The sequence below is a fragment of the Achromobacter sp. MUI-25009338 genome, from assembly GCF_057359325.1.
Genome location: NZ_CM170627.1, coordinates 2,651,970 through 2,876,092, shown reverse-complemented (window position 1 = coordinate 2,876,092; position 224,123 = coordinate 2,651,970). Strand labels below are relative to the sequence as shown.

Sequence of the window (224,123 nt, the reverse complement as noted above, 5' to 3'; positions counted from 1 at the left end):
GCCCACCAGGAAAATGGCCGCGGCCAGCAGTCCCGTGCACAGCGACAGCACCAGGCTGCTTTGCGCCGGCGACACGCCGAATTCGCGGGTGAACAGCGGCATCAGCGGCTGCACGCAATACAAGAGCGAAAACGTGGAGAACCCGGCGGCGAACAAGGCCCACTGGGCGCGGTGCAGGCTGGGCGTTCCGCGGACGAGGTAATCGGAAGGTGCGGCGGGAGAAGGTATGGCGGCGGACATCTGGGTTCTCGAAAAACATCGGGCCGGAAGGACCGGCGCGCCCATTCAAGATAGACTTTTGTCTTGCATACGTCCAATATATGAAACTGCTACCCACCATATTTAATAACGATAGGACCGCGCCATCATGGAGTTGCGCCACCTGCGTTACTTCACCGCCGTCGCCGAAGAGCTGCATTTCACCCGCGCGGCCGCCAGGCTGGGCATCGGCCAGCCGCCGCTGAGCCAGCAGATCCAGCAGCTGGAACGCGAGATCGGCACGCCGCTGTTCCTGCGCCTGCCGCGCGGGATCGCGCTGACCGAGGCCGGCGCCCAGTTCCTGGAAGACGCGCGCGCCCTCCTGGCCGGCGCCGACCGCGCCGTGGACACGGCGCGCCGCCTGGGCCGCGGCGAGCGCGGCGCGATCACCGTGGGCTTCACCGCCTCGGCCGTGTTCCATCCCTACCTGCCGCGCGCCATCCGCGCCTACCGCGACCGCTATCCGGGCGTGCGCATCACGCTGACCGAAAGCACCAGCGTGTCGCTGCTGCGCAGCCTGCGCGCCGGCGAGGTCGACGTGGCCTTCGTGCGCCCTCCCTATGTCGCCGACCCGGAGTTCAAGTCCGAGCGCGTGCTCAACGAGCCCATGCTGGTCGCGCTCCCGCCGGACCACAGGCTGGTGCGCAAGCGCGCCATCCCCATGGCCGCGCTGGCCGACGAGGACTTCGTGCTGTATCCGCGGCCCATCGGCGCAAGCCTGTACGACGCCATCCAGTCGGCCTGCCAGCGCGCCGGCTTCACGCCGCGCGTGATCCAGGAAGCCCCGCAGATGGCCTCCATCGTCAGCCTGGTCGCGGCCGGGGTCGGCATCTCGGTGGTGCCGGCGGCCATGCGCCACATGGGCGCGCAAGGCATCGAGTACCGTCCGATCAAGGGCGACGCGCCGCACGCGCTGCTGGACATGGCCTACCGCCGCCACGACCGCTCCGCCGCGGCGTCCAACGCGGTCGAACTGCTGCGCGAGCTGGCGCACCCCGATTCCTGAAGTGCTTTGACACCTTCTGTAAAACCGGCGCCAGAGGGGCAATGTAAATTGTCGCGCTCGCCGGGTCCGCGGCCCGGCGCCGCTTCGAACTTCCATATAAAGGTGATCCCGTGCGACGTACTCTTCTGGCCCTGGCCATTGCGACGATTCCCGGCCTGGGCGCGGCCGCCGGGCTGCCCTCTTCCATCGGCGCCGTGACGGTCTACCAGGACCGCGCGGTCGTGACACGCAGCGCCAGCAGCGCCGAGCTGCCCGCCGGCGAGCACGAACTGGTGCTGGAAAAGCTGCCCGCATCCCTGCAGGAAAACTCGGTCCAGGTCTCCGCCAACAGCACTGGCCAGGCCACGTTGCTGGACGTGAAGGTCAGCGACGCCTTCCAGGCCGACGCCGCCAACACCCGCGTCAGGCAGCTGGAAGACCAGTTGCGCGAACTGGAAGGCCGGCATGGCGCGCTCGAGGACGAGGCCGCGGTGCTGGACAACCAGCGCGAGCTGGTGCTGATGATGCAGCGCGGCGCCACCGAGCCGGGCAAGGACGGCGCGCGTCCGACGCTGGAAGAATTGAAGGCCATCCAGTCGCTCAGCGCGGACTCGCTTGCCCGTACGCTGGCCGCGCTGCGCCAGGTGGGCGAGCGCAAGGCGACGCTGGAGCGCGACATCGAAGCCTTGCGCAACCAGCTGGCCCGGCTGCAGGACACGCAGGCCCGGCGCAGCAAGACCGTCACGCTGCGCGTGAACCTGGCGCGCGCCGGCAAGGTCGACCTGAACCTGACCTACGCCGTGGGCGGCGCCCACTGGACGCCGGCGTACGACGCGCGCCTGCGCCTGGCCGAGCGCAGCGTGGACCTGGGATATTTCGGCGTGATCCGCCAGAACACCGGCGAGGACTGGAACAACGTCAAGCTCACCCTGTCCACCGCGCGCCCCTCGCTGGGCGGCGGCGCGCCGGCGCTGCAGCCCTGGATCGTCGACGTGGCCGCCCCGCCGCCTCCGCCCGCGCCCACGGCCCGCAAGCAGGCCGAGATCGCGGCCGAGAGCCGCGCGCGCAGCGGCGCGCCGATGGAGGACGCCGCCTACACCCTGGCCAGGCCCGCGCCCCGGCCCGTGGAGGTCGTCACCGCGCAGGTGCAGAACGAAGCCACCAGCGCCTCGTTCCAGATCAAGAACCCCGCCACGCTGCCTTCGGACAACACCACCCAGCGCGTGGCCATCGCCGCCGCCAAGCTGCCGGCCACGCTGCAATACCAGTCCACCCCCGCGCTGCGCGAAACCGCCTACCTGACCGCGCAGGCCAGCAACGACACCGCCTTCCCATTCCTGGCCGGGCCGCTCAATACCTACCTGGACGACGCTTTCGTGGCCGCCGGCCGGCTCAAGGCGGTGATGCCGGGCGAGAAGATGGACCTGGCGCTGGGCGCCGACGACGGCATCTCGATCAAGCGCGAACTGGTCAACCGCTATACCGAGAGCACCGGCTTTTCGGGTAGCGGCCAGCGCGTGACCTACGAATACAAGTTCACGGTCAAGAACAACAAGGCCACCAAGGAGCGCATCAGCTTCAAGGACCGCCTGCCGGTCTCGCGCAACGAGAAGATCACGGTCAAGCTGCTGTCGCCGGCCGAGCGCGACATCAAGCGCGAAGCCGACGACCGGATCGCCTGGGACTGGGAACTGGAACCGGGCAAGACGCGCGAAACCGTGTTCAAGTTCTCGGTCGACTACCCGGCCGACGTCGAGGTGTCCGGCCTGTGATCAGCGCATCTGGAAGGCTTCCTGGTGGAACAGCTCGCCTACCGGCATGCCGCGGCGATGCAGCCCGTCCTTGAGCGCGTCGGCGAACCCGATCGGACCGCAGAACCACACGCTGGGCCAGGGCATGCCCGGCTTGTGGTCCGCCGCCAGCTCGGCCGCGCTGAGCGGCCGTTCGGTATCGCTGTAGCGGATCTTCAGCGTCACGTTGGGAACGTGCGCGCACAGCGTCTTCAGCCGTTCGGCGAACGGCGCCTCGTCGGCGTTGCGCACGCAGTAATACAGCGTGGCGTTCGGCGCGCGGGCCGGCTCGGCCTGCAGCGACTCCAGCCATGAGATGAACGGCGTGACGCCGATGCCGGCGGCCACCCAGATCTGCGGGCGGCCATCGTCGCGCTCGAAATCGAAGCAGCCGTAAGGCCCCTCTATGGTCACGGCCTGGCCCACCTTCAGGCTTTTCTGCAACCGCCGCGTGTAGTCGCCCAGCGCCTTGATCGAGAACTCCACGCGGCCCGTGCCGTCGTCGGCGCCCGACACCGTGAACGGATGCGCGCCTTCGCGCCGGTCCGCCGTCAGGAAGGCGAACTGCCCGGCGCGGTGATGCCAGTCGCCCTCCACCCTGCAGGTCAGCGACAGGATGTCGTCGGACAGCGCGTCGATGGCCAGCACCTGGCCCTTGTAGCGCCGCGAACGGCCGATCAGCCCGGCCAGCGCCATCAGCGCGCACACGCCGCCCACCGCCGTACAGGCGGCCAGCACCCAGCCGACCGGTTGGCTCCACCATGCCGCCGGCGCCAGCACCACGCCATGGAACGCCACCACCAGGAAAATCACGGCCGAGATCCGGTGCACCTGCCGCCAGATGTGATACGGAAAGCGGCGCCACAGCGTCAGCAGCACCAGCGCCACCAGTATCCACACCGCCCATTCGCCGATGTCCTTGGCCGAGCCGCGGAACATGTCCAGCAAGGCGGCCGTGCGCGGCGTCTTGGGCACGGGATCGAACATGGCCAGCAGCACCGGCTTGCCCACCTTGATGAGGTAGTGGGCCGCGGCCAGCGCCGTGGCCAGGATGCCGCTCCATTTGTGCAGCCGGTACATCTTGTCCAGCCCGCCCAGCCGCGTCTCCAGCCACATCGGCCGCACCGCCAGCAGCATGATCAGCGTCATCACCGCGTAAGCGGAAAGCCCGGTCAGCAGGATCAGCTGATCGCGCACGATCCAGACATTGAGTTCGGCGGGGGGCAGCGCGCTATAGGCGCCGGCCCACGCCAGCAAACAGACCAGCAGCACCGCAGCAAGGATGCGTCGCATAGTTCCATCGCTCCATTTGAAGGTCCGGGCGCCCGCCGACCGGCAAGGCGTCCCTATATCAATGGTAGCGCGGCGCGGCCGCCTGCCCGCCGGCCCGCGGGCAAGCGCTTGATTGCGGTCAAGCCGTTCAGTGCTGGCGACAGAATTCGATGAAGGCGTCCGGCTCCAGCGGCATGGAGATGCCGTAGCCCTGCGCCACGTCGCAGCCGAGTTCGCGCAGCAGCTGCAGGTCGCGCTCGTGCTCCACGCCTTCGGCCACCACGCGGCGGCCCAGCACGCGGCCCATTTCGATCGCGGCGGCCACCACCGCGCGCGAGGCCGGCTCGCGATGCATGTGCACGATGAAGTCGCGGTCTATCTTGAGCTCGGTGAACGGCATGGCCGAGAACAGCCGCATCGAGGCGATGCCGGCGCCGAAATCGTCCATCGCCAGCTCGAAGCCGCGCACCCGCAGCAGGTTCAGCACCGAGGACAGCGCCAGCCAGTCGGTGACCGGCTCGTCCTCGGTCAGCTCGACCTTGACCAGCCGCGCCGGCAGGCCGGCCTGCCCGACGCGCTGCTCCAGCAGCGCGGGCAGGTCGCGGGTGCACAGCGTGGACGCCGAGGCGTTGATCGCGATGGGCACCGCGATGTCCTGGGCATGCATGCGGCCGAGCACCTCGATGACGCGGTCGGTGACCCGGCTGAACAGCATGCGGTCCAGGCCCAGCCGGTGCGCGGCCGGCACGAAATCCACCGCCGGTATGGCGCCCAGTTCGGGATGCTCCCAGCGCGACAGCGCCTCGGCCGCCAGCACGCGGCCGGTGGACAGGCTCATCTGCGGCTGCAGCACCACGCTCATGCCCTGGCCGGTGATCAGCGCGTGCCCCAGCGCCACTTCCATCACGTCGCGGCGCACGGCATTCGGCTGCGGCGAGGCCGCGTCGTGTTCGTCGATGCTGCGCAGCGCGGTCTTCATGGCCTGTTGCAGGGCGCTGCGCGAAACCGGCTTGGACAGCGCCTGGGCCGACGGGCAGCCGGCCTGCAGCGCCAGACGCACGTGCGATTGCAGCAGCTCGTCGCTGAGGCTGCTGATCCAGATGATGGGAGGCATGCGCTTGAGGCGGCCGGCGTCGACCAGGCGGCGCAGCTCGTTGGGCAGGCGCGTGCCGTCGCCCTCGCCCACCACGATGTCGCTGATGACCACGTCGTAGAACTGGCGCGTCAGCGCGCCGACGGCCTCGGCGCTGCTGCCCAGCCCCGCCACCCGCCGAAAACCGAACGCCAGAAGCACGTTCTGCAGATAGGCGCGTTCGACGGGATGGTCTTCCACGAGAAGAATCCGTCGGGTCGCGCCGGCGTCGGTCTTAGGCATTGTCTACCGTCCTAGTCGAATAGGGCGGGCCCTTGCAGGCGGCCGCAGGAACACTGTAGCCGCAATGCTACGTTATCGGTGCAGGACCTGTCCTTATCGCTAACGGGTTAATGCCATAGCGTCGCCGATAGACGTAGAAATCGGCCCATCAGCCGGACGTAGGCAACCGGACGGCTGCGCGGTGCGATAATGGCGGTCTTTCCCGCATCTACGGCACGGAGCTTCCCTTGACCCGCATTGACGATCCCCTGCACGACCGCGAGGTCGGTACGGCCGACTCCACCCAGGACAATACGCGCACGGACGACACCCGCATCGGCGCCGTGCGGCCGCTGATCTCACCCGCCCTGCTGCAGGACGAACTGCCGGTATCGAGCGAAATCCAGATGCTGGTCGAACGCAGCCGCGCCGAAATCGCCGACGTGCTGCACGGCCGCGACGACCGCCTGGTGCTGGTGGTCGGCCCCTGCTCCATCCACGACCGCGACCAGGCCATGGAATACGCCGGCCGCCTGCGCGCCGCCGCCGAGCACTACCGCAAGGATCTGCTCATCGTCATGCGCGTCTACTTCGAGAAGCCGCGCACCACGGTGGGCTGGAAAGGCTACATCAACGACCCGCGCCTGGACGGCAGCTTCCGCATCAACGAAGGCCTGCGCCGCGCGCGCGAACTGCTGCTGGACATCAGCGGCCTGGGCCTGCCGATCGCCACCGAATTCCTGGACCTGCTCAGCCCGCAGTACATCGCCGACCTGATCTCCTGGGGCGCCATCGGCGCGCGCACCACCGAAAGCCCCAGCCACCGCCAGCTCGCCTCCGGCCTGAGCTGTCCGCTGGGCTTCAAGAACGGCACCGACGGCGGCGTGCAGATCGCCGCCGACGCCATGGTGGCCGCCAGCGCCAAGCACGCCTTCATGGGCATGACCAAAATGGGCATGGCCGCCATTTTCGAGACCCGCGGCAACCAGGACACCCACGTCATCCTGCGCGGCGGCAAACAGGGCCCGAACTACGACGCCGCCAGCGTCGACGCCAGCTGCGCCGCGCTGCGCGCCGCCGGCCAGCGCGAACAGGTCATGATCGACTGCTCGCACGCCAACTCCAACAAGTCGCACCTGCGCCAGGTCGACGTGGCGCGCGACATCGCGGCCCAGCTGGCCGCGGGCGACGCGCGCATCACCGGCGTCATGATCGAAAGCCACCTCGAAGAAGGCCGCCAGGACCTCAAGGCCGGCCAGCCGCTGCGCCACGGCGTCTCCATCACCGACGCCTGCCTGGGCTGGACCCAGACCGAGCCGGTGCTCGACATGCTGGCGCAGGCGGTGCGCCAGCGCCGCGCCCGGGCGTAAGAGGCGGCGTCACAGGCACGGTGTCTTCGATATGGAAAGCAGCTTCTCCGCCCCGCCCCTCCCCACCATCTTCCTGTACACGCAGGAGCAGCGCGGCAACCAATTGGTCGAGTCGCGGGTGATCGGCATGCTGTCCGACGTCTCCGGCTCGGACAAGCTCATCGTGGTGCAGGACCCGCATAGCGGCCTGCAGTTCATCTACCGCATCGACCACGAAAGCAGCAACCTCGACGCCGCCGCGCTCACCGACCAGGACGCCTCGCGCTTCGACGGCAGGCACACCATCCAGATCGACGCCATGTCCTACCGCCTGGGCACGGCCGAGAACGCGATGAAGCTGCTGCGCGGCAAGACCCAGTGGGTGCAGGACAAGGGCGCGGTGCTGTCCGTCCTGCTGCAGAATGCCGCGGCGCGCAAAACGCGCTTTTCCGCGTTGCGCATCACGCGCGACCGGCTGCGCCAGGTGCCCGCGGGCGTTCCGGTCGAGCGCCTGCCCGCCTGAAGCGGCGGTATCCACAGGTCCGGCGCTTATCCACAATTTCTGTGGATAAGAATGGCTCGCGCGCAAGGCTGATGGCCTTTCGGGCGATGCCGCAGGGGCTGCTCACTTTTTGACCACCCCTACCTGCGCCGGCTTGCCGATGCCGCAGTGCGGCGTTGATGATATTCTCCGCCGATAACAAGCCTCGGATGGAAGGAGCGGATAGCGTGTTAGCCCTTGGAGCGCCCCTCGTGCAAGCGCTGGCGCCATATTCGCCGTGACCATCGTCATCGTCGACGACCACCGGGACTGGCGCGATACCATCGCCGAGTTCATCGCCGACCTCGGCCTGGGCGGTCCCATCCTCACCGCCGGCTCGCTGGCCGAGCTGGACCGCCTGCTGCTCGACGTGACCCCGGGCATCCTGGTGCTGGACGCCATGCTGCCCGACGGCGACGCGCTGACCCGCGTATCGCACCTGCGCACCAGCTTTCCGTCCATGGGCATCATCATGCTCACCGGACGGCTGCTGAGCGAAGACAAGGTGTCCGGCCTGAGCCTGGGCGCCGACCACTACCTGACCAAACCCGTCAACCTGGCCGAGCTGGGCGCCACCCTGGTGGCGCTGGCCCGCCGCCTGCGCGTGGTGCCCGGCGACGGCGAGGCCCGGCCCGGCGGCTGGCGCTTCGATCCGGCGCGTCGCGTGCTGCTCTCGCCCGGGCAGGTGCGCGTGGACATCACCGACACCGAAAGCCGGCTGGTCGGCGCCCTGGTCCAGGCCGCCCCGCTGCCGCTGTCGCGCGCCCGCCTGATCGAGGCCCTGGGCGCCAGCGCAGCGGCCTACGACACCCACCGGCTCGATGCGCACGTGCACCGGCTGCGCCGCAAGCTGCGCGAACAAACCGGCGGCGACCTCGGCATCCGCACCGTCTACGGCGTGGGCTACGTCTGCACCGAACCCGTGCAGATCGTCGGCGGCGTCCAACCCTGAGAATCCCGACCATGCACTCCCCTATCCGTCCCCGCCGTTCCGTCCTGTACATGCCGGGGGCCAACGCCCGCGCGCTCGACAAGGCGCGCAGCCTGGACGCCGACGTCCTGATCCTGGACCTGGAAGACGCCGTCGCGCCCGACGCCAAGGCGCAGGCGCGCGAACAGGTCGCCGCCGCCCTGCGCGCCGGCGGCTACGGACGGCGCGAATGCGTGGTGCGCGTCAACGCGCTGGACACGCCCTGGGGCCGCGACGACGTGCGCGTCATCGCCCGCGCCGGCGCCGACGCCGTGCTGCTGCCCAAGGTGCAGTCGGCCGCGGAACTGGCGGCGCTGGCGCAGGCGCTGGACGAAGCCGGCGCGCCCGCCGGCCTGCCGCTATGGGCGATGGCGGAAACGCCGCTGGGCTTTCTGCGCCTCGACGCCATCGCCGGCGGCCATCCCCGGCTGGCCGCCATCGTGGTCGGCACCTCCGACCTGGTCAAGGACCTGCACGCCCGCCACACGCCGTCGCGCGAAGAAACCCTGCTGGCGCGCTCGCTGGCGGTGATGGCGGCGCGCGCCCACGGCCTGGCCGTGCTGGACGGCGTGCACCTGGACCTGCACGACGACACCGGCCTGGCCGCGGCCTGCAAGCAGGGGCGCGACCAGGGCTTCGACGGCAAGACGCTGATCCACCCGAAACAGATCGCGGCCGCCAACGCCGCGTTCGCGCCCACCGAGGACGAACTGGCCGGCGCGCGCCGGCGCCTGGAAGCCTGGCGCGCGGCGCAGGCTGCCGGCCAGGGCGTGGCCGTGGTCGACGGCGCGCTGGTGGAAAACCTGCACGCGCAGGAAGCGCTGCGCGTGCTGGCGCTGGCCGAGGCCATCGCGCGGGCTTAGGGCGCCTACCGGGGATCTGTACAATACCGACCCTTCCCCGGTCCCTCTTTGCGCCGCAGCCTGCGGCGGGAGCGCGGCCGCGCCAGCTCCTCCATGATCCGCTTCCAACAAGTTTCACTCGCCCGCGGCGTCAAGCCGCTGCTCGACCGCGCCGACCTGCTCCTGAACCCGGGCGACAAGATCGGCCTGATCGGCGCCAACGGCGCCGGCAAGTCCAGCCTGTTCGGGCTGCTGCGCGGCACGCTGCACGCGGACCAGGGCGACCTGGATTTCCCGGCGAATTGGCGCATGGCGCACGTGGCGCAGGAGACGCCCGCGCTGGACCGTCCCGCCATCGAATACGCGATCGACGGCGACGTCACGCTGCGCCGCCTGGAAGCCGAGCTGGCGGCCCTGGAGGCCGAGCCCGAAAGCGCCGAGAACGGCCTGCGCATGGCCGACATCTACGCCGCGCTGGCCGACGCCGACGCCTACACCGTGCATTCGCGCGCCGAACAGCTGCTGACCGGCCTGGGCTTCACCCAGGCGCAGATGCATCTGCCGCTGACCAGCTTCTCCGGCGGCTGGCGCATGCGCCTGAACCTGGCGCAGGCGCTGATGTGCCCGTCCGACCTGCTGCTGCTGGACGAGCCCACCAACCACCTGGACCTGGACGCCATCATCTGGCTGGAGGACTGGCTCAAGCGCTATCCCGGCACGCTGATCGTGATCTCGCACGACCGCGATTTCCTGGACGGCGTGGTCAACGTCATCGTCCATATCGACGAACGCAAGCTCAAGCGCTACTCCGGCAATTATTCGTCTTTCGAACGCCAGCGCGCCGCCCAGCTCGAACTGGCGCAGGGCATGATGGAGAAGCAGATGCGCCAGCGCGCGCACCTGCAATCCTTCATCGACCGCTTCAAGGCGCAGGCCAGCAAGGCGCGCCAGGCGCAAAGCCGCATCAAGGCGCTGGCGCGCATGGAGGAAGTGGCGCCGCTGCGCGCGGCCGCCGAGTTCTCGTTCGAGTTCCGCGAGCCGCTGCGCGCGCCCAATCCGCTGCTGACCATGGACCGGGTCAGCGCCGGCTACCGCAGCATCGACGAGGACACGCAGGCCGCCTCCGACAAGATCATCGTCTCGGGCATCAATTTCTCGCTGCAGGCGGGCCAGCGCATCGGCCTGTTGGGCATCAACGGCGCCGGCAAGTCGACCTTCATCAAGACCATCGCCGGCGAGCTGGATACGCTGGCCGGCGACACGCAGTTCAACAAGGGCCTGTCGATCGGCTATTTCGCCCAGCACCAGGTGGAGATGCTGCGCCACGACGAATCGCCGCTGTGGCACATGACCAAGGCCGCGCCCAACGTGCGCGAGCAGGAGCTGCGCAACTTCCTGGGCAGCTTCAATTTCAACGGCGCCATGGCCACCAGTTCCATCGCGCCGTTCTCCGGCGGCGAAAAGGCGCGGCTGGCGCTGGCGCTCATCGTGTGGCAGCGCCCCAACCTGCTGCTCCTGGACGAGCCCACCAACCACCTGGACCTGGAAACCCGCGAGGCGCTGACCTCGGCGCTGGCGCAGTTCGAAGGCACGCTGGTGCTGGTGTCGCACGACCGCCACCTGCTGCGCGCCACCACCGACCAGTTCATCATCGTGGCCGACGGCAAGGTCAGCCCCTTCGACGGCGACCTGGACGACTACAAGAACTGGCTGTACCAGACCAAGCTGGGCGCCAAGGCCGCGTAAGCCGTCCCCGGGCCGGTCAGGCCAGCGCCGTGGGATACGGGCTGGTGTCGATGTGTTCCAGCATGCCGTAGGCCAGGCGCTCCATCAGCCGGGCGCGCACGCCGGCGTGGGCCGGGTCGTCCCACAGATTGCGCGTTTCATGCGGGTCCCGCGCCAGGTCGTACAGCTCGCCCCAGCGCGCGCCGTCGTACACCGTGGCGCGAAAGCCCTCGGCCAGCAGCGTGCGGCAGCGGATGCGGCTGTCGAAGCCCAGGATCACGCGCTGGCCTTCCTCTTCGATCATCAGCGCGTCGCGCAACGCCGTCTCGCGCCCCGCGATCAGGCCCGCCATATCGCGGCCCTGGATGCCGTTATAGGGCTGCACGCCGGCGCGCGCCAACACCGTGGGCGCCACGTCGATGGTGCTGAGCAAGGCTACGCTGGCCGCGCCCGGGCGGCCGGCCGAGGCCGGATCGCGCCAGATGAACGGCACCCGCGTCAGGCCGCGGTAGTGGATCGGCCCCTTCAGCATCAGCTGGTGGTCGCCGAGGTAGTCGCCGTGGTCGCTGGTGAAGATCACCACCGTGTTGGAGGCCAGGCCCAGCGCGTCCAGCTCCGCCAGCACGCGGCCGATCTGGTTGTCGATATTGGCGATGGACCCGTAGTTCAGCGCCAGGGCCTCGCGCGCCTCGCGCTCGTTGCAGGCGAAGATCGCCGGCGTGTGCCTGATCGCCGTGCCGGCGTCGCGCTGGGCGCGCAGCCAGGCCACGTGGGGAGGCGGCGGCTCGGCCGAATGGAAGGACGCCGGCAGCTCCATGTCCTCGGGCCGGTACATGTCCCAGAACCGGCCGGGCGGCGTGAACGGATGGTGCGGGTCCGGAAACGAACACTGCATGAAGAACGGCCGCCCCTGCGCCGCGTAGCCGCGCAGCGCCTCGATGCTGCGGTCGGCGATGTAGGCGGTGGGATACAGCGCTTCCGGCACGCGCGTGCGCCAGGCCTGGCGGATCTGCGTGAGCGCGTATTCCGGCGCGGGCGTGGCCTGTGCCGGGCCGATCATGGCTTCCACCTCGGGATACTCGCGGCGCAGCCAGCGGCGGTAATGGCCGTGCACGTCGTCGCTATGGTCGTCGACCAGGTCCACCTGCTCGAAGCCGTAGTACGGCAGGCTCAGGTCGTGGTCGTCGCGCTCCAGCCACAGCTTGCGCAGCTCCTGGTCGTAGCGCCCGGCGTCGGGCGTCACGGCCTCGTGCGGCAGCCGGTCTTCGGCCCGCACCGGCCAGGAAGGCGCGATGTCGGTCATGTTCTGCAGGTGCACCTTGCCGACCAGCGAGGTGCCGTAGCCGGCCTGGCGCATGGCTTCGACGAAGGTGCGGCTGCGCAGCGACAGCGCGATGCCGTTGTGGCGCGCGCCGTGCGCGGAAGGGTAGCGCCCCGTCATCAGGCTGGCCCGGTTGGGCATGCAGATGGGCGTGGCCACGTGCATGTTGTCGGCGCGCCAGCCGCCGGCGGCCAGCCGGTCCAGGTTGGGCGTGCGGACCACGCGGTTGCCATAGGCGCCGACATGGTCGGCGCGATGCTGGTCGGTGATGAACAGCAGGAAGTTCACGGGCTGGGCGGCCGGGGTCATTGCTTCGCTCCGGACTGTTCCACCGCGGCGCGCCAGGCCGGCATGTCGCGCGCGACCATGTCGCCGAACGCCTGCGGCGTCATGTAGATGGGCACCATGCCCAGCGGCTGCAGCGCCTGGGCGAAGGAAGCGTCGGTCAGCACGGCCCGCAGGTCCTCGCTCAGCCGCGACAGCACGGCCTGCGGCGTGCCCGCGGGCGCGAACAGGCCGATCCACGAACGCACCCCGACGTTGGCGGCCACGTCGGAGAACAGCGGCACGTCCGGCAGCGCGGCGTATTTCTCGGTATTGGCCACGCCCAGCACCTTGACGCGGCCCGACGCCAGGAACGGAATGGCCGGGGCGATCCCGCCTATCATCAGCGGCACGTGCCCGGCCACCAGGTCGGCCATGGCGGGCGCGGCGCCCTTGTACGGCGCATGCACCACTTCCAGGCCCGCGGCCCGCTTGAGCTGTTCCATGGCGAGCTGGTGCACCGTGCCCAGCCCGGGCGAGCCGTAGGTGTACTTGCCCGGGTTCTGCTTGAGCAGGCTGACGGCCTCGGCCAGCGTGGACGCCGGAAAGTCGGCGTTGGCCAGCAGCACCACCACGTTGTCCGCCACCAGCCCGACCGGCGCGAAGTCGCGCAACGGGTCGTACGGCAACTTGTCGTACAGCGCGCTGTTGATGCCGTGGGTGTTGGTGGTGCCCATCAGGAGCGTATAGCCGTCCGGCGCGGCCCGCGCCACCTGGCCGGCGGCGATATTGCCGCCCGCGCCCGGCTTGTTCTCCACCACCAGCGTGTAGCCGCGCGGCTCCAGGCGCTGCGCGAGCTGGCGCGTCAGCACGTCCACCGCGCCGCCCGGCGCGAACGGCACCACGATCTGCACCGGCCGCGCCGGATACGCCTCGGCCGCGGCGCCGGGCGCCGCCATGCCGCAGGCCCAGCCCGCCGCCAGGGCCATCCACAACCTTTTCATTGCTGTCTCCATCCCGGCGCCCTGTCCCGGCGCCTGATCTATCGAGCGGCAAGTATGCCCAGCCGCCTCGGGCGCTGTGAAATGAAATAAACTGAACTATTCATAACCGCAAGGATATGTTCGGCCATGACCAAGCGAGCCGGCACCCACCTCAAGCGGCGCCACGCCGAACTGCTGGTCGCGCTGGACGACGAGCGGCATCTCGGGCGCGCCGCCGAGCGCATGCACATGTCGCAGCCCGCCGCCTCCAAGGCCCTGGCCCAGCTGGAAGAACAGGTGGGCTACGCCCTGTTCGAACGCGGAACCCAGGGCAGCCACCCCACCCATGCCGGAATGGTTATGGTGCGCCACGCCCGCTACAGCCTGGGCGCGGCCGACCGGGTCGCCGCCGAACTGCAGGCGGCCGAAGAGCGCGGCGCCAGCCTGCTGCGCCTGGGCACCCTGCCCTCGGCCGCGCCCAGGCTCGCGCCGCAGCTGGTCGTGCACCTCATGCCGCAGGTCGAGCGGCTGGAGATCAAGCTGGTCGAGGGCGCGCTCAACGAATTGCTGGAAAAGCTGGCCCGCGACGAACTCGATATCGTGCTGGGACGCCTGGCCAGCCGCATGCTGCCGCCGGACTGCGATGTCATCCGCCTGTACGAGGAACCCATCGTGGTCGTCGCGCGCCCCGACCATCCTCTGGCCGGCCGCGACACCCTGGAAACCGGGGAACTGGCGCGCTGGCCGTGGGTGCTGCCGCTGGAGGACACGTTGATGCGCGAGCGGCTGGAAGAGGCTTTTCTGCGCGCCGGCGTGCGCGCGCCGGCGTCCAGCCTGCAGTCCAACTCACTGCTGGCGACGCTTGCGCTGCTGGCGCAGCACGACTGGCTGGCGGCGTTGCCCCGGGCGATCGCGCGCTATTGCGAACGGCAAGGCGGCGTCGCCATCCTGCCGCTGCGGCTGGAGGCGAACTTCGGCGACATCGGCGCCGTGATCAACCGCAACTCGGCCGGCGCGCCCGCGGTGCAGGCGGCCCTGGCGTGGCTGCGCGGCCAGGCCGCGGACGGATCTCAGCCGGCCCGGTAGCCCAGCAGCGCGCTGGCGGCCTCGGCCTCGCGCCGCAGCGCTTGGGCGATGGGCCCGTCCGGCGATGGATCGAACCCCCCGGTGGCGCCCAGCGCGGTCAGCGCCGCGCACGGCCGGCCGTCATGATTGAGCAGCGGCGCGGACACGGCGCTGATGCCCTTGAGGTTGGTGTCGCGCACCGTGGCGCAGCCCTGTTCCAGCACCTCGCGGCGCAGACGGCCGATCGGATCGGCGGGGTCGAGCTGCGCGCGCAGCTCGGCCGGGGCGCGCGCCAATTCCGCCTCCGCCAGGGCGCGCACCCGCGCGTCGTCCTGCAGGGACAGGAACACCCGGCCCGTGGCGGACCACAGCATCGACAGCACCGAGCCCATGCGCACGTTCACCGTGACCGGCAGGCCCGGCTCTTCGAAGCGCACGATGGTCGGCCCCTTGTTGCCCATGACCGCGATGAAGCAGGTCACCTCCAGCCCTTCGCGCAGCCGGATCAGCCCGGGTTCGGCCAGGCGGATGGGATCGGCCTGGCGCAGGGCCGCCAGGCCCAGCAGCATCGCTTCCAGGCCCAGGAAATACTGCTGGCTGGCGGCGTCCTGCGCCACCAGGCCCGCTTCCATCAGGCTCACCAGATAGCGGTGCACCTTGGCCGGGCTTTCCTCCAGGCGCGTGGCCAGCAGCGTCAGGCTGGCGCGCCCGCCCAGGCGGCCCAGCTCCTTCAACACCGCCATGCCGGTTTCGGCGGCCTGCACGCGCTGGCGCCGCTGGCGCGGCCGCGGCGCGTCGGCGGACGGGACGGAATTGGGGCTGGATTCGGAAGTCTGACTCATGGCGGCGCGAGGGATAGGCCGTCAGCCGGCGGCTGACCTGCCCGGAGATTACCCCAATTGAAAATTTACGCTATGCGTATATGATTTACGCAATTGTAATCCGGAGTGATCGTCATGGCCCAGCCCTCCCCGCAATCGCCTTCGCCCGCCGGCAACGCCGGCGGCTGTCCCGTCGACCACGCCGCCCTGGCCGCGGCCCGGGGCTGTCCCGTCAGCCCGCGGGCGGCCGAGTTCGACCCCTTCGGCGACGGCTACCAGCAGGACCCGCCCGAATACGTGCGCTGGGCGCGCGAACAGGAACCGGTGTTCTACAGCCCCAAGCTGGGTTATTGGGTGGTCACGCGCTACGACGACATCAAGGCCGTGTTCCGCGACAACCACACCTTCAGCCCGTCCATCGCGCTGGAAAAAATCACCCCCACCGGCCCCGAGGCCAACGCCGTGCTGGAAAGCTACGGCTACGCCATGAACCGCACCCTGGTCAACGAAGACGAGCCGGCCCACATGGCGCGCCGGCGCGCGCTGATGGACCCGTTCACGCCCGAGGCCCTCAAGCACCATGAGCCCATGGTGCGCCGGCTCACCCGCGAATACGTGGACCGCTTCATCGACGACGGCCGCGCCGACCTGGTCGACCAGATGCTGTGGGAAGTGCCGCTGACGGTCGCCCTGCACTTCCTGGGCGTGCCCGAGGAAGACATGGACCGGCTGCGCGAATATTCCATCGCGCACACCGTCAACACCTGGGGCCGGCCCAGGCCCGAAGAACAGGTCGCCGTGGCCCATGCCGTGGGCAATTTCTGGCAACTGGCGGGCAAGATCCTGGACAAGATGCGCCAGGACCCCGACGCCCCGGGCTGGATGCAGTACGGCATCCGCAAGCAGCGCGAATTCCCCGACGTGGTCACCGACTCCTATCTGCATTCGATGATGATGGCCGGCATCGTCGCCGCGCACGAGACCACCGCCAACGCCTCGGCCAACGCCATCAAGCTCCTGCTGCAGCACCCCGAGGCCTGGCGCGAGCTGTGCGAAGACCCGGGCCTGCTGCCCAACGCGGTCGAGGAATGCCTGCGCCACAACGGCTCGGTCGCCGCGTGGCGGCGCCTGGCCACGCGCGACACCGAGATCGCCGGCGTCGCGATCCCCGCCGGCGCCAAGCTGCTGATCGTGTCGTCCTCGGCCAACCACGACGAGCGCCATTTCGCCGACGCCGACTTTTTCGACATCCGCCGCGAGAACGCCAGCGACCAGTTGACCTTCGGCTACGGCGCGCACCAGTGCATGGGCAAGAACCTGGCGCGCATGGAGATGCAGATCTTCCTGGAAGAGCTGACCCGCCGGCTGCCGCACCTGCGCCTGGCCGAGCAGCGCTTCACCTATGTGCCCAACACCTCGTTCCGCGGCCCCGAACACCTGTGGGTGGAATGGGACCCGGCCGCCAATCCCGAACGCCGCGTTCCCTCGCTGCTGGCCCGCAGCCAGCCGGTGCGCATCGGCGAACCCTCGACCCACGCCATCAGCCGCAAGCTGGTGGTGACCTCGGTCGCCGCCGCGGCCGACGGCGTCGCGCGCATCCGCATGGCCTCGCCCGACGGCAAGCCGCTGCCGCGCTGGACGCCCGGCTCCCACATCGACATCGAATGCGGCGACACCGGGCTGTCGCGCCAATACTCGCTTTGCGGCGACCCGGCCGACAGCGGCGCGCTGGAGATCGCGGTGCTGCGCGAGGCCGATGGCCGCGGCGGCTCGGCCTGGGTGCATGAACACCTGCGCCCCGGAAGCAGCGTGCGGGTGCGCGGGCCGCGCAATCATTTCCGGATGGACGAAAGCGCCGCGCGCCTGATCCTCATCGCCGGCGGCATCGGCATCACGCCCATCAGCGCCATGGCGCGCCGCGCGCGCGAACTGGGCCTGGACTACCAGCTGCACTACAGCGGCCGCAGCCGCCGCTGCATGGCGCTGCTGGACGAACTGGCCGGGCTGCACGGCGAGCGCCTGCACCTGCACATCGGCGACGAAGGCGGCCGCAACGATTTCGCCGCCCTGCTCGCCCGGCCGGACGCCGGCGCCCAGATCTACGCCTGCGGTCCCGAGCGCATGCTGAGCGCGCTGCAGCAGGCCTGCGCGCACTGGCCCGAGGACGCCTTGCGCGTGGAGCATTTCCATTCCAGCCTGGCCACGCTGGACCCGTCGCGCGAACACGCGTTCGAGGCGGAACTGAAGGACTCCGGCATCGTGGTGCAGGTGCCGGCCGGCCAGACCCTGCTGGCGGCATTGCGCGGCGCCAACATCGACGTGCAGAGCGATTGCGAGGAAGGGCTTTGCGGGTCTTGCGAGGTGCGCGTGCTGGACGGCGCCATCGACCATCGCGACGTGGTGCTCACGCGCGCCGAACGCGAGGCCGGCCAGCGCATGATGGCCTGCTGCTCGCGCGCCCGCGAAGGCCGCATCGTGCTGGAGCTGTAGCGCGCGCCGCGCCGCAATGGCCGGCGCCGCGCATTCGCCTGAAACGGGCCTGAACGCGTTACAATCCATGCCCCGCTCATCACGACGTCCCGCAACACGCGGGACGCGTTTTTTTGTCGCCGGGCCTTCCCAAGCATGCCGATCAAAGACCAATTATTTCTCGCCAGCCAGTACCTCGCGCCCCACCACCTGGTGTCGCGCCTTTTCGGTCTGGCCGCCGACTGCCGGGAACCCGCGGTCAAGAACTGGATGATCTCGCGTTTCGTGCGCCGCTACGGCGTGGACATGCGCGAGGCCCTGCAGGAAGATCCGCTGGCCTACGATTGCTTCAATGATTTCTTCACCCGCGCGCTCAAAGAAGGCGCGCGCCCCTGCGACGACGAGCCGGGTTCGGTGGTCTGCCCCGCCGACGGCGCCATCAGCCAGATGGGCGCCATCGAGCACGGCCGCATCTTCCAGGCCAAGGGCCATTCCTACGGCCTGGCCGAGCTGCTGGGCGGCGACGCCGAACGCGCCGCGCCGTTCCAGGGCGGCGAATTCGCCACCGTCTACCTCTCGCCCAAGGACTATCACCGCGTGCACATGCCGGTCGCCGGCACGCTGCGCGAAATGATCCACGTCCCGGGCCGCCTGTTCTCGGTCAACCCGCTGACGGCGCGCAACGTGCCGCGCCTGTTCGCGCGCAACGAGCGAGTGGTCTGCATCTTCGACACCGAATACGGGCCGATGGCGCTGGTGCTGGTGGGCGCGATGATCGTGGCCTCCATCGAAACCGTGTGGGCCGGGCTGGTCACGCCGCACAAGCGCCGCGTGCGCGCCGTGCGCTACGACGACGCCGCGCGCGCGCCCATCCATCTGGCCAAGGGCGCCGAAATGGGCCGCTTCAAGCTGGGTTCGACCGCCATCGTGCTGTTCGGGCCGGGCAAGATCCGCTGGGCCGACACGCCCGCGGTGCTGGGCCCCGTGCGCATGGGCGAACTGATGGCGCTGCCGGCCTGAAGCCGGCAGGGCTTGTTCTCCAAAATCGAATCTGGATGTCGGGATTTATTCGCTTTATGCGATGAATCCGCGTTGCTAGATTACGGGCTTTTGCGGGCCCGCCATGACATCCATCCTTCCGTCCGTCACCGTTCCCGGCAGCAGCCCCGCCGAGGCCTCGCGGCCGCTGCCGCGCGCGCTGCAACGCATGCTGTCGCTGGATGATTTCGAGGCCGCCGCGCGCCGCCGCCTGCCGCGCCCGATCTTCGGCTACATCGCCGGCGCGGCCGAAGACAACCAGTCGCTGCGCAGCAACCGCGAGGCCTTCAGACGCTACGCGTTCGCGCCCCGCGTCCTGGTGGACGTGTCGCGCCGCAGCCAGCAGACCGAACTGTTCGGACGCCGCTACGCCTCGCCCTTCGGCATCGCGCCGATGGGCATCAGCGCGCTGTCGACCTACCGCGGCGACATCGTGCTGGCCCGCGCCGCCCGCGCGCAAGGCATCCCGGCCATCCTCAGCGGGACTTCGCTGATTCCGCTGGAAGACGTGATCCGCGAAGCGCCCGGCACCTGGTTCCAGGCCTATCTGCCGGGCGATCCGCAGCGCATTGACGCGCTGGTCGAACGCGCGCGCCGCGCCGGTTTCGAAACCCTGGTGCTGACGGTGGACATCCCGGTGTCGGCCAATCGCGAGAACAACGTGCGCACCGGCTTTTCCACGCCGCTCAAGCCCAGCCTGCGGCTGGCCTGGGACGGCGTCACGCGCCCGCGCTGGCTGGCCGGCACCTTTCTGCGCACGCTGCTCAAGCACGGCATGCCGCATTTCGAGAATTCCTTCGCCACGCGCGGCGCGCCCATCGTCTCGGCCTCGGTGCTGCGCGACTTCAGCGCGCGCGACCACCTGAACTGGGAACACGTGGCCCGCATCCGCCGGCAATGGCCCGGCGCGCTGATCATCAAGGGCATCCTGCACCCGCAGGACGCGGCGCTGGCCCGCAGCCACGGCGCCGACGGCGTCATCGTCTCGAACCACGGCGGCCGCCAGCTCGACGGCGCGATCTCGCCGCTGCGCGCGCTGCCCGGCGTGGTCGCGGCCGCCGGCGACATGACGGTGATGATGGACAGCGGCATTCGCCGCGGCAGCGACGTGCTCAAGGCCCTGGCGCTGGGCGCGCGCCACGTGTTCGTGGGCCGCCCCTTCAACTATGCGGCGGCGGTCGGCGGCGAGGCCGGCGTGGCGCACGCCATCGGCCTGCTGCGCGCCGAGATCGACCGCAACATGGCCATGCTGGGAATCAATACCTTGCGCGAAATGGACGCAGGCCTGCTGGCCCGCGAGAGCCTGGCAGATTAAGGCAGATTCGTATCAGCGGCGCTCCGGCCCCGGCATAGAATGGCGGTTCTTTTGCCATGCGCGCCCCGGGCGCGCCCGCGCCGCCGATGTCGCTACGCCAATCCACGTTTTTCCTGCGTTTCCTGACCCTGGGCGCGCTGGCCCACGTCTATGTGGGCGCACGCCTGATCCCCGACGCCCTGCTGGGCGGCGCCGGCTCGGCGGCGGCCATACTGTTGCTGGCGCTGTCCTGCATCCTGATTCCGCTGGGCATGCTGGCCCGCTCCTCGATGCACGCGCCCTGGGGCGACCGCAACGCCTGGGTCGGGCTCCTCGCCATGGGGCTGTTCTCGTCGCTGTTCGTGCTGACGGTGATACGCGACGCGCTGTTGCTGCTGGGCTGGCTGGCCACGCTGCCGCTGGACGTCTCGCCGCCCTGGCGCGCGCTGCGCCAGTTCAGCGCCTGGGCGGTCGCGCTGCTGGCGCTGTGCGGCACGCTGGTGGGCCTGGTCAACGCGCGGCGGCGCGCCCGCATCGTCGACGTGGACGTGCCGATTTCGAACCTGCCGCCCGACCTGGACGGCTTCACCATCGTGCAGATCAGCGACATCCACGTCGGTCCCACCATCAAGCGGAACTACGTCCGCGCCATCGTCGACGCCGTCAACGGGCTGCTGCCCGACATGGTCGCCATCACCGGCGACGTGGTCGACGGCAGCGTGGAGCAGCTGGCCGATCACACCCGCCCGCTGGGCGAATTGCGCGCGCCCTACGGCGTCTACCTGGTCACCGGCAACCACGAATACTATTCGGGCGTCACGCCCTGGGTGGCGGAGTTCCGCCGCCTGGGCCTGCGCGTGCTGATGAACGAGCATGCGGTGATCCATCCCCTGGGCCTGCCGATGGTGGTGGCCGGCGTCACCGACTACGGCGCCGGCGCCTACGATCCCCGGCACGGCAGCAGTCCCGCCGGCGCGCTGGCCGGCGCGCCGGCCGACGCCCGTCCCCGCATCCTGCTGGCCCATCAGCCGCGCAGCGCCGCCGCGGCCGAAGCGCTGGGCTTCAACCTTCAGCTCTCCGGCCACACGCATGGCGGCCAGTTCTTTCCTTGGGGATACTTCGTGCGCTTCCAGCAGCCCTACACCGCCGGGCTGCACCGCCTGGGCAATATGTGGGTCTACGTCAGCCGCGGCACCGGCTATTGGGGCCCGCCCAAGCGCCTGGGCGCGCCCTCCGAGATCACGCGGCTGCGGCTGCGCTCGTGTTGATCGCCTCAGGCGTTGTCCGGCAGCGGCCCGCGCTCCAGGTAGCTGGTCAGGGCGATATCGCTGGTGGTGTTGGTGATGCCCTCGATCTGGTGGATGCGCGCCAGCAACAGCTCCAGCGCCTGGGTGTCGCGCACCCGCACCTTCAGCAGCATCGCGCTCTTGCCGGTGATGGTGTGGATCTCTTCCACCTCGTTCAGTTCTGCCAGCCCCAGCACCTGCTGCGTAATGGTCCAGTTGGCCGTGTCCACGTGCACGAAGGCCAGCAGCGGGCGCCCGATGCGCGCGCCGTCCAGCCGGGCGGCGATGCCCTTGATCAGCCCGTCGCGCTTGAGGCGCTTGACCCGCTCGTGCACCGCCGGGGCGGAAAGGTTCAGCATCTTGCCCAGCTCCGCATAGCTGGGCGTGGCGTCGGCCGCCAGCAGCGTTAACAGTTTTCGGTCGCGGTCGTCTAGGTCTGACATTGGAATCGTGTTCTGCCGAACGGCATTCGAACTTTTATGGAATAAGGGAATATAGGAGTTAACCCTTATTTTATTCCAATAAAATCCCGGGATGCCGAATCGTGACACCCCCAGCAGTTCGCTGTCCAAATCCCCAGTTTCTTCCGTCCCCGCGCTGATGTTCGCCGTCAGCGTGGTGGGTTCCAACGGCCTGGCGCTCAGCCCCATTCTGAGCGACGTGGCGCGTTCGTTCTCGACCTCGGCGCTGACCATCAGCACCGCCATCTCGGCCTACGGCGCGGCCACGGCGGCCAGCGCCTTCCTGCTGGCCGCGCGCATCGACCGCATCGGCATCCGGCGCGCGCTGCTGTGCGCCATGGCCGTGCTGATCGCCGCATTGGTCCTGTCCGCGGCCGCGCCGCACTGGATCGTGCTGACGCTGGCCCAGGCCCTGGCCGGCGGCGCGGCCGGCGTGATCCTGCCGGCCGCCTACGGCTCGGCCTCCTTGATCGCCCCGCCGGGACAGGAAGCGCGCACGCTGGGGCGCGTGATCGCCGGCTGGTCGGTGTCGCTGGTGGCCGGCGTGCCGCTGTCGGCCCTGATTTCCGACGCGGTGGGCTGGCGCGCCACCTACGCCACGCTGGCGCTGTGCGCCGCGGTCGCCGTGCTGGGCCTGCGCCGCCTGCCCGAGCGCCGCGCGGCCAACCCCGCTGCGCTGCGCCTGTCGCGCCTGTTGGCGCCGCTGTCCTACCGCGACGTGCCGGCCCTGCTGCTGGGCTGCCTGGCGTTCTCCGCCGCCTTCTACGGCGTCTACGCGTTCCTGGCCGATCACGTGCGCGCGCTGCTGGCGCTATCGGCCGGACAGGTGGGCTTTATCGCGTTCGCGTATGGCGCGGGCTTTCTGCTGGCCGGCGTGACGGGCGCGCCGCTGATCGAACGCGCCGGCCCGCGCCGCGCGCTGCCGCTGGCGCTGGGCGTGATCGCCATGGTCTACCTGGGCCTGCTGCCGGCGGCCCATTCGCTGGCCGCGGTGCTCGCCGTCGCCGTGCTGTGGGGCGCCGCCTCGCAGCTCAGCCTCAACCTGCTGGTGCTGCTGCTATCGCGCGCCCGCCCCGAGGAACGCGGCGCGGTGCTGGGCCTGAACACCTGCACCACCTACCTGGGTTCCAGCCTGGGCACCGCCATCGCCGGCACCATCTATACCCACGCCGGCTTCGAGGCGCTGGGACTGGCAGCCGCCGCCGCCCTGGCCTGCGCGGCCGCGGGCCTGCACTGGCGCCTGAACCGCGGGCGCGCCGCGCGCGGACGGGCCGCCGCCTGACCGGCGGGGAGGCGCTTCGGGGATTCAGATGCGGTATTGCACCGCGCAATCGCGGCCGGCGCGCTTGGCCTGGTAAAGCGCGAAATCGGCCCGGCGCAGCACGTCCGAGGCATTCGCGTCGTCGGGCGAAAACCGCGCAATGCCGCCGCTGACCGACAGCGTCACCGCTTCGCCGTCGATCTCGGCCGGGTTCTGGCGCAGGCTGGCGCGCAGCCGCGCGTAGACCGCCTGCGCCACGTCCACGTCCGCGCCGGCCAGCAGCACCAGGAATTCCTCTCCGCCCAGCCGGCCGATGGAATCGCATTCCCGCACGCAGGCGCGCAGCTGATCGCAGAAATGGCGCAGCGCGGCGTCGCCGCCCAGGTGCCCGTAGCGGTCATTGACCTGCTTGAAATAGTCCATGTCCAGCATCAGCACCGTATTCGGCCCGTCTTCGCCATGCCGGGCTTCGGCCTGCCGGTCTTCCACGCGCTTGAGGATCTCGGCCCGGTTCCAGCAATCGGTCAGGCTGTCGACCCGCGCCATGCGGGCCAGCGCGGCCTCGGTGCGCCGGCTGTCGGTGACGTCCATGCCGATATTGATCACCCTGCCGTCGGGCAGGCGGATGTTCGACCACAACACCGACAGGCGCTCGCCGTTGCGCGCCAGCGGATGCCATTCGCGAAACGAGCGGCTGGGCTGCGGGCCGACGGTGTCGATGACCCGCTGGCGCAGCTGCGGATCGGGATAGAACAGCGCCAGCGGCTCGCTGGCGGCCATGATCTCGGCGCTCGACCAGCCGAAACGCCGTTCGCAGGCTTCGTTCCACAGCGTGCAGCGGCCGTCCGGCCCGAAAGCGTTGATCAGCACCGGCGCCGTCTGGAACAGGGCCTCGTACTGGGCCACCACCTCGCGCAGGCGCTGCAGTTCCTGCCCGCACTCCGTCGCATCCAGCCCGGCCGGCGATCCTGGGGCCAGCGTCTGGACGCTGGCCGCGACGATATTGAACGGAGTACTGAGCATGGCTCTGCGATCGGTGGATGGCGGCGGCCGGCCAGGCCGGCGGATAAGCCGGACCGGCTACGCGGCATCGACGGCGCCGTCGTGCCTGGCTGGGATATGTCCGAGCCAGTATACGTTCGATATCCGCCGGCGACTGCCAAGAATCGTCAACGCCCGCCCGGGGAATTCCCTACCAGGGAAAGTCGATCAGATCGCCGTACAGGCTGCGCAGCTTGGCCTTGACCTCGGGCGACTGCTGATAGATGGAGATGAAGCGCAGCAGCCGCGGATCCTGCGCCCCCGCGGGCGTGGCGACCCAGCGGATGGCGTAGCGGCGCACGTTGACGGGGTCGGTGTTGTCGAACGCCAGCCCGTCCTTTTCGTCTATGCCCGCCTGCTTGGCGAAAGTGGTGTACGTGACCGACGCGGTCACGTCGTCGAAGGTGCGCGCCGACTGCGAACCCTCGATCTGTACGAACTTCAGCCGCCTGGGATTGTCGGTCACGTCTTCCAGCGCCGCCCGGTGGGCCACGCCGGGCTTGAGCTTGATCAGGCCCATGGACTCCAGCAGCAACAGGGCCCGCCCGGTGTTGACCGGATCGTTGGGCACCGCGATGGTCGCGCGTTCGGGCACCGCATCGCCCTTTTTCAGCTTCTTGGAGAACAGCCCGATCGTGGTGGAATAGCCATAGGCCACCGGCACCAGGTTGGCGCCGCGGCGCTGGTTGAACAATTGCAGAAACGGTTCGTGCTGGAAGAAATTGGCGTCCACCGAACCGTCGGCCACCGCGATGTTGGGCAGCACCCAGTCGTTGAATTCCACCAGCTCCACGTTCAGCCCTTCGCGCCTGGCCTGCTCGATGGCCAGTTCGGTGGCCACGTTGGCCACGCTGGGGATCACGCCGATGCGCAGCGGCTTGTCCTGCGCCGTGGCGGCGCCCGCCGCGGCCAGAGCCAGCACGGCCGCGGCCGCGCCGCGCGTCAAAGTCGAAATCAGTCGTTGCAGCAGCATGAAAACCTTCCAGGAAGAAAACCGGCGCAGGCGCTATTGTGCAGCAGGCGCCGGCCGCGGCCGGCAAAGGCCTTGGTCATGCAATGGCAATCCAACGACCGGCCAGGAGCGCTAAGATGGCAGCAGTACGACCTCGGGAGAACCGCATGAGCGCCGTATTGACATCCCACCGCGACATGGTCGAAGACCAGCTGGGCGCGCACAACTACCATCCGCTGGACGTCGTGATCGCGCGCGGCAGCGGCGTCTGGCTCTACGACGTGGACGGCCGCCGCTACCTCGACTGCCTGTCGGCCTATTCGGCCGTCAACCAGGGCCACTGCCACCCGGCCATCCTGGCCGCCATGACGGAACAGGCGCAAAAGCTCACGCTGACCTCGCGCGCCTTCCGCCACGACCAGATGGCGCCCTTCTACGAAGACCTCGCCCGCCTGACCGGCGCGCACAAGATCCTGCCCATGAACAGCGGGGCCGAGGCGGTGGAAACCGCCATCAAGGCGGTGCGCAAATGGGGCTACGAAGTGCGCGGCGTGCCGGAGAACCGGGCCGAGATCATCGTCTGCGCCAATAATTTCCATGGCCGCACCCTGGGCATCGTCGGATTCTCCACCGACCCGGATGCCTACGGGCATTACGGCCCCTTCGCGCCGGGCTTCAAGATCGTTCCCTTCGGCGACTACGCGGCCTTCGAGGCCGCCATCACGCCCCATACCGTCGCCTTCCTGGTCGAACCCATCCAGGGCGAAGCCGGCGTGATCCTGCCGCCGGCCGGCTATTTCTCGCGCGTGCGCCAGCGCTGCACCGAACGCGGCATCACGCTGATCCTGGACGAAATCCAGACCGGCCTGGGCCGTACCGGCCGGCTGCTGGCCGAAGAGCACGAAGGCATCGAGGCCGACGTGACGCTGATCGGCAAGGCCTTGTCGGGCGGCTTCTATCCCGTGTCCGCGGTGCTGTCCAACGCCGACGTGCTGGGCGTGTTCCAGCCCGGCCAGCACGGCAGCACCTTCGGCGGCAACCCGCTGGCCTGCGCCATCGCGCGCGCCGCGCTGCGCGTGCTGACCGAGGAAGGCATGATAGAAAACGCCGCCGCGATGGGCGAGTACTTCCTGGAACGCCTGCGGGCGCTGCCCGGCCCGGTGCGCGCCGTGCGCGGCCGCGGCCTGATGCTGGCCGTGGAGCTGGAACCGGACGCCGGCGGCGCGCGCCTGTGGTGCGAACGCCTGCAGGCACGCGGGATGCTGGTCAAGGACACCCACGGCCATACCCTGCGCCTGTCGCCGCCCCTGATCGTGACGCGCGACCAGATCGACTGGGCCTGCGACCAGCTCACCGCGGTACTATCCGCCCCCTGACCACGCCTTACGTCCGGAGCGCCACTTGCATCCCCATACCGCCAACCTGCCCCGCCGCATCGCGCTCATCGGCGCGCCCACCGACATCGGCGCCGGCGCCCGCGGCGCCTCCATGGGCCCCGAGGCCTTGCGCGTGGCCGATCTGGGCCCCGTGATCGAGGCCCAGGGCTTCGAGGTCGTCGACCGCGGCAATCTGTACGGCCCGGCCAACCCCTGGCAGCCGCCGGTCGAAGGCTACCGCCACCTGGACGAAGTCGCGGCCTGGAACCGGGCGGTGCACGACGCCGTGCACGACGAACTGAGCCAGGGCAACCTGCCCATTCTGCTGGGTGGCGACCATTGCCTGGGCATCGGCTCCATCAGCGCCGTGGCGCGCCACTGCCGCGCGGCGGGCAAGAAGCTGCGGGTGCTGTGGCTGGACGCGCACGCCGACTTCAACACCAACGCGCTCACGCCCACCGGCAACATCCACGGCATGCCCGTGGCCTGCCTGTGCGGCTACGGTCCGGCCCAGATCACCGGCCTGTCGGGCCAGACCCCCGACATCGAAGCCGGCTGGGTCCGCCAGATCGGCATCCGCAGCGTGGACCAGGGCGAGAAGCGCCTGGTCCACGAAGCCGGCCTGGAAGTGTTCGACATGCGCTACCTCGACGAAATGGGCATGCGCGCCACCATGCAGGCCGCGCTTGCCGGCCTGGACGACGACACCCACCTGCACGTCAGCTTCGACGTGGACTTCCTCGACCCCGAGATCGCCCCCGGCGTGGGAACCACGGTGCCGGGCGGCCCCACCTACCGCGAAGCCCAGCTGTGCATGGAGATGATCGCCGACACCGGCCTGATGCGCTCGCTCGACGTGGTCGAACTGAACCCGGCCTTCGACGTGCGCAACAAGACCGCGGAGCTGGCCGTGGACCTCATCGAAAGCCTGTTCGGCAAGTCCACCCTGATGCGCCGCGGCGTTTGAGGCAAGCAGCCGCATTGCGGCACGCGCCCGCGCGATCCACCTAATTGACTTTGCCTGTATGTGAAAATAAATTCACGTGCAGGCATTTTTATTCACACTACAGAAAAACTTTTCAGTCGGCTGGAGCACCGACCGTCAGGCCAGATACACCGCGTCCCCAACCCCAATACCAATAATCGGCTCGCGCGCGGGCCGGGAGGCAAGCAGATGCGTATCACCCCCCTGTTGGCGGCCTTGGCCGCCGTCCTGGCCGCAGGCGCGGCCCAAGCCCAATCCGACGTGGTGCGCCTGGGCGTATCCAACGACCGTTCCGGCATTTACTCCGACCTCGGCGGACTGGGCTCGGAAATGGCGGTCCGCATGGCGGTCGAGGATTTCGGCGGCAAGGCGGCCGGCAAGACCGTGGAGGTCGTGGGCGCCGACAACCAGAACAAGGCCGACGTGGCTTCGGCGCTGGTGCGCCGCTGGTTCGACACTCAGAACCTGGTCGCGGTGGTGGACGGCGGCGCCAGTTCGGCCGGGCTGGCCGCACAGGGCGTGGCCCGCGAAAAAGGCGGCACCGCGCTGATCAGCGGCGGCTTCGCCGGAGACTTCAGCGGCAAGCAGTGCAGCAACCTCAGCACCCAGTGGGCGCCCGACACCTACGCGCTGGCCAATGCGGTGGTCAAGAGCGTGGTCGAAAGCGGCGGCAAGTCCTGGTACTTCATCACCACCGACTACGTGTTCGGCAAGTCGCTGGAAGGCAACGCCACGCGTTTCGTGCAGAACGCCGGGGGCAAGGTCCTGGGCAGCACGCGCCATCCGCTGGGCGCGCTGGACTTCGCGTCCTTCCTGGTGCAGGCGCAATCGTCGCGGGCCGACGTGGTGGGCCTGGCCAGCGCCGGCGGCGACCTGGTCAACCTGATCAAGCAAGCCCAGGAATTCGGCCTGACCGGCGGCAAGCAGCGGCTGCTGACCTTCCTGACCTTCATCAACGACGTCCAGGCCATGGGCCTGCCCGTGGCCCAGGGGCTGACCTTTCCCACCGGCTTCTACTGGGACGCCGACGAGGACACCCGCGCCTGGACCCGCCGCTGGCAGGAAAAAATGGGCGTGACCCGCGCGCCGTCCATCGTGCAGGCGCTGAGCTACGTCGCGACCACCCATTATCTGCAGGCCGCCCAGGCCGCGGGCACCTTCGACGGCGCGGCCGTCAACCAGAAGATGCGCGAGCTGCCCATCACCACCAAGCTCATCAAGAACGCCCGCATCCGCCCCGAGGACGGCCGGGTCATCATGGACCTGTATCTGGTGGAAGTGAAAAAACCCGCCGAGTCCAAGTACGCCGGCGACTTCTACCGTATCCTGTCGACGGTGCCCGGCGACAAGGTATTCGTGTCGCTGGCCGACAGCGAATGCCCCAGCGTCAAGAAGTAATACCCCGGCAATACCTCACAACAGGAGACACCCATGAAGTGCTATTGCGTCGTGAACTTCCGCCAACCGCTAGAGGAAATGAACCCGCCCACGCCCACGCCGCAAGGGACGCAGGTGCTGCTCAAGGTTCGCGCGGCCGGCGTTTGCCACAGCGATATCCACTTGTGGGAAGGCGGCTACGACCTGGGCCAGGGCCGCACGCTGTCCCTGAAGGACCGCGGCGTTTCGCTGCCGCTGACCATGGGCCATGAAACCGTCGGCGCCGTGGTCGCGGCCGGCCCCGAAGCGCAGGGGCTGGCGCCGGACCGCAACTACCTGGTGTACCCCTGGATCGGCTGCGGCAAGTGCGCGCCCTGCCTGGCGGGCATGGAGAATCACTGCTCCGCCCCGGCCTGCCTGGGCGTGCACCGCGCCGGCGGCTACGCCGACCACATCCTGGTGCCGCACCCGCGCTACCTGATAGACATCGGCGACCTCGACCCGGCGCAGATCGCGCCCTACGCCTGCTCGGGCCTGACCACGTATGCGGCGCTCAAGAAGATCGGCGCCGACGTTTACCGCGAGCATCCCGTGGTGATCTTCGGCGCCGGCGGCCTGGGGCTGATGAGCCTGACCGTGCTCAAGGCGCTGGGCGGAGCCGGCGCCATCATGGTCGACATCGACCCGGCCAAGCGCCAGGCCGCGCTGGACGCCGGCGCGCTGGCGGCGATCGACGGCGCCGCGCCCGACGCGGCGCAGCAGATCATGGCGGCCGCGGGCGGCAAGCCGGTGCAGGCCGCGATCGACCTGGTCGGCGCGCCCGCCACCACCTCGCTGGCCTTCGACTTCCTGACCAAGGGCGGCAAGCTCGTCATCGTGGGACTGTTCGGCGGCGCCTCGTCGTGGCCGATCGCGCTGATCCCCATGAAGGCGCTGTCCATCATCGGCAGCTACGTGGGCAACCTGGCCGAACTGCAGGAACTGATGGAACTGGTGCGCGCCGGCAAGGTGCCCCCCATTCCGGTGCGCCGCCACGCCCTGGCCGAGGCCGACAGCGTGCTGGCGGCGCTGCGCGCCGGCAAGGTGGTGGGCCGCGCCGTGCTGACCGACTGAGCCGCCCTACCCGCGCAGCCGCGGATCGTAGATGAAGCGTTCGCGCCGCACCACCTCGATGCGGGCGGCGTCCGGATGCGCGGGGTTGATGAGCAGGTTGCAGTCCGGCACGCCGCGGCTGGCCACGATGGCGCTGGGCAGTTGCAGCAGCGCCGACACGCCCGAGGCGACCCAGTTGTCGCCCACGCCCTGCGCCGCCTCGGCAAAGGGCACCGCGTCCCAGAAGGGATAATCCTGCTGCAGCTGGTCGATATCCAGCACCTGCCTGGCTTCATAGACGGCGTGCGGCACGGCCAGCTCGATCAGGTAGCGGTTGGCCTGCTCCGAGGCGCGCGCCGCGAAATGCACCACCGTCTCCAGCACGGCCAGGGCCACGCAGGACGAGGTATAGACCACCGGCGTGCCCGGGCTGTTGTAGCGCCCGCCCACCGCGGCCGCGCCGCCGCCGCTGAGATCGTCGGCCCGGTACTTGCCGGCGGTGGTGCCGATGCGCCACAGCGAAACCTTGGCGCTCATCGGGCCGCGCCTTCAGGCCGTGTCTTTCGATATGCGCGGCTCATGCATAAACGCCCGCCGCCGCGCGCGCCAGCGTGTCCTCGACGATGCGGCTGCTGGCGTCGGACGTCAGCAGCGACAGCGGCTTGACGTTGCCCAGCGCCGGCACCGGCGTGTTGAGCCACTGCACCGCCTCTTCCTCGCTGCCCAGCACCTGGCGCGCCACCCTCACCACCCGCGCCACGCGGGCCAGGCGGTCGGATTCGCCCAGGGGCAGCATCAGGCCTTCGCGGGCCCAGCGCGACAGCGAGGCCGCCTTGACCTCGGTGATGGCCATGATTTCCGACTTGGGCACTTGCAGGTAGTCGGCGGCGTCGTCCACCATCTGCGCGGGCAGGCCGCGGCTGACGTCGCGCGCCATGTCGATCAGCGGGCTGTCGACCAGGCCGCGGAACAGCTGTCTGGTCCGCCTGGCGACAGGGCGCGCCGGGCGCTTGGTCGGGGCTTTATCGGCAAGGACGAGGCTCATGGGACGCTCCTGGGCCGCGCGGCGGCCTGTGTTCCAAATTGAATTTATGATAGCTCATTTGGAATTCAACCGGCAAGCCTCCGATCCCGGACCCGGCGCGGGGCGCGCGGTCCGGCCGGGGCCGGATTTGGGCCTATCATAGGCAGCTGTAACACGATTAGTCAGACACACGAAGGACAGACGATGACGGACCGGCAACTTACGATACTCGCAGCGTTGAATCTCCTGGTGGCGGTAGGCGCCGGCGCCTTCGGCGCCCACGGACTCAAGCGCATGATCACGCCCGAACTGCTGACGGTCTGGCAGACCGGCGTGCTGTACCACCTGATCCACGCGCTGGGCCTGCTCGCCATCGCCCTGCTGGGCGCGCGCTACGGTTCGCCGCTGCTGTCGGCCGCCGGCGTGGTGATGTTCGTGGGCATCGTGCTGTTCTCCGGCAGCCTGTACGTGCTGTCCTTGACCGGAACCCACCGCCTGGGCATCGTGACGCCTTTCGGCGGCGCGGCCTTTCTGGCCGCCTGGGCGATGGTGGCGCTGGCCGCCTACCGCGCACAGCCCTGATCGCGCGCCGCGCCTTTTCCGTTTCCCCATACCCGGCGGCAGGAACCGCCGCTTTCCCAGGCTGTAGATGTCCACTTCCACCGCATTGCCCGCCGCCCAGAATCCATCCGCCGCCGCAGGCATCGCCTGCGTGGTGGGCGGCATTTTCTTCCTGACCCTGAGCGACGCCAACGCCAAGTGGCTGGGCGCCAGCTACAACCCGCTGCAGATCCTGTTCCTGCGCGCGCTGATCGCGCTGCCCTTCGTCATGACGCTGGCGCTGTGGCTGGGCGGCCGGCGCGTGCTGCGGACCACGCATCCCGGCCTGCACCTGACGCGCGGCGTCATCAACGTGGTGTCGGCCTGTTGCTTCTACCTGGGGCTGCGCGCGCTGCCGCTGGCCGAGGCCACGGCCATCGCGTTCGCGGCGCCGCTGTTCGTCACGGCGCTGTCCGTACTGGTCCTGAAAGAACGCGTGGACGGCAGGCGCTGGCTGGCGGTGCTGGCCGGATTCGCCGGCGTGCTGATCGTGGTGCGCCCCGGCACGCAGGCATTCCAGATCGCCACGCTGTATCCGCTGACCACCGCCCTGCTCTACGCGGTCATGATGATCACCGCGCGCGGCATCAGCCGCGGCGAAGGCATGCTGACCACCACGTTCTACATCGTGCTGGGCCAGCTGGTGTGCAGCGCCGTGGGGCTGCCCTGGGTCTGGCAGACGCCCGCCATGCAGGACCTGCCGTACTTCGGCGCCGTGGCGCTCTTCAGCACGCTGGGCCTGGCCCTGATCACGCAGGGCTTTCGCATCGGCCCGGCCTCGGTGGTCGCGCCCTTCGACTACACCGGCCTGATCTGGGCCACGGTGCTGGGCTGGATCTTCTGGCGCGAGGCGCCCGACGCCTACGCCTACCTGGGCGCGCTGTTCATCGCCGGCAGCGGCGTGTACATCGCGGTGCGCGAGGCGCGCGGCAAGTCGCGCGCGCGCCGTCCCGCGCCCGCGGTCACTCGGTCGGCGGCGGAAAATTCCGGCGCAGCACGCGCGCCACGTTAGGCTCCTGCGCGGCCTCGCGCGCCACCGCGGTCAGGGCCGGACAATTCGACTCGAACCAGGCCTGGCCGGGACGCCAGTGCGTCATCACGGTCACGTACAGGTCCAGCGCCGAGAAGCGCCGGCCCAGCATGTGGGGCGCGCCGGCCTGCCGCTCCAGTTCCTGCCACAGTTCGGCGCGCCGCATGTGCACGCGTTCGCGCAGCAGCTCGGCCGGCGCGCCGGCGGTGGTCCACTGCGGCGGATCGTCGCCATACGTGAAAGTGGGGTAGATCGCGCCCACCAGCCGCACCAGCAGGTTCAGGAAGCGCGCACGCTCGGGCTTGCCCGGCGGCGGCGCCAGGCCGGCCTGCGGCGCCACGTCGTTCAGGTGCAGGATCATGGCCGCGCTCTCGGTCATGACCTCGTCGTCCGGCAGGATCAGCGTCGGCACCTGCCCCAGCGGATTCAGATGCAGTAGCCGGTCGCGCTGCGGCCCGGGCTTCAGATACGGAACGTCGGTCAGCGTGTGCGGCACGTTGGCCAGCACCAGCGCCATCTCGACGATGGCCGAGCCGCAGCCCGCGGACCCGATCAGCTCATACGGTTTCATCGCGTTCCTCCTCCCGATTGCGCCGGCGCCACCCGCAGCAGCTCGCCCGGCGAGGCGTCCGTCAACACGTACACATAACCGTCCGGCCCCAGCCGCACGTCGCGGATGCGGCTTTTGCGCTCGGCCAGAAGCCGTTCCTGCGCCACCACGCGATCGCCCTCCAGCGTCAGCCGGATCAGGTCCTGCGAGCCCAGCGCGCCGATGAATACGGAATTGCGCCACGCCGGAAAGCGATCGGCGTCATAGAACGCCATGCCGCTGATGGCGGGCGACTTGGGCCACCAGTACAGCGGCGGCTCCATGCCGGGCAGGCGCTCGCCCTTGGCCTCGGGTATGGGCCGCCCGGAATAATCGATGCCGTGGGTCGCCAGCGGCCAGCCATAGTTCTTGCCCGGCTGCACCAGGTTGATCTCGTCTCCGCCGCGCGGCCCGTGTTCGTTCTCCCAGATCTGGCCGGTCCACGGATTGAGCGCCATGCCCTGCGGATTGCGGTGGCCGTACGACCAGATCTCCGGCCGCGCGCCGGCCCGCCCGACGAAGGGATTGTCCGGCGGCACCGAACCGTCGGCGTTGAGCCGCAGCACCTTGCCCTGCAGCTTGTCCAGGTCCTGCGCGGTGGGACGCTGGTTGTTCTCGCCCAGCGCGACAAACAGGTAGCCCTTGCGGTCGAACGCCAGCCGCGCGCCGTAATGCATGCCCGACGACAGCTTGGGCTCCTGGCGCAGCAGCACCTGGAAGTTCTCGAGCGCCGCGCCGTCGGCCGACAGGCGGCCGCGGCCCACGGCCGCGCCGCTCTTGGCGCCGCCGGCTTCGGCATACGAAAGATAGACATAGCGGTCGGCGGCGAAATCGGGCGAGAGCGCGACGTCCAGCAAACCGCCCTGCCCCTGCGCCAGCACCTTGGGCACCCCGGCCAGCGGCTGGGACAGCCCGCCCGAGGCGCGCCACACCCGCAGGCTGCCGGAACGTTCGGTGATCAGCATGTCGCCGCCGGGCAGGAAGGCCATGGACCAGGGGTGGTCCAGCCCGCGCGCCACCACCTCGACGCGGGCGGCCACGGCGGGCGCCTCGGAAGCAGGATCGGAAGCCGCCGCGGCGGGGGCCGCGCACAGCGCGGACAGGGTCAGGAGCAAGGCGCGCGCGTGGGCGGCGTATCGTGGCGGCATGGACATCTCCGGCGGCAACTCGGTTGAGGCGTTGTGTCGGACCCGGCGCGCCGGTGGCGTACCATATCGGCCAGGGACGGGAGTCTCCTGTCCTACCTCCGTGGAGCACCCATCAGATGAAACTGTACTACATGCCCGGCGCGTGTTCGCTCGCTTCCCACATCGTCCTCGAATGGCTTGGCAAACCCTACCAGACGCACAAGCTCAGCCGCGATGAGCTCAAGGGCCCCGAGTTCCTCAAGGTCAATCCGCTGGGCGCCGTGCCCGCGCTGTCCGACGGCGACTGGACCGTGACGCAGAACGCCGCCATCCTCGAATACCTGGCCGAGCAGGCGCCGGAATCCGGCCTGATGGGCGACGGCAGCGCCCGCTCGCGCGCCGAAGTGCGCCGCTGGCTCGGCTTCATCAATTCCGACGTGCACAAGACCTTCTCCATGATCTTCGGCGCTTCCCGTTTCCTGGGCGAAGAAGGCGCGCAGAAGGAGCTGGCGGGTTCGGCCTCCAAGCTGCTGACCAAACTGTTCGCGCAGCTCGACGGGCAACTGGCCGGCAAGTCCTACCTGGTGGGCGACAAGCCGTCCATCGCCGACGCCTACCTCTACGTGGTGCTGCGCTGGGCGCATGGCAAGTCGGTCGACCTGACCGGCCTGGACAACCTGGCCGCGTTCTTCAAGCGGATGGAAGCCGACAAGGGCGTGCAGGCCGCGCTCCAGGCCGAAGGGCTGCAAGCCGCCTAAGGCGTAGCGGCGCCCGGCGTGGCGACGCCCGGCCCCTCGGCCTCCAGCGTCTTTTTCACCGCCGCCAGAAAGCGCCGCGCCAGCAGCGGCGGCGCGCTCAGGTTGGAATGCGTGGCCCAGATGTCCACCGAGGCCGGCGGCTCGATCGGGCGCAGCGCCATGTGCCCGGCCTGCTCCGGCGTGACGCACCAGGCGTCCACCAGCGCCGGCCCCAGCCCCTGCTGCACGAAGGCGCAGGCGGTCACCGGCGAATGCACCTCGATCGCGGCCGGACAGGCCGCCTGCCCGCCGAAGAACGGCTGCAAGGCGCGCGCCAGCGGCGTATCTTGCGGATAGCCGATCCACGCCGCCGTCGAAAAATCCTCGGGGCGCACCACGGCGCGCGCGGCCAGCGGATGCGCCGGCGGCAAGGCGCAGACCACCGGCGCCTGCGCCAGGCGCAGCGAGGTCAGGTTGGGATGGTCCGGCGGCTGCATCGAAATGCCGATGTCCGCCTGGCCCGACAGAAAATACGCGGCCAGCTCGTCGAAAGTCACGCTGCGGAAATCGACCCGCGCGTCCGCGTTGCGGCTGCGCAGCCGCTCCAGCGCCCTGGGAATCAGGCGCTGCCCGAAACTGGCGCTGGCCACGATCTTCAGCATCCCCGCGCCCGACTGCGCCAGGCTGGCGGCCAGGTCGTTGACCCGCTGGATGCCGCCGTACACCTGCTCCACCTCGGCATACAGCCGGCGGGCCTCGGCGGTAGGCGACAGCCGGCTCTTGACCCGGTCGAACAGCCGGTAGCCCAGGCGGCTTTCGGTCAGCGCCAGCACGCGGCTGACGGCCGGCTGCGACACGTGCAGCATGCGCCCGGCCCCGCTGATCGAGCCGGACATCATGATGGCCCGGAACACCTCTATCTGCCTCAGGTTCAAGGGTCTGCCGGCAGTCGGTCCGACCTCGTCCGAATAGGCGTCCATCTCCATTTTTCCCCCGCTCAGTCGCGCCAGATCGATAACGGCCGATTATAGGTTTTAGACATTTTTCGATGACGGCGCGGCCCGGGCCCGGGTGTAACCTGCGGCCACGATCACCATACAAACCAGGGGAAATCCATCATGCGCAACCGCTACCTCCGCGGCCTGGCCGCACTGGCGCTCGGCGTCACGCTCTCGGCCAGCGCCTTCGCCGCCGCCTATCCCGACAAGCCCATCACTTTCGTGGTGCCGTCCGCGGCCGGCGGCTCGCCCGACGTGCTGTCGCGCCTGATCACGACCCAGCTGGCGCGCGACACCGGCGCCACGCTGGTCATCGAAAACCGCCCCGGCGCGGCCGGCAACATTGGCATCACGCTGGTCAAGCGCGCCGCGGCCGACGGCTACACCGTGGGCTACGGCAACATCAACACGCTGGCCGTGAACCGCTCGCTCTTCAAGCGCCTGCCCTACGACGTGGACCAGGACCTCACGCCCGTCGCGCACCTGTTCGACCTGTACAACGCGCTCATCGTGCCGGCCGACTCTCCGGTCAAAACCGTGCAGGACCTGATCGACCGCGCCCGCAAGCAGCCCGGCCGGCTGTCCTACGGCGCCTCGGGCGTGGGCACCACCGGCCACATGGGCGGCGAACTGTTCAAAAGCATGGCCAAGGTCGACGTGATGTTCGTGCCCTATAACGGCGGCCCCGCGGCGATCCAGGACCTGCTGGGCGGACGCCTGGACTACCTGTTCGTCAACACCTCGGAGGCCGCGCCGCTGGTCAAGGCCGGCAAGGTCCGCGCCATCGGCGTCAGCAGCCTGAAGCGCCTGCCGCTGATGCCCGAGGTCCCGACCCTGGACGAAGCCGGCGTCAAGGGCTACGAGACCGTCTCCTGGGGCGGCGTGGTCGCGCCCAAGGGCACGCCCGACGACGTGGTGGCCACGCTCAACGCCGCCATCCAGAAGGCGCTGCAGGCCCCCGACGTGCGCGCCGGCCTGGCCACGCTGGGCGCCGAACCCGCCGGCGGGTCGCCGGCCGACTTCAAGAAGCTGATCGACCGCGAAACCGCCAAGTGGCGCGGCATCATCGAATCCGCCGGCATCGAGAAACTAGACTGAACATGACCGCAACGCGCTTGCAAGCAGACTTCATCGTGGCGGGCGCCACGCTCATCGACGGCGCCGGCGGGCCGGCCCGCCGCGGCGACCTGGCCGTCAGCGGCCAGCGCATCGCCGCCGTCGGCGAGTTCGACCACCCGCCCGGCGCGCCCGTCATCGACGCGCGCGGCCTGGCGCTGGCGCCCGGCTTCATCGACTCCCACACCCACGACGACGGCTATCTGCTGGCGCATCCCGACATGCGGCCCAAGGTGTCGCAGGGCGTGACCACCGTGGTCACCGGCAACTGCGGCATCAGCCTCGCGCCGCTGGCGCGCGCCGAGATTCCGCAGCCGCTGGACCTGCTCGGCCCCGCCCCGCTGTTCCGCTACGCCAGTTTCGCGGCCTGGCTCGATGCGCTGCGCGCCGCGCCGCCCGCCGTCAACGTGGCGCCGCTGGTCGGCCACAGCACCTTGCGCGTGGCCGTCATGCAGGACACCTCGCGCGCAGCCGACGAGGCCGAGCGCGCCGCCATGCGCGAACTGCTGCGCGAGGCGCTGGACGCGGGCGCCTTCGGCGTGTCCACCGGCACCTTCTACCCGCCCGCCAGCGCCGCCACCACGGACGAAATCATCGACGTCTGCGCGCCGCTGCGCGGCCGCCCCGGCGTCTACGCCACCCATCTGCGCGACGAGGCCGACCATATCGTGCCGGCCATGGAAGAAGCCTTGCTGGTCGGGCGCGAGCTGGGCTGCCGCGTGGTGTTCTCGCACCACAAGCTGGCTGGCGAACGCAATCACGGCCGCAGCCGCGAAACGCTGGACCTGATCAGCCGCGCCGCCGCCGCGCAGCCGGTCTGCCTGGACTGCCACCCCTATCCTGCCACCTCCACCATGCTGCGGCTGGACCGCGCGCGGCTGGCCAGCCGCACGCTGATCACCTGGTCCAAGGGCTACCCGGGGGCCACCGGCCGAGACTTCGCCGAGGTCATGGCCGAACTCGGCCTGGACGACGCGGCCGCCGTCGAGCGCCTGGCCCCGGCCGGCGCCATCTACTTCCTGATGGACCCGGCCGACGTGTCGCGCATCTTCGCGCACCCGCTGACCATGGTCGGCTCCGACGGCCTGCCCTTCGACCCGCACCCGCATCCGCGCCAATGGGGCACCTTCACCAACGTGCTGCGCACCATGGTGCGCGAGCAGCGCCTGCTGTCGCTGGAGTCGGCCATCCACAAAATGACCGGCCTGGCGGCCGACCAGTACGGCATCGCGGACCGCGGCCGCCTCCGGGAGGGGTATCATGCCGACTTGGTGCTGTTCGATCCCGCCACCGTCACAGACGTGGCCACTTTTTCAGCTCCCATTCAGGCAAGCCAGGGCATCCAGGCAGTTTGGGTCAATGGCAAGCGCGTGTGGGACGGGGAACGGACCGGCGCCGAACGCCCGGGCCAGGTTCTGACGCCCGGTGCAGCATCAGCTCGGAGTGAATAAAGTGAATAGCCATTCCCAGGGTTGTTACCTGGGTGTTTTGGGCGGCATGGGCCCCATGGCCGGCGCCGCTTTTGCCCTGCGCCTGGCGGCCCTGACGCCCGCCGCCGTCGACCAGCAGCACATCCCCACCCTGCTGCGCAACGATCCCCGCATCCCCGACCGTTCCAGCGCCCATATGGCGGGCGGCGAAAGCCCCTTGCCCTATATGGTCGAAGGCGTGCGCTTCCTGGAACAGTCCGGCGCGCAGCTCATCGCCATCCCGTGCAACACGGCCCACCTGTGGTACGAGCAGATCGCCGCCGCCACCCGCCTGCCGGTGCTGCACATCATCCAGGCCGTCATCGACGACCTGCGCCGGCTCGGCCTGCCGCGCGGACGCATTGGCCTGATGGGCACGGCCGCCACCCTCAAGCTGGGCCTGTACCAGCAGCGCCTGCAGGCCCAGGGCTACGACTGCGTCGTGCCCGACGAGGACGAGGTCGAGCGCTACTGCATGGAATCGATCCGCGCCGTCAAGGCCAACCGCCTGGAAGACGCCTACGCGCCGGCCGCCGAATGCATCGTCCGCCTGCGCGCCCGCGGCGCCGACGCCGTGGTGCTGGGCTGCACCGAACTGCCGCTGGCCGTGCCGCACGCGCTGCGCCCCAGCCTGGGCGTGACCCTCACCGACTCCATCGACGCGCTGGCGCTGGCCGCCATCGGCCATTACCAGGCGGACCGGGAGCGGGAGCGGATCGCTGCATGATGGGTGCAGCGCGAGAATCCCGAAGCAAGAACCCGACTGTCGAACGCGCGAAACCCATCGCCCCCCAAAAACAAAAAAAGGCGCATCTCCCGATGCGCCCAATCTCCCTTCGCGGGGAAAAACCTCAACCGCCCAGGTACGCCTTGCGCACCTGGTCGTTGACCAGCAGGTTGGCGCCGCTGTCCTGCAGCACCACACGGCCGTTCTCCAGCACGTAGCCGCGGTCGGCCACGCCCAGCGCCTTGTTGGCGTTCTGCTCCACCAGGAACACGGTCACGCCCTGCTCGCGGATCTCGCGGATGATGTCGAAGATCTGCGCGATCACCAGCGGGGCCAGGCCCAGCGTGGGCTCGTCGAGCAGCAGCAGGCGCGGACGCGTCATCAGCGCGCGGCCGATGGCCAGCATCTGCTGCTCGCCGCCCGACATCAGGCCGGCGCGCTGGCTGGCGCGCTCCTTGAGCCGCGGGAACAGGCCGTAGACGTGGTCGATGCCCGCCTCGATCTCGTCGCGCTTGGAGAAGAAGCCGCCCATCTTCAGGTTCTCGGCCACCGTCAGGTCCTTGAAGACCCGCCGCCCTTCGGGCGAGATGGCGATGCCGCTGCGCATGACGTGGTGGGTGTCCTTGTGGGTGATGTCCTCGCCCTCGAAGGTGATCCTGCCCTCGCGCGCCCGGGGATTGCCGCAGACCGTCATCAGCAGCGTCGTCTTGCCGGCGCCGTTGGCGCCGATGAGCGTGACGATCTCGCCCTTGTTGACCTCCACCGACACGCCGTTGAGCGCCTGGATGGCCCCGTAGTAGGTATGTATGTTTTCCAGCTTAAGCATCATTCCTCCCCGAGGTACGCCTTGATGACGCGCTCGTCGTTGCGCACCTGCTCGGGGGTGCCGGTGGTGATGGGCTTGCCGTGCTCCATGACGAGGATGCGGTCGGAAATGCCCATGATCAGGCTCATGTCGTGTTCGATCAGCAGCACCGCCACGCCGAACTCCCGCCGCAGCTGGTCGATCAGCGCCTGCAGGTCGCGCTTTTCCTGCGGGTTCAGGCCGGCGGCCGGCTCGTCCAGCATCAGCAGGCGCGGCTTGGTGATCATGCAGCGCGCGATCTCCAGGCGGCGCTGGTGGCCGTAGGCCAGGTTGCCCGCCTCGCGGTTGGCATACTCGCGCAGCCCCATGAAATCCAGCCACTGGGCCGCGCGCGCCAGCGCATCGGCCTCGGACTGGCGATAGGACTTGAGCTTGAGCAGCCCCGGCAGCAGCCGCGACTCCACCTGGGTGTGCTGGGCGACCAGCAGGTTCTCCAGCACGGTCAGCTGCTTGAACAGCCGCACGTTCTGGAAAGTGCGCACCAGGCCGTGGCGCGCCACCTTGTGGCTGGGCAGGCCGGTGATGGCCTGGCCGTCCATGATGATCTCGCCCGCCGTCGGCGAATAAAAGCCGCCCACGCAGTTGAACACGGTGGTCTTGCCGGCCCCGTTGGGGCCGATGATAGCGAACACCTCGTCGGATTTGACTTCGAACGCCACGCTGTCGACGGCCAGCAGGCCGCCGAACCGCATGGTGAGCCCGGAAACTTTCAGCAATGCCTCGCTCATTTGGCCAGCTCCACGTGGGGACGCTTCATGGGCAACAACCCCTGCGGACGCCACATCATCATCAACACCATCACCAGGCCGAACATCAGCATCCGGTACTCGGCGAACTCGCGCGCCACCTCGGGCAGCACCGTCAGCAGCACGGCCGCCAGGATCACGCCGACTTGCGAGCCCATGCCGCCCAGCACCACGATGGCCAGGATCAGCGCCGATTCGATGAAGGTGAAGGACTCCGGATTGACCATGCCCTGGCGCGCCGCGAAGAACGCGCCGCCGAAGCCCGCGAACATCGCGCCCAGCGTGAACGCCGAGAGCTTGATGCGCGTGGGGTTCAGGCCCAGCGAACGGCACGCGATCTCGTCCTCGCGCAGCGCCTCCCAGGCGCGGCCGACCGGCATGCGGATCAGCCGGGTCGACACGAACAGCGTGATCAGCGCCAGCATCAGCGCCATCAGGTACAGATAGATCACCATGTGCTGGTTCTCGAAGGTCCAGCCCATGAAGTCATGGAACGTGGTGCCCCCTTCCGTGCTGGCGCGGCGCGTCATCTCCATGCCGAACACCGTCGGCTTGGGAATGCCGGAAATCCCGTCCGGGCCGCCGGTCAGCGTGTTCAGGTTGATCAGCAGCAGCCGGATCATCTCGCCGAAGCCCAGCGTCACGATGGCGAGGTAGTCGCCCCGCAGCCGCAGCACCGGAAAGCCCAGGATGAAGCCGAACAGCGCCGCCATCGCGCCCGAGAACGGCAGCGCTTCCCAGAAGCTCCAGCCGCCCCAGTGGTACAGCAAGGCGTACGTATAGGCTCCCACCGCGTAAAAGCCCACGAAGCCCAGGTCCAGCAGGCCGGCGAAGCCCACCACAATGTTCAGGCCCAGGCCCAGCATCACGTAGATCATCACCAGCGTGGCGATGTCCACCGAGCTGCGGCCGGCGAAGAACGGCCAGATCACCGCGATCGCCAGGAGCAGCAGCGCCAGCGGCTTGTGGCTCTTGGCCGGCGCCGCCGGCAAGGTGGGCAGGCCCGTCTTGAGCTTCTGGAAGGGTTTGGCGATCCAGGGCCGCAGCAGCTGGAACACGAACACCACCGCGGCGGCGATCGCCACCAGCGACCAGTTGGCCTCCATGCTGGTGCGCGCGCCCTGGCGGATCAGTTGCAGGCCGAAGACCGGCGTGACGATGACCGCCGTCAGCACGGCCGCCATCGTGGCGTTTTTAAGAGTGTTGTTCGACATCAGACTTTTTCCACCTCAGGTTTGCCCAACAGCCCGGTGGGACGGAACAGCAGGATCAGGATCAGCAGCGAGAACGCCACGATGTCCTTGTACTGCGACGAGATGTAGGCGGCCGCGAAGGTCTCGGCCAGCCCCAGCAGCACGCCGCCGAGCATGGCGCCCGGGATGCTGCCGATGCCGCCCAGCACCGCCGCGGTAAAGGCCTTGATGCCTGCCAGAAAGCCGATGAAGGGATTGAGCTTGCCGATGGTGATGGCGATCAGCACGCCGCCCACCGCCGCCAGGATCGCGCCCATCACGAAGGTGAACGAGATCACCCGGTTGGTGTCGATGCCCAGCAGATTGGCCATGTGCATGTCCTGCGAGCAGGCGCGCGAGGCGCGGCCCATGCGCGAATACTTGATGAACAGCGTCAGCGCGATCATCAGCAGCACCGTCACCACGATGATCATCAGCCGCGAATACGGCACCGTCACATCGAAGTCGGAGCCCATCTGGAACTGCCAGGCGCCCGAGACCAGCGAAGGCACGGCCATGTCGCGCGCGCCCTGGCCCAGGGCCACCCAGTTCTGCAGGAAGATCGACATCCCGATGGCCGAGATCAGCGCCACCAGGCGTGGGCTGCCGCGCACCGGGCGGTAGGCCACCCGTTCCACGGAAAAGCCGTAGATGCCGGTGACCACGATGGACACGACCAGCATGGCCGCGATGATGAACGGCATCGGCAGGCCGCTGTTGGTGCCGATGGCGGTCAGTGTGACCAGGCCGACATAGGCGCCGATCATATAGATTTCGCCGTGGGCGAAGTTGATCATACCGATGATGCCGTAGACCATTGTGTAGCCGATGGCGATCAACGCATAGATCGCGCCCAGAGACAATCCATTGAAGAATTGCTGGGTAAGTTGGGGTATGAGGTCAGACATTATTTCTCTTGCTCCAAATAGTTCCGGCTCCGGTAGAGAGACCCGGAGCCGGAAACCTGGGCGTATTTTATAAGGGCCTGCCGCCGCTTCCCGCCGCCCCCGCAGCGCTTTTGGCGCTTGCCATGCGGATGGCGGCGAAACGAGGACGACAGACCCTACACGCCGGCGAGCCGCCGGCGGGATCGCGAGTTTACAGCTGGGTCTTCTTGCCGTTCTTGTCCCACTTGTAGACCGCGAACTCGAAGTTCTTCAGGTCGCCCTTGGCGTCGTACTCGACCTTGCCGATCCCGGTGTTGAAGGTCGTCTTGTGCATGTAGTCGGCCACCTTGGCGGGGTCCTCGCCCACCGCGTTGATGCTGTCGGCCAGGATCTGCACGGCGGCGTACGCCGGCATCTGGAAGGCGCCGTCCGGATCGCGCTTGGCGTCCTTGAACGCCTTCACGATGCCTTCGTTGCCCGGCAGCTTGGTGAAGTCGGCCGGCAGCGTGACCAGCAGGCCTTCGATGGCCGGGCCGGCGATCGCCACCAGGTCCTGGTTGGCCGTGCCTTCCGGACCCATGAACTGGACCTGCAGGCCTTGCTCGCGCGACTGGCGCAGCAGCAGGCCGAGCTCGGGGTGATAGCCGCCGAAGTACACCAGGTCCACGCCGGCCGACTTCAGCTTGGTGATGATGGCCGAATAGTCGCTGTCGCCGACGTTGATGCCTTCGAACATCGCCACGTTCACGCCTTCCTTGGCCAGCGTGTCCTTGACCTGCGTGGCCACGCCCGAACCGTAGGTCTGCTTGTCGTGCAGCACGGCGACCTTCTTGGGCTTGAGCGTCTTGGCGATGTAGTTGGCGGCGTACGGACCCTGCTGGTCGTCGCGGCCGATGGTGCGGAAGAAGAAATGCGGCTTGATGGTGTCGGTCACCAGCGGCGAGGTCGCGCCCGGGGTGATGCCGACGATGCCCTCTTCCTCATAGACCTTCACCGCGGCCACGGTCACGCCCGAGCACGCATGGGCCACGGCGAACTTGGCGCCGGAGTTGACCACGCGGTTGGCGGCGGGCACGGCCTGCTTCGGTTCGCAGCCGTCGTCGATCAGGATGGGCTCGAGCTTCTTGCCCTTGACCCCGCCCTTGGCGTTGATGGTCTCGATGGCCGTCAGCGCGCCGGCCTGGATCTGGTCGCCGTACTGCGTGTTGGGCCCGGTCATGGGCTGGGGAATGCCGATTTTGATCGTGTCGGCTGCATGCACGGCGCCGGCCAGGGCAAGTGCACCAAGCGCGACGGCTACCGGGGTAAGACGATGCAGAAACTTCATGCGGAGTTCTCCAGCGAGGTTGTGAGCGGCTCTGTTCGGCGCGCATTTACGGCATTTATTCCGATATTGCGCGACGCCCGTCGCCGGCTTCTTGGGCGAAATCACGATGTGGGCGGTATTCTGGAAGCAAGCCGCCACACTGTCACTGCGTGTAATCCCCAATATTTTGCGAGCCGCCTTTAATCGTGACGGATTGGCTCCGCAAGCCCATGAAATCGCAGGAGAATTCGCGAACAGAGCTTGCAAGACCGCTGGCGCACCCCACGAAAATCGTGCATGCGGGTTTATATGCGATGGCCATTAGTACGACGTTTAACCGCGCATTCAAATACAGTACTTACGCGGGACTTACGGATAATGCGACCTGCCCCAGCGCACGCCTGCGCAATAGCGCCACGAATGCGCGGCATGCGCGGCTTTGCGGATGCGCATTATTGAATAGCAGGCCCGGCGTGCGCATGGGCGTGGGATTTTCCATGGGTATCAGGCGCAGCCCCGGGTCCGGCGCGATCGCGCTGGCGGCGGCGATGGCGCCCACGTTCATGCGCGCGACCATGCCCAGCATGGCGGCGATGGTGTTCATCTCCGCGACGACCTCGGGCGCCGCGCCCGCGGCCTGGAAACACTCGTCCAGGATCCGCCGCGTCGAAAACCCGGCCGGCAGCATCACCAGCGGCTCGCGATGCAGCTCGATCATGCGGATGCGCCGCCGCCCGGCCAGCGGATGGCTGGCCGACACCACCAGCACCAGTTCCTCGTTGAACAACGGCTCGAAGCGCAGCGCGCTGGCGCCTTCGGGCCGGTAGGCCACGCCGATGTCCAGCCGGCCGGCCTCCAGCTCGCTGGCGATGGCGTCTGCCGGCAGCTCTTCGATCAGCACCTTCACCCCGGGGCTGCGCTGCAACAGCTGCGCCACGCAATCCGGAATGAAATTCAGATTGAAGGTATGGGTGGTGCCAACCCGAACCAGGCCCGTCACCCGCGCGACGTCCTGCTTGATCGCGCCCAGCCCCTGGTCGATCTCCCTGAGCGCGCGCTGGGCGTAGGCCAGGAAAGTCTCTCCCGCCTCCGTCATCACCACGCGCTTGCCGATGCGGTCGAACAGGCGCTGCCCCACCTCGTCCTCCAGTTGCCGGATCTGGTGGGACAGGGTCGATTGCGTCACGTGCACACGCTCGGCCGCCCGCGTGAAATTCAGCGACCCGGCCAGCGCAATGAAGTACCGGAGATGCCGCAGCTCCATGTCTTGCCCCCAAACAATCGATGGCATCAATGATGATGGACGATATTAATCATTTTCATCTTTTCTCGGCGGCCGATAGTCTTGCGGTTCGCAGCAATCCGCAAGAGGAACACTCATGTCCAAGGTATTGGATGGCATCACCGTCATCGAACAGGGAACCTTCATTACCGGCCCCGCGGCCGCAATGCTGCTGGCCGACCTGGGCGCGAACGTCATCAAGGTCGAGCAGCCGGGCACGGGCGACCCGTTCCGCGCCTTCAAGGGCGGGCTGTACAGCCCGCACTACCAGACCTACAACCGCAACAAGCGCAGCATCGAACTCGACGCCAAGAACCCCGAGGACGCGCGCGTATTCGACGAACTGATCCGCGAGGCCGACGTCTATATCCAGAATTTCCGCCCCGGGGCCGCCGAGCGCCTGGGCGCCGGCGAGGCGCGGCTGCGCGCCATCAACCCGCGCCTGGTCTATTGCGCGATCAGCGGCTTCGGCCAGACCGGCCCGGCGGCCGGACGCCCGGCCTACGACACCGTGGCCCAGGCCGCCAGCGGATTCCTCAACCTGCTGGTGAATCCGGAACATCCCCGCGTCGTGGGGCCGGCCATCGCCGACTCGCTCACCGGCTTCTACGCCGCCTATGGCATTCTCGGCGCCCTGGTCGAACGCGCGCGCACCGGCGCGGGCCGCAGCGTCGAGGTCTCCATGCTGGAGGCCATGTGCCATTTCAACCTGGACGCCTATACCCATTACTTCGCCGAGAACGAAGTCATGGGCCCCTACAGCCGGCCCAGCGTCTCGCAGTCCTACGCCCTGACCTGCGCCGACGGCAAGAAGCTGGCCCTGCACATGTCATCGCCCGAGAAATTCTGGCGCGGCCTGGCCGACGCCATGGAACGCCCCGACATCCTGCAAGACCCGCGCTTCGCCACGCGCGAAGGCCGCATCGCCAACCATGCGGCGCTGATCGCCGTGCTCGACCGCGTGTTCGCCGGCCGTACCCGCGAACAATGGTGCCGCCGCCTGACCGAAGCGGACGTGCCGCACGCCCCCATGTACGACACGGCCGAAGCCCTGCAAGACCCGCAGGCGCGCCACCTGCAACTCGAAATCGAAGGCACGCATCCCACGCTGGGCCCCTGGCGCACCGTGCGCTCGCCCGTCAGCTTCGACGGCCAACGCGCCTGCGACGTGACGCCCCCGCCCCTGCTGGGCGAACACAACTCCCAGATCCGCGCCGCGCTGGCCAGCCGCAACCCCACTACTCCCCAGGACCCGTCATGAAAATCGGCAAAAGCACCATCCCCCGCACCGCCATCTGCACCTCCGACGAACACACCATCGTGGTGCGCGGCGAAGACCTGTGCAAAGACCTGATCGGCCGCATCTCCTTCACCGACTACTTCCATCTGCTGGTCACCGGCCGCCGCCCCGACGCCGCGGCCACCGCCGTGCTGGACGCCACCCTCGTCGCCATCGCCGAACACGGCTTCGTGCCCAGCGTGCAGGCCGCCCGCATGACGCTGGCCGCCGCGCCCGACGCCATGCAGGGCGCGGTCGCCGCCGGCCTGCTGGGCTGCGGCTCGGTCATCCTCGGCGCCTCGGAAACCGCCGGCCGGCTGTTCGCCGAAATCAAGGACTGCGCCGAACAGAAACAGATCGACCTGGACGCCGCGGCGCTCGACGTGCTCAAGCGCTACCGCGCCGAAGGCAGGCCCATCCCCGGCTACGGCCATCCCCTGCACAAGACCCGCGACCCCCGCGTGGCGCGGCTGTTCGAGGTGGCGATCGACTGCGGCTCGGACCAGACCTACGTCGAAATCGCCGAAGCCGTCGAACGCCAGATCCCCGAAGTGCTGGGCAAGGCCCTCAAGCTCAACGTCTCCGCCGCCATCCCGGCGGTACTGCTGGGCGCCGGGTTTCCGCTGCAGGCCCTGCGCGGCGTGCCGCTGCTGGCCCGCACCGCCGGCCTCATCGCCCACCTCAACGAAGAACTCCAGCAGCCCTCGGGCTTCGCCCTCTCTTACCAGGCCACCCGCGAACTGCAATACGACGGCGCGGTGCCGGACCACCCCGCAGCATGACGCCCACCATATACGGCGCTAAAAACACACAGGAGACAAACACCATGCAACCGACCACCGCCCGCCCGCGGCCCGTCCGCCCCAACCCCATGCGCCGCGCCCTTGCGGCGCTGGCCCTGGGCGCCTGCGCGCTGGGTCTCGTCCCACAGCCGGCGCGCGCCGCCGCCTTCCCCGAACGCCCGATAAAAATGATCGTCCCGTTCGGCCCCGGCACCACCACCGACACCGTGTCCCGCATGCTGGCCGACGCCATGTCCAAATCGCTGGGACAACCCGTCATCATCGAAAACCGCGCCGGCGCCGGCGGCTCCATTGGCACCGAACTCGTCGCCCGCGCCCCGGCCGACGGCTACACCCTGGTCATGGGCACGGTCGGCACGCACGCCATCAACAAAGCCCTCTATCCCAAGCTCGGCTACGACCCCTTGCGCGACTTCAAGCCGGTCGCGCTGGTCGGCTACACCCCGACCCTGCTGGTGGTCGGCGCCGGCTCGCCGGTGCGCAGCCTCCAGGACCTGGCGGCCGCCGCCGCCAAACCCGGCGGCATCAGCTTCGCCTCCGCCGGCACCGGCACCTCCGGCCACCTGGCCGGCGAACTGCTCAAGTCGCGCCTGGGCGGCACCATGGTGCACATCCCCTACAAAGAAGGCAGCCAGGCGCTGACCGACGTCATGTCCGGCCAGACCCAGTTCATGTTCTACCACCCGCTGGCCGTGCTGCCGCACATCAAGTCCGGCAAGATGCGCGCGCTCGGCACCTCCGTCATGCGCCGCAGCGCCTCCGCGCCGGACGTGCCCACCATCGCCGAACAGCTGGGCGGCGAATTCGACCTGCAGGCCTGGTTCATGCTGTACGCCCCCGCCGCCACGCCCGCTCCCGTCCTGCAGACCCTGCGCGACTCCGCCGCCGCGGCGCTGTCCAGCCCGGACATCGTCGCCAAGCTCGAAGCCCAGGGCCTGGAGAAAAGCGACGTGGCCATGAGCGGCATCGACAAATTCGGCCAGGACGAACTGGATAAATGGTCCAACCTGATCCGGCAATCGGGAGCGCAGGCGAATTGAGGATTGCGGCGGTGTGGCGCGAGCGTGCCGCCGTTCGCCATGTGCCCATCCTCGCGGGCGGCTTGCGGTTCCCCGGTGTGGGCTTTCAGGCGTTGGCCGGTTTGGCCAGGTTCCACATCAGGGCGCGGAACGGCGCCAGCATGCTGACATTGACCGCCAGCTTGACCGCCAGGTCGCCCAGCATCCAGGTGACCCAGGGCGCGCCGGTGGCGGCGAAGGCGACGCTGAAGAACACGGCGGTGTCGAGCATGGCGCCCAGCGTGCCGGAGACCAGGGGCGCGCGCCACCAGCGCTGGTCGCGCATGCGGTCGAAGACCTGGATGTCGGCCAACTGCGCGCAGATATAGGCCAGGCCCGAGGCCAGCGCGATGCGCGGCGACGCCACCCATACCGATACGATCAGCGCAGCGGCGAAGCCGCACCAGGCCACGCGGCGCGCGGCTGCGGGACCGAAGCGGCGGTTCAGCAGGTCGGTGACCAGGAACGCCACCGGGTAGGACAGCCCGCCCCAGGTCAGCCAGTCGTTGAGCGGCACCTGGACCAGGATGTTCGAGCCCACCACCACCAGCAGCATGCACAGCACGGCGATGCCGAACTGCGTGCGGCTCATGGCCGGGAAGCGTCGCGCCACCGTGCTCATTTGCCGAACTCCTGCGCCAGCTCGCGCGAGCGCCGCGCGGCCGCGGCCATGGCGTCTTCCACGATGCCGGCGAAGCCCGCGGCGCCGAAGGCGTCGAGCGCGGCGGCGGTGGTGCCGCCCTTGGAAGTGACGCGTTCGCGCAGCGTGGACAACGGCTCGGACGATTCGGCGGCCAGGCGCGTGGCGCCGGCCAGCGTGCCCAGAGCCAGCTGCTTGGCCTGCTCGGCCGTCAGCCCGACCTTCTGGCCGCCGGCGACCAGCGCCTCCAGGAACAGGAAGACATAGGCCGGGCCGCTGCCGGACAGCGCCGTCACGCCATCGAGCGCGGCGTCGTCCTTGACCCAGACCACCTCGCCCACGCTGGACAGCAGTTCGGCCGCCAGTTCGCGATCGGCCTGGCCGACGCCGTCGAGCGCGGCCAGCCCGGTCATGCCCGCGCCCACCAGGGCCGGCGTGTTGGGCATGCAGCGCACCAGGCGCTTGAACGGCGCCTCGGGCGTGCCCAGCCAGCCGGCCAGCGTGTCGGCGCGGATGCCGGCCGCGACGCTTACCACCAAAGTGTCTTCGCGCAACCACTGACGCGTGGAAGCCACAACGTCTTTCATGTTCTGTGGCTTGACAGCGAAAACCCATACGCGGGCGCGCGCGAGGGCCTCGTCGGGGGCCGTCGCGGTGGTCATGCCGCGGGCCTGCCAGGCGGCATGGGCCTCCTGGTTTATGTCAATGACATGGATGCGGTCGGCGGCGCATACTTTGCCCGCCAGGCCAGATGCCAGGGCGGCCGCCATATTGCCGCCACCAATGAACGCAATCGAAAGTTCGTTTTTCATAGCCGGCGATTGTAATCGGTAGTTCCCGTAGGGGAAAAAAGGAAAAATGTTCGTTCGCGCCTAAAACGCGCAATTTGACAGGCGTTTAGAGTGATGTGAAAGTCACGGTTTTGTCACAAACAATTCATAAGGTGTCGTGTTTTTCGTGCCCGGACACCCCGGTCGCAACACGCCCAACCTGGAGGAACCTCTCTATGCGATCCCACCGTATTGCCTTAACTTTTGCCGCCATCATGACGGCTTTTGCCGGCGCCTCGGCGCAGGCAGCCACCGAGATCCAGTTCTGGCACTCGATGGAAGGCGCCCTGGGCGACCGGGTGAACGGCCTTGTCGAAGAGTTCAACAAGAAAAACCCCGATTACCAGGTCAAGGCAGTTTACAAGGGCAACTACGGTGAATCCATGAACGCCGGCATCGCCGCGTTCCGCGCCGGCAATGCGCCCGACATCCTCCAGGTGTTCGAAGTCGGCACCGCCACCATGATGTACGCCAAGGGCGCCATCAAGCCGGTGCAGCAGATGTCCGAGGAAGCCGGCAACCCGATCGATCCGAAGGAATTCATCGGCGCCGTGGCCGGCTACTATTCGTCGGCCGACGGCAAGCTGGTGTCGATGCCCTTCAACAGCTCGACCGTGGTGTTCTACTACAACAAGGACGCCTTCAAGAAGGCCGGCCTGGACGCCGACAATCCGCCCAAGACCTGGGAAGAACTGGCCGCCGCCGGCCAGAAGCTGAAGGCCGCCGGCCAGGAATGCGGCTACACCACCTCGTGGCCGTCGTGGGTCCAGCTGGAGACGTTCTCGGCCTGGCACAACGTGCCGTACGCCACCAAGGACAACGGCTTCGGCGGCCTGGACGCGCGCCTGGCGGTCAACACCCCGCTGCACGTGCGCCACCTGGACAACCTGGCCAAGCTCGCCAAGGACGGCATCTTCATGTACGGCGGGCGCGGCGACGAGCCGAACTCGCTCTTCATCAGCGGCAAGTGCGCCATGATCACCGGCTCGTCGGGCCTGCGCGCCAACATCGCGAAGAACGCCAAGTTCGAATTCGGCACCTCGACCCTGCCCTACTACGCCGACGTGCAGGGCGCGCCGCAGAACACCATCATCGGCGGCGCCTCGCTGTGGGTCTTCGCCAACAAGAAGCCGGAAACCTACAAGGGCGTGACCGCGTTCTTCAAGTTCCTGGCCAGCCCGGAAATCGCCGCCCGCTGGCACCAGCAGACCGGCTACGTGCCCGTCACCAAGGCCGCCTACGAGCTGACCAAGAAGGAAGGCTTCTACGACAAGAACCCGGGCACCGAAGTCGGCGTCAAGCAGCTCAACGTCGAGACCACCGCGCAGTCGCGCGGCCTGCGCCTGGGCTTCCTGCCGCAGATCCGCGAGATCGAAGACGCCGAAATCGAACGCATCGTGTCGGGCAAGGTCTCGGCCAAGGACGGCGCGGAGAACATCGTCAAGCGCGGCAACGAGCTGCTGGAAAAGTTCGAGAAGAGTGTAAAGTAACGCCCCTCTGAATTGCCGGCCCGGTTCTGTCAATCGGTATTTTCCATGCCGTGACAAGGACTTGGGCCATTCAGCACCACGCAGTACAAGGCTTAAGGCCCTGCTTTTCTGGGGCTTTAGGCCTGTCGCATTTATGAAGGCGGTTTCAGGCGGCGGTTAATCCAACCGCCGTTTTTGTGTACCTTGGGTTCCCCCTATGGAAAAACGCGTTGTATTCGGGCACAAGACCCTGCCCTATCTGCTGCTCTTGCCGCAGATTGCCATTACGGTGGTCTTCTTCTTCCTGCCCGCCGGTCAAGCCATGTGGCAGTCCATGCGGCTCGAAGACGCCTTCGGCCTGTCCTCCGAATTCGTCGGGCTGGATAATTTCATCGACCTGTTCTCGCAACAGGCGTACCTCGATTCCTTCCGCGTCACCGCGGTGTTCTCCATCCTCGTGGCGGTGGTGGGCCTGGGCGTGTCGCTGCTGCTGGCCGTCATGGCCGACCGCGTCATCCGCGGCGCCGGTCTCTACAAGACGCTGCTGATCTGGCCCTACGCCGTGGCGCCCGCCGTGGTCGGCGTGCTGTGGCTGTTCCTGTTTTCGCCTTCCGTCGGCATCCTGGCCGTGGCGCTGCGCCACGCCGGCGTCGACTGGAACCCGCGCCTGGACGGCAACCAGGCCATGCTGCTGGTGCTGATCGCCGCGGTATGGAAGCAAGTGTCGTACAACTTCCTGTTCTTCCTGGCCGGCCTGCAGTCGATTCCGCGCTCGCTCATCGAAGCCGCCGCGATCGACGGCGCCAGCCCGGCGCGCCGCTTCTGGAGCATCGTGTTCCCGCTGCTGTCGCCCACCACCTTCTTCCTGCTGGTGGTCAACATCATCTACGCCTTCTTCGACACCTTCGCCGTCGTCGACACGACCACGCAGGGCGGTCCCGGCACGTCGACCTCGATCCTGGTCTACAAGGTGTACAGCGACGGCTTCCGCGGCCTGGATCTCGGCTCGTCCGCGGCCCAGTCGGTGGTGCTGATGTTCATTGTGATTGCCTTGACGGTCGTGCAGTTCCGCTACGTCGACCGCAAAGTGCAGTATTGATTTTCGAGGCTGATAACAATGGTTGAACGCCGTCCCTGGCTGGATATTCTGGCCCACGTCATTCTGCTCTGCGGCGTGGCGATGGTGGCATTTCCGCTCTACGTCACTTTCGTCGCGTCCACCCAGACCGCGCAGGAAGTGGCTTCCGCGCCGATGTCGCTCATTCCCGGCAAGCATTTCGTCGACAACTACATGCAGGCCCTGTTCGGCGGCTCGTCGGGCGGCTCCTCGGGCGCGCCCGTGGGCCGCATGATGTACGTCAGCCTGATCATGGCGCTGGCGATTTCCATCGGCAAGATCGCCATCTCGCTGCTGTCGGCCTTCGCGGTGGTGTACTTCCGCTTCCCTGGCCGCATGTTCTTTTTCTGGATGATCTTCGTCACGCTGATGCTGCCGGTCGAAGTGCGCATCGCGCCCACGTACAAGGTGGTGGCCGACCTGGGCCTGCTCAACAGCTACGCCGGCCTGACGCTGCCGCTGATCGCCTCGGCCACGGCCACGTTCCTGTTCCGGCAGTTCTTCCTGACCGTGCCGGACGAGCTGATCGAGGCCGCGCGCATCGACGGCGCCGGGCCCATCCGCTTTTTCCGCGACGTGCTGCTGCCGCTGTCCAAGACCAGCATCGCCGCCCTCTTCGTGATCCAGTTCATCTACGGCTGGAACCAGTACCTGTGGCCGCTGCTGGTGACCACGCAGGAAGACATGTACCCCGTCGTCATCGGCATCAAGCGCATGATCAGCGGCGGCGACAGCGTGACCGAATGGAACATCACCATGGCCACCGCCATGCTGGCGATGATCCCGCCGGCGCTGGTCGTCATCCTGATGCAGAAATGGTTCGTCAAGGGTCTGGTCGACACTGAAAAGTGACTCCCGCTCTCCCGCCCTCGCCGCCCCAACACGACTCCGTATACGAATAACACATGGCTACTCTCAGCTTTCGCAACGTCAAGAAAACCTATGCCGGCAATGTGCCGGTCATCCATGGCATCGACATGGACGTCAAGGACGGTGAATTCATCGTCATCGTCGGCCCGTCGGGCTGCGGCAAGTCCACCCTGATGCGCATGGTCGCCGGCCTGGAGACGGTCACCAGCGGCGAGATCCTCATCGAGGACAAGGTCGTCAACAACCTGGAGCCGGCCGAACGCGACATCGCGATGGTGTTCCAGAACTACGCGCTCTACCCGCACATGACCGTGTTCGAGAACATGGCCTATGGCTTGAAGATCCGCAAGTTCTCCAAGGAAGAGATCAAGAAGCGCGTGGACGCGGCCGCCCAGATCCTGGAGCTGTCGCACCTGCTGGACCGCCGCCCGCGCGCGCTGTCCGGCGGCCAGCGCCAGCGCGTGGCCATGGGCCGCGCCATCGTGCGCGAGCCCAAGGTGTTCCTGTTCGACGAACCGCTGTCGAACCTGGACGCCAAGCTGCGCGTGGCGATGCGCCTGGAAATCATGAAGCTGCACCGCCGCCTGGGCACGACCAGCCTGTACGTGACGCACGACCAGGTCGAGGCCATGACCCTGGCCCATCGCATGATCGTCATGTACCAGGGCGTGCCCGAGCAGATCGGCACGCCGATGGAAGTGTTCGAAAAGCCCGCCTCCACCTTCGTGGCCGGCTTCATCGGCTCGCCCCCGATGAACCTGATGGAAGTGAACGTGGCCGGCGACGGCACGATGGAGACGGTGGACGGCACCCCGCTGGAGATCTCGCCGCTGGACGTGCCCGCCCCGGTGCGCGGCCGCAAGGTGATCCTGGGCATGCGCCCCGAGCACATGCTGCTGAACACGCAGGGCGTGCCGGCCGAAGTGGAAATGGTGGAAACGCTGGGCTCCGAGCAACTGGTGCACTGCCGCTGCGGCAAGGCCACGCTGGTAGTCCGCTGCACCACGCGCCAGCTTTCGGAATCGTCGGCCAAGGTCGGCAACCGCGTCAACGTGGGCTCGGACGGCCGCCACCCGCTGCACTGGTTCGAACCCGATACCGGCCGCCGCGTGCAAGGCCTGTAAGCCTGCACATGCATCCCCGGCCCCGCGCGGGGCCGGCATTACTCCTGCTCAATACGTGTAGGTCACCATCGTGCCGATGGTGTATTGGTTGCGCTCGCGCACGATGGGACTGTCGGCGGCGTCGCCGAACAGGCGCCGCGCCTCCGCCCCCACCGTCCACGACCATGACTCGTCCAGCGGCAGCGTCCATGTCGCGCCCAGGCCCACGCTCTCCAGGCCGCCCCTGGGACTGTAGCGGCGATAGCCGGAATTGGCCGACTGGCGCGCGCTGACGCCATACCAGGTGCGCATGTAGTTGCCGTCGCCGAAGGTGCCCGACAGCGCCACCGACACCAGGCCGGCCGCGCCTTCGTAGACCGTGGCGCCGGCGCCCAGGGTCAGCATGGTGTAGGCGCTGCCCACGTCGCTGTCGCCGCTCTTCTTGAAGGCGTGCGCCAGCGTCGCCGACAGGGTCACCGGGCCCAGCGTGGTCTCGGCGTCCATGCCGATCTGCGCGCGGCTTTTGATCTCGCCCATGCCGCGCAGCTTGTCCGACCCCTCGAAGCCATGCTTGCGGTCCTTGCGCGACGCGCTGGGCGCCAGGTAGAAGCGGAAGGTGCTGTCCAGCGCCTCGGTCTCCCAGCCCAGCCCGTGATCGGTGCCCAGGAAGAAGCCGTGCGGCCCGCGCACCCCCAGCCCGACGATGGGCACCGCCGAGCCTTCGTCGCTGCCGCTGTAGCGCGGCGCGTAGCCCACGCCCAGCGTCCCGTAGAACAGCCATTCGCCGGCCGGCCCTTGCGCGTCGGGCACGGTCAGGCCGCGTGAAGTGGCCCCGCGCTGGCCGTAGACCGAATTGACGGCGACCTCGTCGGCGGCCAGGCACAGGCCCGGGCCCAGCGAGAGCAGGCAGGCCGCGCCGACGCGGCGCACGGACACGGACGAGCGAAGAATACGCTTCATGGGAGGGTTCCTGAAAACGGGTTGAGGAAAGGATTCAGTCGGCGTCGCCGCGCTGCCTGGCCTGGCGCATCAGCGCCATCGCCACCGCGGAGATCGAAGCCACCAGCGGCTCGCTGGTGTCGGAATTGCCCATGACCAGGACCGCCAGCTTCTCCCGCGGCGCCAGCACCCAGCGGGAATGAAAGGCCTCGGTCGCGCCGCGATGCATGCGCAGCGGCGCTTCGTCCATCATGTCCGCGCAAGGCGCGGCCAGCCACGACAGCGCCAGCCGGCATTCCAGGTCCATGCCGCTGGCCACCGTCTCCAGGTCCAGCACCGCGTGCGCCGAGCCGGCGCTCAGCACGCGCCTGCCCTCATGGGCGCCGCCGGCGAACAACATGCTGGAGAAACGCGCCATCTCGGTCGTGCTGAGCCACAGTCCGTCGGCCGGCGGATTGGCCTGCGGCGTCTCGGCCCACGGGTGGCCGCGCCGATAGCCCGCCGCGCGCAGCTGCAGCATGCGCGGCCCCGGCTCGAAGCCGGCGCGCGGCATGTTCGCCGGCCGCAGGATGGCGCGGCGCATATAGGCGTCGAAGGGTTCGCCGGCCGCCTGCGCCAGCATGTCGCCCAGCAGCGCGTAGGCCATGTCGGCGCGGGCCCGGCCCATGGTGTCTTCCGGCGCGTCCGGACGGACCGCCATCAGGCCGCGCGCGGTGAAGGGATGCGCGCCCAGCCACTGCATGGCGTTGCGGCGCGGCTGCAGCTCCCAGTCCGGCAGCGCCTGCGAGGCCGGCCGGTCCAGCCCCAGCGCGCCGTCATCGGCGGCGCGCAGTACGCCGGCGGCGGTGACGACCTTGCTGATGGCCCCGACCCGGTACAGCGTGTCGCCGCTGGCCTTGCGGTGCCGCGCCACGTCGGCATAACCGAAGCCGGTGCTCCAGACCACGCGCTGGTCGTCGACCAGCGCGATGGACAGGCCGGGCACGTTCTGCGCGTCCATGTCGTAGGCGATGCGCTGGGCCAGGTAGCCGATCACCGCCGCGTAGTCGCCCGGCGCGACGGCGGCGGGCGCGGCGGGCGGCACGCCCTGGCAGCCGCCGATCACGGCCAGCAGGGATGCGACGGCAAGCAGGCGGCTCAGGCAAAACATGGCGGACGGCGGCTCCTCTGAACGAAAGTGCCGTCATGCTAGCCATGCGCCTGCGCGCGATCTTTCCCGCTTTGTATGGAGTTTGTGAAGATCGTCGCGGGACTTTGTGAAGTTGCTTTACGTACTGCGGCCCGGCGCGGAAAGCGCCTTCCACGCGATGACGAAGCGCGCCCCGCCCAGCGGGCTGTCTTCGGCGCGCACCGAGCCGTTGTGCCAGCGCGCCACCCGGCTCACGATCGCCAGCCCCAGGCCGACGCCGCCGGTTTCGCGATCGCGGCTTTCATCCAGTCGGATGAAGGGTTCGAAAATGCGCTCGCGATCCGCCGGCGCGATGCCGGGGCCGTCGTCGTCCACCATCAGCACGTACTCGCGCGCCGAACCGCCCAGCAGGCTGACCTGGACCCGGCCGCCCGCGTGCCGGATGGCGTTCTGCAGCAGATTCAGGAGCGCGCGCGTCATGTAGCGCTGGTGCAGATGCACCTCGGGCACCTGGCACTGCGCCACCTCGCAGCGCACGCCCGCCACGCCGGCCTCGAAACCCGCGTGCTGCACCACCGATTCGAGCCAGCCGCGCGCGTCCTGCGGCTGCAGCGCGACGCCATCGCCCTTGTGCTCCAGCCGGGCGTACATCAACAGTTCCGAGGCCATGCTGTCCAGCTCGGCCACGTCGCTCTTCATTTCCTCGACCAGGCGCCGGCGCGCCTCGGGATCGTCCTCGCGGTCCATCATGTCCAGCTCGAACGACAGCCGCGCGATCGGCGTGCGCAGTTCGTGCGAGACGGCGTTGGTCAGTTCCCGCTGGTTGCTGACCAGCGCGCTGATCCGCTCGGACATCTGGTTGAAGGTGTCGCCCAGGCCCCGTATGGTGGAATGCCGCGACAGCCGGGCGCGCGCCTGCAGGTCGCCTTGCCCCATGCGCTGCGCCGCCGTCTTCAGCGCCTCCAGGTCGCGCCAGGTGGGCAGCGCCCACACCAGCATGAAAGCGCCCAGCAGCAGCGTCAGCGCCGAATACACCGCCACCAGCACCCAGGACCCGACCGGCGGCTCGGCCGGCAGCTTCATTTCCAGCCATTGATCGCCCGGCCCCGGCAGCGCCGCCACGAAGGTCTGCATCTCGTCGCGGATGAAAAAGCTGCCCGCGGCGATGAGTTTGCGTTCGGCCTCGCTCGCCTCGAAGCTGGCGGCCGGCGCCACCCTCAGCCCCAGGCCGTAGTGCGGCGCCAACCGGTCGCGCACATAGGCCTCGCGTTCGGCGGCGGGCACCTGGCCCAGCTCGCGCACCAGGCTGTACATCTGGCCGCGCACGGCCTGGCGCGTATAGCCTTCGCTCAGCGGCTCGAAAAGGTAGGAGGCCGAGCGGTCCACCACCTGGCTCGAAATCACGAACCCCACGGCCAGCACCACGAACAGCCGCAGGATGAACCTAAGCATCGTCGCCCTCTTGCGCCCTGGGCGAGAACAGATAGCCCTTGCCCCAGACCGTCTTGATGCGCGCCGGATCGCGCGGATCGTCGTCGAGCTTGCGGCGCAGCTTGCTCACGCACACGTCCACGCTGCGGTCCAGCCCGTTGAACTCGATGCCGCGCACGGCGTTGAGCAAGTCGTCGCGCGTGAGCACCTGGCCGGCCTGGCTGGCCAGCGCCCACAGCATCTCGAACTCCATCGTGGTGAGATCGACTTCCACGCCGGCATGGACCACCGCGCGGTTGCGCCGGTCGATGGCCAGCGGGCCGAACTCCAGGCGCTCGGGCGGTTCGTCGGCCTGGCCGTGGCGCCGCAGCAGCGCCCGCACCCGCGCCAGCAGCACGCGCGGCTCGACCGGCTTGATCACGTAGTCGTCGGCGCCCGACTCCAGGCCCAGGATCTGGTCCAGGTCATCCTCGCGGGCCGTCAGCATCAGGATCGGCGCCGAGGAAAACGCGCGCAGGTCGCGGCAGACCTGCAACCCGTCGCGGCCCGGCAGCATCAGGTCCAGGATGGTGATGGCGGGATCGTGGCGGCGAAACGCCTCCACCGCCTGGTCGCCGCGAAAGGCCTGCGCGACGTTGAAGCCGTGCTGCTCCAGGAACTGGGCGATCAGGCGCGAGAGTTTCGGATCGTCTTCGACGAGCAAAGCCTTGGTCATGGGTGTGCAGGATGAAATCGATGGCGAAATAAAAACCGGGCCGCAAGTCTAGCTCACGGCCCGGTCGGCATCACTGGGCGGCAGGCCGCCCGGGATTACTTGTAGACGGTCTTGGAGCCGTCCTTGTGCCAGACGAACACGTCGAACTCGAAGTTCGTCAGGTCGCCCTGCTTGTTCCACGACACCTTGCCGATCGGGGTATCGAAGGAGTTGGCGTGCAGGTACTTGGCGACCTTGGTGGGATCGTCCGTGCCCGCGCCCTTGATGCCGTCGGCGATGACCTGGGTGGCCGTGTAGGCCGTCATCTGGAAGGCGCCCGCGGCGTTGCGCTTCTTGGCCTGGAAGGCCTTGACGATGTCGGCGTTGGCGGCGTTCTGGGTGAAGTCGGCCGGCAGCGTCACCAGCATCCCTTCGACCGCGTCGCCGGCGATGGCGTTGATGTCCGGGTTGCCCGTGCCTTCCGGACCCATCCACTTGGCCTTCACACCCTGCTCGGCCGCCTGGCGCAGCAGCAGGCCCATTTCAGGGTGGTAGCCGCCGTAGTAGACGAAGTCCACGCCCTGGCTCTTGAGCTTGGTGATGACGGCCGAGTAGTCGCTGTCGCCGGCGTTGATGCCTTCGAAGAACGCCACGGTGACGCCGCCCTTTTCCAGGTCGTTCTTGACCGCGGTGGCGATGCCCTGGCCGTACGACTGCTTGTCGTGCAGCACCGCGACCTTCTTGGGCTTGATCTTGTCCAGGATGAACTTGGCGGCCGCAGGACCTTGCTGGTCGTCGCGCCCGATGGTGCGGAAGATGAACTCGTAGTTCTTGCCGTCGGTCAGGGCCGGCGACGTGGCCGAGGGGGTCACCATGACCACGCCCTCGTTGTTGTAGACGTCGGCGGCGGCGATGGTGGCGCCCGAGCACACGTGGCCCACGACGAAGCCGATCTTGCTGTTGACCACGCGGTTGGCGGCGACCGGGCCCTGCTTGGGCTCGCAACCGTCGTCGATCACCACGGTTTCCAGCTTCTTGCCGTTCACGCCGCCGGCGGCGTTGATGCGCTCGATTGCCGTATCGACGCCCTCACGGACCATATCGCCATACTGGGTGACCGCGCCGGTGGTGGGGCCGACGACGCCGATCTTGATGGTTTGCGCCTGCGCGGCCGCGCCGAACGCCATGCCCGCGGCGACGCCCAGCGCGGCGATGACCGGGGTCAGACGGAATACTGGCTTCATGTTGGACTCCTCTAATGATTTGTAATCGTTAGTTCCGCACCCGTGCGCACGCCGGTTGTTTCCGTGTTCACGCCCGGTTACGGTGCATTAGCACGGCAAGCATACACTGAAAAATACCCCTGTTTGCAGGGCGCGCGACCCGCTTTTCGACGAGGGCCGCGCGTAAACCGCGGCGGCCGCCGCGCTCGCAGCCTTATGCCCGTCGCCGTATATGCAAAAGACGATTTATTCGTTTGAGTTACTAAAGCGGCGCGGCATGATGGCCGCCATGAGACTCCAACCGATCATCGTCCCGGGCTGGAAAAACTCCGGACCCGACCATTGGCAATCGCGCTGGGCAGCGTCCCTGCCGCTTGCGGTCCGGCTTGAACAGCGCGACTGGCAGAACCCGGTCGCCGCGCAATGGATCGCCACGCTGGCCGCGGAAGTGGATCGGGCCCGCAGCCCCGTGCTGCTGGTCGCTCACAGCCTGGGCTGCCTGGTCAGCGCCGCGCTGCCGGTGCCGCTGCGCGCCAAGGTCGCCGGCGCCCTGCTGGTGGCGCCGGCCGACGTGGAACGCGCCGACGCGCCCGAGTGCCTGCGCAGCTTCGCGCCCGTGCCGCGCCAGCCCTTGCCCTACCAGAGCGTGGTGGTCGCCAGCGACGACGATCCCTATTGCAGCCTGGACCGCGCCCGCGCCTTTGCCGGCGACTGGGGCAGCCGCATCGTCATCCTCTCCGGCGCCGGCCACATCAACGCCGACAGCGGCCTGGGCGACTGGCCGCAAGGCCTGAAACTGCTCGGCGCCCTGCGCCGCCGGGCGTCCTGGCGCATACCCACCCCCGCCAAGCGCATCCCGCCCATTCCGCTCTACGACGCGTCCTAGACGCCCGCAGCCGTCCTGCGCGGTCATCCTGGTTGCGTAAAATCACGCATCCAGACTACTGTTTGCAACAGAAATGCACCGGAAATTCTTGTAATCGCCGGATGATTTCCGCAAACCTTTCAGCACACGCCGCTTGCGCAACAACCCTTACGCCCAGTTGAAGCGTTTTGATTAATCTTGCTCCAATTTGGTTACATATGGTTGTTATCCTAGCGGCCGGGAACATCGGGGACAGGGAAATGACAGCTTACGCGCGCGCGGCGCTACGGGTTAACCCCGTCCGCCGCCATTCCTTCCCGGATTTAGCTGAATCTTATACATACAGTAAAATCGGCTCATATTCATCTAAATGTCACGGCGATTCGCCCGCGCCCAAGCCATGCTCGCCGGTTATCGAGCAGGTTCGGCAGGCCATATCTCGTCGCCAGATCGACAAAATAAAAAATGAGAATGCAGAGCAATACTCTCGCGCCCCGGCTTCGGCGCAACCGCGGCGCCGGCGTCGCCATAACGCTATTCGCAGCGCCTGGACGGGAGCTTCCGGCCATCCCAGGCCGTCTATCCCGCGCCTGATTTTCCGGCGCGGGCTTCCCGCACTCCCGATCGTCGCAGCCGCCGGCCGTCCCGGCGCCGCAGCCTCGGCCGGCCCCGACCGCCATTGCGGTTCGACCGCCCTCATTTACCATCCCCCGCCGCGTGGCGGGGCCAGAAGGACTCTGCATGCGTAAGCGCGTTGCCGTCGTTGGACTTTCGTTCCGGTTTCCCAGCACCACCCATGACAGCTACTGGCCGGCCCTGCTGGAAGGCCGCGACCTGGTCACCCAGGTCGAACAGGACCGCTGGTCCGCCGACGCCTACCTGCATCCCGCCAAGGACCATCCCGGCACCGCCTACACCTTTGCCGCCGGCTCCATCGGCGACGTCTCCGGGTTCGACGCAGGGTTCTTCGGCATCTCGCCGCGCGAAGCCGCGCTGATGGACCCGCAGCAGCGCCTGCTGCTGGAAATGAGCTGGGAAGCCCTGGAAGACGCCGGCATCGCGCCCTCCACCCTGCGCGGTTCGGACTGCGGCGTGTATATCGGCATCGCCAGCTCCGACTACGCCTACCGGCTGGCCGAAGACCTGAACGCCGTCGACGCCTCGATGGCGACCGGCAACACCGCCAGCATCGCCGCCAACCGCCTCTCCTACTTCTTCGACCTGCGCGGCCCCAGCATCGCCATGGACACGGCCTGCTCGTCCTCGCTGGTCGCCTTCCACCAGGCATGCCGCGCCATCCTGTCGGGCGAATGCACCCAGGCGCTGGCCGGCGGCGTCAGCCTGCACCTGCACCCCTACGGCTTCATCACCTTCTCCAAGGCGTCCATGCTGTCGCCGCGCGGGCGCTGCAACGTCTTCGACGCCTCCGGCGACGGCTACGTCCGTTCCGAAGGCGGCGGCATTTTCGTGCTGAAGGACTACGACCAGGCGGTCGCCGACGGCGACGCCATCCTGGCCGTGGTGGCCGGCAGCGCCGTCAACACCGACGGCCGCAAGTCCGGCCTCACCGTGCCCAGCGTGCAGGCCCAGGCCGCGCTGATGCGCCAGGTCTACGAACAGGCCGGCATCTCGCCCGCCGAGATCGACTATCTGGAAGCGCACGGCACCGGCACCGCGGTCGGCGATCCGATCGAAACCCGCGCCATCGGCCTGGCCCTGGCCCAGCAGCGTGGCAAGGACGCGCCGCTGCCCATCGGTTCGGTCAAGAGCAACCTGGGCCACCTGGAAGCCGCTTCCGGCGTGGCCGGCCTGGTCAAGGCCCTGTACGTGCTGCGCCACCGCGAGGTGCCCGCCACCATCGGCATCAAGACCCTCAATCCCAAGATCGAGTTCCAGGACTGGAACCTCGACGTCGTCACGCAGAACCGCAAGCTGCGACCCGCCGGCAAGCTGGTGGTGGGCGTGAACTCCTTCGGCTTCGGCGGCGCCAACGCGCACGTCATCCTGGAAAGCGCCCCGCCGCGCAGCCCGGCCGCCGAAGGCAAGATGGCCAAGACCGCCCCGATCCCCGTCGTGGTCTCGGGCAAGACCCTGCCCGCGCTGCGGGCCGCGGCCGGCCGGATGGCGCAGACGCTGCGCGACCAGCCCGCCAAGTTCCTGTACAACGCCGCCTACCACGCCGCCATGCGCCGCGACTGGCACGGCGAGCGCGCCGTGGTGTTCGGCACCCAGTGCAACGCGGTGGCCGACCTGCTGCAGCAATACGCCGACAGCGGCGACGCCAAGCCCGGCCTGGTCGCCGGCAGCGCGCTGCCCGCCGCGCGCGGCCCGGTGCTGGTCTATTCCGGCAACGGCTCGCAATGGGCCAACATGGGCCGCCGGCTGCTGGCCGATCCGGTGTTCGCCGCCGCCATCGACGAAGTGGATGCGCTGTTCGCCCAGTACGCCGACTTCTCGCTGCACAAGGAACTGGCCGGCGAGAACGGCGACGACCGCTACGAACGCACCGAAATCGCCCAGCCCGCGCTCTTTGCGCTGCAGGTCGGCATCACCCGCATGCTGGCCCAGCACGGCGTGGTGCCGTCGGCCGTGATCGGCCACAGCGTGGGCGAAGTCGCCGCCGCCTGGGCCTGCGGCGCGCTGTCGCTGCCCGACGCGGTGCGCGTCATCTTCCAGCGCAGCCGCCTGCAGGGTCAGACCAAGGGCCAAGGCCGCATGACGGCCGTGGGCGTCAGCGGCGAAGAAGCGCTGGCCCTGATCGCCGAACATGGCCTGGGCGCAAGCGTGTGCGTGGCCGGCTTCAACAGCGGCCGCGGCGCCACCCTGGCCGGCGCGCCCGAAGCGCTGGCGGTGCTGGAAGCGGCGCTGGCCGAACAATCCCTGTTCCATCGCCGCCTCGACCTGGACTACGCCTTCCACAGCCCGGCCATGGACGCCATCGAGGCCGGCATCCGCGAATCGCTGGCCGGCATCGCGCCGCGCGCGGCCGACGTGCCCTTTTATTCCACCGTCACCGGCGCGCCGCTGGACGGCGCCGGGCTGGACGCCGGCTACTGGTGGCGCAACGTGCGCGAAGCCGTGCGCTTCGAACAGGCCGCGCAGCAGCTGGTGGCCGAAGGCAATAACGTCTACGTCGAAGTCGGCCCGCACCCGGTGCTGCGCTCGTACCTGAACGACGCCCTCAAGGCCGGCGACCTGCAAGGCCGCGTGCTCAGCACCGCCACGCGCGGCGGCGACGATCCCGAGAAAATCTGGAACGCCGCCGGCCAGGCCATCGTCAGCGGCGGCCAGCTCGACCTGCAGTCGCTGTTCCCGTGGGCCGGCGCGCCGGTCGAACTGCCGACCTATCCCTGGCAGCGCGAACGCCACTGGCACCCGGCCACCCCCGAGTCCCAGGGCCTGCTCACGCGCCGGCTGGCGCACCCGCTGCTGGGCTATCCCATGCAGCAGCACGAGCACACCTGGGAGAACCGGCTCGACACGCAATCCCATCCCACGCTGGCCGACCACGTCGTCGGCGACGCGGTCGTGTTTCCCGGCACCGGCTTCGCCGAAATCGCGCTGGCCGCCGCGCTGCGCTGGCAAGGCGGCGCCACCGACTGCGCCGAACTGGAAGAGCTGGAAATCCACGCGCCGCTGCTGCTCAGTGCCGCGCCCGGCAAGCTGCTGCGCCTGCTGCTCGATGACGGCGACGGCCGTTTCCGCATCACGTCCAAGGAAACCGGCAGCACCGAACCCTGGACCCGGCACGCCAGCGGCCGCCTGCTGCGCGAGCCGCGCCTGACCCGGCTGACCCGGCCCGCCCTGGTCCTGCCGGAACGCGCGCCCGACTTCACCGGCGACAGCCACAACGCGCTGACCCGCGCCGTGGGCCTGGACTACGGCCCGGCCTTCCGCGCCGTCAAGCACGGCTGGCTGGAGTCCGACGCCAGCGTGCTGGCCGTGCTCGAACCCCAGCCCTGCCTGGCCGCCGAACTCGAAACCGCCCACCTGCACCCGGCGCTGCTGGACTGCGCGTTCCAGCTCATCATCCAGCTGCTGCGCGACGACCCGGCCATGGGCCTGGGCATCGCCTACGTGCCCGCCAAGATCGGACGCCTGAGCCTGCGCGCCAACGCCGGCCAGCCGGCCGCCGCGCGCGTGCGCCTGGAGCGCCGCGCCCCGCATTCGCTGACCGCCAGCTTCGAGCTGTACAACGCCGCCGGCGAGCAGATCGCCGCCGTCGAACAGGCGCGCTTTCGCAGCATCCGCCTGCGCAAGGCCGCGGCCGACCACCTCAGCTTCCTGGACAGCGTCGCCACGCCGCGTCCGCGCGCGCCGTTCGGCCCCAACCCGGTCGAACTCCAGACCCTGCGCGCCGCGCTGGCCGAAGCCGTCGCCGCCTGCACCGAAGGCGGCGCGCACGCGCGCTATGCCGACGAAGTCGATCCGCTGCTGGAAAGCCTGTGCGACAGCTTCGCGCTGGACGCCTTGCGCGCCATCGCGCCGGACGGCCGCCTGCTGCCGCAGGCCCTGATCACCGAACTGGGCCGCCACGCCCCGCAGGCCGCGCCGCTGCTGCGGCATATCGCCGCCCGCCTGACGGCCGCCGGCTACGTCGAAGCGCAGGCGGCCGGCATCGCGCTGCCCGCCGACGACAACGGCGAAGGCGGCGCCACCGACATCTGGAACACGCTGCTGCGCGAATACCCCGACTACGCGCAGATCGTCCACGCCGTGGGCCGCATCGGCCTGCACCTGCCCGCGCTGCTGCGCGGAGAGGCCGACGTCGACCAGATCTGCCCGCGCGCCACCACGCCGGCCGTCATCAACCGCAGCCTGCTCGGCGCGGCCAGCGGCCAGCGCCTGGGCACGGCCCTGCGCGCGGTGCTGCAACAGGCCCAGGCGGCCCGCCTGCCCGGCCAGCGCCTGAGCGTCATGGAAGTCGGCCAGGCCGCGCCGCTCTTCAACTTCAACTGCTGCGACGCGCTGGACTTCAACGTCGCCGACTACTGCTACGCCTCGCCCGACGCCGACATGCTGGACCACGTCGGCCACCAGCAGGCGGAACGCCATCCCAACGCCCGCACCGAACGCATCGGCGAAGACGGCGACGCCCCGGCCGCGCGCTGCGACCTCGTCATCTTCCACTGCGAATTCGACACCCTGGACGCGGCCCTGGCCGCGCTCAAGCACGCCCGCGCCAGCCTGCGCGCGGGCGGCGTGCTGCTGTTCTGCGGCGCCCATCCGGCAGCCTGGGCCGACTTCGTCTTCGGCGCGCGCCAGCAATGGTGGCAGGCCGGCGAGAACGGCGAACAGCTCTCCACCCAGCAGCCTGCCGCCTTCTGGCAGGAAACCCTGCAATCCCTGGGCCTGCAATGCGATAGCCCGCTGGAATTCAGCCAATCGCCGGCCACCGGCGCCTATCTGCTGACCGCCAGCCTCGAGGCCGCGCAGTCGGCCGACACCGCGGCGCAGCCCGCCACGCCGGCGCGCTGGCTGATCCTGGCCGACCGCAACCCGGAACACGGCGCCGGCCTGGTGCCCGCGCTGCAGGCCAGCCTGGCCGCGGCCGGCCACCAGGTGCGCCTGGAGACCGGCGTCGCGCCCGAGGCGCTGGACGCCCTGCTGGCCGGCGACGCCGACGGTCCGGTCGAACACATCGTGCACCTCGACGGCCTGGCCTGGACCGACGCCCACGAAACGCCCGACGAGCTGCTGGCCAAGCAGACCCGCCGCTGCGCGCTTGCCGCCGCCGTCATCCAGGCCTGCGAACGCACCCAGACGCCGGCCACCGTGTGGCTGGTCACCGCCGACGCCGCGCAATACCTGCGCCATGCGCCGGCCCCCGCCGCCATGCACGCGCTCAACGACGCCGCCCTGTGGGGCTATGGCCGCACCCTGGCCAACGAAGCGTCGAACTTCCGCATCCGCATGGTGGACCTGCCGCTGGCCCATGCCGGCGGCGTGGCTGACGCCCTGGCGCGCGAATTGTCAGCCATGGACGACGAAGACGAAATCCTGCTGGGCCCCGACGGCGAACGCTATGCGCCGCGCCTGCGCCTCGCCGCGCGTCCGGCGCCGGCCAGCCAGGCCACCGGGGCGCACGCCGTGCGCCTGGGCTTCGAATTCCCCGGCCAGCTGCGCAACCTGCGCTGGGAAGCCTGCCCCGCCCCGGCGCCCGCCGGCGACCAGCTCGAAGTGCGCATCGAAGCCACCGGCCTGAACTTCCGCGACGTCATGTACGCCCTGGGCCTGCTGTCCGACGAAGCCATCGAGAACGGTTTCGCCGGCCCCACCCTGGGCCTGGAGTTCGCCGGCACAGTCACCCGCGTCGGCCCGGACGCGGCCGGCTACCAGGTCGGCGACGCGGTCGTGGGCTTCGGCCCGGCCAGCTTCGGCGACCGCGTGCTGACCCGCCCCAGCGCCATCTCGCACATCCCCGAAGGCTTCTCGTTCGAAGCCGCGGCCACCATTCCCAGCACCTTCTTCACTGTCTACTACGCGCTGCACCACCTGGCGCGCCTCGAAGAAGGCGAGAAGATCCTGATCCACGGCGCGGCCGGCGGCGTCGGCATCGCCGCCATCCAGTTCGCCCAATGGCTGGGCGCCGAGATCTACGCCACCGCCGGCTCCGACGAAAAACGCGACCTGTTGCGCCTGCTGGGCGTGCGCCACATCTACGACTCGCGCTCGCTGTCCTACGCCGACGAGATCCTCGCCGACACCGACGGACGCGGCGTGGACGTGGTGCTCAACTCCCTGGCCGGCGAAGCCGTCAACCGCAACCTGCGGGTGCTCAAGCCCTTCGGCCGCTTCCTCGAACTGGGCAAGCGCGACTTCTACGAGAACACCCGCATCGGCCTGCGCCCGTTCCGCAACAACATCAGCTACTTCGGCATCGACGCCGACCAGCTGATGAACGAGCGCCCCGACCTCACCCAGCGCCTGTTCGCGGAGATGATGGCGCTGTTCCGCCAGGGCGCGCTGCATCCGCTGCCCTACACCGTCTTCGACGACAACGACATCGTCGACGCCTTCCGCTACATGCAGCAGGCGCGCCAGATCGGCAAGATTGTGGTCACCTACCGCAACGGCATCAGCGGCGTGCACCATCCGGCGGCCCAGGCCGATCACGGCCTGGCGCTGCCGGCCGACGCCAGCTACCTGGTCACCGGCGGCCTGGGCGGCTTCGGCCTGCGCACCGCGCAATGGCTGGCCGAGCGCGGCGCGCGCAACCTGATCCTGATCAGCCGCAGCGGACCCGCCAACGACGCCGCGAAAGCCGCCATCGCCGCCTTTGAAGCACAGGGCGTGCGCGTCCACGCCGCCGCCTGCGACGTCACCGACCGCGACGCCCTGGCCGGCCTGCTGCAGGACGCCGCCGCCACGCTGCCGCCGCTCAAGGGCGTGGTCCACGCCGCCGTGGTCATCGACGACGGCCTGGCCCGCAGCGCCAACGCCGAACAGATCCAGCGCACCCTGGCCGCCAAGGTCCTGGGCGCGCAGCACCTGCACGAACTGACCCGCGCGCTGCCGCTGGACCTCTTCATCTGCTATTCCTCGGCCACCACCCTCTTCGGCAACCCGGGGCAAAGCAACTACGTCGCCGCCAACGCCTGGCTCGAACGCCTCGCCGCCCAGCGCCGCGCCGAAGGCCTGCCGGCCACCTGCGTGCGCTGGGGCGCCATCGACGACGTGGGCTTCCTGGCCCGCAACGAAAAAATCAAGGACGCCCTGCAAAGCCGCATGGGCGGCGGCGCCCTGGCCTCCCAGACCGCGCTGGACGCGCTCGAAGCCATGCTGGCCGCCGACGCCTCCGGCCTCGGCGTGCTGGAACTGGACTGGCGCGCGCTGGCCCGCTTCCTGCCCACCTCCGGCCTGCCCAAGTTCTCCGACATCGCCCGCCAGGCCGGCGACGCCGGCGAAGAAGACAGCGGCGCCGACGACATCGCCCACCTCATCGCCACCCTGGACGACGAGGCCCTGCATGAGCGCTTCACCGACATGCTCAAGGCCGAGATCGGCGAAATCCTGCGTGTCGCGCCCGACAAGATCGAAGCCACCCGCTCGGTCTACGACATGGGCCTGGACTCGCTCATGGGCGTGGAACTGGTGGTCGCGCTGGAAAACCGCTTCGGCATCCGCCTGCCCGTCATGGCGCTCAACGAAAGCCCCACGCCGGCCAAGCTCGCCGAACGTCTGGTGCTGCTGCTGCGCGACGAACACGACGCCGGCGACGCCCTCACCGCCAGCGTGCAGCAGGTCGTCGCGCACCACGCCGCCGAAGTCGGCGCCAGCTCGGTCTCCGAATTCGTCGACGAGATCAAGCAGAACGGCAGCCTTCCCAAGCAACGCATGATCCAGTAGGCAAGACTTGAGCACCGTAAAAAAGCTGCCCGGCCTTGCCGCCGGCATCAAAGACAAACTCATCCAGCAAGCGCTGGAGCGCAAGTTGCGCCAGGCCGCCGCGCCCGCCGGCCAGGCGCTGGCGCGCCCCGCGGAAAAGAAAGCCGAGATCCCCGAGGAACACTACCGCTTCCATCTCCACCCCGGCTACCAGCAGCTGCGCATCATCAACGACGGCGCCAGCCGCCTCGGCGTCAAGAACCCCTTCTTCAAGCTGCATGAAGGCACCGCCGGCGCCGCCACCCGGATCAGCGGCAACGGCTACATCAACTACGCCAGCTACAACTACCTGAACATGTCCGGCGATCCGGACGTGATCGCCGCGGCCAAGGCCGCGATCGACCGCTACGGCACCTCGGTGTCCGCCAGCCGCCTGGTTTCCGGCGAACGCCCCGTGCACCGCGAACTCGAAACCGAGATCGCCGCCCTCTACGGCGTGGACGACGCCATCACCTTCGTCAGCGGCCACGCCACCAACGTCTCCACCATCGGCTACCTCTTCGGCCCGCGCGACCTGGTGCTGCACGACGAACTGATCCACAACAGCGTCCTGCAGGGCATCCAGCTCTCCGGCGCGCGCCGCCTGCCCTTCCCCCACAACGACTGGGAAGCGCTCGACGCCATCCTCAACGACCAGCGCCGCCAGTTCGAACGCGTCCTCATCGTGCTGGAAGGCATCTACAGCATGGACGGCGACTACCCCGACCTGCCGCGCTTCATCGAGGTCAAGCAGCGCCACCGCGCCTTCCTCATGGTCGACGAAGCCCACTCCCTGGGCGTCATGGGCACACGCGGCTACGGCATCAGCGAACACTTCGGCGTCGACGGCAAGGACGTCGACATCTGGATGGGCACCCTGAGCAAGACGCTGGCCGGCTGCGGCGGCTACATCGCCGGCGAAACCGCGCTGGTCGAACACCTGAAATTCCTGGCCCCCGGCTTCCTATACAGCGTCGGCATGCCGCCCAGCGTCGCCGCCGCGTCGCTGGCGGCGCTGCGCAAGATGAAGCAATCGCCCGACCGCGTGGCCGCCCTGCAGGCCCGCGGCCGGTTCTTCCTGCAACAGGCCCGCGCCGCCGGCATAGACACCGGCACCAGCACCGGCCTGGCCGTCGTGCCCGCCATCACCGGCAGCTCGCTGAAAGCCACGCGCGCGTCGGCCGAACTCTTCAAACAAGGGATCAACGTGCAGCCGATTCTGTATCCGGCCGTGCCCGAGAAGTCGGCGAGGCTGCGGTTTTTTATTTCTTGTATGCATACGGAAGAGCAGCTCCAGCAAACGATCCGGGCGCTGACGGAAGCATTGCGCTAAGCCCATATCGCCATGTCGTTCGCCACATTTTCACGCCAACTCTCGCGCCTGCCCCACCTCGAAACCTTCGTAGGCGGCCGCGTGACGCATCTGAACCTGGGCCAGATCCTTGGCGTACGTAGAATGAGCGCCGTGTATGGATGGGGATTCCGGCCGTCCACTCGTCTTCCGCGCAAGATCGCTGGTCAATTCGGCATACCCTTCATCAATCTGGAGGACGGCTTCCTGCGCTCTTTCGCGCCCGGAAGAGCCTATCCGCCGGTGTCGCTGGTGGTTGATCATCAGGGGATCTACTACGCGGCGGATCGCCCTTCGGACTTGGAAACACTGCTGGAATCCGACATCGACGTTCTGGGAGGACCTGGAGCCGGCTACGCACAGGCGCGCGAACGCATTCTTGCCGAGGGTCTGAGCAAATACAATCACGCACCAGATATCGACTCACTGCCCGGGCCCCGAAACTGCCCTCGCGTTCTGATCGTAGACCAGACCCGTGGTGACGCCAGTGTGACCCACGGAATGGCGCGGGCCTCTACATTCGCCGAGATGGTCGCGGCCGCAAGGCGGGAGAACCCCGACGCGACGCTCTACATAAAAACCCACCCCGAAGTCAGTAGCGGCGCCAAGCGCGGATATCTTTCCGACTTTCCAGTCGATGAACGCTGCATCATGCTGCGCGACGCAATTTCACCCGCCAGCCTGCTCGGGCAAGTAGACAAGGTCTACACCGTCACCTCGCACATGGGTTTCGAGGCGCTGCTACGCGGACTTCCAGTGCATTGCTATGGGCTTCCCTGGTACGCAGGATGGGGGTGTACCCATGACGCCTTCAACTGCGAACGGCGCACGAAACGTCGTACCGTGGAAGAGCTTTTTGCAGCGGCGTACATGCACTACAGCCGCTATCTCGATCCCGAGACCGGCCAGGCAGGCACGATATTCGACGCCATCGAATGGCTCGCAAGACAACGACGCACGCATCGTCGGCATTCCGGTCGCGCCATCGCAATCGGCTACCGACGGTGGAAAGCCGACAACGTTCGACCGTTTCTCCGATTCAACGGCAAGGCACCGCATTTCGTAAAGGATGCCGCGGCTGCAGCCGCGCTGAAGCCGACGGCCATCGATCATTTGGTGGTGTGGGGCACGGACGCGCCGCCGCCCGTGCAAGCCCTGGCCCACGCCAGCGGAGCGCGATTGCTGCGCATGGAAGACGGTTTTGTACGTTCCGTCGGACTGGGATCGGACTTCATACCTCCCCGCGCACTCGTGCTTGACAGTCAAGGCCTGTATTTCGACCCTCGACAGGCCAGCGACCTGGAATCCATGCTGAATACCCGCGAATTCACCGACGTGGATCGCGCGCGAGCGCGGCGGGTTCGTGAATTGATCGTGGCCAACGGCATCACCAAATACAATGTCGAACCCAATATCGCGCCGACGTGGAAGAACCCGGGCCGCTATACGCTATTGGTCCCTGGTCAGGTCGAGGACGACGCCTCGGTGCGCCACGGTTGCCAGGACGTGCGCAACAATCTACAACTGCTTCGCGCGGCGCGACTCGCAGCACCCGACGCCTTTATCGTCTACAAGCCTCACCCCGATGTCATGGCCAACAACCGCGTCGGACGCCTACATCAAAAAGAGGCCTTGGAGTTCGCCAACACAGTCGAAACCCATGCCTCCATCGTCAGTTGCATCGATGCATGCGACGAGCTCCATACGATGACCTCGCTGAGCGGCTTTGACGCCTTGCTGCGTGGGAAGCCCGTGACTACATACGGGAGCCCGTTCTACGCTGGGTGGGGCCTTACCACAGATCGGCACCCCCCGCCGCGCCGCGAACGCAAGCTCACTCTGGACGAACTGGTTGCCGGCGCCCTACTGCACTATCCGATTTACTTCGATGCTCGCCTCAATGGCTACACAACCTGCGAGGCCACACTTCTTAACTTGATTCAGACCCGTGATCTCCTATTAGCCAAAGGCATGTATGCGCCGGCACGCCAAACGCAGTGGCAGCGGCGCTGGAATAAAGTTTCGCTCTGGGCAAGGGCTGGGTTTACGGTGACGCGATGAATCAGGCTCAGCGTTTTCTTTTTTTACAGGGGGTCAGGTCGCCGTTCTTTCGGCGTCTTGGACGGGCAATTCGTGACGCCGGCCACTACGTCCGCAAAGTCAACTTTACGGTTGGAGACTCCCTTTATTGGCGGTCCGGAAATTCAGTTGCCTACCGTGGCAGCATGGATTGCCTAGAAGCGTTCTATCGCAAAGAGTTCGATGCACACGGGATCACGGACATTGTCCTGTTCGGAGACTGCCGGCCTGTGCACAGGCCTGCTATTGATCTCGCTCGGCGGAGAGATATCAGGGTACACGTTTATGAGGAAGGTTACTTTCGGCCGTTCTGGGTCACGTTGGAGCGGGGTGGCGTAAACGCCCATTCGGGCCTGCCCCGCGATGCCGATTGGTACCGACAACAAGCACAACATCTACCACACTTTGGGAATGGTCAGTCCTTCGATGCCCCATTCTGGAAACGCGCTGCATACGATGTCGGATACAACTTTTGGGCGGGTCTTAACCCAGTTTTGCACCCTGGAGTCAAAGGTCACGTTCCATATACCCCACTCCGGGAGTATCTTGGTTATCTGCGCCGAGGTTTTCGCGTGAAGTGTTTTGGCGCAAAATCTCGTCGCATTGAGACAAGTCTAATCAACGAGTCAGGCACTTTTCCATTTTACTTGCTGCCTTTGCAATTGGATTCCGACGCTCAAATCGTTCATCATTCGCCATACAGCGACATGAGCGAAGCTATGCTAGCTGTATTAACGTCATTTGCCAATTTTGCACCGAAGAACTCCCGCTTGGCGGTCAAAATCCATCCCTTGGACCCGGGACTAGCCAATTACAAGAAACTCTTGGAACAGGCGGCTAAGCGCCTAGAAATAGGCCGCCGCGTGTTTTACCTCGAGAGCGGCAATCTACCTGCGTTACTCAGCCATACTTCAGGTGTAGTTACTGTCAACAGCACCGTCGGCGGCTCAGCATTGATACATGGAAAGCCTACGGTCGTATTGGGTCGAGCCATATACGATATACCAGGCCTTACCTTTCAAGATTCGCTAGATTGTTTTTGGAAAGGCGCCACTCCTCCAGATCTGAAGCTATTTCATAACTTTCGAAATGCCGTCATCCATTATACGCAAGTGAACGGCGGATTCTATTCTTCCAAAGCTATTAGCTTGGCAATTTCCGGTAGCCTGCCTCGTCTTTGTCCTTTGGTGCAGCCGAAACAGTCCAATCCTATTGACACCATCGAAGCAGTGGCTCCGACCGCGGGCTCGTCAAAACAACAGTCGTTCCAATGAAAATTGCTCTTATTGCAGATGAACTCACGACCGCGTGCCTCAAAGAACGTTGGCACGTTATAGAATTGACACCTTGGAATTATCGTTGGATTCTACGCTACGGGAAACCCGATTTACTTTTGGTGGAGTCTGCTTGGAAAGGACTCCGGAATCGTTGGAAATACAAAATTGCGAATTATCCTGATCATCCGAAGCGTTCTAATGCCACGCTAAAAAAAGTGGTCGAACTAGCGCAAGATCACGGCATTCCAACTGCATTTTGGAACAAAGAGGATGGCGTACATTTTGAACGATTTATAGACAGCGCAAAGCTTTTCGAATATATATTCACCGTTGATGAGAACTGCATCCCTCGATATCAAAAGGAAACCGCGGGACAGTCCAAGGTAAGCGTTTTGCCGTTCGCAGTTGAAAGAAATCTACACTACTTTCTAGGCTTTAGCTTCAAAACCCGCAGCGCAAATTTCGTCGGCAGCTATAGCAGACATATACACCAGCAGCGTCGTGAATGGCAGCAGATTATGTTCAAGGCATGCCAGGAAACGGGCATGCCTCTTCATATATATGACCGCAATTCCGCGAGAAAATCCAGTAATTATCGCTACCCATCTTCTCAGGGACTTATTATAAACTCTGCTGTTCCCTACCCCGCGACTGCTGACATATACCGCAGTCATCTCGTTTCGTTAAATGTGAATACCGTGGAAAACTCCCCCACCATGTATTCAAGGCGGCTAGTGGAAATATTGGCGTGTGGCGGAATAGCAGTAACCAATCCAAGTCCAGCCGTGCAGCGTTACTTTTCCGAATTTTGCCACGTAGTCCACGACGAATCGGAATGCCGTGAAGTGCTAGGTCGACTGTTTAGGCATGGTCCCAGCAGGCGGGATCTCGATCGTGCGCTAGGAGGTGCCGAACATGTGCAAAAATACCACTCCTGGGAGGAAAGAGTAAAATGGATTATGCAATGCATCAGCATAAAATAGATTTGCCGTACGCCTAATAGCTCAATCGTTTTCCGGACCGAGGAAATAGGTGTATTAGCCCAACATCGCGTGGAAACGTCTCCGAATATAAACCATTAGCTCGACCGCATGGCTCGTAACTCCTAAACAATAATAATGTTGAAAGCAAAGGCACCATCACCATAAGCTCATGATGAACAATGCCGGGCATTAATGCTTTGCTGGAAAGTCCGCCGGCCATTTCATGGGTCGAAATTGCTTCATCTTCCGTTTCTCTTCGTCTTTCCTCTTTTGCTCACAATTATCCGCATCAGTCCTTTTATCTGATTCACAATACCGGCTATTGTCATCATTTACAGTACGAGTGTCGCTCATGCCAGACCTCCCTGGATTCGCTCGGCCCGGGCATATTGCGCACGAGCAACTATGATGGTCTCACGAACAGCGCTTATTTCACAGATTATCTTGTGCTAGTTCAAGTGAACGATTCCTCCTTAGAGATATTTCAGGCACACTGCACAGATCGCCGTGATCAGTACGAAATCGATGTGGCGTCGATTTACAAAGGGTAATCCTATATTCACCCAGTGAAAACCCGCTCACGTCGTAATCGAGAGAATTGACGATGAGCACGAAGATGGAAGAAGACATCAAACGCTGGACAGCCAAGCGAAAAAGCACGCTGGTGCTGGACATAATTTAAGGCAAGACGATAGTGGCCGAGGCGAGCCGCCAATACAACCTGTCGCCATCGGAAGTCGAGCAGTGGGTCGATGACGGCAAGCGGGGTATGGAGCCCCCTTTTGAGCTAACCCGCAGGATGTGCGCGAGCAGTACGAGCGCCAGCTCAAAGACCTACAAAGGCGTGCGGCGAAGCGATGCTGGAGCTGCGTGCCAGAAAAAAATTGCAGCCCCTGCTGGGCGAGGACGAGAAGTGATCGAGACGATCCGCCAGGGACTGCAAGCCGAGGGCATCACCGTCTCGATTGCCAAGCCGTGTCGCTGGTTTCCGTGTGCCGCGCCGCACGGCGTACTACAAGCCGGTGAATTCCGCGCCGAAGGTTGATCCGAAATTCGCCACACCGATCAAGGCGATGATCGAGCAGTCGCCGCCGTTTGGATACCGGACTGTCGCGCACCTGCTGGGGTTCAACAAGAACACAGTGCAGCGCGTGTTCCAGTTGATGGGCTGGCAGGTTCGAAAGCCGCTGATCGGATTCAGGCCGCGGATCCAGGCGCTGCCCTCGGTGGCAACGATGCCCAACGAGCGCTGGTCCACGGATATGTGCCGGGTGTGGGCTGGCCGGGAGGGTTGGTCAACACTCGCGCTGGTGATCGACTGCCACACGCGCGAACTCTTAGGCTGGCACCTGTCTCGCAGCGGCAAGGCCTGCACCGCGGCAGCGCCTTGGAACATGCCTTGATCGCCCGCTTCGGGGCGTTGAGGCGCGTGCCGATGCCATTCCTGTTGCGCTCGGATAATGGGCTGGTGTTCACGCCGCGCAGCTACACCGCACTGGTACCCGGCTATGGGTTACGCCTGGAGTTTATCACACCGCATTGCCCTCGGCAGAAACGGTATGGTCGAGCGCGTGATCCCCACGCTCAAAGAACAGTGCGTGCATCGCTTTGAGACGATCCAACATGCTAGCCGCGTAATCGGCGACTGGATACGCTTTTACAACGACCGACGACCACACCAGGCGCTCGGCATGAACACCCCGGCTGAGACATTTGCTTTAGCCGCTTAACCTGAGCAGGTTCTGCTGGGTCAATACAAAACCAGTTTGCTATTCTTTTTAGCGAACGGTTTACGGCGGCGCGTGGATAACACCTCTTAAAACGCCTCGTCCACGAAAATACGGACAGGCTCGAGTCGTTCAACGGTCGACGGCGAGATGAATTCCTTAACGTGCACGAATTCAGCACGCAGCACGACCTACAACAAAACTGCGAGCTTGGCAGGACGACTACAACTATCATCGTCCCTACGGCTCACACGACCATCCGACCCTGCGCGAGTACGTTCAAAAGTGGCCGGTGCAACCAAAAGAGGCAACCACTCTACAATTTTAAATTATCCAATTTGCGAGGGAAAGTCATAATCAATAAAGATCTCGGATACTTCCATTTGAATCCACTGCAAACGAAATCGCGCCCCCCCCTTTCCGAGAATAACTGCATACCCATGACTCCTCCCCAATATCAGCACTTTTTACAACGCTCAATCCAGAAAATTTCAACAACTCGGACGATTCAACAAAGGCCCTAGCTGAAACATAGAATTTACCCGACCTGCACATCTTCTGAATTACTCGATTATTATTTCCCCTACGCAACTCCTTCATGAAACCAACCTCCATCGACTGAATCGATGCCCCTAAAATGCACCCGGCACCTTTTGCCAAGTCATAGCTCATATCGCCAGCCACGAATTCTTTTTCAGAGCTCCAATTTGGAGTAATAAATTGGCAAACTGGGTCCACATTTTCGGAAATTTCAATTATATCCACAATAATAACAACAAAGCTGTCGCTCACATTTATTTTGAAATATCTATAACCCGCACCCAGTCTATATTTGTTACCTTCATCGCGGTACATCCCTGGAATTCGTACGCGCACAGATGCCGCGTATTCATCCGCATCAATAATATTTACCTCTCCAGAAAGTCTAGCTGATCCACCGATATCACCTGCACACGTTAAAGGATCGCACGCTTCATCAATATTAAATCCCGGCAATAGGATTGTATTATGCTTATACGCCTCACGTCCGCTCTCCTCGATCGCCCAAGGACTTCCGTCCACATACAGATAGAAACTGGCAAAATCATAGTCTTTATTATGCGTATGATGAAGTTTCGATCCGGAAATCCAAATAGAATAATTTCTCCCCGACTTTGATTTGCCACGCAGGGCCGCACTACCAATTTGGCTAAATTCTCGCCCGGCCACTCTGGGACTAGAATCGTCAATCTTCTTATTAATGGGCAATACCTGCGCTAGGAGGGTGTACGCGTCTCCAAAAAAGGAAGGCAGCTCGTTGGTAATTTTCCCCATATCAATAAGTGTATTTCGACTTTCCCCTGGGAGAGAATTAACGATTCTCGATACACCAGGCGACCATCCCGCATCGCTACAGTCACCGAACCTGGCAAATAAGTATCCGTCATCTAAAGAACCGTACCAAAATAGATCTGCTAACTCAGAAACATCTCCGAATAGCTCCGAATAAACAGCATTTTTATCCCCCTTGGCCTCGGCCAAGATTAGGACCAAATACGGAATTAGCTCTTGGAGAACAAATTGAGCATAACTGAATCCTTCCGGATAACCGCCTTTAAGGGACTCTCGCAGGATTTTATGAAATACATCCTGAATTCTGTCAATAACTGGGTCCCCAAAATCGAAGAAATGGAGCGCTCCCATCATAAAAGTACTATAAATAACCAACCCATGGTTCGTGGATCTCCGCAACCAATGGGATACTGGCGGAAATTGAGTACTCAAGAGTTCCTTTGCATCAACCATTGGAATCAGCCATTGGAGTCCATGAGAATTGAATTTGTCGCGCCAAATTCCATTAGCTACGTTTCCAAGACCACATAGTATACCGAAGGCACCTGGCAAATAGCCATTAGACCAATTATTTCTCTCCCATGCACCACTCTGTGGAAAATAATCTCCACTTGGTCTCCAATATGGCCAGCTTAGCAATGCGTTACGCATCAGATCGCTAAATTCGCGGACATCAGCTTGAAGAATGCCATCGTCGTCTGTATGAAATTTCAGAGAAACTGCGGTAAAAAGTGCCGCCTGATAAATCAATTGTGCAGTTCGCTCCCACCGAAGAACAAACTGAGGAGATGCCCCACAGACCACATGCCTACGCGATAGTTCGCAATTCTGAAATGATACATAATTGAAGCCTTCTAATCCCATAGTCTGCAGCTGAACAACTCCTACTTTCCCCTCTCGGCATGCGATGCTGAACTGTTCGCGCCCAGCCCCTGGAGCTACTTCGCGGATTTCTTCAGAGTTAACGCAAAAATAATATATTCCTCGAATGCGCCGAACAGATAAATTAAATAATCCATTTTTACTGATCGACGTCAGTTCCCGTCCGCCGATCAATATACTTATCGAACTATCTTCACGCAACGTACACTCGGCCACACAACAACCGAAGTGAACTATGAGTTCAGATGCCATTTCCGGCTCAAAATATATTTCTGCGTAATAACCCTCGACGCTATCATGGTTATTAATACTAGGGTTAATAGATTCACCTGCGTTCAACTTAAATGCATGAATCTCTGGATATCCATGCGTCGGCATAAAGGGCAAATTAAATCCCACCGGAGAGCTTGGGCGGATGATAGAGTTGATGCGCTCTCTCGTCTTACGCAGCATTTCTCGGACACGCTGCGGTTGTTCTTCGCAAATTTTTCGGACCTGATCTTTGTCAATAATTTTCATAGTCGTCACAGCTTATAGCAGTTTTTCGTTGATCTGAGCACTCAATACTGCTGTAGTGTTCACAATAAAATTATAGTGTTAATTGCCGATTGCACGTCGGGCCAAAAAAAAAGCCGTAACTTGCAGTCTACGGCGTATTTTTTAAAGTTAAGGCGAATCAGATCAAACTATACGAATTTATTTAAAATAGCACGCTAAGAAACAATTCAAATTCTAGCAATATGGCTTCTCAAAACCACGGAATTAAGATTCGAAAATATAGTGTCCTTCGAGTATTTCCGGATTATGTAATTCCGATTTTCACTACAAAGTTGCTCACGATTTTCGGCAGACATGTTATTTAATCGCATCACAGTATCAGCAGCGTCAGTCGTGTTTCTAACGACCCACCACTTCGGATAAATCTGATCAGCACTGTTCCAGGGCCACACAATCGGCACGCATCCACTCAAAACACCATCAGCAACCGCATAATGAAAAGACTCAGAGTCAGACGGAGAAAGAACATAATCGATGTTCTCATACCATTGAGCGACGTCATTCCCCCATGGATAGAATATAACGCGATCTCGCAACACGGAATTTTCGTCAATCCTGCGGTACAACTCCTCATAATATGAGAGCTCGGCTTTTCTCCCTGGCGCGTGCATAAAGGGCAAAGCTTCCGGCCTATGGCCCTTTATATGCAAATAGGCGTCGACTCCGCGATCACACAACTCGAGCAGCAAGTCTATTGCGCGATCAAAACGCTTAGTTTGGGGCACAATACCGACCATGCCCAATTGGACCGACGACTGATCCTCGTACTGCCGATCAAGCTGAAACTGATCGTCCAGTACAAAATTTGGTATAACTTCGGTCTTTTCTAGTGGCCAACCCCACAACCGCACAGCCTCATCGCGCACCCATTCTGACACAAAGATAAATTTCGTGACGTTATCATGCGCAATTTTGGCCCCGAACTTCCTAGCCTTGTTCCGAACTTCCTGCGCATGCACTCGAATAAACAATGGTTTCTTTAAATGATTATTTTGCGAATACCAAACTGCGTTAGCTAAGCCCCATTCGCAAAAGATGATATCCGACGATTCCAAGCATGCTCTGGATTTCATCTCATTCAAGGGTTCTCCCCATTGCCACTGATCGACAATCACCGAATATCCATCCGCTTTCAATGTTGACGCGTACGGATAGATAAACTTAAAGTCGTGTGCTGCAAAACAAATGGCAGTGCGTTCGCGATTGCTATTAGAGGAAAGCGCAGGAATTTCCGCCTTGACGCGATCCACGATTGAGTCCATGCCGTGCCGATACTTAACCCTATCCGACAAAGCGTTGCCAGCGAAATCCGGAGCGTCTGCCTTTAACACTCGATCTAGATCAGAACCATCTGAAATGTAGTACGGGTAATTATTGCCGAGCAATTCTTTATTAATATCGCTCGGATAGCATATTGCCCGGCCGCCTGCCGCCACCATTTCCACGAGCTTGGTAGAAACCTCCAAAGTAGCATCTTCGAAGATAGCAGGGCGAAAACACCAAACGAAATCCATCGCTTTCATCAAATTGATCGAAGCATCACGGTTCAAATCTGTATAGTGCTTCGCTCCAAGCGCCATAAAGCGCGCAAGCAGTCCGTTTCGGAATTTTCCCCCGTCGCCCCGAGGGCCAGAAATTCTATTAGCGACGATATGCAATTCGACAGATGTTCCCACCCTCTGTTGATATCCCTCGACCCAATCCAGTAACTCCGTAATTCCCCATAGCGGAGTAATTTTTCCTGAATAGCCAATTCTGATTCGTCCCTTGTCGATCGGGCGAGGCCGCGAGTAGGTCAACGAAGATGGAATCGGTGGTGGAATAAGCGAAGCTACAAAATTCCGCTTTACTAGTCCCCTAATAGCCCGCTCAACCTGGCTCGTCTGGCACAGCATTCGCCCTGCCTGTGTAGTTACAACTTTCAGGCCTGCGACTTTCGCCTTATCAAATTCGACCTTGCCGTCGCATATTTCATAGAAATCTGTTATGTAGGCTCCAACCCGCCCGTACAGTTGCTTGGTGTCTAACATACTTAACGCGGCGTCCAAGCCGCGAACAACAACTAGCCTCAACATCGGCAGAAGCAAATCAATGCGACGAACGATATCAGCGGCCGATTCATGTGTTAGTTCGCCTTGTATTCCAAGCGAAGAAGGCGAAAGAATAGTAACATTATCTCTGTTCTCGATATTTGACAAAATTATGTCACTTGTAGGATCCACCTTCAACAATAGAATTACTTTACCCATCTTCGCCAAGATGGTGGTTATCGACGACAACCATATCGAAGAGCCGTCAACTATATTGGGACTAATCGGCGCATGAACTACATACATTACGTCTTTATGGCCGGCTAATACATTGACCAACGGATCGATCTGAGGCGCCATGCCCCCTTTTTTCGTTGCCACCATAGCAGACTGTTTTCGAGCCTTCCCAATTTGCTGCACCATTGGTTCTAAGACGACTCGATCGATATTGAGATAACGCGGCAATACGCATTTGAAATTCAACATTAGCCATTCACGAGCAACATCGATCTTCAAACTCTGATATTGAACAATGCCACCATCAGGCTTCTTATGTCCACCGCCAAAATAAAAATAAGGGCCAATTTCGTCGGAATAGTTTATTCCTAATTCTGCAGCAGCTTTGGCCGTCGCTTTTTTTCGCGACATTTTCACGGATACATGCATGCCTTTCCGTCGGGAGAACAAAAGCGCATCCGAATGCTCGATTCTCACTCGAAACTCCCCAACAGGAATATTCTTAAAATACACGGAGTGAGAACTTTTCCTGTTGATGCAGATCGCTACCTCATTTCCGACTCCCGAAAAGCTAGCGCGCCCCAGTTTTCGCATTAGCGACATATACTGATGTTGCACTAGACTATCAAACTTGGATCCAAAAAATGACACAATAGCTCCGATGCCGATTTAATTCGTTATTTTATTACTTAGATATTGCCTATTCGAACACGCCTCTTGTGTCAATAATTAACTTATCATTCAGAGAAGCAGCATAATCTTGTATAAATTCTTGATGATTTACCAACATCACAATGATGTTTGACTTGGTCAATCCTTCGTCGAATGAAACTAGGGATGTATCAAGCGCGATGAGAGTATTCGGCAATTCTTGAATATTCGGTTCAATAGCCATCACTTGACCTGGGTAGCGTTGGCTCAGATCTTGCGTGATGTGCAAGGCCGGGCTCTCCCTAAGATCGTCGATATTGGGCTTGAATGCGAGGCCGAAGCATCCGATTCTCACGGCAGAAACTGAAATACTCTTTTCTTCCGCGTACTTTTTGACTGCCGCCTCTACCTTATCAATGACCCAATTAGGCTTGCCATCATTTACAAGTCTAGCCGTGTGCATTAATTTCGCCTCCTCCGGCGTCTTGCTTATGATGAACCATGGGTCCACGGCAATACAATGCCCTCCCACACCTGGACCCGGCTCTAGAATACTCACTCTCGGATGCTTGTTAGCCAATTTAATCAGCTCCCAGACATTGATATTTAAGCGATCGCAAATCAGTGAGAGCTCATTAGCGAATGCAATATTGACGTCGCGGTAGGCATTTTCAGTGAGCTTGCACATTTCCGCAGTGCGTGCGTTGGTGATATGGCAGAATCCCTGGACAAATATTTTGTACAACGCCGCAGCCTTCGCCGAGCATTTATCAGTCATACCGCCGATCACACGATCATTTTCGATAAGCTCGTGCATAACACGGCCAGGCAGAACACGTTCAGGGCAATATGCAATAGAAATATCTGCCGAAGCACCAACTTGATGTGGAAAGGATAAATCTGGCCGAGACTCAGCAAGCCAACTTGCCAAGTCTTCTGTTGCACCAACGGGCGAGGTAGACTCAAGAACAACCAGGTCGCCCTTTTTTAGTACAGGTGCTATGGCCTTAGCCGCTGATTCTATATACGAGCAGTCCGGCTCATGGTCATTTTTAAAGGGAGTAGGAACTGCTATCAGAAATGCGTCTGCTGGCTCAGGCCTCATCGTTGCCTTAAGGTACCCTTCCGATACCACAGCATGAACAACAATATCCAATTCCGGTTCAACAATATGAATGCGCCCCTCATTAATCGTATTTACAGCAACGGGATTAACATCGACTCCGGTTACCTTTATCTTACGTGAGGCGAAGGCAGCAGCAGTTGGAAGGCCGATATATCCAAGGCCAACGACACAAACAGAGTCGAATTTGATTTCATTCATGATAATATTTAATTAAACAATATATTTAGTCGACCAATTTTTCGATTATTCGAAGACACGCATTCCCATCGCCGTACGGATTCTTTGCATGGCTCATCGTGCTGTACGCACATTCTGATTCAAGTAATAGTGAAACAGAAGACACAATCTCTGTACGATTCGTACCGACGAGTTTCACCGTTCCGGCTTCGACCGCTTCTGGACGCTCTGTATTATTGCGCAGCAATAGTACTGGTTTGCCAAGAGCTGGGGCCTCTTCTTGAATCCCTCCAGAATCTGTCAATATAATATGACTCTTCGTCATAATATGGACAAAAGGCAAGTAATCGAGCGGTTCACACAAATGTACGTTCGAAAGGTTTGATAGCAGATTTCGCGCAGGCCCCCTGACATTTGGGTTCATATGCACAGGATAGACGAAATCAACCTCCGGAAACTTGACCGACAGCTCTGCAATTGCGCTAAAAATTTCCGTGAAGCCTTTTCCAAAATTTTCTCGTCGATGAGCCGTAATCAAGATTTTCTTCGAAGTTGGCCTCATTTTGGCGAAACCAGGCCAAAGATTTTCTTCGACTGCAAACGAAGCTTCTAGCTTATCTTTCACCCAGAACAGGGCATCGATCACGGTATTACCCGTAATCACAATGTTCGCGTCTGGCACGTCCTCTCGAAGCAGATTATTCTTCGCTATTTCTGTCGGAGCAAAGTGCCACCGCGCCAGTGTTCCAATCAGACGCCGATTTGCTTCTTCAGGCCATGGCGAATAAATATCTCCAGTTCGCAAACCTGCTTCAATATGAGCCACGGGTATTCTATTATAATATGCCGACAACGCGGCAGAGAAAGATGTGGTTGTGTCACCGTGCACAAAAACCAAATCAGGCTTAAACTCCTTCAACACCACATCAATTCGCGCAATTATCTCCGAAGTGATATTGGGAAGAGTTTGGCCGGGCCTCATTATATCCAAATCGAAATCAGGAGAAATTTCAAATAAATTTAACACCTGATCAAGCATCTCTCGATGCTGCGCCGTGACGCAAGTACTTACGATAAAGCGCGAATCAGATTGAAACGCTTTGACCAACGGTGCCATTTTTATCGCTTCTGGGCGCGTTCCAAATACCAATAATACTCGCACTAAAAACTCCGATAGATAGATAGATAGATAGGCTTATGCCTGACTATATGCAGCTATGCCCTCTTCGACGTCGTCGAAACGCGTAAGTCGACCATCCTTAAGCAAAATAACCATGTCACACATCGACCGAACCTGACTCATCCCATGAGTAACCAGTAAAATATTGGCTCTATTAATTTTTTGTTGAAATGCATTCGCCGCCTTTTTTTTAAAATGTGCGTCCCCAACGGACATCGCCTCGTCAACCAAATAATAGTCAAAATCAAAAGCGAGACTTAGGCCAAAACCCAATCGTCCTCTCATTCCAGAGGAATATGTATTTACCGGTTGATCGAAATAGGCTCCGACGTCTGCAAACTCTTCGACGTATGCGATGACTTCCTTCATTCGGCTGCCTTCAGCGCCATATACTCGGGCTACAAATTTCACGTTTTGTCTCCCAGTCATTGACCCCTGGAAGCCACCAGACAAGCCGACCGGCCATGAAATTGATTTATTCGTTATTATTTTTCCGGAATCCGGCGTATCTTGCCCGCCCAACAATCGCATTAGAGTAGATTTTCCGGCACCGTTACGGCCAATAATGGCGACGTTTTTATTCCCGGGGATTTCCATAGATAGATCACGGAACACATACTTTCTACCGCCGGTAGTGCGATACGACTTGGTTACCGAATCCAATTTAATCATATTGCCACCAGTTGTTCGCGCCGCAACCGATACAACACAATCCCGAGAAATAGCACTACAACCGCTATAGCGGCAGGATAGCTGGCGCGCACTCCATTGACTTGCGGATAATGAAGAAAGGTAGCTTCTCGAATTCCATCAATAAGATGAAGAAATGGATTCCACCAAATCCATTCACGCATTCTAAGGGGCAACACCCAAACGGGGAGGATTACGCACGAAATAAAATACAAGGGCATAAACAATATTTTAATAAACCCTTTTAGCTCCGGCATCGCTTCGCCAATCGTGCAGAATATAAGCGCCAAACCTAACGACAGCATAATTCCTATGAGCATCATCATTCCCCATTTAAGTGGGAAATGAATCGCGACGTCATAGCCCCCCCAAAATCCAAGAGCGAAGATTATGGCCATATACACACACGCCATTAGCACTGACTCCACTATTGTCCGCGCCAATATGGTGTCAATTGGTTTAATTTGTCGATAAGCAAAAAGAGCTTTGTTCGCAGCAACTGCCTCCATTCCCTTTAACACGATGTTCTTAAACAATAAGAATGGAATGATGCCAGTCGCCAGAAACATTGGAAGAGGTGGGCCATAATTCATTTGCCCCCTAACCAATGAAAATATTGTCAGCAAGACGGTGATATGCGCCAGTGGCTCAAAAATAAACCAGAACGCACCAAGACGATTCGCCCCAAATCTACCACGGACTTCGCGAATAATAAGAGCAAACAGTACCGCGCGTACTATTTTGAATGAACCTCTTTTTTTCATCAGTCTTTAATACCTAAATATACTAAGCGCCGATTAATTTTATAGGCCTTCAATAGTTCTGCCCAACATCAGCACTTGCACGATCGGAGAAATGATTTTCTGCCACTCGTAAACTGCGGCGTTGGTGACGTAGATTGCATCTTCCGGATTGACCAAAAACTGCCTTGCCAGGAACATCGCGGCAGGCTCTTTCAGATTCAACCTAAAAACCTGTGCATGTGCCCTTGTTTCTCCAGTAGTGGAAGCTTTGTCTTCCACAAGACGAAATACAAAAACTCCCGCAGCGTCAGCTTTTGCTTCATTCAGTCCTTTCACGCTGCCAAGCACCTCTAACAAACTCGGATTACTGGACGGCAAGTCATGCAATCCGGGATCCCCCACCGCGCCCATTGCGACGAAACGCTTTCGAGCACGTTCCAGAACCACTTCGGCCCCCGGTGGCAACACATGATTCTTGCCAGAAAGAAGATCCTCGTAGTTGAATTGGTAGGATTTATTTCCAGTTCTAACTACTACGCGGATCAGATGCGGCTCCAACACGGGGCCACCAGCCCTATTGATGGCATCCAGCAAGGTTAATGGGCCCTCAAGAGCAGAAAACCTGCCTGGAGCTTTTACCGCCCCGACAACCAATACGGAGCCCGACAAATCTCCTGTTAACGAGACCTGAACCTGTGGATCGCTAGCGATGCCTTTAAGTTTTTTTCGAATCAGACCTTCCACTTCGTTGGGCGTCTTGGCGGAAATTTTTTCACGCCCAATATAAGGTAGCGATATTGTGCCTTTACTATCAATTCGGACGTTTTCAAAAACGGTCCCACCCGAGGCCAACGGCGCGAAGACCGCACCGTCAATTGCCGAATCTGCAACCATGACTCGCAAAACATCACCTGGGACCAAGCGAATGTCGGGAACAGAGGGCAAAGCTACCGCGCTGCTCAGCACTGATTCCGGGGGCCTCATATAAGGTCCGATTGTCTGCGCACTCAAATCGATCAATGTGTAGCCTTGATTCTCGGCGTTGTTGGCCACGGCGTGACGTGAGGGCCCGGCCGAAGACAGCAAGCTACCGCAGCCAGCCAAGAGCAACGGTATGCAGAGGGCTAATGCTCGTACATAAAAGCGAGAGAAAAGTGCATCCATTGTGAAAATAGCCAAGAGTTAATCGCGGTGGTCTTCAATTGTGGCGATCACGAATCGTGCAATCCCGTACAAGAGCAACAACGCAATGAATAGAGTTACTAGGTTATAGATGCGTTCTGGGTATATGGCCTTGTCAGGCGCATTTGGGGAAACCACAGTCACCAGGCTTCGTAACTTTTTGCTCGCCTCGATTCGTGCAGATTCCACTGAACTCACCGCGAACTTATAAGCTTCTTCCGCTATCGCGGCATCGATCGTCAAATTCCGGTAACGTGACGCCACGACGTTTAGTTTGTCGCCACCCTTCTGCGACACAAGCCGCTGTGTCTCGACGGCCAGTTGCTGTTCGAGTGCGCGAATTCGATTGCGCTGTTGTCGCACTTGCGGAGTGTCGGCATCCAAGGTTGCAGACAGTTTTTTGAGAACAGTTCTCTCTTTGGTGAGGCTAGCCTCCAATTCAGCAATAATTTCTGCACGCGCCTTTGCAGTCGCTTCAGCATCCAGAAGGTTATTATTGCTTTGAAAAGCCAGCATATCTTCGCGACGCTCTTCATAAACGGCCCTCGCTTTGGCCAGTTCACTCTGAGCAAATGTCATCTGCTCGCGCGCCATCCGATGCGACAACTCGTTCACGAATCGTTCGCTTTCACCCAACATGACTTTAAGAGTTTTTTCCGCGAAGGCGGAATCAAAAGCCTGAACGCTAACGCTGAGCAGCCCAGTTTGCTCATCAAAATGGGCGCTTACCATGCGGCGATAGTATTCCAGCAAGTCTTCTTGCGCTGCGTCGCTTGAAAGCCAAAACAACGGGTCATGCCACCGTCCAGCATAATGTGCTGACCAGTCCAGCTTGCTCTGCAACACGTTCAGCATATCTTGGGACGTCAAAAACTCGCGCAAATACAGAGTTTCTTCACGAGATGTGGGGTTCAGTCCACTGAGCATGACCGCCAGCCCCGGAACCTGCGGCGCTTCATTATTTCCAACCTGACGTACGGCGACTTGCGCCAAGCTGACGTAACGATCCAACGCGAAAATGCTGTAGTAAATAATCGCCAGAGCAAGCGGAATCCCTACAAGCCATACGAAAAGACGTTTCGACTTTAGTTTTTCAAAATTTATCATTAATATTAAAAACCCTACAAAATGAGTCTAATTCACGCCTTTTTGTAGATGTCGGCTTCCTTTCGTTCGTGTGATGGTTGCAAGCGCCAAGATTGTACTTGTATTTAAATTGGACACGGTTACATGAGCTTTGTAATAAGTTACTATACTAGTCTAAATATTTCTTGTTGTGCCTACGCGGAATTGGGCACGAGGTCGAAGCGTAGAGCCCGGCCCAATAAGGCTGAGGCATTCAGGTAGGCACATCCCAGAGTATCGGCACACTGAGGAAAAAGCCGCCTCGTTCCTCCTTGATCTTGCCGCCACACCACATAGTCAGCCTTTCCCTCACTTTCACCCAACTCCGCATACACCCCCGGCATGATCGGCACATGATCCCCAAAGATGCACAACGAAGCCGGCCTGCCCCGCCCCATCAGCACCTCCCTCACCCTCCCAAACATCGCATCCGCATTGCGCAGATGCCGCGCATAGGCCACCAGGTCCCGGCAGCCGTCCGGCATCGGTCCCTTGAACACGTCCGCCACATCCGCCTCATCCACGCTCTCCCAATGCAGCGGTCCATGGTTCTCCATGGTGATCACGTGCAGATACAAGGGTTGGTCTGATTCCTGTTGCAGCATGTGAGCGATGTAATCGCCCAGCGCCCTGTCCCCCACGTAGGGGCCGTCCCGTCTGGCGTGCTGGAAAGCTTCGATGCCGATGAATTCGTCGAATCCCAGCAGCGGCAGGACCTTGTCCCTCCGGTAGAAGCTGCGGTGGTACGGATGGACGCAGACGGTGCGGTAGCCCAGCGACTTGAGGTATGACGCGATCGTCGGAAAGCCCTGGCCGGCCAGTCTGCGGTAGGGGTTGTATTGGTGGATGCCCAGTTCGTCCGGCCCCATGCCCGACAGGAAGGCGAATTCGGTGCGTACGGTGTTGGCGCCCCAGGCCGGGACTTTCAATTGGCCGTGGGCGATGGCTTCGGATTTGAGCTGGTCGAAGTTGGCCAGGATGTCTTCGCGCAGGATCTGGGGATAGGCGCGGCGGGCGTCGAAGAAGGACTCGCTCTGGATGACGACGAGGTCGGGCAGCGGGTCCGGCAGGACGTCCGGGGGTTTGGCGTTGGCGAACGGGGCGCGGTTGCGCAGGTCTGCGGTGGGCTGGCGTTCGGCGCGGCCGTAGGCCCAGAGGGCCGCGATCAGGCCCAGGCGGCGCAGGTCGTTGCAGGCGTCGAAGCTGACGGGGTTGCGCCTGCCCGCAAGCACGGCCAGGGCCAGGCCGGCGATGGCCAGCGCGGCGGTGTGGGCGAAGAACGGGATGAGCGGCGCGGTGGGATCGAACAGGTGTTCCTGGGGCAGTTCAACGAACGATACCAGCCACAGGCCGGCGCCCGCGGTGACGGAGTCTTCCAGCGCCAGTCCGGCCCACAGGGCGGCGCCGTACCCTCCTCCGGCGGCCAACGCCCGCGCCAGGCCGAAGAACGGCAAATACAGGCGGGGATGCTTGATGGCGTCGGTGAAGTATTCGAAGTCGGGGTAGACGAAGGGTTCGCGCAGCGCGTGGTATTTGGCGTTGTTGACCAGGACGATGAGGAGCTGGATGGCCAGGACGTTGGCGACGGCGAAGTACGGGCGCCGGAACAGGGCGAGTTCGAGCGCGAAGGCCAGGGTCCAGACGCCGAGGTGCGCGCCCAGCGCGGCCGCGGGCCGGCGCCACGGGGCGACGGGGCGCGGCACGAGCAGAGTTTCGATAGCCCAGGTGAGCGCCAGTCCTATCAGGTAAGGCGGCAGCAGCGGGATCCAGAAGGCTTCAATCACCGTAGCCCAGCCTTTTCAGTATCCAGCCGGATACCGCGGGGTGGATGACGGAGAGCAGGAAGCATCCCAGGTTCAGCGGGAAGGGAAAGCTGATGCGGGCGCGGTTGGCCTGCAGGCCACGGCGGATGACGCGGGCGGCTTTGTCGGCTTTCCAGAGGAAAGGCTTGGGGCCCGGCATGTCGAAACACATCTGGGATTCGACGTAGCCGGGCATGACGACGTTGAAGCGGATGCCCTCGGCGTCCAGGGCGTCGCGCATGGCTTCGCCGTAGGCTTTGACGGCGGCTTTGCTGGCGCTGTAGCTGGGGGTTTCGGGCAGGCCGCGCCAGGCCGCCAGCGAGCTGATGAGGGCGATCTGGCCGTGGCCGCGCCTGCGCATGGCGGGCAGCGCGCCGTGCACGGTGGCGAATACGGCTTTGACGTTGACGTCGAGCAGGCGGTGCACGTCGCGCCATTGTTCGCCTTGCTGCTGCGGGCCGGTGTTGATGTTGACGCCGGCGTTGGCGATGACGAGTTCGGGCATTTCGGCTTCGCACACGTCGGCCAGCCAGGCCATCAGCGCGTCATGGTCGCGCACGTCGAGTTCGTGGGTCAGGACGCGCGCGCCCAGCGCCTGGCAGGCGGCGCGCAGTTCCTGCAGGCGGTCGGCGTTGCGCCCCTGCAGGATCAGGGTCTTGGCGCCGGCGGAGGCGTATTCGAGCGCCAGGGCGCCGCCTATGCCGCCGGTGGCGCCGGTGATCAGGACGCAGCGGGGGAAACCGGGTTCGCGGGTTTCGGCACGGGGGTGGACGCTATTCATGGCCAGTATCGGTAGGCGCGACGCGGCGCCACGGGTTGCGGCGCAGGCCCAGGGCTTCGCCCAGGTCGCGGGCGCGCCAGTAGAGCGGCACGGTCCTGCCCTTCAGGCCGGGCAGGCCCTGGAGGTCCCAGCCGGTCCAGGGCAGGAAGGGGTTGCGGCGGCCGTAGCCCCAGATTTCGATGCGGGTGGACGAATGGCGGCTTGCGCCGCGGGCGTGGAAGCCGGAGGTGTCGGCGACGACCAGGGTGTTTTTCTTGACGGCGAAGGCCCGCGGCTCGGGGTAGCCCATGCGGCGCAGCGCGGTGCGCGAGACGCGCAGCGAGCCGCGTGCGCTCATGCGGTCGAGCGTGCAGGCGTCGATGGACTGGCGGCGCAGCCAGGCGAGCCTGCGGCGGTTGATGCGGTGCGAGCCGGGCACGTAGACGAAAGGCCCCTCTTCCGCGCCCACGTCGTTCAGGAACAGCCAGGCTTTCACGGTGGGATGGAAGGTGTCGGAATGCAGCTGCAGCTGCGGGTCGGCAGGCGCCGGGCGCGCGTGCGCCAGGATGGTCTGCAGGTAGTTCATGGGATGGCAGCGGAACGACCCCGCATAGCTGAGCAGCCCCAGCCATTGTTCGCCTTGCAGCAGCTGGCGCGTGGCCGGCATGTGTTTGAGCGCGCCGGCGTCCAGCGACATGCGGCGGGTGATGGCGTCGCCCTGCTCCATTTCCCGCACCTGGCCGGCGGCGCTGGCCAGTTCCCGTTCGACGGCGGCCAGGGTGGCCGCGGGCAGGAAATCGGGCTTGAGGATGAAGCCGTCGCGGTCGAAATCGCTACGGTCCTGTTCGTCCAGGAGGTGGGCCAGGCGTTTACGGCGACTGTCGGCCAGCCGCTGCGCCAGCCGCACGCGGGCGATGTGCAGGCCGGCGCGGTTCAGCCTGCGGCTGCCGAGGATGGGATTGTCTTTGAAGGATTTGGCTTCGGTCGCCAGCGCCAGCACCCACACCGGCGCGCAGAGCCAGCGCAGCCAGTGCGCGGCGGATGGGAAGGTGGCAGAAGGTGGCGTCTGGGGCGTTTTCTTTGGCACGTCGCATAGACATGGCCGCCTCTCGGCGGCCATTGTCGGGGTTCACAAAGATCCGGCCGTCGGTAAGGACGGCCGGCCATTGTAAGCGAATCGCACCAAATTTTATTGAAGCAGGCTGCGCAGCATCCATGCGTTCTTTTCATGCACGTCCAGGCGCTGGGTCAGCAGGTCGGCCGTGGGCTGATCGTTGGCGGCGTCGGCCTTCTCGAAGGCGGCGCGCGCGGTCTTGGCGACGGATTCGTTGGCGGTGACCAGCAGGCGCACCATTTCCAGGGCCTCGGGCACGGCATCCGGCTCGGAGATGGACGAGAGCTTGCTGAATTCGCGGTAGGTGCCGGGCGCGTAGTGGCCCAGTGCGCGGATGCGTTCGGCGATGCTGTCGAGCGCGTTCCACTCTTCGGTGTACTGGGTCATGAACATCAGGTGCAGCGTGTTGAACATGGGTCCCGTGACGTTCCAGTGGAAGTTGTGCGTCATCAGGTACAGCGTGTACGAGTCGGCCAGCAGTTTGGACAGTTCGCCTGCGACGGCGGCGCGGTCCTTGTCCGAGATACCGATGTTGATGCGCGGAACGCTGGAGGTCTTCTTGGGGGACTTGGCCATTGCTAACTCCTGTTGGTGAAATTGCAAAACAAGAATACCACTGCGGGGATGATGATTTGCGGCAAAGTTGAGCGCCGGCGCCGTCAGGCGCGGCAGGTGTTGACGATGCGCAAGCGATCAGTCCTGCATCGCCGCGACTTCGTCGGTCAGCATCCGGACGCCGGGCAGTTCGCAGGCGTAGACGGCCTGCGCCAGCGCCTCGATGGCGGCCAGCCTGGGGAAGCTGCGGCGCCAGGCCAGCACGATGCGGCGCTCGGGCACCTGGCCTTCGAACGGCAGGTAGCGCAAGAGGCTGTTGGCCGGCGGCTGCTCGGGCACGGCGGTCACGGGCAGGACGGTGACGCCGATGCCGGCGGCCACCATGTGGCGGATGGTTTCGAGGGAGGAGCCTTCGAAGGTGCGCTGGATTCCGTCGCTGGCGGCGGAGAAGCGCGAGAGTTCGGGGCAGACTTCCAGCACCTGGTCGCGGAAGCAGTGGCCGCTGCCCAGCAGCAGCATGGTCTGCTGCTTGAGGTCCTGCGCGTCGATGGCCTTGCGCCGCGCCAGTTCGTGGTCATTGGGCACGGCCACGACAAAGGGTTCGTCGTACAGGGGCTGCATGACGAGGCCGGCTTCGGGTAGCGGCAAGGCCATGATGGCACAGTCGATTTCACCCTGGCGCAGCAGTTCGACCAGCCGCACGGTGAAGTTCTCCTGTAGCAGCAGCGGCATCTGCGGGGTGCGCGCGATCTGCACCGGCACCAGCCTGGGCAGCAGGTACGGGCCGATGGTGTGGATGACGCCGACCCGCAGCGGGCCGGCCAGCGGGTCGTGGCCCTGGCGTGCGATTTCCTTGATGCTCGCGCTCTCTTCCAGCACTTTCTGCGCCTGGGCGACGATGCGCTGGCCGATGGGCGTGACGCCGACTTCGGCGCCGCCGCGTTCGAAGAGCGTGACGCCCAGTTCGTCTTCGAGCTTGCGGATCGCGACCGAGAGCGTGGGCTGGCTGACGAAACAGGCCTCGGCCGCGCGGCCGAAGTGGCGCTCGCGCGCGACGGCGACGATGTATTTGAGTTCGGTGAGAGTCATGGTGGACTACGCCCCCGCGGGTTGTGCGCCGGCGGCAGCGCCGGCGGTCGGTAGGTAATGGTTCATGTGCGCAGGAAATCCTCGCGCCCGCGCATCCAGCGCGCCAGGTGGGCCTCGACGGCCTCGGGGTACTCGGCGCGCAGCCATACGGCGGCGTCGCGCGCATCCTCGGCGATGGCGGCGTCGGTTTCCAGGTCGGCGAAGCGCAACAGCGCCATGCCGGACTGGCGCGTGCCCAGGAATTCGCCCGGGCCGCGCTGCTCCAGGTCGCGCCGCGCGATTTCGAAGCCGTCGGAGGTTTCGAACATGGCGCGCAGGCGTTCGCGCGCGACCTGCGACAGCGGGGTCTGGTAGAGCAGCACGCAGACCGATTCGGCGGTGCCGCGCCCTACCCGGCCGCGCAGCTGGTGCAGCTGGGCCAGGCCGAAGCGCTCGGCGTGCTCGATGACCATGAGGGAAGCGTTGGGCACGTCGACGCCGACTTCGATGACGGTGGTGGCCACCAGCAGGTCGATGTCGCCGTCGCGGAACGCCTGCATGACGGCGGCTTTTTCGGCTTGCGGCAGGCGGCCGTGCACCAGCCCGATGCGCAGGTCCGGCAGGTCGGCGCGCATGCCTTCGTAGGTGTCGACGGCGGTTTGCAGCTCCAGCGCCTCGCTTTCCTCGACCAGCGGGCAGACCCAGTAGGCCTGCTGGCCGCCGCGCGCGGCCTGGGCGATATGGGCGATGACTTCTTCGCGGCGCGCGTCCGAGACCAGCTTGGTCAGGACCGGCGTGCGCCCCGGCGGCAGTTCGTCGATGACGGACACGTCCAGGTCGGCGAAGAAGGTCATGGCCAGCGTGCGGGGTATGGGCGTGGCGCTCATGTTGAGTTGATGCGGCACGATGCGCCCGCGCACGGTTTCCCCCTTGCGGGTGAGCGCCAGACGCTGGCCGACGCCGAAGCGGTGCTGTTCGTCGACGATGGACAGGCCCAGGCGATGGAATTCGACATGGTCCTGGATCAGGGCCTGGGTGCCGACCACCAGTTGCACGCTGCCGTCGGCGGCGGCGGCCGCGGCTTCGCGGCGCGCCTTGGCGGTGAGGCTGCCGCTGAGCCAGGCGACGTTGACCCCCAGCGGCTGCAGCCAGGACACCAGCTTGCGGAAGTGCTGTTCGGCCAGGATTTCGGTGGGCGCCATCAGCGCGACCTGGGCGCCGCCGGCGATGGCCTGGGCGGCGGCGATGGCCGCCACCACGGTCTTGCCGCTGCCCACGTCGCCTTGCAGCAGGCGGTGCATGGGGTAAGGCTTGGCCAGGTCGGCCGAGATTTCCTGGACCACGCGCTGCTGCGCGCCGGTGAGCTTGAACGGCAGCGCTTCGTACAGGCGCGCGACCAGGCCGCCGGGCTCGTTGCGCACCGGTAGCGCCTCGGCTTCCTTGACGCGGCGCGCGGCGCGCGCGGCCGCCAGCGAGAGCTGCTGGGCCAGCAGTTCGTCGAACTTGATGCGCCGCCAGGCCGGATGCACGCGGTCCAGCAGCGCGGCCTCGGATTCTCCCTGGGCGGGGGTGTGCAAGGCGCGGATGGCGGGCTCGAAAGGCGGCAGGTCGTAGCGGGCGCGGGCGGCTTCGGGCAAGGTGTCCGACAGGTCGGCGCGGTCCAGCGCCTGCGCGATGGCGCGGCGCAGCGTCAGTTGCGGCAGCCCTTCGGTGCTGGGATAGACGGGGGTCAGCGCGGTGGGCAGCGGCGCGTCGGCGCTGGTCATGCGCGGGTGGATCATCTCGCGGCCGAACAGGCCGCCGCGGACTTCGCCGCGCGCGCGCAGGCGCTTGCCCACGGTGACTTGTTTCTGCTGGCTGGGATAGAAGTTCAGCCAGCGCAATTGGAGTTCGCCGCTCTCGTCGGCCAGGGTGGCGGTGAGCTGGCGCCGAGGGCGGTACAGCACCTCGGATTTGGTGATCTCGCCTTCGACCTGGGCCGGAAAGCCGGGCCTGAGCGTGGAGATGGGGACGACGCGGGTTTCGTCTTCGTAGCGCAGCGGCAGGTGCAGCACGAAGTCCTCGGGCAGCACCAGGCCCAGGTTACGGAGCTTGCGCTCCGTATCCGTCATGGCCTTGCCGGCGCCTTGGGTGTCGGCGCCGGATCGCTTGGAGGCTGCTGCCGCGGCCGGCATGAAGAAATAGACCCCCTGGGTGCGAAACGTCCCGGGCGGGTCCTACAGGACCAGGATGGCTTCGACCTCGAACTGCGCGCCCTTGGGCAGGCTGGCCACGCCAATGGTGGAGCGCGCCGGGAACGGCTGCGGAATGATCTCGGCCATGATGGCGTTGGCGGCGGTGAACTTGCCCAGGTCGGTCAGGAACAGCGTGAGCTTGACGACGTTGTCGAGCGTGCCGCCGGCCGCCTTGATGACTTCCTGCATGTTGGCGAAGGCCTGGCGCACCTGGGCGTCGAAGTTCTCGGAGACGAGGTCGCCGGTGCCCGGTTCGAGGCCGATCTGGCCCGAGAGGTAGACAGTCTTGGTGCCGCTTGCGGCAACCGCTTGCGAGTAAGGGCCGACCGCGGCGGGCGCGGTGTCCGTATGGATGATTTGCTTGCTCATGGGCGGAATCCTTGGGTGACGGATAGAAGCTACAACTATCGAAGTTTAAACAGCAATAGACATTCGCGAAAGTGGCGGAATGCCCGGTCCCTGATCGATATCTCCCCTGTGCTCGCGCAGCAGGTCGTACAGCGCCTGCGCGGCCACCGACAGCGTGCGGCCCTTGCGCCGCACCAGGTAGAGCGGCCGGGTCAGCGCCTTGCCGGCCAGCGGCACGATGCGCAGGTCCGGGCCGCCGAAATGGAACAGCGTCATGGCGGGCACCACCGAAATGCCCAGGCCGGCCCGCACCAGGCCGGTGGCGGTGGCCAGGTGCTCGACCTCGAAGACCGGCGCCGGCGCGTCGGCGCCGAAGGCCTGGTCCAGATGCTTGCGCACGCTGCTGCCGCGCGCCAGGTGGATCAAAGGATAGCGCAGGATGTCGCGCAGCCGGACGGCGCCGGCCTGCGCCAGCGGATGGTCGGCGCGGCACACCAGGTAATAGCGGTCGGCGTGCAGGAATTCGCTGTCCAGGTCGGCCATGTCGGGGCGGCGCGAGGCCACGGCGAAATCCACCTGGCCGCCCTGCACCATGTCCAGGCACGGGTCGAGCAGCGCGTCGCGCAGGTCCACCACGATGCCGGGGTGGGCCTCGCGAAAGCGCGCCAGCAGCCCGGGCAGCCAGCCCGCGGCCAGCGAGGGCAAGGCCGCCAGGGCCACGCGCCCGCGGCGCCGCGCGGCGTGGTCGCGCAGGTCGTCCATCACCAGTTCCATGTCGGCCAGCAACCGCCGCGCGGTGGCGTCGAGGATGCGCCCTTCGGCGGTGAGTTCGACGTTGCGGGTGTCGCGGTCGAACAGGCGCAGGCCGGCGCTGTCTTCCAGCTGCCTGATCAGCGCGCTGAAGGCCGGCTGCGTCAGATGGCAGCGCTGCGCCGCGCGGGTGAAGTGCTTTTCTTCGGCCAGGGCCACGAAGGCGCGCAGCTGGCGGGCAGATAGATTCATGGCTTTTCTTTATGAATTGATCTGATCTTTCTATTTTACTGATTAGCTGGCGCTGCCTATAGTGACCGCATACAGTGATTTCACCAGGCGGTTTTCTCTATGCCTTCAAGCTCTCCCCTGCTCATCGGCTGCGCGTCCGGGTTCTCCGGCGACCGCAGCGACGGCGCCGCGGCCGTGGTGCGCACGCTGGCCGCCCGCGGCGGCGGCGTGCTGATCTTCGAGACCCTGGCCGAGCGCACGCTGGCGCTGGCGCAGCTGGCCCGCAACGACGACCCGGAACGCGGCTACGAGCCGCTGCTGGACGAACTGGTCGGGCCGGTGCTGGGCGACTGCCTGCGCCACGGCATCAGCATCGTGGGCAATTTCGGCGCGGCCAATCCGGCCGGCGCGGCGCGCCGCATCGCCGCGCTGGCCCGGGAGCAAGGCCTGCCGGCGCCGCGCATCGCGGTGGTGCATGGCGACGCGCTCACCAGCGCCGCGCAGCGCGATGCCCTGCGCCAGCGCCTGGGCACGGCGCTGGACGGGCTGGACGTGGTCAGCGCCAATGCCTATCTGGGCGCGACCGAGATCGCCGAGGCGCTGGCCGCGGGCGCGCAGGTGGTGGTGGCCGGCCGCGTGTCCGACCCGTCGCTGACGCTGGGACCGGCGCTGGCCCATTTCGGCTGGCGGCTGGATGACTGGCCGCGCCTGGGCCGCGCCACCATGGCCGGCCATATGCTGGAGTGCGGCCTGCAGGTGACGGGCGGCTATTTCTGCGTGCCGGGCCTGAAGGACGTGCCCGACGTGCACGCCGCCGGTTTCCCGATAGCCGAGATCCATGCCGACGGCGAGTTCACGATCGGCAAGGCCGACGCCACCGGCGGCATGGTGGATGCGCGCACGGTCAAGGAACAGCTGCTGTACGAAGTCCACGACCCGGCGCGCTATCTGACGCCGGACGTGGTGGCCGATCTGAGCCAGGCTACGGTGGAGGAACTGGGCGGCGACCGCGTGGCGGTGCGCGGCATTACCGGCCATGCGCGGCCCGACGAACTGAAGGTGAACGTCTGCTACCGCGGCGGCTGGCTGGCCGAGGCCGAGATTTCGTACGCGGGCGTGCAGGCCGAGGCCCGTGCGCGGCTGGCCGCGGACATCGTGCGCAAGCGCGTCGATCCGGCGCTGCGGCTGCGCGCCGACCTGATCGGCGCCATCAGCATCCTGGGCGACGACGCCGGCGAGATGCGCCGCGCCCTGCCCGAAGGGCATGCGCGCGACGTGCGCCTGCGCATCGCCACCGAACACCTGGACCGCAAGCTGGCCGAGAGCGTGCTGCGCGAGGTCAACGCGCTCTATACCTGCGGCCCGGCCGGCGGCGGCGGCGTGCGCACCGCGCTGCGCCCGCGGCTGAACATGCTGTCCTGCACCCTGCCCCGCGCCGCCGTGCCCAGCGGCTGGTCTTTTCTCGAGGAGGCCGCGCAATGAGCCCCGAGCTGGTTTCCGTGCCCCTGTACCGCCTGGCGCACAGCCGTTCCGGCGACAAGGGCGATATCTCCAATCTCAGCCTGATCGCCTGGGACCCCGAATGCTACGAGGTGCTGGCCGCCCAGGTCAGCGAGGCCCGGGTCGCGGCCTGGTTCGGCTACCGGCGCCCGAAGCGGGTAACCCGCTACCTGCTGCCCACGCTGCACGCCATGAATCTGGTGCTCGAAGGCGTGCTGGACGGCGGAGTCAACGACGCACTGAATCTCGACACGCACGGCAAAAGCCTGTCGTTCCGTTTGCTGGACATGGCGGTGGACGTCAGCCCCGAGCTGGCCAGCCGGCTGCCCGACATCCCCGGCGACCGCCCAGCGGCCGCCTGATTGCAGTCCTTATAAGAAACACCACAGGAGACACCTATGCGCATTGCTTTCAAGGGCCGCCTGGCCCTGCTGCTGGCCGCCGCCCTGCCGCTGCCGGCCCTGGCCCAGTTCCCGGCCAAGCCCATCACCTTCATCGTGCCGTTCGCGGCCGGCAGCGCCACCGACCAGATCGGCCGCGCCATCGGCCAGGGCGTCACCGAACAGACCGGCCAGGCCGTCGTCATCGAGAACAAGCCGGGCGCCAGCGCCATGATAGGCGCGGCCGCCGGCGCGCGCGCCACGCCCGACGGCTATACGGTGCTGATCACCACCAACACCACCCATGCCGCCAACGAGCACCTGTACAAGAGCCTGACCTACGATCCGGTCAAGGACTACGCGCCGCTGACCCTGCTGGGCAAGGGCGGCCAGATCATGGTGGTCAACCCCACCTCCCCGGCCAGGACGGTGGGCGAGTTCCTGGCGCAGGCCAAGAAGCAGCCAGGCAAGCTGAGCTTCGGCAGCGGCAGTTCCAGCAGCCGCATCGCCGGCGAGCTGCTGCAGCAGATGGCCGGCATCCAGCTGCTGCACGTCCCGTACAAGAGCAATCCGCTGGCGGTCACCGACCTGCTGGGCGGCCAGATCGACATGATGATCACCGACACCGCCACCGGCCTGCCCCAGGTGAAGTCGGGCAAGCTGCGCGCGCTGGGCGTGACCGGCACGGCGCGCTCCGCCCTGGCGCCCGACGTGCCCACCATCGCCGAAGCGGGCGTGCCGGGTTACGAGATGGGTTACTGGTTCGCGGCCTATGCGCCGGCCGGCACGCCGCCGGACGTGGTCAAGCGCCTGAATGAATTGCTGGTGAAGGCCACCCAGAGCGCGGCCGCCAAGCAGTTCTATACGCAGACCGGGACCGATCCCGCCACGTCGACGCCGGCGGAACTGGCGCAGTTCCAGCAGGGCGAGTCGAAGAAGTGGGGGGAGATTATCAAGAAGGCGGGGATACAGCCGGAGTAGGGAAACGGGTCCATGTTTCTCGTAGGATGGGTATAGCGCGAGAGAGATTTCACAAGAACTCGAATATCAAGCGCGCGAAACCCATCATTACCCAACAAAAAACCCATCGCCATATACGCGATGGGTTTTTGTTTTCTTCCGGACAAGCGCAGCGGCTTATTTGTCCACGAACGCCCGTTCGACGACGTAGTCCCCCGGCTGGCCCACGCCCGGCGAGACGACGAAGCCGCGCTTGTCCAGCATGGCGCTGATGTCGGCCAGCATATGCGGGCTGCCGCAGATCATCGCGCGGTCGGTTTCGGGATTGATCTGGGGAATGCCGATGTCCTCGCAGAGCTTGCCGCTTTCCATGAGCTCGGTAATGCGGCCCTGGTTGCGGAACGGCTCGCGCGTGACGGTCGGGTAATAGACCAGCTTTTCGCGCACCACGTCGCCGAAGAATTCGTTGTTCGGCAGTTCGCGTTCGATGAAGTCGGCGTAGGCCAGTTCGCTGACCCAGCGCACGCCGTGCACCAGGATGACCTTGTCGAAGCGTTCGTAGACGTCCGGGTCCTTGATGATGCTCATGAAGGGCGCCAGGCCGGTGCCGGTGCCGAACAGGAACAGGTGCTTGCCGGGCTTGAGGTCGTCGACCACCAGCGTGCCCACCGGCTTGCGGCTGACCAGGATGGTGTCGCCCTCTTTCAGGTGCTGCAGGCGCGAGGTGAGCGGGCCGTTCTGCACCTTGATGCTGAGGAATTCGAGGTTTTCTTCGTAGTTGGCGCTGGCGATGCTATAGGCCCGCAGCAGCGGCTTGCCTTCGACTTCGAGGCCGATCATCACGAAGTGGCCGTTGTGGAACCGCAAGGCCGCGTCACGCGTCGTGGTGAAGGAAAACAGGGTGTCGTTCCAGTGGTGCACGCTCAGTACGCGCTCAGTATTGAAAGCAGCCATGTCGCATCTAGTTAGGGGCGGACGGCCCCCGGGCGTTGGGCCCGGCTTGCGCCGCGGGGTCAGGTCCCTACCGCACAAAAGACGCGGCAGGCATTAGGGTTGACCCTATTCTACAGGGTCTCGATGATAATTGCTCTCATTATTCCGTAATACCCTTATGCCGTCTTGATGGGGATCAATGGATCGGCGCGTCCACTGACAGATAGTTGAATGACGCAAAGCTTCCTGGTATCGTCGCCTTCCAATTTGATAATCATTTTCGTTAGCAGACCGTTTTTGAGCAGCAGCAAGACGCCGGGCGCGGCTTGCTGCCGCAGCCCTAGCCGGAGCCCCTCCTCATGATCAAGCGTCCCCAATTGAATTCGCTGCTGCGCGCCCTGGCGCTGGCCGGCGCAGCCGCCTTCACCGTGTCGGCCAACGCCGCCGAGGAAGTCAGCCTCTACACCACCCGCGAGCCCAAGCTGATCCAGCCGCTGCTCGACGCCTTCACGAAGGAAAGCGGCATCAAGGTCAACACCGTGTTCGTCAAGGACGGCCTGCTCGAGCGCGTCAAGGCCGAGGGCGCCAAGTCGCCGGCCGACGTGCTTATGACCGTGGACATCGGCAACCTGCTGGACCTCGTGGACGGCGGCGTGACCCAGTCGATCAAGTCGCAGACCCTGGAATCGGTGATTCCCGCCAACCTGCGCGGCGCCGACGGCAAGTGGTATGCGCTGTCGCTGCGCGACCGCGTGCTGTACGTGGAAAAGGACCTGAAGCTGGAGAGCTTCCGCTACGAAGACCTGGCCGACCCGAAGTGGAAGGGCAAGGTCTGCATCCGCTCGGGCCAGCATCCCTACAACACCGCGCTGGTCGCCTCCATGATCGCGCATGACGGCGCCGAGGCCACCGAGAAGTGGCTGCGCGGCGTCAAGGCCAACCTGGCCCGCAAGGCCGCCGGCGGCGACCGTGACGTGGCGCGCGACATCCTGGGCGGTATCTGCGACATCGGCCTGGCCAACGCCTACTACGTGGGCCACATGAAGAACGCGCAGCCCGGCACCGACGCGCGCAAGTGGGGCGACGCCATCAAGGTCGTGCGCCCCACCTTCGCCAACGCCAAGAGCGGCGGCACCCACGTGAACGTCAGCGGCGCGGCCGTGGCGGCGCACGCGCCCAACAAGGCCAACGCGATCAAGCTGCTGGACTTCCTGGTTTCCGAACCGGCCCAGGCCCTGTACGCGCAGGCCAACTACGAGTATCCCGTCCGCAAGGGCGTGAAGCTGGACCCCGTCGTCGCCAGCTTCGGCGAGCTGAAGGTGGACCCGCTGCCGCTGACCGAGATCGCCAAGCACCGCAAGCAGGCCAGCGAACTGGTGGACAAGGTCGGTTTCGACAACTGATAAGCTCCCGGCGTGCCGCGCCATGCCGCGCGGCCGCGCCTTGGGGCAGTAACAGGCGCGCGGACGTTTTTTGCCGGTCCGCGCGCAGGGCCTGCTCCCCTCTTTCGCGGGGGAGCAGGCCTTGCCTTTGATGCCATCGACTTTGAAGCATGCACACAGAATCTTTGCCCCGGCCGCTGCGTCTGCGCTGGACTGAACGCGGGGCCGGCTGGCTGGCCGGCGCCGCCCTGATCGCGCTGGCCGTGCTTGCGCCCGTCCTGACGCTGGGCTGGTGGGCGCTGGGCGGCGAACTGGCCCACTGGCAGCACCTCGCCCACTATGTATTGCCGCAGGCGCTGGCCAATACCGCCATGCTGCTGGCCGGCGTGGGCGTGGTGGTCACGCTGCTGGGCACGGGCGCCGCCTGGCTGGTGACGGCCTATGAGTTCCCCACCCGCCGGGTGCTGACCTGGGCGCTGCTGCTGCCGCTGGCGGTGCCCACCTACATCATCGCCTTCGCCTATCTGGACCTGCTGCATCCGATCGGCCCCATCCAAAGCGCGATCCGCGCGCTGCTGGGCTACGACAGCCCGCGCCAGTTCCGCCTGCCCGACCTGCGCTCGATCTACGGCGCGATCTTCGTGCTGGGCTTCGTGCTGTATCCCTATGTCTATCTGAGCACCCGCGTCATGTTCATGACGCAGGCCGCCAGCCTGCTGGAAGCCGCCCGCACGCTGGGCGCTGGCCGCGTGGCGGTGTTCTGCCGCGTGGCCCTGCCGCTGGCCCGCCCCGCCATCGTGGTGGGCGTGAGCCTGGCGCTCCTGGAAACCCTGAACGATATCGGCGCCTCGGAATTCCTGGGCGTGCAGACGCTGACGGTATCGGTCTACACCACCTGGGTGACGCGTTCGGACCTGGCCGGCGCGGCCCAGATCGCGCTGACCATGCTGGCGATCGTGATCGGCCTGATCCTGCTGGAGCGCCACGGGCGCAAGCGCCAGCGCTACGCCAATACCCAGCGCATGCGCCCGATGCAGCCGCGCCGGCTGCGCGGCACGGCTGCCGCGGCCGCGGTGGCGCTGGGCTGGATTCCGGTGCTGACCGGCTTCGTCGCTCCGGCGCTGTACCTGGTGGTGGAAACCTACAAGCGCCTGCATCTGGTGGGCGGCGTGTCGGACCAGTTGCTCAGGGGCTTGAGCAATACGCTGATCGTGGCCTTCAGCGCCACGCTGGTGACGCTGCTGTGCGGGCTGGTGGTGGCCTGGGCCGGACGCACGCTGCGCGAAAGCTCGGGCTTCAATCCGGGCCGCGCCTGTGCCCGCATCGCCAGCCTGGGCTACGCGGTGCCCGGCACCGTGCTGGCCATCGGCCTGCTCACCCCTTTCGTGTGGATCGACACCGCGGTCGCCAAGGTGTTCGGCACCGGCGGCCTGTTCCTGATGGGCTCGATGGGCGCGCTGGTGTGCGCCTACGCCATCCGCTTCCTGGCCATCTCCACCGGGGCGCTGGAAGCCGGCCTGGCGCGCATTCCGCCTTCGCTCGAACAGGCTTCGCGCCTGCTGGGCGAAAGCTCGGCCGGCACGCTGCGCCGCGTGCACCTGCCGCTGTTGCGCCCGGCGCTGGCCGCCAGCGCGCTGCTGGTGTTCGTGGACGCCATGAAGGAGCTGCCGGCCACGCTGCTGCTGCGCCCGATGAATTTCGACACGCTGGCCACCTGGCTTTATGCGGAAGCCGCCCGCGGCACGTACGAGGAAGGCGCCGTGGCGGCGCTGGCCATCGTGCTGGCCGGCCTATTTCCCGTCATTCTGCTGGCGCGGACCAATCTGAAAATGGGACATTGATCATCGTGCCCGATCTGTTAGAACTCGATCACCTTTCCCTGGCCTACGACACGCCCGCCGGCCTCAAGCCCGTGGTGCGGGACCTGACGCTGGGGCTGCCCGTGGGCCATATCGGCTGCCTGCTGGGCGAATCCGGCTGCGGCAAGACCACCGTGCTGCGCGCCATCGCCGGCTTCGAGCCGGTGCGCGCCGGCCGCATCCTGCTCGACGGCGCCGTGATCTCCTCGCCCGCCGTGCAGGTGGCGCCCGAGCTGCGCCGCGTCGGCATGATGTTCCAGGACTACGCCCTCTTCCCGCACCTGACGGTGGCGCTGAACGTGGCCTTCGGGCTGCGCAAGCTGGCGCGCGCCGAGCGCGCCCGCCGCGTCGAGGAAATGCTGGAACTGGTGGGCCTGGCGCATGCGGCCAACAGCTACCCGCACGAGATTTCGGGCGGGCAGCAGCAGCGCGTGGCCCTGGCGCGCGCGCTGGCGCCCTCGCCCGACCTGCTGCTGCTGGACGAACCGTTCTCCAACCTGGACGTGGACACGCGCGAGCGGCTGGCCTTCGAGGTCCGCGACATTCTCAAGAGCACCGGCCACACGGCCATCCTGGTCACGCACAACCAGGCCGAGGCCTTCGCCATCGCCGACCGCATCGGCGTCATGGCCAAGGGCTGCGTGGCGCAATGGGACACGCCCTACAACCTGCACCACCATCCCGCCAACGACTTCGTGCGCGATTTCATCCGCCGCGAGGCGCTGGAAGAGCGGCGCGAGCAGGCCTACGCCCGCGGCCGCTGATTTCCCTCAGTCCGCCGACAGCTTGACCTTCTGCGACAAGGCCTTGAAGGCCTCGTGCTGGCTGCGGGTCAGGCGCTCGACCTCTTCGGGCGTGGAGCCGTAGGGCATGAAACCGGCCTGCTCCAGCTTGTTCTTGACCTCGGGCAGCGCCAGCGCCCACTGGAACGCCTCGCTCAGCGCGCGGGTCGCCTCGGGCGGCATTTTCGCCGGGCCATAGACGGCGAACCACGGGTCCACCACCGCGGCCTCATAGCCCAGCTCGGCCAGCGTCGGCACCTCGGGCAGCGCGGGCGCGCGCTTGCTGCCGGTGACCGCCAGGGCCTGCACCTTGCCTGCCTTGATGTGCGGCAGCGAGGCCGGCAGGTTGTCGAACATCACCGGCAGGTGTCCGCCCAGCAGATCGTTCAGGCCCGGGGCGCTGCCCTTGTACGGCACGTGCTGCATGCCGGCGCCGGTGAGCTGGTCGAACATGACGCCGGCCAGGTGCATGGAGGTGCCGGTTCCCGGCGTGCCGTAGGACGTGCCCGGGTGCTGCTTGGCGTAGGCCACCAGGTCCTTGACGCTGCCGACCTTCAGGGCCGGGCCGGTTTCCAGCACCACGGTGGACGCGCCCAGCATGCTGACGCCGGTGAAGTCCTTGGTGGGATCGAACGGCATCGACGGATAGACGAAGGGATTGAGCGCGTTGGTCGAGATCGCGCCGAAGCCTATGGTGTAGCCGTCGGGCGCGGCCTTGGCCACGGCGTCCATGCCGATGTTGCCGCCCGCGCCCGGACGGTTCTCGACGATGACGGGCTGGCCCAGTTTTTCGGCCACTTTCTGGCCGGCCGTGCGCGCCACCAGGTCGGTGGTGCCGCCGGCGGTGTACGGAACGATGAAGGTGATCGGCTTGGCCGGATAGCCGGCGGCGAGCGCCGCCGAGGCGCCGTGGATCAGCGCCAGCGCGGCCAGGCCGCGCAGCGCGTTGACGGTGTAGCGATGCATGGTGTCTCCATCCCGGATTGTTGTTGAGTCGGGACGGGCATCATACCGCCGCGCCGGGCCGTTCAGGCGCGCGGCGCGGGCAGCGGGATGTACTCGGTTTCGTCGCCGGGCACCACCTGGTCGAAGCGGTTGCGCTGCCAGTCCTGCTTGGCCTGTTCGATGCGGTCCTTGCTGCTGGAGACGAAGTTCCACCAGACGAAGCGCGGGCCGTCCAGCGGCTCGCCGCCCAGCAGCGCGAAGCGCGCGGCGGTCTTCGCGCGGATCTGCACCGGCCGGCCCGGCGCAAAGACGATGAGACGCCCGCCTTCGAATTCCTGGCCGTCGACTTCCACGTTGCCTTGCGACACATAGGCCGCGCGCTCTTCATGCTCGGCCGGCAGCACCACGGTGGCGCCGGCCTGCAGCTGCAGGTCGCCGTAGAACAGCGGCGACAGCGTCTTGACGCCCGAAGTCTTGCCGAACAGCGAGCCGGCCACGACCTGGGCGCGCACGCCCTCGCCTTCGACCACCGGCTGCACGTCCAGCCCGTAGTGCGTAAAGCCGGGATCGGTTTCCTCGTGGGCCTTGGGCAGGCCGACCCAGATCTGCAGGCCACAGAGCTTCTGCGACGACTGCCGGCTTTCGGGCGAGGAACGCTCGGAATGCACGATCCCGCGGCCCGCGGTCATCCAGTTGACCTCGCCGGGCAGGATGGTCTTGACGCTGCCCACGCCGTCGCGGTGCACCATCGACCCCTCGTACAGATAGGTCACGGTGGACAGGCCGATGTGCGGGTGCGGGCGCACGTCTATGCCGGAACCCGGGGCGAATTCGATCGGGCCCATGTGGTCCAGGAACACGAACGGGCCGACGGCGCGGCGCTGCGCCGAGGGGATGGCGCGCCGCACAGAAAACCCGCCCAGGTCGCTGGTGCGCGGGACGACCACGGTTTCGATGGCGCTATCGCCTGCTTCGGACAAGGTGGACATGATGAGACTCTCCGGGTGTGGAAGTTGGGGCCTGCGGCCATCTTAAAGCCTGCCGGGCGCGGGATCGCGCCCGGCTTGGCCTCATGCCAGGTCGAACACCAGCACTTCGGCGTTCTTGCCGCCGCTCAGTTCGACGCGATCGGCGCCGGTGATGGCGGCCGCGTCGCCGGCCGCCAGCTCGACGCCGTTGACCACGATGCCGCCGCGCGCCACGTGCACCCAGGCGCGCCGGCCGGCGGCCAGCTCCAGCGTGGCCGATTCGGCGCCGTCGAACAGGCCGGCGTAGAGCCGCGCGTCCTGGTGGATCTTCATCGAGCCGTCGACGCCGTCGGCCGACACCAGGGCTTGCAGGCGGCCGCGCTTTTGCGCATCGCTGAACTCGCGCTCTTCGTACTCGGGCGCGATGCCGGCGACGTTGGGCTCGATCCAGATCTGCAGCATGTGCGTCTGCGTGTCGGGCGACGGGTTGAACTCCGAATGCATCACGCCGCGTCCGGCGCTCATGCGCTGCACGTTGCCGGGCAGGATGGTCGAGCCGCTGCCCATGCTGTCCTTGTGCGCGATCGCGCCATCCAGCACGTAGGTGATGATTTCCATGTCCCGGTGCCCGTGCGTGCCGAAGCCGCGGCCGGCGGCGATGCGGTCGTCGTTGATCACGCGCAGCGCGCCGAAACCCATGTGGGCCGGGTCGTAGTAGTTGGCGAATGAAAAGGTATGGAACGAATCCAGCCAGCCGTGGTTGGCATGGCCTCGTTCGGCGGCGCGGCGTACGGTAAGCATTGCGGACTCCCTATTTCAATAATGTGAATGGTATTGCTGCCCAGCGCCTCGTTTCGTGCCTGGATGCCTGGGCTGCAACACCGGCATGAGTGATATTGTGCGCTCGCCGGCGGCCAGATTCAGCGTTATATTTTGACGGAACCATTCAAATAAATTGAACACTACCGGCCATGCAACCGATCACCCCTGAACTCCTGATCCTGGTCGACGCGATCGCCCGCCACGGCAGCTTCGCCAAGGCCGCCCGCGAACTGGGGAAGGTGCCCTCGGCCGTCACCTATTCCATCCGCAAGCTGGAGGACGGGCTGGACGTGCTGCTGTTCGACCGTTCCGGCCACCGCGCGCTGCTGACGCCGGCCGGCGAGACGCTGCTGCGCGATGGCCGCCACGTGCTGCAGTCGCTCGACGACCTGGCTTGCCGCGTCAAGCGCATCGCCACGGGCTGGGAGGTGGAGTTGCGCATCGCCGTCAGCGCGGTGCTGCCCTGGCGTCCGCTATACGATCTGATCGAGGAATTCCAGGCGCTGGAAAGCGCCACCACGCTGCGCTTTTCCAGCGAAGTGCTGAGCGGCGCGTGGGACGCGCTGACCGGGGGCCGCGCCGACCTGGCGATAGGCGCCGGCGCGGCCGGCGAACCCACCGGCCCGTATCGCTCGCAGGCCATGGGCCAGATGCAGTTCGCGTTCTGCGTGGCCGCGCATCATCCGCTGGCGAGTCTGCCGCAGCCGCTGTCGCGCGCCGACGTCACGCGCTATTGCGCGGTGGTGGTGGCCGACACCTCGCGCAACCTGCCGCCGCAGACCCGCGGCATCCTGGCCGAGCAGCCCACGCTGGTGATGCCCACGATGCAGGCCAAGATAGACGCCCAGGTGCGCGGCCTGGGCTGCGGTTATCTGCCGCTGACGCTGGCCGCGCCGTACCTGGCGCAAGGCGTGCTGGTGGCGTGCGAAACCGACGAAGGCATGTCGCCGACGGAACACCTGGCCTACGCCTGGCGCGCCGAGGCGCCGGGCGAGGCCTTGAAATGGTGGCTGCAGAAGCTGAAATCCCCGCGGCTGTGCGAAAGCCTGCTGGGCCTGGGCTGAGGCGTCCGCCGGTGGGCGGGCTTATTCGTCCTCGATGCCCAGGTCGCGCAGCTTGCGGGTGATGGTGTTGCGGCCTATGCCCAGGCGCGAGGCGGCCTCGACCCGGCGGCCGCGGCTGGCGTCCAGCGCGCTTTGCAGCAGGATTTTCTCGAACTGGCGGGTCAGCGTGGCCATGACCGCGGGTTCGCCGCGCTCGAGCCGGTATTGCGCGTCGCGCAGCAGCGAGTCCTGCCAGTTGCGCGCCGCGGCCTCGTCCTCGGCCGGCGCAGGCGCGGCCAGCACGGTGCCGCCGCCGGCCACGGGCGCGGCCGGACGCGGCGCGGGGCTGGCGTACGGCGGGTGCTCCATGGCGCGGATCTCCGGCGGCAGGTCGGCCGGCTCCACCGTCTGGCCCGGCGCCATCACCGTCAGCCAGTGGCAGAAGTTCTCCAGCTGGCGCACGTTGCCGGGAAAGTCGAACTTGGTCAGCACCGCCAGCGCTTCGGGCGTCAGGCGCTTGACCGGTACGCCCAGCGCGCGGGCGCTGGCGCTCAGGAAGTGGGCGGCCAGGGCCGGAATGTCCTCGGTCCGTTCGCGCAGCGGCGGCAGCCGCAGACGGATCACGTTCAGGCGGTGGAACAGGTCTTCGCGGAACAGGCCCTGCTCGACCCGCTGCTCCAGCGGCTGGTGGGTGGCGGCCACGATGCGCACGTCGACCCGCACCGGTTGCGCGCCGCCCACGCGGTAGAAGCTGCCTTCGGCCAGCACGCGCAGCAGGCGCGTCTGCAGTTCGATCGGCATGTCGCCGATTTCGTCCAGGAACAGCGTGCCGCCGTGCGCTTCCTCGAAGCGGCCGCGGCGCAGGCTGCTGGCGCCGGTGAAGGCGCCGCGCTCGTGGCCGAACAGTTCGGCTTCGAGCAGATCGCGCGGAATCGCGGCCGCGTTCAGCGCCACGAAGGGGCCGCCGGCCCGCACGCCGTGACCGTGCAGCGCGCGCGCCACCAGTTCCTTGCCGGTGCCGGATTCGCCGGTGATCAGCACCGTGACCTTGGACTGCGCCAGCCGGCCGATGGCGCGGAACACTTCCTGCATGGCGGTGGACGAGGACTGCGTCATCATCCAGCGTTCGTTGTTCTGGGCCGATTCGCCCTGCCCTTCGGCGCTCTCGGGCTGCGCCGATTCCTGGACGGCGCGCTGGATCAGCGCCACCGCCTCGTTCACGTCGAACGGCTTGGCCAGGTAATCGAAGGCGCCGCCCTGGAAGGCGGATACCGTGCTGTCCAGGTCGGCGAACGCGGTCATCACGATGACCGGCAGGCCGGCGTGGCGCTCCTTGAGCTGGCGTAGCAGTTCCAGGCCGTTGCCGCCGGGCATGCGGATATCGGACACCAGCGCGGCCGGCGTGTCGCGCGACAGCGCCTCCAGCACGTCGGCAGCCTGCGAGAAGCTGCGCGTGGGCACGCCGGCGCGCGCCAGGGCTTTTTCCAGGACCCAGCGGATGGCCTGGTCATCGTCGACGATCCATACGGGTTTCATCAGTGTGCGGGCTCCATCGGAAGAACCAGGCGAAACTCGGTGCGCCCGGGTCGGGATTCGAATTCGATGATGCCGCCGTGCTGCTGCACGAAGTCCTGGGCCAGGCTCAGGCCCAGCCCGGTGCCGCCGGCGCGCGCCGTCACCAGCGGATGGAAGATGCGGTCTCGGATATGGTCCGGCACGCCCGGACCGTTGTCGATGATGGACAGCTCCAGCGCCAGGCGGTGCTGCCTGTGCGCCAGCATGACCTGCCGCGCCACGCGGGTGCGCAGCGTGACCACTCCGGGTTCGGTGTGCGGGCCCGCGGGCCGCGCGACCAGTTCCTGCGCGGCGTTGCGCGCCACGTTCAGGACGGCCTGCATCAGTCGGGCGGCATCGCCCTTCAGGTCGGGCATCGACGCGTCGTAGTCACGCAGCAGCGTGACCTCGTTGCGGAACTCGGCCTGGATCAGCGCGCAGACGCGCTCGCAGATCTCGTGGATGTTCACCGGCCGCGCATTCAGCGGCACCCGCTGCGGGCCGCTCAGGCGGTCCACCAGCGCCTGCAGGCGGTCGGCTTCGGAAATGATGACCTGGGTATATTCGGCCAGCGCCGCGCTGGGCAGCTCGGCCTCCAGCAGTTGCGCGGCGCCGCGCAGCCCGCCCAGGGGATTCTTGACTTCATGCGCCAGGTTGCGCAGCAGTTCGCGGTGCGCTTCGATTTCGTCGACCAGGCGGTGGTTGCGGTCGGCCAGCACGCGCTGCTCGATTTCGCGGGTTTCTATCAGCACGGGCCAGCGCTGGCCCGTCAGCCCGACGGTGGTCACCGAGACCTCGACGGATTCCGCGGCGCGGCGCAGGCTGCCCAGCTGCCTGACGTCGCCGTAACGGCCGGCGGCGGCGCGATCGATGGAGGACTGTATGTTTTCCGGACTGTCGAACAGCGTGGCGGCGGAGTGCCCGCACAGCTGTTTGCGCGAGCGGCCGAACAAATCCTCGGCGGCCGCATTGGCGTATTCGATATGGCCGCGTTCGTTGACCAGGAAAACGGACGTCGCCAGCAGATCGAGAGCTTCTACATTCATTTTCTACATACCCGAATGTGAGGGGAAAGCGGCACCCGGCCCGCCCGCCGGGCGTGCGCCTGGCGGGCGTCGGACCGGGCCGCGAGCCGGCGGCGCCGGCGCGGCGGGCCCTGGTTTCTGCCCGTCACGCCGTTTTCCGCCGGCCGCAACCTCGGACGATCAGAGGCTGTAGTACATGTCGAATTCGACCGGGTGCGTGGTCATGCGCAGACGGTTTACGTCGCCCATCTTCAGGTCGATGTAGGCCGACAGCATGTCGTTGCTGAACACGCCGCCGCGGGTCAGGAACTCGCGGTCGTTGTCCAGCGCCTCCAGGGCCTGCTCCAGCGACGAGCACACGGTCGGGATCTTGGCGTCTTCTTCCGGCGGCAGGTCGTACAGGTTCTTGTCGGCCGGATCGCCCGGGTGGATCTTGTTCTGCACGCCGTCCAGGCCGGCCATCATCAGGGCCGAGAAGGCCAGGTACGGGTTGGCCAGGGGGTCCGGGAAGCGCGCTTCGACGCGACGGCCCTTGGGGTTGCCCACGTACGGGATGCGGATCGAGGCCGAACGGTTGCGGGCCGAGTAAGCCAGCTTGACCGGGGCTTCGTAGTGCGGGACCAGGCGCTTGTACGAGTTGGTGCCGGGGTTGGTGATGGCGTTCAAGGCGCGGGCGTGCTTGATGATGCCGCCGATGTAGTACAGCGCGAATTCCGACAGGCCGGCGTAGCCGTTGCCCGCGAACAGGTTCTGGCCGTCCTTCCAGATCGACTGGTGCACGTGCATGCCCGAACCGTTGTCGCCGACGATGGGCTTGGGCATGAAAGTGGCGGTCTTGCCGTAGGCGTGGGCCACGTTATGGATGATGTACTTGGTGATCTGCGTCCAGTCGGCGCGCTGCACCAGCGTGCTGAACTTGGTGCCGATTTCGAGCTGGCCGGCGCCGGCCACTTCGTGGTGGTGCACTTCGACCGGCACGCCCATCTGTTCCATCAGCAGGCACATTTCCGAGCGCATGTCCTGGAACGAATCGACCGGGGGCACGGGGAAGTAGCCGCCCTTCACGGCGGGACGGTGGCCGGTGTTGCCGCCTTCGAAGTCCAGGCCGGTGGACCAGGAGGCCTCTTCCGACTTGATCTTGACGAAGGTGCCGGACATGTCGGTGTTCCAGGTCACGCCGTCGAACACGAAGAATTCGGGTTCCGGACCGAAGTAGGCGGTGTCGCCCAGGCCCGAGGACTTGAGGTAGGCTTCGGCGCGCTTGGCCAGCGAGCGCGGGTCGCGGTCATAGCCCTTGAGGTCCGACGGCTCGACCACGTCGCACGACAGGATCAGGGTCGGCTCTTCGCGGAACGGGTCCAGGTTGGCCGTGGCCAGGTCGGGGATGAGCAGCATGTCCGAAGCCTCGATGCCCTTCCAGCCCGGAATCGAGGAACCGTCGAAAGCCTGACCGCTTTCCAGCTTGTCTTCGTCGATCGCGGAGGTGGGCACGGAAACGTGGTGCTCACGGCCGACCGTGTCGGTAAAGCGGAAATCCACGAATTTCACTTCGTTGTCGGCGATCTGTTTCAGGACGTCTTTCGGGCTTGCCATGTCATCTCCATTAGATAAAAGGGTCGAGGGCCTTGCCCGTCGACTGGCATAAACGATGAAGCAATATGCGTGCCAGCTTTCGTCCCCGGGACTGCCCGGGGACGAATATGCGGAGAAGTGAAAATGTAGCACCATACTGGTGCAAAGCGTGGGGCACGACTGCCCCACTCTGGTGCAAGCTTGCTACAGGAACATTTCCTGCAGGTCATTGAGGAAGCGCCATCCCAGTGCGGTGGCCCGCAGCCGGGTCGGATCGGCGTCCAGCAGGCCCCGTTGCGAGGCCGCCTCCAATTGGTGCGCAATCACGGCCAGCGACAGGCCGGTGCGTTCCTCGAAGCTGCTGGCCGGCACGCCCGCTTTCAGGCGCAGCGCGTTGAGCATGAACTCGAACGGCAGCTCGTCGGCCCCGACCTGGCGGCGTTCCGAGACATGGCTGCCGTCGCGGGCCAGCGCGGCCCGCATCCAGGAATCGGGACTGCGCAGCCGCGCCTCGCGCACGATGCGGTCGTGGAACGACAGCTTGCCGTGGGCGCCCGGGCCGATGCCCAGGTAATCGCCGAATTCCCAGTAGTTCAGGTTGTGGCGGCAGCGCGCCCCCGGCCTGGCGTAGGCCGAGACCTCGTAGCGGTCCAGGCCGGCCGCGGCCAGTTCGGCCTCGATCGCGTCCTGCATGGCCGCGCTGGCGTCGTCGTCGGGCAGGTCCTCGGGCGGAAACTTCGCGAACACCGTGTTGGGCTCCATCGTCAGGTGATAGAGCGACAGGTGCTCGGTGCCGAAGGCCACGGCCTCGCGCAGGTCGGCCACACAGGCTTCCTGGGTCTGCCCGGGCAGCGCGAACATCAGGTCCAGGTTGACGCGCGGCGCGGCGCGCTGCGCCATCTCGATGGCCTTTCTGGCCTGGGCGGCGTCGTGGATGCGGCCCAGCTTCTTGAGCTGGGCGTCGTCGAAACTCTGGATGCCGAGCGAAAACCGGGTCACGCCGCTGGCGGCGTAGTCGCGCAGGCGCCCGGCCTCGGCCGTGCCCGGATTGGCCTCCATGGTGATCTCGGCGTCGGGCCACAGGTTCAGGCAGGCGCGCAGCATGGCCAGCAGCTCGTCCAGGCCGGCGGCCGACAGCAGGCTGGGCGTGCCCCCGCCGATGAAGACCGACACTACCTGCCGGCCCCAGATGGAAGGCAGCGCCTGCTCCAGGTCGCTGCGCAGCGCGTCCAGATAGGCGCGTTCCGGGATCTCGCCGCCTGGCGCGGCGTGCGAATTGAAATCGCAGTACGGGCATTTGCGCACGCACCAGGGCACGTGCACGTAGAGCGACAGCGGCGGCAGGCTGGTCAGCGCCGAGCCGCCGGCCGGCCGCGGGCGCGATGCCGGCGCGCCCATATCGTTGCGGATGGGGATGATAATGGACATGCGTGCTTTATGCGTTGCCCAGCTTGCCCAGCAGTTCGCGCAGCGCGCGGGCGCGGTGGCTGACCTGGTTTTTCTCCTGCGGGTCCAGGCTGGCGGCGGTGAGCGCCAGATCGGGCAGGTAGAAATGCGGGTCGTAGCCGAAGCCGTTGGTCCCTTCGGGCTGGTCGATGATCTCGCCGTGCCACAGGCCTTCGCCGATGAGCGGGCGCGGGTCGTTTTCCGAGCGCACCAGGGCCAGCACCGCCACGTACCAGGCGCTGCGGTCGGCCACGCCGGCCAGCTTTTCCACCAGCAAGGCGTTATTGGATTGGTCGGATTTTTCGCCGCCGTGCATCTGCGCGTAACGCGCCGAGTACACGCCCGGCGCACCGTCCAGCGCGGCCACGCACAGGCCGGAATCGTCGGCCAGGGCCGGCAGCCCGGTCAGGCGGCTGGCGTGGCGGGCCTTGGCCAGCGCGTTTTCGACGAAGGTGACGTGCGGCTCTTCGGCCTCGGGCACGTCCAGCTCGCCTTGGGGCACCAGTTCGATGCCCAGGGGCGCGAACAGGGCCGAGAACTCGCGCAGCTTGCCGGCGTTGTTGGACGCCAACACGACGCGGCGCAGGGAATCAGGGATCTTGGGAGAAGTCATAGCGCAAATTGTATAGGCGCGGCCAGACGCGCGCCGGCGCAACAAGCCGGACATAATTTCTTGTCATGATGAACAACTTGTCACTGAACGTATCTGAACGCACCGGCGATGGATCTCATCCCCAGCTCGTCCCGCCCGGCCGCGGCCCGCGCGACCTCCGCCCTTCCGGACCCCTCCTCTCCCATCAATCTCGCCGGCATATTGCGCCACCGCCTGCTGCATGCGCGCTACCAGCCGGTGATCGACCTGTCCCACAGCCGCGTCTATGGCCATGAAAGCCTGATCCGGGGGCCGGCCGACACCGCGCTGCATTTCCCCGACGCGCTGTTCGCCGAAGCCCGCCGCCAGGGCCTGCATCCGCAACTGGAGCTGGCCAGCTTCCGCGCCGGCGCCCAGGGCTTCCAGCGCCACGACGCCGCCGGCAAGCTGTTCCTGAACCTGTCCGGCTCGGCCCTGATCCATTACTGGAGCCTGTGGGGCGAGGACCTGCCGCGCCGCCTGCTCAAGGATTGCGAACTCGCGCCATCCAGCATCATCGTCGAACTGACCGAACAGGACTCGCTGGCCGAGCAGATGGACGAGGCCGCCTGCGCCTTCGCCTGTCTGCGCGAATTCGGCATGCGCGTGGCGCTGGACGACTACGGCGTGGGTAATTCGAACCTGCGGCTGTGGTCCGAGATGCAGCCGGACCTGGTCAAGATAGACCGCTACTTCTTTCACGGCATCGGCCAGGACGAGCGCAAGCAGCAGCTGGTGCGCGCCATACTGAAGGTCGCGCAGCACCTGGGCACCGCCGTCGTGGCCGAAGGCATCGAGACCGCCGAGGACCTGGCGGCCGTGCGCGAACTGGACATCCGCTACGCCCAGGGCTGGTTCCTGGGCCGGCCCGAGGAAACCCTAGTGACCGAGCTGGCCCCGCGGCTGCGCGACACGCTGCGGCAGCGCGCGCCCGCCTCGCCGCCGCCGCGCGCCGCCGGCGGCACCGCGGCCAGCCTGCGCGTGCAGGCGCCGGCCGCCCGGCTGCAGGAGCACACCAACGACGACGTGCACCGGCTGTTCATCGAGCACAAGGAGATGCACGCGGTTGCGGTGGTGGACGCCGACAACCGGCCGGTGGGCATCATCAACCGGCGCGACTTCCTCGAACACTATGCGCAGCGCTACACCCGCGAGCTGTTCGGCCGCAACGCCTGCTCCAGCTTCATGAACGCCGAGCCGGTGCTGGTGGACCAGAACGTGTCCATCGACCAGCTCAGCCACGTGCTGATTTCCGAAGACCAGCGCTACCTGATGGATGGCCTGATCATCACCCGCGAGGGCCGCTACGACGGCCTGGCCACCGGCGAGACCCTGGTGCGCTCGGTGACCGAGATGCGCATCGAGGCGGCGCGCTACGCCAATCCGCTGACCTCGCTGCCCGGCAACATCCCCATCAGCCGCCACATCGCCGCGCTGCTCGAAGACGCGGACGACTTCACCATCTGCTATGGCGACCTGAACAATTTCAAGCCCTTCAACGACGTGTACGGCTATTGGCGCGGCGACGACATGATCATGCTGACCGCCGAGGTCATCAAGCGCCATTGCGACCCGCAGCGCGATTTCGTGGGCCACGTGGGCGGCGACGACTTCGTGGTGCTGCTGCGCAGCCCCGACTGGCTGGACCGCGCCCGCCGCATCATCGCGGAATTCAACGAGCGCGCCATCGACCTGTACGACGACGCCGGCCGCCGCAACGGCGGCATCGAGGCCGAGGACCGCTACGGCGTGCCGCGCTTCTTCCCTTTCGTGACGCTGGGCGTGGGCGCGCTGACCGTCACGCCGTCGCTATGCGAGCGCATCCGCCCGGAGGCCATCGCCTCGGCCGCCGCCCACGTCAAGCACAAGGTCAAGCATGGGAATCTGTCGCTGGTGACCGAGCGCTACGCCGGCGCCCCCCTGCCGAATCTCGATAGCTGAGGCCTGGGCCCCGGCGGCGATGCGGAACACCGCCACCGCCTGCCGCAGGCCCTGCGCCTGGGCTTCCAGCGCGGCGGCGGCCGCCGCCGTCTGCTCGACCATGGCGGCGTTTTCCTGGGTGGCGCGTTCGATGTCGGCCACCGCATCGTTGACCGAGGCGATGCCGGCGGCCTGTTCGGCCGTGGCGCTGGAGATCTCCGCCACCAGCTGGGTCACCCGGTCCACCGACACGACCATGTCGCGCATGGTGTCGCCGGCCAGGCCCACCTGGCGCACGCCGGCCTCGACCCGTTGCGCGGAATCCTCGATCAGGCCCTTGATCTCGCGGGCCGCCTGAGCGCTGCGTTGCGCCAGCGAGCGCACCTCGCCGGCCACCACCGCAAAGCCCTTGCCCTGCTCGCCGGCGCGCGCCGCTTCCACCGCGGCGTTGAGCGCCAGGATGTTGGTCTGGAACGCGATGCTGTCGACCACCGCGACGATTTCCTCGATGCGGCGGGCGCTGTCGGCGATGCCGCGCATGCTGTGCACCACTTCTTCCACCGCCTGGCCGCCGCGCTGCGCGAGTTCGGTGGCGCCCAGCGCCTGGCGGCTGGCCTGGTCGGCGTTGCCGGCGGTGAGCTGCACGGTGTGGGACAGCTGCGTCAGGTTGGCGGCGGCTTCTTGCAGCGAATCGGCCTGGCGGGCGCTGCGCTCGGACATGTGGGCCCCGCCGGCGGCGATTTCGCTAGCGCCGGTATGGATTTCCTCGACCCCCTGCCGCACCGACGCCACCGCGGCCGACAGCCCGGTCTGCATGCGGCGCATGGCCGAGTACAGCACGCCGATTTCGTTGTCGCCGCGCATGGCGATGGCGCCGGTCAGGTCGCCGTCGGCGATGCGGTCGAAATGCGCGCCGGCCTCGTTCAGCGGGCGCAGGATGCCGCGGCGAAACGCCAGCCGGATCAGCACGGCCAGGATCAGCACGGCCGCCAGCACGCCGGCGGCCACCGCGATCACGCTTTCCAGCGTACGGCTGGCCTCGGCCACCGCGGCCTGGCCCTGCGCCCGGGCGTAAGCCTGGTAGGCGTCGGCCTGCTTGACGTAGGCCGCGCCGCTGGCCGGCAGCACCTTGTCCACCAGCCGGTTCACCTCGATCCCGTTCCAGCCCTTGATGGCCGCCAGCATGGGCGCGAGCGTCTGGCCGGCGAAGGCCTCGTGGGCGGCCAGCACCTGGTCGAACAAGGGCTTGCCCTGCGCGCTGGCGTCCGGGTTGGCGCGCAGCCGGCCCAGGCTGGCGACGGCCTGTTCCAGCAGTTCGGCGGCATGCGCCAGCGACTCGTCGCGCGCCTCCTGCAGGCCGCTTTCCATGGCAGTCTTGGCGTCGGTGAGCGCGGCGCGGGCCTGGAACAGCCGGCTGGTCATGTCCGCCAGGTCGCTGGCCCGCTCGATGCTGCCCCGGCCCAGCGCCTCGATGCCGGCGCGGTTGTCGCGCAGCACGACGATGCCGGCGGCCGCCGCCACCGCGAACAGCACCACAAACAACGCAAGAATGGCCGACAACGCCGTCGTGACCCTGATGTTTTTCCGCATATCCGTCCGTCAGTAACCTTGCCGCCCGCGGCGGCACCGGCGGAAATTATGGGTATGCAGTTTGGCAATTTCTTGACACAACCCGGCCTTGCTCCTGACAAACGCCCGTCATGAAACTGCGCTTTTGCGAACAGGAACCCCGTATTAACCAATTGTGAATTGGCATGGCCGGCGCCTTGCGGCACATTCAACGCTGTACCGAACCATTACCACCCATCAGAAACAGCCTCATGCCCAACGCCCACGCCTACCAGGACATCCGCGAAGCCGTACGCGACCTCTGCGCCCAATTCCCCTCCGAGTACTTCCGCAAGATCGACGAAGAACGGGGCTACCCTGAAGCCTTCGTGCGCGCGCTGACCGAGGCCGGCTGGCTGGCCGCCCTGATCCCGCAGGAGTACGGCGGTTCCGGCCTGGGCCTGACCGAAGCCTCGGTCATCATGGAAGAGATCAACCGCAGCGGCGGCAACTCCGGCGCCTGCCACGGCCAGATGTACAACATGGGCACGCTGCTGCGCCACGGCTCCGAAGCCCAGAAGCGCGAATACCTGCCGCGCATCGCCGCCGGGGAACTGCGCCTGCAGTCCATGGGTGTGACCGAGCCCACCACCGGCACCGACACCACCAAGATCAAGACCACCGCCGTCAAGCGCGGCGACCGCTACGTGATCAACGGCCAGAAGGTCTGGATCTCGCGCGTGCAGCACTCGGACCTGATGATCCTGCTGGCCCGCACCACCCCGCTGGAGCAGGTCACGCGCAAATCGGAAGGCATGTCGATCTTCCTGGTGGACCTGCACCACGCCGTCAAGCACGGCATGACCATCCGCCCGATCCCGAACATGGTCAACCACGAGACCAACGAGCTGTTCTTCGACAATCTGGAGATCCCCGAGGAAAACCTGATCGGCGAGGAAGGCAAGGGATTCAAGTACATCCTGGACGGCCTGAACGCCGAACGCACCCTGATCGCCGCCGAGTGCATCGGCGACGGCTACTGGTTCGTCGACAAGGTCACCGCCTACGCCAAGGAACGCATGGTGTTCGGCCGTCCCATCGGCCAGAACCAGGGCGTGCAGTTCCCGATCGCGCGCGCCCACATCAACGTCGAGGCGGCCAGCCTGATGCGCTATGAGGCCTGCCGCCTGTTCGACGCGCACCAGCCCTGCGGCGCGCAGGCCAACATGGCCAAGCTGCTGGCGGCCGACGCGTCCTGGGAAGCGGCCAACGCCTGCCTGCAGTTCCACGGGGGCTTCGGCTTCGCCAACGAATACGACGTGGAACGCAAGTTCCGCGAGACCCGCCTCTACCAGGTCGCGCCGATCTCGACCAACCTGATTCTTTCCTACGTCGCCGAACACATCCTGGGCCTGCCCCGCTCCTTCTGACCATGACCGCAGCCAAAGACACCCCGCACCTGAGCGCCCAACTCGCGGCCTTTGCCGCCAATCTGCGCTACGAAGACATCCCCGCGCCGGTCCTGCGCCGCGCCGAAGACCTGTTGCTGGACTGCCTGGCGTCCATCCTGGCCGGCGCCTCGGCCCGCCCGGTGCAGGCCATCGAACGCTACGCCGCCGCCATGGGCCCGGCCGACGGCCCCAGCGAAGTCCTGATCACGCGCCGCCGCACCACGCCGCTGTTCGCCGCGATGGTGAACGCGGCCGCGGCCCACGTGGTCGAACAGGACGACGTGCACAACGGCTCCGTGTTCCACCCCGCCGCCGTGGTGTTCCCGCCCGCGCTGGCCGTGGCGCAGGCGCTGGGCCGCAGCGGCCGCGACCTGCTGGTGGCCGCCGTCGCCGGCTACGAGGTCGGCATCCGCGTGGGCGAATACCTGGGCCGCTCGCACTACAAGATCTTCCACACCACCGGCACCGCCGGCACGCTGGCCGCCGCCGTCACCACCGGACGCCTGCTCAACCTGTCGCCCGAAGCCATGCTGCATGCGCTGGGTTCGGCCGGCACCCAGGCCGCGGGCCTGTGGGAGTTCCTGCGCGACGCCGCCGACTCCAAGCAGCTGCACACGGCCAAGGCCGCCGCCGACGGCATCACCGCCGCTTACCTGGCGCAGGACGGCTTCACCGGCGCGCGCCACATACTGGAAGGCCCGCAGGGCATGGCGGCCGGCATGTCCACCGACGCCGATCCGGCGCGCCTGTGCGACCGCCTGGGCGAGCGCTGGGCCCTGGCCGAAACCTCGTTCAAGTTCCACGCCTCCTGCCGCCACACCCATCCGGCCGCGGACGCGCTGCAGCTGGCGCTGCGCGAACACAACCTGACCGAGGCCGACATCGAACGCGTCGTGGCTCACGTGCACCAGGGCGCCATCGACGTGCTGGGTCCGGTCGTCAACCCGCAGACCGTGCACCAGTCCAAGTTCTCGATGGGGACCGTGCTGGCCCTGATCGCGCGCCAGGGCCGCGCCGGCCTGGCCGAGTTCGACGCGGGCCTGGACGACCCCGGCGTCGCGGCCTTCCGCGGCAAGGTCGAAATGGAACTGGACCCGGAAGTCGACGGCGCCTATCCGCAGCGCTGGATCGGCAAGGTCACGGTCTACACCCGCGACGGCCGCCAGCTGCACAGCCGTGTCGACGAACCCAAGGGCGACCCGGGCAACACCCTGAGCCGCGCCGAGATCGAGGACAAGACGCTCAGCCTGGGTCGCTATGCGGACGCCGCGACCGAAGCCGAACTGCGCGGGCTGATCGCCGCGATCTGGGGGCTGGAGAAGGCCGACAAGGTGGGGATGCTGCTGGCGCAGGGGTGAGGGGCGCGGCGTGACGCGCCACCCGCCTGCGCCCCGGCATCAGGCCAACGCCGCGCGCTGCGCCTGCACCAGCCTGCCGATCCCGGCCTCGGCCAGCACCAGCATCGTATCCAGCTCGGCCCGGGTGAAGGTCGCGCCCTCGCCCGTGCCCTGCACCTCCACGAAGGCGCCGGCGCCGGTCATGATGACGTTCACGTCGGCGTCGCAGGCCGAATCTTCCTGGTAGTCCAGGTCCAGCACCGCGCGGCCCTCGACCAGGCCCACCGACACCGCCGCCACCGCGTCGCGGATCGGATTGGTCGCGAGGTCGCCGCGCTTCATCAGCAAGGCGACCGCATCGGCCGCCGCGACCCAGGCGCCGGTGATGCTGGCGCAGCGCGTGCCGCCGTCGGCCTGCAGCACGTCGCAGTCCAGGTGCAGCGTGCGCTCGCCCAGCGCCTTCATGTCGAACACCGCGCGCAGGCTGCGCCCGATCAGGCGCTGGATTTCCTGCGTGCGGCCGCTTTGCTTGCCGCGCGCCGCCTCGCGGTCGCCGCGGGTGTGCGTGGCGCGCGGCAACATGCCGTATTCGGCGGTGACCCAGCCTTCCCCCTTGCCCTTCAGGAAGGGCGGCACCTTGTCCAGCACGCTGGCCGTGCACAGCACGTGGGTGTTGCCGGCCTTCACCAGCACCGAACCTTCGGCGTAGCGCGTGAATCCGCGTTCGAGGCTGAACGGGCGCAGTTCGTCGACGGCGCGGCCCGACGGGCGGGCGATGGTGGGGGCAGTGGTCACTGGCAGCTCCTGAGATGGCATGGATGGGGCGCATTGTACGGGCTGGGGCCGCAGGAACGCGCCGCTTGGAGTATCCTGCCGCGAGATACCCCGGTTCCAACGTCCCCGCCGGCCAGGCTGCGCCACGGCCGGCGGGCTTTGGCGCTACCGGGCCCCCGATACATGCATCACCAGGATACGCACACCATGATTCGCAGCATGACCGCCTTCGGCAACGCCCGCGCAGACCTGGAACAAGGCACGCTGGCGCTGGAACTGCGCAGCGTCAACAGCCGGTTCCTCGACCTGTACTTCCGCCTGCCCGACGAATTGCGCCACGTGGAGACGCCGCTGCGCGAACTCCTGACCGCCAATCTCGGGCGCGGCAAGGTCGAGATCCGCGTCTCCTATACGCGCAACGCCAGCGCCGACCTGTCCAAGCTCGATCCCGCCTGGCTCGAAGACCTGGCCGAACAATTGCAGGCCGCCCGCCGCATCCTGCCCGACATCGCCCCGCCGCGACTGGTCGAACTGTTCAACTGGCCCGGCCAGCGCGCCAATGACGCGCTGGACCCGCAAGTCTGGGGCGCGGCCTGCCTGCAGGCCGCCCGCCAGGCGCTGATCCAACTGCAGGAGGGCCGCGAACGCGAAGGCGAGCGGCTGGCCGGCATGATGCGCGAGTGCGCCGACGGCGTGGCCCGCATCGTCGACACCGTCCAGGCCCACCTGCCCCAGCTGCTGGCCGACCATCGCGACAAGCTCGCCGCCAAGCTGCGCGAAAGCGTGGAATCGGCCTTCCCCGGCGGCTTCGCGCACATCACCGGCGCCGAGCTGTCCGAGCGCCTGTCGCAGGAGGCCAACCTGTTCGCCCTGCGCATCGACGTGGCCGAGGAACTGTCGCGCCTGCGCTCGCACCTGGAAGAACTGCGCCACCTGCTCACCGACGGCGGCGGCAAGCAAGGCGGCAAACACGGCGATAAGAAACCGGCCGGCAGCGCCGGCAAGCGCCTGGACTTCCTGTTCCAGGAAATGAACCGCGAAGCCAACACCCTGGGCTCCAAGGCCGGCAGCATGGACGTCACCCGCGCCGCCATGGACCTGAAACTGCTGATCGAGCAGATGCGGGAACAGGCGCAGAACATCGAATGATGGATCGGGCGGCTCACGCCGTGGCGTCCGAGGCGTTTCAGCGCCGGGCCGCCCGAGTCTCGGGTCAATTGCTCTTCCTTCCACTAATCCATTGGATTAAAATGGAACGCGTACCAAGCCATGCACGCGCAACGATCTGGCCAGCCTGGTCGAGATATTGGTGAGCATCTGGAAAGGGCGAGCGAAATCATGAGCACCGCATTCAACAGCATCAAGCAAGGCTTGCAGGAAGCGATTGCCCACGCCAAGGGCGACGCTCGTGGCGTGCGCGTGCATCGTCCCCGCAAGGTCGATGTGAAGGCCGTGCGCGCCAAAGTGGGCATGACCCAGGAGCAGTTCGCTGCTTGCTTCGGCTTTTCCACCGCGACCTTGCGGCACTGGGAGCGCGGCGACCGTTCCCCGAGAGGGCCGGCGCTGGTTCTGCTCAACGTGATCGAACGGAATCCCGAGGCGGTCATCGAAGCGCTCGCCTGAGTCATAAGCCTCAGTGCACAGACAACGCCCCGGCGGCCGCGCATGGCCGCCGGGGCGTTGTGCCGTTCATCTGGGAAAAATCCCAGAATTCGGGCGATCGGTAGCCATTTTTCCGCAGATGAATATATTGGTCGGCAGCAAATAAAGCTGTGACTGGCCGCTGGATCACGGCGATTGCTACGCATCCCCTGCGACAACGGCGGCATCTGCGGAGACCAGATCATGAAAGCATTGCGCGCCATCCCGGCGCGGGCGCCGCGCCCGCGTTTTCTCCAACGACTGATACTGGCCATCGCATTGGCCGCGCCCGCCGCAGGCATCGCGCACGCCGCGGCCGCGGACAGGATCGGCGTCAACTTGCCGATGCTGACCTCGCCGTTCTGGCAGGCGTACAACGGCTACGTCCTGCAGTTCGCCAAGCAGCTCGAGGCCGACATCCTGGCGCCGGTCAATTCCAACCAGGACCCGGCCCAGCAGATCACCGACGTCTCCAACCTGCTCAATCTCGGCGCCAAGGGGCTGGTGGTCGCGCCGCTGGATTCGGCCGCCATCAGCCGCGCGCTGGAGCTGGCGGAACAGAAGAACGTGCCCGTCGTCGCCGTGGACGTGGCTCCCACCAAGGGCAAGGTGGCCATCGTGGTGCGCGCGGACAACCGCGCCTATGGCACCAAGTCCTGCCAATACCTGGGCGAGCACGTGAAATCGGGCAAGGTGGTGCAGATCATGGGCGACCTGGCCTCGGTCAACGGACGCGACCGCGCCGAAGCCTTCCGCGCCTGCATGAAAGACTACCCCGCCCTGACGGTGCTGGAGATCCCCGCCGGCTGGAAGTCCGACGCGGCCGCCGCGGCCCTGGACAGCCTGCTGTCGGCCAATCCGGACCTGAAGGGCATCTACATGCACGCCGGCGGCGTGTACCTGGCGCCGACCCTGCAGACCTTGCGGCGCAAGGGTCTGCTGCATCCGGCCGGCGACGCCAGGCATATCGTCATCATCAGCAACGACGGCATCGCGCAGGAGTACGACGCGATCCGCAAGGGCCATATCGACGCCACCCTGTCGCAGCCGGCCGACCTGTACGCCAAATTCGGGCTCTATTACGTCAAGGCCGCGATGGCGGGCCAGGCGTTCAAGCCCGGTCGGACCGACCACGGCAGCGTGGTGGTCGAAGTCCTGCCCGGGGTGCTTGAAGACCAGCTTCCCGCGCCCTTGGTGACCCGGCAGAACGTCGACGACCAGTCGCTGTGGGCCAACCAGCAATGAGCGCGCGGCAGCCGACGCCCGTGATGCAGGCATGCGGGCTGTCGAAGCGGTTCGGCGCCACGTACGCGCTGCGCGACGTGAGCCTGACCGTGATGCCCGGCGAATCGCACGCGCTGCTCGGACGCAACGGGGCCGGCAAGTCGACGCTGGTCTCCATGCTGACCGGCCTGCGCCGGCCCGACGCCGGCGCCATCGCCTTCAACGGGCAGCCGGCTCCGCCGCTGGCCGACAGCATCGCGTGGCGCCGGCAGGTCGCCTGCGTGTACCAGCACTCGACCATCATCAAAGGCCTGAGCGTCGCCGAAAACCTCTTCATCAACCGCCAGCCGCTGCGCGGCGGCCTGATCGACTGGAAGGCGCTGCGCCGCCAGGCGCGCGCCCTGCTCGACGCCTGGCAGGTAGACGTGCACGAAGACGCGCGGGCCGGCGACCTGAGCGTCGAGGCGCGCCAGCTGGTCGAGATCGCGTGCGCGCTGTCGCATGGCGCGCGCTTCATCATCCTGGACGAGCCCACGGCCCAGCTGGACGGCGAGGAAATTAAGCGCCTGTTCCGCCGCATACGCGACCTGCAGGACGGCGGCGTCACCTTTCTGTTCATCTCGCACCATCTGCAGGAAACCTACGAGATCTGCCAGACCGCGACGGTGCTGCGCGACGCGCGCCATATCCTGACCCTGCCGGTGGCCGAGCTGCCCAAGGAAACGCTGATCGAAGCGATGACGGGCGAACGCGGCGGCCTGCAGATTCCGGACGCGGCCGGACGCCCGCGCCAGCTCCGCACGCCCGTGGTGCTGGACGTGCGCGGCCTGCACGGCGCCGACTTCGCCAACGTCAGCCTGCAGGTGCGCAGCAGGGAAATCGTGGGCCTGGTCGGCAGCGCCAGCAGCGGCCGCAGCGGCGTGGCCGAGACGGTCGCCGGTCTCCGGCGCGCGGCCGGCGGCACGATCACGGTGCGTGACGAAGCCCTGCCGCCGGGAAACGTGGCGGCGGCGCTGGCGCGCGGCGTGGGCTGCGTGCCCCGGGACCGTCACCAGGAAGGCCTGGTGCTGACGCAGTCGGTCGGCGAGAACGCAACCATGACCATCCCCGGCCGGCTGGGCCGGTTCGGCTTCATTTGCCCGCGCCGCAAGCGGCAGTCGGCCCAGGCGGCGATCGATGCGCTGGACATCGCGGCCAGCGGCCCCGGGCAGATCGTTTCGGGCCTGTCGGGCGGCAACCAGCAGAAGGTCGTCATGGCGCGCGCGCTGGCCAATACGCCGGACGTGCTGGTGCTGATCGACCCCACGGTCGGCGTGGACATCAAGTCCAAGGAAGCCCTGCTGGCCGCGGTGGACGCGGTCAGGCAGGAAGGCAAGGCCATTCTGCTGTCGAGCAGCGAGCTCGACGACCTGCGCATCTGCGACCGCGTGCTGGTGATGACGCGCGGCGAGGTCACGGCCGAATTCGCGGCCGGCTGGAACGACAGCGAACTGATCGCCCGCATCGAAGGAGTCAGCCTGCATGAAAACTGATTCCGCCATGGCGGCGCACGCCAGCCCCGAGCCGACGATCCACGCCACGGGCAGGCGCCTGGGCGGCCGGCCGGGGCTGGGACGGCTGCGCGACTTCGCCCTGATTCCGGCCCTGGTCATCCTGTTCGTGCTGGGCGCGCTGGTCAGCCCCAGCTTCCTGACGCGCGACAACCTGATCGGCATCCTGGGCGCCTCGGCCGCGCTGGCGCTGGTGGTGGTGGCCGAAACCCTGATCGTCCTGACCGGCAAGTTCGACCTGTCCGTCGAGTCCACCGTCGGCTTCGCGCCGGCCATAGGTGCGATGCTGGTCATCCCCGCGGCCGCGGGCGGCTTCGGCACGGAGCTGCCGGTCGCGGTGGGCCTGGCGGCGACGCTGCTGACCGGCGCCTGCGTCGGCCTGCTCAACGGCCTGCTCGTGGTCAAGCTGCGGCTCAACGCCTTCATCGTCACGCTGGCGATGCTGATCGTGCTGCGCGGCATGCTCGTGGGCGCGACCCGCGGCAGCACGCTGTTCGACATGCCGCAGCCGTTTTTCGCGCTGGCTTCCTCTACGCTGCTGGGCCTGCCCTGGTCGGTGTGGCTGGCGGCATTGGTTTTCGCGGCGGCCGGCGTCATGCTGCGCTACCACCGTCTGGGACGCGCCGTGTACGCGATCGGCGGCAACGCGCCGGCGGCGCGCGCGGCGGGCATCAATGTGGACCGCGTCACCTGGGGCGTCTTCACGCTGGCCGGAACGCTGGCCGCCCTGGGCGGACTGATCCTGACCGGCTATGTGGGCGCCATCAACGCCAACCAGGGCAACGGCATGATCTTCACCGTCTTCGCCGCGGCGGTCATCGGCGGCGTATCGCTGGACGGCGGCAAGGGCGGCATGGTCGGCGCGCTGTGCGGGGTGCTGCTGCTGGGCATGGTGCAGAACCTGCTGACGCTGGCCCAGGTGCCGTCATTCTGGATCCAGGCCATCTACGGCGCCATCATCCTGGGCGCGCTGATGATGGCCAAGCTTACGGGCGAAAACCAGCAATGACCCACGACCGCTTGCGCAACTTCCCCATGGGGCGACCATGACCAGAATCCGATCCATGCGTGTGCTGGACCTGCGTTTTCCGACCTCCCGCCAGCTGGACGGCTCGGACGCGATGAATCCCGATCCGGACTATTCCGCGGCCTACGTGATCCTGGAGACCGACCAGCCCGGGCTCGAAGGCCACGGGCTCACCTTCACCATCGGCCGCGGCAACGAAATCTGCTGCGCCGCGATCAAGGCCCTGCGCCACCTGGTGGAAGGCCTGAGCCTGGACTCGATACGCGCCGACATGGGCGGTTTCTGGCGCCACGTCACCTCGGACAGCCAGCTGCGCTGGATCGGTCCGGACAAGGGCGCGATCCACCTGGCCACCGCGGCGGTGGTCAACGCGGCCTGGGACCTGTGGGCCAAGGCCGAGGGCAAGCCGCTGTGGCGCCTGGTCGCGGATCTCTCGCCCGAGGCGTTCGTGCGCGCCCTGGATTTCCGCTACATGACCGACGGCATCACGCAGCAGGAGGCGCTGGTCCTGCTGCGCCGGCAGGAAGCCGGCAAGGCGCAGCGCATACGCACGCTGGAACGCGAGGGCTATCCCTGCTACACCACCTCGGCCGGCTGGCTGGGCTATGACGACGCCAAGCTGCGGCGCCTGTGCCATGAAGCCCTGGCCAACGGCTTCAATCACGTCAAACTCAAGGTGGGCCGCGATCTGCACGCCGACATCCGGCGCGTGACGATCGCCCGCGAAGCGTTGGGGCCGCACCGGCACCTGATGCTCGACGCCAACCAGGTATGGGAAGTCGGCCAGGCCATAGACTGGGTGCGCCAGCTGGCCTTCGCCAAGCCCTGGTTCATCGAGGAGCCCACCAGCCCCGACGACGTGGAAGGCCACCACGCCGTGAAGCTGGGCGTCGCGCCCATCAAGGTCGCCAGCGGCGAGATGTGCCAGAACCGCATCCTGTTCAAGCAGATGATCATGCGGGGCGCCATCGACATCGTGCAGGTCGACGCATGCAGGCTGGGCGGCGTCAACGAAGTGCTGCTGGTGCTGCTGCTGGCCGCCAAGTACGGCCTGCCGGTGTGCCCCCATGCCGGCGGCGTGGGGCTGTGCGAGTACGTGCAGCACCTGTCCATGATCGACTATGTCTGCGTCAGCGGGACCCGCGCGGGCCGCGTGACCGAGTACGTGGACCATCTGCACGAGCACTTCATCGACCCCTGCGTCATACGCAATGCCGCCTATATGCCGCCGCGCGCCCCCGGTTTCTCGATCGAGATGAAACCCGAATCGCTGGAGCGGTACCGGCACCGCCCCTGAACCATGGCCACGCCCGCCGTCCCGCCGCGCATCGACGCGCACGTGCATTTCTGGCGCTACTCGGCCGAAGGCCATCCCTGGATCGGCGCCGACATGCCCGCGCTCAGGCAGGACAGAAACCCGGCCGACCTGCTGCCCGCCTTGCAGGCGGCCGGGCTGGACGGCGTCGTGGCGGTGCAGGCGCGCGGCAGCATCGCCGAAACCGATTTTCTGCTGGAACTGGCGCGCCGGCACGGCTGGATACGCGGCGTGGTCGGCTGGGCGGACCTGGCCGGCGGCGACCTGGAGGCGCGGCTGGAAGCCTGGCGCGGCACGCCGCGCCTTTGCGGCCTGCGGCATCAGGTGCAGGACGAGCCCGATCCCGACGCCTTTCTGGCCTCGCCGGCGGTGCGGCGCGGCATCGCGTTGCTGCAGGCCCGGGGCTATGCCTATGACGTGCTGGTGCGCAGCTCTCAGATGGACGCCGCCGCGGCCTTTTGCGCCCGGCATGACGCGCACTGGCTGGTGCTGGACCACCTGGGCAAGCCGCCCCTGGCGGCCATGGCCTCGGACGCCGGCGCCCATGCCCGCTGGCGCGCCTCGCTCGACAAGTTCCGGGACATGGCGCACGTCGCGTGCAAGCTGTCCGGTCTGGTCACCGAGGCCGACTGGCGGCGCGGCCTGCAAGCCACGGACAGGGCCGACATCATCCGCTGCCTGGACGCCGCCTTGCGCGTCTTCGGACCGCGCCGGCTGATGTACGGCTCGGACTGGCCGGTCTGCCTGCTTGCCGGCGCCTATGGTGAGGCCCACCAAATCGTGCGGGACTGGGCGCGCGGCCGCCTGTCGGCCGACGAACGGGCCGCGCTATGGGGCGGCGCCGCCGCGGCGTGCTACGGCCTGACGTGACATTTCCGAAGAACGAGGCTTCCATGGACCTGCACCTGCAAGACAAGACCATCTTCGTCACCGGCGGCGCCAGCGGCATCGGCGCGGCGATATCGCTGCGCCTGGCGCAAGAAGGCGCGATTCCGCTGATCTGCGGCAAGCGCCCGATGACGCGCGCATTCGAGCGCGAGTTGCTGGGCCTGCAGCCGAAGGCGCGCTGCTTCCTGTTCGACCTGACCGACGAGGCGGCCTGCCGCGACGCGGTCGAACAGGCCGCCGCCGCATGCGGCCGCATCGATGGGCTGGTCAACAACGCCGGCATCAACGACGGCGTGGGTCTGGACGCCGGGCGCGCAGCCTTCGTGCGGTCGCTGGAAGCGAACCTGATCCACTACTACGTGATGGCCCACCACTGCCTCGCCCACCTGAAGGCAAGCCGCGGCGCCATCGTCAATATTTCGTCCAAGACCGCGGTGACCGGCCAGGGCGGCACCAGCGGCTATTGCGCGTCCAAGGGCGCGCAACTCTCGCTCACGCGCGAATGGGCCGCGGCGTTGGCCGAACACGGCGTGCGCGTCAACGCCGTGGCGCCGGCCGAAGTCATGACCCCACTGTATCGGCGCTGGTTGGACGGCTTCGACGATCCGCCGCGCAAACTGGCGGACATCGTGTCCAGAATCCCCCTGGAACGCCGCATGACCACGTCCGACGAGATCGCCGACACCGTCGTATTCCTGCTGTCGGACCGCGCGTCCCACACCACCGGCCAGTGGCTCTTCGTCGACGGCGGCTATACCCACCTGGACCGAGCCCTGACCTGAACGAGACAGCCATGCGCCATTGCTACGCGCTGGACCTGCGCGACGACGCCGGATCGATCGCGCAGTACGAAGCCCACCACCGCCGCATCTGGCCCGAAGTGGCGGCGCACCTGCGCCGCCACGGCGTGCTGGGCATGGAGATCTACCGCCTGGGCACCCGCATAGTGATGGTGATGGACACCGACGACGCCGTATACGACCCCGAGGCCATGGCGCGGTCCGCCGGGAGCGACACCCGGCTGCGGGAATGGGAAGCGCTGATGTGGACCTTCCAGGCACCGACGCCGTGGACGCCTCCTGGGGAGAAATGGACGCCGATGCGGCGCATTTTCAGTCTGGATGGATAGCCGCCAAATCCCGGGCCGACTACGACAAGCTTGCAGGCGCGGGAGAATCTCTCGTCGCCTTCATGCGACGGTCTCCGTTGGCCGGAGACGAAGACCGGCGGCCCCGGTTCGATCCACCCCTGCCTCAGCGCGCCTCCCCCGCCGCCGGCTCGCCGCGCAGGGCCGAGTCCAGATACTCGCTGCGCGCGCGGGCGTCCGGGAATTTCATGTCGCGGTAGCTGACGAAGCGCGAGCCGCGGGCCAGGCGGTAGCCGGCCCAGATCAGCAGGAACAGCGGGATGCCGATATAGGTCGCGACCACGCCGCCCCAGTCGATCCGGTCCTGCAGAAAGGCCTGGTAGTTCTGGCCCAGCGTGATGACCAGGCACAGCACGAAGGCGAAGATCGGGCCGAACGGGAAGAACGGCGACACGTACGGCAGGTCCGCGAGGTTGTGGCCCTGCTTGAGGTAGCCGCGGCGGAAGCGGTAGTGGCTGATGGCGATGCCCAGCCAGGCGATGAAGCCCGTCATGCCCGAGGTGTTCAGCAGCCAGATGTAGACGGCGTTGGGGCTGAACAGGAAGGTGAAGAAGCACAGCGCGGCGACGGCCGTGGTGGCCAGCAGCGCCCACAGCGGCACGCCGGTGCGCGAGATGCGGCCGAAGATGCGCGGGGCCTTGCCCTCGCGGGCCAGGCTGTAGAGCATGCGCGTGGCCGCGTACATGCCGGAGTTACCGGCCGACAGCACCGAGGTCAGCACCACGGCGTTCATGACCGAGGCCGCGCCCAGCAGGCCGGCGCGTTCGAAGATCAGGGCGAACGGGCTGACGCTGATGTCCTCGACTTCGTTGCGCAGCAGGTGCGGGTCGGTATAGGGAATGAGCAGGCCGATCACCAGGATGGCCATCACGTAGAACAGCAGAATGCGCCAGAACACCTGGCGCACCGCGCGCGGCAGGTTGCGCGCCGGGTCCTTGGACTCGCCGGCGGCGATGCCGATCAGTTCGGTGCCCTGGAACGAAAAGCCCACCACCATGGCCACGCCGATCAGCGCGGCGAAGCCGCCCGCGAACGGCGCGTCGCCCACGGTCCAGTTCTCCAGCCCGCCGGCCTCGCCGCCGCGGATGATGCCCAGCAGCATCATCACGCCCATGGCCACGAAGGCCAGCACCGCGATCACCTTGATCAGCGCGAACCAGAATTCCGCTTCGCCGAAGCCGCGCGCCGACATCGCGTTCAGGCCGAAGGTCAGCAGCAGGAACAAGGCGCTCCAGTAAAAGCCCGGCACGTCCGGAAACCAGTACGCCATGACGAGCTGGGCCGCCACCAGGTCCACCGCCACCGTCACCGCCCAGTTGTACCAGTAGTTCCAGCCCAGCGCGAAGCCGAAGCCGTCTTCCACGTAGCGCGCGCCGTAGGTCGAGAACGAACCCGACACCGGCATGGCGGCGGCCAGTTCACCCAGGCTGGTCATCAGGAAATACACCATCAGCCCGATCAGCACATAGCCCAGCAGCGCCCCGCCCGGGCCGGCCTTGGCAATGGTCGCGCCCGAGGCCACGAACAGGCCGGTGCCGATGGAGCCGCCCACCGCGATCATCGTCAGGTGCCGCGCGGACAGGGAGCGGCGCAGCTCCGACGGCCGCCCGGCCTGTGTCGCGCGCGAGCCGCCGGCGCGGCGTTCATCGTGTTCCGATGCTGCCAAAATGCATTCCTTCAGGTCATGAAGGCGCCCGCGCGGGTCGCGCCGGCGCCTGGGGATTTCCAAGCAACCGGCGAGAATAGCGCAATCGGCCCCGACTGGCGAAATGAAAGTGCTTCGGGGACGGATCAACGGGCCGCCGCCGCGGCCCGCTGCGTAGCTACTGGAAGGCGGTTTCCATGAAGGTGCGCAGCTTGCGCGAATGCAGCCGTTCGGGCGGCATGCCGCGCAGGCGCTCCAGCGCCCGGATGCCGATTTCCAGGTGCTGGTTCACCTGGCGGCGGTAGAAGGCGCTGGCCATGCCGGGCAGCTTCAGTTCGCCGTGCAGCGGCTTGTCCGACACGCACAGCAGGGTGCCGTACGGCACGCGGAAGCGAAAGCCGTTAGCGGCGATGGTGGCGGATTCCATGTCCAGCGCGATGGCGCGCGATTGCGCGAAGCGCTCCACCAGTTCGAGGTGGTCGCGCAGTTCCCAGTTGCGGTTGTCGATGGTGGCGACCGTGCCGGTGCGCATGATGCGCTTGAGGTCCCAGCCCGACAGCCCGGCCACCTCTTCCACCGCCTGCTCCAGCGCCACCTGCACTTCGGCCAGCGCCGGCACCGGCACCCAGGTGGGCAGGTCGTCGTCGAGCACGTGGTCTTCGCGCACGTAACCATGCGCCAGCACGTAGTCGCCCAGCTTCTGCGAGTCGCGCAGGCCGGCGCAATGGCCCAGCATCAGCCAGGCGTGCGGCCGCAGCACCGCGATGTGGTCGGTGATGGTCTTGGCGTTGGACGGGCCCACGCCGATGTTGACCAGCGTGATGCCGGAATGGTCGCCGCGCACCAGGTGGTAGGCCGGCATCTGCGGCAGCCGCACGCCCTGCTCCTCGTTGCCCGGCCCGCTTTCGCCGCGCCGCGTGATGCGGTTGCCCGGCTCCACCAGCATTTCATAGTCTTCGTTGCCGCTGGCCATGAGCGCGCGGGCGCGCGCGCAGAATTCGTCGACGTAGAACTGGTAGTTGGTGAACAGCACGAAATTCTGGAAATGCGCCGGCGCGGTCGAGGTGTAGTGCTGCAAGCGGTGCAGCGAATAATCCACGCGCTGGGCGGTGAACGGCGCCAGCGGCTTGGGCTCGCCCTCTTTCCCGCGCCACGAGCCGTTGACGATGGCGTCGTCGGTCACGGCCAGGTCCGGCACGTCGAACAGGTCGCGCAGCGGCCGGCGCAGCGCCTCCAGGTGCTCGCCTTCGACGTAGGCGCCCTCGGGGAAGGCGAAATGCAGCGGGATGGGCGAATCGGATTCGCCCACTTCCACCGCCACGCGGTGGTTCTGCAGCAGCTGGCCGACCTGCTCGATCAGGTAGTCGCGAAACAGCGCCGGCTGCGTGATGGTGGTCTGGTAGATGCCGGGCTCGGCCACGTGGCCGTAGGAAAGCCGGGTGTCGATCGGGTCGTAGGTCTCGACCACGATGCGGATGGCGGGATAGTAGGCGCGGACGCGGGCGCGGCCGTTGCCGGCGCCCTGGAGCACGTCGTGAAACGCCGCCCGCAGGAACGCGGTATTGCGCGAGTAGATTTCGATCAGCCGCTCGACCGCCGACACGGCATCCTGGAACGGCTCGAAAGGCACGGGGTCCGGCCGGTTCATGGAAGACAACGGATGTACTGCGTTCATCATCGAGTTCTGCTCCCTTGCATATCCCGCCGATTATGCCCGAGCGCGGGTGTCCGGGAGCGTCATATTCCGGCGCCGGCCGACGGCGGCGGCCGGTAACGTCTGCCGACAACGATGCTGCATTGCACTACAAATGTAATGAAACTTTATTCCATTACAATGTCGTGGCAATCCGGGGTCATGCGTCCCGGAACCGCCCCCTTTCCGCCGGCTTGCCTGCCCAGGCAAAGCCATGCCGCCCACTCCGATTCCTGAAGTGACGTAATGACGCCGCCCACGCGAAAAGCCCGAACTGCCCGATTCCGCATCCCCGTATTCCTGTCAGCGCCCATCATCGCCCTGACGCTCTCCTGGATTCCCGACGCCGCCCAGGCGTCGCTGCGATCCGAACAAGCCCGCCCGACGCTCAACGGCCTGCGCCTGGCCCAGGAACCCACCGTGCCCACCCTGCGCGACCGCGTGGTGCAGGCCGGCCTGGACGCCATCGGCACCCCCTACAGCTGGGGCGGTGACGACGCCGAAGGTTTCGATTGCAGCGGGCTGGTGCTGTATGTGTTCCGCGAGATCGCCGGCCTGGAACTGCCGCGCACCGCGCGCGCCCAGCGCACCGCCGGCGAGTCGGTCGGCAACAAGAAAGAACTGCGCCCCGGCGACCTGGTGTTCTTCGCCACCCGCGGACGCGGCGTGACCTCGCACGTGGGCATTTATATCGGCCAGAACAAGTTCGTGCATGCGCCGCGCCGCGGCACCAAGGTGCGCGTGGACGAAATGCAGAATTCCTATTGGGCCAAGCGCTACGTCGGCGCGCGGCGCTACCTGGATACGAAACCGGGCCAGATGCTGGCCCAGGTCGATTCGAACTGACGGGTCGCTGCAAAGGCGCGGCGCCCCGCCGCGCCCGGTATCAGCCGCGCCCGACGAAAGGCATGTTGGTGGCCATGATGGTCATGAACTGCACGTTGGCGTCCAGCGGCAGGCGCGCCATGGCCGCCACCGCCTGGGCCACATGGGCCACGTCCATGCGCGGCTCGACCTTGGTGCTGCCGTCGGCCTGAAGAATGCCGGCGGCCATGCGCTCGGTCATGTCGGTGGCCGCGTTGCCGATGTCGATCTGGCCGCAGGCGATGTTGTACGGCCGGCAATCCAGTGAAATCGACTTGGTCAGCCCCGTCACCGCGTGCTTGGTGGCGGTATAGGCGATGGAGAACGGCCGCGGCGCATGCGCCGAGATCGAGCCGTTGTTGATGATGCGCCCGCCGCGCGGATTCTGCGCCTTCATCACGCGGATGGCGGCCTGCGCGCACAGGAACATGCCGGTCAGGTTGGTGTCGACCACCTCGCGCCACAGCGCCACCGGCAGTTCTTCGATGGGCATGGCCGGCGTGCCGCGCCCGGCGTTGTTGAACAGCACGTCCAGGCGGCCGTATTCCCGCTGCGTGGCGTCGAAGAGCTCGCGCACCGCCTGTTCGTCCGATACGTCCGTGGGCACCACCAGCGCCCTCACCCCGTCTTCGCCCGCCGCCGTGCGGGTTGCCTCGAGCGGATCGCGCCGGCGTCCGGCCAGCACGACCCGATAGCCTTGCGCCAGGAATTCCAGCGCCACCGCGCGTCCTATGCCGGTGCCGGCGCCGGTCACCAGGGCTACGCGCGGGGGATCGATCTCGTTCGTCTGCATCGGATTCTCCTTGTTATCAATCCGCGAGATGCTACCCGAATCGCCTGCCGGATGCTGCAAGCGAAGGTTCCAATCCGAACACCGTTTCCCCAGGCGTTACGCCATCAAACGACCGTTTTGGTGTTGATCCGTCACAAGTATTTATATAATTTTGAGGAATTAGCTTATTACCAGATTCACCACTACGGAGCAGGTTTCATGACCCACGGTCCTTATCCGGCGCGCTCATGCTGGGCGCGCTGTACGCCGCCTCGGCGGCCGCCCAGGGCGCGCCAGACGGCAAACAGATCAGCACGCAGGGCGCCAACGGCGCGCCGGCCTGTATCACCTGCCACGGCGCGCGCGGCGAAGGCAATCCGGCCGCCGGCTTCCCGCAGCTGGCCGGCCTGGGCGCGAGCTACCTGCAAGAGCAGCTCGACGCCATGGCCAACGGCTCGCGCGTCAGCCCGGTCATGGCCGCCACGGCCAAGGCGCTGGACCCCGCGCAGCGCGAAGCCGTGGCGCGCTATTACGCCGAACTGCCCTCGCCGCTGGACCTGGACCGCCTGGCCGCCACCGCCATGCAGCCGGCCAGGCCGGCCGACACCGGCGCCTGGCTGGCCACCCGCGGCGCCTGGGACAAGAACGTGCCCGCCTGCAACCAGTGCCACGGACCCGGCGGCATCGGCGTGGGCCAGAATTTCCCCGCGCTGGCCGGCCAGCCCGCGGCCTATATCGCCGGACAATTGCGCGCCTGGCGCCAGGGCCAGCGCCCGCCCGGCCCGCTGGGCCTGATGCCGGCCGTGGCGACCCGCCTCTCCGAAGACGAAATCGACGCCGTCTCCGCCTACTACGCCGGCCTGCCCAAGGCCGCCACCTCCACCGCCGCTACCGGAGCAAAACAATGACCGCCCTGCGCCTGCGCCTGCTCTGCGCCGCCGCCGGCCTGGCCGCGTCCGCCTCGCTGTCGGCCGCCGAGCCGCGTCCTTCGTTCACGCCGCCTTCGGCCGCGTCCCTGCCCGACGACGAGTTCGGCAAGGCCGTGCGCGAAGGCGAGCAGATCTTCCTGCACACGCCGAAACTGGCCGGCAAGTTCGTCGGCAACGACCTGAACTGCGTCAGCTGCCACCTGGACGCCGGCCGCCGTCCCGATTCCGCCCCGATGTGGGCCGCCTACGTGCAGTATCCCGCCTATCGCGCCAAGAACGGCCACGTCAACACGCTGGCCGAGCGCCTGCAGGGCTGTTTCCGCTTCAGCATGAACGGCAAGGCGCCGCCGGCCGACGATCCCACGCTCACGGCCCTGCAGACCTATATGTTCTGGCTGGCCAGCAAGGCGCCCACCGGCGTCAAGCTGGAGGGCCAGGGCTACCGCAAGCTGCCGCCGCCGGCCAGCAAGGCCGACTACGTGCGCGGCAGCAAGGTCTACGCGCAATATTGCGCGCTCTGCCACGGCGCCGAGGGCCAGGGCCAGAAGAACGGCAAGCACTGGGTGTTCCCGGCCCTGTGGGGTCCGGATTCCTTCAACTGGGGCGCGGGCATGCACCAGATCGGCAACGCCGCCGGCTTCATCAAGGCCAACATGCCGCTGGGACAGGCCGGCATGCTGAGCGACCAGGAAGCCTGGGACGTCGCCTACTTCATGAACGCGCATGAACGCCCGCAGGACCCGCGCTATACCGAGTCGGTCGCGGCCACGCGGGCCAAGTATCACGACAGCGAGGATTCGCTGTACGGGATCGAGGTCAACGGCCATCTGCTGGGCAGCGAGGCGCCGGCCCCCGGCGGCAAGCTGAACGCGGCAGGCGCCAGGACCGGCGGCTGAGGATCGCGGAATATGCGGCGCGGCCAGGGTTTTCGCCCTGCCGCGCCGCGCGATTTGCTATCCTCTCAGTCTTAGCATTACGCCCCGATCACATTCATGCACGCCAACCCCGGAAACGTCTTCATGGTCGTCGCGCCCAGCGGCGCCGGCAAGTCCAGCCTGGTCAAGGCCTTGCTGCAGCAAGACCCTTCCATCCTGCTCTCCATTTCCTGCACCACCCGCGCCCCGCGCCCCGGCGAAGAAGACGGCCGCGAATACCGCTTCGTGTCCACGGCCGAATTCCAGCGCCTGCGCGAAGCCAACAACCTGCTGGAATGGGCGGAAGTGCATGGCAATTTCTATGGCACGCCGCGCGACCGCATCGACGAAGCCACCCGCGCCGGACGCGACGTGCTGCTGGAGATCGACTGGCAGGGCGCACGCCAGGTCCGCCAGCGCTTTCCGGGCGCGATCGGCGTGTTCGTGCTGCCGCCGTCCATCGACGAACTCGAAAGCCGGCTGAAGGCGCGCGGCCAGGACGAACCGCAAGTGATCGCGCGCCGGCTGATGGCCGCCGGCGGCGAAATCGCGCACGCGCCTGAATGCGAATATGTTATTATTAATCAAGAATTTAGCGTAGCCTTGTCGGAATTGACTCAAATAGTCAGCGCCGCCCGGCTACGTTTTTCGTCTCAGGCCGCCCGGCACAGCCAGTTGTTCTCGCAACTCGGCATCCCGGCCGAACACTGAAGCGCAAGCATTCTCCCTATCCTCCATCAGCACCAGGTGTCCTAATGGCTCGCATTACCGTCGAAGACTGTCTGACTCAAATCCCCAATCGTTTCAAGCTCACGCTGGCCGCGACCTACCGCGCCCGCGAGCTGGCGCAGGGCCATGCCCCGCGCCTGGACAGCAAAGACAAGCCCACGGTCACCGCCCTGCGCGAAATCGCCGGCGGCCTCACCGGCGTGGAAATGCTGCGCAAGGTTCCGACCTGATCCGATTCGGGGGGCGGCAAGCATGGCTTTTCCCGGGCTGAAGTACGCCTCATCTGGTCTGCTTGCCGCACTGCGCGCCGGCTCCCGTCTCGGGCGCCGCACGGGCAAGAAAGCCAAGAACCTCCCCGCGCCGCCGTCCGTCGCCGCCCAGGAAGCGGCGGACGCGACCGCCTCGCCGGTCGCCTCGCTGGCGCCGCTGACCGAAATCATCGGCAGCTATCTCGACAAGAAAGACGTGGAGCGCGTGCGCGAAGCCTATCGCTTCGCCGACCAGGCGCACCTGGGCCAGTTCCGCGCCAGCGGCTCGCCCTACATCTCGCATCCCATCGCGGTCACTGAAATCTGCGCCGGCTGGAAGCTCGACGCCAACGCCCTGTCCGCGGCGCTCTTGCACGATGTCATGGAAGACCAGGGCATCGCCAAGCACGAGCTGGCCGAGAAGTTCGGCCCCGAGGTCGCGGAACTGGTCGACGGCCTGTCCAAGCTGGACCGCCTGGACTTCGCCACCAAGGCCGAGCAGCAGGCCGAGAGCTTTCGCAAGATGCTGCTGGCGATGGCGCGCGACGTGCGCGTCATCCTCATCAAGCTGGCCGACCGCCTGCACAACATGCGCACGCTGGACGCGGTCAATCCCGAAAAGCGCCGCCGCATCGCCCGCGAAACCCTGGACATCTACGCGCCCATCGCGCACCGGCTGGGCCTGAACCTGCTGTTTCGCGAACTGCAGGACCTGTGCTTCGCGGCCATGTACCCGAACCGCTATCAGGTGCTGTACAAGGCGGTGCTGGCCGCGCGCGGCAACCGCCGCGAGGTCATCACCAAGATCGCCGATTCGGTGCGCGCCGCCCTGCCCGCCGCCGGCATCGAGGCCGAAGTCACGGGCCGCGAAAAAACCCTGTTCGGCATCTACCGCAAGATGGTCGACCAGAAGAAGTCGTTCTCCGACGTGCTCGACATCTACGGCTTTCGCGTCATCGTGCACACGCTGCCGGAATGCTATCTGGCGCTGGGCACGCTGCATCAGCTCTACCGCCCGGTGCCGGGCAAGTTCAAGGACTACATCGCCATTCCCAAGGTCAACGGCTACCAGTCCCTGCACACCACGCTGGTCGGCCCCTACGGCACGCCGGTGGAATTCCAGTTCCGCACGCGCGACATGCATCACGTGGCCGAGGAAGGCGTGGCCTCGCACTGGCTCTACAAGGGCGCCGACCTGACGCTCAACGACCTGCAGAAGCGCACCCACCAGTGGCTGCAATCGCTGCTGGACATCCAGAGCCAGACCGGCGACTCCGGCGAATTCCTGGAGCACGTCAAGGTCGACCTGTTCCCCGACGCGGTCTATGTGTTCACGCCGCGCGGCAAGATCATCTCACTGCCCCGCGGCGCCACGCCGGTGGACTTCGCCTACGCGATCCACACCGACATCGGCAACCAGGCGGTGGCGGCCAAGGTCAACGGCGAGTTCGTGCCGCTGCGCACCGAACTCAACAGCGGCGACACGGTGGAGATCGTCACCTCCCCCGCTTCGCGGCCCAATGCGCAGTGGCTCAACTACGTGCGCACCGGCCGCGCGCGCTCCGAGATCCGCCACTACCTGCGCACCGTCAAGTACGAGGAATCGGTGGCCTTCGGCGAGCGCCTGCTCGGCCAGGCCATGCAGGAACTGCGCATGCCGCTGCCGGCCACCGACGACCCGGCCTGGCAGAAACTGGCGCGCAGCACCGGCGCCAGCTCGCGCGAGGAAATCCTGGCCGACATCGGCCTGGGCAAGCGCCTGGCGGCCGTCGTGGCGCGCCGCTTCGCGCCCGAACACCAGCTGGTCGCCACCACCGCCGCGGCCGTGGACGAACTGACCTCGGCGCGCAGCGCGCCCATCCTGATCCAGGGCAACGAAGGCCAGGCCGTGCAACTGGCGCCCTGCTGCGGCCCGCTGCCGGGCGATCCCATCGTCGCCGGCATGCGCATGGGGCACGGGCTGGTGGTGCACACCGCGGACTGCCCCGTGGCGCTGCGCCAGCGGCTGCGCGAACCCGAACGCTGGATCAACGTGGGCTGGGACGCCCACACCGCCAAGCACCTGTCCACGCGCCTGGACATCGTCACCCGCAACGAGCGCGGCGTGCTGGGAAGGCTGGCCGCCGAAGTCACCGCGGCCGACGCCAACATCATGCACGTCACCATGCACGACGACGCGGTCTCGACGGTGTCGCTGCACCTGACCATTCAGGTCGACAGCCGCAAGCACCTGGCGCAGGTCATCCGCGCCATCCGCCACGTGCCGCAGGTGCAGAAGATCGTGCGGGTGAAGGGGTAGGCGCCGGCCGCGTCAGGCCACGTGCTGCAGGAAATCCTTCAACCGCTGGCTGGGCGGGTTGCCCAGCAGTTCGGCCGGCGGGCCGTCGTGGGCGATCTTGCCGGCGTCGATGAAGATCAGGCGGCTGCCGACCTTGCGGGCGAATTCCATTTCATGCGTGACGACCACCATGGTCATGCCCTCTTCGGCCAGGTCGCGCATGACCTTCAGCACCTCGTGGCGCAGCTCCGGGTCCAGCGCCGAGGTGGGCTCGTCGAACAGCATCAGCTTGGGCTTGATCGCCAGGGCGCGCGCGATCGCCACGCGCTGCTGCTGGCCGCCTGACAGCTCCGAAGGATAGTGGTTCATGCGCTCGGCCAGGCCGACCTTGGCCAGCAGGCCCTCGGCCAGTTCGCGCGCCTCGTCGCGGCTCTGGCCGCGCGTGTGCACCGGCCCGAACATGACGTTCTCCAGCGCCGTCATCTGCGGAAACAGATTGAACTGCTGGAACACCATGCCGGCTTCGCGGCGGATTTCGCGCACCTGCGCCGCCCCGCCCAGGACGCTCAGGCCGTCGACCAGCAGGTCGCCGCCGTTGATGGTTTCGAGCACGTTGATACAGCGCAGGAAGGTGGACTTGCCCGAACCCGACGGGCCGACCACCACCACCACTTCGCCCGCGTCGATGCTCAGCGAAATCTCGTCGAGCACCGTCGACTCGCCGAATCGTTTGGTGACTTCGTGAAATTCGACCATGCTCATAGTATGCGCATCCTTTTTTCGACCAGGTGCAGCGTCAGCGCCAGCAGGCCGGTCAGGATCAGGTAGATGATGGCCACCGCCGACCAGATCTCGACCGCGCTGAAGTTGCTCGCCATGATTTCCTGGCCCTGGCGGGTCAGTTCGGCCACGCCGATCACGATGAACAGCGACGAGTCCTTCAGGCTGATGATGCACTGGTTGCCCAGCGGCGGGATCATGCGGCGAAACGCCACCGGCCCGATGATGTAGAACAGGATCTTGTGAAACGGCAGCCCCATGGCCTGCCCGGCCTCTTTCAGGCCCTTGTGCACCGACAGCAGCGAGCCGCGCACGATCTCGGAGATGTAGGCGCCCGAGTTGATGATGAGCGTGGCGATGGCGGCCCATTCCGCCTCGACCCGGATATCGGCCAGGAGCGGCAGCGCGAAGTAGATGAACATCACCTGCACGACGATCGGCGTGCCGCGGATGACCGCGACGTAGACCTGCGCGATGGCCGAAAGAATGGGATGCCCGTAGGCGCGGGTCACGCCCGATAGCGCCCCCAGCAGGAAACCGCCGACCAAGCCCCAGAAGGTGATCTTGATCGTCATCAGCGTACCCTCCAGCAGGTTGGGTAACGCGTCTTTGATTACAGTCCAGTCGAACTCCACGATAGTCCCCCCATGATCCGGCAAGGGGCGCCCGCAAGGCGCGGGCGCCCAGGTAGCGGTTCAAGCCCGGGACGTCAGGGCTTCTTGCCGAACCACTTCTCGTAGATCTTGTCGTATTCGCCGTTGGACTTGAGGGTGGCCAGCGCCTTGTTCACCTGCGGCACCAGGTCGCTGCCCTTGGGGAAGGCGATGCCGTAGAAGTCGCCGCTCTTGACCGAGCCGACCACCTTGACGCGGCCCTTGCCCGCCGTGTTGGCGTAGTACTGGACATTGGGCGTGTCGTGCACGGCGGCGTCCACGCGCCCGGTGGCCAGTTCCAGGTAGGCATTGTCGATGTTGGGGAAGAGCTTGAGCTTGGCGTCCGGCACCTGAGCCTTCAGGAAGTCCACGGTGGCGGTGCCGGTCTTGACCGCGACGCTCTTGCCGGCCAGGGACTTGGCGTCCTTGATGTCGGTGTTCTTTTCGCCGACCAGGATGGACAGGCCGCTTTCGTAATAGGGATCGGAGAAGTCGACGACTTTCTTGCGGTCGTCGCGGATGGTGATGCCGGCCAGCGCGGCGTCGATGTTCTTGGTCTGCAGGCCGGGGATGATGCCGGCGAAGTCCATGGGCTGCAGCTTGTATTTCAGGTTGAGTTCCTTGGCGATGGCCGCCCAGAGATCGACGTCGAAGCCCGTGTAGGTGTTGCCCTGCTTGAACTCGAACGGAACGAAAGCGGTATCGGTGGCGACCACCAATTCCTTGCCTTGGGCCTGGGCGGCGGAGACGGCGCCGAACATGGCCAGGGACAGGCCGGCCAGCGCGGCGGCGACTTTGCGTTTGATCATGAAACTCTCCTCTTGGGGAACCGTCGGCCCCCCTCGGTTGTTGTAAGGGCATGATTCCTGGGCTACACCGAGTCCTCGGGGCAACTTACCGAGGATCTTAACGCATCCCCTACACCGGCTGCTTCCGAAAAAATACAATCGGCTGGACACCCGGAGAATCACATGGCCTACAAGTACGTGCGCATCTGTGGAAACCGCCGCCAGGCCGGCGTGGCGCTGGGCAAGCTGGCCCGCCCCATCATGTCCGCCTATCTGGCGCAAAGCGGCACCTGGGAAGCCTTGCGGCCGTGGCGCGGCCACGCCTTCCTGGACGAACTCGGGCAGCAGGCCCGCGCCGCGCTGCCGGCGGTCTGGGAAGAGCTGGAGGGGCTGGCCGAGGGCCTGCGCCTGCCGCTGGAGGACGTGCTGCTGTGGAATTGCCGCGGCGACCTGCTGCACAGCACGGCCGACGGCTGCACGTCGGTGGCCCTGCGGACCGCCGACGGCGCGCGCTGGATCGCGCACAACGAAGACGGCGACCCTTACCTGCGCGGGCGCTGCCACCTGGTGGACGTGGCGCTGGACGACGCGCCCGGCTATCTGAGCTTCTACTATCCCGGCTCGCTGCCGGGCCACACTTTCGGGGCCAACCGCGCCGGCCTGGTCCAGACCATCAACAACCTGCGCACGCGCCAGCGCCATCCCGGCGTGCCGCGCATGCTGCTGGCGCGCGCCGTGCTCGACTGCGCCACGCTCGACGAGGCCGTGGCGCTCTTGCGCGCGCTGCCGCATTCGGGGGGCTTTCACCATCTGCTGGGCGCCGCGGACGACCCGCGCATGTTCAGCGTGGAGGTCGCGCCCGGCGCCACCTCGGTGCTCGATACCGGCCCGCGCTACGGCCATGCCAACCACATGGTGCACGCGCAGACCGCCGGGCTGGCGCAGGTCATCACCGACTCTTCGCGGGCGCGCCAGCACCGCATCGAGCGCATCGTGGACGGCTGGTCGGCCGGCGCCGGCAGCGCCGACCTGCTGGCCGCGCTGCACGACACCGAGGGCGATCTGCCCATTCTGCGCATGGCGGCGGACGATCCCGACGAGGAGAACACCCTCGCCACCGCGATCTTCGAGATCCGCGACCCGGACGTGACGCTGCGCGTCTACGACCGCAGGAACAAGGCGGAGATCGCGCTGGACGTCATGTCGGAACCGGAGTGAAGCGCACGGGCGCCGCCAGCGCGGCGCCCGGCGGCATCAGGCCTGTCCGTAGCCGCCGCCTCCCGGCGTCTCGATCACGAACACGTCGCCCGGATGCAGCTGCGCGCTGTCCTGCGGGCCCAGCTCCTCGACGCTGCCGTCGGCGCGCTCGACGGCGTTGCGGCCCATCGCGCCGGGCTGCCCGCCGGCCAGGCCGAAGGGGGCATAGCGGCGGTTGTTCGACAGGATGGCCGCCGTCATCTCCTCCAGGAAGCGGACGCGGCGGATGCCGCCGTCGCCGCCGGGATAGCGCCCCGCTCCGCCCGAGCCCTTGCGGATCTCGTACGACTCCAGCCGCACCGGAAAGCGGAACTCCAGCACTTCCGGATCGGTCAGGCGCGAGTTGGTCATGTGCGCCTGCACCACCGACGTGCCCGCGAAGCCCGGATCGTGCGGGCCGGCGGCGTCGATGCGTACCGGCCCCGCGCCGGTGCCGCCCGAGATGGTCTCGTAGTACTGATGGCGCGCGTTGCCGAAGGTGAAGTTGTTCATCGTGCCCTGGCTGGCGGCCAGCACGCCGAGCGCGCCGTACAGCGCGTTGACGATGCACATCGAGGTCTCGACGTTGCCCGCCACCACCGAGGCCGGCGGATTCGGGCGCAGCATCGAGCCTTCCGGCAGGATGATGGACAGCGGCACCAGGCAGCCGTCGTTCAGCGGGATGTCGTCGTTGACCAGGGTGCGGAACACATACAGCACCGCCGCCACCGCGATGGCGCCGGGCGCGTTGAAGTTGTTGTCCAGCTGCGGCGAGGTGCCGGTGAAGTCCACCACCGCGCTGCGCGCCTCGGTGTCCACCCGCACGGCCACGCGGATCACCGCGCCGTTGTCCAGCGGGTACTCGTAGCTGCCGTCCTTGAGCACCGAGATCACGCGGCGCACCGCCTCTTCGGCGTTGTCCTGCACGTGCCCCATGTAGGCGCGCACCACGTCCAGGCCGAAGTGATCGCACATGCGCAGCAGTTCCTGCACGCCTTTCTCGTTGGCGGCGATCTGCGCGTGCATGTCGGCGATGTTCTGGTCCGGGTTGCGCGCCGGCCAGCGGCCGGAGCCCAGGATGCCGCGCGCCGCCGCCTCGCGGAACTCGCCGTTCTTGACCAGCTGGAAGTTGGTGAAGAGCACGCCTTCGTCTTCCACGGTCCTGGAATCGGGCGGCATGGAACCGGGCGTGGTGCCGCCGATGTCGGCATGGTGGCCGCGCGAGCCCACGTAGAACAGGATCTCGCGTCCCTCGCGGTCGAACACCGGGGTGATGACGGTCACGTCCGGCAAGTGGGTGCCGCCGTGGTAGGGATCGTTGACCACATAGGCGTCGCCGGGCGCCATGCGGCCGGCGTTGGCCTGCATGACGGTGCGCACCGACTCGCCCATGGAACCCAGGTGCACCGGCATATGCGGCGCGTTGGCGATCAGGCGGGCCTGCGCGTCGAAGATCGCGCAGGAAAAGTCCAGACGCTCCTTGATGTTGACCGAATAAGCCGTGTTCTGCAGGCGGTAGCCCATCTGCTCGGCGATGGACATGAAGAGGTTGTTGAACACCTCCAGCATGACGGGGTCGGCCTGCGTGCCGATGGCGCGACGCTCCGGACGGGCCTCGACGCGGCGGATCACGAAGTGATCCTGCGCGGTCAGCTCGGCCTGCCAGCCCGGTTCGACCACGGTGGTCTGGTTGGGCTCGGAGATGATGGCCGGACCGGCCACCACGTCGCCGCCCGCCATGTCCTCGCGCACGTACAGGGGCGTGTCGCGCCAGGCGCCGCCGCTGTACATGCGCACGCTGCGGCGGGCGGCCAGCGCGCCTTCGCGCACCCGGGCCGCCTGCGCCGCGGCGACGCGTTCGCCGCCGCCGGTGGCCTCGACCGAAATGGTCTCCACCACCAGTTCGCGGTCGGGCATGAGGAAGGAATAGCGCTGGCGGTAGGCGGCCTCGAAATCGCGGCGCACCTGCTCCAGCCCGCCGTACGCGACTTCCAGCGCGGTGTCGGTGCCGCGGTATTTCAGGTGCAGGCGGCGCTGCACGGCGATGTCGCCCTCGGCCACGTGCTGGCGGCGCAGTTCGCCCACCGCCTGGCCCGCCAGTTCGTCCAGCTCGCCCGCCAGCTCGCCCATCAGTCCGGCGTCCAGCACCTTCTCCACCGTCTTCTGGCGCATGTCGGTCTGGTCGGCCAGGCCCATGCCGTAGGCCGACAGCACGCCGCCCAGCGGATGCGCGAACACGGTGGTCATGCCCAGCGCGTCGGCCACCAGGCAGGCGTGCTGCCCGCCCGCGCCGCCGAACACGGTCAGCGCGTACTCGGTCACGTCGTGGCCGCGCTGCACCGAAATGCGCTTGATGGCCTCGGCCATGTTGCCCACCGCGATTTCCAGGAAGCCCTCGGCCAGCTGTTCCGGCGTCATGTCGCGGCCGGTGGCGGCGCGCACTTCATCGGCCATGGCCTGGAAGCGCTGCGCCACCACGTCGCGGTCCAGCGCCTCGTCGGCGTTGGGACCGAATACCTTGGGGAAGAAATCCGGCTGGATCTTGCCCAGCAGCACGTTGCAGTCGGTCACCGCCAGCGGGCCGCCGCGGCGGTAGCAGGCCGGGCCGGGATTGGCGCCGGCCGAATCCGGGCCCACGCGCAGGCGCGCGCCGTCGAAATGCAGGATAGAGCCGCCGCCGGCGGCCACGGTGTGGATGCTCATCATCGGCGCGCGCATGCGCACGCCCGCCACCAGGGTTTCGAACTCGCGCTCGAACTCGCCGGCGTAGTGCGACACGTCGGTGGAGGTGCCGCCCATGTCGAAGCCGATCACCTTGGGAAAGCCCGCCGTCTCGCTGGTGCGCACCATGCCCACGATACCGCCGGCCGGGCCGGACAGGATGGCGTCCTTGCCGCGGAAGCGGTGCGCGTCGGTCAGGCCGCCGCTGGACTGCATGAACATCAGGCGAATGCCGGGCAGCTCGCCGGCGACCTGGTCCACGTAGCGCTTGAGGATGGGCGACAGGTAGGCGTCGACCACCGTGGTGTCGCCGCGCGACACGAATTTGATCAGCGGGCTGACCTCGTGCGAGGCCGAGACCTGCGGAAAACCGATATCGCGGGCGATGGCGGCGGCGCGCGCTTCATGCTGCGGCGCGTGCCAGGCGTGCATGAAAACGATTGCAACGGCGCGGATGCCGGCGTCATGGGCGGCCTGCAGGCCGGCGCGCAGGCTGGCTTCGTCCAGCTCGCGGATCACCGCGCCGTCGGCCGCCACGCGCTCGTCGGCTTCGAACACCGACTCGTACAGCATCTCGGGCAGCGCCACGTTGCGGTCGAACAGGCGCGGCCGGTTCTGGTAGGCGATGCGCAAGCCGTCGCGAAAGCCGCGCGTGGTCACCAGCAGCGTGCGCTCGCCCTTGCGTTCGAGCAGCGCGTTGGTGGCCACCGTGGTGCCCATCTTCACGCATTCCACCTGCTCGGCGGGCACCGGCTGGCCGGGCGCGATGCCCAGCAGCTTGCGGATGCCGGCCACCGCCGCGTCGCGGTACTGCTCGGGGTTCTCCGACAGCATCTTGGCCGTGGTGGTGGTGCCGTCGGGACGGCGCGCCACGATGTCGGTAAAGGTGCCCCCACGGTCTATCCAGAATTGCCACTTCATAGGTGTCCTTGAATACAGAAAGCCGCCGCGGCGCTGGGCGCGGCCGGTTGCCAATGGCGGGGACATGCCCCGGATCTTTATTGATATGGGTGCGCGGGCCGCTCAGAGCGACGTCGCGGCCCGGGCCGCCTGGTCGTACAGGCCGGACAGCGCGCGCAGCGTATGCGCGAGCTGGCGGCTGAACTCCAGCCCGCCCGCGCCCGGCGCGTTCAGGCCCGAGGTCAGGCACTGCTCGCGGATGTCGGCGTAGCGCTTGAGCACCGCCGCGCCCTCTTCCGTGACGCTGTAGAACACTTCCTTGCTGCTGCGTTCGCCGCGCACCACGCCGATGCGCTCCAGTTTCTTGAGCGAATAGCTGACGATGTGGGTGTCCTCGACGTTGAGCGTGAAGCAGATGTCGGCCAGCTTCTTGGCGCGCTGCCGGTGATAGACGTGGTGGAACACCATCACGTCGGTGGCGGTCAGGTCGGGCAGCCCGGCCGCGGCCATGCAGCGCACGGTCCAGCGGTCGAAGGCGTGGCCGGCGATCATCAGGCCGAATTCCACCTCGGACAGGTCAGGCGCGCTGCCGCTGGCGAGATGGGCCGATGAAGCGATCAAGGCGGATTTCATGGAAAGCGGGAGCCGGGTTAGTCTGGACGAAATACTAATAATTTATCGACATTTCATCAATAAAAAGCCATCGTCAGACGGCCGATTTCCCCGCTTTACAGGGAATACCCCTAGGCCTTGGAAAAAATCGTCAGGGCGCCGACCAGCCCATCGGCAGATTGGCACGGATCAGCGAGCCGGCAATGGAAATACGCGCCGCGATCTCGGGCATGGGATCGCCCGGGCCGAACCAGCGCGCGTCGGCGATCTCGTCTTCCTGCACGCGGATCTCGCCCGAGACGTAGTCGGCCGTGAACGCCACCATCAGCGAATGCGGGAACGGCCAGGACTGGCTGCCGAAGTACCGCAGGTTGCCGACCTTCAGGCCGACCTCTTCGAGCACCTCGCGGTGGATGGTCTGCTCGATGCTCTCGCCCGGCTCGACGAAGCCCGCCAGCGCCGTGTAGCGCGCCGTCGCCGTGGCGGTGTGGCGCGCCAGCAGGATGCTGTCGCCCTTGCGGATCAGCACCATCATGGCCGGCGAAATCCGCGGATAGGCCGAGAACCCGCAGGACGGGCAGCGCAGACAGAATTCCGTGGGCGAACGCTGCGCCCGCTCGCCGCAGGCGCCGCAGTAGCGGTGCGTGCGGGCCCATTCGGCGATCTGGTAGGCGCGCCCGGCCAGCGCCATGCGCTCGTCGTCGAGCACGCCGAACAGCGAACGCAGCTTGCGGAACGCATAGCCCTCGGGCGCGTCGACGCCGGGCTCCACGTGCACGGTGCGGTGGGGCGTGTCGGGCAGCATCCAGATCGGCTGCAGCACCTCGGCGCGCACGCCGATGCGTTCGCACAGATCCATGTCCGGCAGCACGCCGGAATCGGCTTGGACCAACAATTCATCACGACGAAAAACGAAATTCACGCGCAGCCTCGGCCCATGCAGTAAATAGCGCAATCTTAGAAGAAAAACAGCGGCCGCAAGCGGCGCGAACGCGCAGCGTCCAACGATTGAACCCTCAAGCATCGCGGGTCCGCGCGCCGCCCTAGGAATAACCCGTAAAGACGCGATTTCACGCGCCCCGCCGCCGCACGGCAACTTAGAATGGCACGGCTTTTCAGCTGCGCGTCATTGCCGCAGCGCTCGCTTTCGCAATGCCTGTCGGGCACCGCCCGGCTCTACCATACGCAAGGAAGAACCACCCATGTACAAGAAACTTTCCCTGTTGGCCGGCAGCATCGTCCTGGCGTTCAGCGCGGGCGCGCAGGCCCAGACCAAATGGGACCTGCCCAGCGCCTACCCGGCCAGCAACTTCCACGTCGAAAACCTGACCTCCTTCATCAAGGACGTCGACACGCTGTCGCAAGGCAAGCTGAAGATCACGCTGCACAACAACGCCTCGCTGTACAAGGCGCCCGAGATCAAGCGCGCGGTGCAGGGCAACCAGGCCCAGATCGGCGAAATCCTGCTGACCAACTTCGCCAACGAAGATCCGGTCTACGAACTCGACGGCCTGCCCTTCCTGGCCACCGGCTACGACGCTTCGTTCAAGCTGTACCAGGCGCAGAAGCCGTTCCTGGAGAAGAAGCTGAACGCGCACGGCATGACGCTGCTGTACGCCGTGGCCTGGCCGCCCCAGGGCATTTTCGCCAACCGCGACATCAAGCAGGTGTCCGACATGAAGGGCCTGAAGTGGCGCGCCTACAGCCCCGTGACGGCCAAGATCGCCGAACTGGTCGGCGCCCAGCCGGTGACGGTGCAGCAGGCCGAACTGGCGCAGGCCATGGCCACCGGCGTGATCGATTCCTACATGTCCTCGGCCTCCACCGGCTACGACACCAAGACCTACGAGTACATCAAGAAGTTCTACGACACCCAGGCCTGGCTGCCCAAGAACGCCATCATCGTCAACAAGAAGGCGTTCGACGCGCTCGATCCGGCCACCCAGGCCGCGCTGAAGAAGGCCGGCGCGCAGGCCGAGGAACGCGGCTGGAAGCTGTCGCAGGAAAAGAACAAGTGGTACCAGCAGGAACTGGCCAAGAACGGCATGGAGACCATCCAGCCCACCGCCGAACTGAAGTCGGGCCTGTCGGAAATCGGCAAGCGCATGCTGGATGACTGGCTCAAGAAGGCCGGCGCGGACGGCCAGGCCATGATCGACGCCTACAAGAAGCAGTGATATTTCCATGCGCCGCTTTCTAGATGGTCTTTACGGCGCGGCCGGCCTGCTGGCCGGCCTGTGCACGATCGGCGTACTGGTTTCGGTGCTGGCCGCGATCATCGCGCGCCAGCTCCACATGAACATCCCCGGCACGGACGCCTATGCCGGGTACTTCATGGCCGCCGCCGGCTTTCTCGCCCTGTCCAGCACCTTCAAGCACGGCGAACACATCCGTGTGACGCTGCTGCTCAATTCGCTCAACCCGGCCGCCAGCCGCCGCCTGGACATCTTCGCGCTGTCCGTGGGCTGCGTGCTGGCCGCCGCCTTCGCGTTCTTCAGCATCAAGCTGACGTACGACTCATGGCAGTTCAACGACATCTCCACGTCCAACGACGCCACGCCGCTGTGGATTCCGCAGATCAGCATGGCGATCGGCACGGTGCTGTTCCTGGTCGCCCTGATAGACGAACTGATCCGACGCCTACGCGGCCAGGCCGCCGCCACTTCGCAGCAAACCCATGAATGAAATTCTCGTCATTACCCTATTGGTCGTCTCGATCTTCGCGCTGCTGGGCTGCGGAGTCTGGGTCGGCCTGACCCTGGCGGGAACGGCCTGGATCGGCATGGAGATCCTCTCCAGCCGTCCGGCCGGCGACGCCATGGCCGTCACCATCTGGGGCGCGGCCTCCAGCTGGACCCTGACCGCGCTGCCGCTGTTCCTGTGGATGGGTGAAATCCTGTTCCGCACGCGCCTGTCGGAAGACCTGTTCAAGGGCCTCGCGCCCTGGCTCAACCGGCTGCCGGGCCGCCTGCTGCACACCAACGTGATCGGCTGCGCCATCTTCGCCGCGGTCTCGGGCTCGTCGGCGGCCACCTGCGCCACCGTCGGCAAGATGACCATCCCCGAGCTGACGCGCCGCGGCTACCCCGAGGACAAGATCCTCGGCACGCTGTCGGGCGCCGGCACGCTGGGCCTGCTCATCCCGCCTTCGATCATCATGATCGTGTACGGGGTGGCGGCGGACGTGTCCATCGCCAAGCTGTTCATCGCCGGCATCGTGCCCGGCCTGCTGCTGGCCGGGCTCTTCATGGGCTATATCGCCTGGTGGGCGATCCGCAATCCCAAGGCGGTGCCGGCGGCCGATCCGGGCCTGACCTTCATGCAGAAGCTGTCGCGCTCGCGCCACCTGATCCCGGTGCTGCTGCTGATCGCGGCGGTGCTGGGCTCGATCTATTCGGGCATCGCCACCGCCACCGAAGCCGCGGCGGTGGGCGTGGTGGGCGCGCTGATCCTGTCGGCGCTGCAGGGCTCGCTGAACCGCTCCAGCTTCATGCAGTCGCTGCTGGGCGCCACCCGGCTGTACTGCATGATCGCGCTGATCCTGGCGGGCGCGCAGTTCCTGACGCTGGCGATGGGCTACATCGGCCTGCCGCGCGCGCTGGCCGAGTGGATCGGCGGCCTGGGCCTGTCCCAGTTCGGGCTGATCATGGCGCTGATGGTGTTCTTCATCGTGCTGGGGTGCTTCCTGGACGGCATTTCCATCGTGGTGCTGACCATGGGCGTGCTGCTGCCGACGGTGCAGGCCGCCGGCCTGGACCTGATCTGGTTCGGCATTTTCATCGTGTTCGTTGTAGAAATGGCACAGATCACGCCGCCGGTGGGCTTCAACCTGTTCGTGCTTTCGGGCATGAGCGGCAGGGAATTGCCGTACATCGCGCGCGCCTCGATGCCGATGTTCTTCCTGATGATCCTGGCCGTGCTGCTGCTCTATCTGGTGCCCGGCATAGCGACCTGGCTGCCGCAGCACATGACGCTGTAGTGCCGGGCCCCTCGCCCCGAAAACCCCGGTTTGCGCCGGGGTTTTTTATTTTTCCGGCGCTCTCGCGGTTTGCGATTCTGTAAACCCGGGAAAACGCCGAACGAATCCGTCCCCTGCTGGCGCGCCAACTTTTCTAGAATCCCGAGGCGCCCATGCCGCTTGCCGGCATGGGTTCAGTTGTGCCACCTGGGCGGCCGCCCGGACCCGCGCTTACCCCAAGCGTCGGAGCGGCCGGCCCGGCGCCCGGCGATCCGCCGCGCGCATCTGGCCGGGCCACAAGCCCGGCGCAACCAAGAACAGCTACATCAGGAGGAGACCCGCATGAAACGCATCACCCTATCGCTCGCCCTTGCCGGCCTGGGCATGGCCGCCGGCACGGCGTCCGCCGAGACCAGCGTCACCCTGTACGGTATCGCCGACGTCAGCATCCGCTACCTGAGCACCAGCTCCGGCGCGGTCGGCGAAGACGGCAGCCGAGTGTCGATGGAGAACGGCGCCATTTCCAACAGCCGCTGGGGCCTGCGCGGCTCGGAAGACCTGGGCGGCGGCAACCGCGCCTTCTTCCGCCTGGAGAACGGCATCAACCTGCAGAACGGCAGGGGTTCGGACACCAGCAAGGCCTTCAGCCGCCTGGCCTACGTGGGCCTGGACGGCGGCCAGATCGGTACGCTCACCCTGGGCCTGCAGAACACGCCGATGTTCGACCTGCTGGCCGATTACTTCGATCCGCTGACCGTGGGCAACTACGACCAGAACGCCTGGCTGCCGGCCGCCATGTCGCGCGTGCGCACCAACAACATGACCAAGTACGCCAATACCTTCGGCGACCTGTCCATGGTGCTGTCGTGGGCCAACGGCGAAGACTGGGACGACCACAAGGCCGGCCAGCAGTACGGCGCCAGCCTGCGCTACACCATCGGCCAGCTGGGTCTGGGCGCGGCCTACCAGCAGACCTACGCGGGCACCGATTCCGACCTGCGCCAGCGCGTCTGGAACCTGAACGCCTCGTACCAGTTCGACGGCGCCAAGCTGTTCGTCGGCTACTACAACGGCCGCGACGAAACCGGCTGGGTCAATGGCGTCATGGGCGGCACCACCACCGCCAACCTGGACCGCAAGGACAACGGCTACTTCGCCGGCGTCACGTGGCAGGCCACGCCGCGCTGGGCCATCACCGGCGCGGCCTACTTCGACCAGAGCAAGAACGTCGAGGAAGAAGGCGACAAGGGCAAGCGCTACGCGCTGGTCGCCGTGGCCGAGTACTCGCTGTCCAAGCGCTCGCAGCTGTACGGCACCGTGGACTGGAACAAGGTCAGCGACGCCGCCAGCGGCGAAATCGCCGGCAAGAGCAACCAGGTCGGCGCCGCCGTGGGCTTCCGCCACATCTTCTGATGTCTCTCGGCCGGGCTCCGCGGAGCCCGGCTTGCGCTACACCGCCATCCGGCTGTTGATGAGATCGGTGACCAGCATGTGCCCGGGCGCGTGCGTGATGCAGAATTCCGGCCGCACCGAGGCCACCACCGACTGCGGCGTCACGCCGCAGGCCCAGAACACCGGCATCTCCCCTTCCCGTATTTCCACCGCGTCGCCGTAGTCCGGGCGATCGATGTCGGCGATCCCGATCAAGGCCGGGTCGCCGAGGTGCACGGGCGCGCCATGCACCGACGGAAAGCGCGAGGTCACCTGGATCGCGCGGATCGCGTCGGCGGCCTTCAGCGGCCGCATCGACACCACCAGCGGCCCGCCGAACACGCCGGCCGGGTGCGTCTGGATGCTGGTGCGGTACATGGGCACGTTGCAGCCCTGCTCGATGTGGCGCACCGGCAGGCCGTTATCCAGCATGGCTTCCTCGAACGAGAACGAACAGCCGATCAGGAACGACACCAGGTCGTCGCGCCAGATGTCGCGCACGTCGGTGGGCTCGGCCACCAGCTCGCCGTTCTTCCATACGCGATAGCGCGGAATGTCGGTGCGGATATCGATGTCCCCGCCCAGCTCGGGCAGCGCCGGATCGCCCGGCTCGGACATGGCCAGCAAGGGGCACGGCTTGGGATTGCGCTGGCAGAAATGCAGGAAATCCGCCGCCAGCGCGCGCGGCAGGATCGCCAGGTTGGCCTGCACGTGGCCCGGCGCCAGGTTGGCCGTGGGGCCGGTCAGCCGGCCGCTGCGGGCGTCCAGGCGCACCTGGCGCGCCGCCTGCGCGCCGGCTCGCATCGAATTGGCGATCATGGCTAGCCTCTCGCTTGCGCCAGCAGTTCCTCGACGGCCAGGCCGATGGCCAGCACGCGGCGGTCGGCGCCGTTGCTGGCCGCGATCATCAGGCCCACGGGCGCCGTGCCCGCCGCATGGCAAGGCAGCGACAGCGCGCAGCCGTCCAGGAAGTTGATGAGCGTGGGATTGCGCAGGATCAGGCCGTTGGCCGCGTAATAGGCTTCGTCGGCGGCCAGGTCGGCCACCGCCGGCGCCACGATGGGCGTGGTCGGCATGATCAGCGCGTCGTAGCCGGCGATGCGGTGGTCCACCGCCGCCACCCAGGCCTCGCGGGCGTCCAGCAGGTCCAGGTAGTCGGCCGCGCTCATGTCCTTGCCGCGCATGATGCGCGACACCACGCGCGGGTCGTAGCGCTGGCCGGCGCGCGCGATCAGGTCGCGGTGCCAGGCCCAGGCCTCGGCCGCGGTGAAGCCGCCCTTGGCGTTGATGGCGGCCAGCTGCGCGAATTCCGGCACGGCGATCTCGTCGACCAGCGCGCCGGCCTCGCGCAGCCGCGCGACCGCGGCCTCGAAGCTGGCGGCCACGTGGCTGTCCATGCCGTCCAGCGCCAGCGTGGTCGGCACCGCCAGGCGCAGGCCGCGCAGCGGCAGCGCCTGCGGCGCCGGGCCGCCGTCGCCCGACAGGATCGCGTCCAGCTCGGCGCAGCAGCGCACGCTGGCGGCGATGGGGCCGATCGAGTCCAGGTTGGCCGACAGCGGCAGCACGCCTTCCATCGACACGCGCCAGGCGCTGGGCTTGAAGCCCGTCAGGCCGCAAAGCGCAGACGGAATGCGCACCGAGCCGCCGGTGTCCGAGCCGATGGCGGCCACGGCCATGCCGTCGGTGACCGACACCGCCGCGCCCGAGGACGAGCCGCCGGGAATGCGGCCGGTGGCGCGGTCGTACGGATTCAGGGGGGTGCCGTAGTGAGGGTTGATGCCCAGGCCCGAGTAGGCGAACTCGGTCATGTTGGTGCGGCCGATGATGACGGCGCCGGCGGCGATCAGGCGCTGCACCACTTCCGCGTTGGCGTCGGCGGCGGGTTCTCCGGCGCGCGCCACCGAGCCGGCCATCGTGGTCTCGCCCTCGACGTCGAACAGGTCCTTGATGCTGATGGGCAGGCCTTCGACGGCCGAGCGCACGATGCCCGCCGCGCGCAGCGTGTCCGACGCGCGCGCCTGGGCCAGCGCCGCCTCGGCATACAGTTTGGTGTAGACGCGGGCGCCCTCGCCCGCCTCGTCGCGGGCGCGGGCCAGCGCGGCCTCGGTGAGCGCCACGGACGTCGTGCGGCCCTCGTTCAGGGCCTGGTTCAGTTCGTTCAGGGTCGGAAACATAGTCATCCTGGTGCCGCTGGGCGGCTCAAGTACACACGGGGACGGCCGGCGGCCTCAGGCCACCACGGGCAGCGTCTCCACATGATAGCGGTGGCGCAGGCTGCGCTGGCGGCGCGGATCGTAGAGTTCCATGGTGAAGTCCACCGACGGGCGGATGCCGCCGATGGCGCCGACCGTGCCGCAGGTCATGCCCGCGCCCGCGGGCAGCACGGCGCTGCCGCCGGTGTAGCCGGCCACCAGGTCCTGCGGCGTGCGCAGCGAGGCCAGCGGGCCTTCCTGGTACAGCACTTCCGCGCCGTTCTCCACGATGTACGAGCGGATGACCAGCTCGTCCCAGTAGTCGGCCACGTCGGCCAGGCGCCATGCGCCCGTGGCCAGGGGCTTGACGCAGACCTGCTTGGACATGGCCACGCTGTAGGTTTCGAGCTTGCGGTCGGTGTGGTCCGACGCGATGCTGACGTACATCTCGCCGTCGATCGCGAACACGAAGGTCTCGACCTCGCCGGAGGAATCCTCGCCCAGCGCCTGCACGGTCTCGTCCTGGGTCAGCTGGTTGGCGGCGATGCGGTAGTACAGCGGCACGCTGCTGGGACGCGGCACGCCGATGGCGGCCAGTTCCTCGATGTGGTGCTCGATGGCGGCCATGTCGCGTCCGGCCCAGCCGGCCACGATCACGGAATTGAACTCGACTTCCACCCGGCGCGGCTGGGAATCTTCGATCTGGAATACGGCTTTCATATCTGTCCTGCGGAATCTGAGAGGTAAAGGACGCGGCGCCCGCCGCGTCCGAAAGAAGGTTTGCGGCGGCGCCCTAGCCGAACACGCGCGGCAGCCACAGCGCCAGGTCGGGCCAGAACGCCAGCAGCGCGAGCATCACGAACATGGCCACCACGAACGGCAGGCTGCCGACGATGACCGCGTTCATGGACCCGCTCTTGCGCAGGCTCTGCACCACGAACAGGTTCAACCCGACCGGCGGCGTGATCAGCGCGGCCTCGACCAGGATGATGATCACGATGCCCAGCCAGATGGGATCGAAGCCCAGGCCGATCATGATGGGCGCCACGATGGGAATGGTGGTGATCATCATGGAGAGGGTTTCCATGAAGCAGCCCAGCACCAGGTAGAAGATCACCAGGATCAGCAGCATCCAGCCCGGCGACAGGCCCAGCCCCGAGATGGACTGGGTCAGCGCGTCGGTCAGGCCGGTGGCCGACATGACGAAGTTCAGGAAACTGGCGGCGATCACGATCAGCATGATCATGGCCGTCGAACGCATGGTGCCTTCCATCACCTCGCGCAGCATCGACCACGTCAGGCGGCGGAACCAGGCGGCCAGGATCAGCGCGCCCAGCACGCCCAGCGCGGCGGCCTCGGTCGGCGTGGCCAGGCCGGCGTAGATGGAGCCCACCACCAGGAAGAAGATCCCCATGGGCGGCGCCAGGTGCACCAGGCTGGCGATGCGCTGGCCCCACGTGGCCTGGACCTTCTTGCCGCCCCACGACGGCTTGGCCACGCAGGCCAGGACCACGGTCAGCATGAACAGCGCCGCCATCGCGAAGCCCGGGATGATGCCGGCCAGGTACAGCTTGGGCACCGAGGAATTCGTCAGCACGCCGTAGATGACCAGGTTGATGGACGGCGGAATCAGGATGCCGAGCGTGCCGCCGGCGGCCAGGCTGCCCAGGAACAGCGGCTCGTTGTAGCCGTACTTGCGGATCTGCGGAATGGCCACCGTGCCCACGGTCGCGGCCGTGGCCACGCTGGAGCCCGAGGTCGCCGAGAACAGCGTGGAGGCGCCGATGTTGGCGTGCATCAGCCCGCCCGGCAGCCACGACAGCCACAGGCTCATCGCGCCGTACATGCGCTCGGCGAAGCCCGCGCGCAGCAGCACTTCTCCCAGCATGATGAACAGCGGAATCGCCACCAGCAGGAATTCGTTGTTGGTGCTCCAGGAAATCTCGCCGATGGCGCGCGTCAGCGGCAGCATGGAAAAGAGCGGGTCCAGGATCAGGCCCAGCACGCCCAGCGCGGCGCCTACGGGAATCGACAGGCCGATCAGCACCAGCAGCAGGATCAAAGCGGTGGAAATCATGCGGCGTCTCCCTTGACCATGCGCTCGCCGGCGGCGGCTTCTTCTTCAGCTTCTTCCTGCGCCGAGCGCACGCCGCAGATGTTCCTGACCAGTTCGATATCGCCGGTCACCAGCGCCGCCGAGGCGCGCGCCAGCATCAGCGCCACCGTCACGCACATCCACGCCAGGCCCAGTGCCCACAAGCCCTGCGGAATCCACAGCGGCGTCGCAAGCGGCGTATTGGCGGCGGACTTCTGCGTCCACGAGGCCTGCACCACTTCGGAGGCGTAATACGTCAGGTACACCATGAAAACCGCCAGCGCCACCAGCGAGATCCAGTCCAGCACCGCGGCGACGCGCACGGGCATGTGCTGATAGAGCACGTCCACGCGCACATTGGCCCGCTGCAGCGTCGCGAACGCCAGCGCCCACGAGGTGCTGATGGCGAAGGCGTAGCTGGACAGCTCATCGGCCCCGCCAGTCGTGAACCCCAGAAATTTACGCGCGAGCACATCGAACGAAATCAGCAGCACGCTGGCCACCGTCAACGCGCCGCCGGCCCACACCGCCAGCCGCGAAAAACTCTCCGCGCGCCGCAATATGCCGCCCAGCAGGCGAAAGTGTTCGGTTTGAGTCATAAAAAAAACCTTTGCAGAGTCAGGCACACAACCCGCCCCGCCATGTAATCAGCACCGAGCGGCAACAGCCTCCCCCAATCGGGATGCCGAGGATCCGGCTCCGCCGGTCCTCAGGCATGCCCCCCTGGGGGGGAAGCGCGCAGCGCTTCGGGGGGGGCTCTACTTCTTCGCCACGACGCCCAGCGTCTTGCCGATCGTGGCGTTGAAGTCGTTCACGCATTGCGCCGAGCAGCGCGCGGCCCACTTGGGCAGCACGGCTTCCTGCGTGACCTTCTTCAGCAGTTCGCGGTCCGCGTCCGTGGGCTGGACCAGGACCATCTTGCCCTTGACCGGGTACGGGCACGCGGCCGCGCCGGTGTTGCAGTCATAGCCCTCCTGGGTCTGGCGCGCCGCGGCGTCCCAGATGTCGTCGACCAGGGTCTTCACGTTGGTCTGCAGGAAGCTGCGGACCTTGGGATCGAGCTTGTCCCAGGCCTTCTGGTTGACGGCGTGGATCTGCTGGTTCCAGTTGATCGGCAGCGCCACCAGGTGGGTGGAGACCTCGTACCACTTGGCCGAGTAGCCCGACAGCGAACCCGTGATGGCGCAGTCGACCACCTTGTTCTGCAGCGCCGGCACCACTTCGCCGAACGCCATGGTCACGCTGGAGCCGCCCAGCGCCTCGACGAACTCGGCCGTGGTGCGGCTGCTGGTGCGGACCTTCTTGCCCTTGATGTCGGCCAGGCCCTTGATCTCGGCGTTGCAGAACAGCACCTGCGCGGGATAGGTCGAGATGCCCAGCAGCTTGACGTTGCTGCCCTCGCCGTACAGCTTGGCGTAGACCGGCTCGAATGCGTCGGTCACGGCGCGCGCGGTCTTGACGTCGGGCGCCAGGCCGGCCAGGTCGATCGCCTCGTTGATCGGGTTGTCGCTGGCGAAGTACGCCAGCGTGGCGGTGCCGAACTCGACCACGCCCTGCGACATCAGGCGCAGCAGCTCGGGACCCTTGAGGCCCATTTCGTTGAAACCCTTGATCGTGGCCGTGACCTGGCCCTTGGAGAGCTCGGGGATCGTCTTGGTCCAGAACGGTTTTTCGTAGTCGTTGTAGGCGGTCAGGTTGCTCAGGCCGCCCACCACCTTCAACTGGGTCTTGGGCAGGTCTTGCGCCTGGGCGGCGCCGGCGAGCAGGCCGGCGGCGACTGCGGCGAAAACTAGAGACTTTTTCATGGACAAAACTCCTAGCTGGCGGGATGGTATGCCGCGCGCGGGACCCCGTTATCCCGGTGGCGCGCGGATGGCTGATCGGGAGTCAGTAGCCCCGCGGCGATCGTAGATGCGCCGCCATTGCAGCGTCAGGGCCCGGGAGCGTCCAATCGTATGTTGCGATACGGGGGTATAAATATTTCTTGGGTCTGCCGGACGCGGGCTACGACTTTTTGCGCAAATCACGCTGTGGCGCGGCTTTGCGGGCCGCGGCGGCGGTTTTGCGCGGCGCCGCAAAAACGGCTTTCATAAAAATAGGGACACTGTCTGCTGGGGAAAACACCTACCCTGCCAACGGCTAGCAAGGCGTCCCGTCGCCGGCCTGGGCGGCCACTTTCTGGGCCATCTGCGCGATCACGCGCACCGCGTGGCTGTCCGGCCCCTGCACCCAGGTCGCGGTAAAGCTCAGCTGCGGCAAGGGGTCGGCCTGCACCCGCAGGATGCGCAGTTCGCCGCGCGCCAGCTCCTTGCCCAGAAACACCGGCGCGATCACGCTGGTGCCGATGCCGTCCTGAGTCATGCGCACCACCATCGACATGGAGGCGCTGCCGTACATGCGCGGCGCGGTCACGCCGGCGCGCGTCAGCATGTCGCGCACGACCCGGTACGGCGCGCTGTTGGACGGATAGGTGATGATGGGCAGCTTGCCGATGCGCTCCAGCGTCAGCGGCTCCGGTCCCAGGTCCAGCACCGGGCTGGCCACCCAGGCCAGCGGATAGGTGCACAGCGCCAGGTTCTCGACCCGCGCCTCCAGCACCGGCCCCATCAGGAAGGCCAGGTCGATCTGGCGCGACATCAGGTGCGAGCGCAGCACGTGCGTGGTGTCGACCTCGATCTCCAGCACCAGCGCCGGATAGTTGGTGTGGATGAGTTCGATCAGGGCCGGCAGCCAGGTCTGCACGATGGTCTCGGCCACGCCGATGCGCACGGTGCCCGTCATCACGTTCTGCTCGCGCGCGGCCTCGAACATGTCGCGCCGCAGCTGCAGCATGCGTTCGGCGTGCGACAGCAATTCATGGCCCTTGCCGGTGAGCTTGACGCCGCGCGCCTCGCGCTCGAACAGGCGCACGCCCAGGTCGGCCTCCAGCGAGGCGATGCGTTGCGATACCGCAGGCTGCGTGGTGTTGAGTTTTTCGGAGGCCGCGCGGAAGCTGCCCAGCGTGGCCACCCAGAAAAAAGTTTCGATGTTGCGTAATTCGATCATGAGCCTGTTCCCCCGGCTCGATGAGCGTATCATGTCAGCCGCCCGTCAGTACCCTGGAACAGGGCCCCAAATCAAGGAGTCTTCCGATGAACCCGGCCGATAGCGGTCGTACGCGCGCAGGCGCGCCCGCGGCCAGCGGCCCCATGCTGGGCGTGCTGTTTCTGGTGCTTTCGATGTGGGTCCTGTCCTGCCTGGACGCCAGCGGCAAGTGGGTCATGAGCGCGGGCGTGCCGCTACTGGTGCTGTCCTGGTTCCGCTACGCGGTGCACTTGGTGCTGGTGCTGGCGCTGGTGCTGCCGGCGCGCGGGCTGGGCATCGTGCGCAGCAAGAAGCCGCGCGAACAGATCCTGCGCGGCGGCTCCATGTTCCTGGCCACGCTGATGTTCTTCACCACGCTGAGCTACATCCCGCAGGCCGAGGCCACCGCCATCAACTTCCTCGCCCCGCTGCTGGTGCTGTCGGCCGCGCCCTGGATACTGCGCGAGCCGGCGCGCCTGTCGCGCTTCGTGGCCGCCGGCGTGGCCTTCGTCGGCGTCGTCATCGTGATCCGTCCGGGCGGCGGCCTGGACCCGGTGGGCACCCTGTTCGGCCTGCTCACGGCCTGTTGCTTCGCGGTGCAGTTCATCGCCACGCGCCGCGTGGCCGGCGACGATCCGTTCACCTCGCTGATCTGGAGCGGCGCGGTCGGCACCGTGGTGCTCACCCTCGCCCTGCCCTTCATCCTGCCGCCGGCCATGCCGGTGCTGCGCGCGCTGGCGCCGCAGGACTGGCTGCTGCTGATTTCCACCGGCATCACCGGCGGCCTGGGCCATCTGTTCCAGATCGCCGCCTACCGCCGCGCGCCGGCCTCGACGCTGGCGCCCTTCGTGTACCTGCAGATCATCAGCGCCACCGCGGTCGGCTGGCTGGTGTGGGGCCATTTCCCCGACGCGCTGACCTGGCTGGGCATCGCCATCATCTGCGCCAGCGGCATCTGCATCGGCGTGGTGGAATGGCGCCGCGGACGCGCGCCGGGCGCGCCGCTGGCCGACGCCCGCGCCCGCTGAGTCCGTGCCGGGCGGCTCCCGTACAATGCGGGTCGCCCTAGCGCTTTTCCCGATATTTCCCGAACCGAGGCCCTCATGATCATCAAGCCCCGTGTGCGCGGCTTCATCTGCGTGACCACCCACCCTGCCGGCTGCGCCGCCAACGTCAGGAACCAGATCGACTACGTCCGCGCCCAGGGGCCGATAGCCGGCGGACCCAAGCGCGTCCTGGTGCTGGGCGCGTCCACCGGCTACGGCCTGGCGGCGCGCATCAGCGCGGCCTTCGGCTGCGGCGCGCAGACGCTGGGCGTGTTCTACGAGCGCGCCCCCGAGGGCGGCAAGCCGGGCACCGCGGGCTGGTACAACAGCGCCGCCTTCCACGAAGCGGCGCAGGCCGCCGGCCTCTACGCCAAGAGCATCAACGGCGACGCGTTCTCCGACGAGATCAAGCAGAAGACCATCGAGGCCATCCGCCGCGACCTGGGCCAGGTCGACCAGGTGGTCTACAGCCTGGCCGCGCCGCGCCGCACCCATCCCCGGACCGGCGAGGTCTACAACTCCACGCTCAAGCCCGTCGGCGCGCCCGTCACCCTGCGCGGCCTGGACACCGACCGCGAAGTGGTCAGGGAATCCGTGCTGGAACCCGCCACCCAGGCCGAGATCGACGCCACCGTGGCGGTCATGGGCGGCGAGGACTGGCAGATGTGGATCGACGCGCTGCTGGAGGCCGGCGTGCTGGCCGAAGGCGCCACCACCACGGCCTTCACCTACCTGGGCGAGAAGATCACCCACGACATCTACTGGAACGGATCGATCGGCGCGGCCAAGAAAGACCTGGACCGCAAGGTGCTCGACATCCGCGCCAGGCTCGCCGCGCGCGGCGGCGACGCCCGGGTGTCGGTGCTCAAGGCCGTGGTCACGCAGGCCAGCTCCGCGATCCCGATGATGCCGCTGTACCTGTCGCTGCTCTTCAAGGTCATGAAAGAGCAAGGCACGCACGAAGGCTGTATCGAACAGGTCTACGGGCTGTACCGCGACAGCATTTGCGGCCCTGCGCCGATCCTGGACGAGGAAGGCCGGCTGCGCGCCGACCGCAAGGAACTCGATCCCGAGGTGCAGGCCCGGGTACAGGCGCTGTGGCCGCAGGTCACCAGCGAGAACGTCTACCAGCTCACGGACTTCGCCGGCTACAAGCAGGAATTCCTGCGCCTGTTCGGCTTCGAGGTCGAGGGCGTGGACTACGAGGCCGACGTCGATCCGGCCGTCGAGATCCGCGGCCTGATCTGATTCAGGCGAACAGCTCCAGCAGGCGGTCCAGGCCGCCTTCGTCTATCGCCACCTTGGCTTCCTGGCGCACCACCGGCTTGGCCCGGTAGCCCACCGACAGGCCGGCCGCGCGCATCATCGGCAGGTCGTTGGCGCCGTCGCCCACCGCGATGGCGCGCTGCGGCCCCACGCCCCGCGCCGCGCACACCTCCAGCAGCTTGCGGCGCTTTTCCTCGCCGTCGCAGATGTCGCCCCAGGGCTGCGGCAGCAGCCGGCCGGTCAGAAGGCCGTCGCGCACTTCCAGCACGTTGGCGCGCACGTCGTCCAGGCCCAGGCGCGCGCGCAGCCGGTCGGTAAAGCAGGTAAAGCCGCCGGTCACCAGCAGGCAGGTCAGGCCGGCCGCCTTGCAGGCCGCGATCAGCGTCTCGGCGCCGGGGTTGATGCGCACCCGCTCCTCGTAGACCCGGTCCAGCATCGCCGCCGGCATGCCGGCCAGCAGCGCCACGCGCTCGCGCAGGCTTTGCTTGTAGTCCACGCTTTCGCCGCGCATGGCGGCCTCGGTCAGCGCCGCGACTTCGGCCTTCTTGCCCATCAGGTCGGCCATCTCGTCCAGCGTCTCGATGGAGATCAGCGTGGAGTCCATGTCGAACGCGATCACTTTGTAGTCCGACAGCGCCAGCGGCGGCGCGATGCCGCGCCATTGCAGGCCGGGGTTGGACGTGGGCAGCGGCATGGGGAATTCCTTGTCTAGGCGGGTTGCGAGGCCTCGCGCCCCTGGGCGCGCAGCCATTCGATGAATAATTGCGCCGCGGCCGCCGCCGGGCTGTCCGGGCGGTACAGCGCGTGGATGCCGGCGTTGGGCAGTTGCGGCTGCGTGAAGAGCGGGCGCAGCCGGTCGGCGCGGATGTCGTCGTCCAGCAGGCACCAGGGCGCCAGCGCGATGCCCAGCTCGTTCATGGCGGCCTGCATGCACAGGAACTGATGGTCGAACACCGGGCCGGGCAATTGCGCCGGCACGTCCACCTTGGCCAGCGCGAACCAGCGCGGCCAGTGGTCCATGCCGCCGGCGACCTTGAGCAACGGATGGCCGAGGCAGTCCGCCGGCGCGGCCAGGCGGTTGCGCTCGATGAAGCGCGGCGAGGCCACCGGCACGTGGAAATCGTCCAGACAGTGCACACAGGTGAATTCCGGATGCGCCAGGTAGCCCAGGCGGACCAGCACGTCACTGCCGGCGTCGCCGCCGCGGTCCAGGAACGGACGGCCCTGCGTGGTCAGCTGCACGTCGATGCCCGGATGCAGCGCCTGGAACGCCGACAGGCGCGGGATCAGCCACTTCATGGTCAGGGACGGCGTGGCGCTTACGCGCAGCGCGCCGCCGTAGCCGGGCGACTTCAGCTTGGCGGTGGCCGCGGCGATGCGCTCCAGGCTGGCCTGCACTTCGGGAAAATACGCCTGGGCGCAAGGCAGCAGCGCCACGCCGCGCGCCTCGCGCGCGAACAGGGGCTGGCCCACATACTCTTCGAGGATGCGGATCTGCTGGCTGACCGCGCTGTGCGTGATGCTGAGTTCTTCGGCCGCCGCGGTGAAACTGCGCAGCCGCGCCGCGACTTCGAACACCCGCAAGGCCTTCAGCGGCGGCAGGCTGGGCGCCGCCATCTCAATGGCGGCGCGCCCGGGCGCCCGCCCGGCGCCGCGCTATGCTGCGTTGTCCCACGTCTACCCTTGTCGTGTATTTATTCTCGGTGCCCGGCGTCGAACGCGCGCACACCCCTCCGTCCAGCCGCATTCTAGGGGATTGCACGCGCGCCGACCTCTTAGAAAATCTAACGCCACGCCTTAAAAAACACCGCTGGTCGCGCCGCGCGCCCATTCCTATGATGCCGGGAACCTCATCGGGGAACCCAACATGGCATCAATCACGGTAGACGGCATCGTCAAGACCTTCGGCGGGCAGCAGGTGCTGCGCAACCTTTCGCTGCACATCCCGGACGGCGCGTTCTATACGCTGCTCGGCCCCAGCGGCTGCGGCAAGACCACCCTGCTGCGCTGCATCGCCGGCTTCTACGCGCCCGACGGCGGACGCCTGCTGTTCGACAAGGACGACGTGACCCACGTGTCCGCGCACCGCCGCGACATCGGCATGGTGTTCCAGGACTACGCGCTGTTTCCCGACAAGACCGCGTTCGACAACGTGGCCTACGGCCTGCGCGCGCGCGGCGTGGGGCGCGCCGAGATCGCGCGCCGCGTCAACGAGGCGCTGGACAAGGTCGGCCTGCAGGCGCTGGCCGAACGCTTTCCCGCCCAGATGAGCGGCGGACAGCGCCAGCGCGTGGCCCTGGCGCGCGCGCTGGTGATCCGCCCGCGCGTGCTGCTGATGGACGAGCCGCTGTCGAACCTGGACGCCAAGATGCGGCTGCAGATGCGCGATGTGATCCTGGACCTGGTGCGCGAGGCCGGCATCACGACCGTGTTCGTGACGCACGACCAGGAAGAAGCGCTGGCCATGTCGGATCGCATCGCCATCATGGACCGCGGCGACATCGCGCAGCTGGGCACGCCGGAGGAACTCTATGGCACGCCGGTCAACGCCTATGTGGCGGACTTCATCGGCTCGGCCAACGTGATTCCCGTGCCCGCCAGAAACGGCCAGGCCGGCGCGCCGGCCGGACACGTGCGCTACGAACTCTGCGGCCTGGGCTTCGACGGCATGCAGGGTAGCGAGCGCCTGGACGACCAGGGCATCCTGATCGCGCGGCCCGAGGAGCTGGCGCTGATGGCGCCCACGCCCTACGTGCCCAACACCCTGCCCGGCAAGGTGCTGCGACGCCAGTACCTGGGCTTCAAGACGGCCTACCGGATCGAACTGGCCAACGGCTCGGAGATCCGCGTCGAACTGCACGCCGGCAACATGGTGGCGCAGTTCCAGCCGGGCGAGGCCGTGCAGGTGCTGATCCCCGCCGACAGCCGCGTCGTCAACGCCTGAGGAACGCCGCGCCATGAAAAGACTATGGTGGCCCTGGGGCGTCCTCACCGCGATCAGCCTGGCCGTGCTGCTGTTCTTCGTGCTGTATCCGCTGGGCGTGCTGTTCGGCAACAGCGTCACCGGCCAGGACGGCGGCTTCACGCTGGAGGGGTTTCGCGCCCTGCTGGCCGACTCGCAGTACGTGGAGGCCTTCGGCAACACGCTGATCCTGGGCCTGGCCGTCACGACCTGCACCGTGCTGGTGGGCGTGCCGTTCGCGTACATGGTGGCGCGCTACGACTTCCCGCTCAAGAACCTGGTGGCGATCCTGCCGGTGCTGACCATCGTCATCCCGGAGATCATCGTGGGCCAGTCGTGGCTGCTGATCCTGGGCAACAACGGCCTGCTGACGAATCTGCTGGGCGACGCCGGCATTTCGCTGCCGTCGTTCTACGGCTGGACCGGCATGCTGTTCTCGATGACGCTGGTCTACTACACCTACATCTACCTGGGCGTGCTGGCGGCCTTGCGCGGCTTCGACGGCCAGCTGGAGGAAGCCGGCCTGAGCCTGGGCACGCCGCCGCTGCTGACCAAGCTGCGCGTGCTGGTGCCGGTGCTGCTGCCGGCGGTGCTGGTCAACGCGCTGGTGGTGTTCACGCTGGTGGTGGGCAACTTCGCGCTGGCCACGCTGCTGGGCAGCCGCGTGCCGCTCTTGTCGGTAATGACCTACAACACCTTCGTCAGCGAAATGGGCGGCAGCCCCACGCTGCAAAGCGCCATGTCGGTGGTGTCCATCGCCATCGTCGCCATCGTGCTGTTCGTCCAGAAGCGCGTGGTCGAACGCAAGGTCTACACCATGACGCAGGGCCGCGCGCCGGCCCCGGTGCGCGTGCGTTCGTGGACGGCGCTGCTCTACACCGGCGGCGTGGGCCTGGTGATCTGCATATCGCTGCTGCCGCTGATCGTGGTGTTCATCGCCGCCTTCACCAAGACCAGCGGGCCGGTCATGCAATGGGGCCAGTGGTCGCTGGCCAGCATGCAGCGCGCGCTGCACGGCGCGCCCGAGCCCATTCTCAATTCGCTCAAGTTCGCCTCGCTGGCCACGGTGCTGGGCGTGTCCTTCGCGGTGCTGGCCAGCTACCTGACGATCAAGAAACGCAGCGCCTCCACGCAGGTGCTGGACTACATCGTGGTGCTGCCTTTGACCATCTCCGGCACGGTGCTGGGCATCGCGCTGGTGCAGACCTTCAACACCGGCTGGCTGGTGCTGGCGGGCACCTCCGGCATCATGGTGCTGTGCTACACGGTGCGGCGCCTGCCGTTCGCGGTGCGCAACGCCTCGTCGGTGCTGTTCAACATTCCCGAGTCGATCGAGGAAGCCTCGATCAGCCTGGGCGTCTCCCCGCTCATGACCTTCTTCAAGGTGGTCCTGCCCGCCATGAAGGCCTCGATCATCTCGGCCGCCATCCTCATGTGGCTGACGACGATCTCCGAGCTGTCGGCCTCCATCGTCGCCTACAGCGGCGGCCTGGAAACCATGCCCATCGCCATCTTCCGCCAGGTCGACGGCGGCAGGCTGGGCATGGCCTCGGCCTACGGCGCGGCGCTGGTCACGGTGATCGTGCTGCCCATCATCGTGTCGGTCAAGGCGTTCCGCATCAAGCTGTTCTCCGGCAAATAACCCACTCGCACAGAGGCTACCCATGCAACTCAAGCACCTACTTCAGCACAGCGTCCTGGCGGCGGCACTGGCAACCGGCGCGGCCCAGGCCCAGAACGTCGTGCTCTACTCGTCCAATAACACCGAGACCATCGAAACCGCGCTGGAAGCGGTCAGGCAGCACGCGCCCAAGCTGAACGTGCAGCCGGTCACCGGCGGCACCGGCACCATGATGAAGCGCATCGAGGCCGAGGCGCAGAACCCGCGCGGCGACCTGTTCTGGAGCGGAGGCTTCGGCACGCTGGGCGCTTACCGCCAGCACCTGCAGCCCTACCGCCCGGCCGACCTGGACAAGATCCCGGCGGAATTCCGCGGCCCGGACGACCTGTGGGTCGGCACCAACGTCCACGTCATGGTGATGATGGTCAACGAGCGCCAGCTCAAGGGCCTGCCCGCGCCGGCGACCTGGACGGACCTGATGCAGCCGCAGTGGAAGAACAAGTTCGCCATCACCGATCCGTCCAAGAGCGGCACGGCCTACATGCTGGTGTACGGCCTGTACAAGCAGTTCGGCCAGGAAGGCCTGGACAAGATCGCGGCCAACGCCGTGATCACGGCTTCGTCGGGCACCACCTACAAGGGCGTGGCGGCCGGCGAATACGCCGCGGGCCTGACGCTGGAATACGCCGCGCAGGAATACGTGGCCGGCGGCCAGAAAGAGATCAAGCTGGTGTATCCGTCCGAAGGCAGCTACCTGGCGCCGGAAGGCATGTTCATCATCAAGGGCGCGAAAAACGCGGACGCCGCCCGCGCCCTGTATGACGGCCTGCTGAGCAAGGAATCGCAGCAGGCCCAGCTGGTGAACAACTTCCGCCGCCCGACGCGCACGGACATCCCGGTGGCCAGCCTGACCACCCTGCCCGACCTCAAGAGCATCAAGATCTTCCCGATCGACCAGGATGCGGCGGCCAAGGAGTATGAAGCCGTGGTGGCCGCCTGGAATCAGGCCGTCTCGAAGGCGAAGTAAGCGCCCTCAGTTGCCGTCGACCATCCGGCCGGCGGCAAGGACCAGCTGGCGCCCGCAACGGGCCGCCAGCTGCGGATCGTGGGTCACCAGCACCAGCGTGGTGCCGTGCTCGCGGTGCAGGTCGAACATCAGGTCGATGACCGTCACGCCGGTGGCGGCGTCCAGGCTGCCGGTGGGCTCGTCGGCGAACAGCAGGTCGGGCCGCACCACGAAGGCGCGCGCCAGCGAGACGCGCTGCTGCTCGCCGCCGGACAGCGTGCGCGGGTAGTGATGCAGGCGCGCGCCCAGGCCGACGCGCTCCAGCATGGCCTGCGCCGCCTCGCGCGCGGCCTGCCCGGCCAGTTCCAGCGGCAGCATCACGTTCTCCAGCGCGGTCAGGTTGGGCAGCAGCTGGAACGACTGGAACACGAAGCCCACGTGGTTGGCGCGCAGGCGCGCGCGGCCGTCCTCGTCCAGGGAAAACAGGTCCTGCCCGGCCAGGCGCACGCTGCCGGCGCTGGGAACATCCAGCCCCGCCAGCAGTCCCAGCAAGGTGGACTTGCCCGAACCGGAGCTGCCGGTGATGGCCACCGCGCTGCCGGCCTCGACCGTAAAATCTATGCCTTCCAGGATAGACAGCGTGCCGCCGGCGTCGGCCACCCGCTTGCCCAGCCCTTTCACCTCGATCGAATTCTTGTTATCCATGCGCCTATTTTCCCGTCTGCTACTCGTATCCGTCCTGGCGACCGCCAGCGTGGCGCCCGCCCACGCTCAGACCGCCGCGCCGGCCCAGGGTTCCGCGCCCCGCACCGTGCTGATCCTGGGAGACAGCCTGTCGGCCGAATACGGCATCAAGCGCGGCACCGGCTGGGTGCCGCTGCTGTCGGCCCGCCTGTCCGAACAATACCCCAACTATCGCGTCGTCAACGCCAGCATCAGCGGCGACACCACCAGCGGCGGCGTGGCGCGCCTGCCGGCGCTGCTGCGCCAGCACGAGCCGGCCGTGGTGGTGCTGGAGCTGGGTTCGAACGACGCGCTGCGCGGCCTGTCGCTGTCCATGACCGAGCAGAACCTGCGCACCATGACGCAGGCGGCGCGCCAGGCCGACGCCCGCGTGCTGATCGTGGGCATGCAGATTCCGCCCAATTACGGGCGCGACTACACCCAGCGCTTCGCCCAGGTGTTCCCCACGGTGGCCAAAGACGAAAACGCCCGGCTCGTGCCCTTCCTGATGGAAGGTATTGCAACGAACCGGGCGATGTTCCAGGCCGACGGCATCCATCCCAACGAGGATGCCCAGGCCAGATTGCTGGACAACGTGTGGCCGACGCTGCGGCCCATGCTCGACTGAAGCGTCAGCCGGCGGCCTGCTGCTGGTCGCCGCGGATGACTTCGGCGGCGGCCGGCAGCACTTCGACCTTGTACTGCTCACGCAGCATGCGAATCATGGCTTCGCTCTCGGCCTGGCCCCAGGCGCCGGAGAGCTGCTGCGCGAGGCTGTCCTGGTCGGCCTTGTCGACCTTGCCGGCCTCGACCTTCTCCAGGCGCACCAGCGTGTAGTCGGCGCCCGACTGCACGCCGGCATAGCCCGGCAGCGTGCCCGCGGGCAGGCGCATGGCGGCTTCGAGGACCGGACGCGGCAGGCCCTTGGGGTCCTGGCGCGAGACGGTCTGCGGCGCCGAATAGCCTTCCGGCACGGTGGTGGCCGGGCTGGCCTTGTCGGCGGCCAGGGCGGCTTCGCCGGCCTGCTTGGCGGCGGCGGCGGCGCGCTCGTCGATCAGCCTGGCGCGGATCGAATCGCTGACCTTCTCCAGCGGCGGCACGTGGGCCGGCTGCACCGCGGCCACGCGCACGGCCAGCATGGTGTCGGGCGAGAGTTCGATCACGCCGGAGTTGTGCTTTTCGCGCAGCACGTCGGGCGAGAACAGCACCTGGCGCACGCGCGGGTTGTCCAGCAGCGCGGCGTCGGGGCTGTCGGCGGCCGAGCCCGGGCCGGCCTGGTCGGCGGGCAGCAGGCCCTCGCGGGTCACGCCGGAGGCGGTGCGCAGCTTCAGGCCGACGGCGTCGGCGGCCGGCTGCAGGCTGTCCTGCTGGTCGTAGACCTGCTTGTTCAGCTGGCTGGCCATTTCCGAGAAACGCACCGCGGCGATCTGCTTGCGCACTTCGCCGGTGATCTGGTCCTTGACCTCGGCCAGCGGCTTGATGGCGGCGGGCTGGATCTCGGTGACCTTGACGATGTGCAGGCCCGACGGGCTTTCGATCACGCCCGAGACCTGGTCCTTGGCCTGGCCGAACACGGCCTTCTCCAGCGGGCCGGACAGCATGCCCGGGGCCAGCCAGCCCAGGTCGCCGCCCTTGGCGGCCGAGCCGGCGTCCTGCGATTCCTTGGCGGCCAGATCGGCGAAGCGGGCCGGATCGGCGGCGGCCTGGCGGGCCAGGTCCTCGGCCTTGGCGCGGGCGGCCTTGCGGGCCTCTTCCGAGGCGCCGGGGGCCAGTTCGATCATGATGTGGCTGGCGCGGCGGCGCTCGGGCTTGCCGAAGCGGTTCTTGTTCTGTTCGTAATAGGCGGTCAGGTCTTCTTCCTTGACCTGCACGCCCTGGGTGGCGGCGGCCTCGTCCAGCACCAGGTACTGCACCTGGACCTGCTCGGGGATCTGCAGCTGCTGCTTGTTGGCGTCGTACCAGGACTGGATGTCGGCCGGCGTGACGTTGACCTGCGAGCGGAAGTCGGCGGCGGCGAAGCGGCGCAGCTGCACCGTGCGCTGCTGGGTCAGCGCGGTTTCCAGCGCGGCCACGACCTCGGCCGGCGCGCGGGCCGACTGGCCGACCGGTTCGAGCACGCGGGCCACGGCCAGGTCGCGGCGCAGGCCGGCTTCGAACGAGGTCGGCGACATGCCCTGCGCGGCCAGCACCTGGCGGTAGCGCTCGGGCGAGAAGCGGCCGTTGTCCTGGACTTCGGGAATCGCGGCGATGGTATTGCGCAGCGTTTCGTCCGACACCGAGAAGCGGTTGTCCATGGCGACGTTGGCCAGCAGGCGCTGGTTGATCAGCTGGTTCAGCAGGTTTTCGCGCAGCGCCGGCGTGTCGATCACGGCCGGGTCGAACTGCGTTCCCAGGCGCTGGCGCAGCTGTTCGAGCTGGTTGCGGTGCGCCTGGTCGAACTCGGCGCGCGAAACCGGTTGCCCGGCGACCGTGGCCAGTTCGGGCTCGGCCCGCATGAAACTCTCATAGCCTTGAATCCCGACCAGGAAAAAGGACGGCACGATCAGAAGCAGCAGGATGAACTGCATCCAGCGCCGATGGCTGCGAATAAATTCGAACATGGAATCCCTGTTGCCGCGCTCCGGGGTATCCACCCGGAGCCGCACGAAAACGCATAAAAAAGGGCGAACCCGATTCGCCCCATTCCCATACCGGTCACTACCGGGTCAGCGGGCGGATTTTAGCATTTCTCATTCGCCGGGTGAGCCGGGCGAAACCCGGCCCTCGCCCGCATGGATCGCATCCGCCGTCAACCCGGGGAATCACTATTTCCGCCGCCTGCGGCCCCTCGTATCGTGGCCGGGTCCTTCCACCCGCAAAGAGGTCGCCGCGATGCCGTTTTCAGCCCCCCGCCTGCCCGTTCTGCGCGCCTGCGTCGCGCTCGCCCTGCTCGGCGGCGCCCACGCGGCGCTGGCCGCCCCGGTCGCCGCCGTGCACGAAGCCGCTCAGGCGCAGCGCCAGGGCATGCTGGACACCATGCGCGACCTGGTCGGGATCGAATCCGGCAGCAAGGACGTCGAAGGCGTGGAGCGCATCGCCGAACTGATCCGCGACCGCCTCAAGGCCCTCGGCGGCAAAGCCGAGATCCTGCCGGCCACCGACGTGTTCCGGCTGGACGACACGCCCGAGAAGGTCGGCCCCATGGTGCATGCCGAATTCAAGGGCAAGGGCGACAGGAAGATCATGCTGATCGCCCACATGGACACCGTCTACCGCAACGGCATGCTGAAGGACCAGCCCTTTCGGATCGACGGCGACAAGGCCTACGGGCTGGGGATCGCCGACGACAAGCACGGCGTGGCCATGATCCTGCACACCATCGCCCTGCTGCAGAAGCTGGGTTTCGACGATTTCGGCACCCTGACCGTGCTGATCAACGGCGACGAGGAAATCAGCTCGCCCGGGGCGCGCAGCACCATCACCCGCCTGGGCGCCGAGCAGGACGCCGTGTTCTCGTTCGAGGGCGGCGGCGCCGAGCCCCGCCTGACGCTGGCCACCAGCGGCATCGGCGCGGCCTACCTCACGGTGCAGGGCAAGACCTCGCACGCCGGCTCGCGCCCCGAAGGCGGCGTCAACGCGCTCTACGAACTGGCGCACCAGGTGCTGCAGCTGGACGACCTGTCCAAGCCCGAGGCTGGGCTGAAGCTGAACTGGACCGTGGCCCAGGCCGGCACCAACCGCAACGTCATTCCGGGCCAGGCCACCGCCCAGGCCGACGCCCGCGCGCTGCGCGTCTCCGACTTCGACGCGCTGTCGCGCAGCCTGGAGGAAGGCATCAAGAACAAGCTGCTGCCCGATTCCAAGGTCAGCGTGAAATTCGAAATCCGCCGCCCGCCGCTGGAGGCCACGCCCGCCTCGCGCGCGCTGGCCCGCCACGGCGTGGAGATCTATAAGGAACTGGACCTGCCGCTGAAGGTGGTGGACCGCGCCAGCGGCGGCGGCACCGACGCGGCCTTCGCGGCGCTCAAGGCGCGCGGGCCGGTCATCGAGGGCATGGGCCTGTCCGGCTTCGGCGCGCATTCCAACGACGCCGAATACATCCGCATCGACAGCATCGTGCCGCGCCTGTACCTGGCCGCGCGCATGATCATGGACGTGTCGCAGGGCAAGGCGCCCATGAAGTAGGAGTATCCTTGCAATCCTGTCCCAAGAACCTGATTGCAACACCTCCATGAGCGCAACATTACCCGCCTGGCCCTATTCCCGCTACATCGCCCACCGCGGCGGCGGCCGGCTGGCCCCGGAGAACACGCTGGCCGCGATGCGCGTCGGCGCCGAACACGGCTTCACCATGTTCGAATACGACGTCAAGCTCAGCCGCGACAACGTGCTGGTGCTGATGCACGACGACAAGGTCGACCGCACCTCCAACGGCGCCGGCCCGGCCGCGGACAAGACCTACGCGGAACTGGCGCAACTGGACTTCGGCAGCTGGCATTCGGCCGCCTACGCCGGCGAGCCGCTGCCCACTTTCGCCGCCGTGGCCCGCTACACCCTGGCCAACGGCATCGCCAGCAATGTCGAAATCAAGCCCTGTCCCGGCCGCGAGGCCGAGACCGGCCGCGCCGTGGCGCTGGCCGTCCGCCAGTTGTGGCAGGACGCGCCCCCCCTGCCCCTGCTGTCCTCGTTCGCGGAAGCCGCGCTGGCGGCCGCGCGCGAGGCCGCGCCGGAAGTGCCGCGCGCGCTCCTGGTGGAAAAAGTCCCCGCCGACTGGCGCGAGCGCCTGGCCAAGTACGAATGCGTGGCGCTGAACATCAACCAGAAAGACGCCACCCGCGAACTGATCGACGCCGTGCACGCCGCCGGCTACCGCATCGCGGCCTGGACCGTCAACGACCCGGAACGCGCGCGCCTGCTGCTCGACTGGGGCATCGACGGCATTTTCACCGACGAGCTGGCCGCCATCCGGCCCGCCGCCTGAGGCACCGCGCCGTGTTCAGCTACCGCCACGCCTTCCACGCCGGCAACCATGCCGACGTGCTCAAGCACGCCATCCTGATCCACACGCTGGATTACTTCAACCGCAAGGACGCGCCCTACTGGGTGGTCGACACCCATGCCGGCGCCGGGCTCTACAGCCTGGACAGCGACTGGGCCGCCAAGACCTCGGAGTTCGCCGACGGCATCGGCCGCCTGTGGGAAGCGCCGGACCTGCCGCCCATCCTGGCCGACTACGTGGCCCGCATCCGCGCCTACAACACCAACGGCCGCCTCAAGCGCTATCCCGGCTCGCCGTGGCTGGCGCTGGACGCCATGCGCCCGTCGGACCGGCTGCGGCTGTTCGAGATGCATCCCACCGAAATCGACACGCTGGTCTCCAACCTGGAGCACCAGGGCCGCACCGCCCAGCGCCAGACCACGATCTACGGCGACGACGGCTTCGAGGGCGTGAAGGCGTTGCTGCCGCCGCCCACGCGCCGCGGCATGGTGCTGATCGACCCTTCGTACGAAGACAAGAACGACTACCGCCGCACGCTCATTACCGTCAAGGAATGCATCAAGCGCTTCGCCACCGGCACCATCGCCGTCTGGTATCCGCTGGTGCAGCGCCGCGAGGCCGGCGAGATGGCGCGCCACCTGGAAAACCTCAAGGTCAAGAGCTGGCTGCACGCCACGCTGACCGTCAAGAAAGCCGCCATCGACGGCTACGGCCTGCACGGCAGCGGCATGTTCCTGATCAATCCGCCCTGGACCCTGCACGACGCGCTCAAGCCCGCCATGCCTTACCTCGCGCGCACGCTGGGGCAGGACGAACGCGCCGGGTTCACGCTGCAGTTCCGGGAAAATCCCTTCCCCGCGCCGAAAAAACACTCGGACGAATAAGGCGATTCCCGTGTCGCAGGCGCTGCGGCGCGGGACGCCCGCCCTCAAACCACCTCGTCTTCCGTCGCTTCCGGCCGCAGCGCCTCGCGCGCCAGCGCCAGCTTGGCCGCGGCGTCGCGCAGCGCCGTGCGCAGGCCCTCTTCGATCACCGGGTGGTAGAACGGCATCTCCAGCATGCGCGCCACGGTCAATTCCTGCTGCACGGCCCAGGCCAGCAGGTGGCCGATGTGCTCGGCGCTGGGGCCCACCATCTCCGCGCCCAGGAAGCGGCCGGTTTCGATATCGGCGTACACGTGCAGCAGGCCGCGGTTCTTCAGCATGACGCGCGAGCGGCCCTGGTCGCCGAAATCCACCTCGCCGATCACGTAGGTGCCCGGGATCAGCCGCGCGTGGCCCTTGCCGGCCACCGCGATCTGCGGGTCCGAGAACACCACCGCCAGCGGCGCGCGGCGCAGGCCGGGACGGACGTCCGGATAGCGCGCCGCGTTCTCGCCGGCGATGCGGCCTTCGTCGGCCGCCTCGTGCAGGAGCGGCGCGTCGGCGTTGGCGTCGCCCGCGATGAAGATGGCGCTGTCGCCGGCCTGCATGGTTTCGCGGTCGAAGACCGGCACGCCCTGCGCGTTCAGCGCCAGCGAGGTGTGCTCCAGGCCCAGCCCGTCCAGGTTGGCGCGGCGGCCGGTGGCGACCAGGGCGTAGTCGAAGCGCTCGGTGCGCTCACTGTTGTCCAGCGCCACGTAGCGCACTTCGACCTCGTCGCCCACGCGGGTCGTCTCCAGCACGCGCGCGTCCGGGTCCAGGTAGAACTCGCCCTGGAAGATCTTGCGCGCCGCCTGGCGGACCTGCGGGTCGCTGATGCCGGCCAGGCTGCCGCTGACCCCGAAGACGCGCACGGTCACGCCCAGCCGGGCCAGGGCCTGGCCCAGCTCCAGGCCGATCACGCCGGGACCGAACACCGCCACGCGGCGCGGCAGGTCGTTCCACGCGAACACGTCGTCGTTGACCACCAGCCGGTCTCCCAGCGCGCGGAAAGGCGGAGGCACCGAGGGGCGCGAGCCGGTGGCGATGACGATGCTGGCGGCCTGCACCTCGGTGTGCTCGTCCACGTGCAGCACCGTATCCGACACGAAGCGGGCATAGCCGCGCAGCTTGTCCTCGGCGGGAATGTTCTCCACGCCTTCGAGCACGAAACCGACGAAGCGGTCGCGTTCGCGCTTGACGCGATCCATGACCGCCGCGCCGTCGACGCTGATCTTGCCGTTCACGCGCACGCCGAACGCATCCGTGTGGGCGGCGCTGTGGGCCGCTTCGGCCGCGGCGATCAGCAGCTTGGACGGCATGCAGCCCACGCGGGCGCAGGTGGTGCCATAGGGGCCGCCCTCGATCAGCAGCGCTCGCTTGCCCGCGGCTTTCGCCGCGCGGTAGGCGGCCAGGCCGGCGGTGCCGGCGCCGATGATGGCGATGTCGGTGTGCAGAGTCTTCATGTCTTGGGGTCTCCCTGTATGGCGTGGGGCAGGATTTGCAAGGCGTATTCCGCCTTGTTGCGCAGCCTGAGGACGAACGCCGTCCCGCGGCGCCCGGACGGGGCCGCACCAAGATGCGCAACGAGGGAAATTCGCGGAAGATGCCGGGCCGCGGCGGGCGGCCCGGCCGGCGGACCGAGACGTACGCCCCGGTCCCGGCAGGCGCTTAGCCGATGCGCGCCTTCAGTTCTTCCAGGCCGCCGACCAGCGAGCCGTTGATGAACACCTGGGGAGCGGTGCCCTTGCCCGAGACCGCGCCGATCACGCGGCCGCGGACCTTGTTGTCCAGCGGGATCTCGATCGCGGAGTAGCCCTTGGCGTCCAGCAGCGCCTTGGCTTCGATGCAGAACGGGCAGCCCGGCTTGGAGAACACCACGACCTGGTCCGGCTTCTTGGCCTTCGGGGCGAAATACGCCAGCATGGTGTCGGCGTCGGACACTTCGAACGGGTCGCCTTCCTTTTCCGGCTCGATGAACATCTTTTCGATCACGCCGTCCTTGACCAGCATCGAGTAGCGCCAGCTGCGCTTGCCGAAGCCGAGGTCGCTCTTGTCGACCAGCATGCCCATGCCTTCGGTGAACGCGCCGTTGCCGTCGGGCAGCAGCGTGATATTGGACGATTCCTGGTCCTTGGCCCATTCGTTCATGACGAAGGTGTCGTTGACCGACACGCACACGATGCTGTCCACGCCGGCTTCGAAGAAGGCGGGCGCCAGTTCGTTGTAGCGCGGCAGGTGCGTCGAGGAGCAGGTCGGCGTGAAGGCGCCGGGCAGCGAAAAGACCACAACGGTCTTATTCTTGAAGATATCGTCCGAAGTGACCTTCTTCCAGGTATTGTCTTCGCGGACGGGGAAAGTAACGTTGGGGACTCGTTGGCCTTCGCGGTTCTGCAGCATTCAATCTCTCCTTGGGGTAGCGGGGTCTTGTTCAACCACCATGGAAAGAATGATAAACGCCAGCTATTAATTAATCAAATTTAATAATTTTAATTAATTGATAGCCTAAGGCAATCGGCCCCGGGGCCGCCGGCCGGCAGGCGGGGACTTGCGCCGGCGGCCCCAAGGGAGATTACACGCGCGACGGCTCGTAGCCGGCATCGCGGATCGCGGCCTCGATCGCGGCGGCCTCGCCCGCGCCCGTCACGATGACGCGGTGCGACGGCAGATCCACGGTGACGGTCGCGCCCGGCGCGGCCTGGGTCACGGCGCCGGTGATGGTCTTGACGCAATGGCCGCAGGTCATGTCGGGCACTTGGAACTCGATGCTCATGTCTATCTCCAGAGGGATTCAAGGTTGGCGGACGCTGTTTTGTCCACCGCGAACACAGCTTAAACCTTCCAATTGTGTCAAGGTCAAGCGTAGAATGGGACGACACTACGGAGGTTGGCCATGAACATCGGCGAGGCGGCGAAAAGCTCCGGCATTTCCGCCAAGATGATCCGCTACTACGAAAGCATCGGCCTGATCGGCCCGGCCGTGCGCACCGACTCGGGCTACCGCGTCTACAGCGAGCACGACCTGCACACCCTGCGTTTCGTGCGCAGGGCGCGCGACCTGGGATTCTCGGTGGAACAGATGAACGAGCTGCTGGCGCTGTGGAAAGACCGCAGCCGCGCCAGCGCCGACGTCAAGCGCATTGCGCTCCAGCACGTGGACGAGCTGGAGCGCAAGGCCGAGGCGCTGCGCGAGATGGCCGCCACTCTCAAGCACCTGGCGCGCACCTGCCACGGCGACCAGCGGCCGGACTGCCCTATCCTGGAAGGCCTGGGCAGCGCGCACTAGCGCCCGCTTCAGGCCTGGACCGGCGCCTCGGCGGCGGCTGCCGCGGCCAGCTTGGCGGCCTGCGCGGCCTCGGCCTCGGCGGCGGCGCGGGCGGCGCGTTCGCGCGCGCGCTCCTTCACCGCATGCACGCCGTCGGCGTCCAGCGATTCGAACACCGCGATCGACTCCACGTGGCCGGTATGCGGGAACATATTGATCACGCCGGCGCTCTTGAGCACATAGCCGCCCTCGTGCACCAGGATGGCGGCGTCGCGCGCCAGCGTGGCCGGATTACAGGACACGTAGACAATGCGGCGCGGACGCTCCTGCGGCTCCAGCTGCGACAGGGCCTGCGACACGGCCTGCGCGCCCTCGCGCGGCGGGTCGATCAGCATGCGGTCGAAATAGCCCAGGCCGCGCAGCCAGTCCACGTCGACCTCGAACAGGTTCAGGGTCGCGAAGCTGGTGCTGCCGGCCAGGCCGTGGCGCGAGGCGGCCTCGAGCGCGCGGTCGGTCAGCGCCTTGCTGCCCTCGACGCCCACGGCTTCGCGCGCCTGCGTGGCCAGCGGCAGCGTGAAATTGCCCAGGCCGCAGAACAGGTCGGCCACGCGGTCGGTGGGCTGCACTTCCAGCAGCTGCAGCGCGCGCGACACCATGGCGCGGTTGATGGCGTGATTGACCTGGGTGAAGTCGGTGGGCCGGTACGGCATGCGCAGGCCGAACTCCGGCATGGCGTAGGCCAGCGCGTCGCCGTGCTCGCGCTCCAGCGGATGCACGGTGTCCGGCCCCTTGGCCTGCAGCCACCACTGCACGTTGTGCTTGGCGGCGAAGGCGCGCAGGATGGCGATGTCGCCGTCGGTCAGCGGCAGCAGATGGCGCAGCACCAGCGCGGTCACGCCCTCGCCCAGCGACACCTCGATCTGCGGCATGCGGTCCGGCGCCGACATCGAGGCGATCATGGCCCGCAGCGGCAGCAGCAGGTCGCTGACGTGGCGCGGCAGGACGTGGCATTCGCGCATGTCGGCCACGTAGCTGCTCTTGCGTTCGTGAAAGCCCACCAGCACCCCGCCCTTCTTCGGCACCACGCGCACCGACAGCCGCGCGCGGTAGCGATAGCCCCAGGTCGGGCCTTGCAGCGGCGGCAAAATGCGCGCCGGGCGCAGCTTGCCCACGTGCCAGAACGTGTCCTCCAGCGAGCGCTGCTTGATGGCCACCTGCGTGCTGGGTTCGAGATGCTGCATGGCGCAGCCGCCGCAGACGCCGAAATGCGGGCAGCGCGGGGCAACGCGCTGCGACGAGGGCCGCAGCACTTCCTCGACGCGCGCGATCTCGTACGAGGGCTTGCGCCGCACCGTGACGGTCGAGACCCGCTCGCCCGGCAAGGCGCCTTCCACGAATACGACCTTCCCGTCGCGGCGGGCGATACCCCTGGCTTCCAGGTCCAGGGATTCGATACTCAAAACGTCAGACATCTCACGCAGTCCAGAATTACACGCAACCCGGTATTGTAAAAGGACTGCGCCCGATCCCGGAAATGGCCCGAGGCCCGTCCGCCGCTCAGAAGGCGCGCGCCACCGAAAACACCGCGCCCAGCCGCCCTGAGGGGTGGCCGTACTTGGTGGGCAGCCAGTTGTCCCGGGTCGCGCCCACAGCGGCCAGGCCCAGCACCCAGCCCTTGAGGTCCTTGGTCACGCCGAGTTTGTAGTCGACGTAATGGCCGATGGCGTCGCCGTCCATGTCGGTCTGGTTCTTCAGCTTCTGGTAGCCGACGTGGCCCACCAGGCCCCAGCCGTCGCCCAGGTCGAAGTTGGCCGTGCCGTCCAGGTACCAGGTGCCCTTGCTGTCGGGCGTGCTGAAGAAATCGCTGGGCGTGTACGAGTACTTCAGGCTGTAGCTGCCGTAGGAGACGCCCAGGTACAGGTCGGTGTTGTTGTAATTGCCGCCCTTGGGCGAACTGGAGCCGGGATAGTAGTAATGCAGCACGCCGGCGTCGAGCGCGAAGCCGCCGCCGACGTCGCCCTTCCAGCCGCCATAGAAATCCATTTCCAGGTTGCCGTCGGTGAAGACGAAGTCGGAGACGTTGGAGTTCCAGTTGCCCAGGTAGAAGCCGGAGCTGTGGGTCAGGTCGAAGCCCAGCTGCACGGCCGGGCGGAAATCGGTTTGCGAGTAGCCGCGGAACCGGTAGTCGCTGACGATGGCGGCATTGCCGCTGAGCGCGAATCCGCCGCCCAGGTCGGTGGGTTCGGCCAGCGCGGGCGCGGCGAAACTGGCGGCAAGCACAAAGGGCAAGGCGGGCAGCGTCTTCTTCATGGTGCAAAGTCCTGGTCGGATTCGAGGAAGGCGGACGGCCTCGGGGCGCGTCCGCGCCGGCCAGCCAGGAGCGGCGGCCGGTTACCGACTCATCAAGCAATGTCCATGCCAGGCCGCGGATGCCGCAGGCGGCAGCCCCGAAGCGTCCGGAATCGCCCTTTCATGCACCAGCGGCGTGCAGCCCGCGCGCCGCCATGCTCCAAAACAGGGAGCCCCCGGCACGCGCAGGCGTGGCGGGGGCTGCGATCACCGGCCGGCCTTGCGGCCGGGGTGCGGGGTTCAGTTGGCGGCCGGGGCCGTTTCGGCGGGCGCCTTGCCCTTGCCGTGGCGCGCTTCCATCTTGGCGTGGCGCTCCTGCATGCGGGCCTGGCGCTCCTTGACCATCGCGGTGACCTGGCCGCGCTGGGTGTCGTTCAGGCTGTCCCAGACGGCCAGCCACTGGTCGCGCACCTGCTTGGCCTGCGCGCCGAAAGCGTCGCGCGACTTGTCGGACGCTTCGACGAGCGCGCGCGGGTCCAGCTTGCCGCTGTCGAGCTGCGCCTTGAGCAGGTCATGGCGCTTGCCGCCGGCCTCGCGGCGCGCCTCGTGCAGGCTGCGCTGGCTGTCCTGGGCGGTCTTGAACAGGGCCTGCTGTTTCTCGTCCAGCTTGAGTTCGGCGACCTGCGCCTTGGTCACGGGACCCAGGCCGGGAATCATCAGGCCGTCGCGCATGGCTTTGTGGAAGCCGCCGCCGCCGTGATGGCGCTGCTGCATGGCGGCGGGGCCGCCGTCGGCCGTGGGAGCAGCCATGACGACGCCGGCCGCGAGGCCGCCGGTAGCGACGACGAAAGCGAGAGCGGCCAGGTTGGAGCGGATAGCGAATCGGGACATGTGGGTCTCCTTGAGTGAAGAAAGCGAGACCATTGTGCGATTCGCCCGGTTTCAGCCGGATTTCGTGCGCGCAAGCGATGTTTCAGTCGATTGCGCGGGGCGTCCTTTGCGCGGGGCGTCCTTCACGCGGGTGTGTTGCGCTCAGTTGGCGTCCCAGGCCGCCATGTATTCCTTCCAGTGCGGCGCGTCGCTGGCGCCGAGGGTGTCGCGCACCAGCGCGATCTCGGCCTCGTAGGCGGCGCGGTCGAGTTCGCCGCGCAGGAAGCGGAAGCGGCAGTACACCAGCCAGGTGTTGACCACGTCGGTTTCGCAATAGGCGCGCACTTCGTCGGCGCGGCCCTGGCTCCAGGCTTCCCAGACCTTGCTGCCGTCCATGCCCAGCTTGCCGGGAAAGCCGCAGAGCTTGGCCAGCTCGTCCAGCGGCGCGTTGGCGCGGCCGTTGTACTTGGCCAGCAGGTCCATCAGGTCCAGGTGGCGGGAGTGGTAGCGCGAGATGTAGTTGTTGAACTTGAAATCGCGGTCTTCCTCGCCCATGTCCCAGTAGCGCGGCGCCGGCACGCCCTGGATCAGGCTGCGGTAGTGCAGCACCGGCAGGTCGAAACCCGAACCGTTCCAGCTCACGAGCTTGGGCGTGTAGCGTTCGATGGTCTTGAAGAAGCCCGCCAGCAAGGCGGCCTCGGGGTCGTCGGCCTGGCCCAGCGTCTTGACGCGAAAGCCCTGGTCGTCGCGGAACACGCAGCCCACCACCGCCACCTTGTGCAGGTGCAGCGGCAGGAAGTCGTGGCCCACCGCCTCGCGGCGCGCGGCCAGCGCGCGCTCGATCACTTCCTGGTCGGAAACCTCGGGCCCCCAGCCGTTGAGCTTGCGCAGCCCCTCGGCGTCGGGGATGGTTTCCAGGTCGAATACCAGGGTGGGCGTCATCGCGCGGGCAGGTATTGCATGGGGTCCACCGGCTGGCCCTGGCGGCGGATTTCGAAGTGCAGGCGCGGCGAGGTCGTGTCGCTCTGGCCGAGTTCGGCGATCTTGGCGCCGCGCTTGACCGTCTGGCCGGTCTTGACCAGCACCGAACGGTTGTGGGCATAGGCCGTGATGAAGCCGTTCTGGTGCTCCACGATGATGAGGTTGCCCAGGCCGCGCACGCCGTTGCCGCTGTACTTGACCAGGCCGTCGGCCGCGGCGATGACCGGATCGCCCAGCGCGCCGGCGATGTCGATGCCCTTGCTGCTGGCGTTGAAGCCCTGCACGATCTGGCCGTTGGCCGGCCAGCCCCAGTTGATGACGCCGGCGTCGGCGGCGCGCGTGGCGGGCTTGGTCTCGACCGGGGCCGGCGCCGGGGTCGGCGTGGTTTCGGGCGGCGGCGTGGTGGTTTCGGGCTGGTCCAGCGGACGCGGCTGCGTCTTGGTGCCGGTGATCGGCGCGGTCTGCGCGCCGCCGGTGGCGCTGCCCGACATCTTCAGCACCTGGCCGACGGAGATCTGGTTGGGGTCGCTGAGGTTGTTCCAGCGCTTGACGTTCTCGATGTCCACGTTGTTGGCGCGGGCGATCTTGTAAAGCGTGTCGCCCGGCTTGACCACATAGGTGCCGCCGGGCTGAGTGGCGGGCGCGGGCTGCCCGCCGGTCATGTCGACCACGGGCGCGCGAGTGCCTTTGGATGCGCAGCCAGCCAGGATGGCCAGGCTGAGCGCCCCCGCGATGAAGAGCGGGCGACGCAGGCGCGCCGACGGCGCGCCCAGAGTGATATCGGTCAGTTGCAACTGCCCGTTGAGCATACGTTTCTCCTGTTTGCTCAAGATTGTATTCCGGCCCGTAGCGGCACAAAGCGCACGGCCTCTAATTCTGTGCGTTTCCAGCTGGCCGCGCCCGTGCGTTCGATCAGAACCAGGCGCTGGTTGGCGCCCCCTTCCGGAGCGATCAGGCGGCCCCCCGGCGCCAGCTGCGAAAGCAGCGCTTGCGGGATGGCCAGGCCAGCGGCAGCCACAACGATAGCATCGAACGGCGCCACGCCGGGCAGGCCCAGCATGCCGTCGCCGTAGATGAGGCGTATCCTCGTCGTCAGCCGCAAGGCGCGCAGGTGTCCGCGCGCCAGTTCGTACAGTCCGCGGATGCGCTCGATGGTATGCACCTCGCGCACGAACTGCGCCAGCACCGCGGCCTGGTAGCCGCAGCCGGCGCCGACTTCCAGCACCCGCGTGGGCGCGCGGTCCTCGCAGACCGCGGCGATCATGCGCGCCACCACCCAGGGCTGTGAAATGGTTTGCGAATGGCCGATGGGCAGCGCCGCGTCTTCGTAGGCGCGGCTGGCCAGCGCCTCGTCGACGAACAGGTGGCGCGGCACCGCGCCCATCGCGTTGAGCACGCGCTCGTCGCTGATGCCTTGCGCGCGCAGGCGCTGCACCATGGCCTGGCGCAGGCGGTCGGAGTTCAGGCCCAGGTTGCCGCCGGAGGCCGGCGCCGGCGCCTGGGCCTGGCGCGGCAGCGTGGCCGCGGAAATCCGGGTATTGCTGTTGGCCGGCGTGACGCCGGGGCTGAGCCGGCCGGAGTCGTAGCGCGCCGGGCCGCTGCGGCCGGGCACGGGCTGCGACACGTCCGGCTGGCTTATGCGTTTGCGCATAGCGGCTCCGCCCAGTTACGGATCTCGTCGAGCTGGCTGTGCTGGGTCAGGTCCAGCCGCAGCGGCGTGACCGACACGGTGCCCTGCTCGACGGCATGGAAGTCCGTGCCCGGAGCCGCGTCGGCCGCCAGGCCCACGGGGCCGATCCAGTACACCGTGTCGCCGTAAGGCGTGGTGGTGCGCACCACCGGCTGCGATGGATGGCGCTTGCCCAGGCGCGTGACGGCGAAGCCGCGCATGTCTTCGTAGCGGCGGCTGGGAATGTTGACGTTGAGCAGCACCGGCGCGGCCAGCGGCTGGGCCAGATGGCGCTCGACCACCTGGCGCGCGGCGCGCGCGGCGTCTTCGATGTGGGCCCAGCCTTTTTCGGCCAGCGAGAAGGCGATGGCGGGAATGCCGAACAGATAGCCTTCGCTGGCCGCGGCCACGGTGCCCGAATAAAGCGTGTCGTCGCCCATGTTGGCGCCGTTGTTGATGCCCGAGACCACCAGGTCCGGGCGCGCGTCCATCAGGCCGGTGAGCGCCACGTGCACGCAGTCCGACGGCGTGCCGTTGACCGCGATGAAGCCGTTGGAGGCGGTGCGCACCGACAAGGGGCGGTTCAGCGTGAGGGAGTTGGAGGCGCCGCTGTGGTTGGTCTCGGGCGCGACGACGGTGAGGTCGCCCAGGCCTTGCAGCGCCGACACCAGCGCTTCGAGCCCGGGGGCGGAGTAACCATCATCGTTCGAAACCAGAATTCGCATTGTGCATCCGAAAGAAAACAAGACACGGTGGACGTGTCCGATTGTACCGTCCGCGGAGGCCATCCGGATGACGGGGTTGAGGTCCGGGCGGCGGCGCCCCGCTCGATAACCCGTAGCCGGGCGCGGCGCGCGGCGCGGTAGAATCCGCAGCCATTACGACATACCAACGGACTCCCCCTTTCCATGGCGATCACCGCAACCTCCTTCGCGTTCCATCTTGCGCTCATCCTGCTGGCCTACCTGATCGGCTCGGTGCCGTTCGCGGTGGTGGTCAGCAAGCTCATGGGCCTGCAGGACCCGCGCAGCTACGGCTCCAAGAACCCCGGCGCCACCAACGTGCTGCGCACCGGCAACAAGACCGCCGCCGCGCTGACCCTGCTGGGCGACGCCGCCAAGGGCTGGTTCGCGATCTGGCTGGCCGAAAAGCTCGCTCCCGGCATTCCCGTCGGGCCGCTGTCGGCGGTGGCGCTGGCCGCTTTCGTGGGCCACCTGTATCCGGTGTTCCTGGGCTTCAAGGGCGGCAAGGGCGTGGCCACCGCGCTGGGCGTGCTGGTGGCGATCCAGCCCTGGCTGGCGGTAGCCACGGCCGCGACCTGGCTGATCGTCGCCATCTTCTTCCGCTATTCCTCGCTGGCCTCGCTGGTGGCGGCGTTCTTCGCCCCCGTGTACTACGTGTTCGGCTCCGGCCTGGCCTGGCGCGCCCAGCCCGCCATGGGCGTGGCGCTGGTCATCATCGGCGTGCTGCTGTTCTACCGCCACCGCGCCAACATCACGCGCCTGGTGCAGGGCACGGAAAGCCGGATCGGCGGCGGCAAGAAGAAATAGGCGGCGGCGCGGCGCCCTGCCCGCTCAACCGATCTCCGCCAGGTCCCACCGGGGCCTGACCGTAAAGCTGTGCGGCGCGTCGGCATCCAGCACCGCCAGCCCGGCCTTGACCCGCTCGGCCGCCGCGAACGCGATCATCGCGCCGTTGTCGGTGCATAGCGCCAGCGGCGGGAAATAGGCGGTCGCCTTCAGCGGCTTGAGCGCGGCCGCCAGGCGGGCGCGCAGCAACTGGTTGGCGCCCACGCCGCCGGCCACCACCAGCCGCTTCAGGCCGGTCTGCTTGAGCGCGCGGACGGCCTTGGCCGCCAGCACCTCGACGATGGCGGCCTGCGTGGCCGCGGCGAGGTCGGCGCGGGTCTGTTCGTCCAGGCCGCCCGCCGCCTCGGCGGCCTTGACCCGGGTCAGGACGGCGGTTTTCAGGCCGCTGAAGCTGAAATCCAGGTCGCCGCTGTGCAGCATGGGGCGCGGCAGGTCGAAGCGCGCGGCGTCGCCGCTGGCGGCCAGCCGGGCCAGCGCGGGGCCGCCCGGATAGCCCAGGCCCATCAGCTTGGCGGATTTGTCGAAGGCCTCGCCGGCGGCGTCGTCCAGCGTTTCGCCCAGCAGTTCGTAGCGGCCCACGCCGTCGACCCGCATCAGCTGGGTATGACCGCCGGACACCAGCAGCGCCACGAACGGGAAGTCGGGCCGCGGGTCGGCCAGCATGGGCGACAGCAGGTGCCCTTCCAGGTGATGGATGCCGATGGCCGGCAGATGGCGCGCCCAGGCGAACGACTGCGCGACGCTGGCGCCCACCAGCAGGGCCCCGGCCAGGCCGGGGCCGGCGGTGTAGGCCACCGCGCCCACGTCGGACATCTGCAGGCCCGCTTCGTCCAGCACCTGGCGGGTCAGCGGGATGACGCGGCGGATGTGGTCGCGCGAGGCGAGTTCCGGCACCACGCCGCCGTATTCCTGGTGCATGGCGATCTGGGTGTGCAGCGCGTGGGCCAGCAGGCCGCGTTCCGTACAGACGGCCGCGACGCCGGTCTCGTCGCAGGAGCTTTCAAAGCCGAGAATAATCATGGCGGCAGAGTTTACAACTGATGCGAAAATAGCGGCCCGCAAGCCTGTTAAACATACTGGGGACTCGAATGCTGGAGAAGCTATTCAAGCTGCGTGAACACGGTACGAACGCCCGTACCGAGCTCGTGGCGGGCCTGACGACATTCCTGACGATGTCGTACATCATATTCGTCAATCCGGACATCCTGTCGTCGACGGGCATGGACCGCAACGCCGTGTTCGTGGCCACCTGCCTGGCCGCCGCGCTGGGCTCGCTGGTGATGGCGCTGATCGCCAACTGGCCCATCGGCATGGCCCCGGGCATGGGCCTGAACGCGTTCTTCGCCTTCACCGTGGTCAAGACCATGGGCTACACCTGGGAGCAGGCGCTGGGCGCGGTGTTCATCTCCGGCGTGATTTTCCTGTTCCTGACGATCTCCGGCATCCGGGTATGGCTGGTCAAGGGCATCCCGCATTCGCTGCGCAGCGCCATCGCCGCGGGCATCGGGCTGTTCCTGGCCATTATCGCGCTGTCGAACGCCGACATCGTGGTCGCGCATCCGGCGACCAAGGTCACGCTGGGCGACCTGACCAAGCCCGGCCCGCTGTTCGCGATCCTGGGCTTTTTCATCATCGCCGCGCTGGACGCGCTGCGCGTGCGCGGCGCCATCCTGATCGGCATCGTCGCCGTCACGCTGCTGTCGATGGCGCTGGGCTACAACGAATTCAAGGGCATCTTCGCCGCGCCGCCCAGCCTGGCGCCGACGCTGTTCAAGCTGGACATCCTGGGCGCCCTGCACAGCGGCTTCGTGCACGTGATCCTGGTGTTCGTGCTGGTCGAAGTGTTCGACGCCACCGGCACGCTGGTGGGCGTGGCCCGGCGCGCCGGCCTGATGCCCGAGAACAAGCCCAACCGCCTGGGCCGCGCGCTGTTCGCCGACAGCTCGGCCATCGTGGCCGGCTCGATGCTGGGCACCAGCAGCACCACGGCCTACGTGGAAAGCGCCTCCGGCGTGCAGGCGGGCGGACGCACCGGCCTGACCGCGCTGGTGGTGGCGCTGCTGTTTCTGGCCGCGCTCTTCATCTCGCCGCTGGCCGGCGCCGTGCCGGCCTACGCCACCGCGCCCGCCCTGCTGTACGTGGCCGGCCTGATGATGCGCGAGCTGATCGACATCGACTGGAACGACGTGTGCGAGGCCACGCCGGCCGCGCTGACCGCGCTGGTCATGCCGTTCACGTATTCGATCGCCAACGGCATCGCCTTCGGCTTCATCAGCTATGTGGTGCTCAAGACCGCCACCGGCCGGGTGCGCGACGTGCATCCCGCCACCTGGCTGGTCGCGGCCCTGTTCGTGATCCGCTACGCCTTCTATCCGGGCTAGCGGCACGCTGCGTCGATTGTCCCCGTCAATCGGGGACATAGATTGAATCCATACAACCCGCCAGCGCATAAGGTTGCTGGCGGCCGCGGTTGAAATCGCCGATACACTCCCCAAGTATCCTGTATATGGAGTCCACCTTGCGTTTCAACCGTCCCACCCCCTCCTGCAGGGCAGTCCGATGAGCAGCCTGGCCCGCATCCCGTTTTCAGTCCTCGACCTGGCCCCCATCGTGCAGGGCCGCGACGCCGCCGACGCCTTCCGCAACACGGTGGCGCTGGCGCAGCACGTCGAGCGCCTGGGCTACCGCCGCTTCTGGCTGGCCGAGCACCACAACATCAACGGCGTGGCCAGCAGCGCCACCGCGGTGCTGATCGGCCACGTGGCCGCGCATACCAGCACCCTGCGGGTGGGTTCGGGCGGCGTCATGCTGCCCAACCACGCGCCGCTGATCATCGCCGAACAGTTCGGCACGCTCGAAACCCTGTACCCGGGGCGTATCGACCTGGGCCTGGGGCGCGCGCCAGGCAGCGACGGCGCCACGCAGCACGCGCTGCGCCGCGGCCCGCGCAGCGGCCTGGAGTTCCCCTCGCTGGTCGAGGAACTGCGCGGCTTCCTGGCGCCTTCGCGGCCCGGCCAGCCGGTGCGCGCCATACCCGGCGAAGGCCTGGACATCCCCATCTGGCTGCTCGGCTCCAGCGATTTCAGCGCGCGGCTGGCGGCCGAACTGGGCCTGCCGTTCTCGTTCGCCGGGCATTTCTCGCCCGAGGGCATGGCGGCGATGCGCCTGTACCGCCACCTGTTCAAGCCATCGGCGACGCTGGCCCGCCCCTACGCCATGATAGGCGTGCCGGTGGTGGCCGCGGAAACCGACGAGCAGGCCCGCCGCCAGGCCACCACGCAGCAGCAGAAATTCCTGTCCCTGGTGCGCGGCAACCGGCTGCAGCTGCAGCCGCCCGTCGACAGCATGGACGGGCTGTGGAACGAATGGGAGCGTGAAGCGGTCAATCAAAGACTGGGCGCCGCCATCGTGGGCGGGCCGGAAACCGTGCGGCGCGAGCTGGAGGCGCTGGTGGCCGAAACCGAGGCCGACGAGGTCATGATCGTCTCGGATTTCTTCGATATCGCCGACCGCCTGCGCTCCTTCGAAATCGTCGCAGCCCTGAAGCAGGACGCCACGGCCTGAAGGCGTCCCCGACCGCGCCCGCTCCCGGCGCCAACCATTGCGACGCGACCGCCACCCGCTCTACTATGGCCAAAAGCGCATAGAACGCCGTAGCGTCGCCAACCCCGACACCGCTTTCGCCGTACACGCGGCAAGGATGCAAAATGAGTATTGTTGAACTCACCAAAGACAGCTTCCAGGATGCCATCACTCCCGACGGCACCCTGATCGTCGATTTCTGGGCGCCCTGGTGCGGCCCGTGCCGCGGCTTCGCCCCGGTCTTCGAGCAGGCCGCCACCGAGCACCCGGACGTCACGTTCGCCAAGGTCAATACCGACGTCGAACAGGAACTGGCCGGCGCGCTGGGCATCCGCTCGATCCCCACGCTGATGGTCTTCCGGGAGAAGGTGCTGCTGTTCTCGCAGCCCGGCGCCCTGTCCGGCGGCCAATTGAACGAACTGCTGGCCAAGATCAAGGAAGTGGACATGGAACAGGTCCACAAGGAAATCGCCGCCGCCCAGAACGGCTCGGACGCGTAATCGCGCGCTGACGTGATGGCGTAGGATGGGCATGGCGCGCGCGCACCTGGGCAAACACACCACCGCCCAGCGCGCGCAGCCCATCGGGCGGCGCGAGCCGCCATTTTCCGGCAAGCTTGTATCAGACCCATCTCATATATAGATGAGATAGATACTCAATACGATTCACGCACGTTCCCCACCCAGGAAATGTGCCGATGAATCCACCGATCACGGCCGGCGATCAGGTCCCCGGTCCAGCCCCCCTCCCCACCGATTCCGCCGCAGGCCCGCGGCGCACCCTGCCGGTCGAATTCCACGGCCGCGCGCTCGATTACTTCCGCGTCTGGATCGTGAACGTGCTGCTCACCGTCGTCACGCTGGGCGTCTGGTCCGCCTGGGCCAAGGTGCGCACGCGGCGCTGGTTCTACGGGCACACGCGCATCGACGGCCACAGCTTCGACTATCACGCGACAGGCCGGCAGATTCTTGTCGGCCGGATCATCGCGTTGGCGGTGCTCGTCGCCGCTTCCATAATCAGCCGGCTCTCGCCGGCCGGCAGCCTGGCCGTCACCATCGCCATCCTGTGCCTCCTGTCCTGGACGGTCAACGCGGGCCTGCGTTTCAGCGCGGCCATGATGTCCTGGAGGAACGTGCGTTTCGGCTTCCAGGGCAATTACATGCGCGCGGCTTGCGTCTTTCTGCTCATGCCCGCGATCGCGGTATTGACGCTCGGGCTGCTGACCCCGCTCGCCTCGCGCATGGCGGGGCGCTACGTGGCCGGCGGCTACCGCTACGGCAACGCCGCCTTCGCCAGCACCCCGCCGCTGGGCGCGCTGTACGGCGCGCTCTTCCTCAGCATCCTGGTGTTCTTCGTGATCATGATCCTGGGCCTGCTGCTGGCGGCCGCCGTCGCCGCGGCCGATGGCATCGACGTCTCGATGGAGACGCTGGCGCTCGACTGGTACGCCTTCCTGTACGCCCCCGAGGGCCGGCCTCCGGCCTATGATTCGGGCCTGCTCAAGCTGCTCATCGCGGCGCTGGGCCCCAGCTTCTACGCCGCGTTTTTCATCGCCGGGCTGTACTACGGCGCCTGCCTGCGCAACGAGCTGTTCAAGCGCCTGACCCTGACGGGCGGACACCGCATGCAGAGCCGGCTGTCGCCGCTGGTCCTGATCTGGATCGTGATTTCCGGCCTGGTGGCCGCCGTCGTCACGCTCGGGCTGGCCTACCCCTGGGCGCGCGTGCGCCACTACCGCTACCTGACACAAAGCCTGACCGTGCTGGCCGCGCCGGGACTGGACGACCTGGTCTCGCAGCAGCAGAACGCGCCAGGCAGCTTCGGCAGCGAATTCAGCGAGCTCGAAGGCTTTGGCAGCGCGGCCATGTTCTGATCCCGGTCCGGTGCGAGGACGTCTGTTCGAGTCCGGCGCCGCCGCGCACCGCCCGGCCACGCTCACGCGGCAAGCCGACGGTTCCCTGTTGCTGAACGATGGCGGTACGCCGCGGGTGCTGGCGCCCAGCGCGCTGCGCTGGTCCAGCCGCATCGCCGATACGGCGCGGCGCGCGACCTTGCCCGGCGGCGCCGTGTTCGAGACTTTCGACAACGACCGGGTCGACGCCCTGAGCCGCCGCGGACCCGGCCTCTTGCATCGCCTGGAACGCCTCGGCACGTTGCGGCTCACGCTGACAGCTGCGCTGGCCCTGCTGGCGGTGCTCATCGGACTGCGCTGGGCCGTGCCCTGGCTGGGCGACGCGGCATCGCGTTTCGTGCCGCGCGCGGCCGAGGCCCGCATCGGCGCCGCGTTGCTGGACACGCTGGACCGCCTCTCCTTTCAACACAGCGATCTGCCCATTGCCACGCGACAGGCCATCGAGGCCGAATTCAACGATCTGTCCGTCCATGCCAGCGCGCCGCCCGGCAGCCTCGGGCTGATTTTTCGGCGCGGCGGCAAGCTGGTGGGCGCCAATGCGCTCGCCTTGCCCGGCGGCCAGGTCGTGGTCACCGACGAGCTGGTTGCGCTGGCGCCCCGGCCCGCCGACCTGGCCGGCGTGCTCGCGCACGAGATCTCCCACGTCGAGTACCGGCACGGCATGCGCCGCCTGGGCCGCCTCGCGGGCCTGTCCGTCGTGCTCATGCTCATGACCGGGGATGGCGTTGGCGCCGTATACGACCTCGGCACGCTGGGCGCCGGCCTGCTCGACCTGGGCTATTCGCGCGGCTTCGAGCGTGAAGCCGACGCGCGCGGGGCCGCCCTGATGCGACGGGCCGGCAAGAATCCCGACACGCTGGCGCTCATGCTCGAGCGCCTGAGCGCGGCGTCGGGCGAGGGCCTGCCGGGCTGGCTGTCGAGCCATCCGCCCACGCAGGAACGGGTGGAGGCGATCCGCGCGCGCCGGTAGTCAGCGCGCCCCGGTCACTCCACCTCCCACCCTGCCCGCCCGCGCGTGATGTTGGCCACGGTCAGCGCCAGTTCATCGACCGCGCCGCGCGGCACGGAAAAGCGCAGCGTCACGCCGGCTTCGTTGAAATCCTCTTGCACGATGGCGGCGCCGGCCTGCGCCAGGCGGGATTTGAGCAGCGGCAGTTCGGCAAAGCCGCAGCTGCAGGAAACCGTGGCGAGGTCCACGATTTCGGTGCGCTGCCCCAGCCGCAGGCAGTTCGCCGCGCAGCCGCCATAGGCGCGCACCAGGCCGCCCGCGCCCAGCTTCACGCCTCCGAACCAGCGCACCACCAGCACGGCCACCCGGTCCATGTCCTGGCCTTCGATGGCCTGCAGTATGGGGCGGCCGGCGGTGCCGCCCGGCTCGCCGTCGTCGTTGAAGCGGTATTCCTGGCCGATGCGGTAGGCCCAGCAGTTGTGGGTCGCCTCGGGGTCGCTGTGTTCGGCGAAGAAGCGCATGGCCTCCTCCACCGTCGCCACCGGCGCCGCGTAGGCGGCGAAGCGGCTTTTCTTGATGTCTTCCTGGTAGGAACAGGGCGCGGTCAGCGTGTGCGTCATGCCCGGCATTGTAAGTGCAGCGCGACGCTAGCCGTGGCAGTCGGGCACTTCCTGGTCCAGATAGACGTCGAAGGCGACGTCGCGCGCCCATTTGGCGGTCATGGCGCGCCAGGCGCCGGCGCGCTCCCAGGCGCGCATTTCCTGCGCCAGCCAGCCCCGGCTGGCCGCGGCGTCGGCCGGCAGCAGCCAGACGCGTTCATGCCGCGCGCCGTCGGCGGCCAGCGTGGACGAAAACTTCTTCCATTCCGGAAAGCGCATCAGTGGCTCCCACACCGCGTCGTCCACCAGGCCGATGTCGCAGCTGCCTTCGCGCACCGCGACCAGGGCGTCGGACGGCACGCGATAGGTGCGCACCACCGCGCCCCAGCGCTGCGCCAGTTCGCGCGAGGCCGACGCGGCCTCGGCCATGCAGACGCTGCGTCCGCGCGCGTCGGCCGGCTGGCGCAGGCGGGTGTCGCTGCGGATCACGGCCTTGGGGCGATAGGCGTAGCCCGTGGGCTGCGCGGCGACCGGGCCCGGCTGGTCCGCGCCGCCCTCGGCCAAAGCGAGATCCACCTCGCCCGCCGCGAGCGCGGCCGCGGCGGCGGCCGGCAGCAGCTCGCGCAGCCGCACCGGCAGACCCAGGCTCTGCCCGAGCCGCTCGGCCATGGCGGCGTCCAGCCCGTCCGGCGTGCGGATCTTGGCGCCGGCCGCGGGCGGCGGCGCCAGGTACGGCACGCCCACCACCAGCTCGCCGCGCGCGCGCGCCGCGGCGAAGGCTTCGGGCTGCGCCTGCGCCGCGCCCGACAGCGCCAGGCAGGCGCCGAGCGCGAGCAGCCTCAGACGGGCGGACAGGTTGCGGGTCGCCATGTCGTTCACACGTACTGGTAGCGCAGCAGGCGGTGCTTGAGGTTTTCGAGCACGAACTGGTCGATCAGCGCCGCCAGCACCGCGATGACCAGGATATTGGTCATGACGCCGGTCATGTCGGCGATCTCGCCCGAATAGGCCAGTGAGCGGCCCAGGCCCTTGCCGAAACCGATCAGCATCTCGGCCGAGATCAGCGCGCGCCAGGCGTTGCCGAAAGCCAGCTGCGCGCCGGTGATGAGCTCGGGCATCACGGCCGACAGGTAGACGCGCTTGACCAAACCCCAGGGCGTGGCGCCCATGACGCGTGCGGCCGAGACGTGCACGCGCTGCACCGATTCGGTGGCGTTCATCACGCTGAGCGCGGCCGGGAAGAAGGCCGACAGCGCCACCACCACGATGATGGGCGTGTTGCCGAAGCCCATCACGATCAGGAACAGCGGCACCCACGCGATCGACGGGATCGATTGCAGGATGACGATGGCGCTGCGCAGCACTTCGCGGAAGAAGAACAGCACGGCCGCCACCAGCCCGAAGCCGATGCCGGCGGCCAGCGCCAGGCCGTAGCCCGCGCCCAGCCGTCCCAACGTGCCCAGCAGGCTCTGGTGGAAGGACTGCTTGCCCAAGTCCTCGAACAGGCGCTCGACGACGGTGGGCACGCCCGGCATCAGGAAGTCCGGCAGCGCCAGCGAAGCCAGCTGCCACAGGGCCAGGATGAACAATACGCCCAGCACGCCCGCCAGATGCTTGCGGGCGCCGGTGACTCGGGTGGATGCGCTCAAAGCTTGCGAGCCTCTTGCCAGGACAGGTCGACGATGCTGGAGACGTCGTACGGCTTGCCGTCACGCGTCTTCAAGGAACCCTGGGCCTGCAGGATGTCGGCGATCTCCTGCATGCGGCGCGTGTCCTTCTCGGTCAGCTTGGGCGTGAACACCTGCGTGCCGATGGCTTCGGCGATCACCGTCTCGCGCGGCAGCTCGCCGCGGGTCAGGGTCTTGAGCGTGGGCTCGGCGATGAAGTAGGAGGCGATCAGCTTGGAGGCCTGGGCCGGCTGCTTCTGCAGCAGCTCGATGGCCTGGTTCTGCGCGTCCAGCGCCTTCCAGACGTCGTCCTTGCGCTTGGCCAGGGTTTCGCCGGAGGTGATCACGACCATGCACGGAAACGGCCAGGCCTGGCCGACTTCATAGATCTGCTTGACCGGGGCCACCAGCTGCGCGATGCGGTCGTAGGGCTCGAACAGGAAGGCCGCGTCCACGCGCTTGCCCACCAGCGACTGCACCGCCACGGCCGGGCTCACGCCCATGATGTTGACGTCGTCGGCGGCCAGGTTGCCCTGCTTGAGCACCACGCCCTTGAGCACCACGTCGGCCGTGCTGCCTTCGGCCTGCGAGGCCAGGGTCTTGCCCTTGAGGCCGGCGATGTCCTCGATGCCGGTATCGTCGCGCACGATCAGCGAGTGGTAGCCCTGCTGCGCGCCGCCCACGACCTTCAGGTCGGCGCCCTTGGAGGCCCAGGCCACGGCGTTGGTGAAGCCCAGCACGCCGATGTCGAGCTGGCCGCCGACGATGGCCTTGATGAGGTCGGTGCCCGACTTGAATTCGATCAGTTCGGAATCCAGGCCGGCCTTCTGATAGTAGCCGCCTTCCTGGGCGACGATGGCCTGCGCATCGTCCATGACGCGCAGATAGCCCACGCGGAATTTTTCGGCGGCCATCGCGGGGGCCGCTGCCAGCAGCGCCGCGGCCAGCGGCAGGGACAGCCATTGCTTGAATTTCATGAGGGAGCTCCAGAGGAATCGGAAACGGCGGCGCTTGCGCGCGGCGCCGCGCCGTCAGGCGGCCAGGGCCAGGTCGGCGTGCGCGTCGGACCCGTCCACGGCGATGCCGAGCAGGCGCAGGATCTCGCGCTTTTCGGCGGCCAGGCCGGACAGGTCGTGGGTCTTTTCGTGGTGCGCCAGGTTGAACTCGCGCAGCACCCGCGCCGGGCGCGGGCTGAACACGATGATGCGGTCGGCCAGGAACAGGGCTTCGTCCACGTCGTGGGTGACGAGCAGCACGGTGGGCTTTTCCTGGGCGATCAGCTGGCGCAGCACGTCCTGCAGGCTCAGGCGGGTCAGCGCGTCCAGCGCGCCGAAGGGCTCGTCCATGAGCAGGGTCTGCGGCTGCGCGATGAAGGCGCGGGCCAGCGCGGCGCGCTGGCGCATGCCGCCGGACACCTGGTGCGGGTAGTAGTCCTCGAAGCCGGCCAGGCTGACGCGGGCCAGCCACTGGCGCGCGGCCTCGCGGGCGCGGGCCTTGGGCGTGTTCTGGAACTCCAGCGCCAGGGCCACGTTGTCCAGCAGCGTCAGCCAGGGATAGAGCGCGTGCTCCTGGAACACCAGGGTGCGGCTGGGATGCGGGCCGGCGACGGCCTGGCCGTCGGCCAGCACGCTGCCCGCCGTGGGCTTTTCCAGGCCCGCCGCCAGGTGCAGCAGGGTCGACTTGCCGCAGCCCGACGGGCCGACCAGGGCGACCAGTTCTCCGGTCTTGATTTCGCTGGCGAAGCCGTCCACCACCGGCAGGTCGCCGAAATGCTTGTGGACTTGGTCGAAGGTGAGATTCATGGAACGAGCCGTGGCGGATGGAAAACGAGGCTCCAATCTAACAATTCGTTATATGAATCCAAACGATCAATATCGAATGTCTTAACTGCTTCCGGTAATAAAGCCGGGCCGGCAATACCGGAATCGAATCGCTGCCACATAAAACGATATTGGACGCTGCGGCCCACGCTCATTAAGGTGGTCCGCATACATAACGGGGCCCACCCCGATCGGAGACATATGGAGCCGGACCATACCGACGCCGCGCGTCCGCGCGGCGCCCTTTCGCATCTGAAGGTACTGGACCTGACGCGCGTGCTGGCCGGCCCCTGGGCCACGCAGACGCTGGCCGACATGGGGGCCGAGGTCATCAAAGTGGAGCGCCCCGGAGAAGGCGACGACACGCGCGGCTGGGGTCCGCCCTTCCTGGTGGACGCCGACGGCGCCGAAACCCGGGATTCCTCGTACTTCCTGAGCGCCAACCGCGGCAAGCGTTCCATCACGGTGGACCTGGCCAAGCCCGAGGGCCAGGCGCTGATCGTGGCGCTGGCGCGGGATTCGGACGTGCTGGTGGAAAACTACAAGGTCGGCACCCTGGCGCGCTACGGGCTGGACTACGACAGCCTGCGGGCGGTGAACCCGCGCCTGATCTATTGTTCGATCACCGGCTTCGGGCAGGACGGGCCGTACGCGCCGCTGCCCGGCTACGACTTCGTGTTCCAGGGCATGGGCGGGCTGATGAGCATCACCGGCGACCCCGCGGGCGAACCGATGAAGTCGGGCATCGCCATCACGGACCTCCTGACCGGCGTCTACACCAGCACCGCCATCCTGGCCGCCGTCGAACACCGCCATGTCAGCGGCGCGGGCCAGCACATCGACATGTCGCTGCTGGATTGCGTGGTCACCATCTCCTCGTACCAGGCCATCAATTACTTCCTGTCCGGCCGGGTGCCGCAGCGCATGGGCAACGCCCATTCCAACATGGTTCCCTACCAGGTGTTCGCCTGCAAGCAAGGCGAGGTCATCGTCGCGGTGGGCAACGACGCCCAGTTCCGCGCCTTCTGCGGCGCCATCGGCCGCGCCGAGCTGGCGGCCGACGAGCGCTACGCCACGGCCGGCGCGCGCAACCGCCACCGCGCCACGCTGATTCCGCCCATCGCGCAGGCCATGCTGGCGCGCACCATGGCCGAATGGGTCGAAACGCTGCAGGCGGTCAACGTGCCCTGCGGCCCCATCTACGACATGGAGCAGGTGTTCCAGGACCCGCACGTGCGCCACCGGGGCATGCAACTGTCGCTGCCGCACGGCGCCGGCGTGGAGACGCCTTCCGTGGCCAACCCCATCCGCCTGAGCGACACGCCGCTGCGCTACGAGCGCGGCGCGCCGACGCTGGGCGAGCACACCGACGCCGTGCTGCGCGAACGCCTGGGCCTCAGCCAGGCGCGCATCGCCGAGCTGCGGGCCAAAGGCATCGTCTGACCACCCCGACCGCCGTCGCGACGGCCATGCCCCCCTCAGGAGACACCACCATGCGCATTCTCTCCGCTGCGGCCTGCGCCGCGCTGGCCCTGTCAATCCTGGCGCCCGCGTCCGCGCGCGCCCAGGACGCGCCGGTCCGCTTCGTCGTGCCCTACCCGCCCGGCGGCGCCGCCGACCAGATCGCCCGGCTGGTGGCGCAGGCCGTCGGCAAGGACGGCGAGGCCCCCATCATCGTCGAGAACAGGCCGGGCGCGGCGGGCATGATCGCCGCCGACCACGTGGCCCGCGCCAAGCCCGACGGCAAGACCTATTTCGTCGGCTCCAACGCGCCCCTGGTGGTGAACCAGGCCTTGTACGCCAAGATGAACTACGACCCGGCCAAGGACTTCGTGCCGGTCTCCGGCATGGCCAAATCGCCGCTGCTGCTGGTGGTGCGCCCGGACCTGCCGGCGCAGGACGTCAAGTCGCTGGTGGCGCTGGGCCGGCAGGCCCCGGGCAAGCTCACCATGGGCTCGGCCGGCACCGGCAACATCACCTACCTGGCCGGCGAATATGCCGTCAGCAAGCTGGGATTCAAGGTCACGCACGTGCCCTACCAGGGCAGCGCGCCGGCCATCGTCGGCCTGATGGGCGGCAGCACCGACATGATGTTCGACGCCTTACCCTCCAGCATGACGCAGGCGCAGGCCGGCAAGATCCGCCCCTTCGCCGTGCTGGACGACAAGCGCTTCGCCGGCCTGCCCGAGGTGCCCACGGCCGCCGAGCTGGGCTATTCCGGCATCGAGGCCAGCGCGTGGTTCGGGCTGGTGGCGCCGGCCGGCACGCCGCCGGCCATCGTCGAACGCATGAACCGGGGCGTGAACCAGGCGCTGGCGCAGCCCGAGCTGCAGCGCAAGCTGACCGGCATCGGCGCGGTGCCCATGCCCGGCGGCCCGGCCGTGTTCGCGGCCTTCGTGCAGGCCGAGAGAGACCGCTGGCTGCCGGTGGCCCGCGACCTCGGCCTCAAGGCGCAGTAAGCAGACACGAGGAAACCACGGCATGATCACCGTGGATTCCAACAACAAACCAAGGAGCACCGATGACTTTGAAGATCACCCGCCACGGCGCCACCGCCGTGCTGACCATGGACCGTCCCGACCAGCGCAACGCGCTCAGCACGGACATGCGCGAGGCGTTCTCGCGCGCGCTGCCCGAATTGCGCGACGACGACGGCGTGAAGGCCGTGGTGCTGACCGGCGCAGGCGGGCATTTCTGCGCCGGCGGCGACATCAAGGCCATGACCGAGGCGCATGCGCAGGGACTGGACGCGTTCGAAGGACGCGAGCGCATCCGCAAGATCCACCGCTGGTACGACACGCTGGTAGACCTGGAGAAGCCCGTGATCAGCGCGGTCGATGGCGCGGCCTTCGGCGCCGGCCTGTCGCTGGCGCTGTGCGCCGACTATGCCATCGCCAGCCGCCGGGCCACGTTCTGCGCGGTGTTCGCCCGCATCGGCTTCGTGCCCGACATGCTGGGCATGTACCTGTTGCCGCGCGCCGTGGGCCTGGCGCGCGCCAAGGAACTGGTGTTCACCGCCAGGGTGTGCGCGGCCGACGAAGCGCTGCGGCTCGGCCTGGTGCAGGCCGTGTGCGACGGCGATCCGCTGGAGCAGGCCCTGATCATGGCCGAGCGCTTCCACGCCGCGCCGACGCAGGCGCTGGGCCTGGCCAAGACCATCATGAACCGCAGCTACGAGTCCACCCGCGAGGACGTCTACGCGCAGGAAGCGATGGCCCAGGCGATCTGCCGCGACAGCGCCTACCACCGCGAAGCCGCGCGCCGCTTCGTCGAGAAACAGCCGCTTGCCTACAAATGGGATTGAACGGCTTGCGGGCCGCCGACGGCGGCCCGGGCCCGGCCTCAGGCGTCGATGCCGCGCGAGGTCAGGTACTCGTCGTAGGTGCCGCGGTAGTCGACGATCTCGCCGGACGGCAGGATCTCGATCACGCGCGTGGCCAGGCCGGACACGAATTCGCGGTCGTGCGACACGAACACCAGCGTGCCCTGGTATTTCTCCAGCGCGAACTGCAGTGATTCGATCGATTCCATGTCCAGGTGGTTGGTGGGCTCGTCGAGCAGCATGACGTTGTGCCGGCCCAGCATCAGGCGGCCGAAGGTCATGCGGTTCTTTTCGCCGCCGGACAGCACCTTGGGCGCCTTGGGCAGGTCGTCGGCCGAGAACAGCAGGCGGCCCAGCACCGAGCGGATCGACTGGTCGTCGTCGCCGGGCTGGCGGTGTTCGCCCATCCAGTCCAGCAGGTTGATGTCGGTCTGCTGGAACTGGTCGGAGACGTCCTGGGCCATATAGCCCAGGTCGGCGTTTTCCGACCACTTCACGGTGCCGGCGTCCGGCGCCAGGTCATTGGCCAGCAGGCGCAGCAGCGTGGTCTTGCCCACGCCGTTGGCGCCGATGATGGCGATCTTCTCGCCCGCCTCGACCATGGCCGAGAAGTTCTTGATGACCGGCGCGTCGTAGGCCTTGGACAGGTTCTCGACGTTGACCGCCTGGCGGTGCATGACCTTGTTCTGCTCGAAGCGGATGTACGGGTTCTGGCGCGACGAGGGCTTGACTTCGACCTGCTCCGACTTGATGCGGTCGATCTGCTTCAGGCGCGAGGTGGCCTGGCGCGACTTGGACTTGTTGGCGGCGAAACGGCGCACGAAGTCCTGCAGTTCGGCGACGCGCTCCTTGGCCTTGGCGTTGTTGGCCACCAGGCGCTCGCGGGCCTGGGTCGAGGCCAGCATGTAGTCGTCGTAGTTGCCCGGGTAGATGCGGATCTCGCCATAGTCCACGTCGGCCATGTGCGTGCACACCTGGTTCAGGAAGTGGCGGTCGTGGCTGATGATGATCATGGTGCTCTGGTAGCTGTTGAGCACGTTTTCCAGCCAGCGGATGGTGTTGATGTCCAGGTTGTTGGTGGGTTCGTCCAGCAGCAGCACGTCCGGGTTGGAGAACAGCGCCTGCGCCAGCAGCACGCGCAGCTTCCAGCCCGGCGCCACTTCACGCATGGGCAGGTTGTGCTGGTCCACGGCGATTTCCAGGCCCAGCAGCAGCTCGCCGGCGCGGGCCTCGGCGGTGTAGCCGTCGTACTCGGCGAACTTGGCCTCCAGCTCGGCGGCGCGCATGTAGTCGTCCTCGGAGGCCTCCGGGTTGGCGTAGATGGCGTCGCGCTCGGACATGGCGGCCCACATCTCGGTGTGGCCCATCATCACCACGTCCAGCACGCGCTGGTCTTCGAAGGCGAACTGGTCCTGGCGCAGCTTGCCCAGGCGCACGCCCGGCTCCAGCGAGACGTTGCCGGCCGAGGGCTCCAGATCGCCGCCGATGATCTTCATGAATGTCGACTTGCCGGACCCATTGGCTCCGATCAACCCGTAGCGGTTGCCTTCTCCGAACTTGACGCTGACGTTCTCGAAAAGGGGCTTGGGACCGAACTGGATGGTGAGATTGGCAGTGGATATCACGGTGTGGGTAGGGGGTATGAGGTGCTGCGGGCGCCAGAGGACGCGCGCGGGAAACCTGACATTGTAGCAAGCCGGTCTTTCCCGCGCCCCCTTCCCCCTTTCCCGTTACCGGCTCACGTCGATCACATACCTGCCCCGGTTGTTGCCCGCCATCATCCGGGCGGCCAGCTGCGGCACCTCGCTCAGGCCGGCCGTCATGGCGATGTCGGCGAACGGCATGTCCGCATAGACCCGGCCCAGCCGCTCCCAGGCCTGGCGGCGCCTGGCCGGCGGGCACATCACCGAATCCACGCCCAGCAGGCGCACGCCGCGCAGGATGAACGGCATGACGGTGCCCGGCAGGTCGGCCCCGCCGGCCAGCCCGCAGGCCGCAACCGCGCCCCCGTACTCGGTCGCCGCCAGCGTCCTGGCCAGCACCTTGGAGCCCACCGTGTCGACTGCGCCGGCCCAGCGCTGCTTCTCCAGCGGCCGGGGCATCTCCGCCCATTCCGGCCCCGAAACGATTTCGGACGCGCCCAGCGACTTCAGGTACGGATGCACGGCCTCGCGTCCCGGCTGCACCAGCGCGGCGACCCGCCAGCCCAGGCCCGCCAGCAGCGCCACGGCCACGCTGCCCACGCCGCCGGACGCGCCGGTCACCAGCACCGGGCCGGCCGCCGGCGTCAGGCCGGCGGCCTCCAGCTCCATCACGCACAGCATCGCGGTAAGGCCGGCCGTGCCGATCGCCATGGCCTTGAAGCTGTCCAGCCCCGGGGCCAGCGGCACCAGCCATTCCGACCTGACCCGCTGCACCTGCGCGTAGCCGCCCCAGTAGCGCTCGCCCACGCTCCAGCCGGTCAGCACCACCGGCGCGCCGGGCGGATAGTCCGGCGCGGCGGATTCCAGCACGGTGCCGGCCAGGTCGATGCCGGGCACCATGGGATAGTCGCGCACGATCCCACCCTTGCCCGTGACCGCCATCGCGTCCTTGTAGTTCAGGCTGGAATATTCGACCTTGACCGTCACGTCGCCGGCGGGCAGCTCGGCCAGGCTCAAATCCTGCAGGCTGCACGAGGTACGGCCGTCGTCCTGCGTCAGCAGCAGGGCCTTGAATGGATCGTCATGCTTCATGCGGTTTTCCTCTGTGGTTGATGGTTGCTAATCGACCCGGCTGCCCGACAGCTGCACCAGCTCGCCCCAGGTGCCGTACTCGCGGCGCAGCAGCTGGGTGAAATCCTCGGGCGTGTCGGTGCGCGCGAAGGCGCCGATGGATTTGAGCGACTGGGCCAGCGCCGGCGTGGCGACGGCCTCGCGCAGTTCCTGGTTCATGCGCTGCACGATGGGCCGCGGCGTGCCCTTGGGAAACAGCATGCCCAGCCAGGGATTGGCCTGGAAATCGGGGTAGCCGGCTTCGGCGAAGGTGGGCGTGTCCGGCAGCATCGGCAGGCGCTGGCTGGAACCCACGGCCAGGGCTTTCAGGCGCCCGGACTGGATATGCGGCAGGGTCACCGCCACCGTGTCCAGGCCGATGGCGACGTTGCCGGCGATCATGTCGGTCATCGCCTTGGCGCTGCCCTGGTACGGAATGTGGGTCAGCTGCAATTGCGCCTGGCGCTCCAGCATCACCATGCCCAGGTGCGACAGCGTGCCGTTGCCCGAGGACGAGAAATTCAGCGCGCCGGGATGGCGCTGGGCGTAGCCGCGCAGCCCCGCCACGTCGCTGAACGGCTGCGAGGCGTTGGCCACCAGCACCATCGGCAGGTCGGCCACCAGGCTGACCGGCGCGAAGTCCCGCAGCGTGTCGTAGCCCGTGGATTTGTACAGATGCGGATTGGTCACCAGCGAGGCGGTGGCCGACAGCATCATGGTGTAGCCATCCGGCGCGGCCTTGGCCAGCGCGGCCAGCGCGATACTGCCGCCCTGCCCCGGCCGGTTCTCGACGATTACCGGCTGGTTCAGTTTTGCCGACAGGCGTTCGGCCAGCAGCCGCGCCACGGCGTCCGTGGCCTGCCCGGGCGGAAAACCCACCAGCAGCTTGACCGGCTTGGCCGGCCATTGGTCGGCGGCCTGGGCCGGCGCCGCGGCGGCCAGGCCGGCCGCCACCATCCATCCTGCTATCCATGCGCGCATTGTCGTCTCCTCCTGATGGCGCCCGGAGCCTGTCGGTAGCGGCCCCGTGGCGATGGAACCCGCGTCAGATCACGCCACGCTCGCGCAACTGCGCCTGCTGTCCGGCGTCGATGCCCAGCGCGCCCAGTACCTCGGCGTTGTGCTGCCCCAGGCTGGGCCCGGCGTGGTGGACCGCGCCCGGCGTGTCGGAAAAGCGCGGCACCACGCTCTGCATGCGCACCGGCCCGAGCTCCTCGTCCTCGACCGCGACGATGCCCTGGCGCGCCGCGATGTGCGGGTCGCTGAAAATGTCCGCGATGTCGTAGATGGGGCTGAAGCCCACCGCGTTGGCGTCCAGCAGCGCGCCCAGCTCTTCGAGCGTGTGGCGCGCGATGGCGGCCGACACCAGGGCGTCGAGCGACTCGCGGTTGCGCACCCGGTCCGGATTGGTGCGATAGCGCGGGTCCTCGGCCACGCCGGTCAGCGCCAGCGCCACGCACAGCCGTTCGAATATGCGCTGGGTCGATGCGGCGATCGAAGCCCAGTGGCCGTCGCGGGTGCGGTAGACGTTGCCGGGCGCCGCGTACTGGCTGCTGTTGCCCAGCCGCCCGCGCACGATGCCGAGCTGGTCGTATTCGATGGGCAGGAAATCCATGACCCGGAACATGGACTCCATCAGCGAACAGTCGATTTCCTGGCCCTGTCCGCGTGGCGCGGTCTTCTCGCGGTACAGGGCCGAGACGATGCCGAGCGCGCCGAACAGGCCGGCCACCGCGTCGGCGATGGGAAAACCCATGTGCAGGGGCCGCCCGTCGGCTTCGCCGCAGATGTTGGTCAGGCCGCTCATGGCCTCGAACACGCGCGCGAACCCGGGCTTGTTGCGGTACGGGCCGGTCTGGCCGAAGCCGGTGACGCGCAGTATGGTCAGCGCCGGGTTGTGGCCGTGCAGCCATTCGCGGCTCATGCCCCAGCCGTCCAGGGTGCCGGGGCGGAAATTCTCCACCAGCACGTCGAAGTCCGGCAGCAGGCGGGCCACGATGTCGCGGCCCTCGGGCGTGCGCAGGTCGACCGAAATGCCTTTCTTGTTGCGGTTGGCGACCTTCCACCACAGCGGCACCCCGTTCTTGTGCGGGGCCAGCGCGCGCAAGGGATCGCCCGGCCCGGGGATCTCGACCTTCAGCACGTCCGCGCCCAGGTCGGCCAGCAGCGTCGCGGCCCAGGGGCCGGCCACCACGGTCGACAGATCCAGAATACGCACACCTTTCAACGGACCTGCACTTTCCTCGAAACTCATCTGCTGACTCCTGGGCGCGGCCTGCCGCGCGGCGTTTGCAAGGGGGTGAGGAAATTCTGTGCTGAAATCGCTCCATCAGGAACGGGCAATTTCGATAAACCAGTTATCTCGAAATCAGATGGGACGCGGCCATGGATCTGAAGAACCTGCGCATGTTCACGCGCATCGCCGAAGCCGGCAGCCTGACGCGGGCGGCCGCCGCGCTGGGCATCGCGCAATCGGCCCTGAGCCGCCAGTTGTCGGAGCTGGAGCAGGAATTCGGCGGCCGCCTGTTCTTTCGCACCGGGCGCGGCGTGCTGCCGACCGAGCTGGGCGAAAGCCTGATGCCGCGCGCCCAGGCGCTGCTGCTGGAGGCCGACCAGTTGCTGGAGGAAGCCCGGGCCGCGCAGCGCAAGCCGGCCGGGGTGGTCAGCCTGGGGCTGATTCCCTCGCTGTCGCAGCCGCTCATCGGCATGCTGCTGACCTACACGCAGGCGCGCTATCCCGGTATCCGGCTGCGCGTGTTCGAAGGCTATAGCGGTGAAATCGAGGCCTGGCTGGCCAACGGTAAGATCGACATCGGCATCTACAACCGCTATCGCGCCGCCTCCACCCGCATGCACGAAGTGCTGTTCGAAACCGAGATGAAAGTGGTGACCGGCGCCGGTTCGGCGCTGGCCGGCAGGCGGGAGTTGCGGCTGGCCGACCTGGCGGCCGCGCCGCTGGCGCTGCCGGTGCGTCCCAACGCCCTGCGCACGGTGCTCGACAGCCTGACGCTGCGCGCCGGCATCGAGCTGAACGTGGTGCTGGAAGCCGATTCGGGCGTGGCCATCAAGGACGCCGTGCGCCGCGCCGGCCTGCACAGCATCCTGCCGGCCCACGCGGTGTCGGCCGAGGTCGAGGCCGGCAGCCTGGTTCCGCTGCGCCTGACCGATCCGTCCATACGCCAGACTGTGCTGATGGACCTGAGCCGCCAGCGCCCGGCCACCGCGGCCACGCGCCTGCTGTACAAGGCCCTGCCCGAGCTGGCGCGGGAGGTGATGGCGGGCGCGCGCTGAACGCGCCGCCCGCGGTCAGTGGGTGTGCTCGTCCAGCACCAGGTGCGCCAGCCCGGCCTCGGTGGCCAGGCCGACTTTCTGCCCGATGGGCAGCGTGGCCTTGGTGGCCACGTGGCCGTACGGCAGCCCGGTCACCACCGGCACCTTGACCGTGCGGCGCAGCCAGGCCACCACCTCGGGCAGGTCGTAGCCCTTGTCGTGGGGCGCCAGCCTGTAGTCGGTGAAGCGGCCCAGCACGATGGCCTTCTGCCGCCCCAGGATGCCCGCCTGGTGCAGCTGGATCAGCATGCGCTCGATGCGGTAGGGATGCTCGGCCACGTCTTCCAGGAACAGGATGCCGCCGCGCACCTTGGGCATGTAGGGCGTGCCCGCCAGCGAGGTCAGCATCGCCAGGTTGCCGCCCCACAGGATGCCGCGGCAGTCCACCGGATCGGCGTCCTGGGTCTCGAAGCTGAGGATCTCCAGTTCGCCGCGCATGATTTCGCCGAACAGCGCTTCGGTCAGGTCGTCGACCTTCTTGCCGCCGAAGTCGGCGACGGCGGTCGCGCCGGTGTAGCTGACCGCGCCGGTCTGCGCCAGCAGGGCAAGGTTGAAGGCGGTGAAGTCGCTCATGCCGACGAAGCGCTTGCCGCTGTCGGCCATGGCCTTCCAGTCGATGGCCGGCAGCAGCCGGCCCACGCCGTAGCCGCCGCGGGTCACCATGACGATGGGCAGCTTCTGCTTGACCGCGCGGGTCAGGCTGGCCAGGCGCTGGGCGTCGGTGCCGGCGAAGCGCTGGTGCTCGGCCAGCGCCGTGCGGTCCAGCGCCGTCTTGAAGCCCTGGGCCTGCAGGCGCTCGCGCGCCAGGTCCACGGTGGCCGGATCGCGCACCGCCGACGAGGGCGAAATCAGGTAGATGCCGCGGGCGTCGGGCCGCGCGTGGAAATGGCCGTGATCGTGATCGTGGCCGCAGTCCTCGCCGCATTCGTGGTCATGGCCGTGGTCATGGACGGCCTTGGCGGCCTTGCTGGTGCTCATGCAATGGATTCCTTGCTGCGGCGGGCGCGGAAGAAGCGGCGCAGCAGGTCGCCGCAAGGTTCCGCCAGCACGCCGCCGGTGACTGAAGTGTGGTGATTGAGCCTGGCCACCGCGCCCACGTTCAGCACGCTGCCGCAGGCGCCGGTCTTGGGATCGTAGGCGCCGAACACGACCCGCGCCAGGCGCGCGTGCAGCATCGCGCCGATGCACATGACGCAGGGCTCCAACGTGACGTAGACGGTGATGCCCGGCAGCCGGTAGTTTTCCAGCGCCTGGGCGGCGGCGCGCAGCGCCACGATCTCGGCGTGGGCGGTGGGATCGTGGTCGATGATGGTGCGGTTGTAGCCGCGGCCCAGGATCTCGCCCTGCGCCGAGACCACCAGCGCGCCCACCGGCACCTCGCCGATGTCGTAGGCGGCCTGGGCCTGTTCCAGCGCCAGCGTCATGAAAGCGGCGTCCTGCGCCGTCCAGGGCGGCGGGGCCGCCAGGGCCTGCGCTTCAACCACGGTACACCCGGGACTTCAGCGCGATGCGGCCGGCCAGGCTGGTGACGGCCTCTTCCAGCCACTGGTACAGCTCGGCCTGTTCGTCATAGCGCGCCTGGTTCAGGTTGGACACCCGGCCTTCTTCGATGAAGCCCCAGGCGCGGCTGCGCTTGTCGCGGTGCTTGGGGTCCCAGACGCCGAAGGCGAAGCCGCCGGCGCGGCGAATCAGCGAAAAGCACGGAATGTCGGTGTAGCCGTCGCCGACGAACACCATCTGATCGAACGGCACGCGCAGGCGGTCCTCGGGAACCTTGCGGTTGACCTCGAAGGGCTTGCCGCGGAAATCGCGGCCGATGATGCCTTTCTGGATGTGGAACAGGTAGCGCGTCTTGTCGGTGAAGCTGACGATGCGGCGCGGAAACATGATGCCGCCGTCTTCGCCGTAGACGAACTCGGACGCCCAGATCTCGGTGAATTCGTGCGCGATGGGGGTGGAACGGACCACGTCGCCGATGCCGCTGGAGATCAGGTAGAACTCCAGCTGCACCTGCGGCTGCTCGGCCCGCACGGCGGCGCGCAGCCGCTGGAACAGCGTGGGCACGCCGTCGTGCAGTTCGAGGCGCGCGCCCCAGTCTTTCAGGCGCTGCTGCGTGATCGGCCCGTACCTGCCGGACTGCGACAGGCGGATCATCTGGTAAAGGTAGGCGGGCACCGGGTCCCAGTCCTGCTGCGACAGCAGGGGGTCGACGTCTTCCTTCCAGAAGGACGCCGTGTCCACCCCGATGCTGTCCAGGAAACCGGACGTGCTGTCCGAGGCCAGCGTGTCGTCGAAGTCGAAAATCAGGGCGATGACGTCGGACATGTATGTGCGTGAAAAAGGGCGACAGCCGCCATTTTGCCTGAATGTGGCGGCGGCCGCGCCCCTTGCCCTGCCCTTCCTACTGGCGGATGGGCGAGCTCATGGTGCCCGAGCCGCCGGCAGGCGCCGGGGCCATGCCGGGCGCGCCGGTCGAGGGCGCCGCCGAATCGGCCGGCACCTGGATCACCGTCTCGCGCAGCACGCCGCCGCCCTGCACGCTGCCGCGCACGTTCGTGGGCGAGGTCATCTGGGTCACGCAATCCTGGCGCGACGCCTCCGGCAGGCGGTTGCAGCGGTCGATCATGTTCTGCTGGTACTGGTCGGGACTGGCTTCCCGGAGGTTCTGGCGCGCCGCTTCCTGGCGGGCCGCGCCGGCCTCGCGCATGCACGCGGCCGGGTCCTGGCCGGTGGCGCCGCTCTTGCACGCCGCGATGTCCTGCTGGTATTGGGATTGGCCTTTGCCGCGTCCGGTCGCATCCGCCGCGTGGACCGCTCCCGCGGCCAGCATCAGGCCTGCCGCGCAAAGGGTCGCCGCGAGGCGTTTGGTGTGCATGGGTCGTGTATTCATGGCCAGCTCCTTCAATAGCGATTGCACCAGAGCGGCGCGGCCTGCGGACCGGCGCCGCTCGCTCGGGACCCGCTCGCGCGAGGCGCGCGGGCCATTGCTCCACTATCCCACGATGACGCGCCGGCGAGGTGTCCAGCAACGTGAAATCGTAAGATTACGTATCAATAATGCGCCGCAACATGCAATCCAGGACCACGCGTTAGCTAACGCGCGTCCCTCTCCGCATCGGCGGGATTGATGCGGTTGCGGTAGGTCGCCGCGCGCATCAGCAGCATCGCGGTGACGGGCGAAGACACGATCAGCAGCAAGGTGATGACCACCTCGTGGAAAACCGGACGGGCCGACAGCGCCGAAAACACCAGGATGGACGCCAGCAGCACGCAGCCGCAGCCCATGGTGTTGCCCAGCGTGGGCGCGTGGATGCGGGCGTAGAAGGTGCGGAAACGCAGCAGGCCGGCCGAGCCGGTCAGGGCCAGCAGGCCGCCCAGCACCAGCAGGATGCTGGCGGGAATGCCGGCCCACAGCGGAATCTGGTCTGCGATCATGGCTCGATCACCTCCCCGCGCAGCAGGAAGCGCGCCATCGCGGTCGAACCGACGAAGCCGAACAGCGCGATCAGCAGCGCGATGTCGAAATACACCGACGTGCCGGAACGGATGCCGAACACCAGCATGGTCAGCATGCCGTTGATGTACAGGGTGTCCAGGGCCAGCACGCGGTCCTGGGCGGTCGGTCCGCGCAGCAGGCGGACGGTGGCGCAGACCATGCCCAGCGCGAAGCACAGCAGGGCGAAGGACGCGGCCCAATAAAGCACGGTATTCATTCGAAAATCTCCATCAGCGGGCGCTCATAGCGCTCCTGCACCAGCTTGATCCAGTCGCCCTCGTGCTGCAGGTCCAGCACGTGCAGCTTCAGGCGGTGGTCGTCGGTCAGTTCGACCCAGACGGTGCCGGGGGTGTAGGTGACGATGCAGGCCAGCATCGCCAGGCCATGCGGGTCGCGCATGGTCAGCGGGATCATGATGAACCCGGGCGAAAAATCGTTGGGGCCGGGATTCAGGATCAGCCTGGCCACGGCCACGTTGGAACGGATGATGTCGGCCGTGACGTGCAGGAACAGCGGCACCGCCTTCCACAGCCGGCGCGGGCGCGCGCGCAGCGGACGCAGGCGCGACGCGGCCCAGGTGAACCACAGCGCCAGCGCCAGGCCCAGGGCGACCTGGCCGGCCGATACGCTCTGGTTGAGCACCAGCCACAGCACGAACAGGAAGGTCGGCAGGAACAGGAAATAGAGGCGGCGCATCAGCTTCCCCCCTTGAGGCTGCGCACGGTCTGCGCGGACATGACGGCCTCGATGTACGACTTGGGCTGGTCCAGCGAGCGGGCCGCGTCGTCCAGATAGGCCGACACCGGCCCCGCGCCGGCGGCCAGGCCCACGCAGAGCAGCAGCAGCACGGCCACCGGGCCGGCCTCGATCACCCGCAGCCGCGGCGTGCTGCGGTCGTCGCTGGCCCAGAACACGCGGATGCCGGTGCGGCCCAGGCCGATCAGGCCGGCCAGGCCCGACACCAGCACCGCGGCCACCAGTATCCAGGCGTCCATGGGCAGCGCCGACTCGTTGGCCGCCGACACCGCCGCCGACAGCAGCGACAGCTTGGCCACGAAGCCCGACAGCGGCGGCAGGCCGGTGACCAGCAGCGCGCAGGAAATGAAGGCCAGCCCCAGAAAGGCCATGGCCGCCGGAATCGCCACCCCGACCACGTCGTCGGAGCGGTTGACCGAGGTCGGATCGTCCAGGTCGAAGGCGTCCAGCGTCACCGCCAGCACGTTCGCGCCGAAGCTGCGGGTGCGCTCGATCAGTTCGGCCAGCATGAAGAACGCGCCCGTGGTCAGCACCGAGCTGATCAGGTAGAACAGCGCCGGGCCGGTCAGCGTCACGCCCGGCATGCCCAGCGCGGTCAGCAGCGTGCCGGCCGACACGATCACGCAATAGCCCACCATCTTCTCGAGCTGCTGGGTGGCCAGCAGGCCCAGGCCGCCGAACAGCAGCGTGGCCAGGCCCGCGGCGAACATCCAGTCCAGGCTGAACGCCGCCGGCGCGCCCGACGGCAGCAGCAGCGAGCCGATGCGCAGCAGCGCGTAAATGCCCACCTTGGTCATGATGGAGAACATGGCCGCGATCGGCGCGCCGGCCGAGCCATAGCCCTTGACCAGCCAGAAGTTCAGCGGCCAGGCGCCCGCCTTGACCAGGAAGGCCACGCCCAGGATGGCCGCGCCCGCCTCGAACAGCATGCGTTCGGCGCCCGCCAGGTGGCCGGCGCGCTGCGCCAGGTCGGCCAGGTTCAGCGTGCCGGTGACGCCGTAGATCAGCGCGATGCTGATCAGCAGCAGGAACGAGGCCACCAGGTTGACCGCGATGTACTGCAGGCCGGCGCTGACCCGCGCCACGCCCGAGCCGTGCAGCAGCAGGCCGTAGGAAGCGGCCAGCAGCACCTCGAAGAACACGAACAGGTTGAACAGGTCGCCGGTCAGGAAGGCGCCGTTGAGGCCCATCAGCAGGAACTGGAACAGCGAGTGGAAATGCACCCCGGCGCGGTCCCAGCGGGCCAGCGCATACACCAGCGAGGCCAGCCCCAGCACCGCGGTCAGCGTCAGCATCACCGCGGCCAGCCGGTCGACCACCAGCACGATGCCGAAGGGCGCGGGCCAGTCGCCCACCAGGTAGACCCCTACCCCGTCGGGCCACACGCCCGGCACGGCGCCGCCGGCCACGGCAAGCAGCGCGATCGCGGCGGCCAGCTGGGCCAGCGTGGACAGCGCGGCGATGGCGCCGCGCGTATAGCGGCGGGTGTCCGCCAGAAGCAGCATGCCCGCGCCGGCGAGCAGCGGGATGATGATGGGCAGTACGGGCAGATGTTGCAGCCAGAAATTCAAGATTGCGACTCCCGTCCATCCACGTGGTCGGTGCCCGTCAGGCCGCGCGAGGCCAGCAGCACGACCAGGAACAAGGCGGTGGTGGCGAAGCCGATGACGATGGCGGTCAGCACCAGGGCCTGCGGCAGCGGATCCGCGTACCAGGAGGCGTCATGGGCCGCGGCCGGGTCCACCACTGGCGGGCGGCCCGAGGCCAGCCTGCCCATGCCGAAGATGAACAGGTTCACCGCGTAGGAAACCAGCGACAGGCCCATGATGAACTGGAACGTCCGCGGCCGCAGCAGCAGCCAGACGCCCGAGCCAGCCAGGACGCCGATCGCGAGGGCGTAGATCAATTCCATCAGGCTTCTCCGGTTTGAGCGGCGGCCGCCTGGAGCTCGGCGGCGGCCTTGCGTTGCGCGCGCAGCGATTGGTGGGCCAGCGCCACCAGCACCAGCACAGTGGCCCCCACGACCAGCATGTACACGCCCAGGTCGAACAGCAGCACGCTGGACAGGTGCACGTGGCCGACCAGCGGCAGCGCGATGTCCCACGACAGCGCGGCCAGGAACGGCTTGTAGACCAGCCAGGCGGCCATCGCGGCCGAGCCGGCGAACAACAGGCCCATGCCGATCCAGTTCTGCGGATTCAGGCGGCTGCGCGACTCCACCCAGTACACGCCGCCGACCATGTATTGCAGGATCACGGCGGTGGCGAAGATCAGGCCGCCGACGAAACCGCCGCCCGGCTCGTTGTGCCCGCGCAGCAGGAAATACACCGAGATCAGCGCGGCCGTGGGCAGCAGCAGGCGCACCAGCACCGTGGGCACCATCATCGAGCCGGCCGGCAGCAGCGACTTGATGTCGGGCGCGGCCGGCACGCCGCCGTCCTGGTCGATCTGCTGGCGCGGCAGGTCCGCGCTTTCGGCGGCCGGACGGAAGCGGCGCAGCAGCGCGTAGACGGTCAGCGCCACGATGCCCAGCACCGTGATCTCGCCGAAGGTATCGAAGCCGCGGAAGTCCACCAGGATCACGTTGACCACATTGGTTCCGCCGCCGTCGGGCAGCGCGTGGTCCACGAAGAACGAGGAAATCGTCTCGCCCTGCGGGCGTGTGAGCACCGCGTAGGCCAAAGCCGACATGCCGGCGCCGGCGGCCACCGCCAGCAGCAGGTCGCGCAGGCGGCGTCCGCGCGCCTGCAGCGTGGCCTTGAGGCTTTCATCGTCGTCCTGGGCGATGCGCCGCGGCAGCCAGCGCAGGCCCAGCAACAGCAGCACCACGGTCACCACCTCGACCGACAGCTGCGTCAACGCCAGGTCGGGCGCCGAGAACCAGACGAAGGTCAGACAGGTGATCAACCCCGCCCCGCCGGCCAGCGCCAGCGAGGCCAGGCGGTGGTACTTGGCCTGGTAGGCCGCGGCCAGGGCGCAGACCCCGCCCACCAGCCACAGCAGCGCGAACGACGGATCGACCGGGGTCAGGCGCCCCGCCCCGTTCAGCCAGCCGCCGGCGCGCAGCGGCAGCCAGGCGACGAACAGCGTGCCCAGCACGATGAGCAGCATCTGCACCTGCAGCCGCGACGAGGACAGCCAGCGCAGCAGCCAGGCCGCGGCCACGCTGGAGCCGTCCAGGAGCGCCTCGAAGGTGCGGCGGCCGTCCAGGCGGTAGATGAAAGGCACACGGCCGGGATTGGCCCGCTGGTGCGCGCGCAGCGCCAGGTACAGCAGCACCCCGGCCGTGGTGGCCACCAGGCTCATGAGCAGCGGCAGGTTCAGGCCGTGCCAGACGGCCAGGCTGTACTCGGGCATGTCCTGCCCCAGGATGCTGTGCGCGGCCGTGGCCAGGAACGGGCCGACCGTCAGGCCGGGCACCACGCCCACCAGCAGGCACATGAACACCAGCAGCGCGCTGGGGAACAGCATCCAGCGCGGCGGCTCGTGCGGCGCGCGCGGCAGGTCGGTGGCCGGCGGGCCGAAGAACACCTGCAGGATGAAGCGCAGCGAATACGCCACGCTGAACGCGCCGGCCACGGTCGCCAGCAGCGGCAGGCCGATCTGGATGAGATCGTCGCCGCTGACGAACGTGGTCTCGGCGAAGAACATTTCCTTGGACAGGAAGCCGTTGAGCAGCGGCACCCCCGCCATCGAGGCGGCCGCCACCGTGGCCAGCGTGGCGGTGATGGGCATGGCCTTGTACAGGCCGGACAGGCGGCCGAGGTCGCGGGTGCCGGTTTCGTGGTCCACCATGCCCGCGGCCATGAAAAGCGAGGCCTTGAAGGTGGCGTGGTTGATCATGTGGAAGATGGCCGCCACCAGCGCCAGCGTGCTGTTCAGGCCCAGCAGCAGCGTGATCAGCCCCAGGTGGCTGATGGTGGAATAGGCCAGCACCCCTTTCATGTCCTGCTGGAAGATGGCGGCGTAGGCGCCCAGCACCAGCGTCACCAGGCCCGCCCCGCCGATGATCCAGAACCATTCGTCGGTGCCCGACAGCACCGGCCAGAAGCGCGCCAGCAGGAACACGCCCGCCTTGACCATGGTGGCCGAGTGCAGGTATGCCGACACCGGCGTGGGCGCGGCCATCGCGTTGGGCAGCCAGAACTGGAACGGGAACTGCGCGCTCTTGGTCAGGGCGCCCAGCGCCACCAGGATCAGCACCGCCGGATACCAGGGATCGGCGCGCACCAGGTCGCCGGCGGCCAGCACGCGGTCCAGGTCGTAGCTGCCGACGATATGGCCCAGGATGAGGACGCCGGCCAGCAGGCACAGCCCGCCGGCGCCGGTGACCGTCAGCGCCATGCGGGCGCCGCGCCGCGCGTCGAGCCGGTGGTGCCAGTAGGCGATCAGCATGAAGGACGCCAGGCTGGTCATTTCCCAGAACATCACCAGCTGGATCAGGTTGCCCGACAGCACCACGCCGAGCATGGCCGCCATGAACGCCTGGAAGAACGAGAAAAAGCGCGGCACGGGGTCTTCGGGCGACATGTAGTAGCGCGCGTACAGCACCACCAGCGCGCCCATGCCCGAGACGATCAGGGCGAACAGCCAGGCGTAGCCGTCCATGCGCAGCGTGAACTGCAGGCCCAGCGCGGGCGCCCAGGGCATGTCGACCCGGACCACCCCGCCGCCGGCGACTTCCGGGTACAGGCTGGCGACCAGAACCACGCAGACCAGGGCGATGAGGCCCGCCAGCCACGCCTCGGCGTTGCGGGCGTTGGAAGGCAGCAGCGCGGCGCACAGGCTGCCGGCGAACGGCAGAGCGAGGATCAGGATCAGCGACATGGCGTTCCGAGAATGTCCGGGCCCCCTCCCGCCGGCGCAAAGGCAGCGAAAGACGAAACAGACCGGGGATTGAAAACGGACGGAACCCTGGCCCGGTGCGTCGCTGCACTACACGTTGCCCCGCGGGGACATCAACCAACGCCATTGAACGGCGCAGACAGAAACAAACGCAATAGTTTTATTGCAAGACCGGCCAAGAATCTCATCCGAAAAATATCAGATTCTCGGGAGTTATGCAGGAATTTATGTGTGAACCGGGGCGATGACGACATGATCGATGCGCAATGATTACACAATCGACGCGTTTGCCGCTCGATTCATGTTGTTGTCAGGAAAGGCTTTTTTCCGCTTATTGCGGTCTACTTCGCGCAACGTTGCGGCCGCGCAAACGGGCGCGGCCGGTCAGGGTCGATCCGGGTTGACCGGCATCGCGTTCCTGTGTGGAATTGCGCCCACGAAACGTCGGCCCCGCCAGCATCCGAGCCGGGCACGCTTTCACCGGCCGCCGGCCAGAAGCCGGCCGGACCGGAATTCAATAAGATGGAGAAGACTTTGACCCTGCTGTCCCAAGCCAAGGCCGTACTGGCCGCCGCCATCGCCGGCGTCTGTATCAGTAGCGTCGCGCAAGCTGCCGACGCCTACCCCAACAAGCCCATCCGCCTGATCGTGCCCTTCGCCGCGGGCGGCACCACCGATATCGTGGCCCGCATCGTCGCCGAAGGCCTGACCCGCGAGCTGGGCCAGGCCGTGGTCGTGGAGAACCGCGGCGGCGGCGGCGGCTCGATCGGCGCCGACGCGCTGGCGCGCTCCACCCCGGACGGCTACACGCTGGGCGTGGCCACCGTCAGCACCATGGCCACCAACCCGGCCACCAACCCCAAGAACCCGTACAACCCGCTGAAGGACTTCGTGCCCATCACCAATATGGTGAACGTGCCGAACGTGCTGACGGTGAACCCGTCCGTGCCCGCCAAGAACCTGGCCGAATTCATCGCGCTCCTCAAGGCCAACCCGGGCAAGTACGCCTACGCGTCCTCGGGCGCGGGCGGCATCGGCCACCTGGACGGCGAACTGTTCAAGTCGCTGACCAAGACCGACATGGTGCACGTGCCCTACCGCGGTTCGGGTCCGGCGCTCAACGACGTGATCGCCGGCCAGGTCAACGCCCAGTTCGACAACCTGCCCTCGTCCATGCCCCATATCCAGGCCGGCAAGCTGCGCGCCCTGGCCGTGGCCGCGCCCAAGCGCCTGCCGGCGCTGCCGGACGTGCCGACCTTCACCGAAGGCGGCCTGCCGGAAATGGACAACATGGCCTGGTACGGCCTGGTCGCGCCCGCCGGCACGCCGCAGGCCGTGGTCGACCGCATCCATGACGCCACCGTCAAGGCGCTGAAGGATCCGAAGATCGCGCAGCGCCTGGCCGACGGCGGCTCGCTGGTCGACGGCAACACCCCGGCCGAATACGCCGCCCAGATCAAGCGCGAGCTCGAACTGCGCCAGCGTATCGCCAAGGAACGCAACATCCAGTCCACGAACTGATCCCCGCCAGTCCGGCTGCCGGCCCCTTGCGCGGGGCCGGCGCTTGACTGCAATCGCCCGGCTGGTAGCATGTGCGTCCGTGCGATCCCGTTATTTCCCCCCTCCCTGTGCCGCATGCGCCATCTGCGCCCTGCGCTCAACCTTGTTGAGCTCGCAGGAAGTCGCCGCGCGTTCCGCCTACGCGCGCTCCAAGCCCGGCTAATCGCCGGCGTTTCCTCCTTCTGAGTCTCATACCGGCCCGCCGCCGGCGGCCTGCGCACAAGCTCGCGCAGCGCATGCCTTGCCGCAGGCCGGCCGACGCCCTGCCGCGTGGCCGGGCGCCGAGCCTCGTCCCGATTTCCGCATGCCCGCCGACGGCCTGCGGACAGGCCACGCACCGACCTACTGCAAGCGTTCCATGCAACTCACCAAGAATTTCGTCAAAGCCAAAAACCCCTGCGCCGGCGGCTACAAATGGTTCCTGCGCGACCACAACGGACAGGGGGACTACCAGGCCGTGCTCGATGCGCTGGTCGCCGACGGACGGGTCGGCGACGCGTGCTGGCTGCTGGACCAGTTCGGCCCCACCGATGCGGTGCTGCGGCTCGACACCCTGGACGCCAACGCCATCGTCTTCGCCGGCACGCTGGAAGTGCGCATGGGCATCAACGTCGACACGGTGGTGCGCGCCGGGCGCAGCATCGTCACCGGCGGCGGCATCCGCGCCGGCGAAACCATCATGGCGGGCGAGAACATCACGGCCGGCGCCAACATCGCCAGTGGCGGCGAGCTGCGCGCCGGCGGCGACATCAGCGCCGAATGGGGCATCGAGACCGTGACCCGCCTGGACTGCGGCGGCAACGTGCGCGCCAAATGGGACATCTGCGCCGGCCAGGACCTGGCCGTCACCGGCCATCTTCATGCGGGCCAGGACCTGCAGACGCAAGGCGCCATCAAATGCGGCCAGGGCATCAAGGCCGGCGGCGACGTGCGCGCCGAAAAATCCATCGACGCGGCCTGCGGCATCCAGGCCGGCGGCTCCATTCTGTGCGGCGACCATCTGGCCAGCGGCTGGGGCATGATCGCCGGCGAGGACATCCGCGCCGAGGGCGCGATCCGGGCCGGCGAAGGCGTGCAGGCCGCGGGCTGCATCGAGGCCGGCGCGGGCCACGGCATCTACGCCGGCCTGAGCGTGCGCCTGGACGCCTGGCCGGCCTGCGCCCGGGTCGTGGCGCAGGCCCGTCCGCAACAGCTCGTCAGCGGACACTGGGACGGCTAGCGTCCCGCGCCGGCTGGCGCAGAACCAGCATCAGGCCGAGCAGAATGGCGACCATACCGGCCAGGCTCAGCGCCGACAGCCGGTTGCCCAGGATCAGGTAATCCAGCAGCGCCGTGCCCACCGGCACCAGGTAGAACAGGCTGGTGACGTTGACCAGGTTGCCGGCCTGGATCATGCGGTAGAACAGCAGCGTCGCGGCCACCGAAATCACCAGCCCCATCCAGAGCAGCGGCAGCACGAAGCCGGCCACCCACTCCACCCGCAGCGGCTGGAACGGCGCGAACAGCAGGCACAGCAGCAGGCTGACCGCGTACTGCAGCGGCAGGACGTCCATCGGCGCCTGATGCAGGCGCTTCTGCAGGATCGCGCCGGCCGTCATGCAGGCCAGCGCCGCGCATGCGCAGGCCATGCCGGCAACCGAGAAACGCGCCATCGCGATGCCTTGCAGCATCACCATCGCCAGGCCGCAGAACGCCAGCCCCAGCCCGGCCAGGCGCGCCGGCGCATGGCGCCGCTCCAGCAGCGCCAGGGTCAGGATGGGCTGCGCGCCCAGCAGCACCGCCAGCACGCCGGGCGTGATGCCGTTATCCAGCGCCAGCAGATAGAAGATGGTGTAGCCGCCTATCAGCAACAGGCCGGTGGCCGCGGCCCTCAGGCGCGTGCCCGGCTCGGGCAGCCAGCGCCGCCGCCAGGCGCAGATCAGCAGCAGCACGGCCAGGGCCAGCACGAAACGCGCCAGCAGAAAGCCGAAGGCGGACGCATGGAACAGCCCCCAGCGGGCGAAGATCGCGCCGCCGCTCCACAGCAGCACGAACAAGGTGGTGGAGCCGCAAGCGGCCCACGCGGATCGATCGAAAGACATGAGGTTTCTACCTGTCGAAGTCATTGCAGGCTCCGCCCCTGCCCGCACGCGGGCGCAAGCCGGCGCATGGCGGACGTGGCGCGCGTCAGGACGCCGCGGCGTCAGGCGGACGGGCTTGGAAAGGGCTGGAGTCGGGTGCGGACGGCGTCAGCCGACGACGGCCGCAAGCGGCGGGCATGCGCCCGCCGGCACGCCGCAAGGCGGCGCGGACGGCGGAGATGCCGAGAGGAATGCCGGCGGCGCAAGCACCACCGCAATGACAGGCGTAAACCGGGAAGAAACCAGTGACCGCACGCGCGCACGCAGGCCGGCCGTGGAGACGGCGGCGGGATGGGCGATGTGCGTGAAATCAGGCATGGGCGTAGCCTAGCGCCGACTGCGCACGGCCGTCAAGCGATCCGGCGCTGTTCCACGCCCAAGTCGCGCCAGGCTTCGCCGTGGCAGGTGAACATCAGGATCTGGTGGCGCGTGGCGGCGTCGAACAGCGCGCGCTTCATGAAGTCGCGACGCGCTTCGTCGGTGTGGACCAGCGCGTCGTCCAGCAGCAACAGCGTCGGCCGCCCGGCTTCGCGCAGCAGGTCCGCGTAGGCGAAGCGCGCCAGGATGCCGAGCTGTTCGCGCGTGCCGAAGCTGAGCGCGGCCAGCGGGTCTTCGCCGTGCGCGCGGCGCAGCGCCGCGGGCAGCAGGCCATCGTCGAGCCGCAGGTCGGCATCGGGGAACAGCAGCGCCAGATAATGGTTCAGGCGGCGCGCCAGCGGCGCCTGCAGCCGCTGGGTGGCTGCCGCCCGGCGTTCGGTGAGCAGGCCCAGCAGCAGGTCCAGGGCCGCCGCGCGGCGGGCCAGTTCGTCGCGCCGCCGTTCCAGGCGCTCGCAGGACGCCGCCGCTTCGGACAGGCGTTCGCCCAGCCCTTGCGCGCCGGCCTGGTCCAGCTTGCCCTGCAGCTGCAGGATGTCGCCGTGGCGCTTGTGCTGCGCATCACGCTCGATGGCAGCGGACTTTTCGTAGCGCCGCACGTCCTGCTCCAGCAGTTCGGGCTGATGGCCGGCCAGCGCGGCCTGGGCCTCGCGCACGCGGCGTTCGAGCGCATCGTGGCCGCTGCGCGCCTCGGCCAGCCGGGCGGCGCGGTCCTGGCGCTGGGCGATGCGTTCGGGCGATTCCAGGTCGGCGCCGCGCGCGGCCGCCTGCGCTTCCAGCAGCTGGGCGCGGGCGTGTTCGGCGTCCATCGTGCGCTGCGCGTCGGCCAGCGTCTTCTCGGCCTGGGCCGCGCCAGCCTCGGCTGCGCGCAGCGCCTGCGTGGCCGCCTGCAGGTCGCCGTCGCCGGCCTCGTCCGCGGGCGGCAGCTTGGCCAGCCGCTCCTCCAGCTGGGCGCGGCGCGCCCTGGCTTCCTCGCGCTGGCTGCGCAGCGCGTCCACGCCCTTGGGCGCATGGATGGCGAGCGCGCGGCGCATGCCGTCGAGCTCGCGCAGCAGCGCGCCGTAGCGGGCGTGGCGCTGTTCGGCCTCGGCCAGGGTATCGACGCCCAGGCGCTTGCACCAGGCGGCGCAGGCGGCGACCGCCTCGTCCAGGTCGCGCCTGAGCGCGGGCAGATCCTTGCCGCCCGGCTCGATGCGGAAACGGCCCACGCCGGGCAGTTCCAGTTCGGCCGCCTCGGTCAGCAGCACCTCGTCGGCGCCGCTCAGCGCCCGGCCGTCCAGGCGCGCGTCGCGCCCCGGCTCCAGCGCGTAGGACAGGCGCGTGGCGATGGCCTGCCGCTGCAGCTGCAGATTGGCGCGTTCGCGTTCGGCCTTGCGCAAGGCCTCGATATCGGCGTCCGCGATCTCGATCCGCACGCTTTCGGCCTTCAGCGCGGAGCCTTGTTCGATCAGCGCGGCGGCTTCCTTCAGCGCGTGCTCCAGGCGCTCGATCTCGGGGTCGAGCTGGGCCAGCTGACGCTCCAGGTCGCGCCGGTCGGCCACGGCCTGCAAGGCGGCCACGCGCCGGCTCGCGGCCTGCACCGCCTCGGCCTGGTCCTGGCGCTGGCGCCGGGCGCGGGCCAGCGGTTCGAGCGCGGCTTCGGCGCGGCCGCGCGCGGCGCGGGCCTCCCCGGCCAGCGCCTGGTGCGCCGCGGCGTCCTGCTGGTCGCGCTGGACCTGGTCCTGCAACAGGGCCAGCGTCTGCGCGGCCTGCGCCTGTTCGCGGCGCAGGCCTTCCAGGGCCTCGCGTTCCCGGGCCACGGCGGCCAGCCGGGTGCGCGCTTCGGCGGCCTTGGCCTCGAAGTCTTTCCAGGGTTCGCCGGCGCGGGCGCGCTCGTGTTCGCGGCGCAGCTCGGCCAGGCGATCGACGTCGGCCTCAAGCTGGGCCATGGCCTGCGCGCACTCGTCGCGCTCGGCCGTCGCACGCGCCAAGGCGTCCTCGGCCTCTTTGTAGACGCCCTTGGCGCGGCTGTTGCGCGCGTCCAGCAGCGCGCCGCGCTCGGCGGCCACGCGCTCGTACAGGCGGTCGCCGTCGCCGCCGGCCAGTTCGCCGGACAACTGCGTCAGCGCGTCGCGCAAGTGCGCGCCCGCATGGCCGGCCGCGTCATGCAGGTTCTGGCCTTCGCCCTGCTGGATCCAGAGCAGGCCCGGAATGCCCGCCAGTTCGGGCTTGCTCTGGCCGCGCGCGGCCAGTTCGAAACCCAGCAGCGCGGCCAGCGCGTTCTCGGCCTCTTCGCCTTCGAGCCGGCGCGCGCCGCCGTCGACCAGCAGTTCGCAGCGGGCGCGCGACAGGAACTGTTTTTTCAGCACATAGTCGTGGCCGGCGTGCGAGAACGCCAGCTCCACGCCGGGGCGCGCGCCGGACTCGCCGCGCGGCGCCAGGTCGGCGACCTTGCTGGTGCTGTAACGCTCCAGGAAAGCCGCGCGGATGGCCGCCGCCACCGTGCTCTTGCCGGCCTCGTTCGGCCCCACGAACAGGTTCAGGCCGTCTTCCAGGCCGTCCAGCACCAGCGGCTGGCGGAACTTGCGGAATTCTTCCAGGGCGATGCGCGAGAGCTTCATTTCGCACCTCCCGGCACGGCGCTTTCGCGCTGGAACCTGAGCAGCAGCCGCAAGGCCTCGCCCGCCACCGCCGACTGCGCGGGGTCGGCCTGCAAGGCCTGCAATTGCGCCGCCACCTCGCCCACGTAGCCGCTGGCGCGCAGCTCGGCCAGGTCGGCCTCGTCCGGCTCCAGCTTCAGGCCCGACAGGTCCGGCAGCAAGGCGCGCACCTGCGCCGCCGTCCGGTCCACCGCCTGCTGCAGCGCCTCCCAGGTCTCCATGTTGACGTGCCCCTGCACGTCCAGGCGCAGCACGTCCTGCGCGTCGAGCCCGGCCATGCGCTCGGCCAGCGCCTGCGCGTCGCTGGGCAGGCTCAGCGTCTCCGACCAAGCCGACCAGCGGTAGCGCCCGGTGGCCAGCCGTTCGACGGCCGGCGCCGCGCCCGGGGCCTCGATGCGCACGTCCAGCACGTAGCCGGGCTCGTTGCCGCGAAAGCGGTCCTGCTCGGGCGTGCCGGCATACCAGGTGCGCTCGTCGATAGCGAGGCAGCCATGCCAGTCGCCCAGCGCCAGGTAATCGAGCCGCGCACGCGCGGCGCGGTCGGGCGCGATGGGATTGGTGGCGTCGATGTTGTCCGGCAGCCGTCCCGCCACGCTGCCGTGCGCCAGCCCCACGCGAAAACGCCCCGGCGCGGTCTCCAGGCCGTCGAAGGCCTGGGTCACGTCGTCGTAGGTATGGCGCTGGGTGAGCGGCGCGGCCAGCACCGCGAGATCGATGGCCGGCAGGTCCACCACGCCGATGGCCGGCGGCGCCTGCACGTTGGGCGGAATGCAGCCCAGCTGCCGGGCCCGGCTCCAGACGCTGTCGGCCAGCGCCGCGTCGTGGTTGCCGGCGATCATGACCCAGGGTCCGGCATAGGCCGCCATGGCGCCGAACAGCCGGCGTATCGTGCGGTCCGACACGCCCTGCGTATCGAACACGTCGCCCGCCACCAGCACGGCGTCCACTTGGCGTTCGGCGGCCAGCGCGGCGATCCGCGCCACGGCCTCGAAGCGCGCCTCGGCCAGCATGGCGGCGTCATCGGTTTCGAACTGGCCGTATTGCCGCCCGATCTGCCAGTCGGCGGTGTGCAGGAAATGGATCATGCGCGGGATTGTAGGCCGAAGCGGGGTCGGGCCGGCGATGGGTTCCGCGCGTTTGAGATATGAGTCCTTGCTTAAGAACTCTCGCGCTGCACCCATCCTACAATCATG

The 224,123-nt window shown here is 67.1% G+C and carries 197 protein-coding genes and 2 pseudogenes (1 of these 199 only partly in view); 91 read left to right on the top strand and 108 right to left on the bottom strand.

What is annotated here, in order from left to right:
* A protein-coding gene (locus tag AC1IQ6_RS13700) for an MFS transporter (protein ID WP_485866521.1) crosses the window boundary here: on the bottom strand, positions 1-240 show its start. 1,014 nt of this gene lie to the left of the window's left edge; only the first 240 of its 1,254 coding nucleotides appear in the window; its start codon is at positions 238-240; its stop codon lies off the left edge, out of view.
* A 127-nt stretch (positions 241-367) separates the two neighbouring features.
* Between AC1IQ6_RS13700 and AC1IQ6_RS13695 the strand changes: the two genes are divergently transcribed.
* Together AC1IQ6_RS13695 and AC1IQ6_RS13690 are read left to right on the top strand one after the other, a co-directional pair.
* Positions 368-1,264, top strand: coding sequence for a LysR family transcriptional regulator (locus AC1IQ6_RS13695; RefSeq protein ID WP_485866520.1), 897 nt, complete (start codon positions 368-370; stop codon positions 1,262-1,264).
* 110 nt (positions 1,265-1,374) lie between these two features.
* Positions 1,375-3,015 (top strand): mucoidy inhibitor MuiA family protein, encoded by a 1,641-nt coding sequence (locus AC1IQ6_RS13690; RefSeq protein WP_485866519.1) that lies wholly within the window; start codon positions 1,375-1,377, stop codon positions 3,013-3,015.
* On the opposite strand, the gene AC1IQ6_RS13685 is transcribed toward AC1IQ6_RS13690, so the two are convergent.
* Positions 3,016-4,326 (bottom strand): ferredoxin reductase family protein, encoded by a 1,311-nt coding sequence (locus AC1IQ6_RS13685; protein ID WP_111825104.1) that lies wholly within the window; start codon positions 4,324-4,326, stop codon positions 3,016-3,018. It lies immediately after the preceding gene.
* A gap of 127 nt (positions 4,327-4,453) precedes the next feature.
* Positions 4,454-5,680 (bottom strand): EAL domain-containing response regulator, encoded by a 1,227-nt coding sequence (locus tag AC1IQ6_RS13680; RefSeq protein WP_102771228.1) that lies wholly within the window; start codon positions 5,678-5,680, stop codon positions 4,454-4,456.
* A gap of 227 nt (positions 5,681-5,907) precedes the next feature.
* Here AC1IQ6_RS13680 and AC1IQ6_RS13675 point away from each other — a divergent pair, with 227 nt between their 5' ends.
* The 5 genes from AC1IQ6_RS13675 (at position 5,908) to AC1IQ6_RS13655 (ending at position 11,107) form a co-directional block, all read left to right on the top strand.
* Positions 5,908-7,029: a 3-deoxy-7-phosphoheptulonate synthase gene (locus AC1IQ6_RS13675; protein ID WP_280638452.1), complete on the top strand. Its 1,122-nt coding sequence runs from the start codon at positions 5,908-5,910 to the stop codon at positions 7,027-7,029.
* 31 nt (positions 7,030-7,060) lie between these two features.
* Positions 7,061-7,531 (top strand): hypothetical protein, encoded by a 471-nt coding sequence (locus AC1IQ6_RS13670; RefSeq protein ID WP_102771230.1) that lies wholly within the window; start codon positions 7,061-7,063, stop codon positions 7,529-7,531.
* A gap of 256 nt (positions 7,532-7,787) precedes the next feature.
* Entirely contained in the window at positions 7,788-8,501 is a 714-nt protein-coding gene (locus AC1IQ6_RS13665; RefSeq protein WP_102771231.1) for a response regulator transcription factor, read from the top strand.
* Between the two features lie 11 nt (positions 8,502-8,512).
* The gene (locus AC1IQ6_RS13660) at positions 8,513-9,382 is read left to right on the top strand and encodes an HpcH/HpaI aldolase/citrate lyase family protein (protein ID WP_485866518.1); all 870 of its coding nucleotides are present in this window, start codon (positions 8,513-8,515) and stop codon (positions 9,380-9,382) included.
* A gap of 93 nt (positions 9,383-9,475) precedes the next feature.
* On the top strand, positions 9,476-11,107 hold the full coding sequence (locus AC1IQ6_RS13655; RefSeq protein ID WP_102771234.1) for an ATP-binding cassette domain-containing protein: 1,632 nt from the start codon (positions 9,476-9,478) through the stop codon (positions 11,105-11,107).
* A 16-nt stretch (positions 11,108-11,123) separates the two neighbouring features.
* On the opposite strand, the gene AC1IQ6_RS13650 is transcribed toward AC1IQ6_RS13655, so the two are convergent.
* Positions 11,124-12,716, bottom strand: coding sequence for a sulfatase family protein (locus tag AC1IQ6_RS13650; protein WP_102771235.1), 1,593 nt, complete (start codon positions 12,714-12,716; stop codon positions 11,124-11,126).
* On the bottom strand, positions 12,713-13,675 hold the full coding sequence (locus AC1IQ6_RS13645) for a Bug family tripartite tricarboxylate transporter substrate binding protein (RefSeq protein ID WP_102771236.1): 963 nt from the start codon (positions 13,673-13,675) through the stop codon (positions 12,713-12,715). The genes AC1IQ6_RS13650 and AC1IQ6_RS13645 overlap by 4 nt, the downstream gene beginning before the upstream one ends.
* A 126-nt stretch (positions 13,676-13,801) precedes the next feature.
* On the opposite strand from AC1IQ6_RS13645, the gene AC1IQ6_RS13640 reads away from it, so the two are divergent.
* Complete coding sequence (locus AC1IQ6_RS13640; protein ID WP_485866517.1) at positions 13,802-14,740, top strand: LysR substrate-binding domain-containing protein; 939 nt, start codon at positions 13,802-13,804, stop codon at positions 14,738-14,740.
* Here AC1IQ6_RS13640 and AC1IQ6_RS13635 read toward each other — a convergent pair.
* Positions 14,725-15,561 carry an IclR family transcriptional regulator gene (locus AC1IQ6_RS13635; protein WP_485866516.1) on the bottom strand — a complete coding sequence of 279 codons (837 nt, stop codon included), beginning with the start codon at positions 15,559-15,561 and terminating at the stop codon, positions 14,725-14,727. The genes AC1IQ6_RS13640 and AC1IQ6_RS13635 overlap by 16 nt on opposite strands.
* 114 nt (positions 15,562-15,675) lie before the next feature.
* Between AC1IQ6_RS13635 and AC1IQ6_RS13630 the strand changes: the two genes are divergently transcribed.
* The 4 genes from AC1IQ6_RS13630 (at position 15,676) to AC1IQ6_RS13615 (ending at position 21,609) form a co-directional block, all read left to right on the top strand.
* The gene (locus AC1IQ6_RS13630) at positions 15,676-18,030 is read left to right on the top strand and encodes a cytochrome P450 (protein WP_485866515.1); all 2,355 of its coding nucleotides are present in this window, start codon (positions 15,676-15,678) and stop codon (positions 18,028-18,030) included.
* Positions 18,031-18,165: 135 nt separating this feature from the next.
* Entirely contained in the window at positions 18,166-19,029 is an 864-nt protein-coding gene (asd, locus tag AC1IQ6_RS13625) for an archaetidylserine decarboxylase (RefSeq protein WP_102771240.1), read from the top strand.
* A 103-nt stretch (positions 19,030-19,132) separates the two neighbouring features.
* Complete coding sequence (locus tag AC1IQ6_RS13620; RefSeq protein ID WP_485866514.1) at positions 19,133-20,362, top strand: alpha-hydroxy acid oxidase; 1,230 nt, start codon at positions 19,133-19,135, stop codon at positions 20,360-20,362.
* Positions 20,363-20,448: 86 nt separating this feature from the next.
* A complete protein-coding gene (locus AC1IQ6_RS13615; RefSeq protein ID WP_485866513.1) occupies positions 20,449-21,609 on the top strand; it encodes a metallophosphoesterase in 1,161 nt (386 codons plus the stop codon).
* Between the two features lie 5 nt (positions 21,610-21,614).
* Here the strand turns inward: AC1IQ6_RS13615 and AC1IQ6_RS13610 are convergent, their stop codons facing one another.
* On the bottom strand, positions 21,615-22,070 hold the full coding sequence (locus tag AC1IQ6_RS13610; protein ID WP_102771242.1) for an Lrp/AsnC family transcriptional regulator: 456 nt from the start codon (positions 22,068-22,070) through the stop codon (positions 21,615-21,617).
* Positions 22,071-22,161: 91 nt separating this feature from the next.
* On the opposite strand from AC1IQ6_RS13610, the gene AC1IQ6_RS13605 reads away from it, so the two are divergent.
* The gene (locus tag AC1IQ6_RS13605; protein WP_485866512.1) at positions 22,162-23,370 is read left to right on the top strand and encodes an MFS transporter; all 1,209 of its coding nucleotides are present in this window, start codon (positions 22,162-22,164) and stop codon (positions 23,368-23,370) included.
* Positions 23,371-23,394: 24 nt separating this feature from the next.
* On the opposite strand, the gene AC1IQ6_RS13600 is transcribed toward AC1IQ6_RS13605, so the two are convergent.
* Both AC1IQ6_RS13600 and AC1IQ6_RS13595 read right to left on the bottom strand, forming a co-directional pair.
* Complete coding sequence (locus AC1IQ6_RS13600) at positions 23,395-24,372, bottom strand: GGDEF domain-containing protein (RefSeq protein ID WP_102771244.1); 978 nt, start codon at positions 24,370-24,372, stop codon at positions 23,395-23,397.
* Positions 24,373-24,541: 169 nt separating this feature from the next.
* Positions 24,542-25,363: a MetQ/NlpA family ABC transporter substrate-binding protein gene (locus AC1IQ6_RS13595; protein WP_102771245.1), complete on the bottom strand. Its 822-nt coding sequence runs from the start codon at positions 25,361-25,363 to the stop codon at positions 24,542-24,544.
* 146 nt (positions 25,364-25,509) lie between these two features.
* Here AC1IQ6_RS13595 and rocD point away from each other — a divergent pair, with 146 nt between their 5' ends.
* The 4 genes from rocD (at position 25,510) to AC1IQ6_RS13575 (ending at position 30,193) form a co-directional block, all read left to right on the top strand.
* A complete protein-coding gene (rocD, locus tag AC1IQ6_RS13590) occupies positions 25,510-26,718 on the top strand; it encodes an ornithine--oxo-acid transaminase (protein WP_485866511.1) in 1,209 nt (402 codons plus the stop codon).
* Positions 26,719-26,743: 25 nt separating this feature from the next.
* Positions 26,744-27,685: an arginase gene (gene rocF, locus AC1IQ6_RS13585; RefSeq protein WP_102771247.1), complete on the top strand. Its 942-nt coding sequence runs from the start codon at positions 26,744-26,746 to the stop codon at positions 27,683-27,685.
* A 207-nt stretch (positions 27,686-27,892) separates the two neighbouring features.
* Entirely contained in the window at positions 27,893-29,101 is a 1,209-nt protein-coding gene (locus tag AC1IQ6_RS13580) for an ABC transporter substrate-binding protein (protein WP_102771248.1), read from the top strand.
* A gap of 33 nt (positions 29,102-29,134) precedes the next feature.
* Positions 29,135-30,193 (top strand): alcohol dehydrogenase, encoded by a 1,059-nt coding sequence (locus AC1IQ6_RS13575; protein WP_102771249.1) that lies wholly within the window; start codon positions 29,135-29,137, stop codon positions 30,191-30,193.
* 6 nt (positions 30,194-30,199) lie between these two features.
* On the opposite strand, the gene AC1IQ6_RS13570 is transcribed toward AC1IQ6_RS13575, so the two are convergent.
* Positions 30,200-30,709, bottom strand: coding sequence for an RES family NAD+ phosphorylase (locus AC1IQ6_RS13570; RefSeq protein WP_102771250.1), 510 nt, complete (start codon positions 30,707-30,709; stop codon positions 30,200-30,202).
* Positions 30,710-30,749: 40 nt separating this feature from the next.
* Positions 30,750-31,217: a type II RES/Xre toxin-antitoxin system antitoxin gene (gene parS / locus AC1IQ6_RS13565; RefSeq protein ID WP_111825091.1), complete on the bottom strand. Its 468-nt coding sequence runs from the start codon at positions 31,215-31,217 to the stop codon at positions 30,750-30,752.
* 183 nt (positions 31,218-31,400) lie between these two features.
* On the opposite strand from parS, the gene AC1IQ6_RS13560 reads away from it, so the two are divergent.
* Both AC1IQ6_RS13560 and AC1IQ6_RS13555 read left to right on the top strand, forming a co-directional pair.
* On the top strand, positions 31,401-31,778 hold the full coding sequence (locus AC1IQ6_RS13560; protein ID WP_102771252.1) for a DUF423 domain-containing protein: 378 nt from the start codon (positions 31,401-31,403) through the stop codon (positions 31,776-31,778).
* 67 nt (positions 31,779-31,845) lie between these two features.
* Positions 31,846-32,808: a DMT family transporter gene (locus AC1IQ6_RS13555; RefSeq protein ID WP_102771253.1), complete on the top strand. Its 963-nt coding sequence runs from the start codon at positions 31,846-31,848 to the stop codon at positions 32,806-32,808.
* Here the strand turns inward: AC1IQ6_RS13555 and AC1IQ6_RS13550 are convergent.
* Together AC1IQ6_RS13550 and AC1IQ6_RS13545 are read right to left on the bottom strand one after the other, a co-directional pair.
* The gene (locus tag AC1IQ6_RS13550) at positions 32,759-33,397 is read right to left on the bottom strand and encodes a glutathione S-transferase family protein (RefSeq protein ID WP_102771254.1); all 639 of its coding nucleotides are present in this window, start codon (positions 33,395-33,397) and stop codon (positions 32,759-32,761) included. The two genes, AC1IQ6_RS13555 and AC1IQ6_RS13550, sit on opposite strands and share 50 nt — an antisense overlap.
* Positions 33,394-34,563, bottom strand: a complete 1,170-nt coding sequence (locus tag AC1IQ6_RS13545) for a PQQ-dependent sugar dehydrogenase (protein ID WP_485866510.1) — start codon at positions 34,561-34,563, stop codon at positions 33,394-33,396. The genes AC1IQ6_RS13550 and AC1IQ6_RS13545 overlap by 4 nt, the downstream gene beginning before the upstream one ends.
* A gap of 116 nt (positions 34,564-34,679) precedes the next feature.
* Here AC1IQ6_RS13545 and AC1IQ6_RS13540 point away from each other — a divergent pair, with 116 nt between their 5' ends.
* Positions 34,680-35,300 carry a glutathione S-transferase family protein gene (locus AC1IQ6_RS13540; protein ID WP_102771256.1) on the top strand — a complete coding sequence of 207 codons (621 nt, stop codon included), beginning with the start codon at positions 34,680-34,682 and terminating at the stop codon, positions 35,298-35,300.
* On the opposite strand, the gene AC1IQ6_RS13535 is transcribed toward AC1IQ6_RS13540, so the two are convergent.
* Complete coding sequence (locus AC1IQ6_RS13535) at positions 35,297-36,265, bottom strand: LysR family transcriptional regulator (protein WP_485866509.1); 969 nt, start codon at positions 36,263-36,265, stop codon at positions 35,297-35,299. The two genes, AC1IQ6_RS13540 and AC1IQ6_RS13535, sit on opposite strands and share 4 nt — an antisense overlap.
* 132 nt (positions 36,266-36,397) lie before the next feature.
* Here AC1IQ6_RS13535 and AC1IQ6_RS13530 point away from each other — a divergent pair, with 132 nt between their 5' ends.
* The 3 genes from AC1IQ6_RS13530 to cuyB are packed head-to-tail and all read left to right on the top strand — an operon-like array spanning position 36,398 to position 39,589.
* Positions 36,398-37,375, top strand: coding sequence for a Bug family tripartite tricarboxylate transporter substrate binding protein (locus tag AC1IQ6_RS13530; protein ID WP_102771258.1), 978 nt, complete (start codon positions 36,398-36,400; stop codon positions 37,373-37,375).
* 2 nt (positions 37,376-37,377) lie between these two features.
* The gene (locus tag AC1IQ6_RS13525; protein ID WP_485866508.1) at positions 37,378-38,844 is read left to right on the top strand and encodes an N-acyl-D-amino-acid deacylase family protein; all 1,467 of its coding nucleotides are present in this window, start codon (positions 37,378-37,380) and stop codon (positions 38,842-38,844) included.
* 55 nt (positions 38,845-38,899) lie between these two features.
* Positions 38,900-39,589, top strand: coding sequence for a cysteate racemase (gene cuyB, locus AC1IQ6_RS13520; protein WP_247747699.1), 690 nt, complete (start codon positions 38,900-38,902; stop codon positions 39,587-39,589).
* A gap of 124 nt (positions 39,590-39,713) precedes the next feature.
* Here the strand turns inward: cuyB and AC1IQ6_RS13515 are convergent, their stop codons facing one another.
* The 6 genes from AC1IQ6_RS13515 to AC1IQ6_RS13490 all read right to left on the bottom strand — a co-directional run bounded on the left by AC1IQ6_RS13515 (position 39,714) and on the right by AC1IQ6_RS13490 (position 45,889).
* Complete coding sequence (locus tag AC1IQ6_RS13515; protein WP_102771261.1) at positions 39,714-40,415, bottom strand: ABC transporter ATP-binding protein; 702 nt, start codon at positions 40,413-40,415, stop codon at positions 39,714-39,716.
* Positions 40,415-41,182, bottom strand: coding sequence for a high-affinity branched-chain amino acid ABC transporter ATP-binding protein LivG (gene livG / locus AC1IQ6_RS13510; RefSeq protein ID WP_102771262.1), 768 nt, complete (start codon positions 41,180-41,182; stop codon positions 40,415-40,417). Before livG ends, AC1IQ6_RS13515 begins: the two co-directional genes overlap by 1 nt.
* Positions 41,179-42,414: a high-affinity branched-chain amino acid ABC transporter permease LivM gene (locus tag AC1IQ6_RS13505; RefSeq protein ID WP_485866507.1), complete on the bottom strand. Its 1,236-nt coding sequence runs from the start codon at positions 42,412-42,414 to the stop codon at positions 41,179-41,181. Before AC1IQ6_RS13505 ends, livG begins: the two co-directional genes overlap by 4 nt.
* Positions 42,414-43,340, bottom strand: coding sequence for a high-affinity branched-chain amino acid ABC transporter permease LivH (livH, locus tag AC1IQ6_RS13500; protein ID WP_102771264.1), 927 nt, complete (start codon positions 43,338-43,340; stop codon positions 42,414-42,416). The genes AC1IQ6_RS13505 and livH overlap by 1 nt, the downstream gene beginning before the upstream one ends.
* A 190-nt stretch (positions 43,341-43,530) precedes the next feature.
* On the bottom strand, positions 43,531-44,646 hold the full coding sequence (locus AC1IQ6_RS13495) for a high-affinity branched-chain amino acid ABC transporter substrate-binding protein (RefSeq protein WP_102771265.1): 1,116 nt from the start codon (positions 44,644-44,646) through the stop codon (positions 43,531-43,533).
* Between the two features lie 337 nt (positions 44,647-44,983).
* Entirely contained in the window at positions 44,984-45,889 is a 906-nt protein-coding gene (locus tag AC1IQ6_RS13490; RefSeq protein ID WP_485866506.1) for a LysR substrate-binding domain-containing protein, read from the bottom strand.
* A 115-nt stretch (positions 45,890-46,004) separates the two neighbouring features.
* On the opposite strand from AC1IQ6_RS13490, the gene AC1IQ6_RS13485 reads away from it, so the two are divergent.
* The 3 genes from AC1IQ6_RS13485 to AC1IQ6_RS13475 are packed head-to-tail and all read left to right on the top strand — an operon-like array spanning position 46,005 to position 49,029.
* Positions 46,005-47,168 (top strand): CaiB/BaiF CoA transferase family protein, encoded by a 1,164-nt coding sequence (locus tag AC1IQ6_RS13485; RefSeq protein WP_485866505.1) that lies wholly within the window; start codon positions 46,005-46,007, stop codon positions 47,166-47,168.
* Positions 47,165-47,968 (top strand): citryl-CoA lyase, encoded by an 804-nt coding sequence (locus AC1IQ6_RS13480; RefSeq protein WP_485866504.1) that lies wholly within the window; start codon positions 47,165-47,167, stop codon positions 47,966-47,968. The genes AC1IQ6_RS13485 and AC1IQ6_RS13480 overlap by 4 nt, the downstream gene beginning before the upstream one ends.
* 44 nt (positions 47,969-48,012) lie before the next feature.
* Positions 48,013-49,029, top strand: a complete 1,017-nt coding sequence (locus tag AC1IQ6_RS13475) for a Bug family tripartite tricarboxylate transporter substrate binding protein (protein ID WP_479731745.1) — start codon at positions 48,013-48,015, stop codon at positions 49,027-49,029.
* Positions 49,030-49,114: 85 nt separating this feature from the next.
* Here the strand turns inward: AC1IQ6_RS13475 and AC1IQ6_RS13470 are convergent, their stop codons facing one another.
* Together AC1IQ6_RS13470 and proC are read right to left on the bottom strand one after the other, a co-directional pair.
* Positions 49,115-49,669 (bottom strand): queuosine precursor transporter, encoded by a 555-nt coding sequence (locus AC1IQ6_RS13470; protein ID WP_485866503.1) that lies wholly within the window; start codon positions 49,667-49,669, stop codon positions 49,115-49,117.
* Positions 49,666-50,499, bottom strand: coding sequence for a pyrroline-5-carboxylate reductase (proC, locus tag AC1IQ6_RS13465; RefSeq protein WP_479731744.1), 834 nt, complete (start codon positions 50,497-50,499; stop codon positions 49,666-49,668). The genes AC1IQ6_RS13470 and proC overlap by 4 nt, the downstream gene beginning before the upstream one ends.
* 194 nt (positions 50,500-50,693) lie before the next feature.
* Here proC and ugpB point away from each other — a divergent pair, with 194 nt between their 5' ends.
* The 4 genes from ugpB to AC1IQ6_RS13445 all read left to right on the top strand — a co-directional run bounded on the left by ugpB (position 50,694) and on the right by AC1IQ6_RS13445 (position 55,097).
* Entirely contained in the window at positions 50,694-52,007 is a 1,314-nt protein-coding gene (gene ugpB / locus AC1IQ6_RS13460) for a sn-glycerol-3-phosphate ABC transporter substrate-binding protein UgpB (RefSeq protein WP_102771273.1), read from the top strand.
* Positions 52,008-52,203: 196 nt separating this feature from the next.
* A complete protein-coding gene (gene ugpA, locus AC1IQ6_RS13455) occupies positions 52,204-53,085 on the top strand; it encodes a sn-glycerol-3-phosphate ABC transporter permease UgpA (protein WP_102771274.1) in 882 nt (293 codons plus the stop codon).
* A gap of 18 nt (positions 53,086-53,103) precedes the next feature.
* A complete protein-coding gene (gene ugpE, locus AC1IQ6_RS13450; RefSeq protein ID WP_102771275.1) occupies positions 53,104-53,955 on the top strand; it encodes a sn-glycerol-3-phosphate ABC transporter permease UgpE in 852 nt (283 codons plus the stop codon).
* A 53-nt stretch (positions 53,956-54,008) separates the two neighbouring features.
* Complete coding sequence (locus AC1IQ6_RS13445) at positions 54,009-55,097, top strand: sn-glycerol-3-phosphate import ATP-binding protein UgpC (RefSeq protein WP_102771276.1); 1,089 nt, start codon at positions 54,009-54,011, stop codon at positions 55,095-55,097.
* 48 nt (positions 55,098-55,145) lie between these two features.
* On the opposite strand, the gene AC1IQ6_RS13440 is transcribed toward AC1IQ6_RS13445, so the two are convergent.
* The 5 genes from AC1IQ6_RS13440 to AC1IQ6_RS13420 all read right to left on the bottom strand — a co-directional run bounded on the left by AC1IQ6_RS13440 (position 55,146) and on the right by AC1IQ6_RS13420 (position 60,513).
* Positions 55,146-56,036 carry a MipA/OmpV family protein gene (locus AC1IQ6_RS13440; protein WP_485866502.1) on the bottom strand — a complete coding sequence of 297 codons (891 nt, stop codon included), beginning with the start codon at positions 56,034-56,036 and terminating at the stop codon, positions 55,146-55,148.
* A gap of 34 nt (positions 56,037-56,070) precedes the next feature.
* Positions 56,071-57,165 (bottom strand): serine hydrolase domain-containing protein, encoded by a 1,095-nt coding sequence (locus AC1IQ6_RS13435; RefSeq protein ID WP_485866501.1) that lies wholly within the window; start codon positions 57,163-57,165, stop codon positions 56,071-56,073.
* A gap of 117 nt (positions 57,166-57,282) precedes the next feature.
* Positions 57,283-58,596: an ATP-binding protein gene (locus AC1IQ6_RS13430; RefSeq protein WP_485866500.1), complete on the bottom strand. Its 1,314-nt coding sequence runs from the start codon at positions 58,594-58,596 to the stop codon at positions 57,283-57,285.
* Positions 58,589-59,290: a response regulator gene (locus AC1IQ6_RS13425; RefSeq protein ID WP_102771280.1), complete on the bottom strand. Its 702-nt coding sequence runs from the start codon at positions 59,288-59,290 to the stop codon at positions 58,589-58,591. Before AC1IQ6_RS13425 ends, AC1IQ6_RS13430 begins: the two co-directional genes overlap by 8 nt.
* Positions 59,291-59,385: 95 nt before the next feature.
* Positions 59,386-60,513: a branched-chain amino acid ABC transporter substrate-binding protein gene (locus AC1IQ6_RS13420; RefSeq protein ID WP_111825079.1), complete on the bottom strand. Its 1,128-nt coding sequence runs from the start codon at positions 60,511-60,513 to the stop codon at positions 59,386-59,388.
* Between the two features lie 268 nt (positions 60,514-60,781).
* Between AC1IQ6_RS13420 and AC1IQ6_RS13415 the strand changes: the two genes are divergently transcribed.
* From AC1IQ6_RS13415 to AC1IQ6_RS13375, 9 genes and pseudogenes are all read left to right on the top strand, one after another.
* A complete protein-coding gene (locus tag AC1IQ6_RS13415) occupies positions 60,782-61,378 on the top strand; it encodes an RBBP9/YdeN family alpha/beta hydrolase (protein ID WP_111825540.1) in 597 nt (198 codons plus the stop codon).
* Between the two features lie 720 nt (positions 61,379-62,098).
* Positions 62,099-69,706: an SDR family NAD(P)-dependent oxidoreductase gene (locus AC1IQ6_RS13410; RefSeq protein ID WP_485866499.1), complete on the top strand. Its 7,608-nt coding sequence runs from the start codon at positions 62,099-62,101 to the stop codon at positions 69,704-69,706.
* 7 nt (positions 69,707-69,713) lie between these two features.
* Complete coding sequence (locus tag AC1IQ6_RS13405) at positions 69,714-71,057, top strand: aminotransferase class I/II-fold pyridoxal phosphate-dependent enzyme (protein WP_111825077.1); 1,344 nt, start codon at positions 69,714-69,716, stop codon at positions 71,055-71,057.
* A gap of 12 nt (positions 71,058-71,069) precedes the next feature.
* Positions 71,070-73,136, top strand: coding sequence for a capsular polysaccharide biosynthesis protein (locus AC1IQ6_RS13400; RefSeq protein ID WP_485866498.1), 2,067 nt, complete (start codon positions 71,070-71,072; stop codon positions 73,134-73,136).
* Positions 73,133-74,428: a capsule biosynthesis protein gene (locus AC1IQ6_RS13395; protein ID WP_485866497.1), complete on the top strand. Its 1,296-nt coding sequence runs from the start codon at positions 73,133-73,135 to the stop codon at positions 74,426-74,428. Before AC1IQ6_RS13400 ends, AC1IQ6_RS13395 begins: the two co-directional genes overlap by 4 nt.
* Entirely contained in the window at positions 74,425-75,414 is a 990-nt protein-coding gene (locus tag AC1IQ6_RS13390; RefSeq protein ID WP_485866496.1) for a CgeB family protein, read from the top strand. The genes AC1IQ6_RS13395 and AC1IQ6_RS13390 overlap by 4 nt, the downstream gene beginning before the upstream one ends.
* Before the next feature lie 604 nt (positions 75,415-76,018).
* Positions 76,019-76,331, top strand: a pseudogene (locus AC1IQ6_RS13385) (DUF1153 domain-containing protein).
* A 75-nt stretch (positions 76,332-76,406) separates the two neighbouring features.
* Positions 76,407-76,817 carry a DDE-type integrase/transposase/recombinase gene (locus tag AC1IQ6_RS13380; protein WP_485866495.1) on the top strand — a complete coding sequence of 137 codons (411 nt, stop codon included), beginning with the start codon at positions 76,407-76,409 and terminating at the stop codon, positions 76,815-76,817.
* 57 nt (positions 76,818-76,874) lie between these two features.
* Positions 76,875-77,144, top strand: coding sequence for an integrase core domain-containing protein (locus AC1IQ6_RS13375; protein ID WP_485866494.1), 270 nt, complete (start codon positions 76,875-76,877; stop codon positions 77,142-77,144).
* A 354-nt stretch (positions 77,145-77,498) separates the two neighbouring features.
* On the opposite strand, the gene AC1IQ6_RS13370 is transcribed toward AC1IQ6_RS13375, so the two are convergent.
* The 16 genes from AC1IQ6_RS13370 to AC1IQ6_RS13295 all read right to left on the bottom strand — a co-directional run bounded on the left by AC1IQ6_RS13370 (position 77,499) and on the right by AC1IQ6_RS13295 (position 97,937).
* The gene (locus AC1IQ6_RS13370) at positions 77,499-79,874 is read right to left on the bottom strand and encodes a hypothetical protein (RefSeq protein ID WP_485866493.1); all 2,376 of its coding nucleotides are present in this window, start codon (positions 79,872-79,874) and stop codon (positions 77,499-77,501) included.
* Between the two features lie 206 nt (positions 79,875-80,080).
* A complete protein-coding gene (locus AC1IQ6_RS13365; protein ID WP_485866492.1) occupies positions 80,081-82,657 on the bottom strand; it encodes a glycosyltransferase in 2,577 nt (858 codons plus the stop codon).
* 223 nt (positions 82,658-82,880) lie between these two features.
* On the bottom strand, positions 82,881-84,155 hold the full coding sequence (wecC, locus tag AC1IQ6_RS13360; protein ID WP_485866491.1) for a UDP-N-acetyl-D-mannosamine dehydrogenase: 1,275 nt from the start codon (positions 84,153-84,155) through the stop codon (positions 82,881-82,883).
* Between the two features lie 25 nt (positions 84,156-84,180).
* Positions 84,181-85,251 (bottom strand): non-hydrolyzing UDP-N-acetylglucosamine 2-epimerase, encoded by a 1,071-nt coding sequence (gene wecB / locus AC1IQ6_RS13355; protein WP_485866490.1) that lies wholly within the window; start codon positions 85,249-85,251, stop codon positions 84,181-84,183.
* Positions 85,252-85,329: 78 nt separating this feature from the next.
* Positions 85,330-85,986 (bottom strand): ABC transporter ATP-binding protein, encoded by a 657-nt coding sequence (locus AC1IQ6_RS13350; RefSeq protein WP_485866489.1) that lies wholly within the window; start codon positions 85,984-85,986, stop codon positions 85,330-85,332.
* The gene (locus AC1IQ6_RS13345) at positions 85,983-86,768 is read right to left on the bottom strand and encodes an ABC transporter permease (RefSeq protein WP_485866488.1); all 786 of its coding nucleotides are present in this window, start codon (positions 86,766-86,768) and stop codon (positions 85,983-85,985) included. Before AC1IQ6_RS13345 ends, AC1IQ6_RS13350 begins: the two co-directional genes overlap by 4 nt.
* A 39-nt stretch (positions 86,769-86,807) precedes the next feature.
* A complete protein-coding gene (locus AC1IQ6_RS13340) occupies positions 86,808-87,800 on the bottom strand; it encodes a polysaccharide biosynthesis/export family protein (protein ID WP_485866487.1) in 993 nt (330 codons plus the stop codon).
* A 129-nt stretch (positions 87,801-87,929) separates the two neighbouring features.
* Complete coding sequence (locus AC1IQ6_RS13335; protein WP_485866486.1) at positions 87,930-89,036, bottom strand: KpsE/RkpR family capsule polysaccharide export protein; 1,107 nt, start codon at positions 89,034-89,036, stop codon at positions 87,930-87,932.
* A gap of 173 nt (positions 89,037-89,209) precedes the next feature.
* The gene (locus AC1IQ6_RS13330) at positions 89,210-90,838 is read right to left on the bottom strand and encodes an LTA synthase family protein (protein ID WP_485866485.1); all 1,629 of its coding nucleotides are present in this window, start codon (positions 90,836-90,838) and stop codon (positions 89,210-89,212) included.
* Positions 90,831-91,637 carry an SDR family NAD(P)-dependent oxidoreductase gene (locus AC1IQ6_RS13325; protein WP_102771296.1) on the bottom strand — a complete coding sequence of 269 codons (807 nt, stop codon included), beginning with the start codon at positions 91,635-91,637 and terminating at the stop codon, positions 90,831-90,833. The genes AC1IQ6_RS13330 and AC1IQ6_RS13325 overlap by 8 nt, the downstream gene beginning before the upstream one ends.
* Complete coding sequence (locus tag AC1IQ6_RS13320) at positions 91,630-92,703, bottom strand: phytanoyl-CoA dioxygenase family protein (protein ID WP_485866484.1); 1,074 nt, start codon at positions 92,701-92,703, stop codon at positions 91,630-91,632. The genes AC1IQ6_RS13325 and AC1IQ6_RS13320 overlap by 8 nt, the downstream gene beginning before the upstream one ends.
* Before the next feature lie 102 nt (positions 92,704-92,805).
* On the bottom strand, positions 92,806-93,306 hold the full coding sequence (locus tag AC1IQ6_RS13315; protein WP_102771297.1) for a Dps family protein: 501 nt from the start codon (positions 93,304-93,306) through the stop codon (positions 92,806-92,808).
* A 117-nt stretch (positions 93,307-93,423) separates the two neighbouring features.
* Positions 93,424-94,374, bottom strand: a complete 951-nt coding sequence (locus AC1IQ6_RS13310; RefSeq protein ID WP_102771298.1) for a LysR substrate-binding domain-containing protein — start codon at positions 94,372-94,374, stop codon at positions 93,424-93,426.
* A gap of 62 nt (positions 94,375-94,436) precedes the next feature.
* Positions 94,437-96,527 carry an ATP-dependent DNA helicase RecG gene (gene recG / locus AC1IQ6_RS13305; RefSeq protein WP_102771299.1) on the bottom strand — a complete coding sequence of 697 codons (2,091 nt, stop codon included), beginning with the start codon at positions 96,525-96,527 and terminating at the stop codon, positions 94,437-94,439.
* A 42-nt stretch (positions 96,528-96,569) separates the two neighbouring features.
* On the bottom strand, positions 96,570-96,956 hold the full coding sequence (locus AC1IQ6_RS13300) for a Rid family detoxifying hydrolase (protein ID WP_102771300.1): 387 nt from the start codon (positions 96,954-96,956) through the stop codon (positions 96,570-96,572).
* Positions 96,957-97,001: 45 nt separating this feature from the next.
* Entirely contained in the window at positions 97,002-97,937 is a 936-nt protein-coding gene (locus tag AC1IQ6_RS13295) for a LysR family transcriptional regulator (protein WP_479731725.1), read from the bottom strand.
* Between the two features lie 99 nt (positions 97,938-98,036).
* On the opposite strand from AC1IQ6_RS13295, the gene AC1IQ6_RS13290 reads away from it, so the two are divergent.
* Genes AC1IQ6_RS13290 through AC1IQ6_RS13280 form a run of 3 tightly spaced genes read left to right on the top strand, consistent with a single transcriptional unit; the run spans position 98,037 to position 100,777 of the window.
* On the top strand, positions 98,037-99,398 hold the full coding sequence (locus AC1IQ6_RS13290) for an acyclic terpene utilization AtuA family protein (RefSeq protein ID WP_485866483.1): 1,362 nt from the start codon (positions 98,037-98,039) through the stop codon (positions 99,396-99,398).
* Entirely contained in the window at positions 99,395-99,778 is a 384-nt protein-coding gene (locus tag AC1IQ6_RS13285) for an AtuA-related protein (RefSeq protein ID WP_111825063.1), read from the top strand. Before AC1IQ6_RS13290 ends, AC1IQ6_RS13285 begins: the two co-directional genes overlap by 4 nt.
* 36 nt (positions 99,779-99,814) lie before the next feature.
* Positions 99,815-100,777, top strand: coding sequence for a Bug family tripartite tricarboxylate transporter substrate binding protein (locus AC1IQ6_RS13280; RefSeq protein ID WP_485866482.1), 963 nt, complete (start codon positions 99,815-99,817; stop codon positions 100,775-100,777).
* A 156-nt stretch (positions 100,778-100,933) separates the two neighbouring features.
* On the opposite strand, the gene AC1IQ6_RS13275 is transcribed toward AC1IQ6_RS13280, so the two are convergent.
* The gene (locus tag AC1IQ6_RS13275) at positions 100,934-101,710 is read right to left on the bottom strand and encodes a ferredoxin--NADP reductase (protein ID WP_102771304.1); all 777 of its coding nucleotides are present in this window, start codon (positions 101,708-101,710) and stop codon (positions 100,934-100,936) included.
* Positions 101,711-102,048: 338 nt separating this feature from the next.
* Between AC1IQ6_RS13275 and AC1IQ6_RS13270 the strand changes: the two genes are divergently transcribed.
* The 3 genes from AC1IQ6_RS13270 (at position 102,049) to AC1IQ6_RS13260 (ending at position 105,694) form a co-directional block, all read left to right on the top strand.
* Entirely contained in the window at positions 102,049-103,092 is a 1,044-nt protein-coding gene (locus AC1IQ6_RS13270; RefSeq protein WP_111825061.1) for a Fe(3+) ABC transporter substrate-binding protein, read from the top strand.
* A gap of 149 nt (positions 103,093-103,241) precedes the next feature.
* Complete coding sequence (locus AC1IQ6_RS13265) at positions 103,242-104,912, top strand: ABC transporter permease (RefSeq protein WP_102771306.1); 1,671 nt, start codon at positions 103,242-103,244, stop codon at positions 104,910-104,912.
* A 5-nt stretch (positions 104,913-104,917) separates the two neighbouring features.
* Positions 104,918-105,694, top strand: a complete 777-nt coding sequence (locus AC1IQ6_RS13260) for an ABC transporter ATP-binding protein (RefSeq protein WP_485866481.1) — start codon at positions 104,918-104,920, stop codon at positions 105,692-105,694.
* 6 nt (positions 105,695-105,700) lie between these two features.
* Here the strand turns inward: AC1IQ6_RS13260 and AC1IQ6_RS13255 are convergent, their stop codons facing one another.
* The 3 genes from AC1IQ6_RS13255 to AC1IQ6_RS13245 all read right to left on the bottom strand — a co-directional run bounded on the left by AC1IQ6_RS13255 (position 105,701) and on the right by AC1IQ6_RS13245 (position 108,426).
* A complete protein-coding gene (locus AC1IQ6_RS13255) occupies positions 105,701-106,678 on the bottom strand; it encodes a Bug family tripartite tricarboxylate transporter substrate binding protein (protein WP_485866480.1) in 978 nt (325 codons plus the stop codon).
* Positions 106,679-106,740: 62 nt separating this feature from the next.
* Positions 106,741-107,646, bottom strand: a complete 906-nt coding sequence (locus AC1IQ6_RS13250; RefSeq protein ID WP_102771308.1) for a pirin family protein — start codon at positions 107,644-107,646, stop codon at positions 106,741-106,743.
* 81 nt (positions 107,647-107,727) lie between these two features.
* Complete coding sequence (locus tag AC1IQ6_RS13245) at positions 107,728-108,426, bottom strand: pirin family protein (RefSeq protein ID WP_485866479.1); 699 nt, start codon at positions 108,424-108,426, stop codon at positions 107,728-107,730.
* 170 nt (positions 108,427-108,596) lie between these two features.
* On the opposite strand from AC1IQ6_RS13245, the gene AC1IQ6_RS13240 reads away from it, so the two are divergent.
* On the top strand, positions 108,597-109,511 hold the full coding sequence (locus tag AC1IQ6_RS13240) for a LysR family transcriptional regulator (RefSeq protein ID WP_102771839.1): 915 nt from the start codon (positions 108,597-108,599) through the stop codon (positions 109,509-109,511).
* 21 nt (positions 109,512-109,532) lie between these two features.
* Here the strand turns inward: AC1IQ6_RS13240 and ntrC are convergent, their stop codons facing one another.
* From ntrC to rdgB, 5 genes are all read right to left on the bottom strand, one after another.
* Positions 109,533-111,026, bottom strand: coding sequence for a nitrogen regulation protein NR(I) (gene ntrC, locus AC1IQ6_RS13235; RefSeq protein WP_209165439.1), 1,494 nt, complete (start codon positions 111,024-111,026; stop codon positions 109,533-109,535).
* Positions 111,026-112,090, bottom strand: coding sequence for a nitrogen regulation protein NR(II) (gene glnL / locus AC1IQ6_RS13230; protein ID WP_102771311.1), 1,065 nt, complete (start codon positions 112,088-112,090; stop codon positions 111,026-111,028). Before glnL ends, ntrC begins: the two co-directional genes overlap by 1 nt.
* A gap of 159 nt (positions 112,091-112,249) precedes the next feature.
* Positions 112,250-113,662: a type I glutamate--ammonia ligase gene (glnA, locus tag AC1IQ6_RS13225; protein ID WP_102771312.1), complete on the bottom strand. Its 1,413-nt coding sequence runs from the start codon at positions 113,660-113,662 to the stop codon at positions 112,250-112,252.
* Between the two features lie 183 nt (positions 113,663-113,845).
* On the bottom strand, positions 113,846-115,069 hold the full coding sequence (hemW, locus tag AC1IQ6_RS13220; RefSeq protein WP_485866478.1) for a radical SAM family heme chaperone HemW: 1,224 nt from the start codon (positions 115,067-115,069) through the stop codon (positions 113,846-113,848).
* Positions 115,070-115,076: 7 nt separating this feature from the next.
* Positions 115,077-115,700, bottom strand: coding sequence for an RdgB/HAM1 family non-canonical purine NTP pyrophosphatase (gene rdgB, locus AC1IQ6_RS13215; protein WP_485866477.1), 624 nt, complete (start codon positions 115,698-115,700; stop codon positions 115,077-115,079).
* Positions 115,701-115,808: 108 nt separating this feature from the next.
* Here rdgB and AC1IQ6_RS13210 point away from each other — a divergent pair, with 108 nt between their 5' ends.
* Positions 115,809-117,659, top strand: coding sequence for an EAL domain-containing protein (locus tag AC1IQ6_RS13210; protein ID WP_102771315.1), 1,851 nt, complete (start codon positions 115,809-115,811; stop codon positions 117,657-117,659).
* 183 nt (positions 117,660-117,842) lie between these two features.
* On the opposite strand, the pseudogene AC1IQ6_RS13205 reads toward AC1IQ6_RS13210, so the two are convergent.
* Positions 117,843-119,228 (bottom strand): annotated as a pseudogene (locus AC1IQ6_RS13205) (methyl-accepting chemotaxis protein); the annotation flags it as partial.
* Positions 119,229-119,458: 230 nt separating this feature from the next.
* On the opposite strand from AC1IQ6_RS13205, the gene AC1IQ6_RS13200 reads away from it, so the two are divergent.
* Both AC1IQ6_RS13200 and AC1IQ6_RS13195 read left to right on the top strand, forming a co-directional pair.
* Positions 119,459-120,616 carry an acyl-CoA dehydrogenase family protein gene (locus tag AC1IQ6_RS13200; protein ID WP_102771317.1) on the top strand — a complete coding sequence of 386 codons (1,158 nt, stop codon included), beginning with the start codon at positions 119,459-119,461 and terminating at the stop codon, positions 120,614-120,616.
* 2 nt (positions 120,617-120,618) lie between these two features.
* Positions 120,619-121,995: an MmgE/PrpD family protein gene (locus AC1IQ6_RS13195; RefSeq protein ID WP_485866476.1), complete on the top strand. Its 1,377-nt coding sequence runs from the start codon at positions 120,619-120,621 to the stop codon at positions 121,993-121,995.
* A 39-nt stretch (positions 121,996-122,034) separates the two neighbouring features.
* Here the strand turns inward: AC1IQ6_RS13195 and rph are convergent, their stop codons facing one another.
* Positions 122,035-122,790: a ribonuclease PH gene (rph, locus tag AC1IQ6_RS13190; RefSeq protein WP_102771319.1), complete on the bottom strand. Its 756-nt coding sequence runs from the start codon at positions 122,788-122,790 to the stop codon at positions 122,035-122,037.
* A 165-nt stretch (positions 122,791-122,955) separates the two neighbouring features.
* Between rph and AC1IQ6_RS13185 the strand changes: the two genes are divergently transcribed.
* From AC1IQ6_RS13185 to AC1IQ6_RS13145, 9 genes are all read left to right on the top strand, one after another.
* Positions 122,956-123,897, top strand: coding sequence for a YicC/YloC family endoribonuclease (locus AC1IQ6_RS13185; RefSeq protein WP_102771320.1), 942 nt, complete (start codon positions 122,956-122,958; stop codon positions 123,895-123,897).
* A 189-nt stretch (positions 123,898-124,086) separates the two neighbouring features.
* The gene (locus AC1IQ6_RS13180; RefSeq protein WP_102771321.1) at positions 124,087-124,371 is read left to right on the top strand and encodes a helix-turn-helix domain-containing protein; all 285 of its coding nucleotides are present in this window, start codon (positions 124,087-124,089) and stop codon (positions 124,369-124,371) included.
* Between the two features lie 222 nt (positions 124,372-124,593).
* Entirely contained in the window at positions 124,594-125,634 is a 1,041-nt protein-coding gene (locus tag AC1IQ6_RS13175; protein WP_479731717.1) for a sugar ABC transporter substrate-binding protein, read from the top strand.
* Positions 125,631-127,145: a sugar ABC transporter ATP-binding protein gene (locus AC1IQ6_RS13170; RefSeq protein ID WP_485866475.1), complete on the top strand. Its 1,515-nt coding sequence runs from the start codon at positions 125,631-125,633 to the stop codon at positions 127,143-127,145. The genes AC1IQ6_RS13175 and AC1IQ6_RS13170 overlap by 4 nt, the downstream gene beginning before the upstream one ends.
* Before the next feature lie 7 nt (positions 127,146-127,152).
* A complete protein-coding gene (locus tag AC1IQ6_RS13165) occupies positions 127,153-128,172 on the top strand; it encodes an ABC transporter permease (protein WP_485866571.1) in 1,020 nt (339 codons plus the stop codon).
* Positions 128,173-128,209: 37 nt separating this feature from the next.
* The gene (locus AC1IQ6_RS13160; RefSeq protein ID WP_485866474.1) at positions 128,210-129,487 is read left to right on the top strand and encodes an L-fuconate dehydratase; all 1,278 of its coding nucleotides are present in this window, start codon (positions 128,210-128,212) and stop codon (positions 129,485-129,487) included.
* Positions 129,488-129,490: 3 nt separating this feature from the next.
* Positions 129,491-130,375: an L-fucono-1,5-lactonase gene (locus AC1IQ6_RS13155; RefSeq protein WP_485866473.1), complete on the top strand. Its 885-nt coding sequence runs from the start codon at positions 129,491-129,493 to the stop codon at positions 130,373-130,375.
* Positions 130,376-130,398: 23 nt separating this feature from the next.
* Positions 130,399-131,175: an SDR family oxidoreductase gene (locus AC1IQ6_RS13150; RefSeq protein WP_485866472.1), complete on the top strand. Its 777-nt coding sequence runs from the start codon at positions 130,399-130,401 to the stop codon at positions 131,173-131,175.
* 11 nt (positions 131,176-131,186) lie between these two features.
* The gene (locus tag AC1IQ6_RS13145; protein ID WP_485866471.1) at positions 131,187-131,522 is read left to right on the top strand and encodes an L-rhamnose mutarotase; all 336 of its coding nucleotides are present in this window, start codon (positions 131,187-131,189) and stop codon (positions 131,520-131,522) included.
* A 124-nt stretch (positions 131,523-131,646) separates the two neighbouring features.
* On the opposite strand, the gene AC1IQ6_RS13140 is transcribed toward AC1IQ6_RS13145, so the two are convergent.
* Both AC1IQ6_RS13140 and AC1IQ6_RS13135 read right to left on the bottom strand, forming a co-directional pair.
* Positions 131,647-133,134: an amino acid permease gene (locus AC1IQ6_RS13140; RefSeq protein ID WP_246842422.1), complete on the bottom strand. Its 1,488-nt coding sequence runs from the start codon at positions 133,132-133,134 to the stop codon at positions 131,647-131,649.
* Between the two features lie 229 nt (positions 133,135-133,363).
* Complete coding sequence (locus tag AC1IQ6_RS13135) at positions 133,364-134,863, bottom strand: AMP nucleosidase (protein ID WP_440130614.1); 1,500 nt, start codon at positions 134,861-134,863, stop codon at positions 133,364-133,366.
* A gap of 261 nt (positions 134,864-135,124) precedes the next feature.
* On the opposite strand from AC1IQ6_RS13135, the gene AC1IQ6_RS13130 reads away from it, so the two are divergent.
* Complete coding sequence (locus AC1IQ6_RS13130; protein ID WP_102771329.1) at positions 135,125-135,724, top strand: C40 family peptidase; 600 nt, start codon at positions 135,125-135,127, stop codon at positions 135,722-135,724.
* Between the two features lie 40 nt (positions 135,725-135,764).
* Here AC1IQ6_RS13130 and AC1IQ6_RS13125 read toward each other — a convergent pair whose 3' ends face one another.
* Positions 135,765-136,535 carry an SDR family oxidoreductase gene (locus tag AC1IQ6_RS13125; RefSeq protein WP_102771330.1) on the bottom strand — a complete coding sequence of 257 codons (771 nt, stop codon included), beginning with the start codon at positions 136,533-136,535 and terminating at the stop codon, positions 135,765-135,767.
* 227 nt (positions 136,536-136,762) lie between these two features.
* On the opposite strand from AC1IQ6_RS13125, the gene AC1IQ6_RS13120 reads away from it, so the two are divergent.
* The 5 genes from AC1IQ6_RS13120 to AC1IQ6_RS13100 all read left to right on the top strand — a co-directional run bounded on the left by AC1IQ6_RS13120 (position 136,763) and on the right by AC1IQ6_RS13100 (position 141,633).
* Positions 136,763-137,422: a c-type cytochrome gene (locus AC1IQ6_RS13120; RefSeq protein WP_258231349.1), complete on the top strand. Its 660-nt coding sequence runs from the start codon at positions 136,763-136,765 to the stop codon at positions 137,420-137,422.
* The gene (locus tag AC1IQ6_RS13115) at positions 137,419-138,339 is read left to right on the top strand and encodes a c-type cytochrome (protein WP_485866470.1); all 921 of its coding nucleotides are present in this window, start codon (positions 137,419-137,421) and stop codon (positions 138,337-138,339) included. The genes AC1IQ6_RS13120 and AC1IQ6_RS13115 overlap by 4 nt, the downstream gene beginning before the upstream one ends.
* A 96-nt stretch (positions 138,340-138,435) precedes the next feature.
* Positions 138,436-139,068: a guanylate kinase gene (gene gmk, locus AC1IQ6_RS13110; protein ID WP_168202110.1), complete on the top strand. Its 633-nt coding sequence runs from the start codon at positions 138,436-138,438 to the stop codon at positions 139,066-139,068.
* Between the two features lie 44 nt (positions 139,069-139,112).
* Complete coding sequence (rpoZ, locus tag AC1IQ6_RS13105; RefSeq protein ID WP_102771334.1) at positions 139,113-139,316, top strand: DNA-directed RNA polymerase subunit omega; 204 nt, start codon at positions 139,113-139,115, stop codon at positions 139,314-139,316.
* Positions 139,317-139,338: 22 nt separating this feature from the next.
* Positions 139,339-141,633, top strand: coding sequence for a RelA/SpoT family protein (locus tag AC1IQ6_RS13100; RefSeq protein WP_111825041.1), 2,295 nt, complete (start codon positions 139,339-139,341; stop codon positions 141,631-141,633).
* 12 nt (positions 141,634-141,645) lie between these two features.
* Here AC1IQ6_RS13100 and glnQ read toward each other — a convergent pair whose 3' ends face one another.
* The 3 genes from glnQ to glnH all read right to left on the bottom strand — a co-directional run bounded on the left by glnQ (position 141,646) and on the right by glnH (position 143,854).
* Positions 141,646-142,374, bottom strand: a complete 729-nt coding sequence (glnQ, locus tag AC1IQ6_RS13095; RefSeq protein WP_102771335.1) for a glutamine ABC transporter ATP-binding protein GlnQ — start codon at positions 142,372-142,374, stop codon at positions 141,646-141,648.
* A complete protein-coding gene (gene glnP, locus AC1IQ6_RS13090; RefSeq protein ID WP_102771336.1) occupies positions 142,371-143,027 on the bottom strand; it encodes a glutamine ABC transporter permease GlnP in 657 nt (218 codons plus the stop codon). Before glnP ends, glnQ begins: the two co-directional genes overlap by 4 nt.
* A 74-nt stretch (positions 143,028-143,101) precedes the next feature.
* Positions 143,102-143,854: a glutamine ABC transporter substrate-binding protein GlnH gene (glnH, locus tag AC1IQ6_RS13085; RefSeq protein ID WP_102771337.1), complete on the bottom strand. Its 753-nt coding sequence runs from the start codon at positions 143,852-143,854 to the stop codon at positions 143,102-143,104.
* 162 nt (positions 143,855-144,016) lie between these two features.
* On the opposite strand from glnH, the gene AC1IQ6_RS13080 reads away from it, so the two are divergent.
* The gene (locus AC1IQ6_RS13080; protein WP_485866469.1) at positions 144,017-145,051 is read left to right on the top strand and encodes a C45 family autoproteolytic acyltransferase/hydrolase; all 1,035 of its coding nucleotides are present in this window, start codon (positions 144,017-144,019) and stop codon (positions 145,049-145,051) included.
* 36 nt (positions 145,052-145,087) lie between these two features.
* Here AC1IQ6_RS13080 and AC1IQ6_RS13075 read toward each other — a convergent pair whose 3' ends face one another.
* From AC1IQ6_RS13075 to nudC, 3 genes are all read right to left on the bottom strand, one after another.
* Positions 145,088-148,711 carry a hydantoinase B/oxoprolinase family protein gene (locus AC1IQ6_RS13075; protein ID WP_479731707.1) on the bottom strand — a complete coding sequence of 1,208 codons (3,624 nt, stop codon included), beginning with the start codon at positions 148,709-148,711 and terminating at the stop codon, positions 145,088-145,090.
* Between the two features lie 102 nt (positions 148,712-148,813).
* Positions 148,814-149,323, bottom strand: a complete 510-nt coding sequence (locus AC1IQ6_RS13070; RefSeq protein WP_102771340.1) for a winged helix DNA-binding protein — start codon at positions 149,321-149,323, stop codon at positions 148,814-148,816.
* Positions 149,324-149,453: 130 nt separating this feature from the next.
* The gene (nudC, locus tag AC1IQ6_RS13065) at positions 149,454-150,224 is read right to left on the bottom strand and encodes an NAD(+) diphosphatase (RefSeq protein WP_102771843.1); all 771 of its coding nucleotides are present in this window, start codon (positions 150,222-150,224) and stop codon (positions 149,454-149,456) included.
* A gap of 280 nt (positions 150,225-150,504) precedes the next feature.
* On the opposite strand from nudC, the gene AC1IQ6_RS13060 reads away from it, so the two are divergent.
* The 4 genes from AC1IQ6_RS13060 (at position 150,505) to AC1IQ6_RS13045 (ending at position 154,673) form a co-directional block, all read left to right on the top strand.
* Entirely contained in the window at positions 150,505-151,479 is a 975-nt protein-coding gene (locus AC1IQ6_RS13060; protein WP_111825036.1) for a TRAP transporter substrate-binding protein, read from the top strand.
* 7 nt (positions 151,480-151,486) lie between these two features.
* Positions 151,487-151,987 (top strand): TRAP transporter small permease, encoded by a 501-nt coding sequence (locus AC1IQ6_RS13055; protein ID WP_209165455.1) that lies wholly within the window; start codon positions 151,487-151,489, stop codon positions 151,985-151,987.
* A complete protein-coding gene (locus AC1IQ6_RS13050) occupies positions 151,980-153,281 on the top strand; it encodes a TRAP transporter large permease (protein ID WP_102771343.1) in 1,302 nt (433 codons plus the stop codon). Before AC1IQ6_RS13055 ends, AC1IQ6_RS13050 begins: the two co-directional genes overlap by 8 nt.
* Before the next feature lie 321 nt (positions 153,282-153,602).
* Complete coding sequence (locus tag AC1IQ6_RS13045) at positions 153,603-154,673, top strand: porin (protein ID WP_111825034.1); 1,071 nt, start codon at positions 153,603-153,605, stop codon at positions 154,671-154,673.
* 36 nt (positions 154,674-154,709) lie between these two features.
* Here AC1IQ6_RS13045 and AC1IQ6_RS13040 read toward each other — a convergent pair whose 3' ends face one another.
* The 7 genes from AC1IQ6_RS13040 to AC1IQ6_RS13010 form a co-directional block, all read right to left on the bottom strand.
* Positions 154,710-155,510 (bottom strand): putative hydro-lyase, encoded by an 801-nt coding sequence (locus AC1IQ6_RS13040; RefSeq protein WP_485866468.1) that lies wholly within the window; start codon positions 155,508-155,510, stop codon positions 154,710-154,712.
* A 2-nt stretch (positions 155,511-155,512) separates the two neighbouring features.
* Positions 155,513-156,865, bottom strand: a complete 1,353-nt coding sequence (locus AC1IQ6_RS13035; protein WP_209165457.1) for an amidase — start codon at positions 156,863-156,865, stop codon at positions 155,513-155,515.
* Between the two features lie 54 nt (positions 156,866-156,919).
* The gene (locus AC1IQ6_RS13030) at positions 156,920-157,603 is read right to left on the bottom strand and encodes a DUF2848 domain-containing protein (RefSeq protein WP_209165458.1); all 684 of its coding nucleotides are present in this window, start codon (positions 157,601-157,603) and stop codon (positions 156,920-156,922) included.
* Positions 157,604-157,676: 73 nt separating this feature from the next.
* The gene (locus AC1IQ6_RS13025; protein ID WP_485866467.1) at positions 157,677-158,960 is read right to left on the bottom strand and encodes a TRAP transporter large permease; all 1,284 of its coding nucleotides are present in this window, start codon (positions 158,958-158,960) and stop codon (positions 157,677-157,679) included.
* Positions 158,957-159,577 carry a TRAP transporter small permease subunit gene (locus AC1IQ6_RS13020; protein WP_102771845.1) on the bottom strand — a complete coding sequence of 207 codons (621 nt, stop codon included), beginning with the start codon at positions 159,575-159,577 and terminating at the stop codon, positions 158,957-158,959. The genes AC1IQ6_RS13025 and AC1IQ6_RS13020 overlap by 4 nt, the downstream gene beginning before the upstream one ends.
* Positions 159,578-159,736: 159 nt before the next feature.
* Positions 159,737-160,783 (bottom strand): TRAP transporter substrate-binding protein, encoded by a 1,047-nt coding sequence (locus tag AC1IQ6_RS13015; RefSeq protein WP_102771347.1) that lies wholly within the window; start codon positions 160,781-160,783, stop codon positions 159,737-159,739.
* Between the two features lie 334 nt (positions 160,784-161,117).
* Complete coding sequence (locus tag AC1IQ6_RS13010) at positions 161,118-162,023, bottom strand: LysR family transcriptional regulator (protein ID WP_102771348.1); 906 nt, start codon at positions 162,021-162,023, stop codon at positions 161,118-161,120.
* Between the two features lie 86 nt (positions 162,024-162,109).
* Between AC1IQ6_RS13010 and AC1IQ6_RS13005 the strand changes: the two genes are divergently transcribed.
* On the top strand, positions 162,110-163,069 hold the full coding sequence (locus AC1IQ6_RS13005) for a DMT family transporter (protein WP_111825031.1): 960 nt from the start codon (positions 162,110-162,112) through the stop codon (positions 163,067-163,069).
* A gap of 75 nt (positions 163,070-163,144) precedes the next feature.
* On the top strand, positions 163,145-164,335 hold the full coding sequence (gene fabV / locus AC1IQ6_RS13000; protein ID WP_111825030.1) for an enoyl-ACP reductase FabV: 1,191 nt from the start codon (positions 163,145-163,147) through the stop codon (positions 164,333-164,335).
* 1 nt (position 164,336) lies between these two features.
* Here the strand turns inward: fabV and serB are convergent, their stop codons facing one another.
* Together serB and AC1IQ6_RS12990 are read right to left on the bottom strand one after the other, a co-directional pair.
* The gene (serB, locus tag AC1IQ6_RS12995) at positions 164,337-165,047 is read right to left on the bottom strand and encodes a phosphoserine phosphatase SerB (protein WP_111825029.1); all 711 of its coding nucleotides are present in this window, start codon (positions 165,045-165,047) and stop codon (positions 164,337-164,339) included.
* A 14-nt stretch (positions 165,048-165,061) separates the two neighbouring features.
* A complete protein-coding gene (locus AC1IQ6_RS12990) occupies positions 165,062-165,970 on the bottom strand; it encodes a LysR substrate-binding domain-containing protein (protein WP_479731704.1) in 909 nt (302 codons plus the stop codon).
* A 250-nt stretch (positions 165,971-166,220) separates the two neighbouring features.
* Here AC1IQ6_RS12990 and AC1IQ6_RS12985 point away from each other — a divergent pair, with 250 nt between their 5' ends.
* From AC1IQ6_RS12985 to AC1IQ6_RS12975, 3 genes are read left to right on the top strand one after another with little or no spacing between them, the layout of a single operon-like run.
* Positions 166,221-167,297 carry an ABC transporter ATP-binding protein gene (locus tag AC1IQ6_RS12985; protein WP_485866466.1) on the top strand — a complete coding sequence of 359 codons (1,077 nt, stop codon included), beginning with the start codon at positions 166,221-166,223 and terminating at the stop codon, positions 167,295-167,297.
* A 13-nt stretch (positions 167,298-167,310) separates the two neighbouring features.
* Positions 167,311-168,957, top strand: coding sequence for an ABC transporter permease (locus AC1IQ6_RS12980; protein ID WP_485866465.1), 1,647 nt, complete (start codon positions 167,311-167,313; stop codon positions 168,955-168,957).
* A gap of 22 nt (positions 168,958-168,979) precedes the next feature.
* Positions 168,980-169,963, top strand: a complete 984-nt coding sequence (locus AC1IQ6_RS12975; RefSeq protein ID WP_102771355.1) for an ABC transporter substrate-binding protein — start codon at positions 168,980-168,982, stop codon at positions 169,961-169,963.
* A gap of 6 nt (positions 169,964-169,969) precedes the next feature.
* On the opposite strand, the gene AC1IQ6_RS12970 is transcribed toward AC1IQ6_RS12975, so the two are convergent.
* On the bottom strand, positions 169,970-170,647 hold the full coding sequence (locus AC1IQ6_RS12970) for an ABC transporter ATP-binding protein (RefSeq protein WP_102771356.1): 678 nt from the start codon (positions 170,645-170,647) through the stop codon (positions 169,970-169,972).
* Here AC1IQ6_RS12970 and AC1IQ6_RS12965 point away from each other — a divergent pair.
* On the top strand, positions 170,646-171,293 hold the full coding sequence (locus AC1IQ6_RS12965; RefSeq protein WP_479731702.1) for an arylesterase: 648 nt from the start codon (positions 170,646-170,648) through the stop codon (positions 171,291-171,293). The two genes, AC1IQ6_RS12970 and AC1IQ6_RS12965, sit on opposite strands and share 2 nt — an antisense overlap.
* A gap of 4 nt (positions 171,294-171,297) precedes the next feature.
* Here the strand turns inward: AC1IQ6_RS12965 and AC1IQ6_RS12960 are convergent, their stop codons facing one another.
* Positions 171,298-173,265 carry a SurA N-terminal domain-containing protein gene (locus AC1IQ6_RS12960; RefSeq protein WP_485866464.1) on the bottom strand — a complete coding sequence of 656 codons (1,968 nt, stop codon included), beginning with the start codon at positions 173,263-173,265 and terminating at the stop codon, positions 171,298-171,300.
* A gap of 271 nt (positions 173,266-173,536) precedes the next feature.
* Here AC1IQ6_RS12960 and AC1IQ6_RS12955 point away from each other — a divergent pair, with 271 nt between their 5' ends.
* Genes AC1IQ6_RS12955 through AC1IQ6_RS12945 form a run of 3 tightly spaced genes read left to right on the top strand, consistent with a single transcriptional unit; the run spans position 173,537 to position 176,527 of the window.
* Positions 173,537-174,829 (top strand): M20/M25/M40 family metallo-hydrolase, encoded by a 1,293-nt coding sequence (locus tag AC1IQ6_RS12955; RefSeq protein ID WP_102771358.1) that lies wholly within the window; start codon positions 173,537-173,539, stop codon positions 174,827-174,829.
* 46 nt (positions 174,830-174,875) lie between these two features.
* Positions 174,876-175,625 (top strand): glycerophosphodiester phosphodiesterase, encoded by a 750-nt coding sequence (gene ugpQ, locus AC1IQ6_RS12950; protein ID WP_485866463.1) that lies wholly within the window; start codon positions 174,876-174,878, stop codon positions 175,623-175,625.
* A gap of 11 nt (positions 175,626-175,636) precedes the next feature.
* Positions 175,637-176,527 (top strand): 23S rRNA (adenine(2030)-N(6))-methyltransferase RlmJ, encoded by an 891-nt coding sequence (locus AC1IQ6_RS12945; protein WP_102771360.1) that lies wholly within the window; start codon positions 175,637-175,639, stop codon positions 176,525-176,527.
* A gap of 44 nt (positions 176,528-176,571) precedes the next feature.
* Here AC1IQ6_RS12945 and AC1IQ6_RS12940 read toward each other — a convergent pair whose 3' ends face one another.
* The 3 genes from AC1IQ6_RS12940 to AC1IQ6_RS12930 form a co-directional block, all read right to left on the bottom strand.
* The gene (locus tag AC1IQ6_RS12940; protein WP_485866462.1) at positions 176,572-178,008 is read right to left on the bottom strand and encodes a dihydrolipoyl dehydrogenase; all 1,437 of its coding nucleotides are present in this window, start codon (positions 178,006-178,008) and stop codon (positions 176,572-176,574) included.
* A 205-nt stretch (positions 178,009-178,213) separates the two neighbouring features.
* Positions 178,214-178,942, bottom strand: a complete 729-nt coding sequence (locus tag AC1IQ6_RS12935) for a glutathione peroxidase (protein ID WP_102771362.1) — start codon at positions 178,940-178,942, stop codon at positions 178,214-178,216.
* Positions 178,943-179,114: 172 nt separating this feature from the next.
* Positions 179,115-179,315: a heavy-metal-associated domain-containing protein gene (locus AC1IQ6_RS12930; RefSeq protein WP_102771363.1), complete on the bottom strand. Its 201-nt coding sequence runs from the start codon at positions 179,313-179,315 to the stop codon at positions 179,115-179,117.
* Between the two features lie 120 nt (positions 179,316-179,435).
* Here AC1IQ6_RS12930 and cueR point away from each other — a divergent pair, with 120 nt between their 5' ends.
* Positions 179,436-179,828, top strand: a complete 393-nt coding sequence (cueR, locus tag AC1IQ6_RS12925) for a Cu(I)-responsive transcriptional regulator (RefSeq protein WP_102771364.1) — start codon at positions 179,436-179,438, stop codon at positions 179,826-179,828.
* Between the two features lie 8 nt (positions 179,829-179,836).
* Here cueR and rlmD read toward each other — a convergent pair whose 3' ends face one another.
* The 7 genes from rlmD to surE form a co-directional block, all read right to left on the bottom strand.
* Entirely contained in the window at positions 179,837-181,279 is a 1,443-nt protein-coding gene (gene rlmD / locus AC1IQ6_RS12920) for a 23S rRNA (uracil(1939)-C(5))-methyltransferase RlmD (RefSeq protein WP_485866461.1), read from the bottom strand.
* A gap of 85 nt (positions 181,280-181,364) precedes the next feature.
* Positions 181,365-182,117: a TorF family putative porin gene (locus AC1IQ6_RS12915; RefSeq protein ID WP_102771366.1), complete on the bottom strand. Its 753-nt coding sequence runs from the start codon at positions 182,115-182,117 to the stop codon at positions 181,365-181,367.
* Between the two features lie 279 nt (positions 182,118-182,396).
* Positions 182,397-182,987, bottom strand: a complete 591-nt coding sequence (locus AC1IQ6_RS12910) for a hypothetical protein (RefSeq protein ID WP_485866460.1) — start codon at positions 182,985-182,987, stop codon at positions 182,397-182,399.
* A 141-nt stretch (positions 182,988-183,128) separates the two neighbouring features.
* A complete protein-coding gene (locus AC1IQ6_RS12905; RefSeq protein WP_102771368.1) occupies positions 183,129-183,908 on the bottom strand; it encodes a 3'-5' exonuclease in 780 nt (259 codons plus the stop codon).
* Positions 183,905-184,756, bottom strand: coding sequence for a peptidoglycan DD-metalloendopeptidase family protein (locus AC1IQ6_RS12900; protein WP_102771369.1), 852 nt, complete (start codon positions 184,754-184,756; stop codon positions 183,905-183,907). The genes AC1IQ6_RS12905 and AC1IQ6_RS12900 overlap by 4 nt, the downstream gene beginning before the upstream one ends.
* Before the next feature lie 17 nt (positions 184,757-184,773).
* Positions 184,774-185,598, bottom strand: coding sequence for a protein-L-isoaspartate(D-aspartate) O-methyltransferase (locus AC1IQ6_RS12895; RefSeq protein ID WP_168202108.1), 825 nt, complete (start codon positions 185,596-185,598; stop codon positions 184,774-184,776).
* Entirely contained in the window at positions 185,583-186,341 is a 759-nt protein-coding gene (gene surE / locus AC1IQ6_RS12890) for a 5'/3'-nucleotidase SurE (RefSeq protein WP_102771370.1), read from the bottom strand. The genes AC1IQ6_RS12895 and surE overlap by 16 nt, the downstream gene beginning before the upstream one ends.
* A 183-nt stretch (positions 186,342-186,524) precedes the next feature.
* Between surE and plsY the strand changes: the two genes are divergently transcribed.
* Positions 186,525-187,166, top strand: a complete 642-nt coding sequence (plsY, locus tag AC1IQ6_RS12885) for a glycerol-3-phosphate 1-O-acyltransferase PlsY (protein WP_102771371.1) — start codon at positions 186,525-186,527, stop codon at positions 187,164-187,166.
* Between the two features lie 24 nt (positions 187,167-187,190).
* Here the strand turns inward: plsY and tsaD are convergent, their stop codons facing one another.
* Positions 187,191-188,225 (bottom strand): tRNA (adenosine(37)-N6)-threonylcarbamoyltransferase complex transferase subunit TsaD, encoded by a 1,035-nt coding sequence (gene tsaD / locus AC1IQ6_RS12880; protein WP_102771372.1) that lies wholly within the window; start codon positions 188,223-188,225, stop codon positions 187,191-187,193.
* 68 nt (positions 188,226-188,293) lie between these two features.
* Here tsaD and AC1IQ6_RS12875 point away from each other — a divergent pair, with 68 nt between their 5' ends.
* The 5 genes from AC1IQ6_RS12875 (at position 188,294) to AC1IQ6_RS12855 (ending at position 193,669) form a co-directional block, all read left to right on the top strand.
* On the top strand, positions 188,294-189,586 hold the full coding sequence (locus tag AC1IQ6_RS12875) for an NCS2 family permease (protein ID WP_102771373.1): 1,293 nt from the start codon (positions 188,294-188,296) through the stop codon (positions 189,584-189,586).
* Between the two features lie 178 nt (positions 189,587-189,764).
* A complete protein-coding gene (locus tag AC1IQ6_RS12870; RefSeq protein ID WP_485866459.1) occupies positions 189,765-190,769 on the top strand; it encodes an LLM class flavin-dependent oxidoreductase in 1,005 nt (334 codons plus the stop codon).
* Between the two features lie 143 nt (positions 190,770-190,912).
* Positions 190,913-191,287: a thioredoxin family protein gene (locus AC1IQ6_RS12865; protein ID WP_111825016.1), complete on the top strand. Its 375-nt coding sequence runs from the start codon at positions 190,913-190,915 to the stop codon at positions 191,285-191,287.
* 197 nt (positions 191,288-191,484) lie between these two features.
* Positions 191,485-192,660 carry a YjgN family protein gene (locus tag AC1IQ6_RS12860; RefSeq protein ID WP_485866458.1) on the top strand — a complete coding sequence of 392 codons (1,176 nt, stop codon included), beginning with the start codon at positions 191,485-191,487 and terminating at the stop codon, positions 192,658-192,660.
* A gap of 10 nt (positions 192,661-192,670) precedes the next feature.
* The gene (locus AC1IQ6_RS12855; RefSeq protein ID WP_485866457.1) at positions 192,671-193,669 is read left to right on the top strand and encodes a M48 family metallopeptidase; all 999 of its coding nucleotides are present in this window, start codon (positions 192,671-192,673) and stop codon (positions 193,667-193,669) included.
* 14 nt (positions 193,670-193,683) lie between these two features.
* On the opposite strand, the gene AC1IQ6_RS12850 is transcribed toward AC1IQ6_RS12855, so the two are convergent.
* From AC1IQ6_RS12850 to AC1IQ6_RS12830, 5 genes are read right to left on the bottom strand one after another with little or no spacing between them, the layout of a single operon-like run.
* Positions 193,684-194,268 carry an IMPACT family protein gene (locus AC1IQ6_RS12850; RefSeq protein ID WP_102771848.1) on the bottom strand — a complete coding sequence of 195 codons (585 nt, stop codon included), beginning with the start codon at positions 194,266-194,268 and terminating at the stop codon, positions 193,684-193,686.
* 27 nt (positions 194,269-194,295) lie between these two features.
* Positions 194,296-195,117: a type 2 periplasmic-binding domain-containing protein gene (locus AC1IQ6_RS12845; RefSeq protein WP_485866456.1), complete on the bottom strand. Its 822-nt coding sequence runs from the start codon at positions 195,115-195,117 to the stop codon at positions 194,296-194,298.
* 5 nt (positions 195,118-195,122) lie between these two features.
* On the bottom strand, positions 195,123-195,896 hold the full coding sequence (locus AC1IQ6_RS12840) for an ABC transporter permease (RefSeq protein WP_485866455.1): 774 nt from the start codon (positions 195,894-195,896) through the stop codon (positions 195,123-195,125).
* Complete coding sequence (locus tag AC1IQ6_RS12835) at positions 195,893-196,891, bottom strand: ABC transporter substrate-binding protein (protein ID WP_485866454.1); 999 nt, start codon at positions 196,889-196,891, stop codon at positions 195,893-195,895. Before AC1IQ6_RS12835 ends, AC1IQ6_RS12840 begins: the two co-directional genes overlap by 4 nt.
* A 54-nt stretch (positions 196,892-196,945) precedes the next feature.
* Positions 196,946-197,716 carry an ABC transporter ATP-binding protein gene (locus AC1IQ6_RS12830; protein WP_102771380.1) on the bottom strand — a complete coding sequence of 257 codons (771 nt, stop codon included), beginning with the start codon at positions 197,714-197,716 and terminating at the stop codon, positions 196,946-196,948.
* A gap of 219 nt (positions 197,717-197,935) precedes the next feature.
* On the opposite strand from AC1IQ6_RS12830, the gene AC1IQ6_RS12825 reads away from it, so the two are divergent.
* The 3 genes from AC1IQ6_RS12825 to AC1IQ6_RS12815 all read left to right on the top strand — a co-directional run bounded on the left by AC1IQ6_RS12825 (position 197,936) and on the right by AC1IQ6_RS12815 (position 201,038).
* Complete coding sequence (locus tag AC1IQ6_RS12825) at positions 197,936-199,177, top strand: CaiB/BaiF CoA transferase family protein (RefSeq protein ID WP_102771381.1); 1,242 nt, start codon at positions 197,936-197,938, stop codon at positions 199,175-199,177.
* A gap of 50 nt (positions 199,178-199,227) precedes the next feature.
* The gene (locus AC1IQ6_RS12820; RefSeq protein ID WP_485866453.1) at positions 199,228-200,193 is read left to right on the top strand and encodes a Bug family tripartite tricarboxylate transporter substrate binding protein; all 966 of its coding nucleotides are present in this window, start codon (positions 199,228-199,230) and stop codon (positions 200,191-200,193) included.
* Between the two features lie 62 nt (positions 200,194-200,255).
* Complete coding sequence (locus AC1IQ6_RS12815) at positions 200,256-201,038, top strand: enoyl-CoA hydratase/isomerase family protein (protein WP_102771384.1); 783 nt, start codon at positions 200,256-200,258, stop codon at positions 201,036-201,038.
* Between the two features lie 38 nt (positions 201,039-201,076).
* Here the strand turns inward: AC1IQ6_RS12815 and AC1IQ6_RS12810 are convergent, their stop codons facing one another.
* The 4 genes from AC1IQ6_RS12810 to AC1IQ6_RS12795 all read right to left on the bottom strand — a co-directional run bounded on the left by AC1IQ6_RS12810 (position 201,077) and on the right by AC1IQ6_RS12795 (position 206,063).
* The gene (locus AC1IQ6_RS12810; protein WP_168202106.1) at positions 201,077-202,681 is read right to left on the bottom strand and encodes an ABC-F family ATPase; all 1,605 of its coding nucleotides are present in this window, start codon (positions 202,679-202,681) and stop codon (positions 201,077-201,079) included.
* Positions 202,682-202,786: 105 nt separating this feature from the next.
* Complete coding sequence (locus AC1IQ6_RS12805) at positions 202,787-203,791, bottom strand: MDR family oxidoreductase (protein WP_485866452.1); 1,005 nt, start codon at positions 203,789-203,791, stop codon at positions 202,787-202,789.
* 27 nt (positions 203,792-203,818) lie between these two features.
* Entirely contained in the window at positions 203,819-204,790 is a 972-nt protein-coding gene (locus AC1IQ6_RS12800) for a Bug family tripartite tricarboxylate transporter substrate binding protein (RefSeq protein ID WP_102771387.1), read from the bottom strand.
* Positions 204,791-204,854: 64 nt separating this feature from the next.
* On the bottom strand, positions 204,855-206,063 hold the full coding sequence (locus tag AC1IQ6_RS12795) for a CaiB/BaiF CoA transferase family protein (RefSeq protein WP_102771388.1): 1,209 nt from the start codon (positions 206,061-206,063) through the stop codon (positions 204,855-204,857).
* 131 nt (positions 206,064-206,194) lie between these two features.
* On the opposite strand from AC1IQ6_RS12795, the gene AC1IQ6_RS12790 reads away from it, so the two are divergent.
* Positions 206,195-207,100: a LysR family transcriptional regulator gene (locus tag AC1IQ6_RS12790; RefSeq protein WP_102771389.1), complete on the top strand. Its 906-nt coding sequence runs from the start codon at positions 206,195-206,197 to the stop codon at positions 207,098-207,100.
* 15 nt (positions 207,101-207,115) lie between these two features.
* On the opposite strand, the gene AC1IQ6_RS12785 is transcribed toward AC1IQ6_RS12790, so the two are convergent.
* The 10 genes from AC1IQ6_RS12785 to AC1IQ6_RS12740 all read right to left on the bottom strand — a co-directional run bounded on the left by AC1IQ6_RS12785 (position 207,116) and on the right by AC1IQ6_RS12740 (position 216,218).
* The gene (locus AC1IQ6_RS12785; RefSeq protein WP_485866451.1) at positions 207,116-208,117 is read right to left on the bottom strand and encodes an LD-carboxypeptidase; all 1,002 of its coding nucleotides are present in this window, start codon (positions 208,115-208,117) and stop codon (positions 207,116-207,118) included.
* A complete protein-coding gene (gene tadA / locus AC1IQ6_RS12780; RefSeq protein ID WP_485866570.1) occupies positions 208,114-208,563 on the bottom strand; it encodes a tRNA adenosine(34) deaminase TadA in 450 nt (149 codons plus the stop codon). Before tadA ends, AC1IQ6_RS12785 begins: the two co-directional genes overlap by 4 nt.
* Before the next feature lie 52 nt (positions 208,564-208,615).
* Entirely contained in the window at positions 208,616-209,464 is an 849-nt protein-coding gene (locus tag AC1IQ6_RS12775) for an HAD family hydrolase (protein WP_102771391.1), read from the bottom strand.
* Between the two features lie 76 nt (positions 209,465-209,540).
* Complete coding sequence (locus AC1IQ6_RS12770) at positions 209,541-210,029, bottom strand: hypothetical protein (protein WP_485866450.1); 489 nt, start codon at positions 210,027-210,029, stop codon at positions 209,541-209,543.
* A 203-nt stretch (positions 210,030-210,232) separates the two neighbouring features.
* Complete coding sequence (gene mnhG, locus AC1IQ6_RS12765; protein ID WP_102771393.1) at positions 210,233-210,574, bottom strand: monovalent cation/H(+) antiporter subunit G; 342 nt, start codon at positions 210,572-210,574, stop codon at positions 210,233-210,235.
* Positions 210,571-210,852 (bottom strand): K+/H+ antiporter subunit F, encoded by a 282-nt coding sequence (locus AC1IQ6_RS12760; RefSeq protein WP_062682541.1) that lies wholly within the window; start codon positions 210,850-210,852, stop codon positions 210,571-210,573. The genes mnhG and AC1IQ6_RS12760 overlap by 4 nt, the downstream gene beginning before the upstream one ends.
* Positions 210,849-211,331, bottom strand: a complete 483-nt coding sequence (locus tag AC1IQ6_RS12755) for a Na+/H+ antiporter subunit E (protein WP_102771394.1) — start codon at positions 211,329-211,331, stop codon at positions 210,849-210,851. The genes AC1IQ6_RS12760 and AC1IQ6_RS12755 overlap by 4 nt, the downstream gene beginning before the upstream one ends.
* Positions 211,331-212,962 carry a monovalent cation/H+ antiporter subunit D gene (locus AC1IQ6_RS12750; RefSeq protein WP_102771395.1) on the bottom strand — a complete coding sequence of 544 codons (1,632 nt, stop codon included), beginning with the start codon at positions 212,960-212,962 and terminating at the stop codon, positions 211,331-211,333. The genes AC1IQ6_RS12755 and AC1IQ6_RS12750 overlap by 1 nt, the downstream gene beginning before the upstream one ends.
* Positions 212,959-213,303, bottom strand: a complete 345-nt coding sequence (locus tag AC1IQ6_RS12745; protein ID WP_102771396.1) for a Na+/H+ antiporter subunit C — start codon at positions 213,301-213,303, stop codon at positions 212,959-212,961. Before AC1IQ6_RS12745 ends, AC1IQ6_RS12750 begins: the two co-directional genes overlap by 4 nt.
* Positions 213,303-216,218 carry a monovalent cation/H+ antiporter subunit A gene (locus tag AC1IQ6_RS12740; RefSeq protein ID WP_102771397.1) on the bottom strand — a complete coding sequence of 972 codons (2,916 nt, stop codon included), beginning with the start codon at positions 216,216-216,218 and terminating at the stop codon, positions 213,303-213,305. The genes AC1IQ6_RS12745 and AC1IQ6_RS12740 overlap by 1 nt, the downstream gene beginning before the upstream one ends.
* Positions 216,219-216,758: 540 nt before the next feature.
* On the opposite strand from AC1IQ6_RS12740, the gene AC1IQ6_RS12735 reads away from it, so the two are divergent.
* Positions 216,759-217,757: a Bug family tripartite tricarboxylate transporter substrate binding protein gene (locus AC1IQ6_RS12735; RefSeq protein WP_209166421.1), complete on the top strand. Its 999-nt coding sequence runs from the start codon at positions 216,759-216,761 to the stop codon at positions 217,755-217,757.
* Between the two features lie 397 nt (positions 217,758-218,154).
* Positions 218,155-219,015, top strand: a complete 861-nt coding sequence (locus AC1IQ6_RS12730; protein WP_102771399.1) for a hypothetical protein — start codon at positions 218,155-218,157, stop codon at positions 219,013-219,015.
* Here AC1IQ6_RS12730 and AC1IQ6_RS12725 read toward each other — a convergent pair.
* From AC1IQ6_RS12725 to AC1IQ6_RS12710, 4 genes are all read right to left on the bottom strand, one after another.
* A complete protein-coding gene (locus tag AC1IQ6_RS12725; RefSeq protein ID WP_102771400.1) occupies positions 218,993-219,877 on the bottom strand; it encodes a DMT family transporter in 885 nt (294 codons plus the stop codon). The genes AC1IQ6_RS12730 and AC1IQ6_RS12725 overlap by 23 nt on opposite strands.
* Positions 219,878-220,024: 147 nt before the next feature.
* On the bottom strand, positions 220,025-220,234 hold the full coding sequence (locus AC1IQ6_RS12720) for a hypothetical protein (protein WP_146747995.1): 210 nt from the start codon (positions 220,232-220,234) through the stop codon (positions 220,025-220,027).
* Positions 220,235-220,266: 32 nt separating this feature from the next.
* Positions 220,267-222,891 (bottom strand): AAA family ATPase, encoded by a 2,625-nt coding sequence (locus AC1IQ6_RS12715; RefSeq protein ID WP_485866449.1) that lies wholly within the window; start codon positions 222,889-222,891, stop codon positions 220,267-220,269.
* Complete coding sequence (locus AC1IQ6_RS12710; protein WP_485866448.1) at positions 222,888-224,015, bottom strand: metallophosphoesterase family protein; 1,128 nt, start codon at positions 224,013-224,015, stop codon at positions 222,888-222,890. The genes AC1IQ6_RS12715 and AC1IQ6_RS12710 overlap by 4 nt, the downstream gene beginning before the upstream one ends.
* Positions 224,016-224,123: the final 108 nt, after the last annotated feature.

What these genes read in the sequence shown, in the direction of transcription:
- AC1IQ6_RS13345 (WP_485866488.1), bottom strand. Translation starts at nt 86,768, where the DNA reads ATGAAAAAAAGAGGTTCATTCAAAATAGTACGCGCGGTACTGTTTGCT.
- AC1IQ6_RS13420 (WP_111825079.1), bottom strand. Translation starts at nt 60,513, where the DNA reads ATGAAGCCAGTATTCCGTCTGACCCCGGTCATCGCCGCGCTGGGCGTC.
- AC1IQ6_RS12970 (WP_102771356.1), bottom strand. Translation starts at nt 170,647, where the DNA reads ATGGATAACAAGAATTCGATCGAGGTGAAAGGGCTGGGCAAGCGGGTG.
- AC1IQ6_RS12940 (WP_485866462.1), bottom strand. Translation starts at nt 178,008, where the DNA reads ATGAAGACTCTGCACACCGACATCGCCATCATCGGCGCCGGCACCGCC.
- parS (WP_111825091.1), bottom strand. Translation starts at nt 31,217, where the DNA reads ATGAGCCTCGTCCTTGCCGATAAAGCCCCGACCAAGCGCCCGGCGCGC.
- AC1IQ6_RS13440 (WP_485866502.1), bottom strand. Translation starts at nt 56,036, where the DNA reads ATGAAGCGTATTCTTCGCTCGTCCGTGTCCGTGCGCCGCGTCGGCGCG.
- AC1IQ6_RS13480 (WP_485866504.1), top strand. Translation starts at nt 47,165, where the DNA reads ATGAAAATCGGCAAAAGCACCATCCCCCGCACCGCCATCTGCACCTCC.
- AC1IQ6_RS12845 (WP_485866456.1), bottom strand. Translation starts at nt 195,117, where the DNA reads ATGGCGACCCGCAACCTGTCCGCCCGTCTGAGGCTGCTCGCGCTCGGC.
- AC1IQ6_RS12915 (WP_102771366.1), bottom strand. Translation starts at nt 182,117, where the DNA reads ATGAAGAAGACGCTGCCCGCCTTGCCCTTTGTGCTTGCCGCCAGTTTC.
- AC1IQ6_RS12990 (WP_479731704.1), bottom strand. Translation starts at nt 165,970, where the DNA reads ATGGCGGCGCCCAGCCTGCCGCCGCTGAAGGCCTTGCGGGTGTTCGAA.
- AC1IQ6_RS13685 (WP_111825104.1), bottom strand. Translation starts at nt 4,326, where the DNA reads ATGCGACGCATCCTTGCTGCGGTGCTGCTGGTCTGTTTGCTGGCGTGG.
- AC1IQ6_RS12720 (WP_146747995.1), bottom strand. Translation starts at nt 220,234, where the DNA reads ATGCCTGATTTCACGCACATCGCCCATCCCGCCGCCGTCTCCACGGCC.
- AC1IQ6_RS13185 (WP_102771320.1), top strand. Translation starts at nt 122,956, where the DNA reads ATGATTCGCAGCATGACCGCCTTCGGCAACGCCCGCGCAGACCTGGAA.
- AC1IQ6_RS13295 (WP_479731725.1), bottom strand. Translation starts at nt 97,937, where the DNA reads ATGAATCTATCTGCCCGCCAGCTGCGCGCCTTCGTGGCCCTGGCCGAA.
- AC1IQ6_RS13025 (WP_485866467.1), bottom strand. Translation starts at nt 158,960, where the DNA reads ATGATTTCCACCGCTTTGATCCTGCTGCTGGTGCTGATCGGCCTGTCG.
- AC1IQ6_RS12795 (WP_102771388.1), bottom strand. Translation starts at nt 206,063, where the DNA reads ATGAGTTTCGAGGAAAGTGCAGGTCCGTTGAAAGGTGTGCGTATTCTG.
- AC1IQ6_RS13550 (WP_102771254.1), bottom strand. Translation starts at nt 33,397, where the DNA reads ATGAAACCGTATGAGCTGATCGGGTCCGCGGGCTGCGGCTCGGCCATC.
- AC1IQ6_RS13240 (WP_102771839.1), top strand. Translation starts at nt 108,597, where the DNA reads ATGCAACCGATCACCCCTGAACTCCTGATCCTGGTCGACGCGATCGCC.
- AC1IQ6_RS13050 (WP_102771343.1), top strand. Translation starts at nt 151,980, where the DNA reads ATGAATGAAATTCTCGTCATTACCCTATTGGTCGTCTCGATCTTCGCG.
- AC1IQ6_RS13060 (WP_111825036.1), top strand. Translation starts at nt 150,505, where the DNA reads ATGTACAAGAAACTTTCCCTGTTGGCCGGCAGCATCGTCCTGGCGTTC.
- AC1IQ6_RS13135 (WP_440130614.1), bottom strand. Translation starts at nt 134,863, where the DNA reads ATGATGAACGCAGTACATCCGTTGTCTTCCATGAACCGGCCGGACCCC.
- AC1IQ6_RS13325 (WP_102771296.1), bottom strand. Translation starts at nt 91,637, where the DNA reads ATGAATAGCGTCCACCCCCGTGCCGAAACCCGCGAACCCGGTTTCCCC.
- tadA (WP_485866570.1), bottom strand. Translation starts at nt 208,563, where the DNA reads ATGACGCTGGCGCTGGAACAGGCCCAGGCCGCCTACGACATCGGCGAG.
- AC1IQ6_RS13610 (WP_102771242.1), bottom strand. Translation starts at nt 22,070, where the DNA reads ATGTCAGACCTAGACGACCGCGACCGAAAACTGTTAACGCTGCTGGCG.
- livH (WP_102771264.1), bottom strand. Translation starts at nt 43,340, where the DNA reads ATGTCTGACCTCATACCCCAACTTACCCAGCAATTCTTCAATGGATTG.
- AC1IQ6_RS12865 (WP_111825016.1), top strand. Translation starts at nt 190,913, where the DNA reads ATGAGTATTGTTGAACTCACCAAAGACAGCTTCCAGGATGCCATCACT.
- AC1IQ6_RS12710 (WP_485866448.1), bottom strand. Translation starts at nt 224,015, where the DNA reads ATGATCCATTTCCTGCACACCGCCGACTGGCAGATCGGGCGGCAATAC.
- AC1IQ6_RS13555 (WP_102771253.1), top strand. Translation starts at nt 31,846, where the DNA reads ATGTCCACTTCCACCGCATTGCCCGCCGCCCAGAATCCATCCGCCGCC.
- AC1IQ6_RS13145 (WP_485866471.1), top strand. Translation starts at nt 131,187, where the DNA reads ATGCGCCATTGCTACGCGCTGGACCTGCGCGACGACGCCGGATCGATC.
- AC1IQ6_RS13335 (WP_485866486.1), bottom strand. Translation starts at nt 89,036, where the DNA reads ATGATAAATTTTGAAAAACTAAAGTCGAAACGTCTTTTCGTATGGCTT.
- AC1IQ6_RS13200 (WP_102771317.1), top strand. Translation starts at nt 119,459, where the DNA reads ATGCCCAACGCCCACGCCTACCAGGACATCCGCGAAGCCGTACGCGAC.
- AC1IQ6_RS13430 (WP_485866500.1), bottom strand. Translation starts at nt 58,596, where the DNA reads ATGCTTAGGTTCATCCTGCGGCTGTTCGTGGTGCTGGCCGTGGGGTTC.
- AC1IQ6_RS13310 (WP_102771298.1), bottom strand. Translation starts at nt 94,374, where the DNA reads ATGACTCTCACCGAACTCAAATACATCGTCGCCGTCGCGCGCGAGCGC.
- glnQ (WP_102771335.1), bottom strand. Translation starts at nt 142,374, where the DNA reads ATGAGCATGGTCGAATTTCACGAAGTCACCAAACGATTCGGCGAGTCG.
- AC1IQ6_RS12960 (WP_485866464.1), bottom strand. Translation starts at nt 173,265, where the DNA reads ATGTTCGAATTTATTCGCAGCCATCGGCGCTGGATGCAGTTCATCCTG.
- mnhG (WP_102771393.1), bottom strand. Translation starts at nt 210,574, where the DNA reads ATGATCGCAGACCAGATTCCGCTGTGGGCCGGCATTCCCGCCAGCATC.
- AC1IQ6_RS13155 (WP_485866473.1), top strand. Translation starts at nt 129,491, where the DNA reads ATGGCCACGCCCGCCGTCCCGCCGCGCATCGACGCGCACGTGCATTTC.
- AC1IQ6_RS13395 (WP_485866497.1), top strand. Translation starts at nt 73,133, where the DNA reads ATGAATCAGGCTCAGCGTTTTCTTTTTTTACAGGGGGTCAGGTCGCCG.
- AC1IQ6_RS13265 (WP_102771306.1), top strand. Translation starts at nt 103,242, where the DNA reads ATGCACACAGAATCTTTGCCCCGGCCGCTGCGTCTGCGCTGGACTGAA.
- AC1IQ6_RS13275 (WP_102771304.1), bottom strand. Translation starts at nt 101,710, where the DNA reads ATGGCTGCTTTCAATACTGAGCGCGTACTGAGCGTGCACCACTGGAAC.
- AC1IQ6_RS13020 (WP_102771845.1), bottom strand. Translation starts at nt 159,577, where the DNA reads ATGACTCAAACCGAACACTTTCGCCTGCTGGGCGGCATATTGCGGCGC.
- AC1IQ6_RS13315 (WP_102771297.1), bottom strand. Translation starts at nt 93,306, where the DNA reads ATGGCCAAGTCCCCCAAGAAGACCTCCAGCGTTCCGCGCATCAACATC.
- AC1IQ6_RS13130 (WP_102771329.1), top strand. Translation starts at nt 135,125, where the DNA reads ATGACGCCGCCCACGCGAAAAGCCCGAACTGCCCGATTCCGCATCCCC.
- AC1IQ6_RS13495 (WP_102771265.1), bottom strand. Translation starts at nt 44,646, where the DNA reads ATGAAGTTTCTGCATCGTCTTACCCCGGTAGCCGTCGCGCTTGGTGCA.
- AC1IQ6_RS12830 (WP_102771380.1), bottom strand. Translation starts at nt 197,716, where the DNA reads ATGAATCTCACCTTCGACCAAGTCCACAAGCATTTCGGCGACCTGCCG.
- ugpB (WP_102771273.1), top strand. Translation starts at nt 50,694, where the DNA reads ATGCGATCCCACCGTATTGCCTTAACTTTTGCCGCCATCATGACGGCT.
- AC1IQ6_RS12755 (WP_102771394.1), bottom strand. Translation starts at nt 211,331, where the DNA reads ATGCGCCGCCTCTATTTCCTGTTCCTGCCGACCTTCCTGTTCGTGCTG.
- AC1IQ6_RS13425 (WP_102771280.1), bottom strand. Translation starts at nt 59,290, where the DNA reads ATGACCAAGGCTTTGCTCGTCGAAGACGATCCGAAACTCTCGCGCCTG.
- AC1IQ6_RS13195 (WP_485866476.1), top strand. Translation starts at nt 120,619, where the DNA reads ATGACCGCAGCCAAAGACACCCCGCACCTGAGCGCCCAACTCGCGGCC.
- AC1IQ6_RS12985 (WP_485866466.1), top strand. Translation starts at nt 166,221, where the DNA reads ATGGCATCAATCACGGTAGACGGCATCGTCAAGACCTTCGGCGGGCAG.
- ugpE (WP_102771275.1), top strand. Translation starts at nt 53,104, where the DNA reads ATGGTTGAACGCCGTCCCTGGCTGGATATTCTGGCCCACGTCATTCTG.
- AC1IQ6_RS12930 (WP_102771363.1), bottom strand. Translation starts at nt 179,315, where the DNA reads ATGAGCATCGAGTTCCAAGTGCCCGACATGACCTGCGGCCATTGCGTC.
- AC1IQ6_RS12820 (WP_485866453.1), top strand. Translation starts at nt 199,228, where the DNA reads ATGCGCATTCTCTCCGCTGCGGCCTGCGCCGCGCTGGCCCTGTCAATC.
- AC1IQ6_RS13605 (WP_485866512.1), top strand. Translation starts at nt 22,162, where the DNA reads ATGCCGAATCGTGACACCCCCAGCAGTTCGCTGTCCAAATCCCCAGTT.
- AC1IQ6_RS13045 (WP_111825034.1), top strand. Translation starts at nt 153,603, where the DNA reads ATGAAACGCATCACCCTATCGCTCGCCCTTGCCGGCCTGGGCATGGCC.
- AC1IQ6_RS13170 (WP_485866475.1), top strand. Translation starts at nt 125,631, where the DNA reads ATGAGCGCGCGGCAGCCGACGCCCGTGATGCAGGCATGCGGGCTGTCG.
- glnA (WP_102771312.1), bottom strand. Translation starts at nt 113,662, where the DNA reads ATGGCAAGCCCGAAAGACGTCCTGAAACAGATCGCCGACAACGAAGTG.
- AC1IQ6_RS12835 (WP_485866454.1), bottom strand. Translation starts at nt 196,891, where the DNA reads ATGAAATTCAAGCAATGGCTGTCCCTGCCGCTGGCCGCGGCGCTGCTG.
- AC1IQ6_RS12875 (WP_102771373.1), top strand. Translation starts at nt 188,294, where the DNA reads ATGCTGGAGAAGCTATTCAAGCTGCGTGAACACGGTACGAACGCCCGT.
- plsY (WP_102771371.1), top strand. Translation starts at nt 186,525, where the DNA reads ATGGCGATCACCGCAACCTCCTTCGCGTTCCATCTTGCGCTCATCCTG.
- AC1IQ6_RS13570 (WP_102771250.1), bottom strand. Translation starts at nt 30,709, where the DNA reads ATGAGCGCCAAGGTTTCGCTGTGGCGCATCGGCACCACCGCCGGCAAG.
- AC1IQ6_RS13505 (WP_485866507.1), bottom strand. Translation starts at nt 42,414, where the DNA reads ATGTCGAACAACACTCTTAAAAACGCCACGATGGCGGCCGTGCTGACG.
- AC1IQ6_RS12805 (WP_485866452.1), bottom strand. Translation starts at nt 203,791, where the DNA reads ATGAAGCATGACGATCCATTCAAGGCCCTGCTGCTGACGCAGGACGAC.
- AC1IQ6_RS13435 (WP_485866501.1), bottom strand. Translation starts at nt 57,165, where the DNA reads ATGTTTTGCCTGAGCCGCCTGCTTGCCGTCGCATCCCTGCTGGCCGTG.
- ntrC (WP_209165439.1), bottom strand. Translation starts at nt 111,026, where the DNA reads ATGAAACCCGTATGGATCGTCGACGATGACCAGGCCATCCGCTGGGTC.
- AC1IQ6_RS13055 (WP_209165455.1), top strand. Translation starts at nt 151,487, where the DNA reads ATGCGCCGCTTTCTAGATGGTCTTTACGGCGCGGCCGGCCTGCTGGCC.
- livG (WP_102771262.1), bottom strand. Translation starts at nt 41,182, where the DNA reads ATGAGCGAGGCATTGCTGAAAGTTTCCGGGCTCACCATGCGGTTCGGC.
- AC1IQ6_RS12730 (WP_102771399.1), top strand. Translation starts at nt 218,155, where the DNA reads ATGCAACTCACCAAGAATTTCGTCAAAGCCAAAAACCCCTGCGCCGGC.
- AC1IQ6_RS13080 (WP_485866469.1), top strand. Translation starts at nt 144,017, where the DNA reads ATGGCCTACAAGTACGTGCGCATCTGTGGAAACCGCCGCCAGGCCGGC.
- AC1IQ6_RS13470 (WP_485866503.1), bottom strand. Translation starts at nt 49,669, where the DNA reads ATGAGCACGGTGGCGCGACGCTTCCCGGCCATGAGCCGCACGCAGTTC.
- AC1IQ6_RS13540 (WP_102771256.1), top strand. Translation starts at nt 34,680, where the DNA reads ATGAAACTGTACTACATGCCCGGCGCGTGTTCGCTCGCTTCCCACATC.
- AC1IQ6_RS13210 (WP_102771315.1), top strand. Translation starts at nt 115,809, where the DNA reads ATGGATCTCATCCCCAGCTCGTCCCGCCCGGCCGCGGCCCGCGCGACC.
- tsaD (WP_102771372.1), bottom strand. Translation starts at nt 188,225, where the DNA reads ATGATTATTCTCGGCTTTGAAAGCTCCTGCGACGAGACCGGCGTCGCG.
- AC1IQ6_RS13175 (WP_479731717.1), top strand. Translation starts at nt 124,594, where the DNA reads ATGAAAGCATTGCGCGCCATCCCGGCGCGGGCGCCGCGCCCGCGTTTT.
- AC1IQ6_RS13620 (WP_485866514.1), top strand. Translation starts at nt 19,133, where the DNA reads ATGACATCCATCCTTCCGTCCGTCACCGTTCCCGGCAGCAGCCCCGCC.
- AC1IQ6_RS13475 (WP_479731745.1), top strand. Translation starts at nt 48,013, where the DNA reads ATGCAACCGACCACCGCCCGCCCGCGGCCCGTCCGCCCCAACCCCATG.
- AC1IQ6_RS13165 (WP_485866571.1), top strand. Translation starts at nt 127,153, where the DNA reads ATGGCGGCGCACGCCAGCCCCGAGCCGACGATCCACGCCACGGGCAGG.
- AC1IQ6_RS13695 (WP_485866520.1), top strand. Translation starts at nt 368, where the DNA reads ATGGAGTTGCGCCACCTGCGTTACTTCACCGCCGTCGCCGAAGAGCTG.
- proC (WP_479731744.1), bottom strand. Translation starts at nt 50,499, where the DNA reads ATGAAAAACGAACTTTCGATTGCGTTCATTGGTGGCGGCAATATGGCG.
- AC1IQ6_RS13595 (WP_102771245.1), bottom strand. Translation starts at nt 25,363, where the DNA reads ATGCTGCTGCAACGACTGATTTCGACTTTGACGCGCGGCGCGGCCGCG.
- ugpQ (WP_485866463.1), top strand. Translation starts at nt 174,876, where the DNA reads ATGAGCGCAACATTACCCGCCTGGCCCTATTCCCGCTACATCGCCCAC.
- wecC (WP_485866491.1), bottom strand. Translation starts at nt 84,155, where the DNA reads ATGAATGAAATCAAATTCGACTCTGTTTGTGTCGTTGGCCTTGGATAT.
- AC1IQ6_RS13300 (WP_102771300.1), bottom strand. Translation starts at nt 96,956, where the DNA reads ATGAGCAAGCAAATCATCCATACGGACACCGCGCCCGCCGCGGTCGGC.
- AC1IQ6_RS13010 (WP_102771348.1), bottom strand. Translation starts at nt 162,023, where the DNA reads ATGATCGAATTACGCAACATCGAAACTTTTTTCTGGGTGGCCACGCTG.
- AC1IQ6_RS13410 (WP_485866499.1), top strand. Translation starts at nt 62,099, where the DNA reads ATGCGTAAGCGCGTTGCCGTCGTTGGACTTTCGTTCCGGTTTCCCAGC.
- AC1IQ6_RS13485 (WP_485866505.1), top strand. Translation starts at nt 46,005, where the DNA reads ATGTCCAAGGTATTGGATGGCATCACCGTCATCGAACAGGGAACCTTC.
- gmk (WP_168202110.1), top strand. Translation starts at nt 138,436, where the DNA reads ATGCACGCCAACCCCGGAAACGTCTTCATGGTCGTCGCGCCCAGCGGC.
- ugpA (WP_102771274.1), top strand. Translation starts at nt 52,204, where the DNA reads ATGGAAAAACGCGTTGTATTCGGGCACAAGACCCTGCCCTATCTGCTG.
- AC1IQ6_RS13390 (WP_485866496.1), top strand. Translation starts at nt 74,425, where the DNA reads ATGAAAATTGCTCTTATTGCAGATGAACTCACGACCGCGTGCCTCAAA.
- AC1IQ6_RS12745 (WP_102771396.1), bottom strand. Translation starts at nt 213,303, where the DNA reads ATGGAATTGATCTACGCCCTCGCGATCGGCGTCCTGGCTGGCTCGGGC.
- AC1IQ6_RS13290 (WP_485866483.1), top strand. Translation starts at nt 98,037, where the DNA reads ATGCCTTCAAGCTCTCCCCTGCTCATCGGCTGCGCGTCCGGGTTCTCC.
- AC1IQ6_RS12825 (WP_102771381.1), top strand. Translation starts at nt 197,936, where the DNA reads ATGGAGCCGGACCATACCGACGCCGCGCGTCCGCGCGGCGCCCTTTCG.
- AC1IQ6_RS13070 (WP_102771340.1), bottom strand. Translation starts at nt 149,323, where the DNA reads ATGAAATCCGCCTTGATCGCTTCATCGGCCCATCTCGCCAGCGGCAGC.
- AC1IQ6_RS13670 (WP_102771230.1), top strand. Translation starts at nt 7,061, where the DNA reads ATGGAAAGCAGCTTCTCCGCCCCGCCCCTCCCCACCATCTTCCTGTAC.
- AC1IQ6_RS13375 (WP_485866494.1), top strand. Translation starts at nt 76,875, where the DNA reads ATGGGCTGGTGTTCACGCCGCGCAGCTACACCGCACTGGTACCCGGCT.
- rocD (WP_485866511.1), top strand. Translation starts at nt 25,510, where the DNA reads ATGAGCGCCGTATTGACATCCCACCGCGACATGGTCGAAGACCAGCTG.
- AC1IQ6_RS13640 (WP_485866517.1), top strand. Translation starts at nt 13,802, where the DNA reads ATGACCAAGCGAGCCGGCACCCACCTCAAGCGGCGCCACGCCGAACTG.
- AC1IQ6_RS12850 (WP_102771848.1), bottom strand. Translation starts at nt 194,268, where the DNA reads ATGACGCACACGCTGACCGCGCCCTGTTCCTACCAGGAAGACATCAAG.
- AC1IQ6_RS12860 (WP_485866458.1), top strand. Translation starts at nt 191,485, where the DNA reads ATGAATCCACCGATCACGGCCGGCGATCAGGTCCCCGGTCCAGCCCCC.
- AC1IQ6_RS12910 (WP_485866460.1), bottom strand. Translation starts at nt 182,987, where the DNA reads ATGTCCCGATTCGCTATCCGCTCCAACCTGGCCGCTCTCGCTTTCGTC.
- cuyB (WP_247747699.1), top strand. Translation starts at nt 38,900, where the DNA reads ATGGCCGGCGCCGCTTTTGCCCTGCGCCTGGCGGCCCTGACGCCCGCC.
- surE (WP_102771370.1), bottom strand. Translation starts at nt 186,341, where the DNA reads ATGCGAATTCTGGTTTCGAACGATGATGGTTACTCCGCCCCCGGGCTC.
- AC1IQ6_RS13160 (WP_485866474.1), top strand. Translation starts at nt 128,210, where the DNA reads ATGACCAGAATCCGATCCATGCGTGTGCTGGACCTGCGTTTTCCGACC.
- AC1IQ6_RS13245 (WP_485866479.1), bottom strand. Translation starts at nt 108,426, where the DNA reads ATGCTTACCGTACGCCGCGCCGCCGAACGAGGCCATGCCAACCACGGC.
- rdgB (WP_485866477.1), bottom strand. Translation starts at nt 115,700, where the DNA reads ATGACTTCTCCCAAGATCCCTGATTCCCTGCGCCGCGTCGTGTTGGCG.
- AC1IQ6_RS12735 (WP_209166421.1), top strand. Translation starts at nt 216,759, where the DNA reads ATGGAGAAGACTTTGACCCTGCTGTCCCAAGCCAAGGCCGTACTGGCC.
- AC1IQ6_RS13100 (WP_111825041.1), top strand. Translation starts at nt 139,339, where the DNA reads ATGGCTTTTCCCGGGCTGAAGTACGCCTCATCTGGTCTGCTTGCCGCA.
- cueR (WP_102771364.1), top strand. Translation starts at nt 179,436, where the DNA reads ATGAACATCGGCGAGGCGGCGAAAAGCTCCGGCATTTCCGCCAAGATG.
- AC1IQ6_RS13490 (WP_485866506.1), bottom strand. Translation starts at nt 45,889, where the DNA reads ATGGAGCTGCGGCATCTCCGGTACTTCATTGCGCTGGCCGGGTCGCTG.
- AC1IQ6_RS13530 (WP_102771258.1), top strand. Translation starts at nt 36,398, where the DNA reads ATGCGCAACCGCTACCTCCGCGGCCTGGCCGCACTGGCGCTCGGCGTC.
- AC1IQ6_RS12955 (WP_102771358.1), top strand. Translation starts at nt 173,537, where the DNA reads ATGCCGTTTTCAGCCCCCCGCCTGCCCGTTCTGCGCGCCTGCGTCGCG.
- AC1IQ6_RS12815 (WP_102771384.1), top strand. Translation starts at nt 200,256, where the DNA reads ATGACTTTGAAGATCACCCGCCACGGCGCCACCGCCGTGCTGACCATG.
- AC1IQ6_RS12790 (WP_102771389.1), top strand. Translation starts at nt 206,195, where the DNA reads ATGGATCTGAAGAACCTGCGCATGTTCACGCGCATCGCCGAAGCCGGC.
- AC1IQ6_RS12800 (WP_102771387.1), bottom strand. Translation starts at nt 204,790, where the DNA reads ATGCGCGCATGGATAGCAGGATGGATGGTGGCGGCCGGCCTGGCCGCC.
- AC1IQ6_RS13120 (WP_258231349.1), top strand. Translation starts at nt 136,763, where the DNA reads ATGCTGGGCGCGCTGTACGCCGCCTCGGCGGCCGCCCAGGGCGCGCCA.
- AC1IQ6_RS13350 (WP_485866489.1), bottom strand. Translation starts at nt 85,986, where the DNA reads ATGATTAAATTGGATTCGGTAACCAAGTCGTATCGCACTACCGGCGGT.
- AC1IQ6_RS13600 (WP_102771244.1), bottom strand. Translation starts at nt 24,372, where the DNA reads ATGCTCAGTACTCCGTTCAATATCGTCGCGGCCAGCGTCCAGACGCTG.
- AC1IQ6_RS13285 (WP_111825063.1), top strand. Translation starts at nt 99,395, where the DNA reads ATGAGCCCCGAGCTGGTTTCCGTGCCCCTGTACCGCCTGGCGCACAGC.
- AC1IQ6_RS12740 (WP_102771397.1), bottom strand. Translation starts at nt 216,218, where the DNA reads ATGTCGCTGATCCTGATCCTCGCTCTGCCGTTCGCCGGCAGCCTGTGC.
- AC1IQ6_RS13115 (WP_485866470.1), top strand. Translation starts at nt 137,419, where the DNA reads ATGACCGCCCTGCGCCTGCGCCTGCTCTGCGCCGCCGCCGGCCTGGCC.
- AC1IQ6_RS12725 (WP_102771400.1), bottom strand. Translation starts at nt 219,877, where the DNA reads ATGTCTTTCGATCGATCCGCGTGGGCCGCTTGCGGCTCCACCACCTTG.
- AC1IQ6_RS12980 (WP_485866465.1), top strand. Translation starts at nt 167,311, where the DNA reads ATGAAAAGACTATGGTGGCCCTGGGGCGTCCTCACCGCGATCAGCCTG.
- AC1IQ6_RS13400 (WP_485866498.1), top strand. Translation starts at nt 71,070, where the DNA reads ATGTCGTTCGCCACATTTTCACGCCAACTCTCGCGCCTGCCCCACCTC.
- AC1IQ6_RS12770 (WP_485866450.1), bottom strand. Translation starts at nt 210,029, where the DNA reads ATGAATACACGACCCATGCACACCAAACGCCTCGCGGCGACCCTTTGC.
- AC1IQ6_RS12905 (WP_102771368.1), bottom strand. Translation starts at nt 183,908, where the DNA reads ATGACGCCCACCCTGGTATTCGACCTGGAAACCATCCCCGACGCCGAG.
- AC1IQ6_RS13005 (WP_111825031.1), top strand. Translation starts at nt 162,110, where the DNA reads ATGAACCCGGCCGATAGCGGTCGTACGCGCGCAGGCGCGCCCGCGGCC.
- AC1IQ6_RS13650 (WP_102771235.1), bottom strand. Translation starts at nt 12,716, where the DNA reads ATGACCCCGGCCGCCCAGCCCGTGAACTTCCTGCTGTTCATCACCGAC.
- AC1IQ6_RS12715 (WP_485866449.1), bottom strand. Translation starts at nt 222,891, where the DNA reads ATGAAGCTCTCGCGCATCGCCCTGGAAGAATTCCGCAAGTTCCGCCAG.
- AC1IQ6_RS12975 (WP_102771355.1), top strand. Translation starts at nt 168,980, where the DNA reads ATGCAACTCAAGCACCTACTTCAGCACAGCGTCCTGGCGGCGGCACTG.
- AC1IQ6_RS12965 (WP_479731702.1), top strand. Translation starts at nt 170,646, where the DNA reads ATGCGCCTATTTTCCCGTCTGCTACTCGTATCCGTCCTGGCGACCGCC.
- AC1IQ6_RS13630 (WP_485866515.1), top strand. Translation starts at nt 15,676, where the DNA reads ATGGCCCAGCCCTCCCCGCAATCGCCTTCGCCCGCCGGCAACGCCGGC.
- AC1IQ6_RS13615 (WP_485866513.1), top strand. Translation starts at nt 20,449, where the DNA reads ATGTCGCTACGCCAATCCACGTTTTTCCTGCGTTTCCTGACCCTGGGC.
- AC1IQ6_RS13655 (WP_102771234.1), top strand. Translation starts at nt 9,476, where the DNA reads ATGATCCGCTTCCAACAAGTTTCACTCGCCCGCGGCGTCAAGCCGCTG.
- rpoZ (WP_102771334.1), top strand. Translation starts at nt 139,113, where the DNA reads ATGGCTCGCATTACCGTCGAAGACTGTCTGACTCAAATCCCCAATCGT.
- AC1IQ6_RS13525 (WP_485866508.1), top strand. Translation starts at nt 37,378, where the DNA reads ATGACCGCAACGCGCTTGCAAGCAGACTTCATCGTGGCGGGCGCCACG.
- AC1IQ6_RS12760 (WP_062682541.1), bottom strand. Translation starts at nt 210,852, where the DNA reads ATGAATACCGTGCTTTATTGGGCCGCGTCCTTCGCCCTGCTGTGCTTC.
- AC1IQ6_RS12895 (WP_168202108.1), bottom strand. Translation starts at nt 185,598, where the DNA reads ATGCGCAAACGCATAAGCCAGCCGGACGTGTCGCAGCCCGTGCCCGGC.
- AC1IQ6_RS13075 (WP_479731707.1), bottom strand. Translation starts at nt 148,711, where the DNA reads ATGAAGTGGCAATTCTGGATAGACCGTGGGGGCACCTTTACCGACATC.
- AC1IQ6_RS13535 (WP_485866509.1), bottom strand. Translation starts at nt 36,265, where the DNA reads ATGGAGATGGACGCCTATTCGGACGAGGTCGGACCGACTGCCGGCAGA.
- AC1IQ6_RS12935 (WP_102771362.1), bottom strand. Translation starts at nt 178,942, where the DNA reads ATGCTGCAGAACCGCGAAGGCCAACGAGTCCCCAACGTTACTTTCCCC.
- fabV (WP_111825030.1), top strand. Translation starts at nt 163,145, where the DNA reads ATGATCATCAAGCCCCGTGTGCGCGGCTTCATCTGCGTGACCACCCAC.
- AC1IQ6_RS13125 (WP_102771330.1), bottom strand. Translation starts at nt 136,535, where the DNA reads ATGCAGACGAACGAGATCGATCCCCCGCGCGTAGCCCTGGTGACCGGC.
- AC1IQ6_RS13635 (WP_485866516.1), bottom strand. Translation starts at nt 15,561, where the DNA reads ATGAGTCAGACTTCCGAATCCAGCCCCAATTCCGTCCCGTCCGCCGAC.
- rlmD (WP_485866461.1), bottom strand. Translation starts at nt 181,279, where the DNA reads ATGTCTGACGTTTTGAGTATCGAATCCCTGGACCTGGAAGCCAGGGGT.
- AC1IQ6_RS13150 (WP_485866472.1), top strand. Translation starts at nt 130,399, where the DNA reads ATGGACCTGCACCTGCAAGACAAGACCATCTTCGTCACCGGCGGCGCC.
- AC1IQ6_RS13270 (WP_111825061.1), top strand. Translation starts at nt 102,049, where the DNA reads ATGATCAAGCGTCCCCAATTGAATTCGCTGCTGCGCGCCCTGGCGCTG.
- wecB (WP_485866490.1), bottom strand. Translation starts at nt 85,251, where the DNA reads ATGGCACCGTTGGTCAAAGCGTTTCAATCTGATTCGCGCTTTATCGTA.
- AC1IQ6_RS13035 (WP_209165457.1), bottom strand. Translation starts at nt 156,865, where the DNA reads ATGTTTCCGACCCTGAACGAACTGAACCAGGCCCTGAACGAGGGCCGC.
- AC1IQ6_RS12870 (WP_485866459.1), top strand. Translation starts at nt 189,765, where the DNA reads ATGAGCAGCCTGGCCCGCATCCCGTTTTCAGTCCTCGACCTGGCCCCC.
- AC1IQ6_RS13680 (WP_102771228.1), bottom strand. Translation starts at nt 5,680, where the DNA reads ATGCCTAAGACCGACGCCGGCGCGACCCGACGGATTCTTCTCGTGGAA.
- AC1IQ6_RS12900 (WP_102771369.1), bottom strand. Translation starts at nt 184,756, where the DNA reads ATGCTCAACGGGCAGTTGCAACTGACCGATATCACTCTGGGCGCGCCG.
- AC1IQ6_RS13030 (WP_209165458.1), bottom strand. Translation starts at nt 157,603, where the DNA reads ATGAAAGCCGTATTCCAGATCGAAGATTCCCAGCCGCGCCGGGTGGAA.
- rph (WP_102771319.1), bottom strand. Translation starts at nt 122,790, where the DNA reads ATGCCATCTCAGGAGCTGCCAGTGACCACTGCCCCCACCATCGCCCGC.
- AC1IQ6_RS13560 (WP_102771252.1), top strand. Translation starts at nt 31,401, where the DNA reads ATGACGGACCGGCAACTTACGATACTCGCAGCGTTGAATCTCCTGGTG.
- AC1IQ6_RS13250 (WP_102771308.1), bottom strand. Translation starts at nt 107,646, where the DNA reads ATGTCCACCTTGTCCGAAGCAGGCGATAGCGCCATCGAAACCGTGGTC.
- AC1IQ6_RS13645 (WP_102771236.1), bottom strand. Translation starts at nt 13,675, where the DNA reads ATGAAAAGGTTGTGGATGGCCCTGGCGGCGGGCTGGGCCTGCGGCATG.
- AC1IQ6_RS12775 (WP_102771391.1), bottom strand. Translation starts at nt 209,464, where the DNA reads ATGTCCGACGTCATCGCCCTGATTTTCGACTTCGACGACACGCTGGCC.
- AC1IQ6_RS13280 (WP_485866482.1), top strand. Translation starts at nt 99,815, where the DNA reads ATGCGCATTGCTTTCAAGGGCCGCCTGGCCCTGCTGCTGGCCGCCGCC.
- asd (WP_102771240.1), top strand. Translation starts at nt 18,166, where the DNA reads ATGCCGATCAAAGACCAATTATTTCTCGCCAGCCAGTACCTCGCGCCC.
- AC1IQ6_RS13515 (WP_102771261.1), bottom strand. Translation starts at nt 40,415, where the DNA reads ATGCTTAAGCTGGAAAACATACATACCTACTACGGGGCCATCCAGGCG.
- AC1IQ6_RS12785 (WP_485866451.1), bottom strand. Translation starts at nt 208,117, where the DNA reads ATGAGCACCAGCAAGGCCGCCAAGGCCGTCCATGACCACGGCCATGAC.
- AC1IQ6_RS13660 (WP_485866518.1), top strand. Translation starts at nt 8,513, where the DNA reads ATGCACTCCCCTATCCGTCCCCGCCGTTCCGTCCTGTACATGCCGGGG.
- AC1IQ6_RS13040 (WP_485866468.1), bottom strand. Translation starts at nt 155,510, where the DNA reads ATGATCGCCAATTCGATGCGAGCCGGCGCGCAGGCGGCGCGCCAGGTG.
- AC1IQ6_RS13255 (WP_485866480.1), bottom strand. Translation starts at nt 106,678, where the DNA reads ATGCATCGCTACACCGTCAACGCGCTGCGCGGCCTGGCCGCGCTGGCG.
- glnL (WP_102771311.1), bottom strand. Translation starts at nt 112,090, where the DNA reads ATGAATGTAGAAGCTCTCGATCTGCTGGCGACGTCCGTTTTCCTGGTC.
- AC1IQ6_RS13370 (WP_485866493.1), bottom strand. Translation starts at nt 79,874, where the DNA reads ATGAAAATTATTGACAAAGATCAGGTCCGAAAAATTTGCGAAGAACAA.
- serB (WP_111825029.1), bottom strand. Translation starts at nt 165,047, where the DNA reads ATGCCGCTGCCCACGTCCAACCCCGGCCTGCAATGGCGCGGCATCGCG.
- glnH (WP_102771337.1), bottom strand. Translation starts at nt 143,854, where the DNA reads ATGATCAAACGCAAAGTCGCCGCCGCGCTGGCCGGCCTGTCCCTGGCC.
- AC1IQ6_RS13545 (WP_485866510.1), bottom strand. Translation starts at nt 34,563, where the DNA reads ATGCCGCCACGATACGCCGCCCACGCGCGCGCCTTGCTCCTGACCCTG.
- AC1IQ6_RS13580 (WP_102771248.1), top strand. Translation starts at nt 27,893, where the DNA reads ATGCGTATCACCCCCCTGTTGGCGGCCTTGGCCGCCGTCCTGGCCGCA.
- AC1IQ6_RS13445 (WP_102771276.1), top strand. Translation starts at nt 54,009, where the DNA reads ATGGCTACTCTCAGCTTTCGCAACGTCAAGAAAACCTATGCCGGCAAT.
- recG (WP_102771299.1), bottom strand. Translation starts at nt 96,527, where the DNA reads ATGCCGGCCGCGGCAGCAGCCTCCAAGCGATCCGGCGCCGACACCCAA.
- AC1IQ6_RS13575 (WP_102771249.1), top strand. Translation starts at nt 29,135, where the DNA reads ATGAAGTGCTATTGCGTCGTGAACTTCCGCCAACCGCTAGAGGAAATG.
- AC1IQ6_RS13180 (WP_102771321.1), top strand. Translation starts at nt 124,087, where the DNA reads ATGAGCACCGCATTCAACAGCATCAAGCAAGGCTTGCAGGAAGCGATT.
- hemW (WP_485866478.1), bottom strand. Translation starts at nt 115,069, where the DNA reads ATGTCCATTATCATCCCCATCCGCAACGATATGGGCGCGCCGGCATCG.
- AC1IQ6_RS13015 (WP_102771347.1), bottom strand. Translation starts at nt 160,783, where the DNA reads ATGAAAAAGTCTCTAGTTTTCGCCGCAGTCGCCGCCGGCCTGCTCGCC.
- AC1IQ6_RS13415 (WP_111825540.1), top strand. Translation starts at nt 60,782, where the DNA reads ATGAGACTCCAACCGATCATCGTCCCGGGCTGGAAAAACTCCGGACCC.